Source organism: Mucilaginibacter sp., assembly GCF_025359345.1.
Taxonomy (GTDB): Bacteria; Bacteroidota; Bacteroidia; order Sphingobacteriales; family Sphingobacteriaceae; genus Mucilaginibacter.
The window spans coordinates 115,344-346,029 of record NZ_JANYGQ010000038.1; the positions used below are offsets into that span (position 1 = coordinate 115,344).

The window sequence follows — 230,686 nt, forward strand, 5'->3', positions numbered from 1 at the left end:
CAAATCAATTCCCAGGCCATTATCGGTGAATTTAAGCGTTACACGGCCATCAGTGACAGCCGAGGTGATATTAATTTCGGGTGCAACATCGGTCTTGCTGTATTTTAACGAGTTGCTCATCATGTTATAAAATATGCTCTCGAGATACATTTTTGGGAACTTCATCACCGGCACGCTGAAATCCGTATTTATTACAGCGTGTTTTGAAGCGATTTGCCCCGCCAGCATTTTTTTTACATTGCCGGTCAGTTCATCAAGGTTACAGTCGTCGTATGGCAGGTTTTGATTGTTCCGTACCTCCAGTACTTTCATCAGGTCATTAAGTGTATTAATGAGCGTGGTGCTTGATTGTTTTAGCATCTTTAGGTAATCGGCCTTTTCATCTTCCGATTCCGAATCGCCGATCATATCCAGTATCATATCAATGCTACCCGCAGGGCCGCGCAGGTTATGTGCCACTATGCGGTTAAAGTCTTCAAATTGGCTTACCCGGTTTTCAAGGTCCAGCGCGCGTTTGTATTCGTCAATGTCGGTGCAGGAGCCAAACCATTTGATAACTTTGCCCCGGTCATCTTTCATGGGCAATGCGCGACATAGATGCCACTTATAAATTCCGTCGGTTGCCCTTTTAAATTGTATTTCGACCTGGTAGGGATTGCCGGTGCGAAGCGATTCGTTCCAGGCCTTTATATGCTTTTTGAAGCCTTCAGGATGAAGAACGGGTTCCCAACCTTTTTTAATGGTATCGTCTAAAGTTAAGCCTGTAAAATCAAACCAATGCTTGTTATAGTAATCAAACATGCCATCAGTATTGGCCGTCCATATCATTTGAGGGATAGAATCGGCAAGGAATTTAAACTCCTGTATTTTTTCAATCGTTTTATCCTGCTGTTCAATCAGTTCAATGTGCTCAAACATTATATCGTTCAGCTTCTCCTGCGTTTCGAGCGATTGTTTCAAGGCTAGTTCGCTCAATTTATAGGCGTTTATATCCTGGAAAGTGCCATAAAGCCTTTTGCATACACCATTCTCAAACTCGGCATTGCCAATTGAACGTACCCAAATCTTTTCGCCATGGGCAGTGGTCATTTGTCGTTCCTCGTTCCAGGGGGTGCCTGTCGAAATAGCGAGGTTAAAAACATTGTGAATCCTGTGACGGGTTTCGTCATCGGTATAGAAATTAATTCCTGAGTCTACGCTCGGCTCGTAATCTTTATCGAGGCCATGAATTTCCTTTGTAACATTCGACCAATATAATTTTTTCTTCGCCACGTCATATTCCCATCCGCCTACGCGGGCAACCTGGTTGGTTTGTTCCAGCATTTGGGTGGTGCGCTTAAGGTCCTTCTCTAAATTATATCTTTTGGTGATGTCCATCCCGTTAACAATAACGTAAGGTTCCCCATCCGAACTATTTTCAAGAAAGTTGTTGTATATCCAAATGTGCACCGAGCCGTCTTTATGGCGGGTTGAAGTTTGCCCTTGCGAAGATCCCTCTGCCCTGATTTTAAAAAGGTATTCATCCACTGCAGTATGAAATTCAGGAAGGCTTACATTGTAGAGGGTCATTTGCATCAATTCCTCCCTGGTATAACCTAAAACTGCGGCGCCCGCATTGTTTATCGAAAGAAATTTGCCCTTTAAATCGTGCGTAAACATCAAGCCAAGGGAGTTTTGGAAAAATATCCTTAGTTTTTCCTCGCTGGTGGCAAGTTGTTTTTCCTTCAAAATTAAGTCAGACACATCGCGCCCTATACCGAATATATGGCCACTGGCAGTTTCGGGTGTCGATGTCCATTCGATGGTCTTGTACTCGTCGGTGCTGGTTTTAAAGCGCTGTAAAAAGTTAATGGTACTGCGGCCATCTGCTAATCTTTGCAGCTCCTTTGCAGTACTTTCAATATCGTCCGGATGGTAAAACTCAAAACTCGAAGTATTTAATATATGTTCTTCACTCCAGCCAAATAATTTTGTGAATGCGGGGTTTATCTTTTTGAAAAACCCATCGATGCCCCCAACAAAAACCAAATCATTTGATAGCGTAAAAAGTTTTTCAAAGTTCCGCAATTCTTCTTTTTGCCTCCGTTCAACTATAAGCGAAATAGCTTCCGCAGCCAACAATTCGAGCGCCTTTTTCTGTTTCGCTGTTAAAGTTTTAGGCTTTTGGTCAATTACGCATAACGAACCCAGGGCATGACCCTGCGGGTCGACCAAAGGGTAGCCGGCATAAAAACGGATTGCGGGCTCATTAACAACAAATTCATTTTCTTTAAAACGATCATCCTTTGTGGCATCTTCAACCTCTAAAATTTCAGTATCCATTATGGTATACCTGCAAAATGCTACATCCCTGGGCGTTTCCGTTCCTGCAATGCCCTTAGCCGATTTAAACCACTGGCGATTTTCGTCGATAAGCGTTATCAGCGAAATGGGCACATCGCATATAATCGATGCTAATTCGGTAATCCGGTCAAACTCAGCTTCGCTTAATGTATCTAAAATTGCATAGTTGCGAAGCGCTCTTAAGCGCGACTTTTCATTTGGTGGTATCGGCTGTTTACGCATAATTTTGTATTGAGGCCGGCTCCGGCAAACTATTATTGTCTACCGTTTGGAGTTTCAGTTTTTCATGGTCCAATAAAATTAAACATTTTATTGGACACAAGGTTTGCCGTTTTTCGGCGCCTATACAAAAAACTGTAAAACTGTGCTAATTGTTGTGAAAGCGGCTAACTTTACCGCCGTTAGTAAAATCAACGACAGAAGCTGTTATTTTATATTTTCAAACCGCATTAGTTAAGCATGGCATACGAATATTATATTTTAGAAGATGGAGAGCGACAAGGCCCGTACACGTTTAATGAATTAACAGTCATGAACCTGGATATCCATACAAGGATTTTATCGCCCCTGGCCGATACCTGGCAGGATGCCTGTGATCTGCCCGAGTTTTATCCTTATTTCGAATCACAGGGGATATACCTGCCCACCGGCGATAACATTGCCTCGTTTGGCTGGCGGTTTTTAGCATGGATTATTGATTATTTTTTACTAATTTTTTTGGCAAGCTTTATAGTTAACGCTTTGGTATTAAAAGGTATCATACCCGCAATACCACTGCCCGCAGATGCGCTAAAGGCCTCGCCAAGAGTATTGTTTATTATACAACTGGCGTTTATCATCCCTCTTATTATTTATAATACAGTATGCGAAGTATCACCTATGAAAGGCAGTATTGGAAAAAAAATTTGCAGGCTGGTTGTTGTTGATATTGATGGTATGGGCCTAACTTTTGCTAATGCGTTGCTACGCAGCTTTGGCAAAGCGATTTCGGTTTTCTTGCTTTATACTGGCTTCTTAACTATATTTTTTACTGAACACAAACAGGCCCTACATGACCAGCTTGCCCGCACGTATGTAGTTAAACTGTAGTTTACCGAAGAGGAGTTACGCGTATTGTACTTATGTGGCCGGAAGAAGTTCATAGTTCATAGCCGAAATAAATTTGATTTCCACCAATGGCTATTAACAACAAATTATAAACGTCAAACGACTTTCTGGAGCTGCCATGAACTATGAACCATCAACCATGAACTACATTAAACCAACCTATCCTTCATCACCAGCGTACCGGCAATCATATCGTGAAGTGCTTGCTGCTGTTTGGTAAAAAAGCTTATCACGTAACCTACAAAGAACGTTGCCACCGAAAAAATTCTCGCCAGGTTGCGGCCTACCGCCATGCCTGCGCTGATGCGCTCGCCCTGCATATCGCACACTTTAATTTTTAAGATTTGTTTGCCGAAAGTGGCCTGTTTTGCCGAGCACTCCATAACAATGTGGTAAATTATGCTAACCACAGGCGCTAAAACAAGTGTACTTAGGGCTATTACTGATCGGGTGGCAGCATTATTAACAAATAACACCAATATAAAGGCGATAATAATACAGGCACCCCAAACAAAAAACCAATCAATTGCCACAGCCATCAGGCGCTGGTCGAAACTGCCGAAGTATTGGGGGATAACGGACTGCTTTCTAAAACCAAGCAATTCGCGCAATTCCGCAATTTCATGGGCCTCTTTGTAGTCGTCCATAGCGGCGGTTTTTAGAAAATCGCCAGGCCGTATCTTGTGTTCCTTTAACTGCGCAACACTAAACGGCCCCTGGGGTTTGCCATTGATAACGAGGAAGTAGGCATTGCCGTTGGAAGGTTGTAATGTTGTAACGTTGGAAGGTTCCATAACTCAAAATTAAACTAAAACCGGTACAAAAGCCGAAAGGTTGTAACGTTTCAGCAACATTACAACCTTTCAGCGTTAAAACCTTTCTACAAATATTAATACCTGCTCACATTAAAGCCTGATAAGCCGCCATTAATGTGTATATACAATTTGTTTTTAGCTGCTGCGAAATTGGCAGTTTCGTAAAAATTGTCGTGTGTTTTGGTGAAGCCTTCAAAATCATTGCCTGATAAACCTGAGTTCGACTCGATGCTGCAAGCCGCATTTTCAGGGATTTTGATATCAACTGCTGATACGCCGGTATTTACTTCCACATTTGTAGTAGTTAATGGTTGGCCCAGTTTAATATCAAAAGCTGCAGCTCCACCACGCACATCAAGCGATTTTATTTTGAATTTTGAGAAATCAAAATCAACTTTTGCTGCGCCGGCATCAATGTTTACCATCCATACCGGGTTAGGGTTCAGGGCCATGTTTACCCTGTTGTCATCGTCCGAGTTAAAATTAAAGCCGTTATGGTTTTTCATTTTAAAATCAACTACTGTAACCGAATCACTTACGCTGCTCGAGAAAATGTACTTGTCCCTGTTGTCGTTGGTATTTGCGGTAAACAACTGGTTGGTAGTGTCAGAAAGGTAATAGCTTGTTGCACCGCCATTTATATTTAACCTGGCAACCCTTACGTTATTTGCAAATGGCTGGCTAAATAAATTTTTGCCCGGGGTACGGTCACCATCATTGTCGTTATCATCATTGTTATTATCGTTGTCGTTGTTATCGTTGTTGTTGTCATTCCGGTGCCATGAATGCCAATTGTGGCGCGACCAAAAACCATAATTATCGCCGGTATTACCAAAAAACAAAAACCCAATACCTATTACTATTACGGCAATTTTTAATGCGCCGGCCCATACGGTTTTATTATTGGCAAGTACCAGGTTTACACCCGCAATAACCAAAAATATTGGCCACAGGCGAAAAATGTTGTACCAATAGAAGTGCAGGTACCCAAAATTGGCAAGCAGTATAGCTGCTCCAATTGCAACCAGGATTATACCCGGGATTATTTTATCGTTTCTCATTTTAATTCTATTTTAGTTGGTCCGGTTAATACCGGCCGTTAGGTTTAAACTGTTGGGTCGTTATCTGTTGGTATTGATGGCTCTTCGGTTGCAGGCGCTGCTTTCTCAGCCTCGCTCCAGTCCTTTTTGTGCCACATTTCGGTTTTTTGGCCTGATATGATAAGTCCGCCGCCTATTATAACCAATATTACCGGCCAGTAGGTTTCAAAGTCAATATCAGGGAACAGATCGTAGTTGTCAACCAATATTGCTGCACCAATTATTATCAGCACTGCACCTATGATAATGCCCGCATGCGATTTTTGCTTGGGTGGCACAACGCTTGTTGGGTTGCCGCCAAACGGGTTGTCGTTCCATGGGTTACCGCCAAATGGATTGCCGCCCGGCGCACTGCCTGCAAACGGGTTACCGCCGTAAGGAGGGGTGGGCGGCGGGGTATTAAAATCGCCGGCGTGTTGTTGTGGGGGCACCCGGTAATCAACCACGGGGTTGTTAACGTTATTATAAGTAAATCCTTTGCGGGGAAGCACTATCCACAAAATAATATAAGTACCGAGGCCAACGCCCAGTATAAAAAATGTAAAGGCAAACAGCAGGCGCACAATGGTAACATCCATTTCAAAATATTCTGCCAGGCCTGAACAAACACCACCTAACACTCGTTGGTATTCGTTTCGATATAGTTTTTTGTTCATTGTATATTGTTTTTAGAGTTGATTTTTATATTTGACCGTAAGCCGGTTTTATTATTATTTCGTCCACATTTGCGCCTGCGCTCATGTTGTAAATATTTACAATTGCCAATGCCACATCTTCGGGCAGCACCATTTTATCTTTGTCAACCTCCATGCCTTTCCACGAGTCGGTTAAAGTTGAGCCTGGTATTATGGCGGTTACTTTTACCCCGTATTGCTGCATTTCGGTGCGCATTATTTTGTTAAGACCTAACAGCGCATATTTTGTTACACTATAGGTACCAGCCTCAGCAATAGGGTTTAACGATGCTACCGAGCAGATAGTAAATATGTGCCCTTCTTTTGCCGCCATCATTTTCTTTCCAAAATAGCGGTATAGCTCATAAGCAGGAGCCAGGTTTGTATCAATATGTTTTTGCAGCGTACCGTCGGCATCATCCAATATGCTTGAATGCTCGTACATGCCTGCGTTATTAACCAGTATGCTGATAGAGCCAAGTTCTTTTTCGGCGGCGGCAGCAAAATCAAGCAGTTGTTGTTTAATACTAACATCAACAACCGCGGTGAATATTTTAATGGCTGGGTTTATAACTGCTAATTCATCTTTAAAAGCATCGAGGTCGGCACTTGTGCGTGCGCAAATGGCAAGGCTGATGCCCTGTTTTGCAAAAGCTATTGCTGTAGCTCGGCCCATTCCCTTTGTTGATGCTGTGATGAGTGCGTTTTTCATGATTTTTTGTTTCTGTTTGAAGATGGTTAATACTATCAAACAATAATATCTAAAAATCTTAATGTTTTAATTGATACCTCAAATGTAAAATATACAGCACGCAGCCGCTTACAGCATTTGGTAAACAATGACAGATTTTCGGTAAAACGCGGAAAAAAGGCGGTGAAAAAATCAGTGGTAAACCTGGAAGTGCATTTAATGTTTTATGGCGATGTAAATTCCATACACCCAATGGTGGCGTAATGAGGGTAAATCATAATGTAATCGGATTAAAAAGCTTTATCTTTTTGCTCAATCAATTTTAGCGTAAACGATAACTGGGGATCGGTACTATTAATTAAATCATTTACCGAAGTTTCTACGGTATACTCAGGGATAACGCCGCGCCCCTTTTTATATTTTACAGCCAATTGTAACCTGATTAATGGTATCTCGACCCTGATTTTAGAATTAGGGAGGACTAAAATTGGAATGTTAAGAGAGGTTGGGCCCTCCATGGCGCCGCCTGTTTCTTCACCTATAAAAATTCCACGCCTGCTATTCCTGGTAATGGCTGACAATATAGCGGCGGCCGAACCTGTTGCCCCGCTGGTTAATACATAAAGATTTCCCTTAAAATTATTGGATTTTGGATTTATGTTGGTATACCCTGCTATTGTTGATTCATATTGAGGCTTCAAACGATATTTGCCTGAAGCCGTTCGATATAAAAGCGAGTCGATAAAAAAGGCGTTTTCTGTATTTTCAAAATACCTTGCCGTTATGGGTAGCCCGTGGTAGGCTACCTCGACGTAATCAAATACACGGAAAGGTTTGTTCATTAAATAGGATAGTAGCAATAAATAGGAATTATCCCCGCCCTCGCAACGGCGTAAATCAAGTACCAAATTCTGGGTTTTGCTGCTATCAAGCCGGTTGAAAATTTTCTCGAACAATTTGTCAAAATCCTGTTTAAACGATTCGCGGTACTCAGCATGAAAAGAACTTATATTTAGATAGGCGATGTCTTTGTTTAAAAATTTGAACGTTAACGGTTGTTCATGCGTGTTTCTTTTCCAATAAAATTCAGAGTACTCTTTATAATTCAAAGATCTGCTTATTGACTTAATAATACTTCCATCGGGTTTCCTGATTTTAAAAGTGATTTTTTGCTTTAAATCGTAAAAAAACGAATAGTCCAGGTCGAAAAGATTTTCATTTTGAGTGGGCGAATAATCTTCCAGGTGCCGGTATAAAAATGTAGAAATGTAGCCATCGCGATGTATATACCCGATAAGTTTTTGGATTATATTTTGTGTTTTGATTCCGTCGATTGTGATTATCTCATCCCCGGCTTTCAACACAGCAACGGCGCTTTTCAAAACGTACATCCTACGATTAATCAACTTACAACTAAAAGGTAAAAACCGGGTGTTTTTTTTATATACTTCGTTATAATAAGTAACAGAAGGGGTAGGGATAATATGCTCGTCCTTCATTTTTGCAGCAGTAAAAGCGACAATAGGATAAAATTGCCTTTCTGTCATCGGGGACTGTAATTTTTTTCGGCTGGCCGCGAAAAATTTATCCAGTTCGGCTTTGGTATTATAACGGTGGGTGCTGGGGTAGGCTTCACGCAACGTATTTACCAAAATACCGTAGTCTTCCTGCAGTTGCCTGGCGGTAAATAAACTACCGTTTTTTGGGCGACTCAATTTTTGCGCGTCTGCACCGCAAACAAAAAACAACGAAAAAAGCGACCAGCCAATAAAAAGAAATTGCTTCATACCCACAGATAATTACCCGGCCAACGTCAGCCAGCAGGAGTATTTACTAACGAAGACGAAAAATAATAAAAAAAGGTTGCATTGATAACGCGCTTAACTGTTCTCAAAATGTTCACTAAACTTGTATTCAACAGGAAATTTTGGACAAAGGAAAACTATGCTTTTTCCTTTGTCTTAAAAAAGAAATACGTCTGGCTGCTGTAGCTGAATATAATAACCAACAAGGTGGCCAAGATCTTCGATGGGGTAGGGTACCAGCCAAAATACCCGACAAAAAGCTTTAATAGCAAGTAGTTAAAAAGAATACAGAAAAAAACGACGATAAGATACCGGGTTAATTGCTCTCGTTTTTTAAGTCCGGAATCCTGGAATACTACATAGCGGTTTAAATAAAAGCCCGTTGGCTGGCTAAAGCAGAAAGCAAATATAAGCGAGGCAATATATGGGGTTAGGGTAAAGTGGCCGAAATGAAAATTTTCTTTTTTGAAGATCAAGTTGTAGCCCAGCGAAAACATAACGATATCAAAAACGGTATTGGCCCCACCAGCAGCAGCATACCTGAAAGTTTGTAAGGGGAGAATTTTTTTAAACGGCTTGTAAAAAAAATCAATTATCGATAGTATTAAATGCCTTAGGGTGTTGTGGATTCGCTTCATCTAAAAATAATTCCGCGCAAATATACGAATACTAAAAACGGCATTTGTAAAATTTTAGTTCGGATATGCGGAGGATGCCAAATTCTATAAACCTGATTTAAATTAATGGTTTACCTACAGGGGCCGGGGCAAACTCTTCAAAGTCATATCCGTCGCGAAACGATACGCATCGGCGCACAAATTAGCCCGGTAGCAAAGACGGTCTTTCACATTATTTTAATTACTTAATATAGTCTAAAACAATCCGTATCAAAATTGCATTTATCAATCTGAAACAACAGATTTATCACAGCAGGCACATAATATTATTTAGGGTTTAATGTTTAATACATTTTACAGCTTAAAAACGTATTTTTAGCCGGATTTTTAATTATTAAATGTTTACCAGCTTAGGACGATATATACTTTTACTACAGTTAAGTTTCCGCAAACCCGAAAAATTTAAAGTTTATTGGGCCGAAGTGATGCGCGAAATGGTTTCAGTCGGCATTGGGTCGCTGGGTATAATCAGCATTATATCATTGTTTATTGGTGCCGCTACCACTATCCAGGTAGCTTTTCAGTTATCAAGCCCTTTAGTGCCGCGCAGTATTGCCGGCAGTATTGCCCGCGACTCAACCATTCTTGAATTTAGCCCAACTATCTCATCATTGGTATTGGCGGGCCGCGTAGGGTCAAGCATTGCATCGCAAATTGGCACCATGCGTGTTACCGAACAAATTGATGCGCTTGAAATTATGGGTGTTAACGCCCCCGGTTACCTCATTGCCCCCAAAATTATTGCCGGGATAACCATGGTGCCGCTGTTAGTTATTGCATCTATAACTTTGGGTATTACTGGCGGTTGGCTTGCATGTGTATTATCGGGCGATGTTAGCCCATCAGATTATATTGCTGGTGTACAGGGCGATTTTAATGGTCTTACTGTTAGGGTGGCACTGGTTAAAGCAGCGGTTTTTGGTTTTATCATAGCGTCTATCTGTGCTTACCAGGGGTTTTATACATCGGGCGGAGCGCTGGAAGTGGGCCAATCTGCTACAAAGGGCGTAGTATACAGCTGTGTAATGATTTTATTTGCCGACCTGGTTATAACACGTTTAATGCTATGATCGAGGTAAAGGATATTCATAAAACTTTCGGCGATAATGAAGTATTAAAAGGCATAAGCGCTAAATTTTTGCCTGGTAAAAATAATCTCATTATTGGCGGCTCGGGTTCGGGTAAAACCACGTTGCTGAAATGTATTGTAGGCCTGCACGCCCCAACCAAAGGCGATGTTTTTTTTGACGATCAGAATTTTACCGAGATGGATTTTACGCAACGTGTGCCTATTCGTACAGAAATAGGGATGCTTTTCCAAAATTCGGCGCTGTTTGACAGCATGACGGTTGAAGAAAACATCATGTTCCCGCTCAATCTATTCACGCAGCAGTCCCAGGCTGAAAAGCTTGACCGTGCCAATTTTTGCCTGCAAAGGGTAAATCTCGAAGGGAAAAATAAATTATATCCATCTGAACTATCTGGTGGCATGAAAAAGCGGGTGGGAATAGCCCGTGCTATCTCCATGCAGCCTAAATATCTATTTGTTGATGAACCCAACTCCGGCCTCGACCCTAAAACTTCCATCCTGATTGATGAACTGATAAATGAGCTCACCGAGGAGTATAAAATAACTACCGTTATCGTTACCCACGATATGAACTCGGTAATGGGCATTGGCGATCATGTTGTGTTCCTGCATAATGGTCAGAAATGGTGGGAAGGCACTAACCACGAAATTGCCAAAACCGACAATAAAGAACTGAACGAATTTGTTTTCGCCAGCAAGTTTATGCAGGCGGCGAAGGATAAGCTTTGATACGTCAAAAGTCCGGAGTCGTTAGTCCAAAGTCAAAATCTTAAGATATAGTTTATATTTGCATCCGTTTTAATGCAAATACACGACTTTTGACTTAAGACTTCGGACTCAAGACTAAATAAATGATACAGCTACTCACCCCAACCCACTGGAAAGATTACGAACTGATAGACTGCGGTGATTTTGAAAAGCTGGAGCGTTTTGGCAATGTAATATTGATCAGACCTGAGCCGCAGGCAGTTTGGAGCAAGGTTTTAAGCAATGCCGAATGGCAGCGCCTGCACCATATTAAATTTAAAGGGCGTTCGGCAACATCTGGTGAATGGGTAAAGAAGAACCCCGCCACACCCGACCGCTGGCACGTTGAATATAAAAACCCCGAAGCCGCCATCAAATTCAGGCTGGCATTAACTTCGTTTAAACACCTGGGTATCTTCCCTGAACAAGCCGTTAACTGGGACTACATCACCCAAAACATAAAAAAATTTAAAACACCGGAACCCAAAGTTCTTAACCTGTTTGCCTATACTGGCGGCGCATCACTTATTGCCCAGGCTGCGGGCGCAGACACAACACACGTCGACTCCATAAAACAGGTGGTGACCTGGGCCAACGAAAACCAGGAGCTATCGGGGTTAACCAATATTCGTTGGGTAGTTGAAGACGCTTTAAAGTTTGTAAAACGTGAACTAAAACGGGGCAAAAAATACAACGGCATCATCCTCGATCCGCCCGCCTACGGCCACGGCCCGAATGGTGAAAAATGGAAGCTGGAAGATAACATCAATGAAATGATGGCCGATGTAATCCAACTGCTTGATCCCGAAGAACATTTCCTGATATTGAATACTTATTCGCTTGGTTTTTCATCGGTAATTATCGAAAACCTGGTAAAAGGCGCTTATCCGCAGGTGCAAAACCTTGAAACCGGTGAGCTTTATTTGCAAGCAACCTCGGGAGTAAAGTTGCCGCTTGGCGTGTTTGGTAAATTTTTTAAGGCGAAATAGTGAATGGTGATTAGAGAATGGTGAGCAGTTCGCAGCATCGCTATTGTGGGCTCATAGCTATTCACAACTCACTACTCTCCATTCACTTTCACCGTTAATATGTTAATAAAAATAACCATATTCGCAGCAAAAAAGGTGTTACTTTGCAGCCCCCCTGCTACAATCAAAAAAATTTGTTAAAATGAAGTTGAAGAATGTTATTCTGTCTGTTGGATTTGTGCTGTTTTCGTCAATGTTGCTTACCAACTGCAACCAGCCGGCCGGTAAAGATAAGCCCGCCGCTAAGGACACTACCAAAAAAACTGCCGCTGCTGTTGCAAAGGAAGACACAGTTGCCGCCCCGGTAGTTTATCCCCCGATAGACAAAAAACTTTACGACTCATTGATGAAAAAACTGGCTAACGGCGATACTACAGGGAAATGGCCGGTAAAAAATGCGCCTTACCCTTTGCCTGGTGCTATTTTACCCTTTAAGCGCGTTATAGCCTATTATGGTAACCTGTCCGCCAAAAAAATGGGTATCCTGGGTGAACTGCCGCCAGACGAAATGCTGGCCAAACTGCATGGAGAAGTAAAGCATTGGGAAAAAGCCGATCCGCAAACACCTGTGCAACCAGCGCTGCATTACATAGCTGTGGTGGCCGCCGGTTTTCCCGGTAAGGACAACATGTATATCAACCGAATGCCTGAAAAGAAAATAGATAGTGCAGTGCGACTGGCTAAAAGAGCCCATGCCATACTTTTCCTGGATATACAGGTAGCGTTGAGCAAGATCCAAGCGGAACTGCCCAAGTTGGAAAAATACTGGCGAATGCCTAACGTACATTGCGGTATCGACCCCGAATTTTCCATGCATGATGGCATCCATCCCGGCAAAAAAATAGGCTCTTACGATGCAGCCGATGTCAACTATGTTTCGGGTTACTTAGCCAACGAGGTAAAAAAATATAACCTGCCACCCAAAATTTTTATTGTGCACCGTTTTACCCGTAAAATGCTGACCAATTATCAAAATATAAAGCTTCACCCCGAAATTCAGTTCGTTATGGATATGGACGGTTTCGGCCCGCCCGATTTAAAGACAGGCACTTACCGCGATTATATTTATCATGACCCGGTACAGTTTACAGGCTTCAAATTGTTTTATAAAAACGACTCGTGGCAGCCGCCCCATCACATGCTAACGCCAGAGGAGATATTAAAGATTTACAAGCCGCACCCGGTTTATATACAATATCAATAGTTAGTCGATAGTCCTGAGTCGGTAGTCTAAAGTCACTTACGGCTCGAGACTACCGACTTAAGACTCCATACTAATATGATAAAATGGGGCATCATAGGTTGCGGACGTATAGCACACCGCTTTGTACAGGGGCTTAAGGCATTGCCTGGTGCCGAATTGGTGTCATTATGGTCGCGTCGGTCAGAATCTATTAACGAGTTTGTAAATCTGTACGGCGGCTATCCCTGCCAAACGGTTGAAGAATTGCTTGCCAGCGATATTGATGCGGTTTATATAGCCACCCTGCCTGATAGCCACGAACATTACAGTATATTGGCCTTTAACGCCGGTAAAGCCGTGCTTTGCGAAAAGCCTGCTGCTGTTAACCTGCAATCGTTGGACAGGATTTTAGCTGCTGCCAAATTAACCGGGATGTTATTTATGGAGGGTATGAAGCCACCCTTCTTTCCTTTGTACCGGCACTTAAAAGAGTACCTTATTACTGACCCGATAGGTCCGGTTGGCTACGTGCGTGCGGGTTCTGCAGTTGCCGACTGCCCGCCCGATCATCCAAACTACCGTCATGACCTTGTTGGCGGTGCTATTATGGGTATAGGCCCTTATGAAGCTTTTTTAGCGGTCGACTTTCTTGGCAATACGCAGGAAGTGCAAACCATGGGGCGTTTTGGTTCGACTGGGATTGATATGTTTACCATGTTTCAAACCAGGCACGAAAACGGCTATGCGCAATTATATACCGGCTTCGATCTTCATGGCAAAGGTGATGCCCTGATCTGCGGAACCATCGGCCATGTTACCATCCACAAAAACTGGTGGAATCCGTCCCGGGCCACTATCAGTTATCTTGATGGCCGGACAGTTGAACTTGATGAACCTTTTACCGCCGGAGGCCTTAATTACGAGATTGAACACTTTTGTGAATTGATGAGGCAGGGTAAAACTGAAAGTGATATTATCACCCATGAAATGTCGCGACAGATGATTGGTATGCTGGATATTGCAAGAGAGCAGATTGGGTTGAAGTTTGAGGGGGAATAAATCTCTCCGCTATCGTCATTGCGAGGAACGAAGCAACCTCTACGTAGGACATTCATGAAACTAACGTTTGCGGAAACCTTTCAGCCGGCTCATTGGTCACCACGTACTTACAGGTCCATGATTTGCACAGTTCAGACGTTGCTTCGTTCCTCGCAATGACGCGTGGTGATAAATGTGAACTAACAAATCACTCGCTTTTCAAACTTTTTACAGGATTAACCAAAGCTGCCTTTAACGATTGAAAGCTAATAGTAAGCAAAGCAATCACCAATGCTGCCGCCCCTGCTGCAACAAACACCCACCAGGATATTTGTATGCGGTAGGCAAAATCCTGCAGCCAGGTGTGCATGGCCCAGTAGGCCAGGGGAGAAGCAATTACGATGGCAATAACCACCAATCGCACAAAATCTTTCGACAGCAACGCGGTAATACTAAGGGCCGACGCACCGAGCACCTTCCGGATGCCGATTTCCTTTTTTCGCTGCGCGGTACTAAAAGCGGAAAGCCCCAATAAACCAAGGCATGATATTAATATCGCCAAAGCCGAAAAACAAACAAACAGGTTGCCGAATCGCTGTTGGGCAATATATTGCTTGTTGTAGGCCTCATCCTGGAAAAAATAAATCAAAGGGAGGCCCGGCGCCAGTTGCTTCCATTGCTTTTCAATCTGGGCTATTGTTTGCTGCATATTGGCCGAAGTAATGTCGAGCGTGAGGGAGGTGAAAAACCCGTCAGCGGGGCGGATAGCCAAAGGCGGCACCAACTCCTGCGATGAATGGAAATGAAAATCTTTTACCACCCCTACAATGGTGCCGGTTGCGTCGAACTGCTTGAACGGTTTCCCAATGGCTTCCTCCGGAGTTTTATAGCCCATCTTTTTAACCATGGTTTCGTTTATCAGCATTGCTTTTTCATCCAGCGCAATTTGCCGGTTAAATCCTCGGCCGGCAATCACATCTATACCGTACTGCTTTAAAAAGTCGCCGTCGAAATTGTATACATCACTCAAAAATTCCTGGTACGAACCACCGGCATCCATAATTGACGTCTGAAATTTGTTGTTGGGCGTACCCGGCACCCCCGAAGAGTACGATACACTTTTAACGCCGGGCACAGCTCCCATCAACTGCTTTACCAGGTCGGGGTGCTCATTTATTTGGTGATTAAACTGGTAGTCGATCACCAGCTTGTGGCCTTTATTAAACCCTAATTGCTGGTTTTGCATAAAGTCCAGCTGGTTGTAAACTATTATGGTAGATATGATGAGTACAATAGAGATGGTAAACTGAGCAATAACCAGCGTTTTGCGCAGCATCAGTCCGCCATTGCCCGATGCAAGTTGTCCTTTTAAACTGTTGATAGGTTTAAAACCCGATAAAAATAAGGCCGGGTAAATCCCTGAAAACAACCCAACCAAAACGGCAATAAGCAATAAGCCGCTAAGGTAATACAGGTTTTCAAATATGCCTGTCGCTATAACGGTGCCTGTTAGTTGGTTAAACAATGGCAGCAGCAAAGCGGCCAACCCCAACGCTAATACAAATGCAATGAGGCAGAGTAAAACTGCATCCATAAAAAATTGCACCATCAACTGTTTTTTTGATGCGCCCAGCACTTTGCGCACACCAATTTCGCGGGCGCGTTTTAGTGAAAAGGCGGTTGTAAGGTTGATGAAATTAAAACAGGCTATAAACAGCACAAACAAAGCTATTATGGAGAAGATATAAATATTGCTGATGCTGCCGCTTTCAGAACTTCCGGTGCGGTGCCCGCGTGGCTTTCCATAAAGGTAGACCTTCTTTAACGGCTCTATTGCCAGGCTATATTTCGATTGGCTTTGGTCGATATTAGCCTTAACAAAGGCAGGGAACTTCTCCTGCAGTTTTGCCGCATCAGTACCCGGTTTTAACAACAGGTAAGTGTAAAAGCCAAAGCGTTTCCAGTTGGTATTCCAGCAGCAGGGACCAATAAGGGTGCTCATGGAAAACAACATGTTCACCCGCAGATGCGAATTATAAGGCATATCCTTCATTATCCCGGTTACTGCCGCCCTGGTTTGGCCGTTAATCAGCATGGTTTTACCAATAGGATCAGCGTTGCCGAAGTAATGTTTGGCGGCAGTTTCAGTAAGTACCACATTGCAAGGGGCATCAAACAAATGTTTGGCATCGCCGCGCAGTAACGTCCAACTAAAAACTTTGAAAACGGAATCATCTACATAAGCAACCTCTTCCTTAGCGGCGTTGTTGGGGTTGCTCTGCAGTATCATATCGTCCATAAAAATACGTGTAGCAATTTTTACCTCGGGGAAGGTAGCCTGCACTGCTGCGGCCATAGGGCCCGGTGTACTTTCGTAATTGATACCTACGGGTGTTTTTACATCGGTAACCAGTCGGTAAATGTTATCGGCTTTTGTATTATAAGTATCCCGGCTTAACTCAAACTGCACATAAAGCAAGGCAAAAAAACAAACGCAAATGCCGGTGCTGAGGCCAATGATATTAATAGCAGAAAATGCTTTATGGCTGATAAAATACCTGAACGAGGTTTTGATGTGGTTTTTTAGCATATCGATGTGATGAGGGGGTAAGATAGGAAAAAATGAGAAAATGTAAGTTCGTCACGCTGTCACACTGTTTTTGACGTGATGGATGTGATAGGTGTGACAAACGGACTTTTAATCACTATGTCATTTCGACGAGGAACGAGGAGAAAACTTGTACACGCGCTAAGCACCCGAAAAGACAAAGCGTACAAGTTTTCTCACTGCGTTTCGAAATGACATAGTTTTTTGCTTGTCACGCCTGTCACAGCGTTATGGGTTGTGATAGTGTGACAGCTGTTGCGCGTGTGTTTTTCTCAATAGCTTTAAAGCAGATAAATATTGCTTTAATCTTTAATAGTAAATTATTAAATATATAATTATATAATATATATTATTGATATATTTAAAAAGCAATTGATAAATTGGCCTTGTCACGCTGTCACACTGTTTTTGACGTGATAGATGTGACAGGTGTGACAACACCAACAACGGCGGTGTCAAGTTAATCTTCAAATCCTATAAACAGCGAAGCTTTCTTGAACCCTTAAAAAAAGAATACCTGTGAAAAATCATGGTTCAGACAAATGAAGCTCTGTCACACCTGTCACAGTGTTATGGGTTGTGATAGTGTGACAGACTGGACAATTTTAATTAACAGTTTACTATTTTAATAAAAGCTGCCGACCATACCGCGGTACGGCATCTGATAACGGAGGCGGAGAGCTTATCAGGTTTTGTGAAGGGTAGCACAAAAAAATAAAAATATTATCACCAGGTGCACCCCCGAAAAAAATATCAGTGTTAATCCAGGACCCAAACTTGCTCCTCCCTCACCCAAGTACTTAATTATATACCACCAACCTACTGTGTTGTAGACAACTACCAAGAGTAAATTTACCCGGTAAAATCCTTTTAACCTTTTTCCTTGAAAGAAGAAAATTTGGGTTATTAAATTTATAAGTACTATCAAACATATTAGATAAATAAAAATCATTGTACTTATAAGTAAAATGTCAAACCGCAGAGCCTGTGTTTTACACGCTTTTTCTGCTATGAACTATGAACCATCAACTATGAACTCTTACGTCAAATACTTCCCAACTATCGGCATCCTTCTGCCCATGCCAAATGCTTTAGGCGATACCCTTAAAATCGGTGGTGTTTGATAGCGCTTATGCTCGGCAAGGTTAACCAGCCTTATTACCCGGCGAACGGTGTGTTCGTCATAGCCCATCGTGATGATTTCGGCCGATGAACGCCTGTCCTCTACATAAACCTGTAGTATTTTATCCAGTATATCGTATTCAGGCAGCGAATCGGTATCCTTTTGATCGGGCCGTAATTCAGCTGATGGTGGCTTGATTATAGAATTTATAGGGATAATTTCCTTGTCTTTATTGATATGCCTTGCAAGCTCAAAAACCTGCGTTTTGTATACATCGCCAATTACCGAAATACCGCCACACATATCGCCATATAAAGTCCCGTAGCCAACGGCTGCCTCGCTTTTATTTGATGTATTAAGCAGGATATAGCCAAACTTATTACACATAGCCATCAACAGTACCGCACGGCTGCGCGACTGGATATTTTCCTCGGCAATGTTAAACGGCAAGCCCTTAAACTGTGGACTTAGCGCCGCTTCAAAAGCATCAGTTACATTTTTTATAGCAATAGTTTCGCTCAGGCAGCCGAGGTTGTTTACCAAATCTTCGGCATCCTTAATAGAGTGGTCGCTCGAGAAATGGGAGGGGAGCAACACCGCCATTACATTCTTAGGCCCTAGTGCTTCAGCAGCCAATGAGCAAACCACGGCAGAGTCAATTCCACCTGATAAACCTAAAATGGCCTGTTTAAATCCCGACTTATAAAAGTAATCGCGGATGCCCAAAATCAGGCCCCGGTGTATCTGCTCAATGTCGCTTTCGCGTTCAGCTTTCCGCGTGGTTGGGTGGTCGTAAGTTAAGGCGCCATTGTCGCCCAGCGTGTAATAGGCAAGGGTTTCTTCAAAATAGGGCAGCTCATCAATTAATTTGCCGGTATTATCAAATACTAACGACCCACCGTCGAAAATTAATTCTGTTTGGGCGCCAACATGGTTTACGTATAATAGAGGGAGTTTGTAGCGCTCGGCATTATCGGTCAAAATTGCAATCCGCTCTTCATCGTGGTTATAAGCGAATGGAGAGGCGGCAATATTTATCATCACATCCGGGTTTTGCTGCATCAGAATATCCATCGGCCGCGTAACATATAGCGGATTTTCAATGGTGTTCCACAAATCCTCGCAAATGGTTAAAGCTATACGATGGCCTTTAAAGTCGATGCAGCTAAATTCGGTAGCCGGTTCAAAATAGCGGTATTCGTCAAAAATATCATAGTTAGGCAATAGCGCCTTGTTAGCAATGGCCTTTACTTTGCCTTCCTCAATAAAATAGGCCGAGTTATTTAAATCTTTGCCTTCAGTGCGGTGATTAGGAGTAGGCAAGCCAATAATACAGGCAATGCCATGGCACTCTTTAGCAATTTCCTGTGCCGATGTTTCGCAAAGGCCGATAAACTCATCAAACTCCAAAAAATCGCGCGAAGGGTAGCCGCATACGCATAGCTCTGCGAATACTACCAGGTCGGCCCCGTTGTTGCGGGCCTTTTTAATATGTTCAATTATTTTGGCCGTGTTCGATTCAAAGTTCCCTACGTGGTAATTAAGCTGAGCTAAAGCGATCTTCATTATAAATTATTCTTGGTTAGATAGGTAACAAACGCTTTAATTCGGCCGTTTGCATATTTAAATGCAAATAAAAATTATTTTTGCTCAAAGCCCAAACAATGATTGTTTTAAACCTCAAAAAGCCTATTTATTTAGCGTTTTTACTTATCGCTGTTATTAGCGGATGTAAAAGCAACAAAAAAGTTGATGTAAGCAATATACAACTCGATGTTAAAATTGAGCGCTTCGACCAGGAATTTGACGCCATGCGTACAAAACCGATGGGGGCCCAGGCAGCCTACCTGCAACGCAAATACGGCGTGTTTTACCACGATTTTATTTGCCTGATACTACAGGAACCACGGCTAAATACGCGGGATACCGCCTATTTTGAACTGCTGCGCCAAGTATTTGCCAACCAGGCTTACAATGATTTAAAGCATGATATTGACTCCGTATTTAAAGGCGGGCTTGATAAACAGGACGAGGAGCTGACCGATGCGTTCAGGCGTATAATATATTACTTCCCTAAAAAACATCTGCCCAAAGTCTATTCCTACTATTCGGGTTTTGAAGCGCAGGTTGTTATCGGCAATAACTACTTTGGTATTGGACTCGATTTGTTCCTGGGCGGTAACTCGCGTTTTTACCCTTCGCTCACCAATGCCTACCCGCACTACCTTTCACAGTTTTTTAATAAGGAAAATATTGTGCCGCGTGTGGTTGAAAGCATAGCCCGCGAAGATATGTTCCCCGAAAGCGACAGCAGCAAAACGCTGTTATCGAAAATGATTTATAACGGAAAGATCATGTACTTTATGGACCAGGTGCTGCCCGATGCGGGCGACAGCACCAAAATTGGCTATACCACCGCGCAAATAAAATGGTGCGAACAGTTTAAGGATAAAATATGGGCCTACATTCTTGATGAAAATTTGTTGTATGAAGCCGATTATCCTAAAATTCAGAAATACTTAACCCAGGCGCCTTTTACCCCCGGCCTGGGCGAGAAAAACGAATCGGCGCCAAAGCTCGGTATCTGGACTGGCTGGCAAATTGTACGGCAATACATGGAGAAACATCCCGAGGTGACATTAGCCGCATTAATGGCGAATAATGATGCACAGATGATTTTGAATGAATCGAAATATAAAGGGAAGTAGGGGGGAGGCAGTTTTGAGTTGGCAGTGGGCAGTTAAGGCGATGTTTACCAGCGTCATTGCGAGGAACGAAGCAACCTCTACTTAGGATATTCAACGTCCATCATGTTTGTGAGGACCTAAATGCGGCCGATAGGTCACCACAAAATTTTCGGTCCGTTGATTAGCTTGTGTAGTCCGCCAGCTGGCGGATCGTTCCTCGCAATGACGTGACCTACAGGATATTGTAACTTATTTCAATATCGCAAATACCGATCTCAGTGCAATTAGCACACCGATAATCAGGATGATATTTGCAACGATATTAACATAATGAAAATCAGCAAAACGCAGGAAAACCCCTGTTAAACCTATCACTATTGCCAGTACCATTAATTTATAGTGACCTTCTGCGTTGGCGTTTTCTATTGAACTCATTTTGTGTTGTATTTAATTTGGCGCAAATATAATTGCTTTGGTGAAAAAGTTAACCTGATTTTGCAATTTAATTTAATACTGCTCTTACTTCACCCTTTTATACCTGTATTTGCCCTTTATCCGGTAATTTAAAAACGTGCCCTTTGAATCGGCTTCTTTCATTTCTTCAAATACCTCGGGTGGCACATTCTTATAATCATACACTTTGCCCGATACATAGGTAATCCGCAACGTTGATACCGGCTCGTTATACTCCATTGCTGCAACTACGGATGATGGCATGATTTGTTTTTTAACTACTCTCCACTCACACCTTCACCTCAAACGCTCCCTGCGCTTTTTTGATCACCTTCTCCAAATCAATTCCTTTACCCAGTACGCCTTTAAACAAGTCCCCGGTTTCTTTCAACCTGTCGATGGAGTTAAAAATGGTGAAATCCTTCATGGTTAGGCCGGGTTTTACTTCGTCCCAGGCCAGTGGCATGGATACCGTTGCACCTGGTTTTGGTCGTAGCGAGTATGGGCCGGCAATGGTGGCGCCCGGGCGGTTCTGTAAAAAGTCGAGGTACATTTTGCCTTTACGGTTGGCTACCATCCGTTCAAGGCTGGTGTAGTCAGGAATTTGCCTGTGTACAATATCTACAATGATGCGGGCAAACAGTTGCGACTGGTCGTAATCATATTTTGCGCCCAGCGGTATATATATATGCATACCCGTTGAACCGGATGTTTTACAGAATGAGGGGACGTCTATGGCATCCAGAACCTTCTTCACTTCCAGTGCCGCTTCTATCACCTGGTCGAAGGTGTTTTTATCAGGGTCGAGGTCTATCACGCAATAGTCCGGGTTATCCGGCGACTTTACGCGACTGAACCATGGGTTCATTTCAATGCAACCTAAACTGGCCATCCACAATAAAACAGCTTCATCACTACCTACCAGGTATTCCTTATGCTCGCCCTCGCCATTGGTATAAGGGAATGTTTTAGTTATCCAGTCGGGAGCTTTGCCTTTTACATCCTTTTGGTAAAAGCTTGGCCCGTGTATCCCGTCCGGGAAACGATTGAGCGACATCGGCCTGTCTTTTAAATAAGGCAATATGAATTCCGCAACCTGGTAATAGTAGTTAAACATGTCGCGCTTGGTCACGTTATCTTCGGGCCAGTAAACCTTGCTTAAATGGGTAAACTTTATATCGTGTCCGCAAATTTTACGCGCCTGCGTTTCATCTGTCGGGTTCAACAGGGTTTTGCGCCCTTTTTCTTTTGGCGGTTCAATAGCCTCGCTATGGCCGCGGGTATCTTTGTTGTCCACTTCGTCTACTGTTTCGGTTGTATGTTTCGGCGTTTCCAAAATTACGTCTTTGGCTTTCTTATCGGTGCGCATTCCTTTAAACGATGCCTGGCGGAAAACGCCATCGCTGGTTACTTCAGCAAATGCAACTTCACCAACCAGTTCAGGCTTCAGCCAGGTAGGCCTGGCGCCTAAACGCTGCGGCCTGAAGCGCGATGGCTTATCAACGTCAGGTTCCACGTCAAACGGGCTTTTATCGGTTATTAGCGGCTTAAACTGCGCCATCATTTCCTTTTGCATTTTATCGTTAAACCCGGTGCCAACTTTGCCTACGTAACGTAGTGTGCCATTATCATAAACACCAAGCGCCAGCGCGCTAAACGGTTTGCTGGTGCCCTGGTTTTTGGTAAAACCGGCAATCACCACTTCCTGCCGCCGGTGCACCTTTATCTTTAACCACTCCGGCGACCGCAAATCAGAAGTATAAACGCTGCTTGCTTTTTTGGCGATGATACCTTCTAATCCAATCCGCTCTGCGGCATTAAAAAACTCAACACCATTTGCCTCAAAAACTTTGCTTTGGCGGATGCTGTCGTTATCGGTCGGTAAAATATCTTTTAAAATTGCAAGGCGGTCGCGCAGGGGCAGGCCCATCAGGTTTTTGCCTTCGTACCAAAGTATATCGAACACATAATAAACGAGCTGCCCGTCGGCCTCGCTGCGCCAGTTTTGCAGGGCGCCAAAGTTTGAGATGCCTTTATCATTCAGCACCAGCACCTCGCCGTCAATCACGGCGTTTATCTTCCACTTTTTTAAAGCCGCAACAATAGGATAAAATTTGTCGAAAGGCAGGTTGTTGCGCGATACAAGCTGTACGTCGCCCTTATTTATAATGGCTACTGCCCGGTAGCCATCCCATTTCACTTCGTAAAGCCAGTCGGGGTCGTCAAAAGGTTCATCCACCAGGGTAGCCTTCATCGGCTTCACATTTTTAGGGATGGCCGCTTTTGGCGCCGATTTTACAAGCGGCGCAACATCGGTCCCAGCCGTATCAACCACCGGAACATCGGCGTTGTCACCCACCACTTCCTCAGCTGGTTTCGGCGGTCTTTTTTTTTTACTTTTTGATTTTTCTTTCTCTACATTCTCTTCGTGCCCGTGTTGCCAAACCTTTTCGCTGGTTTTCTCAACCTGGGCAATAGTTTTGCCGGATAAAACAGATTCATCCAATTTGGTAATGTCTTTTTTCGAGGCATAGTCGTCGTTATGCTTTATCAGCAGCCAGCCGTTTTCGCCCATACCATGGGTTTTCACCAGCGCGTATTCGCCACGCAGCTTGGTGCCGTGCAGCTTTATTTTTAGGGAGCCGGCTTTTAGGTCCTTTAGCAACTCTTTCTCCTGTGCTTTTTTACCTTTTATTTCTTCGATGGGCTCATAGGTACCCTCGTCCCATACGATTACAGTCCCGCCGCCATATTGGCCCTCGGGGATGATGCCTTCAAACTGGCGGTAATCATAAGGGTGATCCTCCACCATCATGGCCAGTCGCTTGGTTTTCGGATCGGTTGAGGGGCCTTTAGGTACCGCCCAGCTTTTCAGTACGCCATCCATCTCCAGTCTGAAATCATAATGCAGGCGCGAGGCATCGTGCTTTTGAATTACAAAGGTCAGCGCATCCTTCGCCTGGCTTTTACCTGCCTTGGGCTCGGCCGTTTTTGTGAAGTCGCGCTTCTCAACATATTTTTCCAGGCTCATAACGATATATTATTAATACCACTATTTAACAATGCCGGATGGGGTTGGTTTTTAAAAATGTTAGATGACAAAAATAATATCTGCAGAAGCTGAAAACTTCCCACATGCAATACCACGAGTAACACTGCGTAAAACTCGCGGCAGCATCCTATAATCCTATCAATCCAAAAAATCTTAGTTTAGTTTACTGCGCAGGTACTTGCTTATAGCACCAACAGACGAACCAACTGCCCTTACTGCCGATTTTAATTTTTCAGGCGTAATGCCGAATTTTTTTGCCCAGAATTGAAGCTCATCATCTTCACTCACATTTATCATGTGGTTAAGGCCAGCGGGGGTTATAGCTTTGGGTTGCATGTTACGGAATTTGGGTTTAGCAAATAGATAACAACGTGCTTTGTGAATGGTTTTTGGGAAAGTGAAAATATTTTAAAAAAATTAGGGCTGATTTACAGACTCTGTTACTCTGTGCCTTCTTTGCGACCTCTGTGGTTATTTTTTACCACGGAGATACGGAGAAGACACAGAGAGCACAAAGCGAATTTTTTTAAGACAAACTTAATTTGGCGTTAGCTTTTAATTACCACAATCGGCCTTTTGTTACGGTAGTGCCTTATTATCATCCACACCACTATGCCTGCTATAACAAATACCCAAAGGTTAGCCAATCCCAGCACCACATTTTCAAAAATAGACCAGCCATTTTCAATACTGCCGCCCAGCCTTTTAAAAAATGGCAGGTTATAGTCCGAGGGATCGTCATTGGCTATGGTCTCTTTATAGATTGTGTTACTTTGGTAAAAACTCAGGCTAACAATGCTATTTTTTACCTCGTCGTCGATTTGCTTGTTGCCAATTTGCTGGTCAACCATATCGTCCTTTAAAGCCAATACATTGGCGGGGTTCTTTATAACCACCTTGCCGGCCTTCTGCTGACTGATTAAATCGTTGCGGTTTTTAAGTTTCAGCCTTGCCGCCATATACTCCAATGATTTATCCGAGATATCCATCTTGCGTACATTTAATAATACGCCCATGTGTGCAACCTCGTTCATAAATTCCTCCAGAGTTTCGGATGGTATTTTTACGGTGATATCGGCTGTAGTGCTAAATGAGGTTACCCGGATAATAGAATCCTCGCTTTTTTTGATGTCTACGCTGCGCATACCTGACGATTCGACCTGATGGTGCATTACCATGCCTTTATAACCTGTGGTAAGTGCGGTAATCTTTTCGCTGGTTTGCTGCACATCTTTTACTTTAAAGCGCATGTCGGCGGTTTTTACCAGTTTGGTTTCAAGTCTGGCGGTATCGAAGGCCCGACTTGTCGAAACGGTGGTATCTGCACTGCTTGCAAACTCTTCCGAACCGCGTTTGCCTTTACAAGCTGCCAGCAATACGATAACTGCCAGCAGGGGAATTAATACTTTTGATTTCATAACTCGGTATTAGTTTTAAGGTTAATGATTGCTTTCTTTTTATTTATTCGTTTAACCAGAACCCAGGTTATCAGTCCGAGCGGTACCAGTACCCATGCTTTAATCAATAAGGCAATAAAGTCTACAAATACATCCCAGCCTTCTTTTATTGATGTGCCGATGCGCTTTGTAGCCGGCTCATTGTATGAAGATGGATTATTGCTTGCAAGGATTTCGCGGCTAACCACATCATTCTCATAAAAGCTGAGCGCAATAACGCCTGTTTTGGCCGAGTCGGCAATGCGGCGGTTATCTATCTGGTGATCAACCATCCTGTTTTTTAGCTCCAGGATGTCGCGCGGACTTTTAGCTGCCGCCGGCTTTTGTTCTTCGGTTGATGTTAATTCAGCTTCGTTCTTTAATTTAAGTTGGGTTGAAAGATAATCGAGGGTTTTATCGTTCACGTTCATGTGGCTGCTGTCGATATGGATACCCAGCCGGGCCACCTGCAACAGGAAAACTTCCAGGTAAGCAGGCGGAATTTTTACCGTCATTTCGGCAGTAGGCCTGGTAACTGTAACCCGCATAATGGAATCGTCGCTGCGTTTAAAATCCTGCTGGCTTTGGGGCGTTGAATTGATGGTTTGATGAACAATGGTGCCCTTTAAATCGGCCGTAAGTGAGGCCACCTGTTCGGTGGTTTGCTGTACGCTTTTAACCTTAAAGTGGATGTCGGCTTTTTGTACCAGCCGGCGGACTGGTTGCGCTGTATCAGTTTTGTGCGATTTGTGTACCGGTACTTTTTTGATTACAGCACTGTCGGGTGTAGGGGATTTGTGTAGGACTACTTTTTCATCTGTGACGCTGTCATCGGCAGCAGATTTTTGAACAACTACATTGGCGCTTGTAGCGCTGTCTGCAGCATTACTTTTCGAGTCCATTTTGCCCTTGCAGGCACAAAAAAGCCCCAGCCCCGCAAGTAGCGGGATTACATGTTTTGTTTTCATAATAAAAAATTAATTTGTTTGTTTTTTGGTACTTATTGATACCCGTAAGTGCCAAAAGGTGACCCTTGGGGGAGTCATTAGTCACTGGCTATTAATAGGATGACGGTAGTGATGGCAGATGATGCTTTGATTAGCAAGCGTTCAAAGTTGTCTGACCGGGGATTTTGCTTAAGCAGGGTGCATCCTTCAATCCTTCCTGTCGAAAGTTGTTAAAGCTGCAGGCATTCCGAAATCTTCAAATGTGTTTAGAGCTCCATGTTCCGATATCAAAAGCTTCGGTCATCTCCTGCCACGCGCTACACCATCTAAACCGCGGTACAAGAATTTATAAATATGGCTAAAACAAATATTTAATACCAAAATCCATGGTTTGTGTATTGAGCGTTATGGGATTCAACTCCTGTACTGTTGAGTCGAAAGAGACGTTTGGTGCGGCGGTGAAAGCAAAGTGGATCTCAACGCGGTCGCTCAATCTTGCACCGGCCTGTAAAAGAAAGCCCGTTGAAAAACCGCTTGGTTTGTAAGGATCGGCTTTTGAGTAAGTAATCACTGTATTATAAATACTCGTATTTACTGTGTGTAACAATTGGTTGGAATAGAATGAAACGTTGAACAAAACACCTGCATCAAGGTATAACTTAACCTTGCTGGTATTGTAGATGTTAAAAATAGCCTGCGGCGACAAGGAAACGATGCTTTGGTTGAATTTATAGTCGACAACAGTTGTTGAAGGTATCCCAAAACCCGGATCGGCCGAATAGTGGTAGTTTGGTTTGGTATAAGCGTAGGATAACTCGGTCCTGAAAATGAATTTCTGGACTACCGAATTTCCTAAAATATCAAGACCTATATTGATCTTCGGTGTTATGCCGGTGTACGACTGCTGGCTATTGATTTTACCAACATTGTTTACCGTTGTCTTGATGCTGTTGGCGGCCAGCCCGACAAAGGGCCTTAAAACAGACTTGGTCCTTGCCGCTATAGCTTCGCCATTTACTTTATTGATCAGCGGCTCAAGGTCGCGGAATTCATAGTTCGCCTCGTTGATTTGTTTGCTTAAGTTATCAGTCACCGGCATAAATTTACCGATGCGTAACTGTAGCTGGCCTTTGTAAATATCGACATTTACCACATTGTTATAGTCGCTAAAATAGCGGTAGTACCTCAGTTCGATAGGGGCCGTGTTCGGCTCGGCTATCAGGAACCAGGTCTTTAATTCGTCTTTATACGAGTAAAGAGTTAGGTGCTTACCCGTTACAGCCACTTTTAAATACACCAGTACATTTTTTTTTGCGGTGTCGATATGGTCGCGAAGGTCCTGGAGGTTAGTGGCGCCGATGCTTAGCGGGCCTGCATAAGTAATGTAAGTTTCGAGTCCGTTTACATGCACTTCTTTCGAAGTTTGCGGCGTAAATTCAGTCGCTTGTTTATCAGATGTGAGGTTTTTATATTCGATCGATTTGGGACACAGGTCCCATTCCCTGTAGTTTATGTAGCCCTTCAATGTATCGCCATTGCTTTGTATTACATAGCCGGGGCGGTAATTGGATTGTGCGAAAATTGAAACTGGTAACAGGAGAATTAAAAGAGCGTAAAGAAATCTCATTGGAATTGTGAAAGGTTAAGTTTGCAGTAGTTAATTACTGCTAATGTAAGTAAATTTAGCGATTGTGGTAAAAATGCTACCTCTAAAACCATTATATTGTAAGTTTTAGCGGCTTGCGTTATTTAAGATGAGCAACTGTCCTAAATTGCCCGTCTGGATAATAGAAGGATTGAAAACTAGGATAAACTTTTGACAGATAAGTTATTAAGGCTTATCGTAAAATGGACACTATAATTAGGCATTTTAACCGGTTTTAAGCGCAATAAAAACTTATTTAGAATTATTATAAATTAGATATTGGTGTCATTTATTTGTCACTGATACTGTAATAAATTTTACTTTTGTGCTTGAAAATTTCGGGTTATACATACATTTCTCTGTGAATATCAATCATTAACAAAAAAATTATTTAGTATAAATACGCTTTATGAGGAGTTTCTCATTGATTTTTAAACAATTCTCACGGTCGGTTTTACTGATTGCCTGTTTTGCTTTTGTGGGCACGTATGCCTATGCACAGGGGGATGCCGTAAAGGGCGAGGCCCTGTTTAAGGCCAAATGTACCGCCTGCCACAAACTTGACCAGCAAGTTGTAGGTCCGGCTTTAGGTAAACTGATTACCGACGAAACCGACGACAAATTCCTGACTAAATGGATCCAGAACAACCAGGCATTAATTGCGGCTAAAAACCCGAAGGCGGTTACTGTTTTCAACCAGTTCAACCAGGCAAACATGACTGTGTTTGCCGATTTAACCGACGGGGATGTAGCCAATATTTTAACTTACGTTCGTACTGAATGGAAAAAAATGTCTGCTACACCTGCTCCGGGAACAGGTCCCGCCGTTGTTGTAGATAAAGGCCCAAGCAAAATAATTATCCTTTCACTGTTAGGTGTTATTGTTTTAGCTTTTATAGTAATACTGGTTTTAAACCGTGTTATTACAACATTAGAGCGCTTGCTGGCAAAAAATAATGTTACTATACTTGAGGAAGAAGCAGTTGCCGGCGAATCGGTTGACCGTTTAGCTTTCTTAAAGAAACTTGCGAAAAATAAGAAGTTCGTCTTCTTCGTACTGCTTTGCGGTACTATATTTTTAGGCGTTTACACATTTATCGGCCTATGGACTACCAACCTTCACCAGGGTTACCAGCCGGTTCAGCCTATTAAATTCCCGCACGATTTGCACGCCGGCGCAATGAAAATTGATTGCCAGTACTGCCACTCAGGGGCTTACAAATCAAAAAATGCAACTATCCCGTCGTTAAACGTATGTATGAACTGCCACAAGGTAATATCTTCGGCTTTCGGCTCAAAGACAGCATCTGTTGAAATACATAAGATATATGACGCCCTGGGATTTGACCCTGCGACACAGAAGTATGATACTACAAAAGCGCATCCGGTTCAATGGATACGCATACACAACCTGCCCGACCTGGCCTACTTTAACCACTCGCAGCACGTAAAGGTTGGCAAAATTAAATGCCAAACCTGCCATGGCCCGGTACAGGAAATGAAAGAAGTTTACCAGTACTCACCACTTACCATGAAATGGTGTATACAGTGCCACAAACGTACCAACGTTGACTTTAAAGACAACGCTTACTACGCAAATTTACAGCAGGTACACGATTTACTGAAGGACGGAAAACAAGTTACTGCGTCACTAATGGGCGGTATCGAGTGCGGCAAATGCCATTATTAATATTATTAAAACGCATTACAGTTTATATAGCTTAAATGGATAGCAATAAAAAATACTGGAAAGGTTTAGAAGAGCTGAACAAAACCCCGGAATTTGTTGAATTAAACAAAAACGAATTTGCGGAGCCTATTCCTATTGAAGATATTTTAACCGGTGGCGGTTTAACAGGCCGTACCCCACGCCGCGATTTTTTAAAGGCGCTTGGTTTTGGCGTTGGTGCTGTAACATTGGCTGCCTGCCAGCCGGTTCCTGTACACAAATCACTGCCATACTTAATTAAGCCGGAAGAGGTTACCCCGGGTATACCTAACTATTATGTTTCGACCTACGACGGACAAGCCATTTTGGTTAAGACCCGCGAAGGCCGCCCTATTAAAATTGAAGGTCACCCGAATGATATTTTAGCTAAAGGTGGCGCAAGTGCGCAGGCACAGGCATCTGTATTAGACTTGTATGACGTAAACCGTTTGCAAGGACCGTTGAAAGATGGCAGCCAAACAGGCTGGGCGCAGGTGGATGATTTTGTGGTGAGGGAATTATTGGCGATTCAAGCCAGCGGTAAAAAAATCGCGATTGTATCTTCAACCGTAACAAGCCCTTCAACACTGGGTGTTATTGCTGATTTTGTTAAGCAGTTTCCTGCTGCAAAACATATTAATTATGATGCCGTATCTTACACAGGTATCATACAGGCAAATCAAAACAGTTTTGGTAAAGCAGTATTGCCGCACTACAACTTTGATAAAGCCGACATCATTGTAAGCTTTGCTGCCGACTTCCTGGGCACCTGGATATCTCCTGAAGAGTTTACTCGTCAGTATGTTTCAAACCGGAACAACAAATCGCTGGAAAGCAAAAAAATGTCGCGCCATATCCAGTTTGAAACTGGTATGAGCCTTACCGGTTCAAACGCCGACGTAAGGATCCCAATCAAACCATCGGAAGAAGGCGCTGCACTGATAGCTTTATACAATGCCATCTCGGGCTCAAGCCTTGCAGGCAAAGCGTTAAGCAACAAAGTTGCTCAAAACGCTGTTACCATCGCTGCAAAAGAACTGCTTGCAGCTAAAGGCAAAGCACTGGTTGTTGCCGGTTCGAACGATGTGGCTACACAAATATTGGTTAACGCTATCAACTCGTTATTAGGCAGCTACGGCACTACTATCGATTTGGATAACCCGTCGTTACAATATGCAGGTAACGATGCCGAGTTTGTTGAGTTTGTAAATGAAATGAAAAGCGGCGCGGTTGGTGCAGTATTCTTTTTGAATGCCAACCCTGCTTATGACTATTATAACAGCAAAGATATTGCCGACGGACTGAAGAAAGTACGTCTAAAAGTGTCTTTCGCTACCAGTACCGACGAAACTTCGTCGCTTTGTAACGTAGTTGCTCCAAACCATCACTATTTGGAATCATGGGGCGATGACAATGCAATCAGCGGTTATTACACCGTGATGCAGCCAACCATCAACCCCGTTTATGATACCCGCCAGGCTGAACAAAGCCTGATGAAATGGAGCGACAACCCTGCAAAAGAATACTACCGTTACGTACGCGACAACTGGGATAAAAACCTGCTTGCTAAAGGCGGCTTATCAGGTCAGAGCGGCTGGGAAACTTTACTGCAAACAGGTTTTGTAAAAGAAACTCCGAAAGCAGGCGGTTCGTACGCATTTAACATGAGCTTAAGCGCTGTTGCGCAAACTATATCAGACCACAGCACTGAACTTACTGCTGCCGATGGCAAAACCGAAATGTCGCTTTACCAAAGCCCTGCAATAAGGGATGGTAAACGTGCAAACAACCCATGGTTGCAGGAATTGCCTGACCCGGTTTCGAAAGTAACCTGGGACAACTTTGCTGCCATGGCCCCTGCGGACATGAAAGCAAAAGGCTTACAGGATGGTGATGCGGTTAAAATTGTTGCAAACGGTTATACCATATCATTACCTGTATTATCACAACCCGGCCAGGCACGCGGTACTATATCAGTAGCTGTTGGTTACGGCCGTACAGTTGTTGGCCCGGTTGGTATCAACGTTGGTAAAAACGCATTCCCTTTTTACAGCCTGCGTAACAAAACATTTCAAACCAGTGCCGTTGCAACCCTAACTTCGGTTGGCGAAAACTGGCCACTGGCACAAACACAAACACACCACTCTATCGAGGGCCGTAATAGTATTATTAAGGAAGCATCATTTACGCAATACCTTAAAAATCCTGCCAGCGGCACAGGTAAAGAAGAAGGACATAAAGAATACAAACCAGATTTGTTCTGGCAAAAACACGATAACCCTACTTACGACTGGGTTATGGCGATTGACCTTAACGCCTGTACAGGTTGCGGCGCATGCGTAGTTGCATGTAGTGCCGAAAATAACGTACCGGTTGTTGGTAAAGACGAAGTTGGCCGCCGCCGCGAAATGCACTGGATACGTATCGATCGCTATTACAGCTTTGACGATAACGGAACAGAAGGCGGTGTTACCAGGGAGCACGCAATTGCCGACCTTAATGTTGATCAGCTTGACCATGTAAAAGTGGTTTACCAGCCAATGCTTTGCCAGCACTGCGAGCATGCACCTTGCGAAACTGTTTGCCCGGTATTGGCAACCGTTCACTCGAGCGAAGGCTTAAACCACATGGCTTACAACCGTTGCGTTGGTACACGTTACTGCGCTAACAACTGCCCTTACAAAGTGCGCCGCTTTAACTGGTTTAACTACTGGAACGATTCGCGTTTTGATAACTACCTGAATAACGAGCATACACAATTAGTACTTAACCCTGATGTGGTAACACGGTTCCGCGGGGTTATGGAAAAATGCTCGATGTGTATCCAGCGTATACAGGCCGGTAAACTGAAAGCTAAAATAGAAAAACGCCCGCTTAAAGACGGAGAAGTAAAAATGGCCTGCCAGCAAACATGTTCGGCAAATGCTATTGTGTTTGGTAATGCAAACGACCCTGAATCAGAAGTTTCAAAGGCTTTAGCCAGCGAAAGGACTTACTACGTGTTAGAAGAGCTAAACGTAAAACCAGGTGTTGGTTATCAAACAAAAATTAGGAATATATCTGAAACTGAGGCTTAAATTATACAAGAGAGAGAAAATAGAATATGGCATCTCATAGTGAATCGATAATCAGGGAACCGTTAATTACGGGCGAGAACATTACCTACGCCCAAATAACGAATGATGTACTTCGCCCTGTAGAAAATATGCCCGGTAAAGCGTGGTGGATAGGTTTTACTGTAGCATCATTAGGCGCATGCCTTTGGGTGTTTGCAATAAGCTACACGTTCTGGAACGGGTTAGGCGCCTGGGGTTTAAATAAAACAGTAGGCTGGGCCTGGGACATCACCGGTTTCGTGTGGTGGGTAGGTATTGGTCACGCCGGAACGCTTATTTCGGCAATCCTGTTGCTGTTCCGTCAAAACTGGCGTAACTCCATTAACCGCTCGGCCGAAGCGATGACAATCTTTGCGGTAATTTGCGCGGCCACTTACATTTTGGCTCACATGGGCCGCCCATGGATGGCTTTGTTCTCGTTACCAATCCCTAACCAGTACGGTTCGTTATGGGTTAACTTTAACTCACCGCTTATCTGGGACGTGTTCGCGATATCAACTTACTTCTCGGTATCATTGGTATTCTGGTACACAGGTTTATTGCCAGATTTGGCAACAATCCGTGACCGTGCTACAGGTATCCGCCAAAAAATATATTCGGTATTGTCATTCGGCTGGACAGGCTCAGTTAAGACCTGGCAGCGTTTTGAAACCGTTTGTTTGATTTTGGCCGGTATATCAACGCCGCTGGTACTGTCAGTACACACCATTGTATCCATGGACTTTGCCACATCCCTTGAACCGGGATGGCATACTACCATATTCCCGCCATATTTCGTTGCGGGTGCTATCTTCTCGGGTTTCGCCATGGTGCAAACACTTTTGCTGGTTACCCGTAAAGTATTGGGCTTAGAAAACTACATCACTATGTTCCACATAGAAGCGATGAACAAAATCATCCTTTTAACAGGTTCGATAGTAGGTGTGGCTTATTTAACAGAGTTCTTCATCGCCTACTACTCAGCCGGCGAATATGAGCAATATACATTCCTTAACAGGTTTATAGGGCCATACTGGTGGGCTGGTTGTATGATGTACGGCTGTAACGTATTGATGACCCAGTTAATGTGGTTCAAAAAGATACGTACAAATATCCCAATTTCATGGGTACTGTCTATCGTGGTAAACATCGGTATGTGGTTTGAGCGATTTGTAATTATCGTTGTTTCCCTGCACCGCGACTTTGTACCATCGAGCTGGGCAATGTTTTATCCAACCTGGGTTGACGTGAGTGTGTTTATTGGTTCGATAGGTTTATTCTTTACCATGTTCCTGTTATTCATTCGCGTATTGCCTTCAATAGCAATGGCCGAAGTGAAGCTGATATTAAAGAGCAGCAGCGAGCAAGCCAAGAAGAAGCTGATTGCACATGGCGGTTTGGATAGCGAGCAGGTTGAGTTTTACAAAGAATCATTAACATCGTTTGACAGTGTTAATATTAAAGATTACAAAAAAGCATAAAAATGAGCACCACAAAATATATTTTAGGCCTTTTTGCAGATCCTGATGAGCTGATGCACGGGATTGATACGCTACAGAAAAACAGCGTGCCTATTTACGATGTTTACACCCCTATGCCTATACACGGCATTGAAAAGAAGCTTGGCATTAAGGATTCGCGTTTAGGTTATGCAGCATTTATGTTCGGCTGCCTTGGTGGTACAACCATTTTCAGCATGGCTTATTTCATGCTGGTGCAGGATTGGCCAATGAACATTGGTGGTAAACCCGCGTTTGCCGTTCCGGATTTTGTTCCGATTACATTTGAGTGGACCGTGTTATTTACCGCATTTGGTATGGTGCTTACATTTTTTTACGCAACACACCTTTTCCCGGGCCGTACCCCACGTGTTATGGAACTTAGGGCAACCGACGACAGGTTTGTTATTGCCATTGATGCTAAAGGCAACATCCCGCACGAGGATATCACGAATTTATTAAAAGAATCAGGAGCAGTAGAAGTTAAGCATAACGACAGAAAATATGTTAGCTATGAATAAAAGTAAAATATTGGGCATAACGGTTATTGCTATTGTTGCAACGGTAATTATATCATCGTGCAAGGATAAGAGGAGTACCGGATGGGAATACGCTCCCAATATGTATGAGCACATTGCATACGACCCCGACCAGAAGAACGACAATTTTAAGGATGGTAAAACCGCCCAACTTCCGCCTGCAGGTACAACCCCGCTTGGCTTTGTAAGGTTTGATTATCCGAATACAAAAGATGGCTACGAAAAAGCCGGCCTTGAGGTAAAAACTACATTACCGCAAACCCAGGCTAACTATGCCGATGGCAAGCTATTATTCGAGCACTTTTGCTCACCATGCCATGGTGTAACCGGTCAGGGTGATGGTTTGGTGGTAGCGCACGGTTACCCGCCGCCGCCATCATATTCAAAAGGCAATTCGTCGCGCGGGGGCGCCATGAAGGACCTTACTGACGGTAAAATTTATCATACTATTACTTACGGTTTAAACGCTATGGGTTCATACGCATCACAGCTGGAGCCGAAAGAGCGCTGGAAAGTAATTATGTATGTTCACCATTTACAAACTTTATAAGCTGAATTATTAATGAATACTTCTCATAGTTTCGACGGGCAATTTGAATTTAAAGGCAGGGCCAAAACCTGGAGCCTGATCATGATCCTTGTAGGCGTGGTTGGATTACTTGCCGGCTTCCTGACAGGGAATGGAGAACGCACTTTTGCTGACTTACTATTAAACGGCTATTACATAAGCTGTGTATGCATTTGCGGTATTTTCTTTTGCGCGGTGCAATATGTGGCACAGGCCGGATGGTCGACTGCTGTTTTACGCGTTCCGCAGGCATTTGCAAAGGTTTTACCTTACGCAGGTTTAATTTTACTTGCAATTATAGTTGCCGGCTTATTTTTAACTCACCAGGGTCCTAACGAGGAAGGTAAAATAACTGAACTACCTTATCTGTATAAGTTATGGGCACTTAAAGGTGTAACCCTTAAGGGAAATGAAAATTACGACGCTATTATTACTGCAAAATCTGGATACTTAAATAAGACATTCTTTTTAACCCGCCTTGTGATTTACCTTGGCAGTTATGCACTTATTGGCCGTATGCTGGTAAAATACTCGCAAAATGAAGATGATCTGGGTGGTATGTTTAACTACAACAAAAGCTTCAAAATGTCGGTATTGTTCCTGTTAATATTTGGCTTTACTGTTCCTTTGTTTGCTTTTGATACCATTATGTCGTTAGAGGCGCACTGGTTTTCAACTATGTTTGGCTGGTATAACTTTGCTGCCCTTTGGGTTAGCGGTTTGTCGGTTATTACGCTATCGCTAATACTTTTACGCAAGGCGGGTTATATGCAATGGGTTACAGATGATCACTTGCACAACCTTGGCCAGCTAATGTTCGGTTTCTCGGTGTTCTGGACTTACCTGTGGTTTGCACAATTCCTGCTTACCTGGTATGCTAACATTCCTGAAGAGTCTGCTTATTTCTACCGCAGGTGGGAGCCGCAATTTAAACCATGGTTTTGGTTAAACATTGTGATCAACTTCCTTGCTCCTTTGTTAACTTTAATGTCACGCGACTCGAAACGTAAGGTAGCAGTGTTGCAGGTGGCATGCGTTATATTAATATGTGGTCATTGGCTTGATTACTGGCAGATGATTATGCCCGGAACGATAGGTGTTAGTGGTGGAACAGAATGGTACAATATATTGAGCCCTATAGATATAGCAGTGTTTGTTGGCTTTGCAGGGTTATTTGTACTGATGTTTGGTACTGCGTTAAGCAAATTTAAATCGCTGATACCTAAAAAACATCCGTTGCTGGAGGAGAGTCTTCATCATCACATATAATAATTGTTATTTTTGCACTTTAATAAAAAAGAATACCAAACAACCATTAAAATGGGATTCAAACATCTAATAAATTCTAAAAAAACACTATCGCTTTTTGCAGCGTTCGTGCTGTTTGGCACCAACCTGATGGCGCAAACTCCAGCACAGGGCGATGCCGCCACGGTTGATAAAGGTGCCATGTGGACGGGGATTGCTTATTATGTACTACTGTTTTTAGTGGCATCAGTTTGTGTTGCTATAGTGGGTAAAATATTGAGGGTTTATGACCTTACCCAAAAAATGCAGGGTAAAAAAGGGATAAACTGGAATGGTGTTATGGGCATTTGCTGCGCCATATTTATAGTGGCAGGTATGTATGGCTCTTATTGGTCATTAACAGTGCAGGGAGCTATGAAGTTACCTGAGCCGGCATCGGCGCACGGTGGTTCAATTGACGATATGTTTACCACAACCACTATCTTAACGCTGATAGTATTTGTTATTACACAAATTTGCCTGTTTGGGTTTGCATTTGTTTACAGGGGCTCTGATAAGCGCAAAGCTCATTTCCTTCCGCACAATAATACTATAGAAAAGGTATGGACAATTATCCCTGCCATAGTTTTAACCATATTGGTTGTATTCGGATTTTTTACCTGGCAAAGGGTAATGACCAGCACCGAAGTTAAAGGTGATATCAATATTGATGTAACCGGCCACCAGTTTGCATGGGAGATACGTTACCCCGGGACTGATGGTAAACTTGGTTCGACCAACTTCAGGTTATACACAGCCGCAAATAAGTTAGGCGTCGATTTTAAGGACCGTAACAGCTTTGATGATTTATCTGCTGATACTTTGGTTTTACCCGTTAATAAATCAATAAGGATAAATATTCACGCTCAGGATGTAATACATAGTGTGTATATGCCACATTTCCGTGTCCAGTTAAATGCGGTGCCGGGATTACCTACTTTCTTCAAATTTGTGCCGACAATCACAACTGCGAAAATGAAGATGATAACCGGGAATGCTAATTTTGAATATTTGCTTTATTGCAACAAAATATGCGGATCGGGACACTGGAATATGCAGAAAGTAGTGCGTGTTGTTTCGCAAGCTGAATACCAGGATTGGATAGCAAAACAAAAACCATACTTAAGCGACCAGTTAAGAAAAGAGTTGCACTTTGCTGATAGTAAGCCTGCAAACCAGGTGTCGGCGTCAAACAGGTTAGCGGTAAACAATTAATATAAGAGTAACGATTATGTCAACATTAGCAGTTCACGATCACGGAGTAGTACACCACGAAGACGGTCACGAACACCACCATAAAGCAACTTTTCTTAATACATACGTATTTAGCCAGGATCATAAATACATTGCCAAGCAATTCCTTGTTACAGGGATTATCATGGCCTTCATCGCCATGTCGCTGTCGATATTATTCAGGATTCAGCTGGCTTACCCGGAAAAATCATTTCCGTTTCTGACAACTTTGCTAGGTCATTTTGCGCCTAACGGCCGTATCAGTGCCGATTTTTATATGTCGCTGGTAACCATACACGGTACCATCATGGTATTCTTTGTGTTAACTGCCGGCTTGAGCGGTACATTTGCGAACTTGTTGATCCCGCTTCAGATTGGTGCACGTGATATGGCATCGCCGTTCGTTAATATGCTTTCTTACTGGTTCTTTTTGATGGCCAGTATCGTAATGCTATCGTCTTTCTTTGTGCAAAGCGGCCCTGCAAGCGGTGGCTGGACAATTTATCCGCCATTGTCAGCACTGCCAAAATCTATGCCTGGTTCGGGGATGGGGATGACGCTGTGGCTGGTAAGTATGGTGATGTTTATCGCATCGCAGTTAATGGGTGGTATCAACTATATTAGTACGGTATTAAACATGCGTACTAAAGGTATGGACCTTTGGAAAATGCCGTTAACAGTTTGGGCTTTGTTCCTTACTGCTGTATTGGGTGTATTGTCATTCCCGGTATTAGTTGCAGGTGTTGTGTTGCTTATTTTTGACCGCAGCGCCGGTACCAGCTTTTACTTGTCCGACATCGTTCTTAACGGTTCAGTTCAGCCTTACGAAGGCGGCAGCCCGATATTGTTCCAGCACTTATTCTGGTTCCTGGGTCACCCCGAGGTGTATATCGTAATTATGCCGGCGATGGGTCTCTCGTCTGAAGTACTGTCGGTAAACTCACGCAAGCCAATATTTGGTTACCATGCAATGGTTTACTCATTAATTGGTATTTCGGTATTATCATTTATCGTATGGGGACACCACATGTTTGTAACGGGTATGAATCCGTTCCTGGGCGGTGTGTTTATGATAACGACGCTGATTATCGCGGTGCCGTCGGCGGTAAAAACATTCAACTGGCTGGCCACATTATGGCGCGGTAATATCCGCTTTACGCCGGCTATGCTTTTTGCAATCGGCATGGTATCGTTCTTTATCTCTGGTGGTTTAACAGGTATCTTTCTGGGTAACGCTGCTTTGGATATCAATCTGCACGATACTTACTTTGTTGTTGCCCACTTCCACCTTGTAATGGGATCGGCGGCTATATTTGGTATGCTTGCGGGTGTTTATCATTGGTTCCCTAAAATGTTCCGCCGTATGATGGATGAGCGTTTGGGTTACCTGCACTTTTGGTTAACATTTATCGGCGCCTACCTGGTATTCTTCCCGATGCACTTTATGGGTCTTGAAGGTGTACCACGCCGTTACTATGCCTTTACCGAGTTTGAATCGATGAAGCACTGGTTAACTGTTAACGTATTTATTACGTGGTCGGCTATTATGGCGGGTATTGCACAGCTTGCTTTCGCATACAACTTTATTCATTCTATTTTCTGGGGTAAGAAAACCGTTCAAAACCCATGGAATTCAAATACACTTGAGTGGACTGCGCCAATTGAACATCACCATGGCAACTGGATAGGAGAGATACCTACCGTTTACCGCTGGCCATATGATTACAGCAAGCCGGGACATGATGAAGATTTTATACCGCAGCACATACCGTTTTCACAAACCATGAGCTCAAACCTTCCTCATGACTTTGAGGATAATCCTGGCGGTTTGGCAGAGCACACCAAATGGACTGATGCGCAAAAAGCTAACGAAGCGGTAAAATAAGTCCTGAGTCTTTAGTCCTGAGTCGTAAGTATTAAGTTTAATAAAGCTTTGCTTATGCCTTGGGACTAATTATTTGGATACTTTGATGAAATATATTGTTTTTGAGCCTTTGCCCCATGCCACTATGGCCTGGGACTTAAGACTTAGGACTTAAGACTTAACATGAGGACATCCACGTCGAAAATCCGGTTCCAGAAAATTAACCTCGCTACAATAATCCTGCTGTTTATATTGATACTTGCCGGTGGAGTTGTACGCAGCACGGGTTCGGGAATGGGATGTCCTGACTGGCCAAAATGTTTCGGGAGGTATGTACCGCCGACGAATGTAAACGAACTACCTAAAGATTATAAGCAAAAATACGTTGCCGGCCGGCTGGCTAAAAATCAACGTTTTGCAAAAACATTAGATGTGTTTGGTTACAGTGATTTAGCTAAACGGATTCGTGAAGACCGTTCAATATTGGTACCTGAAGATTTTAACGCTGCTAAAACCTGGACAGAATACATAAACAGGCTTATAGGTGCGTTATCGGGTTTGTTTTTAATCGCAACGGCCATTTATGCATTTGCTTATCGCGCCGATACTAAATGGATACCTTTTTTAAGTATACTGAACGTTATCCTGGTAGGTTTCCAGGGTTGGCTGGGCTCTATAGTAGTTTCGACAAACCTGCTGGCGTGGATAGTTACCGTACACATGCTGCTTGCACTGGCGATACTGGCGCTTGCTATTGCTACTTACCACCTGGCTCGTGTTGACGGCAGGCCGGGATTAACAGTTAATCCGCTGGTACATGTTGTAACGTTACTTGCTTTAATAGTAAGCATAGTACAAATTGCATTCGGCAGTGAAGTGCGCGAAAAAATTGATGCTGTTGCCGGCCACCTGCAAGGCGGTTACCGCGACGACTGGATAAGCAATGCAGGCACCATTTTTACCCAGCACAGAGATGTAGCTATTATTGTTTTTATAGCCAATATAGTATTGTATGCTTTGGTTAGGAAAACATTTAGTCGCCACTCTATACAGCAACAAATAATGAGCTTTGCGTTTTTAATGATAATGCTGCAAATAGTTACCGGTATCGTATTGTCGTACTGGGCGTTGCCGCCGGTTGCACAGGCTGCACACGTACTGCTGGCAACGGTGGTATTTGGAGCGCAGTTTTATTTGATGTTGAATTTGTACCGGTCGGTAAAAGGGGGGATGCACGCATGATTTGGAGCGATTTTTCAAAGCTGATAAAATTAAGGCTCACCTTTTTGGTGGTGTTTTCGGCGTCCATATCATTTTTAATTGGCAGTAAGGTTAACGGTCATATCGACTGGATGAACTGGCTGAAGCTGATAGGCGGCGGGTTTTTAGTAACCGCAGCGGCCAATTGCTTTAACGAAATTATAGAGAAGGACCTTGATAAGCTGATGAAGCGAACCATGGACAGGCCAATGCCATCAGGCAGGATGACCAACGGGCAAGGCCTTGTTATAGGCTTGTTTATGGGCATAGCCGGTACTATTTTATTAGGCGGGCTTAACTTAACAGCAGGGTATTTATCTGTATTTTCGGTTTTACTATATGCCTTTGCTTACACACCATTAAAGCGGAAATCGCCGATAGCAGTTTTTGTGGGGGCGATTCCCGGTGCGTTGCCACCGCTTATTGGGTACGTGGCAGCGCATCCGCAGATTGATAATATTGCGTTAATATTGTTTGGGATACAATTTGTATGGCAGTTTCCACATTTTTGGGCCATTGCCTGGGTGCTTGATGATGATTATAAGCTGGCCGGCTTCAGGTTGCTACCGTCGGGAAAAAGAAATTTAACAAGTGCAATATTTACCTTTGCATCTACTATAATATTGTTACCGGTGAGTTTACTGCCAACCTATTATGGCTATGGCGGTTACTACGTTGGCGCAATATCGTTAATATGCAGCTTAGTGTTTTTATACCTGGCATTTAAGCTGTTAAAAGATTTGGAAATTCCATCAGCAAAAAAACTGATGTACGGTTCCTTTTTTTACCTGCCGATAGTGCAGTTAATGTTTTTATTTGATTTTATAGGAAAAGTGAAATGATGGCTCAAATACAACAGGAAGATAAACAAAACCTCGGTGCTAAAAAGTTCAACATGTGGATATTCATATTCACATCGTTCCTGCTTTTTATGGGGTTTATGAGCGGTTTTATAGTATACGTTGGCGGCCGGGGGCATGCCTTGCAGGTATTGTTACCTAACGCATTTATATACAGCACGATTGTTTTAACGCTTAGCAGCCTAACCTTAATAATGGCAAAAAAAGCCGCGAAAGGTTTGCAGTTAGCTCAACAACGTTTATACTTATGGCTTACGCTTTTTTTAGGGATTGCATTTTTAGCCCTGCAAATTAATGCATGGCTGGTTTTAATAAAAATGCAGGTATTTTTTTCAAACCCTAATGCCGCACGCTCATTTATTTACGTGTTTAGCGGCATACATTTTTTGCACGTTATCGCAGGCTTACTGGTACTATTAAATACAGTATTAGCCACTTACAGGAACATACCGCAGGTTAAGAATATATTTAAGATCGAAATGGCATCTATTTTTTGGCATTTTCTCGATATTATGTGGATTTGTCTGTATGTTTTTTTACTTTTGAACCAAAATTAAATAATTATCCAAGTACAAATGAGTACAGTAGTAACACAACAAGTTGATGAGGTAAAATCAACACCATGGTCGGGGGGCAGGTCGCCTTTCAATGTTGAGTATGGTAAAATGATGATGTGGTTTTTCCTCCTTTCGGATGCTTTTACATTTTCATCATTACTAATTTCATACGGCGCTTTACGTTTTAGTGCACCAGTTTGGCCAACGCCATCTTTGGTATTCCAATCGGTACCGGGAACTTCGATCGAATCAGGCGCCCCATTGGTTTTCGTGGGTTTAATGACTTTAATTCTGATATTGAGTTCGGTTACCATGGTACTGGCTGTTGAAGCCGGTCACCGTAACGCAAAAAAAGAAGTTATTTGGTGGATGGTAGGCACCATTATTGGAGGTGTAATGTTCTTAAGCTGCCAGGCATTAGAGTGGAACCATTTATTCCATGAGGGCTTTTGGTGGTCAAGAATACCGGATGCAAAAACGCTGCAGGAGTTTTTTAAAGAAGGAGTTCCACTGTCGCAACAACAGATGTCGAGTCAGCAGTTTGCAAACTTGTTCTTTACCATAACAGGTTTCCACGGTTTCCACGTATTTTCGGGTGTTATAATTAATATCATCATCACCGTTAACGTTTTAATAGGCACATACGCAAAACGAGGCAGTTACCTTATGATTGAAAAAGTTGGCCTTTACTGGCACTTTGTAGATTTGGTGTGGGTGTTTGTATTTACTTTCTTCTATTTAGTTTGATAATTTAAAAAGATATTATATGTCATCAGAAACTGCAACTATTCATCATGACGATGCCGCACATGGCGAACATGAGGGAATGACTAAAAAAAGAATACTGAATGTTTTTTATATCCTGTTAGGTATAACCGCTGTTGAGTTTTTTGTAGCACTTGTTATAGCTCCTAAGCATCCGGGCGCGTTGTGGATAAACCCGATATACATTGTATTAACGCTGGTTAAAGCATTCTACATTATAGCTTATTTCATGCACTTGAAATTTGAAAAGATGGGGCTGATTATGGCCATTGTGCTCCCCGTGCTTTTCATCATCGGCTTAATATTGGTACTTACAAATGAAAGCCATTATTGGATTGAACTAAGGCGTGCCCTGAGCAGCCTGTTATAATGAAGGCAGGCATTTCAAAAAAAATCATGATCCTAGTACTTGTTTTAGTAGTACCGGGATTTTTATATTATTTACTCGACGCTCACGGTAAAAACAGGTACCAGCAGTTAAATATATTCGGCGACAAAACTGTTGCAAAAACCACCCACAAGGTAAAAGGCAAGGCCATCCCGGATACAATATACCACACACTGGCCGATTTTAAGTTAACCGACCAAAACGGCAAACAGGTATCGTTAAGAACTTTTAAGGATAAGATATTTGTCGTAAACTTTTTTTATACAGGTTGCCCGTCGGTGTGTAAACTGATGAACGAGAATGCAAACGTTCTCGACTCATTGTACAAAAAAAACAAGATGGTTTATTTTGTATCGATTACGGTTAACCCAAAACAAGATGACGTTTCGACTTTAAAGAAATATGCTGATGGTTTTAAAGGACTAACGCCAAAACGTATGTTTTTAACAGGCGACACCTCTTCCATATACAACCTGGCCCGGACCGGCTTTTTAGTAAACGCCCTGCAAACCGGCCCCAATGATTTTGTATACAGTGATAAGCTGATATTGATTGACGCCCAAAAACGAATCAGGGGGTATTATACCGGGGCATCGTCAAAGGATGTTGACAAGCTGAATGATGAAATTAAGGTTTTGTATTTGGAGGAAGTGAGAAATGGAGAACCGGCCGTATATTAAATCAGCAGGTAGTAGGCAAGCATTATGTTGATAAAGTAAGATTTGATTTTGTTACTAGAAAGATGACCGATAAATTTATATTCCGATTTGTAGCAGCCGTTTCCGTATTTGTGTTTGCGGTAGTGTTAATTCTTAACAGAAAGATATTGCCGGTGCCCGAGGTTACCCCGGCGTTCACCATTTACCTGCCGAAGCTTAATGCTATATTAAATGGTTCGTGCAGCGTACTGCTGCTTGTATCACTTTACTTTATCAGGCATGGTAATATAACAATGCATAAGCGGGTTAATATACTGGCGTTTTGCCTGTCATCACTTTTCCTGGTATCATACATTACGTTTCATTACCTGATGAAAAAGGAAACGGTTTTTGGCGACCTTGACGGCGATGGTATACTATCTGACGCGGAACGTGGTGCGGTTGGCAGCGTACGTACAATATATCTCACCATATTAATTTCTCACATTATATTAGCCGCGGGCGTTTTGCCGCTAATTCTGCTAAGCTTTTACCGTGGCCTGCAAATGCAAGTGCAAAAACACAAAAAACTGGTTCGGTGGACATTCCCAATCTGGTTGTATGTAACCATCACCGGCGTTATTGTGTATATAATGGTGTCTCCTTATTATCATTTTTAAGACAGATAGCATTACTTCTTCCGCAATTCTTCTAATTTTCGCCGGGTATCCACTGTTTCCTGCAGGCTTAGCGATTTAATGTAAGCCTCAATTGCTTTTTGCTTTTCCCCGGTTCCTGCATAAAAATCGCCAACGCTGTCAAAAGCGTTGCCACTTTGCGGATGGTTATCAATATTCCTTTTAAAAAGAGAAAAAGCTTCCTTTGATTTGTTGGTACCCCAACAATAATAGGCGAGGCTGTTTACTAATGATTCGGGCGGCACAACGGTATATCGAAGACGCTCAGACAGCATTTTGAAATGAGCCGCAAGAACAGCATCCACATTTAGCTCCGGGTGGCCGTCAAACTGGCTCGTTAAAAATGCATAGTAATTAAACAAGTACCGTAGTGCATCGTATTCCGCATTTAGCTCGATAGTGCCATGTCGTTCGTTGGGATAAAATTTATAACTCCAGTTAAGCGCTTTGGGTTTCGTCTCTTTCAAAGCCTTAATAAAGGGTAATACAGATCGTGTTACGTTCGTACGGGGGTTAAGCGTATCCTGCATTACGGTAATGGTATCAACCCCCGGCGACATATTATTAGCAAAGGCCACAAATAATGATTTTTTTGCGAGATTAAGGGTTGACAATTGTTGCTGTATCTGCTTCAACAGTTTTTTGTTATCCCACCACAAACTTGGATCGATAACGATGTAGGCGTTAAATAACGCGGTGTGGTTAACGAGTGCATTTACGACGGTTAAACCGCCCAGCGAGTGGCCACTGAAAACGCGATAGGGTGCGGTCGGGTAATGACTGTCGACATAAGGGAAAAGCTCATCGTTAATAAACTTCATGAAATTTTCGCCGCCGCCTGATACATCGTCCTGACCCTTCCGTGCGGTAACATGGGTAGGTGTAAGGTCTCTTTCCCGTACGGTATTGGTAATGCCAACAATTACCATATCAGGTATCACCCCCGCCATCTGTTGCACAATACCTACTGCTGAATTGAAATGGTCTTCGCCGTCCAAAATATACAACACAGGGTAGCGCTCGTCCTTACCACCATTTGGCACATGTATCAACAGTGCCCGCTTCTCATTCAGAACTTTCGAGAAAATAGTATCAACCGCGCCAATCACAATCCGGTTATCAGGCTTTTGTGCTATTGCCGAAATGCAGATGGTGCAAAATAGTAACGTTGTAAATATTCTCATAATTCATTTTCTAGATTCACTAATTCACCAAATAACTAATTGACCACTCACCACCTCACCACTTCGTTATTTTCTTACCATCAACTGTCACCGGCTTGTATGGATGGTCGAGAAACTCTGCTATCAGCACATCGCCTTCCCGGGTATTGAGCGCAGGCCCATGAGTTTTATCAGTAAACAGCACCCGCTGGCTGTTCGGCATATAATGGTGAATTACATCGTTGTAAAATGCCGGGCAATATGGGTCGGTATCCCCGGTCGACAGCATGGCCGGCACATTTGAATATACCGGGGTTTTTGCGACCGGACTAACCGCCTTTACGTTCCAGCAATTACATAGTGGGTGGTTTACATTATTAAACCTATACCCTACAAGATATGGAAATATGTCATTTTGTTTATCTATAAGCCGTTGGTCGGCGTACTGTATTTGCTCCGAACAATACATCGAATAACGCATGCCCAGCGTATTGCTTTTGCCTGCGTTAAAAATATCATCAAAATACCGTTTCATATATACCTGCTGCTTACCGGCGATAACCTGGGTAATTAAATACGGAACATTTTTAAGCTGACCATTATCCTGAAGGTTGTTCATCAAAAAATCAATCAGCTCGCTGCGGTGGTATTTGATAATTATACTATCGGTGCTGCCTTTCTCTAAATATTTTATACTGAATTCCGTGTTAGCAATTGAGTTGAAATATTGCTGAAACCGCTGCTGTAAGTTGGCATACAATGGGTTATTTGTCGAGTCCCGCACGCAATTACCAAACACTTTATTAAATGAAGCATTGATGCTGAACATAGCATCTTCTTCGTAATTAATAAATCCCGGTAGTGCCGAATCAAGAATTACCGACCGTATATGCTGGGGGTAGTTCCTTAAAACAGTAAGCATCAGTCCACCGCTGTACGAAATGCCCATCAAATTCAATGAATCGATATTGAGCGCGCGGCGTAAATCTTCAATATCGGCAGCGTTCTCAATGGTGTTATAGGCTGATAGATCGTTACCGTCGCTAATTAGTTTTTTGCGGCATCTGGCAGCTTCTTTTGTAAGCGCGCTGTCTAGGGGCAGGTCTTTGCGATAGGCGTCCCTGATGGCCTCGCTAATGCCATCGCACGACAGGCATGGCTGGGCATAGGTAGTCCCCCGTTGCTCAAAGGCGATATAGTCCCGGTTTTTGCTAAACCGGCGGTAGTTAATAAAGCGCACGCCCCTCAAAGAACTTGCCCCCGGCCCGCCCGAAGTATAAAGCACCGGGTCCTTTTGTTTGTTGGGATTATTACTTTCAACAACAATAAATGGTAGTTTGATGGTTTTGCCAGTTGGTTTGTTCCTGTTTTCGGGCACTATTAAATAAGCGCAGCGGGTTTTCATGCTATCGTTTTTAAAGAGACAATCGCAAGCCTCAATTTTTGGCGTGTAAGTTTTGTGCTGCGCAGATGATATTCCGAAGCTTAAAATTACAAAGCCTGTGAACAGAAAAATATGCTTAGTCATTGATGCTTAATTTATTTCATCAAAGTACGGGCATTAAAAGGCGGTTTTTTAGTAAAAAACGGACAATATTAAAAATTCGCTGCGAGCTTCTGCCCGGTAAACTTCACTACGTCTTTGTAAAAATGGCTCATATCGTAATATCCAAAATCGTACGGGTTAAATACGCCTTTTTGGTTTACATAGGCAGTTAATGCTACGCGGGTACGCATAATGGAGAAATAGTTTTTTGGCGATGTGCCAACTACTTTATTAAAATACCGGTTGATGGTTTTCGAGGTAACAAACATTTTTTCGGCCATTTGCGACGTGTTTATTTGCATGCCGGCCGCATCATAGTTTTCAATGCAGTCAGTTACAAATTGAACGTAATGGTCGTTATGGGAGCCTTTGTAGCATCTTAGCAGGAAGCTTTGCATCAACGCCAACCTTTCGTCAAAGCACAAGGGCAGTTTGATTTTTTTAAGGAGTGCCTGTGGCAATATCGTGTTTAAATTTATCACCTGCCCCATCAGCGTTGCCTGGTTGATGCCCAGCACAGCCTCGAGCCCACCGGGAAGAAATTTGACGGTAAAAATATGGTCGGTAGGCTGTTTGAACTTTTCAACGCTGGAATCGCGCAAAACCAAAATATCGTCACCGGCTTTAATTAAATGCGTTTTGTCGGCTACCGATAAGTAGTACGGTGTGCCCAGGTTTATCCAAAACGTAGGCGTATAGCTGGGAAACATTTTTACGCTTTTGAACCCAGGTGCCAGATTGTTTCTCAATAGACTTTCAACAGGTGGCATCGATTCCGAAAAAAACTCAATGTGTGCAGCCAGTTCATCGCAGGGAGCAGCGAATTGATGTACTTTGCGTATGTCATTAAAAATCTCAACCATTTAAAAATAAGACGAAGGAAAATTAGAATAGTTACAATAAACGGTAATAGCTCTGATTTTAAAACAGGCAATAGATAAATAGTTTTTTCGCAAAGCGAATTAAACAATTTTTATCAAAAAACCTTTTAGCTTTGGCCTTTCAGCTTTCACCCTTATGAACAAGATACTCTGCTTCGGCGAAATACTTTGGGACACTTTTGGCGACGAAAAAGTTGCCGGCGGCGCGCCTATGAATGTTGCACGCCACCTGGTGCAGCAACACATGGATGTTTTATTTGCCAGCAGGGTTGGTAACGACGAATCCGGCAATGGCCTGGTAGAGTTTTTAAAAGGAAATGGCCTGTACAGCGAACTGATACAGGTTGATGAAAAGCTGCCTTCCTGCGAAGTAACGGTGCAACTGGACAGCCAGGGCGTAGCCACCTATATTATCCCAGAGCCGGTATCGTGGGATAATATCCAAACTGAATCGGCCCTTACAAAAGCAGCTGCCCAGGCATCGGCAATTGTGTACGGTAGTTTGGCCTGCCGCGAGGGTATCACACGGGACACGCTGTTAAACCTGCTGCAGGAAACCACGGCACTAAAAATATTCGACGTAAACCTGCGCGCGCCGCATTTTACCATGTCGACGATTGAAACGCTGGTTGCCGGCGCCGATGTAATAAAAATGAACGAAGACGAAGCGGCCCTGCTGATCGGCAGCAATACCAGCGATCTGAAAGAAAATATCATCGAATTCCAGAAAAAATATCACCCCAAAACCATTTGCGTTACCCGCGGTGAACACGGCGCTATGGCCTGGCACGACTACGAGTTTTACGAACACCCTGGCTGCCCGGTAAACGTTGTTGACACGGTAGGCGCCGGCGATGCTTTCCTGGCCGCCTTTGTATCGGGACTGTTAAAAAATGAGCCCATGCAAGGGGTGATTGAGAAAGCATGTTTGGTAGGCTCGTATGTTGCAGGTAAACGCGGTGCGAACCCTATCTACGATGAGAGTCTTTTAGCAAAGTTTTAAATCAATATCCAAATCCAATCCTGCTAATCGAAAATTCCATCATCAGGGGGCTAGGGGGCTTTTGTCATATTCACATAACAATTCCATCTAAAACCTTTTTTCCAAAACTTTTACAAATAATATTCCGTTATTTTATATCAGAAAGGGCATTGTATGCGTGGATTCGAATTTTCGAAATTTAAACCCAGCCAGATTCAAAAAGGCGGGTTTGAAGAATTACTGAAATTATTCCTGGAGTTGCTTAACTATACCGCCGGCGATGCTGGCGAAGCTTTGGCCTGGATGAATGAGCTTGACAAGCAATATAACCTTACCAACGACGAGTATGGTATGGGCGATTTTATTGACGAGTTAAAGCAAAAAGGGTATCTGAGCGAAGAAGAGCAAAACGGCGGCTTCAGCATTACAGCTAAAACCGAGCAGAGCATTCGTCAATCGGCATTGGAGGAAATATTTGGCAAACTGAAGAAATCAGGCAAGGGTAACCACCGGTCGCCGCAATCGGGTCAGGGTGACGAGAAAAACGCCGAACGCCGCGAGTTTGAGTTCGGCGACAGTCTCGACCAGATCAACATGACACAGTCCATCCATAACGCACAGGTTAACCACGGCATCGGGGATTTTATGATGACCGAACGTGACCTCGAAGTTGAAGAAATGGATTACAAAACCCTTACTTCTACAGTGCTGATGATCGATATCTCGCACTCCATGATATTATATGGCGAGGACAGGATCACCCCTGCAAAAAAGGTAGCCATGGCGCTGGCTGAACTTATCCGCACCAAATACCCTAAGGATACCTTGGATATTGTGGTGTTTGGTAACGATGCCTGGCCGATAACTTTAAAGGATTTGCCATATCTGCAGGTTGGCCCTTACCATACAAACACTTATGCCGGTCTCGAGCTGGCTAACGATTTGTTGCGTCGCCGTAAAACCCACAACAAGCAAATTTTTATGATTACTGATGGTAAGCCCACCTGTTTAAAAGAGGGTACCAAATATTATAAAAACAGCATAGGGCTCGACAGGAAAGTGGTTAACAAAACCCTTAACATAGCCGCCCAATGCAAACGGTTAAAAATACCTATTACCACATTTATGATAGCCAAGGATCCTTACCTGCAGCAATTTGTTCGTAAATTTACCGAGACAAACGGCGGTAAAGCTTTTTACAGCTCGCTGAATGGCCTGGGCGAATATATATTTGAAGATTACATCCGTAACAGGCGAAAAACGGTACGTTAATTTGACAATTTGAAGATTTTACTTATTCTTCATTTTCAAATTTTCAAATCACCAAATTTTCAAATCGGATAATCATCAAATTGACAGCATATGAAAGTTGAGCAGATAAATCACCTTGTATTAACGGTGAAAGACATTGACGAAACCTGCAATTTTTACAGGGATGTTTTGGGTATGGAGGTTGAAGAATTTACAGCGCGAAAAAAAGCGCTAAAGTTTGGCAATCAGGGCCTTAGCCTGCGCCAAAAGGGCAGAAGCTTTGATTTGGAAGCCGATAAGCCTACGCCGGGATCGCTGGATATTGGTTTTACAGTGGCAGAATCGATAGAGCAAATAAAAGCCGAACTTGAGAGTAGAAACATTGCGATAGAGGGCTTGGTTGAACGCCGAAACGCGGCAGGCAAAACTACCTCCATTTATTTTCGCGACCCCGATAGAAATTTAATCGAGGTAAGCAATCACATAGCACATTAGCATTAGATGAATAAAAAAGATATAACCACCCTCGGGCAGTTAAAAAAAACAGATTACAAAAGCCGGTCGGTGAAGGATGAATTGCGCGAGAACCTGATTAAGCAATTGCAAAAGGGCGAAGGCGGTTTTGAAGGCATAGTAGGTTTTGAAGACACGGTAATACCCGATTTGCAAACAGCCATACTATCACGCCATAATATTTTATTGCTTGGCTTACGTGGCCAGGCCAAAACACGTATTGCGCGCTTGCTGGTTAATTTACTGGATGAGTGGATGCCATACATTGAAGGTTCTGAACTATACGACGACCCGCTGGCGCCGATATCGTGGTTTGGGCATCATGAAGTATTAGCCAAAGGTGATGAGACGCCGATAGGCTGGGTGCACCGCTCCGAGCGTTATACCGAAAAGCTGGCTACTCCCGACGTTACCGTTGCCGATTTAATTGGCGACGTGGACCCCATAAAGGCGGCCACCATGAAGCTTAACTATTCCGATGAGCGTGTTATCCACTTCGGGTTAATTCCACGCGCACATAGGGGTATATTCGTAATAAATGAGTTGCCAGATTTGCAGGCGCGTATACAGGTATCACTGTTTAATATTTTGCAGGAGCGGGATATTCAAATCCGCGGCTTCAAGCTGCGCTTACCGTTGGATATACAGTTTGTGTTTACCGCCAACCCAGAAGATTATACCAACCGTGGTTCGATAGTTACGCCGTTGAAAGACCGTATTGAAAGCCAGATATTAACCCACTATCCGCGCTCGGTTGAAATTTCGCGCAAAATAACTCAGCAGGAGGCATCCCTTTCTGCCGATCAAAGGGCGACCGTTGAAGCTGATGGCCTGGTGAAGGATTTGGTAGAACAAATTGCTTTTGAAGCGCGTAATTCAGAATACATCGATAAAAAATCGGGGGTATCGGCCAGATTAACGATATCAGCTTATGAAAATTTAATCAGCAACGCAGAAAGGCGCATGTTGATTAATAAAGAAAAAACTACTGCCGTACGCATATCCGACTTTTTGGGTGTGATCCCGGCTATCACAGGTAAAATTGAGCTGGTGTATGAAGGCGAGCTGGAAGGTCCCGGCAAAGTGGCTAATATCCTTATCGGTAAAGCCATAAAAACGCTGATGGTGCAATTTTTCCCTGATCCGGAAAAAGCTAAGAAGGCCAAAGCGCCGAATCCGTATGCCGAAATTATCAATTGGTTTGGCGACGGGAACAACCTTTCGCTGGTTGATGAGCTGCCTTTGCAGGAATATAAAAAAGCGCTTAATTCGGTTCCCGGTTTAAAGGCCCTGGTTAAGAAGTTTCACCCGCGCTTAACCGAAAGCCAGGATTTACTGCTGATGGAGTTTGTGCTGCATGGACTGTCGGAGTTTTCACAACTAAGCAAAGGCTTTTTGGATAATGGCTTTGCATTCTCGGATATGTTCAACAGTTTGTTTAATTTGCAGCCTGACGATGACGACCTTGACATAGATGATGACCGTTATTAATAGTAAATTTTCCCGCTGCTAATGAACGGATTACACTTGCAGGTATTTTTGCTTGTTGCCGCGCTTTTATTGATCGACTTGTATGTTTTAAGCGGTTTAAAAGGCGCGTCAAAAAAATGGAAATTCCTTCGGAAAAAGCGCTTTCCGCTGTATTATTGGATGTTTTCTATCTTCCTGATTGCCGACCTGTTTTTCGTGGTTTACGTAAAAATGGGCGTTATGGGCAGGGTGGGACTCATTACATTTTTTTTCCTGGTGTTCCTTTTCAAAATATCGTTTGTCCCATTTATTGCAATAGATGATTTGCGGCGGTTATTTATATCCATAAAAAAACGAATTGCAATGCGTAAGGGGGTATTGCATACGCCTTCAGAAACTACGTCCCTGCAAACGGCCCCGCCGAAAAATATTCCAGACATCCCACGGTCAGAGTTTTTAATGAAGGCAGGATTGCTGGCAGGCCTGGTACCATTAGCCGCATTAAAGCTTAACATGAAAAGCGGGTTGTATGATTATCACATCAAACGACAAAAACTATACCTTCCAAACCTGCCGAAAGTATTTGACGGCATAAGGTTAGGGCAGATTTCTGATATACATTCCGGTAGTTTTTTTAATAAAACTGCGGTGCTTGGCGGAGTGGAGATGCTGATGCGGGAAAAGACCGATCTTATATTTTTCACCGGCGACCTTGTAAACTCAATGAGTAACGAGGTTAAAGATTACATAGAGATTTTTAACAAGGTAAAAGCGCCATTGGGCGTTTATTCATGCCTTGGCAACCACGACTATGGCGACTACGCTTGGTGGCCCAACGCCGCGGCCAAACAAAAAAACCTGGAAGAAATTATCGGCGCACACAAAACACTGGGCTGGGATTTGCTGATGAACGAGAACCGCCGCTTAAAAGTCGATGGGGAAGAGATCGGGATACTCGGCATTGAAAACTGGGGCGAGCTGAGCCGTTTTCCAAAATACGGCCGTATGGATCTCGCGGTTAAAAACACCGATGATTTGCCCGTAAAATTACTGCTATCACATGATCCATCGCATTGGCGGGCACAGGTGCTGCCGCAATATTCTCAAATCGATGCCATGTTTTCGGGCCACACGCATGGCATGCAAATGGGCGTACGGACAGAGCATTTTCAATGGAGCCCAATACAATATATTTATAACGAATGGGCCGGGCACTATCAACAGGACCGGCAGCAATTATATGTTAACGTTGGCTATGGCTTTTTAAACTTTGCCGGAAGAATTGGAATATTGCCGGAGATTACGATATTTGAACTAAAAGCCGGGAATGCACCTGTGGGAAAACACTCCTAAGTCTGTAGTCTTAAGTCCTAAGTTGAATTATGGTTTTCTGACTTAAGACTAACGACTCAAGACTACGGACTTAAAAAAACTACCATCTATCGAAAATGAAAAAAACATTTTATTCTGTTTTTGATTTTCTGCTGTTTAGTAATATTTTCATGTCACTTTGTGCCGTTGCGCAGGGTCTGCTTACATTTTATCTGATAGGGGCTAAGCCGGTGTTACCTGTTCTGGGCCTTTTATTTACTTCAACATTAGGTATTTATAACTTCAGTATCCTGGCCACCAAAACCGGCGACCCACTTAAATCACCGTATTTACGGATAAGGTGGTTTTTTGGACACTACCGGTTAATGGTGACATTCACCATCGTATCATTGCTTTCGTTAATTCCGTTGTTTGTTTTACTTTCGATGGAATCAAGGATACTGCTGATATTTCTGGGCATCATATCCTTTTTCTACAGCATCCCGCTATTTACCATTGGCGATCAAAAATTCGGGCTGCGGCATATACCCTGGTTAAAACAGTTTATGATAGCCCTGGTGTGGACGATGAGCATTGTTTTACTGCCGGTACTGGAGGCCCAGCATTTTCATTTAACAACCATCAGTTTGCGTGATATTACCATACTCATAGCCAAACGCTTCCTGTTTATCGCAGCCTTAACCATCCCCTTTGATATCCGCGATTTATTTGATGACCGCAAATCGGGTTTAAAAACAGTGCCCACCGTTTTAGGCGAAAAAAATGCCTACCTGTTTTGCCAGATATTACTTGGCGGGTATATTATCCTGCTGCTACTCTTTAAAAACCATACTATTGGACACGATTTTTGGGCTTTGGCGCTTTCAGTCATTTTGACCGGCTGGCTCATCTTCAAATCAAAATGGGAAAAGAACGAATACTATTATTTTTTTTATATGGACGGCGTACTGATACTGCAATATCTATTGGTACTGTTGTTTAATTGGATTTTGGGATATTTTTGACTCGCCTAATCTCCAAATTAACTATTCCGCCACCGGCAATTCAATACTACTTGCAAATTGTGCCGAATGATATACCTTTTGCGTGGCCGGTTGATAATCACTTTCTTTTGCCTCAAAAATATTGGGCACGTACTTCTGCGGGTTGCGGTCGATTATCGGGAACCAGGTGCTTTGTACCTGCACCATTATTTTATGGCCTTTTTTGAACACGTGGTCGGCGGCGTGTAAATCAATAGTGTATACCTCAACTTTATTCGGCGTGATTGCTTCCGGGGTACTAAAACTCTTTCTAAACCGCCCCCTGAAAACGTCATCAGCAATCATTAGCTGGTAGCCTGACATTTTGGGTTCTTTCTTATAATTCTCCGGGTACACATCTATCAGTTTTACGACCCAATCGGCATCGCTGCCGGTTGTGGCCGCATATAATTTGGCAATCACGTCACCGGTTATCGTTACATCCTGCGTTAGCGTATCGGTTTTCCACGTCAGTACATCGGGGCGGCTGTCAACAAAACGCTGATCGTCGGTAAGCCAGGTGTACCAGCGTGAGCCGGGGCCGTATGTTTCCTCAATTGGCCTTGCGCGGTAGGGAACTGGTTTTGCCGGATCGGATACATAACTGTCAAATGGCTTTGCCTCTTTTGCTGATGGCTTGTCGAAAGATAGTTTACCGTTGCTGTGAAAATAAATATTTTTGGTGGCAACATCTTTTGGCGGCCAGGCGGAGTAGTTCTTCCATTTGTTTGAACCGGTTTGAAAAGATATTACTTCGGCAAATTTCCCGTCGCCTTTATCTTTCAAATACCAGGCGAACCATTTGGCCTGGATCTCTTTCCTGAAATAAGTTGCTGTAGGCTCTTCAAACTTTATGTTGCCCAGGCTTCGGCCATCGCCGCCTGCCCAGCCGCCATGGCGCCATGGGCCAAGCACAATGAAATTTTGATTTTTTGTATCCTTTTTTTCTAAAGCTTTATAGGCATCTTGCGGGCCAACCATATCTTCCTGGTCCCACCAGCCGCTAACATGCTGTATGGCAAGCCTGGGGTAATCCAATCGTGATTTCAGCGCCTGTTTTTTCCAGTACGCATCGTAGTTTGGGTGGATAGTAAAGTCGTTCCAACTGGGCAGCTTCCCATGGATGTATTTTTTGTTCATGTTTGATAATGGCCCCAGCTTCAAATACCAATCGTAGGTATCATAGTTGCCAAACTGGTAAAGCGAATCTGTTTTTGATATTTCTTCCATAAAAGCATATTCAAAAGCATAGCTTAAACGGAATGCCCCATTATGATGCAAATCATCGTTCATAAACATGTCCGATGGAGTTGCCTGTTCTGAAACGGCCTTTAATGCCGGGTGCGGGTCGAGCGCAGCTATGATGGTTGTCCAGCCGTCGTATGATATACCGTACATGCCTGCCCTGCCATTGTTATCCGGGATGTTTTTTAACAGCCAATCTATCGTGTCATAAGTATCGCTGGCTTCGTCAATCGCTTTGGCATTACTTTTATCCCTGCTAAAGCGCATCATCGCATATTTGCCTTCCGACAGGTACCTGCCCCTTATATCCTGGAAAACAAAAATATAGCCGTCGTCAGCCATATCCTTAACATAGCCCTGTTTTTCGGGGCTGGGATATTCGTTAACACCGTAGGGTGTGCGCAATATTAGAAAAGGTAACTTTTCAGTTTGTCCTTTTGGAGAAAATATAACAGTGTGCAGTTTAATGCCGTCGCGCATGGTTATCATTTCTTCCCGGCGGTTGTATTTATCATCAGGCTTTACCTGTTGGGCCTTTAAACTAAAACCGTTGAACAGTAAAATGCCAAAAAGGCTGACTCTTATAAATAATAGTTTCATCTTTGCTGAGTTAAGGTTATTAAAGATAGGTAAATGGTTGATTAAGTGAGTGGTTGATTAGGTTAAAATAATTTTGAACTGAAAAGTGGCATCCAACTATAATAATTCGGCGTGGTTTTATGATGGGCTTTCGCGGCTGGTTTACGGGCGGGCTTTGATTAATGCACAGGTTTATTTACTGCAATTCGTGCCTGCCAATAGTTCCGTTTTGATAGTTGGCGGCGGCACTGGTTGGATACTGGAAGAATTAACCAAAATACATCCATCAGGCCTCAGCCTAACTTATGTGGAGATTGCTGCGGACATGATGGCCCGCTCCATGCGACGAAATACCGGGCTAAACAGCGTTGCTTTTATTAATAACGCCATTGAAAATGTAGCTATTAATGAGGAATTTGATGTAGTGATAACGCCTTTTTTGTTTGATAATTTTACAGAAGCAACTGCGCAAAAAGTGTTCAACTATATCCATCAGTTGCTTAAGCCTGGAGCGATTTGGCTAAATGCCGATTTTCAACTTACCGGCAAATGGTGGCAAAGTGTTTTATTAAAATCGATGTTTTTATTTTTCAGGATGCTTTGCAAAATCGAAGCATCGCAATTGCCGGATGTGGAACGGCTTTTTATTTTGGGTGGCTTTAAGGTGCTTGAGGGAAACTGTTTTTATGGAGATTTTGTGGTGGCGCGTGTGTATGAAATTGAATTATAAAGTCGTGTCATTGCGAGCGAGGAACGAGCGCGGCAACCGCGAACTTTACAGGGCGGATTTGCATAGTTCGCGGTTGCTCGTTCCTCGCAATGACAAAAAAGGGGTTACCCGTTATAAACAAACTTATACCCGATACCCCTAACCGTTTGCAAATACTGAGGCGAATCAGGATTTGACTCAATTTTTTTACGGAGTCGCACTATGTGCATATCAAGGGTGCGGGTGTTTACGTCGGCATTGTAGCCCCAAACCTCCATCATTAATTCTTCGCGGTTAATTACCTTGTTCTTGTTTTTCAGGAAGTACAGTAGTATGCGGTTTTCCAGTATGGTCAGCTCAATTTTGCGCCCCTCTTTAACAAGCAGGTGTGTATTGGGCAAATGCTCCATATTCGCAAATTTGTAAGACTCGGTTTTCTCACTGTTTAACGAGAATTTTATCTTGTTGTCAATCATGGCCACCAACACATCCATATTAAATGGTTTGATGATATAATCGCTTACACCAAAATTATAGGCTTCAATTTTGTCTACATCCTGTCCTTTGGCGGTCATCATGATAACAAGATTGTCGAAACCCATCTGGCGTATATTGGTACAAACTTCCGAACCTTGTTTGCCTGGCAGCATCCAGTCGAGTAGAACAATTTCCGGCAATTCGCTCAAAATTATTTTCTCGGCATCGTCGCCATTGGCGGCTTCCAATACTTTGTAACCTTCGCTTTGCAAGCGCTCTGATACCAGGAAACGCAGGTTTTCGTCATCTTCAACCAGCGCAATTTTTATTTCTTTATTCATATCTCAATTTTCGTAAGGTAAGGTAACTATAAACTCCGAACCTTCATTTACTTTACTGTTAACAATTATCTCTCCGCCCATAAAATTAACCAGTTCTTTACAAAAAGCCAAGCCCAGTCCCACGCTCCCGTTTTGATTATACTGATTTTCTATCCTGTAAAACTTTTTAAATACGTTTGTCAGTTCATCTTTTTGTATTCCTATGCCCCGGTCTCTAAACGAAAAAACTATGTTCCGCTTGTTGCTGCTTACGTGTATGGCAAGCTCTTTTTTATGCGGATGCGAGTATTTGTACGCGTTCTCTATCAGGTTCTGAAAAACGCTGCCCAACAGCACCGGGTCGGTATAAAACGGATCCACCTTTCCAAATGTGAAGGTTATTTTAAAATCCGGGTATTTTACCCGGAAAGTTTCAATGTAGCTTTTTACAAAATGCTCAACATCAATTTGTTCCCTTTTTATATTTATCGATTTATTTTCGAGCTGCGTAAATGAAAGCAGTTTATTCATTAACTCGTTCAGTTTATCGGCCTCCTCGTTTAAAATCCTGCCATATTGTTTTCGCTGGCGCTCCGTTAGCTCGCTGTCGCCGCTCAGGTTTGAGCCTGCTATTTTTATAACGCTAACCGGCGTTTTAAACTCATGGGTAAAGTTGTTAATAAAATCATACTGCAATTTAAACAGCTTAACGTTAACTCTGAGATTACGGTAAATAAGCCACCCTATTAGCACCAGGAAGCAATAAATTAACAATACTAAGGCGCCAATAGGCATAAACCTGCGATTAATTTCGGCAGTAAGGTATCCTGGTGCCGACCGGAAGTAAAGCTTGTAATCAGAAAATGCATAAGGCAGCGTCAATTCCGTAACCATTGTGCCGGTGGGGTTGTCCGGTGGGTCGTATACTATGGGCTGCAACGTTACCTCCTGGTACAATTCTTTGTGGGTGTTTTTTATTTTAAGCAGGTATGGGTCTAAAAAAAACGTCATCATATTTTGTTTTGAATATGATGTGGAGTTAGGGTGCCGTTGCAGTTCCCTTAATATTTTTACGTCCTCGCGGCGTAATATATTCGAGTAGCTTATTTTATCGTGTTTTATGTCATAAAACGTCCGGAATATTTCATCCGCAGTCGATCCGCGTAGAGTATCCGTTTGGGCAATATAATTGCCGAGTTTGGTGGCCATTAATTCAAAGTCGGGCTCATTGGTGGTATTCCAAATTCTTATCCCCTGGACCTTTCCATTTTTTCGCCAGTATTGGTACATGGCTTTTATTGATATTCCCAGGTTGTTTTTTATAATAACGCCGTTTTTTTGGTTGCCAATTTGCACATCATAAAAAACGATCCGCTTAACAAACTCATAATTGCGGAATATGGAATCGGCATAACGGGCAGCTGCGGTTGAGTCCATAAAGCCCTGGTAAGATGTGATTTGGGGTATAGTGTTACTAAAAAAATTACCATACGGCTTAATAGTTTGTTCCTGTACTTCAATTTTTTTAGAGGCAAATTCATTTTCAACATACTTAGCATTAAGGTAGTAGGATACAATAAGGGCAATTATAAAAGTCACCGATATAAGTACCAGGAAAATGATGATTAATGAAAAGTTTTTCCGGTACGTGGTGGCCTGCTTTGTCATAAAAAACAGGGTTATTGTTTTACCCGCATATTCTCGTCCAGGAACTTCTCAATCTCGGTATACATCTCGGTACGGTTCGCCTGGTTGCGGAACGTGGTACGTTCCATTGGTTTTAAAAAATATTTAACCTTATCGCTCCCGTTTTGTTTTCGCAGTTCGCGAACAAACTGGTTTAACTCGCTAATGTTTGCCCGGTCGTCCCTCGCCCCCTGGAAAATAAGCAGTGGCGCGCGTATTTTATCGGTATTAAATACCGGCGATATAGCCCTGAGTTGACTGGCATCAGTCTCGGGGTTGCCAACCCGTTCGTATGTCATCTGCACCATCGGCTTAAAAAATGGCGGCGCATCCTTTATATAGGTGAAAAAGTTAATCAGCCCATGCTGAACAATTGCACAGTTGTACAACTTAGGGTGAAATGATACCCCGTACAGTGCCGAAAATCCGCCAAATCCACCGCCGAAAATGGCAATCTTATTAGGGTCGGCAGTTTTATTCGCAATAAGCCAGTTTACCCCGTCGGTAATATCCTGTTGTATTTTGCCGCCAACCTCTTTAAAACCAGCACTATGGAATGCCTTGCCAAAACCGGTTGATCCGCGGTAGTTTACCTGGAAAACAGCATAACCCCGGTTAGCTAAAAATTGCACTTCGGGATTGTAGCCCCAGCCAGTATGGAGAAATGGACCGTCATGCGGCATAACTACCACGGGCAGGTTGGTGGTTTTTGCACCGAGCGGCAGTGTAAGGTACCCGTTTATCACCAAGCCGTCACTGGCTTTATAGCTAATGGGTTGCATCGTGCACAGTTCTTCTTGCTTAAGATCCGGGTTTATATCCCCCAGTTTGCTAAGTTTTCCGGTACTGCGCTCAAACAGGTAATACGAACCCGGGTTACGGTCGGTGTAGGTAAATACAATAAATTTATTTTCGGCACTATCCCTGTCGGCTATGTCCACCTCGTTGCCCTTCAACTCGGCATTTAATTTATCATAAATGCTTTTTATATCCGGGTCCAGGTAATGGGTTTGAGGTTTTGCTGCATCCCATGATACTAACTCAATTTTATGCGTGTTTTTTGAATAATCCCAGCTTTGGATGTCTGCATTGTCGTTAGCAAAAATTACTTTACGCTCCTTGCCGTCCTCGGCATTGATCTCAACCAGGGCCGATTTGTCACGATTGACGTTTGACAATGCATAGAAGTAGTTTTTCTCCCCTGTAAAGGCTATAGGCCTTACTGAAGTTTTGAAATTATTAGCTATAATACGTTTAAACGGGGTATCATCATTAGGGCGATAGAGTATGCTTTCATCAACACCGTCCGATACCCTAACCAGTCGTATTTTACCATTGGCGTCGGGATACCATTGAGTTATATTGCCAGGGTTTATCAGGTAGGGTTTCAGCTCGCCCGTTTTGATATTTAACCTGTAAATATCAAAATTGGCCGGATCGCGCTGGTTCATCCTTACAGTTATAATATCAGGTTCGTGCCTGTCGCGCCCTAAAATAGCAATTCGTACCTTTTTTTGCGAAATAATGAGTGTGGTTTTTAAGGTGGAAATATCCAGCGCAAACATTTTTATTTCGTCGGATGCGATATTATCTTGTAAAAAAACGATACCGTTATTGTATGTCCAATAATAATCGCCCCTAACCGAATAGTCGGTAAAAGACGTTGCCATCTGCACTTTACCATCAGCCAGCGACTGGATAAATATGTTTTGCTTATCCTTAAAAGGCTTGAGGTACGAAAGATATTTACCATCGGGCGATATGCGATAAGCAACTTTTTCGGGTGTTTTAAAAAAATCAATTATAGCTATTTGGCGTGCATGTTGCTTGCAGGCACCAAGTGCGGCCATTAAAACAAATAAAAATATTCTCAGATGCTTCAACATCAGTATATACTTCAGGGGTTTATTAATCAGGTTAAATTATACAATAAACTCTATCAATTCAAACTGTCACTACAATTTTACCGCGCGTAATTTTAAGATTTGAGCAGTTGAAAATGTATTAATTTGATAATTTGAAAATGAAAAATGCGTTTGTTGGTATAATAACAAAGAAATCGGCGTTCACCCTCAAATTGCAAATCATCAAAATACCCTGTCAGTAAATCAATAAAAATCTTCAAATAAAAAACATATTTTTGAAAAGATGAAGAAAGTGCTCTTATGTATTTTATTTCTGTTCGCAGCCGCTCCCCAGCTGTTTGCCCAGGATAATGACCTGTTGCTGGCTAAGCAGTACGCCGCTAATGGCGACCCACAAAAGGCATTCGACATATACCAAAAACTGTATAAGCAAAATAACGAAGAGTATTTTACTGTTTACATGAGCAGTCTGCTTGAACTTAAAAAGTTTGACGAAGCCGTTACAACCGCAAAGAAAATGGTGCGCAAGCACCCTGAAGAAAAGCAATACAACATCACGCTTGCCAATGCCTATACGCAGCAAGGCCAGGTTGAGAAAGCAAACGCCATATATGATGACCTCATCAAAAACCTGCCGCCCGACCAGGGCCAGATAAGTATGCTGGCCTCGTTATTTTACCAGAATGCAAATGTTGATTATGCTATAAAAATATTTTTACAGGGTCGGAAGCTGCTACAAAACGAGCAGGTTTTTTCGTACGAACTGATAAATCTTTACCGCTATAAAAGGGACAAGCCTGCACTGGTTGAAGAGTACATGAACTTTTTGCCGACAAACCCACCTTTTATAAACCAGGCAGAAAATACAATGTCAAATTTATTTGAGGGGGCGGCTGATTATGACATATTAAAAGCAGCATTATTGAAACGGATTCAAAAAGATCCGCAGCAAACCATATATCCCGAACTGCTCACCTGGCAATTTTTACAACAAAGGCAGTTTGACATGGCGCTGAACCAGGCGCTGGCCCTAAGCAGGCGGCAAAACGATGACGGTGCCAATATTTTTGAACTCTGCCGCACGCTGGTTAGCAACGAGGCTTATGATGCTGCGATCCGCGGATATGAGTACTTGGTAAGTAAGGGGAAAGACAATTCGTTGTATATACCCTCGAAAATTGAGTTGATAAACACCAAAAATTTGAGGGTAACATCAGGGAAATACGTTAAGGAAGATTTGATCAGTCTTGAAAAGGATTATATCGATTTACTAACCGAGTTCGGCAAAAACGCCAATACTGTTTTTGCTATGCAGAAGCTGGCCAACCTGCAGGCTTTTAAGCTGCATAAAATAACTGATGCAAAGGCGCTGCTTGAAGAGGCTGTAAAAATACCGGGCGTTAGGCCTGTGCTGCTGGCCAGTTGCAAGCTCGACCTTGGCGATGTTTCGCTATTGGACAATAAGCCCTGGGATGCCACTTTACTATATAGCCAGGTTGAAATAGATTTTAAAAACACTGCAGTTGGCCAGGATGCCAAGTACCGGAATGCCAAGCTCGCCTATTATACCGGCGATTTTACCTGGGCTAAAGGGCAGCTTGATGTGCTGAAAGCGGCTACGTCGCAGTTAATCGCCAACGATGCGTTGAATTTATCGCTGCTAATATCAGACAGTATTACGGCGGATACCAGCGGAGCAGCCCTGAAAATTTATGCGCGCGCCGACCTGGCCCTTTTCGCCGAGCAACCCGAGAAGGCGTTGATTACCCTGGATAGCATAGATGTAAAATATCCCGGTAACTCACTTACTGATGATATATTGATGGCGAAAGCCCGGCTGTTTATCCAGCAGAAGAATTATGCTGATGCCGTGCCACTGTTAAAGAAAATTGCCGAAGAACACAGTTTTGATCTTTGGGCCGACGACGCTGTTTTTATGCTGGGCGACATTTATGAAAATCAGCTAAACGATAAAGAAAAAGCTAAAATCTACTATCAAAAAATTATTACGGACTATGCCGGAAGCCTTTACATCAATGAGGCACGCAAGCGTTTCAGGGTGCTTAGAGGGGATAAGAACGAAGCAGCGTCGTAAGTGGAATAGTTGATTAAGTTAAGATAGCCGCTTTTTTGTCTTTCGGACTTTACTGACTTTTCCGACTTTCGGACTAAATTTCAACCCAAAACACTACCTTTGTATTAATGATTATATTTAATGATACCGTAATAGTGGATGAATCTATCCACGAAAAATGGCTGAACTGGATGCAGGAAGTGTATATACCTGCTGTAATGGAAACCGGGCATTTTAAATCGTACCAGGTGCTTACCGTTATCGATTCGCCGAACGAGGGTGTTACCTATTGTGTACAGTATCATGCGGCAACAATCGAGGACTTTAATCAATTTTATTCCAGGCATTTACACCGTTTGCAGGATATTCACAACCAGGAATTTGAAAACCAATTTGTGATATTTAATACCCTGATGAAAACCGTCGACTAAAAATGAAAATAACAAAAACCGATATAGAAGGGCTGTTGATAATTGAGCCCCAAATCTTTAATGATGACCGTGGCTATTTTTACGAAAGCTACAACAAGGCCAAATTCACTGATGCAGGGATAGCTGTTGAATTTGTGCAGGATAACCAGTCATTTTCGCGCAAAGGCGCTGTTAGGGCACTGCACGGTCAGGCTAACCCTTACGCACAAGGCAAACTGGTGCGGGTGATAAATGGCAGGGTATTAGACGTTGCTGTTGACATACGGAAAACGTCACCAACTTACGGGCAGCATTTCTCTATCGAGCTAAGCGGCGAAAACAAAAAAATGTTTTGGATACCTGCAGGCTTTCTGCATGGTTTCTCGGTACTCGAAGACAATACCATCTTCAACTACAAAGTAAATAACTACTACGATAAAAATTCTGAAATTGGCGTTATATGGAATGATCCTACTTTGAATGTAGATTGGCGCCTGGCTCCAGGTGAAGCACTTCTATCGCCTAAAGACGAGCTTTTATCATCTTTTAAAGATTTAAAAAGTCCCTTCTGACCAGAACCGGGATTAACGGATTTTAACGATTTGCCGGATTGTGGAAATAGATGCTTGATAAGTGTAAATAAACGATAAAGGCCGGTATTTGAACCAGCCTTTATCCAGTAAAATCCTTAAAATTCGTTAATCTAGGTTACTGTTTTATCAAATTATATAACTCATCCAGCTTAGGGCTCAATATAATTTCAATCCGCCTGTTTTTTGAAAGTGCATCTGCCGTGGTGCCAGGATCAATTGGCTGGTACTGGCTTTTGCCCGTTGCAGTAAGCCTGTGCGGGTCAATCTTTTCAACTTCGGTAAGATAACGGCAAACCGACGTAGAACGCAGCACACTTAGATCCCAGTTATCCTTTATCTGCCCGAGATTAATTACTTTTTTATCATCGGTATGGCCTTCAACAGCAATGTTGATATCAGCTTCTTTATTAAGCACTGCCGCCAATTGTGCCAGTGCCTGCTTGCCGCGCGCATCAATTACAATACTGCCCGAAGGGAACAATAATTTATCAGTTAGTGACACGTAAACTTTGCCATTGCGGATATCAACTGAAAGGCCATTTGCCTGGAAACCAAGCAAAGCTTTTTGCAGTTTGTCCCTTAAAGCATTGGTGGCCTCATCGCGTTTCTTTAAAGCATCTTCCACTTCTTTTAGCCGGGCCTCACGTTTTTTTAGATCTGACGATAGCGCGGTAACTTTTGATGAACTGGCATTATAATTATTATTCAGAGAATTGTATTTGTCGTTAAGCGCATTATAGGTGCCTTTGAGCGACTCATTAGCACCTTGTGCTTCACGTATTTCGCGGTGCAGTCGCATAGTATCAGCGCGCAGCATGGCAACCGTATCAAATAAGGCGTTTGAACGCATTGATAGCGAATCGCGTTCGGCAACCAAGGCCTTATATTTTTTTGGCGACATTACCACGCAGGAGTGGAGTGTCAAAAGTAAAGCGGCTGAAAATAAAATATTACTGGTTTTCATATTAGGGCTATTAAATGTTTTAGGTGATGGCGTTATTTAAAAATACATTCAGTGGATAAATTTTGCTGCATATTGTGGCTACAGTTTCAGGCGCAGTCTTTTTCATCAGGTCCTCATCATTAAACTGGTGGAAGGCTACAAAACTTTTAAGTTTCAGCAAGTCAATATTCTCGTTGTCTGCGCTGTATTCGCGCGGCACAGTTTTAAGCGCATCCTGTTTTCTGAATTCGCCGAACAGCTTTTTAAACGCAGCATCGTCAACTATATTTTTAAGCTCGTGTGCATTATAGTCAATCTCCTGGCGTATCGCTTTTAAATGTGCAGCCTCGGGCATCCAATATCCTCCTGCAATAAATGAGTTTCCTGGTGCAATTTGCAGGTAGTATTCTGCTCCCCCTAGCCTTAAACCTTTGGCAGGTATACTAACGCCAAAGTTGTTTTTATAGGGTGTTTTGTCTTTCCTGAAACGTATGTCGCGGTAAATACGCATTACGCATTTTTTGGGATCGAGCGCGGCGTCAATTCCTGGGTCGACTTTGTGCATTAGTTTTAACAGTTCCGCGGTAAAATCTATCACATTTGTGCGGGCGGCCTCATAGCGTTCCTTATTTACCTGGAACCATTCCCGGTTATTATTTTCAACCAGGTCTTTTAAAAAATCAAAGGTATGGCGTTGAATCATCAATATCTAAATGCGGCTGGTAATTTATCTTGGGTGACATCAAATATAAAAGCAAAACGCGGGAGTACCTGAAATTTATCGGCGACAGCACAAATAACCCGCCTATAATGGTGCCGGTGTAAAGCCACGGTGAACTGGCATTATGGGTAAGCAGGTAGGTAAGTGCAACAATACCAAATCCTTCAAATACATTCAGCGCATAGCTTATATACATGGCTGCATAAAAATAACCCGGTTCAATTTCAAAGTGTAAATTACAATGTGGGCAAACTTCATGAATTTTGTTGGAGCCGAAGTTGTACATCCCCCCGCTAAACATAGCGCCCCGCCTGCAGCGAGGGCATCTGGTATGCAGCATTGCCCATGATTTTGGTGTTTCGGCCATTTAGTAGTTCATGGTTGATGGTTCATAGTAAAATAGCATAGCTGGCAACGTGCGGCTCATAAAATGACAGGCAGCTGCCATGAACGATGAACTAATTAAGATTCAACTTTTCGTCGCGCACGTCAAGGGTAACATTTTTGCGGCGATAATTTTTATACCAGATATATCCTCCCACGGCAACTACCAGGTAGGGGGCGCCCAGCAAAAATAAAATGCCTTTGTTTAGTCCCCTGGCAGCGTTGCCACCATTTTTGGTATTGGTTTCAACCGTGGCGGCGCATTGGGCGCACTGGGCCTTAACCGGTTTGGCGCTAATTATCGCCAGGAAAAACATAGTGGAAAATATCAATGTTTTTACGCTTGCTTTCATGGTGGCAAATTTACGGTATTATTTGTTGGTAAGCAATTTGAAATGTATCTGCCAGGTTAGTGCTGCGGTAGTTGAAAAAAATGCTTAATACGGCCTCCCTGCTGCTAATTCTTTATTTGCCCATTTTACTGCCAATTTCTCACGGTATTGGGCATAATTAGCTTTAAAGGCCATCTTCAATACACTGTCGAGCCCGCCTTTCACAGCCAGGTTGTAAATGCTGGCTGCTTTACGGCTTATAGATGCATCCCATGCGCGCAGGCTGAGCGAATAACCGCCTTCAACGTATTTCATCCAGTGCCAATAGCCGGTCGGCATAAACAACGTATCGCCATGCTCTAAAAACACTTCTATGCCTTCAACACCTTCGAGGGCAGGGAATTTTTTGGTGTCCGGGTTTAGTACATCATAGTCTTCCAATGCATAGGTAGCATTTGGTATGCAGTACAAACGACGTTTCCATTTATTTTCAAACAATATCACATGCTTTTTACCACCGAAATGGGTATGGAAAATATGCGGCAAATCGATATCATAATGCAAAAAAGTAACCGAGTTTGAGCCACCGAAAAACATAGAGGGCATGCTCTCTAAAAAGCCACCCATCAGTTCTTTTGGAAAAGCAATATCGTCCAGCAGTTGCGGGGCGTGCTTGAAAATATTAAAGAAGAATATCCGCAGTTCAGTAGGTTCCGACATTATCAGGTCGATATACTTATCAAACGGCATTTCTGCAGCCGACGAATTTATAGGTTTTGACGGGTCGGCTTTTGAATTATCGTACAGTGGCACTACTTTGCTGCCAACAACGCTTTTTAAATATTCAGGGGTCCATTTTTCGCGGGCGGCCCAATTATTGGTTAAGCCTTTAATAACCAGTGGACGGCGCGGCTTTAAATAGTTTGCTGTAAAATCGGCAGGGGTAATTGTTTCTACAGTATCAATAGGGCGAAGAATAAAACTCATATCTTATGTTGATTTCCTATTAATACAAGTTTAAATAAAAACTTATCCATCGGAAAGCTAACAAAATAACGAAATAATCCCGCCGGTTGTATTAATAAATTGTTAAAAATTATTTTAGCTAAAAGTCTGGCAACAACAAAACAGGCCATCTCAATTTGAAATGACCTGCTTCTATTATTGGTAAGTTAATGCCAATTGTAAAACGGCAACAACCCGCTTTTAGTTAGGCATAAGTACAGTATTCACTACATGTATAACGCCGTTGCTTTGAAACACATCAGCAATGGTTATCCACGATTTGCCGCCTTTTTCATCAACCAGGTATAGTTTTTTACCTTCAGCCATCACTGTTAAAGTACCACCCTGAACGGTTTTTAATTCGGCTTTTCCTTTGCCGGCTTTTACCTGCATCCACAAGTCTTTGGCACTTAAACGGCCAGCAACTACGTGGTAAGTTAAAATTTTGGTTAAAGTAGCTTTGTTTTCAGGTTTCATCAGGTTGTCCACTGTTCCTGCTGGCAGCTTGCCAAATGCCTCATCAGTTGGTGCAAATACGGTGAAAGGGCCGGTGCCTTCAAGTGTTTCAACCAGGCCGGCTGCTTTAACCGCAGCAACCAACGTTTTGTGGTCGTTTGAGTTCACTGCGTTTTCAATAATGTTTTTGGTAGGGTACATTGCTGCGCCGCCAACCATTTTGGTTTGTGCATTTGCTTTGGGCGCAATTGCAATAGCTGCTAAAGCAAAGGCCGCGATTATTAATTTTTTCATGTGATTATAATGTTGTTTTGGGGAAGATACGCGCTGGGTTTTAGCGCGGTTTTTATTCACCACATAATTCGCATAGCCGGAGGTTTTAAGGAGTTTTAAACCAAAAAGCGACTAATTACGTAGGTAACGCCCACGTGTGAAACAAGATATTTTGTAGTTAAATACAATATTTATGCCGTCTGACTTATCTTAAAAAAACAATCCCCCGGCAATGTTATCGGCATACAGTTTTCCTGATGGTGTCAGGTAAATTACATCTTCTTTTTGCTCAATCCACCCGTTCTCAAAATAGCGTTGGGCGGCTTTGATTAGATCGCTTTCGGCCCCGGGGGCAATAGCGTTCAGCTTTTTTAGGTCTAATCCCCACATAGTGCGGAGGGAGGTCATGATGTATTCGTTCAGGCGGTCGGTTTCTGTTAGCAGTTCAGTTTCTGCGGAGATTTTACCTATTTCGAGCGATTGCATATATTTTGCATTATTGGGCACGTTCCACTGCCGGGTTTCGCCATTGTAGGAGTGTGCCGATGGGCCTATGCCCAAGTATTTTACACCTTTCCAATAATTGGAGTTGTGCCGGGAATAGTGTCCCGGTTTGCAAAAGTTTGATATTTCGTAATGCTCGAACCCGTGGCTTTGCATAGCATCCATCAGCAATATAAACTGCTCAGCACTCTGCTGCTCATCCATGGCTGGTTGTTTTTTCTTTTTGATGAAGGATGCCAGCGCGGTCTGCGGCTCAACCGTCATGGAGTAAGATGACACATGAAGGATATCAAGCTCGAAAACTTTATCCAGGTTGTATTTCCATTTGGCATCGCTCAACAGCGGATAACCATAAATCAGGTCGACTGTAATATTTTCAAAACCAATATCCTGCGCTCTTTTAACAGATGCTTCAGCCTCAGCGGCGCGATGTACCCGGTTCATCCATGTCAAATCATCATCAAAAAAAGATTGAATGCCTATGCTAAACCTGTTAATATTAGTTTGACGCAATGCCTGCAATTTTGCTTTGTCCAGGTCATCAGGATTAGCTTCGATGGTTATTTCGGCGTTGGAGGCTACGGTATGCAGCGAAGTGATGGTACCGATAAGCATATTTAGCTCATCTGCGCTCAATATAGATGGCGTACCGCCGCCGAAGTAAATGGTCTCAACCGTCTCGTTATCGAGGTAGCTTTTTTGAAGCGTTATTTCCTTAATTAAAGCCTGCAACAATTCGTCTTTGTATTTTAAAGACGTGCTGAAATGGAAATCGCAGTAATGACATGCCTGTTTACAAAAGGGAATGTGGATATAGATGCCGGCCATGAGGCAAAGATAAGCGCAACTATCAGTTTCTTGTGATTTATATTGTTAAGGACTATGCTGATTCTGGAACCCGGATCACCACCAATTGTTTAAAACATAACGTGCAGCTATTAAAGCGCGGTTTACTTAAGTTGATTAGTGAACTCTAAAATTCCACTTCGAATTATCGCTTTTCATATCAAACTTCGCGAGTGTTGGTGTGCTGTCTCCGGAAGACACTAAAGCCAGTTGCTCGTTCGAGTTCGGAACCACCTTTGGCATAATCCTGTAAGTTCCATCCGTCAACTGATCGATCCGCCATAATTGTTCCTGCGCACCAGTAAACATTGGTACTGTTATAAGTTCAGCATCGGCAGTTGCCGCTAATGGACGGTCTGTTCCGGCAATTACTATTTTATAATATGGTCCGCCCAAGTATCCTCCTGCACCGGGTACTGGTGAAATTGTCCATTTCTGGTGAGGTCGAAACATGTAATCACTCAAGTTAACGGCAATGTTTCCGGTAGGCCAGGTTTTAAGTACATCTGCTAATTCCTGTGAGGGTACAGGTTTTACCGGTTCGTCGTTATTCCGATTAAATCGCATTCCACCCGGCATTCTTGTAAAATCTACGGCCAGTTCAAGGGCGTATCCTCTCCGCTCAGACTCAATCTCATAAGTTCCGTCTTTGAAGATATCACCCCCAACAGGCCAGCCGTTTTTCCAAAGCAATGGGCGGATACCCAACACGCTACGGCCACTTTGATCCAAATCTGCTTCATAATGGCACGACATTTTTTCAACGCCATCGCTAACGACTATACGTCCAAAATGGCCGGGGCCAATCAGCCTGTCGCCGGCTGCAACTACCATTTTGCCACCGCCCTTCAACATTTCTCTTCCTATGTTATCAAGGTAAGGGCCGGTTACCTTTTTAGAACGGCCAACAACGATATTATAGGTCGAGTTTGGGCCATCGCAGCATGTTCCGTGTGTTCCAAGCAGATAGTACCATCCATCGCGGTATATCAAATCAGTGGCTTCACAATCGATGGCTATATTTAATGCTTTGTTACCTTCTACACGTTTACCTGTTTTTGGGTCCAGTTCAACAAGACGTATATAGCCCCAATAGGTGCCGTAGGACAACCATAACCTTCCGTCGGTTGGGTCAAGAAGAAGTCCCGGATCTATCGAATCATTATCCTCTATACCATCGGATGAGGCAACTACAATAGCTTCAGAATACTTGAAATCAGGGGACTTTGGATCCAGAGCTTTATTCCACATGGTCAATATCTTTCCATTATGTCCGCCCGCCAAACCGCCGCCGGTTGCTCCATAAACAATAAGGTAGCGATCGCCAATTTTTAATACATCAGGGGCTGCCCCTCCGCCTGGTCTTACTGCGCCTCCACTCCATGCCCAGCCATCTTCGGATATTAACCCGCCTCCGCCTGTTCCGAATGTGTAATACTTACCGTCGCTCTCTGCAATGGTTGACGGATCATGTATAAAAGGCTTGCCGACTTGTGCTATCGCTTTTCCTGTTGACAGTAGTGAAAATAGGGATATAATGCTTATTACCTTAACTATTAATTTCATAATAACTCAGTTGCTATATAAATTCGACGTGAATGGGATGATGAACTAATTTATTTGAGACTGATGGTGAGATCTTTTATCGGCTCTCCTTTTTCATCCAGCAGCCGAACGCAAAAATCACTAAGTCCGGGGCCATTGATTAATGCTCCCCTGATTATATTTTTCCCTTTGCTAAGTGTCAATCGGGTCGAGACACAATCGTCCATTACCATACGTCTGTCTCCGTCAAGTACCACAGCTTCCTGTCCATTTAGCCACCACGTTGATCCTCCGTTTGAGCCTACCGCCAATCTTACATTTTTTACTTCCCGCGGACTGTTTACTACAGTTACCGCCCAAAATAATACGGCATAGGTGTGTTTCTTTAGCCCGTAGGCAAGGCGAAATAATTTGACGTTGAAAGTCGGACTTTCCAGCGCATGCCACGTCAATTCCTGCTCTCCAACTTTTACCTGGTCCCGATCTTTAGGGATAACAGTAAACTGATTTGGAAAATATGCAGTGTCAAATTGTGCTTTTAGGTAACTATTGGTAAAGACAAGATTACTCCGTATCGACTTGTTTATAGGCTCTAAAAGTAACCAACGCTGAATAAACCCTTCGAAATCCGGGGTCTTTTTTGATGTAGTTGCCGGAGTAAAGAATGGTGCGATAGTTCGCACCGAATCGTTATCCGTTATTTTATCAACCCTGCCTCCTGAAATGGCAGACTGTGCTTGTGACTTCAATGCTGCCAAAATTACGAAGCCGACTGCCAGCAATGATGCATTGCGTTTAATATTCATAGTAGCTGCTTTAATTTAAATCAATTTTTGGTATATTATAATCGTTATATAATAAGATGACAAGTGTACCTCCATTCGAAAAAAAATCATCGCTTCAATTAATAAATATATACAACGTTCGTTCAGAAGTTCATACTTCACGATTGGGTTTAGGTGCCCGGAAGCATTAAGACCTTAACAAATGCCTGGCGATGTTCAAATAGCCGATTTAAACATTTATTGGCTATTTATAGTAAAAAATGGCATCGTTTAATAAAACGTAAATAGAATTTAGGACAAAGTTTTTCCATGGATTATAACACCTGTCAATTAAATTTTCGACTAACCCATTTGCAGTTATTTGTCGTATTTAAAAAGACTTACGATCAAAAAATGCGTCTCTTCCAGAAACTTAAATTATGAAGAAAATGAACTTAAAATGTTTAACCATTGTATTAGCGTCCGCCTTGGCCAGTAGCCTTTGCATGGCTCAAACAAATTCCGCAGAGATAAAGGAAGATTTTCAAGCGTCAAGCCTTAACCAGCCAGGTCAGGATTATCCCCAGGTAAATTCACAAGGCTACGTACGTTTTCACGTAAAAGCGCCTAAAGCCGACAGCGTACGGGTTACTTTGGGCCTGGGCGGAAGAGGCGGTACTAAACTTACTAAAGGTGCCGACGGATATTTTACCGGCACAACAGAAGGGCCAATGGACGAAGGTTTCCACTATTATCATCTAATAGTAGATGGGGGCGTATTTAACGACCCTGGAACATTGAACTATTATGGTTCAACCCGTTGGGAAAGCGGTATTGAAATTCCGGCCCATGACCAGGATTTTTATGCACTAAAGGATATTCCCCATGGAAATGTTCAGCAAATACTTTTTCCCTCAAAGAGCACAAATACCCAGCGAAGAGCATTTGTTTACACCCCTCCGGGTTACGAAAAAGATAGATCTAAAAAGTATCCTGTGCTGTATTTGCAACACGGCTGGGGCGAAGATGAAACCGCGTGGAGCAACCAGGGGCATGCCAATTTAATAATGGACAACCTGATTGCAGAAAGCAAGATAAAACCGTTCATCATCGTGATGACCTATGGCATGACCAACGACGTAAAACCAGGCGGTATAAGGAATTTTAAGATAGATGCTTTTGAAACCGTATTGACTGATGAGTTGGTGCCTTATGTTGACGTCAACTTTCGCACTGTTGCCGATAGGGAACACCGCGCAATGGCAGGCCTCTCCATGGGCGGTATGGAAACGCACTTGATAACGCTTGCCAAGCCCGACGAATTTGCCTACTATGGTTTGCTAAGCGGGGGCACCTACACACCTGCCGAATTACAAGATAAACCTAGAGCTAAACTTATATTTATAAGCTGCGGCAGTAAGGAAAACCCCACCGGCGTAAATAAGGCTACTGCTGCATTAAAAGATGCAGGTTACAATGCTGTATCCTTTATTTCCAATAATACGGCCCACGAATTTCTGACCTGGCGCCGGAGCCTGAAAGAGCTTGCACCATTATTGTTTAATAACTAAAAGCCGTGCCGCCAATATTTCATTGTCGCCAATTACGGTGTCTAAAAACCTAATTACAAATGCTAAAATCATCAATAAATTGCGCCTATGTTTTAATATGTGTTATGCTTTTCGGAAGCCAGGCTTTGGCGCAGCAGTCCACAAGGTTAACGATCCGCTTGGATCAACCCGGGCATGTCTCCAGTCCGATGTTGTATGGGTTAATGACCGAAGAAATCAATTACTCCTATGATGGCGGAATTTATGCCGAGCTGATTAGGAACCGTAGTTTTAAAGATAACAATAAGAATCCTGACCATTGGAGTTTAATAAAAGGTGCCGGCGATTCATCTGCTATTATATTGGATAATAAGCACCCGGTAAATCAGGCTTTAACCGAGTGTATAAGGTTTAATCTGGCAACAGATGGCAAAAATACAGGGTTGGCAAATGATGGCTTTTGGGGAATACCTGTTTATCCTTCCACTACCTATCAAGGGAGCTTATATGCCATGGCAGATGGCAATAACGCGGGGCCAATTACGGTAAGCATAGAATCGACGGACGGCAAAAGCACGTTTGCTACAGCAAATATCGCAGGGGCTAGCGGGCTTTGGAAAAAGTTCACGTTTAATCTTAATACAACCGCCACTGTAACGCCAACTGCCGATACCCGCTTCGTTATCCGGCCTTCAAGCAAAGGCTCCTATTGGTTTACACTCGTATCTTTATTCCCGCCCACCTATCAAAATACAGCTAATGGCAACAGGCGCGATATCATGCAGCTTCTCGCTTCCATGACCCCTAAGTTTTTGCGGCTGCCTGGCGGCAATTATTTGGAAGACAACATGTTTTCGACCAGGTATAACTGGAAAAAAACATTAGGGCCAATTGATGAAAGGCCGGGTCATCAGGGTACCTGGGGGTACCGATCGTCTGACGGAATGGGCTTACTGGAATATTTGGAATGGTGCGAAGATTTAAAGATGGAGCCATTGCTGGCCGTTTTTGCCGGCTACACCTTAAATCGCGATTATGTGGAAGCAGGGCCATTCCTGAAGCCTTATGTTGACGAAGCCCTGGAGGAGATAGAATACGTTACCGGCGATACTACTACCAAATACGGAAAAGAACGCGCCCGCGATGGACATACCCAAAAATGACCAGATTTTTAAACAGATTAATTTGGGGGATGGCCTTTGTATTGTTTTCCAAACCCGGCGTACATGCACAAATAGCTCATAATCCAATTATTTATGCAGATGTGCCGGATATGTCAATAATCAGGGTAGGCGATAGTTACTATATGAGCAGCACAACCATGCACATGAGCCCTGGTGTGCCAATAATGAAATCGAAGGATTTGGTTAATTGGAAAATTGTGAGCTACGCTTATGATATTTTAGACGATACAGATGACCTGAACTTAAATAATGATAAAAATAGCTACGGGAAAGGTTCGTGGGCCAGCAGCCTTCGTTATCAAAATGGTATTTACTATGTATCAACCTTTGCCGGTAATACGGGCAAAACTTATATTTACAGCACGCGTGACATTGAAAAAGGCCCGTGGAAGGCTTTATCCTTTAAACCAAGCCTGCATGATCATTCCTTGTTTTTTGACGACGATGGGAAGGTTTATATGGTTTATGGCAGCGGGAGGATAATGTTAGCGCAATTGAAAGATGACCTCTCCGGAATTAGACCAGATATAAAGCCACAAGTATTGATTGAGAATGCCAGCCTGGTAGGGGGGGCCAATGTTGGTTTGCCGGCTGAGGGTTCGCAGTTATTCAAAATAAAAGGGAAGTATTACCTTTTCAATATCTGCTGGCCTCGCGGAGGGATGCGAACTGTACTGATTCATCGGGCTGATCATATCACCGGCCCTTACGAAGGCAGGTTGGCCCTGCAGGATAAAGGCGTAGCCCAGGGCGGCTTGGTGGACGCACCCGATGGCCGATGGTTTGCCTATCTTTTCCGCGATTTTGGTGCCGTGGGACGCGTACCCTACCTGGTTCCGGTACAATGGGATAATGGTTGGCCCATATTGGGAATAAATCACCAAGCGCCCGATACAATACCATTACCAGGAAACAAACCGATGATGCCGGGAATTATTTCATCAGATGATTTTGACCGTAAGCCAGGTGAGCCCGATTTGCCGCTGGTTTGGCAATGGAACCATAACCCGCTAAATAAATTGTGGTCGGTAAAACAACGGAAGGGATACCTTAGGCTTACCACAGGAAGGGTTGACACCACTATACTGACGGCAAGGAATACACTTACTCAACGCACTTTCGGGCCCGAATGTTCGGCTGTAACGGCTATTGACGTTTCCGGGCTTAAAGATGGCGACCGGGCCGGACTTGCGCTGCTACAAAAAAAATTCGGCTGGGTGGGTGTGAAGGCTGAGGGCGGGAAAAAGTTTATGGTTATGGTAAATGCACAAGGTGATTCTTCTATCGAGTCCCCTGGTATTCCCTTAACGCAAAGCCGGGCATATTTAAAAGCCTCATGTGATTTTAAGGACCGGACAGATAAAGCCTACTTTTATTATAGCCTCGATGGGCGTAATTGGTTACCAATCGGTTCTGTGCTCCAAATGGTTTATACCCTGCCTCACTTTATGGGTTATCGGTTTGGTTTTTTTAATTATGCCACAAAAACTATAGGCGGCTATGCTGACTTCGATTTTTTTCGGATAAGCAATAACATATCATCCCGGAATTAACTGTGTTATATTCTCTAATTATAGACACAAGTGTTGCATTTGTATTGATCAGTGTTATTGTAAAATTCGCAATCATTTTACCTTGCAGGGCTATTGTTGCAAGCCGTTGCCAACAGTTTAACATACAATTCAATGAAAAACTTAATATCGCTTTTGTACTTTTTGTGTTTTTTTGGCTTCGAAGCCAAATCGCAAAACAACAAAACCAATCCTGATACTTCAGGGAGTGTGCCGGCTGTTACCAATGTAAGAGGGGCAAAATACCCGCTTATATTGTCTAATCATCGAGTTATGTTCCGGATTAAGGCGCCTGAGGCTCAAAAGGTACAAATAGACTTTGGAAAAAAATATGACTTAATAAAGGACAATGACAGTTTTTGGAGTATCACTACAGACTCGATAGGGGAGGGCTTTCATTATTATTCGCTTTTAATAGACGGTATAGCAACTGCCGACCCTGCAAGTGAAAGTTTTTATGGCATGGGCAGGATGGCCAGTGGCATTGAAATACCATTTGCGGGCGGAGAATACTATGCGGAAAAAGATGTACCGCATGGCGATATCCGGATAAAGAAATATTATTCAACGGTTACCAAATCCTGGCGGCAGTTATTTATCTATACACCTCCCGGGTATGACGCAAATATCAACGAAAAATATCCTGTGTTATACATTTTGCATGGCGGGGGCGAAGACGAACGCGGCTGGGCTACCCAGGGAAAAACAGACCTGATTATGGACAACCTGATTGCCGAAAAAAAAGCTAAGCCTATGCTGGTTGTAATGCCCGATGCCAATTTGGGAGCCGGGGCATTTGGTGAAGATGGCTTAAAGGCTTTTGAGGCAGAAATGAAGCAATGCATAATCCCGTTCATTGAAAATAACTGCAGGGTAAAAAACACAAGTGCCAATCGCGCGTTGGCTGGTTTATCAATGGGCGGCATTAATACACTATACACCGGTGTTTATAACACCAATTACTTTTCATACCTGGGGGTATTCAGTTCCGGGTGGATTGTACCTATGCAAAACAGCATAGCCGATGCCCAATATGATTATATGAAGCAAAACAGCTCAAAGATCAATGGCGATTTAAAATTGTTTTGGTTAGCAGAAGGTGGAAAAGAGGATATTGCCTATAAAAACGGCCAGATTATGCTGGCCAAGTTTAACGAATTGGGCATACGTCATGCTTATTACGAATACCCGGGCGGACATACCTGGCCCGTTTGGAGAAACAATCTATACCATTTTGCGCCGCTATTGTTTAAATAAAACAAAAAACACTAACCAATGAAATATTTCAGTAGATGCCTGACATTAACAGGCTTAATATTTTCCGTAAATTATTTGATGGCACAAAACCCATTGATAAGGGATCAATTTACTGCCGACCCATCGGCGCGAGTTTTCAATGGCAAGGTATATCTCTATCCGTCCCATGACATTTTAGCTACGCCCGGGCATGGCAAAGCCGGTTGGTTTTGTATGCAGGACTATCACGTGTTTTCATCAACAAACCTTACCGATTGGACCGATCATGGTGTAATCGTAAGCCAAAATAAAGTGCCCTGGGCCGATTCGGCCGCTTACAGCATGTGGGCTCCCGACTGCATTGAGCACGCCGGAAAATACTATTTCTATTTCCCTGCTCCTGCAAAGCCCGGCGGTGCACGTGGGTTTTCGGTAGGTGTTGCAGTAGCCAACGATCCTTCGGGTCCGTTTGTTTCCCAACCATCGCCCATTGCCGGCATTCACGGTATTGACCCTAATGTGCAAATTGATAAAGATGGGCAGGCATACATTTATTGGGCGCAGGGAAACCTGTACGGAGCAAAACTTAAAGCAAATATGCTCGAGCTTGCCTCCGAACCGGTAAAGCTTGAGGGCTTCCCTGATAAAGGTTTAAAAGAAGGCCCGTATTTGTTTGAACGCAAGGGTATTTATTATATGACCTACCCGCATGTGGCCGATAAAATAGAGCGGCTTGAATACGCCATGTCAAACAATCCATTGGGCCCGTTCAAGTATGCCGGTGTGCTTATGGACGAATCGGCCTCAGGATGCTGGACGAATCACCAATCGGTCATCGAATTCAAAAACCAATGGTATTTGTTTTATCATAATAATGACTTATCGCCAAACTTTGATAAAAACCGGTCGGTAAGAGTCGACAGTTTATTTTTTAATGAAGATGGATCTATCCGAAAATTTACCCCGACTTTACGGGGCGTTGGTGTCTCGAACGCAACAAAGAAAATTGAAATGGACAGGTTTAGTGCCAAAAGCCCGAGTGGTGTCGAAATTGCATTTCTGGACACCCTGAACAAATTCAAGGGCTGGAAAACAATATTTGAGAAACCGGGTTCGTGGATAAAATACAAGAGTGTATCATTCGATCCTCCCAAATTAAAGTACCTCAATATAAACGCCCGTTCAGCAACAGGCGGAACCTTATTAATAAGTATCGAGGGTGCGCCAAACAAGATCATGGCAAAAATGAATATTCCAAAAGGAGATAGCTGGAGCGTGTCAAAATACAAAATATTATCGACGACCTCGGGTGTCAAAAATCTTATTTTACAATTGCAAAGTAGTGGCAATTTGGAAGTTGATTGGATAAGTTTTGAGTAGATCGGATAGTCCCAAATTAGCTGTTCAAATTAAGTATCATAAATGGTGGTATTTACAAGCAGCTATTTACCTTGAATTTTGGCTGTAACAGTCTTCATCGATAAATTTCCCCTGCCGGCACCAGGTCAACAAAAAGTGTTACAGCTTTATGCCAGTACTCTCTTCTTTTCAATTTTTCTGTATTCGGTTGGCAGCATGTTAAATTTATCTTTAAACGAGCGGGAAAAGTAATGCGGGGTAGCGAAACCAGCCTCATAAGCTATCTGTGAAATTGTAAGATCACTTTTCAGCAGCAATACCGCAGCCCTGTCGAGTTTATACGATCTGATAAATTCAACGGGAGGGAGGCCGGTAAGCTCGAATATCTTTGTGTAAAGAGCTCCCCGGCTCATCGACAAATGCTGGCTCAAATCCACGACAGAAAATTTAGGATTGTTTAAATTGTTGTCGATATAATTTATCACTTTGGTTAAGAACTTCTCTTTGGTCGACTCGACTTCCATGCCCGTATGGACAACTTTTAATTGCCTTGTGTAGGTGTTCTTAAGAGAAGTGTTAAGTTGAAGAAGGTTTTTGATTTTTACATTTAATATTTCGAAGTTAAAAGGTTTTGTCAGATAATCGTTCGCGCCCGATTCAAGCCCCCTCAACTGCTCATCCTCGCCTGTGCGGGCTGTAAGCATTATAAATGGAATGTGGTTTGTACGTTTGTCGGCTTTGATTTTTCTACTTAGTGCTATGCCATTCATGTATGGCATGGTTATATCGCTTATGATCAAATCGGGATGGCATGAAAGCGCCCTATCCCAACCCTCTTCACCGTTTGATGCCTCAACAATTTTATATTGTTTTTTTAAATTGTCCTTAATATAATAGCGGAATTCATCGTTATCCTCCACGATAAGTATTACCGGAATATCTCCGACAGGCAGGTCGTTATCTGGTTTTGAAAGCGCAGTTTGTTTATCATCAGTTGGATTGGCTGGAAGCCAAATATTTTCAGCACTATCGGCAAAAATCTCGAGAGGGAGTAATACGCTGAAAACCGAACCTTTACCTGGTTCACTTTCAACAGATATACTGCCGTCATGCATTTCAACAAACTCTTTTGTGATTGAAAGGCCGATTCCGCTTCCCGGGTTTGCATTGCTTATATTGGTATCGCTTACCTGGTAAAACCGCTTAAAAATCAACTGTTTTGTTTCCGCATCTATACCGATGCCGTTATCACTTATTTTGAATTCAAGCACGGTTTTATCGGCCTGTGATGTCGGATGCTGAACTACATCGACGGAAACAATTCCTCCGGGCAATGTAAATTTAAAGGCGTTTGAAAGAAGGTTAAATAGGATGCGCTCCACCTTATCGTGATCAAACCGTACGAATAGTTTTTCATGTGTGGCATTAAATTCAAGCGCTATGCACCGCGATTCAGATAAATCATGAAACGAATCCACAACACCGCTAATGAACGAAATTATTTCGCCTTCGCCCAGGCTAAGTTTCAATTCTTGTTCTTCTAATTTCCGGAAATCTAAAAGTTGATTTACCAAATTCAATAGCCGTCTGGCGTTTCTCAGTATCACCGACAACTGGCCGGTTGTTTGATCATCTTTATGCTCCGCCAATAATTTATTTGCGGGAGCCATTATAAGCGAAATTGGGGTGCGGAATTCATGACTCAGGTTGGTGAGAAATTTTATTTTCAACTGGTCCAGTTCATGAACCCGCTCCGCTTCTCTTCTTTCTTGTTCAAGAGCAAGTTTAGCTTTCAATTTGTTAATACCTCTATGGCGGATAAGCAATAACCCGCCCGCTGCCGCCAGTGCATATAGCAGGTATGCGTACCACGTCATCCATATAGGCGGATGAATTACGATTCGGATTTGTGCCCCGGCGCTGTTCCATATACCATCATTGTTGCAGGCCCGCACTTCAAAAAGATATTCACCAGGGTCTAAGTTGGTATAATACGCTGTTGTAGCAGAACCTACATAATTCCAGGTTTTATTGAACGATTTCAATATGTAGGCGTACCGATTTTGCTGGGGCAATGTAAAATTGATTGCAGAATAACTAATAGAAAAGTTTTGCTTATAATCTAAGTCGATTTGTTTTGCTACCGAAATGTCCTGCTTAAGAGGTGAATGATCGCCAGGCGATATAACGGTATTGTTTACCTTCAAGGCCGTAAAAAAAACCGGAGGAACGTTGCTGTTACGATTTACTTCTTGTGTGGGGTCGATATAATTAAAGCCTTCTGCCCCGCCAAAGAAAAGCAGTCCCTTACTTGTCCGAAGCCCTGATCCGTCAATAAATGCGTCATTTTGCAGGCCATTGTAAGCTGAGTAATGCGTAAACTTTTTTAATGCAATATTAAATTTACATATTCCCTTTCCTGTGGTTAACCAAATGTTACCGCTTTGGTCTTCCAGCAGTTTGTGTACTACTCCATCTGGCAGTTTTTCTGGCGCAAGGTAACTTGCTAATTTTTTACTGCTGGAGTTGAAACAAAATAAACCATCGCCTGCAGTGCCTATCCACATATTACGGTCGTGATCTTCCATGAGTGAAAATGCGCGGTCAACTGCCATCCCGGTGTTCTTATTGCTGTATACTTGAAATTTTTGGCTTTTTGGGTTTAAGACCGCTATTCCACTACCGTATGTACCGATCCAGATATTTCCCTCATGATCTTCTTCAATAGCCCTGACGAAACCATTTACAGGTAACTGTCTTTCATCGGCAGAAACAGGATTTGATACGTATTTCAGGAAAGTCCTGGTGCTGGGATCAAATACGTTTACACCGCCACCATTGGTTCCGATCCAAATCTTCCCCTTGCTGTCTTCCTTAAAACAAAAAATTTCGTCATTATTTATATGCGTAATATCTTTTCCGGCAGTTAACTGTTGATACTGGCCGGTTTTGGTGTTATAAATAAATACACCGTCCTGGAAAGTGCCGATCCAGAGTTGTTGATTTCGGTCAAGAATCATACTCAGGATTGGAAGCCCGGCCGAATTATTCTTTTCCTTTGCCTTAAGAGTAATATGGCTGAACAGGCCACTCTTTAAATGAAAAAGGTTCAACCCCCCGCCATCTGTGCCAACAAATATATCCCCATCTTTATTTTCTGCGAATGAGGAAACAAATGGAGCATTGAGGCCTGCCGGGTCGTAGGCGTTATTTTGCTTTGAATTAAACAGGGTGAGATTTTTGTCGTACTTATCCACACCTCCCTGGTAGGTACCGATCCAATAAATGCCACTGGGGTCATTATAAATGCAACGGATTGACTTGCTGCTGACACTAAATTTATCCCGGTCGTCATGATTGTAACGCTTTATTTTCCCCGACAACGTATTTACGATATTCAGTCCACCCTCGGCGCCTACCCAAATGTCGTTACCGCTTGGCGCTATACTATAAATAAGATTGCCGCTCAGGGTGCTGTTATCTTCGGCGTTATACTTGAAATTCCGGAACGTTTTTAAGTCGGGCGACAGGCAGCTAAGTCCGTCATTTGTGCCTATCCATAGCCTGTGCTGGCATTCGGCTATCGCGTTAACCCCATCATTTGGGATGCTTGCGGGGTTGTTATTGTCGTGCCTGAAGGAAATAAAATTGTTTTTTGCTTCATTATAAAGATATAGGCCTTTCTCTGTACCAATCCACATTCGCTGTTGACTATCCCTGAAGATAGATAATATGATGCCCGGCCGAAGCTGCCCGGGTTTACGTTCGTCGGGTTTAAAAAATATTCCTTTTGCGGTTTTAGGGTCAAATATGCACAAGCCCCCCAGCGTGCCAATCCACAGCCGGCCATTATTATCGCTGTAAATTGCCTTAATGTAGCTGTCTGTGACTTCTTTGTATTTGGAGCGTATTTCGAAAGGTTGAAACTGATCGTGGGAACGGTCGAAAAAATACAATCCGCCGCCCATAGTACCAACCCAAAGCTGCCCGCCACCATCTTCATACATACATGCCACTTCCTTTGAGCGGTAGCCCGATTTATCGGAAGGATCAAAACGGTAGGCCTTGTGTTCCATGCCGTCGAATCTGTCAAGGCCGTCCGCTGTTGCAAACCATAAATATCCGTAATGGTCTTTTATAATAGCGTTAACTGTGTTCGAAAGCAATCCATCGTGAGATGTTAATACTGTGAACCGTATAGTCTGACCGCAGCATTGAAAGGTAATGCCCAATGCCATTAATGCTATAAAAAACATCCTTTTGCCTATAATACGCTTAATTTGTAATGCAAAATTTAACATGGAAAATGCTATTACTTTTTAAATTGTACAGTAGCTTCTCATAAAAAGGAAGATACTAAGTATCCTGATCATTTAATTTCCCGAAACAGGAGGTTTATAAAGGTTCCACTTCCGCCTAAAGGATTGGCAGAAATTGCACAAGGGTAAATTTAAACTTAAAATTCAATTATGCAATCGATTGCATAAAAAAAATATTGCTGCCCCGATCCTAACGTTTTGCTGTATGTTGGCAGGATTTAAAGCGTAGCATTTCTTAAAACCACTTCCACATTTAATAGTGACACCCGAATGAAATGGGCATATTTCAACCAAAGTGTTGATTTATTCAACATTTGTGGCATGTCAAGTTCTATTAAGGGAATAATTTTGACGAAAATTAATCGAATAGTTGTTGGCTGACGATTTGTTATGTCGTTAACCAACAATTAGCCTGTCGAATAAAATCACCAATTGTTACAAGCAATATAAACCGGGGAGAAATTTGCCTGCTCGTGTGCTACAGCAGTTGTAAGAGTTACGAAGGTTTTTATTGCGAACAGGATAAAGATTTTAAAGCAGGCGAATGGGGCTAGCCCGCGTTATTAAGAGAAAAAATTATATCACAATCCCTATTTAATAAAATATGAATATTAAAAAATTAGTGCTTTTGTATTTAATGGCCACAGCGCTACCCGTTTTTGCAAATTGTCAAAGCCACAAGGCTTCAAAAAAAATGCCGGGTAGGGGCGCGGTTGCTTCCGGCGCCTATCCTAATCTTTTCAATGAAGCGGGTTATAGCAAGGCCGACATAGACAGCAAGGTGGCAAAGGCTTATTACGATGTGTTTGAAGGCCCAAATAAGGTATACTTCGAGGTGGGCGATACAATGGCATATGTATCTGATGTAAAAAACCACGATGCCAGGACAGAAGGCCTTTCGTATGGCATGATGATAGCCGTGCAGCTTAACAAAAAAGATGTTTTTGATCGGATATGGCGATGGTCGAAAAAATACCTCCAGCACCAGGACGGGCCGCGGGAAGGATATTTTGCCTGGAGCATTAATCCTGCAACAATGAAACGTAACTCGGAGGGGTCTGCGTCCGACGGTGAATTATATTTTGTTACCGATTTGCTCTTTGCCTCAAACAGGTGGGGGAATAATACCTGCATTAACTACTATGGCGAGGCCAGGCGGATACTGGATGCCATGTGGAAGAAAGACGGTAAAGGGAATATTCATCCTTTAATAAACATGGCGGCAAAGCAAATTTCATTTGTGCCCGAAGGCAAAGGGTATGAATGGACCGATCCTTCCTATCATTTGCCTGCATTTTACGAGGTATGGGCGCTTTATGCCAAAGATGGCCACGAACAATTTTATCGGGATTGTGCCGACACAGCGAGAGTGTTTTTGCACAGGGCTTGTGACACAATAACAGGCCTTAACCCGGATAATACCTATTTCAACGGCAAGCCATTTGCGTGGGGAAGGATGCAACCGGCCTTTCGTTTTGATTCCTGGCGGGTTCCGATGAATATAGCGATGGATTATGTTTGGTTCGGAAAGGATAAAAAGTGGCAGCAGGAGTATGCAAAACGCTTCCAAAAATTTTTACGCTCAAAAGGGATAGACGATTTCGATGATCAGTTTAACACCGACGGTACCACACCCGCATTTATCCTTCCGGCAGGAGGAGTTACAAAATTACGGCATTCGCTGGGCTTGGTAGCTACGTCTGCTGCCGCCTCGCTCATGGTCATCGACAAAACTAAATTTGACTTTGTGCGTCCGCTTTGGAACGCGAAGCTGGAACCTTATGCCGATAATTATTTTGACCCATATTACGATGGTTTATTATACATATTCAGCCTGATGCATCTGAGCGGCAAATACCAACTTATACAACCACAAATCAATTAAAATTTCATCAATCTATATAACTACACAATGAACATGTCCTTAAAAACCAAGCAATTGCTTTTTGCACTATTAACCTTTACCTTTTGTAGCATAACAGCTAATGCGCAAAGCATCGTTACCCAGGCACGCGCAGGTTTTGATGAGTACCGTGCGGATATCCCTCACGGTAAAATTGATACCATCACTTATGATTCAAAGACGGTGGGCAACGCACGCCGCGCGCTTATTTATACGCCTCCGGGATATTCCAAGAGTAAAAAATACCCGGTGCTGTATCTTTTGCATGGTATTGGTGGCGATGAAAAAGAATGGTACAACGGTGGCAGCCCCCAGGTGATATTGGATAACCTGTATGCACAAAATAAAATTGTGCCCATGATAGTAGTTTTGCCAAACGGCAGGGCATTAAAAGACGACCGGGCAATTGGAAATGCGATGGCCCCCGAAAAGGTACAGGGGTTTGCCAATTTTGAAAAGGATTTATTAAGCGACCTGATCCCATTTATTGATAGCAAATACCATATTTATACCGATAAAGATCACAGAGCTGTAGCAGGCCTTTCAATGGGGGGCGGGCAATCATTAAATTTCGGTTTGGGAAACCTCGACGTGTTTTCGTGGGTAGGCGCTTTTTCTGCAGCACCCAATACCAAAAAACCGGAGGATTTGATTCCTAATACCGATGCGGTAAAAAATAAGCTGAAATTGCTATGGATATCATGCGGCTCGAGCGATGGATTACTATCATTCAGCAAACGTACCCACGACTACCTTGTAGAAAAAAATGTGCCTCATATATACTACATCGAGCCGGGCGTTCATAACTTTAAGGTTTGGAAGAATGGCTTGTATATGTTTTCGCAATTGATTTTTAAACCGGTAGATGCATCAACTTTTCCCCAATATGCTTATAACGAAGTGGGTGTGCCTGCGCCTACGAATATTCCGGGCGTAAAATATCCCGGGATATACCCCGATAATACAGTCTTTTTTCGTGTAAAAGCGCCAGATGCAAAGACTGTTCAAATCGACCTGTTAAAAAAATATACAATGAATAAAGATACAGGGGGTTATTGGACGGTAACTACCGACCCGGTGGCACTGGGGTTTCATTACTATTCGTTGATAATTGACGGCGTTGCTGTTGTTGACCCGGCTACCCAAACTTTTTACGGTATGGGGAGAATGGCAAGCGGAATTGACATTCCCGATCCGGACGGCGATTATTATACGGTAAAAGACGTGCCACACGGCGAAGTGCGTTCAATAAACTATTACTCCAATATAACCAAGGCCTGGAGGCGGGCGAACGTGTACACGCCACCCGGTTATGATGCACAAACCGACAAACGATACCCTGTACTTTACCTGCAGCATGGTTCGGGCGAAGACGAAACCGGCTGGCCTGCACAAGGTAAAATGAATTTTATATTGGATAACCTGATAGCCGCTAAACAGGCAACCCCTATGATAGTTGTAATGGACAGAGGGTACGCCACAGACCCAACGCAACCGCCAACTACCAACACACGTGGACCAAGCATGGCTGGTAACGTTTTTCCGGATGTGCTGGTGAAAGAAATTGTTCCAATGATTGATGCCAAATTCAGGACGCTGACCGACCGCGATCACCGTGCCATGGCAGGGCTATCCATGGGAGGGTTTCAAACTTTTCAAACCACAATGACCAATCTCGACAAATTTGCTTACGTAGGCGGTTTCAGCGGCGCCGGTTTTATGCAGCCTGGTACTGATATAACCAAAATGTACAATGGCGTGTTTGCCGATGCAAACGCCTTTAACCAAAAAGTTAAAGTACTTTATTTAAGTGTTGGCACTACCGAGCCGGAAAGAATGCAAACCATGGTAAAAGGATTTCATGAGGCGCTTGAAAAGGCGGGCATTAAACAGGTGTTTTACGAATCGCCAGGTACGGCCCACGAATGGCAGTCGTGGAGGCGATCTCTAAACCAGTTTGCAAGCCTGATATTCAAGAATTAGGCCCCCCTGCAAAATGAAACTTAAAATCATAGCTGCGGCTTGCCTTATTTTGTTGGCCTTGAGCGGCTTTTCGCAGGATAAGAAGTTTTATATATTTATTTGCTTCGGGTAATCGAACATGGAGGGCAACGCAAGGATACAGGCACAGGACTCGATTGGTATTGACAGCAGGTTCCAGGTACTGCAAGCTGTTGACTGCGGCGACAAAGGCAGGCTTAAAGACAATTGGTACACAGCTATACCACCATTGGCACGTTGTACCACCGGCCTGACACCTGCCGACTATTTTGGACGGACGCTGGTAGCCAACCTGCCGGAAAAAATACGGATTGGCATCATTAACGTTTCCGTAGCCGGGGCTAAAATCGAGATTTTTGAAAAGGATAGCTATCAATCGTACCTTGCAACCGCTCCCGGATGGATGAAGAACATAGTTGCCGAATATGGAGGTAATCCTTACGACAGATTGGTAACCCTTGCCAAATTAGCACAAAAGTCGGGCGTGATTAAGGGGATATTGTTACACCAGGGTGAATCCAACACGAACGATACGCTATGGACAAAAAAAGTTAAAGGCGTTTACGATAATTTGATAAAGGATTTAAAGCTAAAGCCCCGAAAGGTGCCGTTACTTGCGGGTGAAGTGGTGAATGCCGACCAAAGCGGAATTTGCGCAAGCATGAACAAAATTATAGCCACACTGCCTCAGGTTGTTTCAAACTCGTATGTTATTTCTTCGGCAGGCTGTACCTGCTCCCGCGATCACCTGCATTTTACAGCGGAGGGATGCCGGTTGTTGGGAACGCGATATGGCGAGACGATGCTTTCGTTATTAGGTTATAAGGTTAAAGAAAATTAATAAGCAAATAAACCATTAACAAAATATGGCATTTTCAACTACTGCGAAAAAAGCAAGTCGGGGCATGTTGCTCCCCGTAATCGCGATTTCGGTTTTATCCTTTGTTCAGTGCGCTTCCAAACATTCGGTAACAACATCTGCTACAGCCAGCAATCCCGATAAAGGTTTAAAAGATTACTATAAAGATTATTTTCCTGTTGGGGTCGCTGTAAGCATGGCGTCCTTGCATGGTCCCGATTCGGCATTAATTGTAAAAGAGTTTAACAGCGTAACCCCGGAGAATGATATGAAGATGGGGCCGATACACCCATCTGAAAACGTTTATAATTGGAAAAATGCCGATGCTATTGTTGATTTTGCTGTGAGCCATCATATCAAAATACGTGGGCACAATTTATGCTGGCATAACCAGGAAGCCGCATGGATGTTTAAGGGGTCGAATGGTGAGCCGGTAACTAAAGAGTTACTTTTACAACGCCTAAAAGATCATATTTTTGCCGTAGCAGGAAGATATAAAGGCAAAATTTACGCCTGGGATGTGGTGAATGAGGCGGTTGATGATAGCGACGATACTACGCAGGTATATCGCAAAAGCAACTGGTACAAAATATGCAATGGCCCCGATTTTATAGACTCGGCCTTTAAATATGCGCACGAAGCCGACCCAAATGCGAAGTTATACTACAATGATTATAACAGCGAACATCCGGTAAAAAGAGAGAAAATATATAAATTGTTGAAGAAATTGATTGAAGACCACGCACCCATTGATGGCGTTGGCATGCAGGCCCATTGGAAATTGAACGACCCATCGCCCGATGAATTGCGTAAAGCCCTTGACGAGGTAACCTCCCTGGGCTTAAAGGTACAGTTTACCGAAATGGATATTACTATACGCTTGCCAAAACCAAACCCGGCCCCCGGCACAACGCCTGCAGTTGCAGGAGCAACTCCAACGCCCGACCAAGGTTACACCCCCGAAGTGGAAGTCAAACAAGTTGCGCAATACAAAATGGCCTTTGATATTATCAGGCAGTATAAAAAATTTATAACAAACGTTACATTTTGGAATGTATCTGACAGAGCAAGCTGGCTTGACGGGCGAGGCGGAGGGATTATGGGAGGGGCTGCTGCCGGCGTAAATACGCCCCGTGTAGTTATAAAAGCCTACCCTTTATTGTTCGACGAAAACAGGCAGCGCAAAAAAGCCTACATTGCCGTTGTGAATTTTTAGGCGTACCAAACCGACATTTATGAGAGGATCGTTTTATAAAAAATTGAACATTTTTGCCGCAGTTTTATTGATATGTTCATCGATGCAGGCGCAACCAAAACATGCACGGAAAAGACTAACTATAACCAATCGGGGGCGCTATAAACTGTGGTATAATAAACCGGCAAAAAATTGGAACGAGGCTTTGCCAATTGGAAATGGCTTTATAGGCGGTATGGTATTTGGCGATGTACAAAACGAACACATTCAACTCAATGAATCGACCATATGGGGAGGCGGGCCGAATAATACCATCGATTCGGGCTCGAGACCATACATCGATAAGGTTAGGGCTTTGCTTGCTGAAAAGAAATATGCTGAAGCGCAAGAATTGGCCAACAGCAAACTTGGACCAAAAGGCAATAGCGGCATGCCATACCAACTTGCGGGGAATTTGTATATCAAGTTTACCGGGGCAGATAGTGTTACTAATTATTATCGTGATTTGGATATTGCAAATGCTACGGCTGTTGTAAAATACAATTTAAAGGGTGTTAACTACAAACGGGAATATTTTACAGCTTTCGGCAACAATATGTTAATGGCCAGGCTAACGGCCGATAAGCCAGGCATGATTAGTTGCAAGGTAAAACTTCAAAGTCCACTAAAATCTTCGGTTAGTGTAAATAGAATGGAAACGCTGGTTTTATCCGGCCAGGGCAGCGACCACGAGGGTCAAAAAGGGCAGATCAAATATACGGTTCTCACCAGGGTTAAAACCACGCGGGGAACATGTATTGCAGATACTTCGGGTATAAGTATTGTAAATGCAGATACGGCCGTAATATATCTTTCGATGGCTACCAACTTTGTAAACTATCATGATGTTTCGGCAAATTCAATGAACCGGGCCGAAGATATTCTGCATAGGGCATACCAACATAACTTTAGCGAACTGTTAAATAAACACATCAGGTTTTACCGCTCTTATTTCGATAGGGTTAAACTCAATCTCGGCATCAATAGCGCAGCAAACAAACCTACAGATGTCCGCATCGAAAATTTCTCAAATGATAATGATGCACAGCTGGCCGAATTATATTTCCAATACGGGCGTTACCTGTTGATTTGTTCTTCTCAACCGGGGTCGCAACCGGCCAATTTGCAGGGTATTTGGAATGGTGAGGTTAAAGGCCCCTGGGACAGCAAGTATACCATTAACATAAACACCGAAATGAATTATTGGCCAAGCGAGGTAACGCAATTACCGGAACTGAGTAAGCCACTTTTTCACATGATAAAAGATTTGTCTGTCACTGGTACTCCAACTGCAAAAATAATGTACGGAACACGCGGATGGATGCTGCACCACAACACCGATATCTGGCGGATAACCGGGATTGTAGATGGCGTTTTTTGGGGATTGTGGCCAACATCAAACGCATGGCTAAGCCAGCATCTTTGGGAGCATTATTTGTATTCGGGCGATAAGACATTCCTGAAGGAATATTATCCGGTTATGAAGGGCGCAGCAGAATATTATATTGATGCCCTGCAAAAAGAGCCCGGTCATGGCTGGCTGGTGGTTTCGCCATCGATATCGCCTGAACACGAATATATCGAGGGCAAAAACCAGGTATCGGTAACTGCAGGAGCTACCATGGATAACCAATTGGTTTTTGGCTTGTTTACAGACGTGATAAGGGCTGCCGCGGAACTTAATGTAGATAAGGTTTTTGCTGATAGCTTGACCAACCTCCGCAGCCAACTGCCTCCTATGCAAATTGGCAAACATGGCCAGTTACAGGAGTGGCTGGAAGATTTTGACCGTACCGACGATCACCATCGGCATGTTTCTCATTTGTATGGTTTGTTTCCGGGTAATCAAATATCACCTTTCACGCAGCCACAACTATTTGCGGCCGTGAAAAACTCGCTTGTCTACCGTGGTGATGTATCAACAGGATGGTCGATGGCATGGAAGATCAATTTATGGGCGCGTTTATTGGATGGCAATCACGCGTATAAACTTATTAAGGATCAAATAAAACCGGTAGGTGGGGGTTCTGGCGGCACTTATCCAAATTTATTTGATGCCCATCCGCCTTTCCAAATTGATGGTAATTTTGGCTGCACCTCGGGGATTGCAGAAATGCTTTTGCAAAGCCACGACGGCGCAATTTACCTGTTGCCGGCCTTGCCCGATGATTGGAAGGATGGCAGCGTCTCAGGACTAGTGGCCCGGGGAGGCTTTAAAGTTGATGTGACCTGGGCCGACCACAAAATTGTAAAACTGGTTATACATTCTTCACTCGGCGGAAACTGCCGGCTGCGTTTTAATCAACCGGTAAAAAGCGTATTGCTAACAACAGCAAATGGCGTTAACAAAAACCGTTTTTACCAGGTAATGGATTTAAAAATACCAATTGTAAAAACAAGCATGGAAAGCGTTACCCCAAACCTTGCTAAAACATGGATTTACGATATGCCAACCGCGCCCGGTAAAACTTATGTTATAGAATAGTCCGAAAGTCAGTAAAGTCCGAAAGAAGCTACAATTTACGTTCGAAAAAGGAGCTTAAGTTCTATCGAAGCGGACAACTAAATAGCTAAAGAGCTATCCCCCTAGTTTATAGGAAATTTTAACGTGCAGCAGCCTGGATTTTTAAGTGGCTGCTACACGTTTGTTTTTAACCTTATTATTTGTCTGAACTTGTATATGTATTGATCATTTCTATCTTACCATTATCCAGGTGATGTAATTCGGTAACCTTAACATTCCTGAGATGTGTTTTGCCCGAAAGCTCGGTGTCGTGGTAAAAAATATACCATTTATTATTAAACTTAATAATAGAGTGATGCGTTGTCCATCCCTGCACGGGTTGCATAAAATGGCCGGCGTAAACAAAAGGCCCCATAGGACTCGAGCCGACCGCATAAGCAAGAAAATGCGTGTCGCCGGTAGAGTAGGTTAAATAATACTTCCCCTTATATTTATGCATCCATGAGCCTTCAAAAAAACGACGGTCGTGGTCGCCACCTAATAACTCGTGCCCGGCGCTGTCAACTATAAGGGCATTGTGTACTTTTCCGTCAATTTCCATCATACTCTTATCCAATTTGGCTACCCTGCAACTAATTGCCGGTGCCTTATCATTGTGAAGATCAGTTTTTGAACCGTTGGCCTCATATTTTCCTGTCTGCCAACGTTGAAGCTGACCACCCCAAATACCTCCAAAATACATATATGCGCTTCCGTCATCATCGACAAACACAGCAGGATCGATGCTGTAGCTTCCGGCAATGGGATGTGGATTGGCTTTAAACGGCCCTGCGGGCTTATCGGATGTTGCGCATCCTATTTGAAAAACGCCCTCTTTATTTTTTGCGGGGAAATACAAGAAGTATTTGCCATTTTTAAACGCGGCGTCAGGTGCCCACAACTGTTTGCCAGCCCATGGAATGTTGTTAATGTCGAGCGCGACGCCGTTGTCGGTAACTTTTCCGCCGATATGATCAAGCGATAATATATGATAATCGCGCATTGCAAAGTGATCGCCATTATCGTTTTCGGGTACACCTGCGTCAATATCATGAGAAGGATAAATGTAAATTTTTCCATTGAACACGTGGGCGGATGGATCGGCTGTGTAAATGGTTTTAATTAGGGGCCGATTGAGGAATTTAATCTTGCCGGTGTTTTTCTGTGCACTCAACGAATTGAACACGAGTGTCGACGCGACGGTCAAAATCGTCATCTTAGAAATAATCTTCTTCATTATTTTAGTTGATTTAGAATTGATTTATATGTTTCGGGCTTTGAGCTTTGCCTGCAGGCGAAGATAAGCCGGATCGATAAGCTGCCTGCGCACGTTTGTGTACATATATAACTCATATGTTCAGTTGCTTTATTCAGACGTTATATTAATATAGACAAATGTTGTGTTTTAGTATTCGGTCCGCATTTAACTTTACACAGTTAAGCATCCGTTTCCAATTTTACACCTTTATCATGTTATTAAGATATAGAATATTTAACATATTTTTTGTCACAAGTATTTGCGGTTTGATAATCTCATGCAAACCTAATTCCCCGGCCAATATGGCTGACCTGTTGCAGCAGCTTAAAAAAAGAAATTATAGCCCGAAAAATGTATTTAGTTCAGACGCCAGCCTGGCCGCCAGCGATTCGGTGTTAAAAGCAGATTCGCCAAACTACGACGTTCAATTGCTGGCAAAAAAAGCATTGTTTGAATTGCAGGAAGGCCATGAACAACGGGCTGTTGATATCTATAATAAAATTTCAAAGCTGCCACGGTACATGAACCCGGTAAATATGTTGCCCGACCAGGCTGTAGCTTATATGCGCTTAGGAGAGCGTGCTAATTGCATGCTTAACCATAACGGTTCATCGTGCATATTCCCTATTTCGGGGGCAGGCGTGCATCAAATTCAAACAGGGTCACAACGGGCAATAGAAACACTGGAAAAGAATTTGAGGGCAGACTCGCAGGATGCCCAGTCGCGATGGCTGTTAAACATAGCTTATATGACGCTGGGCGGCTATCCGGCGCAAGTTCCTTCCCAATACCTCATACCAAATTTAGATGCCGACGATGGGCCGCACAAAGTAAAGCCGTTTGCTGATGTGGCTGCAAACGTAGGTATAAATCTGAATAGCAGGGCTGGCGGCTCCATAGTGGATGATTTCGACGGCGACGGATACCTGGACATTATCACATCGGGAATGGACTTACAGGACCACATGCACTATTTTCATAATAATAGAGACGGTACTTTTAGTGATCGCACTGCTCAAAGCGGTTTACAAAATGAGGTTGGCGGCCTGAATATTCAACAAACCGATTATAACAACGATGGCCGTCCGGACATCTTTATAATGCGTGGAGGCTGGCTTCGGGACGGGTTCGGTAATCAACCCTGCTCTTTACTCAAAAACAATGGTAACGGAACATTTACCGACGTGACCTTTGCAGCCGGTTTAAAATTCATGGACCCGACACAAACAGCCGTGTGGGCCGATTTTAATAACGATGGCTGGCTTGATGTTTTTATAGGCAAGGAAAGCCATGGTGGAACTGACCCTAAAAGCAATCATCCATCGGCGTTTTATCTGAATAACCACGACGGTACTTTTACCGAAATGGCACAAAAAGCGCATTGTAAAATTAACGATTTTGTGAAAGGCGTAACGGCAGCCGATTATAACAATGACGGTTGGCCTGACATTTTCATTTCGACCATGAGCGGAAGGAAGTATTTGCTAAAAAACAAATGCAAAAGCGGGAAAGATGTGGGTTTTGAAGATGTTACAGATAAGGCGGGTATCAACATAAAGCAAAACACGTTTACCACCTGGTTTTTTGACTATGATAATGATGGATGGCCCGACATTTTGATGGGCAGTTATAATTTTAGTACTACCCTGGGTTATTACGCAGCATTAGAAGCATTGAATACGCCTGTACCCGATAACGGTAATATTTTCCTTTTTAAAAATAACCACGATGGTACATTTACAAATCTAACGCACAGCACAGGGCTGGATAAGGTTGTTTTCAGCATGGGGGGCAATTTTGGTGATATTGACAATGATGGCTATCCGGATATGTATTTTGGTACCGGCAACCCTGATTTTGGGTCGCTCATACCAAATAAATTGTTCAGAAATATAAGCGGTAAGCAATTTGTCGATGTAACCCGTTCGTCTCGTACTGGCAATTTGCAGAAAGGCCATGGTGTTTCATTTGCCGATTTCAGAAACAATGGCCTGCAGGATATTTTCATCGAAATGGGCGGGGCGTACATAGGTGATGCTTACCCAAGTTCATTATATCTTAATCCGGGCCAAAACAACAATAATTGGATAGGTTTGAAGCTGGTGGGCACAAAGTCGAATAAGTCCGCAATCGGCTCACGGATCAAGGTTACCTTTACAGACAATGGCTTACAACGCACTGTGTTTAAAGATGTAAATTCCGGCGGGAGTTTCGGTTCGTCGCCCCTTAGGCAAGAGATAGGGATAGGGCAGGCCACTACGATCGATGATATCGAGATCCGGTGGGCAGGTAGCGGCACTGTGCAGCATCTTCATAAAATTAAGCCTTGCCAGTTTTTAGAAATAATAGAAAATGGGGCAATAACCCCACTTAATTTAAAGGCACTAAGATTTAAAACCAATACGCAGCCGATGCCAATGCCAATGGCTGGCATGACCCTAAAAAGTAAAGGGATATAGAAGTAAGCTAAAACTTAACCACCCTCGTTTTTCCTGAACTATCTTTTATTGATACCTGCGCTATCTTATCATTTACCAGGATAAACCTTGACGATTGGGAAAGAAACGAACTTCCGTAGTAAAATTCCTGTTTGGTACTACTGCCATCTTTATAAGTGATGATTGCGCTTTGTTCTGTATCGCTTATTTTTAAGATTGAAGCTTTGGCATTTAATTGAAAAACCCGGAGAGGCCCCGCGTGTTCGCTTGCTGCCAGCAGATAGTTGTTAGCTGCTCCTTTCAACTTTACCAGTGCCTTTCCATTCCCGGGTAAATATATCCCGCTACCTGCAATTGATAACGGAGTAAAACCACCCTTGCCGTTACCTTTTAGCAACAAGCCATTTAAGGCATCATATCTTCCAAGTGTAACATCGGTACCAAAATCATTGCCATTGATCAACAGATCGAGATTGCCGTCTCCATCAAAATCGTCGGCCACCATCCCATTTAATACTGAAACCTGCGCCTCGACAGGCAAGGGTACTATCGTGAATTTACCCTCGCCATCGTTCCTGAAATAGCACGACCTTAATTCGGTGGCTTTAAGCCGCAGCGCACTTTTCATTTGTTCCGCACTGAGTAAATCCTGCATAGTGGCCTCCGCATACGAATGATAGTTAGTGAATTTTACACGCAAACTTATCATTTGCTTAAAAGCGTCTTCTCTTACATTTGCAGGATATTCCCGCTTTATGCCGTCTTTTCCCGGAAGAAACAACGATGGAAATGCGTCGAACCTGTTTCTTTTGTCGAAATCACTTGCTGTGATATACACCGGAAATTCGTCACTGGCCTGGTACAGGGAATTTAAGCCTGCATTTCCAACTATATAATCCGTTCTGCCTGTATGCCTGAAATCACCCGCAACTATTGAGTTCCACCATCCGGTTTTATTGCTTGCGCCGCTTTTTGCTGTAACGTTTACAAACCTCCCGCCTGTATTTTTTAAAAAGGTTACGGGCATCCATTCTCCCGCTAATATCAAATCTGTTTTACCATCATTGTCGAAATCACTGAAAATGGCATCACATACCAATCCAATCTTTTTCAGGTCGGGAGCAACTTCATTGGTTACATCTGTGAATTTTATCTTCCCGTCTTTTGTGTCATTTCTTAAAATATAGCTATTTACCGGTTCCGGATATCGCCATGGCTCAACCCGCCCCGAGATAAAAAGATCTAATTTGCCGTCATTATTATAATCAAATGCCCTTACACATAGTTTACTTTTAAAACATTCCGGCAACGCATCCTTTGCTAGCGTGAAATGGCCGTTACCATCATTAATATACAACCGGTCCTGGTATGACGGGTCATTTGCCCGAGATTTATACCCACCGCTGGTAATCAATACATCGGGAAATTTATCGCCGTTCGAATCGAAAATTAGAATCCCCTCATCAAGATATGGGGGATCATATTTCTTTTCTTCTAAAAGATTTCTTTGCATAAATGTGCCGTCTTTTCGTTGGAAAAAAACTTGTGCCGGTTCAGTTAAATTTCCGCCTATAACTATGTCATCTAATCCATCGCCGTTAATATCGCCAACAGATAGTGCAGGATTATATTCTGAAAGTTTATGTGGCAAAAGTTTTTGAATATTAAAGTCTTGATAATCAGTGTCGCGATGGATGTATTTAATCGCACTTTTCCCTGTGACATTTGTAAATAAAGGCGTTTTTATTGACGCCGGATTTGACCAGGTATAGGTTTGATGAGCATCGTTGATATTTGCTGACAAAGTTTGATCTGCCTTTACATTTAAAAACGTTTGCTTGTACTTGTTCGGCCATCTGACAACCACCGAGTCAATAGTTTTGCATTTACCCAACCCGAAATGTGCCGTAGGCTGAATACTGGAGAGATACCCCCGGAAAGGATTATTTTCATATACCTGGTGTAAACCGTGCTGGTAATATATATCGACGAAAGTTCCTATCCCCTCCCGGTTTTGATTGGACCCCTTAAACACTACATTGAGATAATGCAGTACACTTTCTTTATCGCCGGCAGCGGTATTTTTGTAAATCAGTGCTTCATCATTGATGTTATTAATTACAAGGTCCATCGCCCCATCATTGTTTAAGTCGGCGTACACCGCGCCGTTAGAAAAAGAGGGTATGCCCAGTCCCCAATCTAAACTTACATCATTAAATTGTACGCCGTTCTGGTTATGAAAAGCGTAGTTATGAATTTTGACTGAAGGTATCTGGTTTAGAATTTCCTTTTTTGGCGTTATCAAAAATGCATTGGATCTGTACGTAATAAAATCATGATCTGTAACGTCGCGGGGATAGCCGTTCGTAACTATAATATCGCGGTAACCATCATTGTCAAAATCGGTTACCATTGGGGTCCAGCTCCAGTCTGTTTGGGCCACACCGCTTAAAAAGCCAATTTCGCTAAATACAGGTTCACCGATCTTGTTGTTTTCTCCAATAGAAGGCCCCTGGTTTAGTTGAAGTGTATTGCGTACATATTGATATTGGTAACCGTAATGGTCAAAGTTCTGGAAAGTGTTATAACTACTTGGCCCCGACATCATTTTTTTTCGGAAATTATCCGGGGGACTCATATCGAGTTCAAATATATCGGCCAGGCCGTCGTTATTTATGTCCTCGATATCCTGACCCATAGCATTGAACGATGTATGTTTGAAATACTCTTTCGACTTGTCGGTAAAAGTTCCGTCGTGATTATTGATATACAAAATATTATTCGACAGAAAGTCGTTGGTAACATAAATATCCTTCCATCCATCCAAATTAATATCGGCTATTGTTGCGGCGTGTCCATATCCTTCTATCTTGATCCCGGAAGCTAACGACACATCTTTAAACACGGGATGCTTGAGTTTCCCGTCCCAGTCGTTCCGGTACAATCGCCCCATACTTCTGGCGTTACCGGTAACATTAATGGGGCGGAATTGGTTCGGGTATTCAGCTGGGTTTGGCTCATTTACCGTCAAATACATATCAAGGTCGCCATCGTTATCATAATCAAAAAAGCTCGCCATTGTGGAGAATAGTTGAATATCAAGCCCATATTCCTTCGCTTCTTCTCTAAATACGGGGACACCGGCTTTATTAGCTCCCTGGTTTATATACAATAAGTTTTGCCGTTTTTTGGGATCGTTTGCAAACGAATTGCAAACGTATATATCAGGCAAGCCATCATTATTAATGTCGATAACAGAAACACCTTTTCCCCAACGTCCTTTGCCATCTACACCTGCCTCGAGAGTAACATCCTCGAATTTAAAGTTACCTCGGTTGATATATAATTTATTCGCTACCATGTTGCCGGTAAAATAAACATCCGGCAAGCCATCGTTATTAAAGTCTCCTATACCAACACCCCCGCCGTTATATACAGTCGCATTATCGATCGGGTTGATGGAATCGTTTTCTGTAATTTGGTTGTTAAACGTAATACCGGAAGCAGAGGAAGATATTTGCTCAAACAGTGTGCGCTTTTTGCAGGAAATGAGCAATATAGTTACAGCAATAACAAGGGTGAGCTTATTCATAAATAGCTTAAATATATGAAAAAACAGGCGGCTGATTCAGCCGCCTGTTTTTAAAAGAGTGTTTTAAATTAATTATATTATTAATAGCCTGGATTTTGATGCCCGGCAACGAGCGGATTATTGTCAAGTTCAGACTGTGGTATAGGCAGTAGCTCATCTCTGCCAGGGTGGAATTTAGCAATTGGCTCAGTAGAGAAATATCCCTTTTTACGCCATCTTAAAATGTCAATATTACGCACCTGTTCATCGCCTAATTCAACCATTTTTTCGTGCATTATGGCTTTAACTACATCCTCTTTTGTAACAACAGGAAATTGTGCCGTCGGATATGGCGGCATAGCAACATCGGGTCTTGCGCGTACCATGTTCAGATAAGCTACAGCTCCGGAAATGTCGCCCAGCTCATTGGCACATTCGGCAAGGTTAATTAAAACCTCCGAATAGCGTATAATTCGCTGGTTGTTACCGCCAGGGTGGAACCCGGCAGTGCCTGCACTTTCCTGGTAAATAAGCATAAATTTACGCCAGCTTATTTTTTTAGTAACGCCGTTAAGAATAGAAGAATTTCCATTTTGATCCGCATCGGTCAAAGTACTTAGCCCGTTATTATATTTATCTCCGGTTTGGTAAACGCTATATGAAAAGCGCGGGTCTGTTTTCACTGCGCCTGTAGCTGTACTTTCAAATTCATTTAAGTATTTGTCCGAAGGAATAAGGTTCCTCCAGGCAACCGGGCAATATTCCTGGTTTCTCACCGTACTCTGAGATTCAGTCGCGCTTTCGCCGCCCCAGTTGTAACTATTGTCGCCTTTGTCCACAAATACAACTTCAAAAATTGATTCCGGGTTAAATTCTGTTGCTAACTCAAAATTATCCAAATAGCGATTTGTTAAAGCGTATCCATCAGGCCCTGTAGTAGGTATTTTTAAAAAGGCTGCTTTAGCACCTGCATAATCGCCTTTTTGCATTAACACCCGGCCTAACATAGCATTGGCGGCGGCGGCGGTGGCCCTTCCTTTGTCAGTCGCTGATTTCGCGGGTAGTGCTGCTGCGGCATCTGTCAGATCCTGAATAATTTGCGCATAAACTGCGTCAACAGATGCCCGCGGTTGAAATGCGGCGGGACTTTTTGGTACCGTTGTTAACAAAGGCACACCACCCCACATGCTAACCAGGTCAAAATAAGCCCAGCCTCGTAAAAATTTTGCTTCTCCAACTGTTTCATTTTTGTCTGCCACATTGTCTGTAACGTTTGGCGCATTGTCGGTTACCACGTTGGCGCGGAATATTACCGTGTACCAGCCGTTCCATACCGAGTTCATAACCGAATTTGTAGGGTCGTCGGTGTTTTCATACAACTGCCTGCGCGGAACTTCCAATTGTCCGCCGCCAGGGGTAACCTCATCGCTGCGGGTGTCATGTAAGTAATACCACTCACGAGACACCAAGTTGTTTTGGTGCATAGCTGCGTAGGCGGCGTTAACTGCCGATTTTAACTGTACCGCCGTTTTGTAATAGTTTCCGGTAGTCAGGTTGTTGGGATCAGATGTATCCAACGCTGCTTTTTTACAGGAGAATACGATCACCGTTATCATTAGCAGGATAGCGGCTGCTGAAAAATAAATTTTTCCATGTTTCATAATATACAATTGTTTTGATTATTAAAATGTTGCTTGTAAACCTACCAGCAGCGTCCTTGGCTGAGGGTATTGCCCATAGTCTATACCATTTGTAAGCGTTCCATTTTTAGAGCCGACCTCGGGATCCAGCCCGGTATATTTGGTAACAGTGAATATGTTTGCACCCGACAGGTAGATCCTAACTTTGCTTACGTTATTATCGGTAGCATTCTTAAGCCAGCCCGTTGGTAAGCTGTATCCTATCTGCAGGTTTTTTAAACGGAGATATGAACCGCTTTCAACCCATCGTGACGAAACCCTTAAATTACTGTTGGGGTCGCCAGAGATTGCCCTCGGAATATTAGTATTAGTATTTGACGGAGTCCAGGCATTTAAAACATGAACATCTGAATTAAACAACCTGGCCATCCCTTCAAGGATCACTTTTTCGGCGTTAAATATTTTATTGCCATACACTCCCTGGAAAAACGCAGTCATGTCGAAATTTTTGTAACTGGCAGAATAATTTAACGAATATGAAAATTTGGGAAGATAACTGCCCAGGTTAACCCTGTCCCTTGCATCAATAACGCCATCTTGGTTTACATCTTTAAATTTGATGTCGCCCGGCGCTGCATTAGTTTGCGTAGCGTGGCCGCTCACATCAGATGCACTTTGAAATATACCTTCTACCACATAGCCATAAAAATACTGGATGGATTGGCCGGGTACCGTATTAGTAATCACGCCGTTACCAAAGTCAGCATCCTGGCCAGCCGATATAGAACCATTCGCACTTCCGGTTAATGAGGTAACTTTATTCCGGTCTAAACTAAACACGCCGGTTATATCATATTTAAAGTCGCCGGCTGTTTTATGATACCCTGCAGTAAGTTCAATACCCTTATTATCCATTGAACCAACATTTGCTAAGGGCCCGCCAACACCATAGCTCGGTGGGACTGGCACACCTAAGATAAGGTTATCGGTTTTTCTGTCATAAACCTCGGCCGATAAAGTAAACGCGTTTTGAAATAAGCCAAGGTCAACACCAATGTTTGTTGAGTTGGTTATTTCCCAATGGAGCTGAGGGTTACTTAGTCCGCCGTAATAGGATCCGTTACCCTGGTTAGCACCCGTTGCCAGGTTATTAAACGGATAGGTTGTGCCGCCCGCTGAAACGTTCGATACATATGGATAATTACCCAATACAGTTCCGTTTATACCAGTGCGGCCATAACCGGCACGCAGCTTCAATTCGCTGATCGACGTAATACCCTTCATGAAATCTTCCTGGTCAACCTTCCAGCCCACTGAAGCTGCAGGGAACCATTCATATTTGTGCCCCGGGGCCCAAACCGACAAACCATCCTGGCGTACTGAACCTGAAAGTAAATATTTCCCCGCATAATCATAACTCACACGCCCAACATATGATGTCAATACATTTGTGCCATAAGTGTAATTAGTAGTTATGTTCGTGGCGTTCTGCAGGGTTTTTATCGTGTTATTGTTTTGGTTACCGAAAGAGTTGTGGCTATCGCCCCGGTTTGTTTGAGCTTCGTAAACTGCCACAGCCGAAACGTGGTGTTTTTTGGCGAATGTTCTGTCGAAGGTCAATTGTTCGGTATATAGCGTAGTTGTACCGCTGCCAACATTTTCAGTTATTGAAGCAAGCGGGCTGCTTGACGTACCGCCGTCATTGTATATAGGCGTATACTGTTCCTGCCTGTTTGTTCCATAATCGATGCCATAAGTAGAATTAAACTTAAGCCATGGAGTAAACTTTACTGTTAAAAACAGGTTACCATGTATTCCGAAGCCGTAATTACGGTTGTCGTTAATCAAGGCCTGTTCAACAGGGTTAACCGGGTCGGCACCATCGAAACTGTTTTGAGGACCGAAATAGCCACCCGGATTATTTGGATTGTAAACAGGTATATATGGTTGCATCCTTATCACATTGGTAAGAGGCGTCCTGTTGCCCGGCGGAATACCAAAGCGCTGGCGGGTAGAAGAAACATTAAAAGTTTCGCCGATGGTAACAAACTTGTTCACATTGTGATCGGAATTCATACGGAAGTTTTTCCGGGTATAAAACGTTCCAACTGTGATACCGTCCTGGTCAAAATAACCGCCAGATGTAAAGAAACGGGAAACATCATTTCCGCCACTTATTGTGACATCATGCTGCTGGATAGCCCCTTTTTGAAAATATGCACTCTGCCAGTCGGTATTAGTTTGTGCAAAAGTTTGCGTGGAGCCGGCGTAGATAGGCAGGTTAAAATTCGCCGATTGTAAACGTGGAGGCAGTCCAATTCCTGCGGCTCCGTCTAATGCCCGCTCATACTGAAGATACTGATTGGTATTAAGGAGATCATACCTTTTGGTGACTTGCTGAAAACCTCCGTAAGAACTGATGCTTACCTGGGCCTTATTATTTCTTGATCCCTTTTTGGTGGTAATCAGGATAACGCCGTTGGTTCCCCGGGAGCCATAGATCGCTGCCGAGCTTGCATCTTTAAGTACATCAACGGATTGTATGTCCTGTGCATCCAAGCCGCCGATAGATCCAGCGACACCATCAATAATGTACAGCGGATCACCCCCATAACCTATCGAACTTACGCCGCGGACTTGAACTACAGGCGCGGTACCGGGAGAGCCATTGTTGGTAACAGTTAAACCAGCTACCCTGCCTTGTAATGCCTGATCGACACCGGAGACGGGCAGTTCTGTTAACGTTTTGCCGCTTACTGAGGAAACGGCGCCGGTTACGTTGGCACGCTTTTGTGTTCCGTAACCTACAACAACTACCTCATTTAATGATTTAGAATCACTCTTTAATGCTACGTTAATTACTGATTTACCCGACACAGCTTCATCCTTTGAAGCATATCCCACAAAGCTAAAAACAAGCACTGCCTGTTCGTTAGGTACCTCAATTCTAAACGCGCCGGAAACGTCGGTTCCGACCGCAGTAGATGTGCCTTTTATTCTAACAGTTACACCGGGGAGCGGCAAACCATCCTCGTCGGTTACCTTGCCCGTTATAACCTTGCTTAAGTCTGATTTTGCTGCATCAGGATTTAAATGCCGCAAATGAGCCGGGTCATTAGCCGCGAACGTGTAGTTTATACTATTAATACATATAATTACTAGTATAGCCGTCATTCTAATGAAAGTGCTTAGTAAATATTTTTTTTTCATATTCTGGTTTGTTGATTGAAAAATTGGTAAAAGTTAAATTGGCTGTTGCACCGGCGGTATTTCATCAGGCGTCAATTCTATTAGTTATTGCAACGCCTTAGTAGTACGCATCGATGTAGTTAATACGGGCCACAAACTGTGGCCGGCAAAACAAAAATTTTTTATTTATTCTCTCATAAATATGTGTTTAAAAGGTATGCAATCGATTGCAGAACTGAACCGGACTATGCTTTCCTGTATACAACTAAACATTGTGTGCAGGTCGATCAAGGTTTAACTTAAATCGAAGTTTTAAAGGATCTGGCCGGTCGGCTCTACTGGTTTATAATAATAGTAACTTACAGTTAACGAATTGTAACTGTTATACAGGAGTAAAATTAGGCTTGAAGGAAAGTAGAGTAACACATTTTTTGCCATAAAAAAACAACATTTGTCAATTTATCGCATAATCATTCAAACAAATATTGTTGCCGAAGCAATTAGTACGCGGTATATCATGTAAATAGCTGTTTGGAATTATTACCTGGAAAAGTATTCAGTAAAAGGCATCCTTGACATTTCTTTCCATGTGTTTTAAGTGCTTTGGCTCATATGCCTGACCGCTTCACCAGGGCAGCAAGGTTCGGTACCTGTTAAAATAATTTCTGATGAAAGGTGGTAAAATGATATTTATCATGGGTGGCAAACCGAATAAGGCATGGGGCACCAGGGTTCCGCCTCCGTCAGCCCAATAAAATAGATAGTCTTATTTATTAAATATGAATATGATGTATATTGGCTACTTATAAACCAACCAGGAATCGGGGAAAGTAAAATCATAATCTTAAAGGAATTCTTTTAATGAGAAGACTCATTTTAATATTGCTATGTGCCGGCTTGGCAGTAGTGGTTTTTATTTATTTTCATTCACCATCTGTTGACCTGCCACCCGATGTAAAACAGGCATATGATGCCCTGCCCGGATCATTGGATTATAATACGGATGTTAAGCCAATACTTTCCGACAAATGTTTTGCATGCCATGGCCCTGATAAAGCAAAACAAAAAGCCGGTTTACGGCTGGATATTGCAAAGTTTGCTTATGCGGAACTACCGGAAGATAAAGGAAAGGTAGCCATTAACCCCGGAGATTTGGCGGGGAGCGAATTGTCTCACCGTATTCTTTCTGACGACCCTAAGTACAGGATGCCTTCCCCTGAATCGCACCATACGTTAACGGCCACTGAAAAAGCAATTTTGATAAAATGGATAAAGGATGGCGCTGTTTATAAGCCGCACTGGGCCTTTGTAAAACCGGTAAAACCTAATGTTCCTGACATTGATGAAAAAGGCTGGACAATTAATAACCCGATAGATAATTTTGTTTTGGCTAAGCTTCAGCAAAAAAACCTTCATCCTTCGGGGCAGGCAAATAAGGAATTGCTGTTGAGGAGGCTTTCGCTGGATCTGACCGGTCTTCCGCCTACGCTGAGTGAAATAGATGGTTTCTTAAACGACAAATCAGCAAATGCCTATGAAAAGCAGGTTGACCGTTTGTTGAATTCCCCGTACTATGGCGAAAGAATGGCTGTAGATTGGCTGGATGTTGCGCGTTATGCTGATTCGCACGGTTACACCGTTGACAGGCTAAGGGATATGTCACCCTATCGCGATTGGGTAATAAAAGCTTTTAACAGCAATTTTCCTTATGATAAATTCCTGCAGTGGCAACTCGCCGGCGACCTGATGCCCCACCCGACCCGCGATATGATTATTGCTACTGCCTTTAACCGTAATCACCCGCAAAATATGGAGGGCGGTATTGTTGAAGAGGAATTTCAGACGGAATATGTAATGGACCGCACTAATACCTTTGGTAATGCAGTGCTGGGCTTGTCTGTAGGTTGTGCCAAATGCCATGATCATAAATTCGACCCGATTACTCAAAAAAATTATTACCAGTTATTCAGCTTTTTTAATAATGTAAAAGAGGCCGGGCAAATTTCGTTTGACGATGCACTACCCACACCTACTTTGATGCTGCCAACCAAAGAGAAGGAGAAGATATTGCAGTTCATAAATCACAATATTTCGAATGAGCAGAAAGCTATAGTTGAAACAGGATATAAAGTAGGCGCCACTTTTGAAAAATGGCTAAATAGCGGGAGCTACAAAAAACTTACTACAGGCGAAATACCTGGCGATTGCTTACAGGCATATTATACTTTTAATAATAATTTAGTTAACACAACCAATAACAAGAATGTTGGTGTTATGAAGCGCGAAGGCGGTCAGGCGGGCGAGGCGCCATCGTTTGTAAATAGGGGTGATGGCAAAGCGTTGCTTTTGAGCGGCGATTCGTGGCTTGACTTAAAGCCAGTGGGTGTTTTCAGGAAGTCGGAACCATTTAGCATCGGCATTTGGGTGAATATCCCCAAACAGCTTACTGAGGGGATTATCCTTCATAAAGGCACCGCCGAGCGCCTGTACAATTTCAAGGGATACCATTTGTATTTGAAAAATAATAAGCTTGAATTGAATATGGCCCACACGGGCCCGTCAAATGCTATTACAAAAGTGAGCGTTGATGATGTTCCGCGTGAGAAATGGATACAGCTCACCATAACTTACGATGGCTCATCGAAAGCTGCCGGATTTAAATTATATGAGGATGGTGCCGAGATGAAAATGGAGACCACCATGGATCAGTTGACTAAAGATATCCTGTTTACTGGCGGAACACAACCTGGGTTGCAAATTGGCGCCTGGGAGCGGGGGCGTGGTTTTAAGGACGGAAAAGTTGACGATATTACTGTTTACAACAGAACATTAACGCCGTTTGAAGCCAAAATTCTGGCACAAAAAGCAAGTTGGAGCCAAATTGCGGCTAAAGAAAGGTCTGCGCTGTCAGCTGCTGAAGTAGATGTGTTAAAAAGCTATTATTTAACAGCCGTCGATCCTGATTTAAAAGCAGAGGCAGAGAAATTAAAAACATTGCGAACCACTTTGTCAGATTCAACAGAGAATATCGAGGAGTTAATGGTAATGCAGGAAATGCCAAAACCCAAGAAATCGTTCCTGCTTAAAAGGGGTAATTATGACATGCGTGGCGAACAAGTTTTCCCCAATACCCCTGAGGCTATATTACCGTATCCATCAAATTTGCCTAAAAACAGGTATGGACTGGCGCAATGGGTAACCAACCCTGATAATCCTTTGGCTGCGAGGGTAGCTGTAAATCGTTTTTGGCAAAACTTTTTTGGTATTGGCATAGTAAAAACTGCCGAAGATTTTGGTAACCAGGGCGAAATGCCATCGCATCCGGAGCTGCTGGATTGGTTGGCTGTAACTTTTATGGAGTCGGGCTGGAATGTTAAGGCGCTAAACAAAATGATCGTTATGTCTGCTACTTACAGGCAGGACTCACGCGCGTCAGAAGTAATAGAAAAAGACCCGGAGAATCGTTTCCTGTCCCACGGACCAGCTTACCGGATGACGGCGGAAATGATACGGGACAATGCTTTGTTTGCAAGTGGACTATTAAATACCCGGATCGGAGGTAAAAGCGTAAAACCCTATCAACCGGATGGTATGTGGGAAATAAACAACACCCATTACATTCCTGATACCGGCCAGGCTGTTTACAGGCGCAGTTTATATGTTGTTTTAAAAAGATCGGTACCCAATCCAACCCTTTCAACCTTTGATGCACCATCCCGCAGCTATTGTATCATGCGCCGGCAAAAAACCAATACCCCGCTACAGGCCCTGGTTACGCTTAATGATCCAACTTTTATTGAAGCCGCCAGGGTGCTGGGTGAGCAAATGACCAGGATAAACGATAAACGAAAGGCCATAACGGATACGTATAGAAAACTTGCAGGAAAAAGGCCTTTACCAAAAGAAGTAGATCTGCTGCTAATGCTTCAGCAGGTTGAGGCCGATAAATTTAAAAAGTATCCTGAAAAGGAGAAGGGCTGGCTAAATACCGGCCAATATAAAATTGATAAAAAATTGGATGCAGCTTTAGTGACCGCCAACACGGTTGTTGCCAGTACCATATTAAATTCTGATGCATCCCTTACAAAAAGATAAACACTATGTCAAATCACCATCACGATGAAGAGTTTAGGCTCAATACTCCTGAATTTGAGCAGCTAAATAAGAAGCTTGAACGGCGCGAGTTTTTAACCAAAACTGCGATGGGCTTGGGGGCAATAGCTGTAGGGTCGTTATTTGGTAAAAGTCTTTTTGGCAAATCCGGTACAGCAATGGCCGGTAGTGCCGGTGATACCGAGCAGGATATTTTAAGGGCAATCCCTCATTTTGCCCCGAAGGCAAAAAGAGTAGTGTATTTATTTATGAGCGGCGGGCCATCTCAGTTTGAATTGTTTGATTACAAACCTAAGCTGGCAACCATGGCCGGGCAAAACCTGCCCGATTCGGTTCGAAAAGGACAGCGGCTTACCGGGATGAGCGCTAATCAAAGTTCGCTGCCGGTAGTGCCATCGTTTTTTAAGTTTAACCAGCATGGGCAAAGCCAAACATGGATGAGTGAGCTGATGCCGCATACAGCACAGGTGGTTGATGATCTGTGTATTGTAAAGTCAGTTTTTTCAGAACAGATCAACCACGATCCGGCAATTACGTTTTTTCAAACAGGTAACCAGCTTCCCGGCCGGCCATCTATAGGTTCGTGGTTAAGCTACGGCTTAGGTTCGGATAATAATAATTTGCCAACCTTTATAGTATTAGTTTCTAAAAACGGGCAAAAAGATCAGCCATTGTATTCGAGATTGTGGGGTAATGGATTTCTTCCGTCTAAATTCCAGGGGGTGCAGTTTGGTTCGGGAAAAGACCCGGTGTTGTTTTTAAATAATCCTGAAGGTTACGATGGGAACGACCGGAAGGAAATGCTGGATTACCTCTCAAAACTTAATAAATTACAAAATGGGGCCTACGGCGATCCTGAGGTTGATGCAAGAATAGCACAATACGAAATGGCTTACCGGATGCAAACATCAGTGCCCGAAGTAATGAGTACGGCTAGTGAACCAGATGAAATTTTTGAGATGTATGGCCCTGATAGCCGTGATCCGGGAACTTATGCTGCCAATTGTTTGCTGGCACGCAAGCTGCTTGAAAAAGATGTAAAGTTTGTTCAACTGTACCACCAGGGGTGGGATCAGCACAGCAGCTTACCCAAAGGCATTGCTCAGCAGTGTAAAGCTACCGACCAGGCGACTGCCGCCCTGATCAAAGACTTAAAACAACGTGGACTGCTGGAGGACACCCTGGTAATTTGGGGGGGCGAATTTGGCCGTACCGTATACTCCCAGGGCAAATTGACAGCCAATGATTACGGACGCGACCACCATCCGCGTTGTTTTACAATGTGGATGGCAGGAGCAGGTGTTAAACCCGGTATAACCTATGGCGAAACCGACGATTTTAGCTATAATATTGTAAAAGATCCGGTGCATGTTCATGATTTTCAGGCTACGCTGTTGCACCTGATGGGTATTGATCATGAACGGCTCACGTATAAATTCCAGGGCAGGCGTTTCCGCCTTACCGATGTGGAAGGGAAAGTTGTTAAAAATATATTAACCTGATAATTTAAAAACCATGGATAACTCGAGAAGAAACTTTATTCGCAATTCTGCTATCGCATCTGTAGCAGTAGCATCTACCCCTGCGCGAAGCTTTGCTATTTTACATAAAGACAAACAGCCGGACGAGCAAATTATAGGGCAAGGCGGCTTTACTTACAAGGCTGATAAGAACTGGGCAAAAATCAGCGTAAATAATACGCCGCTGGCCAACTGCCACGAAATGGTGCAGGACAGCAAAGGCCGCCTTATTATGCTTGGCGACCACATACACAATAACGTCCTGATCTTTGATAAATCAGGAAAGTTAATAGATTACTGGGGAACAGCTTTACCGGGTGGCCACGGGTTAAGCATCAGCAAAGAAGGGGGCGAAGATTTTCTACTGCTTACTGACTGCGGCTGGGCTGTAGACAAAACAGGTAATGGGTACGGACAGTCGGGCCAGGTATTAAAAACCACCCTTGATGGTAAGCTGATATTTGCTATTGGCCACCCCCGTACCATTGGTATCTATAAAGATGATGAACCATTTAAGCCAACCGAAACTGCTGTAGCACCTAATGGGGATATTTATGTAGCTGATGGATACGGCTCAGATTATATCATCCATTACAACAGTAAAGGGCAATATATTCGTCATTTTGGCGGGCACCACAATGCTAATACAGACCATAATTTGATTAATGCACATGGCGTAACCGTTGATACCCGCGACGTAAATAACCCAACGCTGATCTGCACTTCGCGCGAGGAAAATTGTTTCAAGGTATTTACGCTTGATGGCAAATTTATTAAACGTATTGATATGCCTGGTATGTACGTTTGCCGTGCAGTTATCAATGGACCAAATGTTTATGCTGGTGTATGCTGGTCGAAGGATGCAGCCGGAAAACGTTTTGACTATTCGGGTTTTGTAACAATTTTGGATGCGGATAACAAAGTGATATCAAATCCGGGAGGTGCTACGCCGGTTTATAAAAATGGCGTTTTACAGCAAACATTACAAGCTGTAAACCCGGTTTTTTATCATGGTCATGATGTTTGCGTTGATGAAGACAAAAATATGTATGTATGCCAGTGGAATGCCTATCATACAGCCCCGGTAAAATTAACGCGTATATGATTTTTTTGAATATCAGCACGTTTTCGGGCCATTTGCATCCGCTTATTGTGCACTTGCCAATAGGCTTTATATTATTGGCCGCAGTTTTTAATATTTTATCGTACTCAAAAAAGCATGAAAATTTAAAATCTGCTGTGCCTGTAGCCTTGCTAATGGGTTTTATATCGGCTGTTTTGGCCTGTGTTTTTGGATATATTCTCTCCACATCAGGCGATTACGATCAAAATGTATTAAGGCATCATGAGTTTTCAGGTATCACCCTTGCCATTATTTCGGGGATATTATATTTTATGGCAACTGATCATTCGGGGAAAATGGCGTTCATCCCGGGTAAATTATTTTCTATTATTCTGGTAGGCCTCGTTGCGCTCATGAGCTATAGTGGGCACCAGGGCGCAAGCCTTACTCATGGCAACGATTATCTGACTATGCAAACCTTAACAAGGACGGTACGTGACAAGCCAACCAGCGTCGATAGCGCCATAATATTTGAAGACGTTGTGCAGCCCATTCTGCAAAATAAATGCTCGCAATGCCACCGCGACGGAAAGTTAAAAGGGAATTTATCTGTTGAATCGCTGCAAACTCTTCGTAAAGGAGGTAAAAGCGGACCTGCAGTAGCGCCGGGAAAACTAAATGAAAGTGAATTGTATAAACGGATAACCCTTGACCCTGATAACAAGGATTTTATGCCTAAAGATGGTAAAATGCCGCTTACTAAATCCGAGGTGAAAATTATAAAATGGTGGATAGAAAATGGCAATGCTATTGGCGGCAAAAGAATTGCAGAGCTCAAAAATATAAACATAATAATACCGGAACTGGCAACCTACCTGGGAATTGGTGGAGTTGTTTTACCGGCTGCAGATGAACGTGTATCTGCACAAGTCACTAATCCGGATATCCCCATGGTTACTGATACATCGCTTATCGGTCAGTTAAGAAAAAAAGGGTTGATGGTAAGGGTGATGCTGAGAAAACCGCTGATGCTTGATATAACACTCCCGGTCGGTTCAGTAATAAAAGCTGCGGATTTTAAGAACGATGTTATGCCACTGTCCAAAAATATTATCTGGCTCAATATATCTGGCAATAACTTTACTGACGGTGACCTTTCGTTTCTAAAACTGTTTACAAATGTTGAAAAATTGCGACTCGAAAAAAACCCATTAACTGACCAGGTAAGTAATAACCTCATAGCATTAAAACACCTGGAGGCCGTTAATTTAAATGAAACAAAAATAACGGATGCTGCTGTTATTAATTTGAAAAAGAACCCGGCTATTAAAAGAATTTATACCTGGGGTACAGGTGTTAGGAAAGTGAATTGATTTTTTGATACATGAAAAATTTGTATTCGATGACGCTAAAAAACAAATCATCGGATTGTTTTTGCACCTCTTAAAATATCAATAAATAACATGTTTATACCTGGCCCTAATTCAGGAAATCCCCAACCGTAGCGTTACACGGAACGGTTCTTAAAGGGTAATCAGACTACTGATTATCTATATGGTATTTATTTACAAGGTTAAGTAATACGCCGTTGGTCCATCCGAAGCCATCCTGTAACGGGTATTCGCCGCCGCCGGCTTTTATGTCGGTGTCGATGACGTTATATTTTTCCATCAGCTTGCCCGTGCTTTCAAACACCCGCATATTCGTGCCTATCCAGCTTTGAGCTATTGACTGGGCAAGGCCGGTTTGGTTATATTTATTTAAGCCATCAATTGCCATATATTGTAAAGGCGCCCAGGCATTTGGGCTATCCCATTGCTGACCCGAACGGTTGCCTGTGGTAACCAGGCCCCCCGGTTTGAAAAAATCTGCCTTTAATCCGGCGGCTACTTTTATCGCTTGTTTGGCATCGGCAAGGTTAAACTCAAGAGGATAAACGCCGGCCAGCGTGCGGAAAGCGGTGGTGTGCTTTAGTTTAAAATTGTAATCCATAAACCAGCTTTCTTTCTCACTCCAGCAATATTTTTGAATCGCTTTTTTGCGCGACTCTGCTTTTGCAAGATAAACCTGTTGTTTGCCAACGTTGCCTTGTAATAGGTATGACTGTGCTATAGTAGTTTCTAAATGATATAATAAGCAGTTAAGGTCGACGGGGATTATCTCCGTAGTTTTTATGGTGCTTAATTTACCGGTAGTATCCATCCAGCGGGTGCTGAAGTCCCAGCCCGACTCCGCCGCGGCCCGGATGTTGCGGAAAAAATCGCCAGGTTTTTGCGTGGTTTCTTTAGCCGCGTCAATATCCTTTTTGTATGATTCTTCGCGGGGCTTGTCCGACTCGTCCCAATAGCGATTTAAAATTGCGCCTTCATCCATTCTTACGCTGTTGCGGTACGCCTGCCCGGGCTTAAGGGTTTCGGCGCCTTTCATCCAGAACTCATATTCTTTTAATAATTCGGGCTGATAGGTAACGAGCGTTTTTTCGCCCTCATCTTTCGCCAGCAAATCCAGCATCATCGAAAAAAATGGTGGCTGCGAACGTGTAAGGTAATAAGTGCGGTTTCCGTTTGGTATAAAGCCAAACTTATCAATCATGTAAGCGAAATTGTTAATGATGTTTTTTACGATAACGGTTTTGTGGCTTTCCTGCAGGCCAAGCATGGTAAAGTACGAGTCCCAGTAATATGTTTCCCTGAAACGGCCGCCGGGTACTATAAAATCGTTTGGAAGCGGGATTAATGACGAGTATTTTGATACGGTATCGTGTTTGCGATAAAGCACCTGCCACAGCGTATCAATGTGCTTGCGTATGCCGGCAGATACGTCGCTTTTAAAAACATCGCCGTTGGCCAGGGGAACATTGAAATTTGCCAGGATAAATTTTTTAAGGTCGAACCCGGGCTTGTCTTTTTGGCTGTTATAGTACTTAATTATTAGCGAAGGCTCAATAAGTGGGTTGGCATCAACAAAAGTTTTATTGTCGGGAAATATATCAGAAAGCTGAACTGCTTCAAACAGGCCCGGGAACAGTTGCCGTGGAGTTTGGATTTGCGAAAACGCTGCAACTGAAGAAAACGCAAATAAAAAAGCTAATAATGTTTTTTTTAACGATACCATGGTATTTAAGAGGTTGAATAGATTGGATTAATGCAGGCAACAAGGAATAGCCTGGTAACAAAGTGGTAAGTTAAAAAATATTTTAATATCATTGGGCTTAAATTCAAATGGTTAGTAGTGAAATTTCAAGTATACAGCAATCTGCATTGTATAAGATTTTTCGCCACGTTCAAGAGGTGGTTTTTCATTGCGTTCACGATCACATATTGGCTTTTTCAATCTTCCGCACACTTATTATCATAAGGACAATAAGGTATTAACGGTGTTAACACAATTTTGAATTTTATTTTCATAAATATTTACAAATCAAATAGTTGTAAAAGCAAGGTATTAACACTTTTGGACAGAATAGCGAAGAGGGTACATGGAGGCAAAGCGTTCCACTTTTACATTTGGAACACCCGGAACGCTGTTAAACATTCTGATTATCAATCGTTTAATATTTTAAACAAATTGACTTTTTTTAATCCGGGTGTCTATTAAAATAGGAAGGATAGCCGAATATAAATGTTAAATCTTTCATTGAATAATCGCAGATATTTAATATGTTGCAATTAATCCCAATTGTTTTTTATGAGAGCCTTTTTATTGCTTATACTTTTTATCCCGGTAAGCTGTTTTGCCAATAGTTCTGATAAAACAGATAGTCTTTTAAAAGTTTTGAAAACCGAGCTCGGTAAATCAGATGAATACCTGTCAAAGAAGGAATTACACATTAAGAAGCTAAAAGAAAGTGAAAGTAAAATAAATAAAGATGATTACCAGGCCCAGTTTACTTTGGCTAACTGGCTGTATGATGAATATAAATCATACCAGTTTGATTCTGCTTATGTATATGTTAACAAAATGATTAACATTAGTAAGCGCATAAACTACAAACCTAAAGAGTATTATAGTGAAGTTAAATTAAGTTTTATTTTACTTTCCTCCGGATTGTTTAACGAAACATTTAGGGTGCTTGGCAAGGTTGATTTTAATAAACTGGAAGATTCTGTAAAATCAGAGTATTATTTTTTAATGGGGCGGAGCTACTACGACCTGGCTTATTATAACCATGATAAATATTTTACCCCTTCATACATTAAAACGGGAAACAGGTATCTCGATTCCGCAATTTATTTTAGCGTGGATAATGCTACAGCTAAGACCTATTACATAGGTCTGCAAAAGTTGCAGGAAGGGGAGTTTGAGCAGGGCGCCTATGCCTTTCAAAAACTTTTAAGACAAGGTTCACTGATTTCCATGCACCTTCGGGCAATGGTAGCCTGTTCACTGGGAGAAATTTACATTAAAAGCGACCAGCAACAGGATGGGTTGAATATGACCATTGAATCAGCAATTGCTGATGTACGATCATCAACCCGCGAAACAGTGGCCCTTTACACGCTGGCGGGGCTTTTATACAAGCAGGGGAGCATTGAAGATGCCTACCAGTTCATAAAACTGGCAAAAGCAGATGCGGATTTCTATGGTGCGCGGCAGCGAAAAATACAGATAGGATCGATACTGCCGTTGATTGCGGCTGAAGAGATAAACAACTCAGAACATCAGAAAAATAAGATACTTATTTACCTGTTAATCATTACTTCCTTAGCAATCCTGGTAGTTATTTTCCTTGTATTGATGTTTAACCAGCTTAATAAGGTAAAAACGAAAGAGAAGATTATCGAGGATAAAAATGTTCAGTTGGAATATATCAACGACAAGCTGTTGGAAGATACTAATATTAAGGAAGAGTATATTGGGCAGTTTTTTAAAGAGATATCAGGCTACATCTTGAAGCTCGAGAAACTAAAAATGACGGTAGGCACAAAACTATCTATGAAGAAGTATGAAGATATAAATGAACTCATCAATAAAATAGATATAAAAAACGAACGGGCTTCCCTGTATTACAGTTTCGACCATATTTTCATCAAAATATTTCCCAATTTTATCTTCGCCTTTAATTCGCTTTTTGAAAAAAAGGATCAATCCTGGCCGCACGAAAACGAGTTATTGAATACTGACCTTAGAATTTACGCCCTTATCCGTATTGGGATTAACGACGACGATACTATCGCCAAAATACTGGAATATTCTGTAAATACTATTTACGTTTACAAAATGAGGATAAAAGCAAGGGCAATAGACCACGAAAATTTTGATAAACAAATTATGGCTATTAAGGCGTTTGATTTTGACAAACAAACCTAAAAGTGGTAAAAAAGTATTCCCTTTTGCTAATAATTCATGCTTTAACGGCAATAAAAGGGTAAAAAATGATTATATTTTTTGATCTATATTAAACATTAATCAATTGATTATCAATTAATTAATGTTTAAATTTTTTATATAAAATTATAAAATCGTTAAAATCCTCCCTCTTGACGCGCTGCAACGGCGATTGCTCTATTTTTACCAATCCACAATCGCTAATATTGTAATACGAAAGTTACAGCTTTTGTGAAGACCAATTTAACCAAGCTTACCGAATTTTTTCGAGGATTGTCATTTTAGGCTAATTGTTTTTTGTTTAGATAAAATATTCTGAATTTAATTAACCTGTGCGAAATTTCAGGCAGTGGATGCATCTTTAATAGAACCTTAAAAACCAATGAATATAAAACCAATTTCAAACAATTTAAACAACTTAAACTATGCAATTTAAACGTTTACTCAGTTTAAGCTTCTTTGCAGTTTTTTGCTTTTTTACTCAGTCATTATTGGCTCAGAACAAAGTAATTACAGGTAAAGTAACTGACAGCAAAGATGGCACCACACTAATTGGCGTTGCCGTAAAAGTAGGACCAACCGGCGGAGGCCTGACCGACACCAACGGCGATTATTCTGTTTCTGTACCGGCCGGCGTAACTTCCCTGGTATTTAGCTACACAGGTTATTCTCCACAAACCGTTGCAATTAATGGCAGATCTGTAATCAATGTAAAATTAAGTGCCGACACCAGGACATTAAACGAAGTGGTAGTGGTAGGTTACGGTACCCAAAGAGTTAAGGATGCGACAGGCTCTGTTGCCTCGTTGGGCTCAAGAGACTTTAACAAGGGGCTGATAGCTACGCCAGACCAGTTACTGGCAGGCCGTATAGCAGGTGTTACAGTAACGCCTTCGAGCGGCGAACCAGGTAGCGGTGCGTCAATAAATATACGGGGAACCGGCTCAATCAGGGCTGGTAACGATCCGCTGTATGTAATTGACGGTGTTCCGATTTCAAACGACTCTTATTCAGGTTCCAGCCCTACAATGGTTGCCGGGTCATCTTCGCCAAGGAATCCATTGGAGTTTATAAACCCTGCAGATATTGAGAACATCTCCATATTAAAAGATGCATCTGCTTCGGCAATATATGGTTCACGTGGCGCCAACGGTGTAGTTTTGATAACTACGCGCAAAGGAAGAAAAGGCCAGGGAATTCAATTCTCTGAAAATACCACTTTTGCTTCAACAGCAAGCCGCTATAAACTGTTGGACGGCCCTACCTTTTTAAAAGCAGTTGCCGCTACGGGCGCCAATGCTGATGCGATAAACAAGGGCGCTAACGTAAACTACCAGGACCAGATATTCCGCAGTTCGGTTTCACAAAACGCGACTTTAGGATTTGGCGGAGCCAAGGATAAATTTACCTATCGCGCCTCTTTTAGTTATGATGACCAGCAGGGTGTAGTTAAAACTTCGGGATTAAAACGTTTAACAGGCCGCATCAATGCATCGCAATATTTGTTTAAAGATGTTGTAAAACTCGACTTGAATTATTTGCAGTCGAATGTTAAAGACCAGTTTGCGCCTATTACCAATAATGCGGGTTTTACCGGAAGTTTAATTGGTGCAACCCTTGGCTTAAACCCAACTTACCCGATTAAAAATGCCGATGGTACTTATTTTTTCGATGGAACCGCTCTCAACCCCGTTGCGATGCTTAACCTGACAGACGACCGCGACAATGTTAACCGGAGCCTGGCGAATATAGCTGCAACGATAAAGATAACTAAAGATTTGAGTTACCGTGGTACTTTTGGTAATGATTATGCTTTATCAAAAAGGACTACCTTTTACGACCCGCTTATCCCTGGTTACACCAGCGGTGGTAACATAAGAGGCCAAAGCACGCCATCTATTTCGGGTATCGGGCAAGCTTCTTTACAGCAGGTTAAACTTACAAACCAAATTGTCGAACATACGCTAACCTATGATAAAAAATGGTCCGACAATAGTCAATTAACCGTTTTGGGTGGGTACTCGTACCAGGTATTTAAGAATTTTGGTTTTAATGACGTAAGGTTTCAGACTTCAACACCTAATGTGCTTGTAAAAAACCTTAACGATTTTAAAACCCGCTTCCCTATTTTTGGCGACTCCACAAAATCTGAGTTGCAATCATACTATGGCAGGATATTTTATTCATACAAAGACAAATATTTGGTTACAGCAACAGTACGTACAGACGGTTCATCCAAGTTTGGTGTAAATCATAAATACGCAACCTTCCCGGCATTAGCTGTTAAATGGAAGATAATGAATGAAGACTTTGCGCCAAAAGGAATATTTGATGATTTAGGCTTACGGTTAAACTATGGTAAAACCGGTAACCAGGAGTTCCCGGCATACCAGTCGCTTTCCGTATTCCAGTCTCAACTTGGAGGTGGTAGCAACCAACTTTATGCTCCCAACCCCGATTTGAAATGGGAAACTACCACCCAATACGGAGCTGGTATTGATTTCGCGATTTTAAAGGGAAGAGTGACAGGAACGGTTGACTATTTTAATAAGAGCACGAAAGACCTGTTGTTCCTGAACGTATTTGCCCAACCGGCACCGGCACCAAGCCAATGGATTAACTTACCGGGAAATGTTATTAATAAAGGTTTAGAGTTCGGTTTAAATATATCGGCTGTGCAAGGCCCCAAATTTAACTGGGACATTAATTATAATATGACCTTTCTTAAAAATACCGTAGAGAATTTTGCCAGTCGTGTTGTAATTACCGGTGCAATAAGCGGCCAGGGTTTATCGGGCGCATATTCACAGGTAATACAAAACGGTTATCCGCTGTTTACCTTTAAGGTATCGCAATATGATGGCCTCGACGAGCAAGGTTTTGCAAAATATCCAAATGGTATTGATGGCCAGACTTTACAAGGCAGTGCGCTACCTAAATTTACGGCTAGCTTAACAAATAATTTCAGCTACGGGCCATGGAGCTTAAGCGTGTTTGTAAATGCTGTAACAGGCTTTTATGTATACGACAATACTGCTAATGCATATTTCTACAGGGGCAGTTTGCTTACAGGCCACAACGTGACTTCTGATGTTGCCTTTACTAACGAAAACGTACTTAACTCCGGACAGGTTTCGACCCGCTGGCTTGAAAAAGGCGATTTCGTACGTATTTCAAACGCAACGCTTGGTTATACAGTGGCTTTGAAAAATGGTAAAGCAATCAAATCGCTGCGATTTGTGTTAAGTGGTCAGAATTTGGCCCTCTTTACAGCGTATAAAGGACTTGACCCGGAAATTAACGTTAACAAAGATATAAACAGTGTTCCATCGAGAGGGATAGATTACACAGGCTATCCGAAAGCAAGGACAATTACATTTGGGATAAACGCTGGATTTTAAAAATATAGATATGAAAAAATTAACAGTAAAAATTGGAACGACATGCATGGCTGTGCTTTTAATTACATCCATGAGTTGCACAAAGCTGAACGAAACGGTTTACGGATCGAAAACCGTAAGGACAGGGAATGGTTCTGTATCTGATCTTGCCGGGGTTTACAACCAGCTGAACGGACAGACAAACCAGGCAAATACGTATGCCTTACAGGAGCATCCAACAGATGAAATGATGGGCCCCACCCGCGGGACAGACTGGGGAGATTTTGGAACGTGGCGTAAATTGCACACCCACTCGTGGGACCAGTTTCACCAGCAGATCAGCGATACGTGGGACGAATTAAACACAGGTGTTTTTCGCGCCACACAGGTTATTACAGCTTCAGGGGTATCTACCCAGGTGAAAGCCGAAGCCAGCTTTTTAAGGGCATATTTTATGTTCCAGGTAGTCGATCTTTTTGGCCAGGCGCCATTCAGAGATCCAGCTGGAGCATCGGATGCTAACCCTTCAGTTTTTACCCGCAGCGCGGCTACCGATTTTATTATTAAGGACCTTGAGTTTGCAGAAGCCAATCTTACCACACCAGCTGACATTGGCCATGCCGGCAAAGCTGCTGCCGATGCGCTTTTAGCTAAGGTTTACCTGAACAAAGCAGTTTACACAGCATCAGCGGTTGGCGGGCCATTTACATTTACGCCTGCCGATATGAGCAAAGTAATTGAATATTCAAATAAAGTTATCAGCAGCGGCGACTATCAGCTAACCGCACCCGGTAAATATTTCACAAATTTTTCGTGGGATAACACAACTTTGAGTCATGAAATAATATTTGGCCGCGTTAATACAGCAACAAACGCGCCTGCTAATGCTCACAACAGGTGGAGAATGACAATGCACTATAACCAAAGCCCAAGTAGTTGGAACGGGTTTACAACGCTGTCGGATTTTTATGGCAGTTTTGAACCAACTGATGAACGCCTTGGTGGAAATTATCCGGGTATGACTGATTTGAACGGATTGAAAACAGGATTTCTTATAGGCCAGCAATATGGACCTGGAAATGTAGCGCTTAAACAGCGGGGTGGGCAGCCACTGATTTTTACTCCTAAAGTTGATTTGAACTATTCAACTGAAGCACAGGGTATCAGGGTTATTAAATACCTACCGCACCCTGCCGCTGATGGATCAGTAAACGATGATAATGCTACAAATGCCTATGTGTTGCTTCGCTACAGCGATGTGTTGTTAATGAAAGCAGAAGCTATTATGAGAGGTGGCACCGATCCATTGGGTAAAACACCATTAGCAATTGTAAACGATTTAAGGACAGACCGTGGAGCTTCAGCTTTAACCGCTGTTGACGCCACAGCCATGCTTGCCGAAAGAGGCCGGGAGCTTTATTGGGAAGGCTGGAGAAGAAATGACCAAATCAGGTTTGGTAAATTCAATGATCCTGTTGACCAGCGGCCTACAAAAAGCGCTGCGTTCAGGACGGTTTACCCTATCCCGCAACGCGCTGTGGATTCAAACCCTAACCTGAAGCAAAATACTGGTTATTAATATATTGAGAAAAGTTGATTGAAGAGAGCGTAGCGAAATTTATTTCGCTACGTTTGTTTTTTCCCCCCGGTTATGCCAAATAAAAATTTGCCGTTTTTTATTATTCTTTTTGCTGCCTTACTTTCATGCCATACTAATAAAAAGCCAACCTTATTCACTTTGCAAAACAATGCTGATATTGGCATAAACTTTATCAATGAGCTTAACGACCAGGGGCGTACGAACGTTTTTGTATTTAGAAACTACTATAACGGCGGCGGCGTTGCTATTGGCGATTTAAATAACGATGGGTTGAACGATGTGTTTATGACATCGAACCTGGGCAGTAACAAACTTTATATCAACAAAGGCAACTGGAAGTTTGATGACGTTACCGAAAAGGCTGGTGTAAAAGGCACAAAATACTGGAGTACAGGCGCAACCATGGTTGATATAAATGGCGACGGCTGGCTCGATATTTACGTTTGCCACAGCGGCAACGGTCCCGACAAATCGCGCGGTAACGAATTGTTTATCAACCAGCACGATGGCACGTTTAAAGAAGAAGCTGAAAAATATGGCCTGGCCGACTATGGACTATCGACCCAGGCCATATTTTTTGACTATGACAACGACGGCGACCTGGATTGTTTTGTACTCAACAATTCATTCAGGCCTATTGCTACGTTTGATTTTACAAAAAACCTGAGAACGGTAATTGACAAATTAGGAGGCGCACGCCTTTACCGGAATGACAATGGCCATTTTACAAATGTTACTAAAGAAGCAGGCATATACTCAAGCGATATAGGTTTTGGCCTTGGTGTGTCGGTGGTTGATATTAACCAGGATGGCTACCCGGATATTTATGTTTCGAACGATTTCTTTGAACGTGATTACTTATATATCAACCAAAAGAACGGGACATTTAAGGAAGAGATACAGGACGAAGCAGGGCACCTTAGCCTGGCCTCGATGGGGTCGGACATAGCCGATATCAACAACGATGGCCAGTATGACATCTTCACAACCGAAATGCTGCCCGAAGGCGATAAACGGCTTAAAAAGATGACGGCCTTCGAATCGTACGACGAACAAAAATTGAAACAGCGCGACGGCTACTTTAACCAGTACACCCAGAATTGCCTGCAGCTTAATAATGGGGACAACACTTTTTCGGAAATTGCCTTTCACAGTGGCATAGCAGCTACCGACTGGAGCTGGGGCGCATTGATGTTTGATATGAATAATGATGGATGGAAAGATATTTTTGTATGCAACGGCATTTACAAGGACCTAACTGACCAGGATTATATCGAGTTCCTGTCGAACAAAGACAATATGAATAAGGTTAGGGATAAAAAGAAGTTTGACTTTGCGGATTTTACCAAAAGGATGACATCGACGCCCTTGTCAAACTATGCGTTTTTAAATAACCAGGACCTCACATTTTCAAACAAAGCTGAGGATTTTGGCCTGGCCACGCCATCGTTCAGTAATGGAGCGGCGTACGCAGATTTGGACAATGACGGCGACAATGACCTCGTGATTAATAACGTAAATATACCGTCGTTTATCTACAAAAACAATTCAAATGCGACATTGCATCACTTTATTCAAATAAAACTACAGGGCGAAGGCTTAAACCGGTTTGGAATTGGCAGCACCATTAAAGTATTTAATAAAAACACCTCACAAATATATTATAACCAGCCAACGCGGGGTTTCCAAAGTTGCACATCGCCGAATTTAATTACAATTGGTTTGGGCAATAACACAACGGTCGATTCGGTGCAGGTGATTTGGCCCGGTGGCAAATATGAGGTGGTAAAAGGCCTTAAAGTAAACAAAGCCTACACGTTTAAAATCGCAAGCGCTTTATTGAAGTACAACTTTGAGAAAAAGCCCGTAAAGTCTATTTTCAAAGAAACTGCAAAAAGCCTGTTCGACAGCATACCGCGGCACGTTGAAGATGACTTTGTTGATTTTGACAACGAAAAACTGATGCTTCAAAAGCTGTCTGTCGAGAACCCTTATATGGCATCGGGCGATATAAACAACGACGGTTTAAAAGACTTCTATTTTGGCGGCTCAAAAGGAAATCATGCCTCAATTTACATCCAGCAAAAAAACGGGCACTTTAAGCAATATGTGCCTGAAGATTTTGAAAAGGCAAATTACCTTGAAAATGCAGGCGCCGTATTTGGCGACTTTGATAACGACGGCGATGAGGATTTAATTGTTGCTGTTGGTGGTAATGCCGACGAAGCGGGCACGCCTATTTACTTCCCGAGGTTTTATGAAAACGACGGCAAGGGTCATTTAAAATGGGACCAGTCCAGAACTATCCATGCTGCGGTGAATGCATCAGTAATTGCTGCTTGTGATTATGATAAAGATGGCAGCCTGGATCTGTTCATTGGTGGTCGGAGCGTGCCTGGATTGTATGGATCGTTTCCCAAATCGTATGTGTTTCACAATGATGGGAAAGGACATTTTACCGATGTATCCACAAAGGTATTCGGAAATGATACCAGGCTGGGAATGGTGACAGCTGCCAAATGGATTGATTTGAACAATGATGGCTTTGCCGATTTGGTAGTTACTGGTAATTGGATGGGTATAAAAATATTCATGAATAACAACGGTAAGTTTACGGAAGACAAACAATTAGACAATTACAAAGGCTGGTGGAGCAGCCTGGAAGTAGCGGATGTTGACGGTGACGGAAAACCTGATATTATTGCAGGCAACTTAGGGACAAACAGTAAATTCAGGGCCTCGTTTACCGAACCGATGAAAATTTATATAAAAGATTTTGATAATAACGGCACTAAGGAATGTGTTACATCGATGTATAAGTCGGACCACGTGGAGTACACGTTTAACATGAAACAGGATTTGGTTGGGCAAATGCCCCTGTTTAAAAAACGCTTCCTTAACTACATTGATTATGCGGGCAAACCCTTTACGGAAGTGTTTACACCTGATATGCTCGACAGTTGTGAAGTGCATCAAATGACATACCTTCAATCGGCAGTTTTTTTTAATAACGGAAAAGGTAAATTTGTATGTAAGCCGTTACCGGCGAGGGCCCAGTTGGCGCCGATAAACACCATCCAGGCAGATGACATTGACCACACGGGCAAAAATACTTTGCTAATGGCAGGTAACTTTTTCGATTTTAAACCCGAGATTGGAAGGCTTGATGCAGGGTATGGGTTAATGTATAAATATGTCAACAATCAATTTGTGTATGCCGACCCATTGCAAAGCGGGATCATGATAAAAGGGCAGGTTAGGTCGTCGTTAGTTATAAAAAATAGCGCAGGCGCCAAAACGTATCTTTTTGGGTTAAACGATGATAAGCTTAAGGCTTTTCAGCTTAACAAATAGCCTGTAACAATAGTAAAATGAAACCAGTTGCACTAATTATAGGTTTAGGTATTGCCTGTGTGTTATCAGCATGCAGCCATAAAAAACCCGTTGAAAGCATATTTAAGCTACTGCCGGCAAGCGAAACCCATATCGACTTCGCAAATAAAAATACCCCTACTGATTCAGTTAATATTCTTGATTATTTATACTTCTACAACGGCGCCGGTGTAGCATCCGCCGATTTTAACAACGATGGTTTGCCGGACCTGTATTTTGTATCAAACCAGGGCCCAAACAAACTATATCTGAATAAAGGTAAACTTCAGTTTGAAGACATTACCGCAAAAGCCGGAGTGGCCGGCACCGGCGATTGGAAAACCGGCGTTACCGTAGTGGACATAAATGGCGACGGACTGAAAGATATTTACGTAACCGTAGTTTCGGGTTATAACGGCTTTAAAGGCAAAAACCAGTTGTATATTAATAACGGCGATTTAACCTTTACGGAGAGTGCGGCTAAATATGGGCTAGATTTTGAAGGGTTTTCAACCCAGGCTTCATTTACCGATTATGACAAGGATGGTGATTTGGATATGTTTTTGCTCACATCGTCGGTTCATAGCAATGACACCTACGGCGATTCTTCGCAACGCTTCAAATACAGCCACAATGCAGGCGACCACCTGTTTAGAAACGATGGCGGCCATTTTACCGATGTCACTGCGGGTTCGGGAATTTATGCCGCGCCGATAGGTTATGGGCTTGGTGTTAGCGTTGGTGACTTAAACAATGACGGTTGGGACGATATTTATGTAAGCAATGATTTTTTTGAGCAGGATTACTACTACATCAACCAACACAATGGGACTTTTAAAGAACAATTAAAAAGCGCCTTTGGCCATACCAGCCTTTTCTCAATGGGTAATACCATGAGTGATATCAATAAAGACGGGCAGCTGGATGTGCTGTCGACTGATATGCTGCCCGAAGATATGAAGGCGCTGAAATCAACCATAAATGATGAGCCTTTGGATATTTATAACCAGGAGGTAAATGCCGGGTTTTATTACCAATATTCAAAAAACTGTTTGCAGCTAAATGTTGCCAACGGAAAGAAATTTGTCGATATAGCCCTGTATTCGGGCGTTTCGGCTACCGATTGGACATGGTCGCCATTGGCGCAGGATTTTGATATGGACGGACGCAAGGACCTGTTTTTTTCGAACGGGATAAAAAAGCGACTGAACGACATGGACTACCTGAAATATCTTGGCGACCCAAATACCATCAGGCAATATAAGTCGGAGAGAAAATTTGACCGCCAGAAAATCGACATGATGCCGGATGGCGCCGTGCACAACTTTTTATACAAGGGCAGCGATAGCTTGAAGTTTACTGACGTTTCAGTTACTAACGATATGCAAAAGCCATCTATTTCATCAGGCTCGATTGCGGTTGACCTTGATAATGATGGCGACCTTGAAATTGTGACCAATAACATGGATGAGCCTGCGTCGGTATACCAAAACCTTTCCATCGAAAATCATGGTACCGACAAACCTGCTTACCTGAAATTCGTCGTAAAGTATAAAGCAGGCAACATTGACGGCGTCGGAACGAAGTTTTTCATGAAATCAACCTCCCAGGTTGACCACCAGGAAATTCAAACCAGCAATGCCTACGAAAGCGGGCAAAGTGCAGAGCTCACTTTTACATTTTTACCCAACGACAAACCCAGCGAACTGATGGTTGTTTGGCCCGATAACTCGTACCAGGTAATTAGTAACTTCACATTAAGTAAGAAAATTGTTTTAACATACAACGCGGCAAACACTAAAACAACTGAAAACACTGCGGATTTAATAGCGGGTTTTTTAAACGATAAAAAATTATTTGACTATACGATGCCGGCGGTTAAAACCCTGGCGGCCATTAAAACCTTTGAAACCCCCGATTTTAATTACAATTACCTGTTGCCGCATTGTTATTTGCCGCATACCCCGGCTGTTGCAGTGGCTGACGAAAATGGTGATGGCTACGACGATATTTATGTGGGAGGCGTACCTGGCGAAGAAAAATACCTGCTTTTAGGCAATAAAGACGGGAGCTTTACCAAAGTACCGGTTGCGGCTTTTAACAGGGGTGATGGCGATGCTGAGGCAAAGTGGGTAGATGTAAACGCGGATGGAAAGCCCGATTTGCTGGTGCTGAGCTCAAATCATCCGTTTGCCGATGCGGGTAACTTACTACCGCCGCGATTGTATATTAACAAGGGCAATAATCAATTTGAAAACAGGCCGTTGCCAAAGCTGGCCGGCCGGTACGCAAAACTATTTTTGTATGATTTTAACGGCGACGGATTGCCTGATGTGTTTTTGTCGGGCGCGATATCGTTTAGAAATTATACCGCGCCGTCAACATCTGTTATTTTGGTAAATAAGGGCAACGGAAATTTTGAAGCAACAACTGACGGTAAATTTGATCAGTTCACCAAAATCAAATATTTAACAAGTATTACTTCAGTAGATATTGACCACAATGGCGAGAATGATATTGTAGTTACAGCCGAGTGGCAGCCTGTGAGTATTTTCCTGAGTAAAAATCACCAATTAACCAAGTTTTCATCGACACTATTGGACGGGATGACAGGCTGGTGGCAATCGGCATTAATTACTGATTTGGATAACGACGGGAAACCTGATTTGATTGCGGGCAATTGGGGGTTAAATAATAAATTCAACGTTTCAGAATCAACGCCTTTATTTGCCTACAACAACGATGTGGACAACGATGGCAGGAATGACCTGTTGCTATCCTATAGTTATAAAGGAAACTACTACCCCTTCAGGCCCAAAAACGACCTGGAACAGGAGTTGCCGTACCTGAAAAAAGAATGGCTGAGCTATCAAAAAATGGCGGATAAAACAACCGGCGAAATATTTAAAGATAAGCTCGACGAAGGAAAAAAGCTAACCGCTAATACTTTTGAGAGTGTATTTATAAGCGATATATTACATGCAAAAACTGTTAAGGCATTACCATTTGCCTACCAGCAGGCGCCCATAAAATCAGTTATAGCCTCTGGGAAAAATGATGTTATTATCAACGGTAATTTTTGGGGCGTGGTGCCATACGAAGGCAAATATGACGCACTTGGATTAACCGATTTAAGTTTCGATAATAAAAAGGATGATTTTAAAACACCCCGTTATTGGGTTAACCCTGCTTTTAATTTCCAGGAAATTACTTACCTGCAACCCATTAAAACGGCCGGTAAAACCGAATACTTGGTGCTTACTTATGACGGCAGGCTGCTTTTAGTTAATCAATAATAGCCGCGCCTTTAAAAAATCGGGCAGTAAATTTTTGTGATCCATTTGGAGGTATCCTGCTCGGTCATGCGGTTTGTTATCAACGATTGGTAGGGCATCGCCGGCGATACCAGGCTGTGGTCCTTCCGGTAAGTATCGAGCGAATTGATAGCGGATTGCACGGTATTTGGTCCGCCTTTTACTTCCGCTACAAGTATGTTCCCTAAAACCATTTTGTTTATTGATGTTTTCCCGCTTGTGTTAATTACCTTGTCGATGGGGATACCAACCATTACCCCGAATTCGTTTGCACCGGATTGATGTACATTTAGCATGGGTGGACCCATTTCAAGCCTTTTTTGTTGCACAACTTGTTGTTTAAGTACGGCAATCATTTTGTATACCTGCTGCATATCCGGCGCGTGATTTAAAATAGTGTTGGTGGTAAGTATCACTGAATCTTTTACTTTCTGCACGCTTACATCAATTTGATAAACTTTTTTGTCGTCATCCAAAAATTGCTTAAGGCGCTGCAAAACTTCGTCCAAATTTTTCGTTAGGTCGACTATAGCCTCGTATTGTTCTATCCTTTTAAATGGATTCAGGCTGCTCTTTAGGGTAGCTGCCCAGATAACCGTGGTGCTTTCCTTGTCTGCGGCAATAAAGGTAATGTTGGCGTTAATCGGGTGCTGGTCATCAACTGTAACGAACGAAGGCCCGCTATTGCTTAGTTTAACAAGCAGGTAGCTTTTGTCGTGGTATTTGTAGGTTTTACCGTCTGTTAATTGTTGGCCGGGCCACCAGGTTTTCCAACCTGTATTCGAAGTTAAGAAATCAGCGGCATGGTGTTCGGCAGTTTTAACTACTACAGAGCCACTCGCCAAAATAGTTGATGGAATATAAATATAAATGCCGGCGAAAAAAACTACTACAAGGACTAATAGTACCCAGAAAAAACGTTTGATCATTACAAAACAGGAGAATAAGTATGAACAAAAATAACCATATCGAAGCGAAAAGTCGGCATCAAAACTACATTTCGCATAAATAAAAGCGAATGTTTAAAGTTGGGAAAAACTCATTTACCGGTATTTTGCAATTTGCCAAAATCAAACGTTTGCGCATAGCTTTATGATGGTAAAGAACATCGAAATCATTTTCGTAATAGCGACTTAAACATATATATTAGTGGTGCTAATTAAACCACTTTAAACCAGTATACGCGACAATTATTTTAGCAGATTTTTAGCAGATTTTGCGGCAACATACGGTTAATTTAAACTACTTATAAATGAAATATTATGTGTTAGGCGTTGTAGTGTTTTTAACATTTCTTGCGTCTTGTAAAAAGCCCGACTATGAAAAAATTATACATAACCCTGTGCTGTTTAGCCAGGCCGTGCACGAACTGAACAGCGTGGTAATGGGCAACAATTTTTCGCCGGTTGTGGCTTCGCGCAATTATGCCTACGCAAACGTTGCTGCCTATGAGGTGATTGCTGCCGGCTATCCGAACCAGTACCGCAGCTTATGCGGCCAGCTAAACGGATTTCAATCCGTAGCGAAACCGCAGCCAAACGAAAAAATAGACTTTGAATACGCTGCCTTGCTGGCATTTTGCAGGGTTGGTGAGGCTGTAACTTTCCCGGAGGGGAGTATGAAATATTATATTGACAGCCTGCACAAGCTGGCAGCAGACCATGGTATGCCAGGCGATATGATAACCGGCTCCGAAGATTACGCAAAAAGGGTTGGGCTGTCTATAATGAAGTGGAGCAAAGGCGATAATTATTTAAAAACCCGCAGTGCCTCTAAATATTCGGTAAAAAATATTCCTGGCAGATGGGTGCCGACTCCGCCGTCGTATGCTGCAGCTGTTGAGCCGCACTGGAGCGAGATCAGAACCATGGCAATGCGTGATGCCAACCAGTTTGATGTGGCGCCGCCGCCTGCATTTAACGTAACCGATAAGCAAAGCAAATATTACCAGGAGGTTGCGAGCATGATTGATGTATCAGGCAAATTAACACCCGAACAAATTCATATTGCTGATTTTTGGGACGATAATCCCGGAAAATTAAATGTGATGGGCCACGTAATGTTTATTACCAAGAAGTTTTCGCCACCGGGCCATTGGATGAGCGTTACAGGCATTGCAGCTGAGCAAGCTAAAGCTGATTTTCCGGGTACGGTTTATGCCTATGCAAAAACTTCAATTGCTTTATTTGACGCTTTTATTGAATGCTGGGCGGCAAAGTTTAAATATGCAACGGTAAGGCCCGAGACGGTTATCGACAAATATTTTAACCAGGATTGGCGGCCCCACCTTCAAACGCCGCCATTCCCGGAGTATACCTGCGGGCATTGTACAATATCTGCCGCAGCTGCTGAAGTTTTAACGGATGTATTTGGCGACAACCTGGCTTACAAAGATACTTCAGAACTTGAGTTTGGCATTAAAAGCCGCACATTTAAGTCCTTCCGCCAGGCAGCAGACGAAACCTCATGGTCCAGGTTTTATGGTGGGATACATTTTCGAAATTCAACAATAGTGTCTTCAGGTTATGGTAAAACACTTGGTGACAGTATTGTTCGCAAATTACATATGAGGAAAAAAGATTAGAGTTTCTATTAAATTAGAAAGGCCGGTTGGTTATGAAGCAAGGCCGGTGGTACCTGTTAACCGGCAGAGCCATTACTTTAAATATGCCTGGTATTTTTCCCTAAAGTCGCGATATATTTTTTCGAGGGCCTCCCAATTTTTATTTTTTATAATGTCAGCCGGGAAAAGATGGCTGCCGATGCCAACACCTTTCGCTCCGGCGGCTAAATAGCCGGTAAAATTTTCGAAATTGATGCCACCGGTGGGTATCAATTTAATATGGTTTAACGGCGCCAATACTTCTTTGATGTATCTTGTGCCTAAGTCCGTTGCCGGGAAAACCTTAACCAGGCTTGCTCCCAAGGTCCATGCCTTGTAGATTTCAGAAGGTGTATACGCCCCCGGGAATATTGGGATTTGTTCGTTTAGGCAGGCTTTTATAACTTCTTCATTAATAACCGGCGCTACTATAAATTGGGCATTTACTTTTAATGCTTTTTCGAGGTCGTGCATGCTGCAAACTGTGCCGGCGCCGATGTTGAGCCGGCCGCCATAAGTTTTAGCAAGTTCGTAGATGTTTTCTTCGGCTCCGGCCGAATTCATGGTAACCTCGAGGCAGGTAAAACCCGATTTATGGTAAGTTTGAGCAATGGCTTCAACCTGGTCTGCAGGTAAATTGCGCATGATGCCTACAACGGGCAACGCATCAAAAAGCTCCCATGAAAATTTCGCGTTCATATTACTTTTGTTTCTGGTGGTATATTTTAAAATGTGCCCTTGCAACAGCATCATCAACCCATTGGGCGGGGTAAGTTTTCAGCTGTTGTGATAGCCCTAAGCATTCAAATGCAGTGGGATAGTACTGTGCAAGTTTTGAGCCGCATAACAGGTGAATTTTTTTTGCGGTTCGTATTGCCGGATCTGTTAGTTCAGCGCCTATTAACAAGCCGCTCAGAAAGGTGAAATTTTCTGCCTTGCTGTACTTACTGAATAAATTGTTCGTACGTACTTTAAATGCGGCGGAAAGCAAACCGTTAGTCGCACCTTCTTCAACTCCAGCTTTAAAACTACTCAACTGGCCAGGGCTTTCCATTTCAGCTGTTTTTTCGACAGATGTGCTCAAAATGCTTTTTTGCGACAGGAGCTCAAAAAAATCACCGGTCATAAATGTTTTAAAGCCGGTAACCTTATTATTATTTATACGAATGTGCTTTGAATGTGTACCCGGAAAAATAAAAATTTCGTCATTTATAACGGTTTGCATCGGGTCGATACAGCCTATTAACTGTGTTTCTTCGCCCCGCATTACATCATCTGCGCTTTTTACTCCCGAGACTAAATTTTTTTTATGATTAAAACCTGCAGTTGCGGGCAGATGATGCATCGTAAGATTGCTGCCTGATAAATCAAATGGCAATTCGCTATACGGCAATTCCATAATCCCGATGGAGGAAGAGGCCATGCCCGAAGCAATTACCGGAACACCATCCAGGTTTAAATTAAGCTTTTTTTCGATAGCTATAATTTGCAGCCTGAGTACATCAAGATAAAAAGCCTCGCGGGGACTTTCGGTCGTCTTCCACTGCGCAAAAGTATCAGCAATACCTTGATCCGAACTTTCCCTGGCAATGATTTCTCCGCTAACCGCATCGACCAACATTAACCTGAGCGCGCTTGTACCCCAATCGCAGCTTAAAAAGTAGTTCATATTTTATGCCTGTGGTTTTTACTGTGTACCCGCCCTGTTAAATATATATCATGTTGCCTGCTCAATCAAAAGCCGCAATTTATCTACAAAAGTCTTTATTTCCTCTTCAGTGGTATTAAACGAAATCATTAACCTATACTCGTTTTTCTCTTCGTTCCATTCATAAAAGCTCGAAAATTCCTGCGTTTTATCGTAGACATTTGCCGGGAGTGTAACAAACACCGCATTGGTTTCCACCGGTTGCGTGAACGTTATCGCCGGGATGTTTGCAAGCGAATTTTTCAGCAGGATTGCAAGTTTATTACTATGTTCTGCAACTTCCTTCCATAAACCACCACGCAACAAAGTATCAAACTGCACAGCGATAAACCTGTTTTTTGATGCCAGCTGCATACTCCTTTTCAAATTGTATTTATGCGAGCCGGGCTTATCGGTATTAAAAAAGATAACAGCCTCGCCAAACATGAGCCCGCTTTTGGTGCCGCCAAGTGTCAGGATGTCGACTCCAGCGTCGGCGCTTATTTGTTTCAAAGTAGCATTTAAAAAAACAGCCGCATTGAAAAACCTGGCCCCATCAACATGCAGCAGCATGCCATTATCGGTGCATACCTGTTTAATTGCTTTCAGTTCATCTAAAGTATAAACAGTGCCGTATTCGGTAGGCTGAGTTAATGATATAACTTTGGGTTGCGGGTGGTGCACATCGCCAAAGCGCTTGATTTTGCTTTTTAGATCGGCCAGCACAATTTTGCCATCCACGTGGTCCACCGGGTACATTCTGCATCCTATAAAAGTTTCGGGTGCGGTTGATTCATCGACCAGCAAATGGGCTACTTCGGTACAAAATATCGAGCTGAATTTTTCTGTTACCGAACCTATGCCGAAGTTGTTAGCGCCGGTGCCGTTAAAGGCGAAATACACGTCTATATCTTCGCCAAAGTGCTGCTTGAAAAGTGCGACGGTTTCTTTGGTATAGGTGTCGTTTCCATAAGATGGTGCGCTGCCGAAGTTTGCCTTTGCCAATGCGTCCATAATTTGTTGATGGACACCCGCATAATTTTCGCTCGAGAAGTTTATTTTTCCGTGATAAGTCATATTCACTTATTTAGTTTTATTACTTAAAAATGCCAACGCCAGGTTCAAAATCACATCGCTGCCGGCGCCTGGTTTTTGTTTGGTTACATCAGCCACAATTGTTGGTTTATACAGTTCACGAGGTAAGCCGCTAACATGATAAAGCCTTTCAGTTGGTATATTAAACCCAATTTTCGTGTTCGGCATCCTGAAACTTTCAACCGAGCCGTTTAGCCTCGCCAGCGTGGTGCCAATAACAGTTGCCCTCTTCATTCCGTCGAAACCGATGGTTATGCCCTCGGCTATACTGCCTGTCCAATGATTGGCAAGTATAACCAAAGGTTTTGTATAAGTTATGCCTCGGGGCGATACAATTTCTACCCAGCTGCGTTTTATGCCGGTTTCTTTTTCCTCGGCGTAATACTCGTGCTTCTGGTAAAAATGTTCAGCAGTTATAAATCGCCCTAAAATAGCGCGTGCAACCGATGTGTTGCCACCGCTGGGTGTTTCGCGCATATCTATTATCAATGCTTTGGTAGGTAACAGCTTGTTTAGTACACTGTCAAATTTCGCGATTATGCTGTTATCAAATAAAAAATTGTTGACTTTTATATACCCCACATCCCCAATTATTTTCGACTCAACCATCTCCGGATATTTTACGTGCTCCAGCATCAGCCCATCCTTATCAGGGTAATATTCTTTAACACCGTCTTTGCTTTTTAGGGTGATAACCCGTTTGGTAATATGGTCGCCGGCCAATAGCAAACGCAGCGCGTAGTTTTTAGCCTCGATATCGGCAGTATGTGCTAAAAAAGGCAATAAAGCTTGGTTTACGGGTACATCATTTACAGCAACTACTTCCATTCCGGCGGTTATCCCAACTTTTTCGGCGCCGAAGGCTTTGCGTACTTCTGTTACTATGGCCCTGCCACTCTGAAATTCGGCCCAAATATCTGCGCCGGTGGGCACCAGGCGGCGTGATAAATCCGTATTTGTGCCAAGGGAGATGTGGTGGTCGTAAAGTTCGTTCAGTACGTGCTCAATTATTGTCACAAACGAGTCGCGGGTTGTCACCGTATCTATCTGTGGTGCATAAATGGCTTTTACTTTATTCCAGTCGATAGGCTTTTTATTGAAATAACAGTAGTTACTGTCAACGGTGTTCCATAAATAATCAAAATCCTTGCGATAGACGGATGGAGTGTTTGTTTGGGCAGATGCTGCTATAGTGCTAAACAGCAACGCGATTAATACTAACTTTTTCATGTACTTATAATTTGTACAACAAAAGTAGGGGGCAGCAAGCGCAGGCTATTGTATGATATTGCAACAGGTTCGAAATGCGACGTCTGGCGTTTTCGCGCAGGGCGGTGCCCTGCGCTGGCATATTGAACCCTTTCAGGGTTCGTAGAATTTCCCCGAAGGGGATAAATATGTTAGCGATGGGCACCGCCCATCGGGGGATTGATGTTTTAAACCGACGATTGGTAAGCAATAGGCGAGGTACCGGTAAATTTTTTAAAATGCTTGCAAAAATGGGCGGTATCGTAAAAGCCAAGGTCGATGGCTACGCCGAGCAGGTGTGCGCCATCGGCCAGCATTATCTTGCTTTTCTCAATCTTTTTTAAAATCAGGTAATTGTTGGGGGTTAATCCGGTTTGAAATTTGAACAGCCTGAGGAACTTAAATTTGTCTAAACCAAGCTGGTTGGCGGCATCTTGCAATGAAAATTTTTCGAAATGGGTCTCATCCAGGTAATTGTCAAACATTGCCGTGATTTTCTCATGCCCGTGCTCATCAGCAATAGTACCATGTGTTAAGACCATCATTTTCAGCACATCGGTGAGTTGCTTTTCATAACTATTTCCGACATGGCCTGATTTAATTTTAAGCGATACCTGGTGAAGTTCGGCAAAAATCAGGTCGTCGTGAATTACCTTTTCTTTAAACTGCAGGTTTTTTAGGCCGTTCGCATATTCAAAAAAATCGGCGGTGAGGTAAAATGTAAAAAAACTCCGTGCATCGGCCTTTACGCAAGGGTTGGCGTGTATTTCGTGCGGATTGGTAACCAGTATCGTTCCCTTTAGGGCACTTACGCTTTTATCGCTCAGCTTTGTTTCAAATACGCCCTCGTATACCAGCGAAATATTGTAGGTCGGATGAAAATGGAACGGGAACGGCGTATTGTAATTTACAGCATCCAGCGCTTCAAGCCCATCTATTAAAGGTAACTTATAATAATTTGATGACGACATACTTGGCTGAGTAACCGTGTGCTGTAATTTCAAAAGTACAAATAATTGAGCATCCGTGAGACATCGGAAGGACAAAGTTAGTCGGATAAAAAAAAATGTCATTTCGAACGATAGTGAGAAACCTTTTACGCCTTACATTTTCGCGTGCTTAGCCAGCGGACAAGTTTTCTCGTCGTACCTCGAAATGACATATTTGTTATATCAAATAATTGCCGTTTTGAAAACATCACCCTTCCGAAATGAAACGCTATTCATTTTTACGCAAAGCCGCGTCAATTCATAAAAACCATGTTTACAAGGTTTAAAGTAATATTTACTTATGCGGGCTTAAATATGGCATACATTTAGCACACTCCCCGCGTGCCAGGTTTCACAACCCGGCCATATTTATAAATATCGAAGAAAATGACAGCATTTTATATCGTGCTTAAAGTAAGCGCATTGTTGGCAATAATTATACTCCCCTTATTCGGCCCTAAAAAGAAGAAAACACCATCGCCGCAAGGCCTGAGCGATTTATCTGTAAATGAAAACGGTTTGCTGGAGGTTTACACGGTTGATAATATCGAACATCACCCCGTTCAAAAACATCATTAATAGCATAGGTAAGCCATAACGCATGTTTGTTTAAATAATCCCCGTTAAATTCAATAGTTTTGGATGCAATATCACCTTCTAAAAATCAGCAATGCAAAAAAGCGTATTAATTATCGACGATGAAGCAAAATTACGGGGGTTGCTTAGCCGTATCATCGAGATGGAGGGTTACAGGGTGCTGCAGGCTGGTACTGCCCGCGAAGGACTAAAACTACTGGATGCGGAAATTATCCATGTGGTATTGAGCGATGTAAAATTGCCCGATATTAACGGCGTCGAACTGGTAAAACATGTAAAAGAAAAAAGCCCTTATGCTGAGGTAATATGCCTTACTGCCTATGGTACGATACAAGATGGCGTAACCGCCATAAAAAACGGCGCTTTCGATTACATCATTAAAGGCGACGATAACGAAAAGATTTTACCCCTGGTTTCAAAGGCCTTCGAGAAAGCAAGCCTGCAGTATAAACTTTACGAGCTTGAAAATAAGATCATCAATCAACACAGCTTTGATGGCATTTTAGGAAGTTCCGCTCAAATAAAAGATGCCATTAACCTCGCACGCAAAGTATCAGCAACCGATACCACTGTGTTATTATTAGGCGAAACGGGCACCGGCAAGGAAGTTTTTGCCCAATGTATTCACTACAACAGCAACCGCAAGAGCAAAAGTTTTGTAGCGGTAAATTGCAGCGCGTTCTCGTCCGAATTGCTGGAAAGCGAATTATTCGGTTACCGCGCCGGGGCGTTTACGGGAGCACAAAAAGACAAAAAAGGCCTGGTTGAAGAAGCCGATGGCGGTACCCTGTTTCTGGATGAAATAGGGGAGATGAGTATAGATCTGCAGGCTAAACTGCTGCGTGTCCTTGAATCGGGCGAGTTTATTAAAATAGGGGATACCAAAACCCAAAAGATTAATGCCCGCATACTTGCCGCCACCAATCGCAATTTGCAGGATGAAATAGAAAAAGGCCGTTTCAGGCAGGATTTGTTTTACCGGCTGTCGGTTTTCACTATTTACCTGCCCTCGCTTAACGAACGCACCGGAGATATAAAACCGCTGGCCGAACATTACCTTAAAATATACGCCGCCAAAACAAACCCCAAAATTAAAAGCATAGACGGCGGTTTGCTGAAAAAGCTAGAAAGCTATCACTGGAAAGGCAATGTACGGGAACTGAAAAATCTAATCGAACGTGCGGTTATATTATGCGATGGCGATACTTTAACAGCTAACCTGTTGCCTTCGGGTTACGACGCCCAACCTGAATCTGCCGGGATGGTTTTCGAGCTGTCAATGGTCGAGAAAAACCATATCCGCAAAATATTGCAATACACCAAAGGCAATAAAACAGAAGCCGCCCGGCTGATGAACATTGGGTTGACCACCCTTTACAGGAAGATTGAGGAATACCAGATATAATCTCATATTTATTGGCGCTTTCCGGTAAACTAAGCTATTGAAATTTTTCAAAGTCACAACCCGCTTTCTTTTGGAAAGGGGGGGTGACAGGGTTGACACTTGTTGGCCTAAAAATCAATTTAACTTATTATTAATCAATGGGTTAGATATTTTTTCATTAAAAATTGTGTAAATACCCCTTTTTGATAAATAAACCCTTCCAAAATGGAAGGGTTTATTTGTTTACACCCTGGCAGGAATGATGGTTTTTATTTATAAATAATTAACAATCAATTGTTTATAAATAAAAATACAAATACTGGTACTCCCTTTGCCAATGTGGTGTAAATAAAAGAATCACCATGCATATCGCAACTCTTTTCCAGATCATCAAATTTTTAAAACCCAGGTTTTGCATTTATCAGCAGATAATATCGGCACCTCATAACAGTAGTTTTAAATGATGCTTGTCATTTTTAAGAGCCTGTAATACAGGTAGATTTAATCACGAACGTTGCAACTTAACATTAATATATATAATCATGCTTACAATCATTCTTTTCCTGGCCCTGCTTGTTGGCTGTTGGCTCGTCTTTAAATCAATTGATTACTTCGAAAAAATCTAAAAATTATGTTAGCCCTATTTATCGTAGCAATTGCAGTATTCATATACATGGTATATGTACTGCTGAAACCCGAAAAATTTTAATTGTAAAACCCGATGAACACTGAACTACTTGGAATTATTGCCTCGTTTGCCATCACCATGCTGATAGCAATACCCCTGGGCAAGTACCTGGCAAAAATGTATGCCGGGGAAAAAATTTGGACCGACTTTTTAAAGCCGCTTGAAAGAGGCATTTATAAGCTGTCGGGAATTAACCCTAATGAGCCGATGAACTGGAAGCAGTTTTTAAAGGCAATGATGACCATTAACATCCTTTGGCTGGTGTATGGTTTTTTTGTGCTGATGCACCAGGATAAGCTGCTGCTAAACCCGGATGGCAACGCCGGACAATCTGCCGACCTTGCATTCAATACGATCATCAGTTTCGTGGTTAATTGCAACCTTCAGCATTACTCTGGCGAAAGCGGTGCCACTTACCTGACGCAGCACTTTATTTTTATGTTCCTGCACTTTGTAAGTGCCGCTACAGGGATGGCCTGCGCGGTGGCTATATTTAAAGCTTTCAGGGATAAAACCACTACTGACTTAGGTAACTTCTGGAATTTCTTTGTAAAGTCCATTACCCGCATATTATTGCCTTTGTCAATTGTTATAGCACTAATACTAACCTTTAACGGTACACCAAGCAGTTATGCTGGTAAAGACAAATTTATATCGTTACAAGGCGATACGGTAAACGTTTCGCGCGGCCCTGCTGCACAGATGATTGCTATTAAACACCTGGGCACAAATGGTGGGGGCTGGTTCGGCGCCAACTCGACCCATCCGCTGGAAAATCCGAACTATTTAACAAACATGACCGAAATTATAGCACAGTTTATTATCCCTGTTGCTATGATATTGGCCTTCGGTTATTTTATCGGCCGCAAAAAATTAGGCTGGATAATTTTCACTGTGATGATGGTGGGGGTATTTATGCTGATGATACCGAGTATAAGCAGCGAATTGGGCGGTAACCCCTTAATAGCCAAAATGGGCATAAGCCAGGCTACCGGCGCCATGGAGGGCAAAGAGGTACGCTTCGGGCCAACAGCTACCGCATATTGGAGCACGCTGACAACGGTTACGTCAACCGGTTCGGTTAATGGTATGCATGACAGCACTATGGCACTCACAGGTTTGTGGGAACTTTTGGCTATGATGATTAACGCCTTCTTCGGCGGTTGCGGTGTAGGTATCATGAACTATTTCATCTACCTTATTATCGCTGTATTCATATCAGGTTTGATGGTTGGGCGAACACCGGAGTTTTTGGGCCATAAACTGGAAGCCAGGGAGGTGAAGATTGCTGCGCTGATTACATTGTTGAGCCCTTTCCTCATCATGTCGTTTACGGCGCTGTCGAGCTATGTATTTGTGGCGCACCCCAATATCGATTGGGCTGTTAAGCCTTCAACCTGGCTTAACAATCCCGGTTATCACGGCTTTTCCGAAATGTTGTATGAATACACTTCAGCAAACGCAAACAACGGTTCAGGATTTGAAGGCTTGGGCGATGGTAACATTTTCTGGAACGTAACTACCGGTATTGTACTGCTGTTGGGCCGCTTTTTGCCAATAATAGGACCAGTTGCTATTGCAGGTTTATTGGCCCAAAAGAAATTCATTCCAGAGTCTACCGGTACTTTAAAAACCGATACCCTCACATTTGGATTGATGACTTTCGCGGTAATCCTCGTATTAAACGCCCTTTCGTACTTCCCGGCGCTGGCTCTTGGTCCGCTGGCCGAACATTTCTCCATGCTTAAGTAAAAGAAAATGAAAACTCAAAATAACAAATTATTTGAATCCGCCCAGGTGCAAACCGCGCTGAAGGAATCATTCATAAAACTCGATCCCAGGGTAATGGTGCGCAACCCGGTAATGTTTACCGTGGAGATAGGCACACTGGTGATGCTGTTTGTAAGCATTTACAGCTTCTCGCACCGCGACCAGGGTTCGTTCGGCTATAACGTAGCCATATTTATCATACTATTGTTAACCGTGCTGTTTGCCAACTTTGCCGAAGCCATTGCCGAAGCACGCGGCAAAGCACAGGCCGACAGTCTGCGTAAAACCCGCCAGGAAACACCTGCAAAGGTTATAATGGCCGATGGCAGCATCGTTACCAAATCATCAAGCGAGCTGCGTAAAGGCGATGTGTTTTTCTGCGAAACCGGCGACACCATCCCAACCGATGGCGAGATCATCGAAGGTATCGCAACAATAGATGAATCGGCAATAACCGGCGAATCAGCCCCTGTTATTCGAGAATCGGGTGGTGATAAATCGTCCGTAACCGGTGGTACAAAAGTACTATCGGACGAAATTAAAGTAATGGTATCCACCCAGCCCGGTGAAAGCTTTCTGGATAAGATGATTGCTTTGGTTGAAGGTGCATCGCGCCAAAAAACACCGAACGAAATTGCGTTGACCATTTTGCTGGCCAGCTTTACGCTGATATTCGTTATCGTATGCGTTACGCTGCAGCCATTTGCAAATTATGCCAATACGCCAATCACCATAGCAGCTTTAATATCGCTGTTTGTATGTTTAATACCAACCACTATCGGCGGTCTTTTATCAGCCATTGGTATTGCTGGGATGGACAGGGCATTGCGTGCGAACGTGATCACCAAATCGGGCAAGGCGGTAGAAACAGCCGGCGACATTGACGTACTTTTGCTGGATAAAACAGGTACCATCACCATCGGTAACCGTAAAGCAACCCATTTTTGGCCAGCATTAGGGGTGTTACCTGATGATTTTATGACCGCCTGCGTACTTTCATCGCTTGCTGATGAAACCCCCGAAGGTAAGTCGATTGTTGAATTGGCTGCCACTCATTTTAAATTACCAGTTACCCCCGAAGGCTCGGAGTTTGTAAAATTTACGGCGGAAACACGCTCCAGCGGTATTAACACACCAGGTGGCCTGCGTATTCGCAAGGGGGCATCCGATTCAATAAAAAACATCGCGGTAAAGGCTGGTAATCCTTATCCCGATGAAATTGATGAAAGGGTAAAAATCATCGCTTCAAACGGTGGTACGCCGCTGGTAGTTGCCCAAAACGAAAAAATTCTGGGTGTAATTGAGCTGCAGGATATCATCAAAACCGGTATTTCGGAACGCTTTGAACGCCTGCGCAAAATGGGTGTTAAAACGGTGATGGTTACCGGCGATAACCCCTTAACTGCCAAATTTATTGCCGAAAAGGCCGGTGTTGACGATTACATTGCCGAAGCCAAGCCCGAAGATAAAATGAACTACATTAAGCTGGAGCAAAACAGCGGCAAGCTGGTTGCCATGATGGGCGATGGTACAAACGATGCCCCCGCCCTGGCCCAGGCCGATGTTGGCGTTGCCATGAACAGCGGAACCCAGGCAGCTAAAGAAGCCGGCAACATGGTCGACCTGGATAATGACCCTACCAAGCTGATTGAGATTGTTGAAATAGGCAAGCAGCTGTTAATTACAAGGGGGACGCTTACTACCTTCTCTATAGCCAACGACGTGGCCAAGTATTTCGCCATTGTACCTGCCTTATTTATGGCATCGATACCTGCTTTGCAAAGCATTAACATCATGAAACTGCACAGCCCGGAATCGGCCATTTTATCAGCTGTAATATTTAACGCCATCATCATCCCGATGCTGATACCGCTTGCACTGAGAGGTGTTGAATATAAACCCATCGGCGCCAGTGCGCTGTTGCGTCGCAACCTGCTTATTTATGGCGTGGGCGGTGTAATTGCACCATTTATAGGTATCAAATTAATTGATATGGTTACTTCATTAATGCTTTAATAATTAAGAAAATGAAAAAATATATTGTTCCATCAATAAGGATCACCGTTGTACTCACCATTTTATTATGTGTGATATACCCGCTGTTCATTACACTCGCCGGTAAATTGTCAAAAGGCCACGGTGATGGCGAGCAAATTATAGTAAACGGCAAAGTGGTGGGCTATGCAGCCATTGGGCAGAGCTTTACCAAACCACAATACTTTTGGGGAAGGCCTTCAGCTGCAAGCTATAACGCAGCCGGTTCGTCGGGTTCCAACAAAGGTCCAAGCAACCCCGATTATTTAAAGGATGTTAAAAATCGCATCGACACTTTGTTGAAATATCACCCTTATTTAAAAAAGAGCGATATCCCTGCTGATATGGTTACTGCATCAGGCAGTGGCCTCGACCCTGATATTTCTGCCGATGCAGCTAAAATGCAGGTAAAACGGGTTGCCCAATACCGCAAGCTTGACGAGCAGAAAGTAGCAGCCCTGGTAAACAGCCATATCGAGCAGCCGCTTTTGGGCTTGTTTGGCCCGGGCAAGGTTAATGTGCTAAAATTAAATGTAGCACTTGACGAATTGAAATAGAACATATATACCGCCGGGACACAGAGAATGGACAGGGGGCACGGAGCGTAATTGAGTAAAAAATCTTCGTGCTCCTCTGTTCATATTCACTAGCCCCATAGGCGTAAAACATCAACCTTAACAACGGCAAATTTTATAAACTAACATGAACAAAAAATTAATAATTGTATCGCTTTTTACTTTTGCGGCAATAACTGTAAAAGCGGCTATAATGCCGGTTGATACCGGTAAGACCGCTGCCCCTGCAGCCGACCCGCCACTTGTGTTTTCAGGATCGGTAGATACTTATTATAAGGCCGATTTTTCGGGCCATTCAAATATCCCTACCAGCTTCGCAAACGAGAATAACTCGATATCGATAGGTATGATTGACCTTGCCCTGAAAAAAAAGGTAGGTAAAGCAGCATTTGTTGGTGAGCTTTCATTCGGCCCACGCAGCGATCAAAGTATCCCAACTTCGGGCTACCATATTCAAAATTTGTATGTATCGTATGATGTAACTGATAAATTTAACCTTACTGCGGGTTATATGGCAACATTCGTCGGTTACGAGGTGATATCACCCGTGGGCAATTTTAACTATTCAACCTCATACCTGTTTACCAACGGCCCATTCCAGAATGCTGGTTTCAAAGCCACTTACGCTTTTAGTGATAAAGTGAGCCTGATGGCAGGTATATTTAACAACAAATGGAACTATTATTCATCGTTAAATTCGGGGAATACAGCCAATGGCGATGTATCAACCTTTGGCGCGCAGCTAACGGTAACACCAGTTAAAGGCTGGACTGCTTATGTGAACCTGGTAACAGGCTCATATTCAGGTACTGAGTTCGATCTTACAACTGCCTATCAAATCACCAATGCATTTAAACTGGGCTTAAACGCTGCAACTTTTTCGGCACCTAATAATGGTGGTGGTTTCGAAGGTGTAGCTTTGTATCCGCAAATTGCGGTATCGCCTATAGTAACCTTTGGCTTACGCGGCGAATATTTTAAAGTAAAAGACAACGGCGGCAATGTAAAAGCCATCACGGTCACATCAAATATAAAAGCCGGGCCGCTAACCATCATTCCTGAAGTAAGGTTTGATACAAAAAGCAGTGATTTCGGCGCATCATTTACCGATAGCAATGGCATGGCAGCCACCCACGCATCACAATTTGTATTGGCAGCGGTTTATGGGTTTTAGTGTATAGATTACAGAGATGCGATGTATCGCGTCTCCAGCAAATAGGTATTCAATATATAGAAAAAACACAAGCAGTTTTATCGTAAATTTAGTTTGATTGAAGCTTGTGCAAAAAAGGGGGTGCTTGCATCCCCTTTAATAGGTTAATAATAACGCGTATAAAAACCAATTATGAGCGAAGAAAATAAAGAACCATCTGCCGAGCATTTTTTTGAACTGGTAAAGCGTTCGAGGCGCGGCAAGTTTAAGATATATATCGGCATGAGCGCCGGCGTTGGTAAAACCTACCGGATGCTGCAGGAAGCGCATGCGCTTTTGCGAAACGGCATCGATATTCAAATTGGCTATATAGAAACCCATAACCGGGCCGAAACCCAGGCGCTGATTGATGGCCTGCCATTAATACCCCGCCGAAAGATTTTTTACAAAGGCAAAGAACTTGAAGAGATGGACTTGCCTGCCATTTTAAACCGCCATCCTGAGGTAGTTATTGTTGATGAACTTGCGCACACCAATGTTGAGGGTAGTAAAAATAGTAAACGCTGGCAGGACGTAGTAGATATTTTGGATGCCGGGATAAGTGTTATTTCTGCCGTAAATATTCAGCACCTTGAAAGTATGAACCAGGAGATTGAATCCATCACCGGCATACCTATTACAGAACGCATACCCGATAAGGTGCTTGAGTTAACGGACGAGATTGTAAATATCGACCTTACCGCCGATGAACTAATTGACAGGCTGAAGGAGGGGAAGATTTACGACAAAAGTAAGATAAACATAGCCCTGCAAAATTTTTTCCAGGCTGATAAGATTTTGCAGTTGAGGGAGCTGGCGCTGAAGGAAGTTGCCCATCATGTAGAACGGAAAATCAATATTGAGATACCCAAGCAAATTAAGCTGCGGCCCGAAAAGTTTTTGGCCTGCATATCATCAAATGCTGATACCGCTAGGGCGGTGATACGAAAAACTGCCCGGCTTGCTTCGTACTACCGCTCAAGTTGGATAGTTTTGTATGTGCAAAGCAGCAGCGAAAGCGGTAATCGCATAAAGCTGGATAAGCAGCGCCACCTGATAAACAACTTTAAGTTGGCGACCGAACTGGGCGGCGAAGTTTTAAAAATAAAAAGCGACCAGGTTACCCAAACAATTATGCAGATTGCTGACGAAAGGGAAATTACCACTATTTGCATTGGCAAGCCGCATTTAAGTTTATTCCAGGTTATTTTGCGAACAGCAGTTTTTAACCAACTGCTAAAGCACATAGCCTCAACCGATACTGATTTAGTTATTTTATCATAAAAACATTTTAATACGTAAAATCATGAAAATTAAAAATAAACTTCGCCTCGGGTTTGGCTTTCTGTTTGTAGTCGTCCTTTTTTTTGGCGTGGTGTCTATATTTTATATCCACGATATATCCGACAATGCGAAAGTGATCCTCAAAAACAATTACGAATCGCTGAGCTTTGCCCGCGAAATGCAGACCATACTGGATGTTGATAAACTCCCCTTGAGCGAGAGCGCAAAAGCGGACTTTAATAAACAGTTGGTTTTGCAGGAGCATAATATAACCGAAACCGGCGAAGCTGCAATTACCAGCGAGCTAAGAAAAGCCTTCGGCACGCTCGAATCTTCCTCCAATAATTTAACTGCACAGGAGCAGGCCGAATACGATGCACGTGCCCAACTAAGGCAGATTGAAAAATTGAACATGCAGGCCATTGTGCGTAAATACGACCGCGCACAAGCATCGGTAAATAATGCTACCTTGTTGCTTGGTTTGGCAGGCGGTTTTACCTTTCTTATCCTTTTTAGCTTTAGCGTTAACTTTCCGGGGTTTATTGCTAATCCGCTAAGGGCTTTAATAGATGGCATCCGCGAGATTAGCCGGAAAAACTACAATCAGCGCCTTAATTTTGATAAAAACGATGAATTTGGCGAAGTAGCAATGGCTTTTAACGATATGGCCGCGCGGCTTAATGAATGGGAAAACAGCAACTTGGCGACTGTATTGTCTGAGAAACAACGCATCGAGGCCATCATTGAACAGATGCAGGATGCAATCATCGGCTTAAATGAAAAGCAGGAGATATTGTTTATTAATACGGTCGCCGAAAATATACTGAACCTTAAAGAGCAAAAAATAATAGGCCAGCGTGCCGATAAATTTACTGCAACTAATGATTTGTTTAAATCGATAATTGAAAACAACACTTTAAAATCAATTAAAATCGCCCTTGATGGTAAGGAGCTTTATTACCAGCTGGAAAGCCGGGAAATAATTATCCCTAACCTAAACTCACGCGCAAGTGATGTACTTGATATCGGCAGCAAATCGGTGGGTAAAGTTTACCTGCTGAAAAACATTACAGAGTTTAAAGAAAAGGATGAAGCAAAAACCAATTTTATAGCCACCATTTCGCATGAATTAAAAACACCTATATCGTCAATAAAAATGTGTTTAAAATTGCTTGCAGACGAACGCATTGGCCACGTTAATGCCCAGCAAATGGAACTGGTTGATCATATAAGGGATGATAGCGACAGATTGCTGAAAATCACCAGCGAATTGCTTGACTTGTCGCAGGTTGAGACCGGGAACATTCAGCTAAACTTTGTACCATCAGACCCTTCGGTGATAGTTGATTATGCGCTCGATTCTGTAAAATTCCCTGCCGGGCAAAAGGGGATAATACTTGACGTTGTAAAGCAACCCAACCTTTCAAAAGTGCAGGTCGACGTGGAAAAGACTGCCTGGGTATTGGTGAATTTCCTGTCGAATGCGCTGCGTTACAGCCCAGAGAAATCAAAAGTCACCATTAAGATTTCCGAAAAGAACGGATCAGTTATTTTTTCGGTGAAGGACTTGGGCAAAGGGATTGATGAACAATACCAGAAACGTTTATTTGACCGCTATTTCCAGGTACCTACCGACGGGCAAAATAAATCCGGATCTGGCCTTGGTCTGGCTATATCAAAAGATTTTATCGAGGCGCAGCACGGCACCATTTGGCTGGAAAGCGCGATAGGTGAGGGGAGCACTTTTTCGTTTGCACTCCCTGCATATCCCGATAAAAAAAGTTGAGACGGGTATAAAATTATCAATTAAACCTTTACGATGTTCGCCTGCCGTTTCGACGGCAGGCGTTCCCACCTTATAATATTGTAAAACACGGATTGATGCCTGTTTCTTAGGAGCTCATATCGTATCGTCGCCATAGCCGGTACAACGCTATAGGGTTACCAATAGTTGGCTCGTGAGCTACATCTAATGAGCGGGTGCTCTCTATGAGTTTGTTTTAAACCCGTTATATGGCTTGTTCTGCAGCATTGCCCACGTGCGGTCGTACGATACTATGTAATGGAGTTTCAATGTTATGCCCATTATCAGGCTTAATGCAAAATAACCCATAGTAAATAAAGCGAGCACAGCTGCGCCAAATAATAGCCACTCCAGCAATAACCTTACTATTCCGGGTACGGCCACAGGGGCGGGCTTGGGGTCGTTTGGTATGCGGAAAACGCCCCAAAGTGTTGCGGCAATAATAGGCAAACCTGCGGCAGCGGCGTATTGGAGCCAACCAGTGTTAACGTGCCAGCCCCAGAAGCCCAGCGTTATCAACATCGCTATTTCCAGTAAAAATCGTACGGCGAGGTTTATGAGGTTGGTGTTCATAAATCGTTTAAAAACAAAAGCTATTGGTTAATTTAACGCAAAATTAATTATCGAACTACAAAACAACCAATTATTAAGGTAATTTTGCGGCATTATTGCGGGTGTATATAATGCGTTTAACTATTTGCTGTTTTCTTATTACCTGTTGTTTGTGTTTTGCAGCATATGCGCAACCGGACTCTGCGGCAAAGCGCGATACAACGGGCTCTTTTGCCCGCAGGCAACAAGCGCATGTTAATGCTGATTCTGTTGCTGCTGTCGTTGCCAAACAAAATCGCGACCAAATCACCGCCGACTCGTTGGGAATGGTTTTATTTAAACCCGATTCGTTGCGGGAAAATAAGTTTATAACGATCCTTCATACCAACCCGTTTGCGAATGTTAATTCTTTTTCGAATATCCCTGCGCAATCAGCGAAAACGCTAATCACGGGCAACGTTCGCCATTATCGCAATCCCTGGCTCATTGTCACTGTAATTGGTTTGCTTATTTACACGGCATTTTTAAACTTGCTGTTGGGTAAAGATGTTAACCTGGTTTTCCGATCATTTTACAATAAACATGTGGCCTCGCAAATGGACAAAGAAGGCGGCGTAATAAATGCGCGGGCCTTTATTGGATTGTTCGTGCTGTTCAGCTTTACTTTTGGCCTTTTTTTATACCAATTAACAGTTTTTTACGGTGTAAGCTATAGTCTTGAGGGCTTCAGGTTGTTCATTTTTTTATCTGTGCTAACGGCACTGTTGTTTGCGCTCAAGTTTTTAGTGTTAAAATTTATAGGTTTTGTTTTTGATGTAAGTAAAGTGGTTAGCGAATATATCGCCATTTTAAACCTTACTTATTTTAATATTGCATTTGTTTTATTGGCTGTAGGCGTGTGCTTTAGCTTAATTTCAAACATTTATATACAGGGCCTGTTGTTTTTTACAGAGGGGGTAATAGTTATAATATTTGCATGGCAGTATTTGCGAAATAGTGTAAATATCATTTCTAACATTCGATTTCATAAATTTTATTTATTTATCTATCTTTGTGCCCTCGAAATTTGCCCAATTTTAATTTTAATTAAGGCACTTAATACATAGTTTTTGGCAGTTATACATTGAATTTGGAAGAGAGAAAGAAAAAGGTAAAAAGCATTTTAGTTACTTTGCCCAAGCCTGAAAATGATAAAAATCCATACGCGGAGCTTGCTAAAAAGCTTAATTTGAAAATTGATTTCAGATCATTTATTCACGTTGAGGGCGTGCCGGCGAAAGATTTCCGCAAGGAGAAGATTAACCTGGCTGATTTTAGCGCGGTGATTTTCACAAGCCGTAACTCGGCAGATCATTTTTTCAGGATTTGCGAAGAAATGCGCTTCGAAGTTCCGGTTGAAATGAAATATTTCTGCTTGTCTGAAACTATTGCTTTGTACCTTCAAAAGTACATTCAATACCGTAAGCGTAAGATATTTTTCGGTAAGCAAACCGCTTCAGACCTGGCGGAAGTATTGAAAAAGCATTCAGGCGAGAAATTTCTGTATCCATGCTCAGACGTGGCTGCGGAAGAAACTCAGAAGTTTTTGCTGGAGAACGGTTACAACTTTACACCGGCTGTACTTTTTCGCACCGTATGCAGTGACCTTTCAGACCTTGCCGAGGTGTTTTATGATATAATCGCGTTCTTCAGTCCGTCAAGCATTCAGTCGCTGTACAAAAACTTTCCCGATTTTAAACAAAACAATACACGTATAGCTGCTTTTGGCGCAACAACGCATAAAGCTGTTTTAGAGGCCGGACTTATAATGGATATCCCGGCGCCAACCCCAGCTGCACCATCAATGACGATGGCGATTGAACAATACGTAAAACAGGTTAATAAATAAAATCATACTAACAAATAATATACATGCGCCCCGGTTTACCGGGGCGTTTTGCGTTTGGGAGCATATTGCGCGCAATAATTTTAGCATCAGGCAGTTAGTAGTTAAATTGTACGAGCGATTTACGTTCTGGTTAACATAATTTTTAACTAAACGGACACCTTTATCATAGTGCACACTTAATCAATTACTTAGCCTATTTATTAAAATAATTAGTTAACTTAGTGGAATTTATTTAACCTTGCTGCAACCATTTGCTTGTAAATTTCGTAAAAGTGGGTAAGTAATGGCATAATTGTAAATACTTGATTAATTAGAATTGTGCATTTATTAGCTATAGGTTTATGATGTTTCAACTATAAATGGGGTAGATTTGACTGATAAAAAATGTTTTTTGCATTTTAATCCGTCAAAATTAATATATTCGGGGGTCACTTTGTGTTATATTTATATAGCTAAACATTGATTTTAAAATGAAACAACTATACTTTTTACTTGCCGTTATGGCGGTTGGAATTTTAAGCGGGTGCGGTAAAGGCGGTGATAGGGGCGAGCTGACGGGAGTTCCGCAGCGTTCATTCAGAGCTGAAGTACCGTACGGAATGGTTTATATTCCGGGTGGTTCTTTCCTTATGGGGCAAACAGACCAGGATATAACCTTTGGTCAAATTGAGCAAACTAAACAGGTTACCCAACCTCCTTTTTTTATGGACCAAACCGAAATTTCAAACAGCCAATACAGGCAATTTGTAAATTGGGTACGCGACTCCATAGCTATCACCAACTACCTGAACGACGATAAGTATTATCTTAAAGCAGGCAAAAACTCAACCCCAAACCCAAGCGGTAAAAAATACATTAACTGGGCCTACGTAAAAAAATACCCTGTATTAACCAATAAAAAAGGCGCCAAGGGCAGTGCGGGTAATGCTGCAAAATTGCAAGGTATGTATTACCAGGGCGATGACCGGATATTCGACCGCGACGAACTGGATGTACGTTTGTTAAAATATAACTATGCTTTGATGGATCTGCGAAGTGCTGCCGACTACAAAGACATCAAAACTAAAAAACGTTCGGATTTCATCATCCGCGATACTGTTCCGGTTTACCCGGATACCCTGGTTTGGTTGAGCGACTTCTCATACGCCGCCAACGAACCGATGACCGAAGCTTACTTTTCTCACCCTGCGTTCCGCAACTATCCTGTGGTAGGTGTTACCTGGCGCCAGGCCCGTGCATTTACTGTATGGCGCACACGCTACAACGAAGCGTATAAAGATTCAAGAAAATTAGCGCACCGCGCACCCTACAACTTACCAACCGAGGCTGAATTTGAATATGCAGCCCGGGGCGGTAGAATTGGTACCGATTATCCTTGGGGCGGTCCTTATGCAAAAAATGCTAAAGGCTGCTTACTGGCAAACTTTAAACCCGGCCGCGGTAATTATACCGACGACGGCGGGGCTTATACGGTAGCAGTGAAGTCGTACTTCCCTAATGATTACGGCTTATATAATATGGCGGGCAATGTTGCCGAATGGACCCTATCAGCATTTGATGAATCCGCCTCGACTTTTGTGCATGACCTTGCACCTACGTTTAACTACGAAGCCAAAGCCAGCGATGCCCCGGTACTGAAGCGTAAAGTTGTACGCGGCGGTTCATGGAAAGATATCGGCTTTTTCCTTCAAAACTCAAAACGTACCTATGAGTACCAGGACACCGCAAAATCATACATCGGTTTCCGTTGTGTTACTAAATACCTTGGTCGCGACATAAGGGATAAACGATAAACTTAACGAACCAACAAAAAATAACATTTAATCTTTTTCAAATTACTATGGCTGGGAAGAAACAACCTTACGGAATTAATAATATCGTATCATGGGGCGCAACAGTGGTTATTGTTGGTCTGATGTTTAAAATATTGCACTGGCCGGGCGCTACCTGGTTTATTGCAGGGGGGCTATCGGCAGAAGCTATTTTGTTTTTCCTTTTAGGTTTCCAACGCGAGGAGAAAGAGCTTGACTGGCGCCGCGCTTATCCTGAACTGGATGAAGACTATGATGGAGAATTGCCAAAAGCAGTTGCCCGCAAAGCAGTTCCACAGGGCGACAGTTTCTCGAATACCGCAGCTTTGGACGCCATGCTTAGCGAAGCAAAAATTGGCCCTGAATTGATTAACAGCCTGGCAAATGGCTTACGTACATTTGGCGATAAGGTAAATTCAATATCACGCGTTACCGATGCCGGTGATGCAACCATTGCCTTTACAAATAAAGTTAAGCAAGCATCGGCAAGTTATGACAGTTTAAATTTAGCGGTTGAAAAAGCATCAGCAAACATGTCGGAACTGGCAGGTGCAGGTGTTGATTCAAAATCGTATCATGAGCAGGTAAACAAAATGGCGAAAAATTTAACTTCGTTAAATGCTGTTTATGAGTTGGAGTTGCAGGACTCGAGTAATCACCTTAAATCAATGAACAAATTTTATTCGGATATGGCGGTAACGCTGGGCAACTTTAACGATTCTGCTGCTGATTCAAAACAGTTTAAAGACGAAGTTAACCGTTTAGCGAAAAACCTGGCGACATTAAATTCAATATACGGCAATATGCTTTCAGCAATGAATCAGCCACGTGTTAGTTAATGATAAATTATTTATTTAATTAAAAATATAACATTTAGGACAAATGGCTGGAGGTAAACAAACCCCAAGACAACGAATGATGGGTATCCTTTACCTGGTGCTTTTAGGCCTTGTGGCCCTAAGCGTGCCGGATAACTTGCTCGATGCATTTAAAAATATAAAGAACAGTTTGGACACCTCTACCGACAACGTAAAGAAGGGTCTCAATTCAACCTATTCATCTTTTGAGAATGGTAAACTGAAAGAACAGCATGACCGCGCATTGAAATATTATAACGATGCTAAAAAAGCAACGGCGATATCGAATGACTTGTATAATTACGTACAGTCGCTACGTGACGAGTTGACCGCTAAAGGCGGCGGTATTAATCCCACTACCAACGATGTGGATTCAAGGGAAAACCTTGACATATCACCAAACGTGATGATAGCCGGTAAAAAAGGAGAAGAACTTCGTCAAAAAATACAGGATACACATGATAAGTTAGTGGCACTGTTAGATGCCAAAGACCGTGGGGGCGTTAATTTCTCATTAAATGCTGATGCACCGCCGCCTAGCGCCGGTATCCAAAAATCATGGGAAGAGGCTTATTTTGGTGATGGTATCCCGTTGGGTGCAACATTAACAACCCTTGCCAAAATCCAAACAGATACTAAAAATGCTGAAAACGAAGTTGTTAAGAAGTTGCTTAGCAAAGTTGATCAGGCCCAGGTAAACCTTGACCAGTTTAATGCCGTGGCAGTAGCGCCAACAAGCTACGTGTTACTTGGACAACCATATACTGCTGAAGTTTTTCTTACCGCATATGATTCAAAACTAACACCAAATATTACTGTTGGCGGTTCAGCATTGCCTGTTGAATCCGGCAAAGGTAAATACAGCGGCAGCACGAGTAGTGAAGGTTTGCACACATGGTCGGCTCATATAAATGTAAAACAAACAGACGGCACCTTCAAAGGTTATGATACTCCCCCGCAGACTTACATGGTAGCAAGGCCATCAGCAGTAGTATCGCCTGATAAAATGAACGTATTGTATATAGGTTTGCCTAACCCGGTTTCGGTATCAGCTCCGGGTATAGCAAAAGAAAACCTGCGGGTTAGTATGAGCGGTGGCAGTATCTCGGGTTCAAATGGTCATTACACGGCTACTGTTAGTAGTATCGGCGAAGCGACTATTACCGTATCGGGCGAACTTACCAAAGGAAAAGTATCAGTATTAGGAAGTAGCGTATTCCGCGTAAAGCGCATCCCACCCCCAAAGGCAGCATTTGCCGGTAGAAGCGGAGGTGTAACCAGTGCAGCTAATATCAGGGCACAGGATAGGATATTTGCAAAACTGGAAAACTTCGAATTCGATGCTAAGTTTAACGTGACACGGTTTACTTTGCAGATCGCCAAGCCCCGCCAGGACGTAGTTACGCTGAATGGTACAGGCGGTGAGTTATCATCTGCTATGCGACAATTAATGAACAGCGTTACACCGGGAACAACTGTGGTTTTTAAAGATATTATTGCCGTTGGTCCCGATGGTATACCGCAAGGACTTGACCCGATAGTTTTTAGTGCTAATTAGAAGAAAGATTATGAAAACACGGATTTTAGTAGTTGTGCTTTGCTTAGCCTGCATATCAACTTATGCACAAAGAAAGAAAAAGCCAAAAAATACAAAACCTGCTGCGACCCAGCAGCAGCAACAACCGCAACAACCTGCCGGAGGTATAAATCCCAATAGTACTACAAGTGCCAAACCAAGCGGTACCGATACCACCAAAAAGGGCCCGGCGAAAGCTTTTGAGCACCCGTTGGACGGCTATTTTAAAAAGAACAATATCTTAAGCGCTAAAGTAACCCCATACCCTAACTTAAGAGAATCGGACGCTGCTTTTGTGAAACGTGTTTGGCGTGAAATTGACGTACGCGAAAAAATGAATCAGTACCTCGCTTCGCCGAAACAGCGTTTAATTGATGTTTTGTTAACGGCTATTGATGCAGGTGAAATGACAGCATACGATCCAACCCCGTCAAACGAAGACCCGGGAGGCGATAAATTTTTGGTGCCTTTGGCTCAGGGAAAAGCAAGAAGCCGTATGGCGGATAGTGCAACGGTTGACAAATTTGATGCTAATGGTAATAAAATCGGCTCGAAAATGCAGGCCGGCGAGTTTAATGCCGATAGTGTGGTTAAGTTCCGTGTAAAAGAAGATTGGATTTTTGACAGACAACGCTCGATATTCGAACCGCGAATTATTGGGATTGCACCACTTGTAAAGGTAAAAGTTGGTACAACTGAAGATTATCAGCCTGCTTTTTGGGTGTATTTTTCAGAGGCAAGGCATGTATTAGCTACTAAAGAAGTGGTTAGCCGCAACAGTGATGCTACAGGCTTGAGTTTTGACGATGCCTTTGTAAAAAGGATATTTACGAGTTATATTGTTAAGCAATCGAACGACAAAGACGAACGTATAAAAGATTACATGAACGGTATCGACCGCTTATACGAAGCCGACAGGATGAAGAAAACCCTTATGGATTGGGAGCTTAACTTGTGGCAGTATTAATGAAGTCAGTAAAGTCCGAAAGTCAGTAAAGTCCAGAAGACAGAAAGATATATAGAGCCTTTGCATTTTGCAGGGGCTTTTTTTGTTGTTTAAGCCACATCGTCAATTGCGAGTGACGATCCGCCAGCTGGCGGACTGCACACGCTAATCATGAAACAAAAAAGTGTGGTAACCTATCAGCCGTATTTAGGTCGCTATGGGAATTTCGGTTCATGAATGTCCTAAGTAGAGGTTGCTTCGTTCCTCGCAATGACGTCTTATATGTTTACTTTTTCCGAACCAAAATAAGATACAATCGCTTTTGCCTGCTTTAAATTAACCACTTCCTGCAATTCCACTTCGGTGGCAGCGCGTACCTTCTTTACCGATTTGAAATATTTAAGCAGCTTTTCGGCGCTGGTTTTGCCAATGCCTTCTATCAGTTCCAGTTCGGTCACAAGGGTGCCCTTATCCCTTTTTTTGCGGTGGAAGGTGATGCCGAAACGGTGGGCCTCGTCGCGCAATTGCTGGATAACTTTTAGGGTTTCCGATTTTTTGTCGAGATACAGCGGGTATTGATCGCCCGGGTAGTAAAGCTCTTCCAGGCGTTTGGCAATGCCGATAACGGTAACCTGTTTGTCAATACCTAATAATTTTAAGCTTTTTAATGCTGATGAAAGCTGGCCCTTGCCGCCGTCAATCACAATCAGTTGTGGCAGTTCTGTTCCTTCGTCAAGCATGCGGCGGTAGCGGCGGTGCACGGCTTCTTCCATGGTGGCAAAGTCGTCAGGGCCTTCAACGGTTTTAACATTAAAGTGTCGGTAGTCTTTTTTGGATGGCTTTGCATCTTTAAAAACCACGATGGCCGAAACCGGGTATTTGCCCTGGAAATTGGAGTTATCAAAACACTCTATGTGCCGGGGCAGCTGGTTCATCCGCAAATCCTTCATCATTTGAGTAAGCAGCCTTTCGGTACGTATCTCGGGGTTCAGCTTTTCGTACTGATCCAGCTTATCCCGTTTAAAGAAATGCACATTCTTTTGCGAAAGATCGAGCAACTTGCGTTTTTCGCCAAGCTTTGGTACAGTGAATTTAATCTTTGGATCATCCAGATCAATGTCGAACGGTACTATAATTTCTTTTGAGTGGCTGTCGTACCTGCTCCGGAACTCTGATATGGCCAGGGTTAACAGTTCCTCGTCGCTTTCATCCAGACGTTTTTTTAGCTCGATGGTTTGCGTTTGGATAATGGTGCCATTCATCACCTTTAAATAATTTACAAAGGCATATTTCTCCTCGGATGCAATACTAAAGACATCTACATCCGTAATAGATGAATTTACAACGGTTGATTTGCTCTGGTAGTTCTCCAATAGCTCGAATTTCCTTTTCAGCCGGTGGGCAGCTTCATAGTTCATTTCGGCTACGGCCTTTTCCATATCGGCTTTAAGATTGCGCAATACAGCACCAATTTTGCCGTTTAATATATCGGTTATTTCCTCAATGCTGTGATCGTAATCGTTCTCGGTTTGGTAGTTTTGACAGGGGCCTTTGCAATTGCCTATTTGGTACTCCAGGCAAACTTTAAACTTGCCTTTGTCTATATTCTCTCTGGTTAGCGCCAAATTACAGGTACGCAACGGGAAGGTTTCCTTTATCAGCCCTAAAATATTATGCATCATGCTTACCGACGCGTAGGGCCCAAGATATTTCGACCCGTCGCGTACGATACGCCGCGTCCAGAAAATGCGGGGGAAATTTTCATTTTTTATGATGATCCACGGATAGGTTTTATCATCCTTCAGCATTACGTTGTAGCGGGGCTGATGCTTTTTAATCAGGCTGTTTTCCAGCAGCCATGCATCCACCTCGGTATCAACAATAGTAAAAGTTATGTTGCGAATTTTTGACACCAAAACCTTGGTTTTGGCATTTATATGGTTGTCCTTATTAAAATAGCTGCTAACCCGGTTGCGCAAATCTTTGGCCTTACCGATGTATATCAGTTCCTTCTCCTCGTCCCAGTATTGGTAAATGCCGGGGCGATGGGGGATGTTTTTTAATATAGACTTATAATCGAACACTGTAGTCATAGGGTCATTACTGACGAATTAATACTATTGAAGCGTCATTGCGAGGAACGAAGCAACCTCTGCACATGCAAATCAACAAACAAAATGTTCATGGGGAGCATGCAGCCGGCTTACAGGTTTACAAAACCATCAAGGTTCACGAATGTCCTTAGTAGAGGTTGCTTCGTTCCTCGCAATGACGAGCGGGTAATTTAGAACCCTAATTTTTTATCCACTTCCCCGGTCCCCTGCTGTTGCTGTTTATACTGGTTACAATCCATCACAATGCTCACCCCGTTTTTCGGCGCATCGAAATCAACATTTCGTTTAATGCCAAGTGCCGGATTATCGTAAACGCGTTTCATAAATCCTGCAAATATCGGCAGGGCCGAGTTTGCGCCTTCGCCAAGCCTGGTTGAGCGGAAATGTATATCGCGGTCTTCGCAACCTGTCCATACGCCGGTAACCAGCTGGGGGGTAACGCCCATGAACCAGCCATCGGAGTTTTCCTGGGTAGTGCCGGTTTTGCCGCCGATTGGGTTGGTAAGCCCGTACCTGCCACGCAGTCTTGAACCTGTCCCATCTTCAATCACGCCTTTCAACATATAAGTCATTACGTATGCTGTTTGTGCATCCATAGCCTGTACCACCTTTGGTGTATGCGTATATATAACGTTGCCGTTTTTATCTTCTATGCGTAATATGTAAGTAGGTTCAGTCCAGGTGCCATGGTTGGCAAATACCGAATACGCTCCCGTCATATCAAACACCGAGGCGTTAAACGTACCCAGGCAGATGGAAGGATATGGCGGAACCGTGCTAGTAATTCCCATTTTTTTAATTAACTCCATCACGGGTATAGGTTTAACCTCGTTCATTACATAAGCTGCAACATAGTTTTGCGAGTAACCCAACGCTTTGCGAAGGGTGATGGCTCCTTGCAAATAATCGGAAGACGATTGTTTTGGTGTCCATGGGTCGCCATAGCCGGTTATGGTTACGGGCACATTGTCTACTTCCTGGCAAGGCGAAAAACCGTTTTCAATGGCCACCGAGTAGGTGAACGGCTTGGCGGTTGAACCAACCTGCCTGGTGCCCAGTTTCACCTGGTCGTACTTAAAATGTTCAAAATTGGTGCCGCCTACCCATGCTTTTACATAGCCGGTGGTGGGGTCCATACTCATCAGCGAGTTGCGCAACATCATTTTACTGAACACCATCGAGTCGATGGGCTTCATCAGGGTGTCTACAGTGCCGTGCCAGGTAAACAACTCAAGGCTATCGGGCGTATCAAAATTCTGCCTTATTTCATCTTCCGATTTTCCTTCTATCTGCAATTGCTTGTACCTGTCGGACCGGAACATGCCCTGGTCTAAAATTAGCTTATAGTTTTTGATGCTTTTTGCGCGGTTCACGCCTTTCCATTGATCGTCAAACTGTGCCTGCAGTTTGCCCATATATTCCTGTTGGGCCTGCTCGGCATATTGCTGCATGGTAGCATCAATGGTGGTGTATATTTTTAACCCGTCGCGGTCGAGGTCATATTGAGAACCATCGGATTGGACGATGTTCTGATCCTTAAATATCTTTTGGATCTCCTGTTTCAGTACCGCCCTGAAATAAGGGGCCGGGCCGTCATTATGCGTAATTGGACTAAAGTTTAAGCCGATTGGCTTTGCTTTCAGCTCGGCTAATTGCCCATCGCTTAAAAATCCCTGCTTCTGCATTAGCGCCAGTATGGTGTTGCGACGGGCCAACGCGCGGTCGGGGTGTCGGATGGGAGAATAAACGCCGGTACCTTTAAGCATACCTACCAACAGGGCGGCCTGGTCGGGCGTAAGTTTATCGGGAGTAACGCCAAAGTATGTACGTGCTGCCGATTTGATGCCGAAAGTATTGTAGGCACCAAAATCAACCGTATTTAAATACATCGTAATTATTTCCTGCTTGGTATAACGTCTTTCGAGCCTGATAGCGGTTATCCATTCTTTTAGTTTTTGCGTTACCCTCACAAATGGGTTATGTGCAATCGGGCCCGAAAATAAGTTTTTGGCCAATTGCTGCGTTATGGTGCTTGCGCCTTGTTTTTTGCCGATCAGTGTAAAAAGAACGATGCCCGGCAAACGCTGAAAGTCAATACCGGAATGGTCATAAAAACGGGTGTCTTCGGTTGCTATGAGTGCATTCACAACGTTTGGAGAAAGCTGACCGTACGTAATGCTTGACCTGTTTTGAACATAATAAGTACCCAACACCGTTTTATCAGCTGATAAAACTTCTGACGCCTGGAAACTTTTGGGGTTTTCAATAGCCTTAAACGTAGGCAGCGGGCCGAATAATCCCAAGTCGGTTACCACCAGCATCAGTACAAAAAGTACCAGGAAGGCTATAACAGTTTTCCATATATACCAATTGTAACGTCGTATATCCTCAGGTTTGAGCTTAATAATCATGGTAGTTAAAAGTTTCGTTGGTAATAGTCGATGTAACTATTGATCAATTTTGCGTCGGCTAATTTATTCAGATTTTGCTGCGTAATAATAAAAAAGGTGTATTTATCCTTCGGCACCTTCATAATATCAGGCAGCAAAGGTACAACCTCGCGGCCGTACTTTTTGGCATCGGCAAGTGATGCAAACCGGCCCACATATATTACCTGGTTATCCTGGCCAACCGGCAACAGTTGGTGCTTAAGACCTTTACCTGCATAGTTAGCCCTTATAAATTGCCCAAAACCAAAACGCGAAGAGGCCAAATTAGTTGTACCGCTGTTTACATTTACAGCAACGTAATAATTAGTGCTGTCATTTTCATTAAATATAGAAGGCACCAGGTCAACCTTTTTTAACTCTGATGGGGCTTCGGTTGTAATGACAGCATTTTGCTGAACTGAATTTGCGATGGTATCAACTTGTTTCGTTGGTGGCACTACGGGTGGTATCACCTGCGGTTGCTTTGCTATAACTGTATCAGCTTTTTTAAACGGTGGCGTAACCACAGGCTGTTTTGCAACGGTGTCCGTTTTTTTAACCACTGGCATAGCCACCGCTTGTTTCGCTACAGTGTCTGTTTTCTTAACTACCGGTGGCGTTACCTTAACCTGTTGTTTGGCTACAGTATCTGGTTTTTTAACCGGTGGAGCAACAGGAGGAACTACCTTTGGCGCTTCCCTGGGTTTCTCTGCCTCTTTTGGTTTTGGCTTTTCTATCCGTACCTGTTGTTGCTGATTATAAAGTGCACGGGGATCCACAGCGGGCCGGTAAGCGGTTTCTTTTTTATAAGCAGGGTCAATAGTAAATGGTATGTCCTCCGGGTTATCGCCGACAAGCGCTACAGGCCTCGCCTGCATTTCGGCAAGGTTTGAATTAATATAAGCCAATTGCTGTGTTATAAGCGGGGTAACCAGTTTGTCATCCGGGTACTTTGCGGCCACCTGTTTTAAGCTGTCGGCAAATGGGCCAATTTTTTCATTGTGCCCTTCCGCAATTGTTTTTAAGTAATATAACTGCGGTGCCAGTTTGTTGCCCGGGTATTGTTTAAGCATTTGCGGTACGCCGGTAATAACATCATTGTATTTCCTGTTTGCATACAAATCAAACACCTTATTATAAGCCTGTGTAAATTCGGCGTTCTCGTCCTCCAGTTTTTTGGCATAGTCTGGATCGGCAATAATTTTGGCGAAAGGTGTATCGGCATATTGCTTTAGCAGGATGTCTTTATACTTATCAGCCTTTGCTTTGTCAATATCACTGTAAAGCCTGTACAGATTATAATATATAGCCGCCTTATTTGGGTCATTAGGGAAACGACTCAGTATTTTTTCGTAGGATGCAATGGCTTCCTGTTTATCGCCCAAAATATCGCGGTAAAAGTTAGCTATATCCACGTAAGCGTGGTAAACCTTAAGGTTTGATTGTGCCAGTAGTTCCGGTGTTAATGGCAGCCCTTTTGTTAATTCAGTTCGGTACCCCCCTGCGGTGACATTTTTTGGACGGGTACCCGCTTGTGTGCCCGCCGGTGCATCAGGGTCGCCTGCGGTGGTGGTCGCTGTATTGGCTGTTATGTCGCTGTTTGCGCGGCTTGCACGCCGCCAGTTGTCTTCCAATTTACGGTCGCCCCATTTGCGTTTAAAATCACCATAGCCCTGAGTAACTGCGCTACTATTATAAAAATAAAAGGTAGCACCTGAGTTTTGCTGGGAGCCTAATTGCCCCCGCCCACGGGGGCCGTTAGTCCCCGAGCCGTTGTTGGCATCCGTACCAAACGAACCCGTGTTCGCCGATGCCGCTGCGGCCTGGTCGGCCTGTTGCTGTTGCGCCAGGGTTTTATCACTAACCATTTTATCAATTATCGAATCGCGCTTTTTGGGATCCATTTTTGCCAGCGCCTGCAGGGTATCCTCGCGGGTTATGGTTTGATAGGCATCGGTAAGTATTTGCAGGTTGGCGTTCGTTTTTTTAATGATAGCATAACCCGGGTAGTTAACCGGCAGTGCGGTGAGGGTGCTGTCGTAATATTTTTTGGAGGTAATGTAGTCGGCCTTATTTTTAAAATAGATGGTAGCCAGCCGCAGGTAGGAAAGACCCTTCTGGCTTTGATTTTTTACACTGTTCCTAACAGATAGCTTATAGTTTTTTATAGCACCGTCAATATTTTTATCAACCATTTGCATTTCGGCTACCTGGTAATATATTTGGTCTTTAAACTCTTTGTTATTAGGTTCCTTTAAAAGGGCAAGCAGGCGGTCGGTGCGGCTGGTTTTTACGCCATTACGGGCATCATCAATACGAATCCGGTTCAGACTGGCGTTAAAGGCCATTTCAAAAGACACATTGCTGCTGGCAATCTTGTTGTAGTTTGCTATCGCTTCGCCCGGTTTTTGGTTAAGCTCCTGCAACTGGGCTAAAATAAACGTAAGGCGCAAGCGCTGTTCCCGGTTATGGCAATGCTCAATGGCCTGTTTAGCCATTGTCTCGCCATCGGCATATTCCTGCGCATTAATATCATACTGTAGCTTGGTAGCGTATATATCGCAAATAAGGCCTTTGTTTTTTTTAGGGTCGATGTTTTGTATGGCCGAGTCGATAGTAAGTTTTGCCTGTGGCAATTCATTTAAATACATATACGCGCGGGCCTTCCAGGTAAGCGCATCCTGCACCAAATCCAACCTGGTGGGGAACGAGCGGGTCACATAACTGAAAAACTCGTTCGCGTTAAAATAGTTACCCTCTAAATAATTGGCCTTACCCAACACAAGGTACGCATCGCCTAAATAATGGCTTTGCTCTTTTATATTGATGATCTTGTTTCCTTTAAGTATAGCTTCTTCTAAATCCTTATCAGGGGTTTGTGTTTGGGTAACGCTATCGGGGTACACGCTTAACAGCTCGTTATAATTATCTACAAACACCGAAGCATAGCTTACCTGTTTTAATCGCAGTATCTCTTTTGCGTTAAATAATATGTTGTAGTGTGCGGTAAGGTTTTGCATGTTACGGTTAAAGCCGCTCTTTTTTTCAAGAGAGCACCCCGCTATAACAAATACCAATGCAAAAAGCAGCGATTTATATGGTTTAACTGTCTGAATTTTAGAAAGTATATTCAATTTATAAGGTGGTTATAAAAGCCTTGCTAATTTACTAAAATAACCCAAAGGGATTAATAAATTTGCATATGCTCAAAGATGAACAAAAAGACAATAACAGCAACAAAAACTCCGGAAATAACTACCTGAAATTTACAGGTATGGGTTTCCAGATGATAGGAATAATAGGGCTGTTTGCGTATGGTGGCTATAAAATTGACGAAGCAGCAAACCACCATACAAAATGGGTAACGGCAGCACTGGCACTTACCGGGGTTTTTATATCTTTGTACCTTGTTATAAAATCGATAAAAGATTGAACAACCAGTCCGCATGAAAATTTACTACGCAATATTTTTTTTCTTATGGTTTGCATTTATTATAGCCGTACCGCCATATTATCTGCAACATTACGGGGACGCCGATATGATAACCCCGCAGTTTTGGCTCATCTTCTTTTTTTTGGCGGGATTGACACTTATAGTGGTTACCGGGATATTGATTGTGCGCCAAATGTTCCCAAATATGTTCTCTGAGGCGTTTATGGGGGCTACCGTGTTAAAGATACTGGCTAGCCTTATTTTTGTATTGGTTTTTCTGGCAAAAAACAAGGTAAACAAGTATGTTTTTGTGGGAGATTTTTTTTACATATATTTCTTAAATACAGCCTTTGAAGTTTATATTTTGTTGCGTACCTTGCGGCACAAAATTTTAAGGTAGAAAACTTCATTTAGATGATAAACGGCTCGATTTTGAAAACAAAAATTTTTAACATAACGTTAATTTGTGCGTTTTTTTTAGCGTTAGGGGCATTTCCAACCAAAGCGTTATCCCAGGAAAACAAGCCAGAGGGCGGTGAAAAGAAGTTTAATCCGCAGGAAATTATAATGGAGCATATTGCCGACAAACACGAGTGGCATATGTACGGAAAATCATATCTTCCTCTGCCAATAATACTTTACACCGACAAAGGGCTCGAAACATTCTCGTCGGCACACCTGCAGCCTCAGGGAACTGTTTACGCTGGCAAATATTACAGCTATATGCTGGTAAATAATAAAATAAAGGTTGCTGACACAAATGGTAAGATTGATGAGGTAAATAATAAAAAGGTTTTAGACTTTTCAATCACCCAAAACGTTGCCAGCATGTGGATGACTGGTATTATACTTATCCTTGTGTTCTTCAGCATGTCATCGGCCTATAGAAAGCGCCCGGGTAAAGGTCCGAAGGGCATCCAATCATGGATGGAGCCGTTGGTGTTGTTTATAAGGGACGATGTGGCTTTGCCAAACATAGGTGTTAAGTATAAGGCATATATGCCGTTATTGCTTACAATTTTCTTTTTCATATTGATCAATAATATATTTGGTATGATCCCTGTATTTCCGGGAGCCTTCAATCTTACGGGAAACATAGCAGTTACATTGGTGCTGTCGGTTATTGTATTATTGGTGGTAAATCTTAAAGCAAATAAATATTATTGGAAACATATTTTCGTGCCTAACCCATGGTGGTTATTTCCGATCATGATCCCGGTGGAAATTGTTTCGATATTTTCAAAGCCAATTGCGTTAATGATCCGTTTGTTTGCTAATATAACAGCCGGTCACATTATTGTACTTAGTCTTATTTCGTTGATATATATATTCGGTACTCAATGGGCTGCAGTCGTGTCGGTGCCATTTACCGTATTCATTGACTGTATAGAGGTGCTGGTTGCATTTCTGCAGGCTTATATATTCACGATGCTAACATCCCTGTTTATCGGGATGGCAATACAGGAGCATCACGATCATGAAGTGATTTAAAATTAATTATCTATATATACTTTAAATTAATAAACAATGACAACTTACGGTCCTATCGGTGCAGGTTTAGCTGCTATTGGTGCTGGTGTCGGCATCGGACAGATTGGTGGAAAGGCTGTTGAAGCAATTGCTCGTCAACCTGAAGCTATCTCTAAAATTCAAACTAACATGATCATCGCTGCGGCCCTTGTAGAAGGTGTTGCATTGTTTGCCGTGGTAGTGGCTTTGCTCTAATTATTATTAGGCAACAAGAGAAAAAAAACATCCCGGAACGGTTGGTTCCGGGCATGTTTTTAAAATTCAATTAAAAGTTGATTTGTAAAAAAAAGTAATAAATATAATATAATGGAATTAGTTACACCTGAGGTAGGTTTAGTTTTCTGGACACTGATATCATTCCTGATCCTGTTGTTCTTATTAGGTAAATTTGCCTGGAAACCAATTTTAGCTGCTATTAATGAACGCGAGCAGTCAATTGAAACCGCACTGTCACGTGCTGAAGCGGTTAAAGAAGAAATGGCCCGCTTAACCGGCGAAAACGAAGCTTTGTTAAAAAGCGCGCGCGCTGAGCGTGATGCTATTTTATCTGAAGCAACCAAGGTGAAAAACCAAATCATCAGCGATGCCAAAGATGCAGCTCAAAAAGAAGGTTCGCGCCAGATTGAGCTTGCCCGCATTGAGATAAACAACCGGAAAGCTATTGCTATGGCTGACGTTAAAAACCAGGTAGCATCCCTTTCGCTTGAAATTGCTGAGAAAGTATTGCGCAAGCAATTTGAAGATCAGAAGAAACAAGACGAACTGGTTAAGGATTTATTAAGAGACGTTAAGCTTAGCTAGTGATTTCGGATTTCGGAATTTCGATTTCGGAATTTTGAATATCTGCAACAGTAACAATTAATCCGAATCGGACATTTCAAATTTCGAATTTTATAAATCCGAAATAGAACATCCGATATCCGAAATAAAAAAACAATGTCAGAATTAACAGTAGCAGCCAGGTACGCCAAATCCATCATCGACTTAGCACAGGAGCAAAACCTTGTTGAGCCGGTAAAAACCGATATGGAGCTTTTCCTGCACACTTTAAAAGCTAACCCTGAACTAAAAGCGGTTTTAGCCAACCCGATAGTATCTCACTCAAAAAAAGTGAAGATAATTGAAGAGGTTTTTGGCAAAAAGATCAATAAAGTGAGCCTTGCTTTTTTTACGCTGATGGTTAACAAAAGCCGCGGCGAGGTTTTATACGCTACCGCCGGCGAGTATGTGAATATGTACGATATCAAAAATAATATCGTACACGCTTCGGTTGTATCGGCCACAGCACTGTCAGACGCTAACCAGAAAAAGATGATTGCCGATATAATGGCAGCCACAGGTGGTACAGTTAAGCTTGAAACAAAGGTTGACCCAGCGCTGATTGGTGGTTTTGTGTTAACCGTTGGCGACAGGCAGGTAGATACCAGCATCTCGAGCGATTTGCATAAATTAAAGAAAGAATTTGCCAAAAGGGCAGCTAGTAATTAAAAACTAAAACTCTAAATAAAGTTAAAAAATGGTAGAGGTAAGACCAGACGAAGTATCAGCAATTTTGCGTCAGCAGTTGGCAGGCTTCAAGTCAGAATCTGAATTAGAAGAAGTGGGTACTGTACTCCAGGTGGGTGACGGTATTGCACGCGTTTATGGATTAACAAAAGTACAATCGGGCGAGCTGGTTGAGTTTGGTACCGGCTTACAGGGTATCGTACTTAACCTTGAAGAAGATAACGTGGGTGTGGTATTGCTTGGCAAATCCGATGATATTAAAGAAGGTGATACCGTTAAACGTACCAACAGGATTGCTTCAATTAACGTAGGCGAAGGCATGCTTGGCCGTGTTGTTGATACCCTAGGTACCCCAATTGATGGTAAAGGCCCTATTGCCGGGCAGGTTTATGAAATGCCTTTGGAGCGTAAAGCGCCAGGTGTTATCTATCGCCAACCGGTAACCGAGCCTTTGCAAACTGGTATCAAAGCTATCGACGCGATGATCCCTATCGGCCGTGGCCAGCGTGAGTTGGTTATTGGCGACCGTCAGACAGGTAAAACTGCGGTTTGTATCGATACTATCATCAACCAAAAAGAATTTTATGATGCTGGCAAACCGGTTATCTGTATATATGTAGCTTGCGGCCAGAAGGCTTCTACCGTAGCTAACATCGTACGCACACTGGAAGAAAAAGGCGCTATGCCTTACTCTATCATTGTTGCAGCAAACGCTTCTGACTCTGCTACCATGCAGTTCTTCGCGCCGTTTGCAGGTGCCGCAATTGGTGAGTACTTCCGCGATACAGGCCGTCCGGCTTTGATTATCTATGATGATTTGTCAAAACAGGCAGTTGCTTACCGCGAAGTGTCGTTATTATTACGTCGCCCACCGGGCCGCGAGGCTTATCCTGGTGACGTGTTTTACCTGCACAGCCGTTTATTAGAGCGTGCCGCTAAAATCAACCAGAATGATTCAATTGCCCAGGCAATGAATGATTTACCTGAGTCGATCCGTGGTATTGTTAAAGGTGGTGGTTCATTAACCGCATTGCCTATCATCGAAACACAGGCAGGTGACGTATCGGCATATATCCCAACCAACGTAATTTCGATTACTGACGGCCAGATATTCCTTGAGTCGAACTTATTTAACGCAGGTGTTCGTCCGGCCATCAACGTAGGTATTTCGGTATCACGTGTGGGTGGTAACGCGCAAATCAAATCGATGAAGAAAGTTGCAGGTACCCTGAAACTTGACCAGGCGCAATACCGTGAGCTTGAGGCCTTCTCGAAATTCGGTTCAGACCTTGATGCATCAACAAAAACAGTGCTTGATAAAGGTGCCCGTAACGTTGAGATTTTGAAGCAAGGTCAGTACTCACCTGTAACAGTTGAAAAACAAGTTGCTGTTATTTACTTAGGTACTAAAAACCTGATGCGTAACGTACCTGTAAATAAAATCAGGGAGTTTGAAAGCGAATTTACAAGCCAGCTTGAAGTTCGTCACCCTGAAGTCTTAGCTGCGCTTAAAGCAGGTAAGTTTGACGACAGCATCACCGGCGTACTGGAAACAGTTGCTAAAGAGCTGAGCGGGAAATATTAATTAGTTCAAAGTCTAAAGTCTTTAGTCCTGAGTCGATAGACTTTAGACTAAAGACTCGAGACTAAAGACTCAACAAAGAATGGCTAATTTAAAAGAAGTAAGAAACAGGATTAAGTCTGTAAGTTCGACACAGCAGATAACCAAAGCCATGAAAATGGTTTCGGCAGCTAAGTTGAAACGGGCTACCAACGCAATTGTACAGCTGCGCCCTTATGCAAACAAGCTGAAGGAGTTGCTCGCAAACTTGTCTGCAAGTTTAGAGGATGGCTCATCGCCATTTTTAGCGCAGCGCGAGCCGAACAAGGTGCTGATAGTTGTGGTATCGTCAAACCGTGGCCTGGCCGGTGCTTTTAACGCTAACGTTATAAAAGCCGCCAATAACCTGATTGCTGAAAAATACAGCGAGCAGCTTAGGGCCGGCAATGTATCGATAGTTAGTATCGGTAAAAAAAGCCAGGAGTTTTATCAGCGCCGCAAGTACAATGTTATTGGTAACAATAATGATTTGTACCTCGATCTTAACTTTATAAACACATCCGTAATTACCGAAAGTATTATGGAAGGATTTTTAAAAGGCGATTATGACCGCGTTGAACTGGTGTACAACCAGTTTAAAAACGCTGCTATGCAGATACTAACTGTTGAGCAGCTGTTACCGGTTCCAAAACCCGAAGTTAAGAAAGAAGAAGGCAAAAAGGACCTTAATAAAGTACAGGTTGATTACATATTGGAGCCTTCGCAGGAAGCTATAGTAGAGCAGCTTATCCCTAAAAATATTAAGATACAGGTTTACAAAGCAGTGCTTGATTCAAATGCATCAGAGCACGGCGCACGTATGACCGCGATGGATAAAGCAACAGATAACGCCGGTGAATTATTGAAAGCGTTAAAGCTATCGTACAACCAGGCACGCCAGGCAGCCATCACCACCGAATTGACGGAGATTGTGAGCGGCGCCGCAGCATTATCTGCACAGTAAGTATATCAAGTGATTTTTTTAATAATAGAAGGCTTTCCGCAAGGAGGGCCTTTCTTTTTGAACCATGATTTGAGGGGTTCGCTGATTTCGCTTTATAAATCCTTGAATCCCAAAATCAAGCAAATCGAAGTTCAGACAAAATAAACAAATTATACTCCTGCTTTGTTATCCCCTCATGACAAAGCCAGCAAACTCAACAGACAAACCATCACCTGCAGATACACCTACCCACAGGCCACACGATAACGGCCACAAAAGTGTGGTGCGTAACGAGGATAAAGAATATAAAGCAGATAAACCCCACGGCGGTGAAATAGCTAAAAAGCACGAAAAGGAAGAGCAGCCTGTGCATCCTGGGGACAAACGCAAAACTTAGCTGCATTTTTTTCGGCTATGAACTATCCCGCACATACGGGATCAACTATGAACTACTTTACAATTCCTGCCGAGTTAAACTGCAAATCGTACAGTTTGCGGTAGTAACCGTCTTCAATACGTAACAGTTCCTGGTGGGTACCCATTTCTTTTATCTCGCCATGGTCGAGGACGATGATTTTATCGGCATTTTGTATGGTGGATAGGCGGTGGGCAATTACAATGGCTGTGCGGCCCTGCATGAGTTTGCCTATGGCATTTTGTATCAAAATCTCCGTCTCTGTATCAACGGATGATGTGGCCTCGTCCAGCACGAGGATGGTGGGGTTGTAAACCAAAGCCCTGATAAACGAAATTAATTGGGATTGACCGGCGGAAAGTGTAGAGCCCCGTTCCATCACATTATAATCATATCCGCCGGGCAACCGCTCTATAAATTCATGTGCACCAACGTCTTTTGCAGCCGCGATGATTTGCTCACGGGTAATTTCGGTATTGTTAAGACTGATGTTGTTGGCAATGGTATCGGTAAACAAAAATACATCCTGTATAACAGTCGCAATGTGCGAGCGCAGGTAATCAACATCATACTCCCGTATATCGTGCCCGTCAATAGTAACGGTGCCTTTGCCAATTTCATAAAAACGGTTCAGGATATTTATTGTTGATGACTTACCCGCACCGGTAGCGCCTACCAGCGCCAGCGTTTTACCGGGCTGCAGGTGAAAGTTGATATCCTTTAAAACCCAGTTTTCTTCGTTATAGGCAAACCAAACGTCCTTAAATTCTATGTCGCCCTTAAGGGTCTCAGGCACCAGTTTACCGGTATTAACGGCCACCTCATCGGTATCCAATACTTTAAATATCCTGTCGGCACCTACCATGCCCATTTGCAGGGTGTTAAATTTATCGGCCAGTTGACGTATGGGCCTGAAAAGCATATTCAACAACACAATAAAACCGGTTATTACACCCGGCGTAATGCCGTGCTGGTTGGCAGAAATACTCAATAACGCTTTGTCCGACAGGATGCGCTTGCAACCATACCATACCAGCAGGCCAATACAAACGGCAAACAAAATTTCGACTACGGGAAAGAAGATAGAATAATACCAGTTTGAGCGAATGTTGGCATCGCGGTATTTAGTATTTACGGCTTTGAACTTCCGCATTTCCTGGTCCTCGCGGGCAAAAAGTTGGATAACGCTCATCCCGGAAATATGCTCAGCCAAAAAAGTATTCAAATGCGCCACCTGCGTACGCACCTCCTGGAAAGATGACTTAATGGCTTCCTTAAAAACATAAGTCGACAACAGCAGGAACGGCATCGGTATCATTGTTATCAGCGCCAGTTTCCAGTCCTGGTAAAGCATAACACCAATAACTGCCACAACTAGCAGTAGATCGCCCATAATAGATATCAATCCTTCTGAGAATATATCGGCAATTGTTTCCAAATCAGAAACAGTTCGCGTTATTAACATACCGATTGGTGTACGGTCGAAATATTTCAAGCGTAGGCTGGTGATGTGATTAAATACGTCGATCCTCAAATCACGGATTACGGATTGCCCCAGCGAGTTGGTTAAGTATGTTTGATAATATTGAGCAACAGTTTGGATAACCAACTGCGCAATCATCAGCCCAATCATAAAAACCAGGCCGTTATAATCGTCGGTAAGAATATGGTTATCAAGCGTTTTTTGGATCAGGATAGGCTGTACCAAAGCATTAGCCGCTAAAAATATAGTAAGGGATGCAGCTATGATAAAAGTGGACCGGTAGGGCTTTACATAATGCATTACCCGCCCCAGCAGTTTCCAATCGAGTGCTTTACCGGTAACGCCCCCTCCGCCCCCTGAAGGGGGAACTTTTGAATTTGTATTTTTATTGTTGCTCACTTAAATTCAAAGTTATCGTATAATTTTAAAATTTTCCTTTTTTGTTCCCCCTTTAGGGGGGTAGGAGGCTAATATTGCACTCTGGTTAAGAATAGCCCGCATGCAGGTACGGACATGCCCGCGTTACTGCGGTTTTTGCTTTCGATGATGGTGCGAACGGCTTCCGGTTCAATCTCTTTGCGGCCCACCATAATCAATGTGCCTACTATCGCCCGTACCATGTTGCGTAAAAATCTGTCGGCTGATATTTGGAATACCATGCCGTCGCCCTCAATGATCCAACCGGTTTTTGATATTTTGCAATTGTTGGTTTTTACCTGGGTGTTTGATTTACTAAAGCAACTAAAATCGGTATACTCCATTATGATCACAGCGGCTTTATTCATCAGTTCCACATCCGGTCTATCGCGCAGTTCCCATGAGTAGCCCGTTTTAAAAGGGTCCTTGCTAAAATGGATATGGTATTCATAGCTGCGTAAAGTGGCATCGAACCGCGCATGTGCTTCGGCAGTAACCGCGAAGACATTCTTTATGGCGATATCTTTAGGCAGAATAGAATTTAAACTTCTCACAACAGTTGCAGTTTCATCTATGGTCCGTGGTCTATCGTCTATGGTCTGAATGTCGAAATGCGCAAAAAACTCTTTGGCATGTACGCCGGTATCCGTACGCCCGCAACCAACTGTTTCAACAGGCTGGCGCAAAACGGTGGAGAGTGCTTTATCCAATACTTCCTGAACAGCTACCGCATTTGGCTGCGTTTGCCAGCCGTGGTAATTGGTGCCATCGTAGGAGAGTTCAATAAAATAGCGTTGAGTGATCACGAGGGCAAAGGTAGTGAGGATGTTGTAATGTTGAAACGTTGGAAGGTTTTAAAGTTAAGAACACGAGTCGGACAACAAGGTCACAACCTTTCAACTTTCCAACCTTACAACAATTTACGAAATATACTCCTTATAAATCGACTCAAACAAAATCTTGTTCTCAACAGCAAGATCAAAAGGCTGGTCTAAAAAAGAGCTACTATAGCCTATAGCTTGGGCCAGGTTTTTTAATACTTTAAAATAGGTAATTTCAATGCCTTCTATCTGCTGTAAATAAAAAAGGATAAATACATCTTTTTCAAGCGGTGTTTTACCAGCTTTGATGGTTGAAATGTAAGCCTCCAGCGTCATTGCCTTTATACCCAGGGTGCTAGTTTGGGATGGTGTTTCGCCAATTGCCGTGTATATTTCATCCATTTGTTTAATCTGGCTTTCGGTATCGTCAATACCTTCCTGTATTGCGTGTTTCAAAACGTTTAATTTTGAAATACTTTTTACCTCGTTAAAGAAACTGATGAGGTGTTGTTTTCCAAAATAAATGTAATTCAAGTGCTCAAGAAAAGTTTTTTTCAGCAGCATATCATCAATCTGCACATCTTTAGGTTGCAAAGAGGGTGAAGGATCAGTCGGATCGGCCATGTCAATCAGGGGTTAAATCAGCAAATAAAAGTACGATATTTATTGAATACAACACACACAGCAAATAATTAGCAAAACAGCTTATCTTTGCCTTATAAACTAATACTATGTTACAACGAGTACAAAGCATTTACCTGTTATTAGCTTCATTAGCTATGTTTGCCCTGTTCCTTTTTCCACTGGTGCACAATGTTTATGTAGATGGCAAACCATTAACCATAATGGTAACCGGTGTTTTCCAGGATATAAACGGACAACACACCCATACCCAATTTTTTATGGGGATAACGATCGCCACAGCCATCATCGGATTGATACCACTGATCATCATTTTTTTATACAAAAATCGCAAGCAGCAAATAGCGCTTAGCTATAGCACATTGCTGGTGATAGTTGGTTATAGCTTCTGGCTGTCGCAGATGGCAAAAGGCGTTATGGGCAGCGTACAGATTGATACCCATAACTTCGGGATAGGCCTTTTCCTTTCCTCATTCAGCATGCTGCTTATATTGTTGGCTATCAGGGCTATAAAAGCCGATGAAAAGCTGGTGAAATCGGCAGATAGGTTGAGATAGGGGTGTTAGTTTATTGGGTTGATTAGGTTGGATTGAGTTGATTAAGTTGTCAGTGCCGCCGGCAATTATTTTAAGACTAAATCACTCCAAACTAATCAACCACTCACCTAATCAACTGCGGGAAAGACGCATCAGTTAAATCTTCCGTATTTCTCAATCTTTCTGTATGGCTTTGTGAAAAAGTCGCCGACCACCTGGTTAAACATGTCTTTATAAAAAATAGGCGTGGAGTGTCCCGAGTTTGGCAATATCCATAAATAAGAATTAGGGATAGTTTCCGCTATCAGCATAGTATGTTTGGTACGTATAACATCATGGTCGCCGCCGATGACAAGGGTAGGGCAGGCAATTTTCTTTAGATCCTCCAGTTTTATATGTGGCTCGTAGCTTAAAAGATGCAGCAGCTTAAGCTGGTCCTTCATTTCTGGTGTTACATTCTTTATTTTTTTGATTGTGTCCTGGCCCTTAAGGTTCATTTTTAGTGCGTAATCGTAAACAAAAGGGTCTACAGCACTGGTATCCGGCCAAAGGTTTGCGCCGGTTACTGCCAGCTTCTTCACTTTTTCAGGATGGCGCATGGCCAGCATCAGTCCCTCAATACCGCCATCACTCCAACCAATTACATTGCATTGTTTCAGGTTCAATTTATCCAGCAAGGCATTCAAATCGTCAGTCATCATCTCGTACGATAATGAATCAGTATGATCTATTGATTTCCCCTGTGAGCGGCTGTCCGCAATAATTACCTGGTAGTTTTTAGCGAAGTAGGGTATCTGGTATAAAAAATTATTGATAGAGCCGCCGTTGCCATGTATAATAAGCAGCGGTTCGCCTTTACCGTATGTTTCATAATACATTTTAAAGCCGCGGATATCGGCATATTTACCAACTGTTGCGTTTTTGCCATAGGTGGTAGTATCCATAGCCTTCTGGACATCCTCCTGCGCAAATGTAAATTTTGCGAACAGGATGAAAGATAAAAAAAGTAAGGTTTTTGATTTCATAAGGGAAAGATAACGATTTTATTTATGATAATTTATAGTAACTGAGCGGTAAAGGATTTTTCGAACCATTGCAGATTTAAACAAGAATAGGGGAAGGTCACAAACTAAATCTTGTAAACCGATCTATAACTTCAAGTAATTGCAAATCACTATTGGTGATGTATTGAAAGTTATAATTAAGCCGACCTTTAGCTATTATTTCATTCTAAATTCAGGCTTAGCCTGGTTAATTTTATCATGACTATAAATAATGCTTTAGAACTGCTTGAATCTTACAGCGGACCTTTTAAATTAACGCTGCATCCGGGAGCCAACGAAACGTTAATAAACAAAGTTGAGTGTACTTATGGCGTTACGCTGCCCGATGATTTTAAAACCCTATTTCGCTTTACCGATGGCTTTGAAATTGACGAAGACATTTTTAATATGATACCGCTTGGGGAAATGATAAGCAATAAAGAAGCTGATAAGCCAATATGGGTAGCGGAATACATGATCTATTCGGAAATGTGGGGGTTGGAAATAAATCCTGAAATTCCTAATCAGTATTCAATTTCCATAGCTGATTCGGATAGTGAAAAAATAACTTTAACCAATTCATTGGCAGAGTTTATCAGGCGGATTCTAAAGGGCGGGGTGTTTGAGAAGGGCGGATTGTACCATTGGAAAGATGAAATAAAAACAAGAACCCATGGACTCACTGATCCCAACGAGATGAAATTGCTTTTTAGAGTTTTTAGTGAATGCCTGGAACTCGATCTGATTTCGAAACAAGAAGTTATCGACCGTGCAGAGAGGATCATTTCGACCGAAGAGGGACCTGATCGTTTTTTTATCGATATATCTCTTAGCCGGGATTTGAATGAGTTACTTACCGTTTTAAATTCCATTAATTTAACAGCCGACATTTTACAGGTGCGTGTAATTTTTGGAGTAATACATTTTAAATTCCTTATTGATAAAATGACGGCTGATAAGGCGTTATCAATATTAAGTAAATTCGCTCATAGAGCAGAGTTAACGCCTTATGAGACAAATGAAATAAGCTATCTGATAGGGGAATGGAGACACCTGGACGGACGCTTTAATAATAAAAGGGCACAGAAAAAGTTCAACGAGCGTGTTAAAGTATTTTTCGATAATTATAGTGGACTCTACCTGTACGACTACAAAGATTGGAACGAAATAAATTCGAAAATAATTAAAGATTTTTTGTCAAAGAAGCAAATAAGATTCGGGGTTTTTGGCAAGATTTCAAAACGATTGCGAAAATTCCTCTAAAATGAATTCGAATGAAAAATTTCAAAGTGTCCAAAATCCGCCCTTTACCAAAAGCAAAGGAGCCCTTTTATATGGCCCCTTTGAAGAAATAGTGGTTAATTACTCAATATTTACGCCGGCACCGCAATAAGCGCAAACTTTTTAAGGTCGGCTCCGCTGCCGTTAAAAATATCAAGGTCGAGCCCACCATCGGTGCCGGGGATGGTTGCGTTATCACTATACTGCCAAATGGCATAGCTGGTCCAGCCTGCCGGCAAGCCCGGCTGTTGCTGTTGGTAAGCCGGTATCCAAAGCGGGTTATTGCTAAACTCGGTAACGCCGCTAAAATATTCATTCATAAAGCCTTTTGCTGTATAAATTACCGGGGTTCGCCCGGTTTGTGTCGCTACAATATCAAGCCAGTCGGCAATGATCTGTACACAGGCGTCTTTATTATCGGTAATAAATTGGTTAAGTTCGTTGGTTTCTGCATCATCGCTGCCTACCTGCCATTCCACATCCAGGGCCGGTGGCAACGAACCGGGCGCCGAAAAGTCAAAGCCGCCGGCCAAAAAGTTATTTGCCTGCACTTGTGCCGAATCAGCAAACGTAAGGAAATGGTAAGCGCCTACAATAAGCCCCTTGCCCTTAGCCGAATTAACGTTACTGGTAAACATCGGGTCTTTATAAGTGGCACCCTGGCTGCATTTGCAATAAACAAATTGTATGTGTGGCGAAAGGCTGCCCCAGGTTATACTGTCGCCGTGATAGATATCCATTCCCTGTGGCGCAAGATTATCCAAAGTGCCCCATGTGTCGGGTCCGGCTACGCCATCTGCGGTAAGGCCCTGCGCGGTTTGAAATTGCTCAACCGCAGCCTGAGTGCCCGGGCCGAAGTCGCCGTCTACTGTACAATTGTATCCTAACAGGGAAAGTGCGCGTTGCAGCATGGTTACCTCGCCGCCGGTTGATCCGTTTTTTAGTGTATTCATGATAAAGAGGTTTAAGTGTATTAAGGGTTTTAATTATATAAATGTAGAAAAAAATGAAATATTTCGCAGTATGCGCGGCAGAAAAATAACGCCCTATTAGCTGTAAATGTCAAACATCGATGGCTTTTATCTTACCGATAAATTAGCAATATCATAATTATTAAAATAGGTATTTGAATTGTAGAAAATAAAGCATACCTTTGCGCCCGATTTGACGATGTAGTTAAATCCGTTATTTAAATTCATGAACCCATTTATTAATCTGGGAATCCGTCATGATATTGTTAATGCCATCTCTGAGTTAGGGTTCGAAAACCCTACGCCAATCCAGGAACAGTCAATTCCGGTATTGTTAACAGGCAGCAACGATTTTGTCGGATTAGCCCAAACCGGCACTGGTAAAACTGCTGCCTTCGGACTACCGCTATTGGAACTGCTGGACTTCGAAGAAAATCATCCGCAAGCACTTATATTGTGCCCTACACGTGAACTTTGTTTACAAATCACGAATGACATAAAAAATTACTCCAAAAAAATGGGCAACGTTAATGTTGTTGCCGTTTATGGTGGAGCAAGTATTTCTGATCAACTACGCCAGATAAAACGCGGTGTGCAAATTGTTGTTGCCACACCTGGCCGTATGCTTGATATTATTAACCGTAAAGCTATCGATTTTAGCCAGGTTAAGTTTGTTGTATTGGACGAGGCTGATGAAATGTTGAACATGGGCTTCCAGGAAGACATTGACAGTATTTTATCCACTACTCCGGATACCAAAAAAACGTGGTTGTTTTCGGCCACAATGCCTACTGAAGTTCGCCGCATAGCGAAAAAGTACATGAACGAGCCTTTTGAGCTTACCATGGGCACAAAGAATACCGGTAATGCCAACATTGAGCATGAGTACTACATAGTGCGTGCCCGTGACAAGTATGCCGCATTTAAACGCATTGTTGATTTTAACCCTGATATTTTTGGTATCGTATTTTGCCGTACCAAAATTGAAACACAGGATATTGCAGAAGCTTTGTTGAAAGACGGTTACAATGCCGACTCGTTACACGGAGACCTTTCTCAACAACAACGCGACAAGGTGATGAAACGCTACCGCGACCGCAGCCTGCAGCTTTTAATAGCTACTGACGTTGCCGCCCGTGGTATCGACGTTAACGACGTTACACACGTTATTAACTACTCACTTCCTGATGAGGTTGAAAACTACACTCACCGCAGTGGCCGTACAGCCCGTGCCGGTAAAACAGGTGTATCTATCTCTATCATCAACGCAAAAGAATTGGGTAAAATTCGCCAGATTGAGCGTGGGTTAGGTAAGAAATTTGTTAAAGCTGAAATCCCAACAGGATTTGATGTTTGCGAAAAACAATTGTTCAGCATTGTACACAAAATACATGACGTGCAGGTTAACGAGCAGCAAATTGAGCAATACCTGCCGCGCATAATGGAAGAGTTTAAAGACTTAACCAAAGAGGATTTCATTAAACGCTTTGCGTCAATTGAATTCAACCGTTTCCTTGATTATTACAAAAATGCACCTGATCTTAATGCACCGCTTGAAGAAGGCCGTCGTTTTGAAAGGGACGGCGAACGCGCACCACGCGGCGAAGCCGGCAAATCAGAATATACACGTTTGTTTATCAACTTAGGTTCGGTTGACGAATTTAACCGCGGCGATTTGCTGGGTTACATCTGCAACCAAAGCAAAATAAGCGGACGTACTGTTGGCAAAATAGATGTTAAAGGTGTTTACTCGTTTTTTGAAGTACCGAATGCCGACGTTGAGAAGGTAACAGCGGGCTTTAACGGCGCCGAGTTTAAAGGCCGCCCTGTACGGATAGAAATATCCGGCGAAGGCAGCAGCGAACGTCGCGAAGGCGGCGGTGGCGGTTACCCGCGCCGTGAAGGCGGCTACAATCGCGAACGCAGCGGTGGTGGCGAACGCCGTGAAGGTGGCTACAAAGGCGGAGACAAAAATGGCTCGGCAGGTGGCGGCTTCCGTGACTTCTCAGGAAAACGCAAGGAAGACCGTCCTGAACGCCGCAGAAGATTTTAGTTTAGTTTTTCATAAGGTGCCTGGTGGTTCGGGCACTGGTTTAGTTTAGTTAGTTTGTTTGCAAACCCTCATCCGCAAGGCATGGGGGTTTCTTCATTTTGGGGGTTCACCATCGCGTCATTGCGAGGAACGAAGCAAACTCTACGCGCGTAAATCAAGGAGCAAAATGCTTGTGGTAACCTATCCGCCGCTTTAAGGTTCCTTTATACTGTAAGGTTCATGAATGTCCTATGTAGAGGTTGCTTCGTTCCTCGCAATGACGGCGTGGTTAGGTTGCTTCGTTCCGCAATGACGCGTGGAGAAGGCAATTTCGGCTATGAACTATGAACCATCAACTACGAACTAACGGCTATACTCCACCGCCACAGAGTCCGGGCCCATCAGCTTAAGGTTATGCTCGTCGAGTTTTTGAATTAAGAAAGCAGTGTAAGGCTTGTTGCCCTCAAACGAGGTAAAAATGGTATCACCTTTTACAAAATAGTCTTCTGCTATGGCTTCGCCATCATCCATTGTAAAACCTTTGTCGGTTATTTTAAGTTTGGTGGCGCCGTCTTTTGATTTCCAGCTGCCTTTGAGTTTGGCATTTGGTGTATTTGACGTACAGGCTACCCCAAATAACACTACGGCAAAAGCCAGGTGAATAAATATTAGCGCGAACTTTTTCATGGCAGTAAAGCAGCACCCCGTTTAAGGGATGCTGTTTAAATATACAAAATTAATCTTTTGGTTTATCCATCAATTGTGATTTTTTCAGATAAATCCTGTGTCCTTTTTTGCTGATGTAATAGTAATGCGAATGTTTATTGATGTAAACAGTTTGTCCGTTAGGGCCGCATTTACCTTCGTATTTTTTATCAACAATAGCTGCGGCGCCTGTCGCAGCTATTTGTGAAGTTTTATGGCCAACTTTTGTCGCTGTCTTGTCTATTTTTTGACCGACGGTCGAGTCCTCGTGAGTTTGCGCACTGGCGGCTCCAAACGAAAAAATTCCGGCAGCTACTAAAGCTACTTTAAATAAATGTTTCATGGTAGTATTTGAGTTAATTCAAATACCTAACTCAAATGTTCTGCCAAATGTTTCATTTCCAGCGCGGGCGGCCGTTTCTCGTATAAAATAGCATAAACTGCGTTACAAATGGGCATGCTCACTTTGTACTGTTTATTTACCTGGTGTAGGCAATTTACTGCATAATAGCCCTCGGCAATCATATTCATTTCCAGCTGTGCCGACTTTACTGTGTAGCCTTTGCCTATCATGTTGCCAAAGGTGCGGTTACGGCTGAATTGCGAGTATGCTGTAACTAACAAGTCACCAAGGTAGGCCGATTCCATTATGTCGCGGCTAATGGGGTGCACGGCATCAACAAAACGTTTCAGCTCGCGGATGGCATTTGCAATCAGAACTGCCTGGAAATTATCGCCATAACCAACTCCGTGACAAATGCCGCTGGCAATAGCGAATATGTTTTTTAACACGGCGCCATACTCGGTACCATAGATATCATCAGAAACAATTGTTTTAATATACCGGGTGCTGAACATGCCGGCGAACTCGGCAGCAAGCTCATTGTCGCGCGATGCTATTGTGAGGTACGATAGCTTCTCCAATGCAACTTCTTCGGCATGACATGGGCCGCTTATTACTATGAAGTGGCTGAATGGAATATCATAATGCTGGTTTAAAAATTCGCCTATAATCTGGTTTTCGTCGGGCACGATGCCTTTTATGGCCGATATTATTTTTTTTCCGGCGAGGTCGGCAGGGGTAATGCTTGCAAGCGCCTCTTTAAGGAAAGCAGCAGGCACGTTAAGCAAAACAAATTCGGCCTGGCTAATGGTGGCTTTTAAATCGGTTGAGATGTTTTGGGCAGGAACACTTATCTCGACGGAACTGATATAGTTGGGATTATGTTTAAACTTCTGGATATGCTCGACCGCATTCTCATTTCGCATCCACCAAAAAATCTCTTTTGGGGTATCGTTATCCGAAAGTATCTTAACGTTGGCTGTAGCCCAGCTGCCACCGCCTATAACCGCAATTTTTTTTGTTTTATCCATAGGTCTGTTTCCTGTTGGCAGTTTTCGATTTGCAGTTGGCAGTATGCAGTGGCCGACGACTTGCAGTATTTAACTGATCAGGGCCAACTGGAAACGGTCAACTAAAACGCCAGGTTTTATAGAAAGGAACAAAGCTATATAATAGTTTGGATTTTTTGCCTGGGATGAGGTAGTTTCGGGAAGTGTATTAATTGTGGCGTTGTTCGGAACGAGTATAATCGCACCAGGGAGAAAGCATTTTTTACGAAAAGTACTGACATCAATTTGTCAGTACTTTTTGCATTTTTTAGGTAGAAGATGAGTTGAAAAGTGCGTTATTGACGCAGAAACAAGCTTTTTCGCCCCAAGACATAACCTGTTCCTGTTCCTTGTGTTTCACTGTGAACAGGAACGCAAAACTATACTACAATGCTGGTATAGGTTTACTAATTTGACGTCGGTACAAACAACTTGCTCTTGTCAACCTTTTCAACGTCCATTTTGTCTTTCAAATCTTTTGATATGGTGGCAAATGGTGCGGATACCACCTCATCGCCGGCTTTTAAACCTGATAATATCTGGATATAAGTATCGTCCTGTATGCCGGTTGTTACCTGCACCTGTTTTACTTTTCCGGCACCGTAAACAAACACATACTCTTTTGCGGGCTCAACTATGGCTGGTTTTGATTTGTCTTCATCTTTTTTAACACCCGTGCTGTCTTTTTTAACCTGGCGTGTGGTTACCGACTGAATAGGCACCGATAACGCATAAGTATGATTGGTGTTGATATCAACAGTGGCGGTCAATCCCGGGCGAAAAGGGATTGGGTTAGCGGCAGTTTTTAGCAACAAGTCCTTAAACGACTCGGGGCTAATCCTAACTTTAACGGTAAAATTGGTAACCTGGTCGGCATTGGTACCTACCACGTTGGCTGCGCTTCCTATTTCAATTACTTTGCCGCCAAATGTTTTACCATAAAAGGCATCAACTTCAATTTTTGATGAATCACCAAGTTTGATGCGGTTGATGTCATTTTCGTTAACATCCACGTTTACGTCAAGCTGGCTAAGGTCTGATATGGTCATTATCTCGGTACCTGCAAATTGCTGAGTACCCAATACGCGCTCGCCCAGCTGGATGGATAGTTTTGATATCACACCGTCGACAGGTGCATAAATAGTTGTTTTAGCCAGGTTGTCCTGGGCCTCTTTCACCGAGGCTTGTGATTGCGCCAACCCATAGGTTGAGCCTATAACGTTTTCCCTGGCAGCTTCAAGACCGGCCTTTGCGCCTTCGTAGCTCGCTTTTGCTGCATCAAATTCAGCCGCAGTTAATACCTTATTATTATATAAAGCCTGGTCACGTTTATAAATTGCGGCCTGGTTCTGGAAGGTTGCCTCGGCTTGTTTAAGCATTTGGTTGGAGTTACCAACACTAGCCTTTTGTGTATTATACGCTGCAACGGTACGGTCATAGCCTGATTTCAAAATGTCAGGCCTGATTTTGCAAAGCAACTGGCCTTTTTTAACCACATCGCCTTCCTTTACCGGGAGTTCGACAACCTCACCCGAAACCTCCGGGCTGATCTTTACTTCAATATGCGGCTTAATTTTGCCGCTTGCCGATACCGATTCATTGATATTGCGGCTGGTAGCTTTTTCGGTAGCCACCTGCGTTTTTTTAGGCTTGCCGATAATACCGGTTGCGTTTAACACCACCAGCAGCACAATCACCGCGCCTAATGCTATCAGAATATATTTTGTAGTTTTTCCCATGATTCTCTTTTATTTCGGATGTCGGAATTTCGATTTCGGATTTATTTTAATTTTCTAATTTTCTAATATTTTATTTTTCGTCTTTCGGACTTCTATAACGTTATCGGGTTACCCAAATAATAATCGATTACTTTACTGCGGAAGATTACCTGGTATTGTGCAGCAATCATATCGTTTTGCGATTTGTTGAAGTTGGTAAGCGCCGTGTTATAGTCCAGTGTATTTACAAAGCCAGCGTCGTAACGTTGCTTGGTGACATTTAAAGCCTCTTTATTCGAATTGAATGTTTGCAACGCCGATTGATAGCTTTTTTCGGCGGCCGATAAATCCAGCGTGGCCTGTATAATGGTTTTGCTTAAATTATTTTTTGCGATCCGGGTATTTAAATCTGCATTCTGATAAGCCAGTTTAGCTTTCGTTACTGCTGTGCGTGTAGCAAAATGGTTGAAAATGGGTATCTGTAAACTTAACCCTATCGACTTGTTAAAGTTGTTGTTTAACTGGCTGCCGAAAGAAACCGGCGACACTGTGGATATTATATTAGGGGTAACAACATTTTGACCGGTGCCCTCAACCGTACCAATGGTGGTTGTGCCGCTTACAGTTTCGCCCGTAACAGTCCGCGCCTGGTTTGAGTAACTTGTGCCTAACCCGCCAAACATTACAAGGGTAGGATAGTATGCCCCCTGTGCTACTTTAATAGCCTGCGCATAAACCTGCTGCTGCAATTCGGCTAACTTAATATCCGGATTGGTAGTAAAAGCGGTTTTAATAACCTCGGTAGCATCGTAAACTGTTTTTACATCGGTTAGTTTGCTAATGTCGGGTTTCTCAACAGCTATGTTTGTTGCCGGGTCCATCTCCATATATTGCTTTAAAATCAATATAGCAAGGTCAACCTGGTTTTGTGCATTTGTAGAATTCAGTTCGGCGGTTGAAACCTGCGATTTTGCCTGGGCCAAATCCGCCAACGTGGCATTGCCCTGGTCGAAGTTCTTTTGTGCGCGGTCTAGAGTTATTTTCGCCAGGTCAATTTGCTGTTTTGCGGCAATAGCTAAATCCTGGTCAGTAAGTATTACCAGGTAGTCGGTAACCACATTTAGCAATAGGTCATTTTTGATTTTTGCGGTGCTGGTTTTATCGGCGTCAAGTGTCAGTTTGTTTTGCAAAATCTGGTTGCGTAACTGCCCGCCCTGGAAAAGGGTGAATTGCGCCTGTGCGTTGCCGTTAATGTTTAACGTTGATGATGCGTAAGCAAACGCCCCGAGCACCTGTGTTTTACCAAAATAATAACCTCCCTGGCCGTTTGCATTTAAGGTTGGCAACTGGTTGTATTTTGTTGCGTTATAATCCTCTGTACCCAGTTTTTCGGTTATCAGTGCTTGTTTAATAGTAAGATTATTGGCTAAGGTGCGGTTAACCGCCTCCTGGAGGCTTATCACCTCCTGGGCACTTGCTGTTAAGCTTGCCATGCCGAGGCATACAATACTTAGCACTGCCACCCTTTTTAATTTTAATATACTTTGAGTCATAAGGTTATCTTTGTTCATGGGTTATAGTTAATAGTTCATAGTAGCTACAACCACTACCTTTTAGTTAATAATTAATACATTTAGGCCTGTTTTGGACTTTGAAGCTAACCGTTGCTGATGTTACCATGAACAATGAACCAACAACCATTAACTATTTAAAATGTATCTTATAAAAACACCGTGGCTGCTTAAAAAGCTGTATCCCAATTTTGTATGGGATGGCCCGAATAACCCCCGGTGCATTTATTTGACTTTTGACGATGGCCCTATACCAATTGTTACACCGTTTGTTTTAAATATTTTAAAACGGTACAATGCCAAAGCTACTTTTTTTTGTATCGGCGATAATGTGCGCAAGCACCCCGACATATTTGAACAGGTAAAAAATGACGGGCACGCGATAGGAAACCACACATTTAACCATCTTAAAGGCTGGGATACAGACGATAAAGTTTATTTCGATAATTTTTTACAGGCCGATGAATTGCTTGATACAAAACTGTTTCGCCCCCCGTATGGCCGCATGAAAAAATCGCAATTAAAATTATTGCAGGAAGCAAAACCAGGTGTAAAGGCTATAATGTGGAACATACTGTCTGCCGATTTTGATGTGAACATAACGCCGGAAAAGTGTTTAAATAATATTCTGAAAAACACCAGGGGCGGAGATATCGTTTTGTTTCATGATAGTTTGAAAGCAAAGGAAAGGATGGAATATGCTTTGCCGAGGGCGATGGAGGTGTGGAGTAAGGAGGGGTACGAGTTTAAAAGTTTAGATTAATGGTGATGGCGCCTATTTTATCAGTATGTTTTTCTTAGTCACTGGAATAGCTTTGTCAGCAATAATGCTGTTCGTTATTTTTAAGCCTAAGAATAATGTTGACGGCGTTAGAGAAAGACTGTTAACAATTGAGGAAAATGTTGATGGAATCACAAATGTAGGGGAGATTCAACGCTCGGAACCAAATCGTCAACACCCATCGCAAACTATAAACGAACACATCATTTTAAAAGATTTAAGAAGAATATATCGTTATTTTGATGAAAATGAATATTGGATTGAATATTTTATAGAAAACCGAAGTCCGGAAGACATTACCTTTTGGTTTAAAGGTGCCTCAGTATCCATTAACGAGCATATTATCGATTGCAATGTAACTGTGTTATTCGAAAAAGTGCCTGAACATTATGCTCCGCCATATGGAAACAGATATTTTGATACTAAGGCTTATAATAACTTTACTTTGGGGCAAAACGCCCCTAAAACATTTATATTTCAAAGCAGGTTTAAGCCTATCGTAACAAATTTCAACGAAACAGATTCTATTTCAATAGAATTGCAACTATCCAGGCGCGATGGTAATATCAACAAATATGTCTCTTTTCAAAAGGTGCAGTTTATTGAATACTTCGGAAACTTAAGATTCGCAACAATACAATCAATAAACGAGGAGATTAATATAATAGGGGCAGACGCACCTTGATGTTATTTAATTAAAGTTAATCAAACGTAATCACCCCTTCACCATTCTCCAATCCCTATTTAGAACCTATCCAAATAACATTTGTACAATCCCCCGACTTCCTTTTAGCCCTATTTTTTGTAAATTCGCCGCATTGGCTGTTCATGCCAGTTTTTTCTTTTACTCACCTAAAAATCAAATACAAATGGCTTTTGATTTAGATATGATCAAAAAGGTTTATGACCGCTACAGCACCCGTGTTGCTGCCGCCCGTAAAGCTACAGGTAAACACCTTACTTTAACCGAAAAAATATTATACGCCCACCTGAGCGAAGGCGATGCCAAAACCGCTTTTGGCCGTGGCGTTGACTATGTGGATTTTGCACCCGATCGCGTTGCTATGCAGGACGCTACCGCGCAAATGGCTTTGCTGCAGTTTATGCAGGCAGGCCGTCCGCAGGTTGCTGTTCCTTCAACGGTACATTGCGACCACCTGATACAAGCTAAAGTCGGCGCTGATGCTGACTTGAGCACAGCCAAAGATGTTAACCGCGAAGTTTATGACTTTTTAGCCTCGGTATCTGATAAATACGGGCTAGGTTTCTGGAAACCGGGTGCCGGTATTATCCACCAGGTGGTTTTGGAGAACTATGCTTTCCCGGGCGGTATGATGATTGGTACCGATTCGCACACACCTAACGCAGGTGGTTTGGGTATGGTTGCCATTGGTGTTGGTGGTGCCGATGCATGCGATGTAATGGCCGGCCTTCCATGGGAGCTTAAATTCCCTAAACTGATTGGTGTTAAATTGACCGGTAAATTATCGGGCTGGACATCAGCAAAAGACGTTATCTTGAAAGTGGCAGGTATCCTTACGGTAAAGGGCGGTACCGGCGCTATAGTTGAATATTTTGGAGAAGGCGCAGAGTCGCTTTCGGCTACCGGTAAAGGCACCATCTGTAATATGGGTGCTGAGATTGGTGCAACCACTTCAATTTTTGGATACGACGAAAAAGCAGCAACTTACCTTAGCGGCACCAAACGTGCTGAAATTGCAGAACTTGCTAACGCGATAAAGGAACACTTAACCGGCGACCCTGAAGTTTATGCCAACCCAGCCGATTATTTCGACCAGGTGATTGAAATAAACCTTAACGAGCTGGAGCCCCATGTGAACGGTCCGTTTACACCTGATTTGGCCTGGCCGATATCGAAATTTGCAACGGCAGTTAAAGAAAACGGCTGGCCTGTAAAACTGGAAGTGGGCCTGATAGGGTCATGCACCAACTCATCGTACGAAGATATTACCCGTTCGGCATCTATTGCAAAACAGGCTATTGATAAACATTTAAAAACCAGGGCCGAATTTACCATTACCCCTGGTTCGGAACTGGTGCGTTATACTGTAGACCGTGATGGCTACCTTGACACGTTTGAGCAAATGGGCGGTGTGGTTTTGGCTAATGCCTGCGGCCCATGTATTGGCCAATGGGCACGTCATACCGACGACCCGACACGCAAAAACTCTATCATCACCTCGTTTAACCGCAACTTTGCGAAACGCCAGGATGGTAACCCTAACACCCACGCATTTGTGGCATCGCCCGAAATCGTGACGGCATTTGCAATTGCAGGTGATTTAACCTTTAACCCATTAACTGACACGCTTACCAACGAAAATGGCGAGCAAGTTAAGTTTGATGAACCAGTAGGTATTGAAATGCCAATAGCAGGTTATGCAGTTAAAGATGCAGGCTACCAAGCCCCGGCCGAAGATGGCACCCAGATTAATGTAATTGTAGATCCGAAATCATCGCGCCTGCAATTGCTTGATCCGTTTGCCGCATGGGAAGGCACTGATATTACCGGCTTAAAACTGCTGATCAAAGCAAAAGGCAAATGTACTACCGACCACATCTCTATGGCTGGTCCGTGGTTAAAGTTCCGCGGGCATTTGGATAACATATCTAACAATATGCTGATCGGAGCCATCAACTATTTCAACCTGACAGCCGACAGTGTTAAAAACGAACTGACCGGCGAATATGGTCCTGTACCTGCCACACAGCGCGACTATAAAGCACATGGCATCGGCTCGATAGTAGTTGGTGATGAAAACTATGGCGAGGGCTCATCGCGCGAGCACGCTGCCATGGAACCGCGCCACCTGGGCGTGCGTGCCATACTGGTGAAGTCATTTGCCCGTATACACGAAACCAATCTTAAAAAACAAGGCATGCTGGGCATCACTTTTGCCGACAGCAATGACTACGAAAAAATACAGGAAGACGACACCATTGACATCACCGGCTTAACAACCTTTGCCCCGGGCAAACAGTTAACCGTGGTGCTGCACCATAAAGATGGTACAACAGAATCGTTCGCAGTAAATCATACCTATAATGCACAGCAGATAGAGTGGTTTAAAGCCGGCGGCGCGCTGAATATCATCAGGAGGCAGATGGCGTCTTGAGGTAAAAGCTAAAAGGCGAAAGCTGAAAGGTTACTGCTTACAAGCCTTCTCATTTTTGGGAGGGCTTTTTTATTTTGCAGGGCAGTCCATTTTTGAAGTCTTCAAATCCGCTGCTGATTGCGGGATTTTGGACGATCCAATATGGTTAAGGTGCCTTCACCACCCTTTTCAGCGTCAGCAGATTTTGCCCGTTAACGCTGTACCCTGAAATATTATTCTGGTATAAATTTACCCGCTTATCGTAATACAGTACCACCACAGGTGATTGCGCCATTACCAGGTTATCCATTTCGCGATAAAGGGCATAGCGTTTTTCGTCATTTACTTCGTGGTAGGCCTGCTCAAAAAGTTTGTCGAATTGTTTGTTGTTGAAGCCGGTATAATTGGGGCCAAACGGAATTTTATTTTTCGAATAGAAAACCGACATGTAATTCTCGCCGTCGGGATAGTCGGCCAGCCACGAGCCATAAAAAAAGTTGACGCCGTTTTTTGATACCAGCTCGCGCAGGCTTGCTCCCTGGGTAATCTCTACACTGGTTTTAATGCCAACACGTTCTAACTGGCCCTGTACATACTCAATCAGTCCACGGTAGCCTACCGTAGTGTGCAGCACTATTTCAGGAAGTCCTTTGCAGTTGGGGTATCCTGCTTCTTTCAACAATTGGCGCGATTTTTCGGGATTGTAATCATAACCTTTAACCAGTTTATCATCGTAACCCGGCATCCCCACGGGTATAAATCCTGCTTTGCCGGCCGTACCCATGCTGTTGCGCAGGTATTTTATCATTTTTTGCTTGTCGATAGCATAATTGATGGCCTGCCTTATTTTTAACTTTTTTAACGGCGACGATTTCACAATCGCCAAACTGCTGTCGACCAGCATCCCAAGATAAATGGTATTGGTAAAAGGGCCGGTGCTAAGTGTGAATTTGCCTTTATATTTTGTGGTTATCTGCCCGGCTTTGGTTAAAATATCATCGCGGTAGCTGCCATCTATATCATTTAAAAAATCGAGCTTTTTGCTGATGAACTCCATAAAAGCGGTTTGCTTATCACCAATAAAAGTTGCCCGTATAGCATCCAGATGGGGCAGGGGAGAGCCGTCTTTATCCTTTTCCCAATAATTTTCGTTTTTCAACAACACCATTACTTCTCCCTCTTTCCAATATTTAAAGCGGAACGGGCCGGTGCCGACAGGGTGCTGGCGAAAATCCTTGCCGTAATGGTCCACCACCTCGTGCGGCACTACTGAGCAATATTGCGCTGTAAGCAGGCTTGGCAGGGGGGGGAAGGGCTGCCTGAGGCGTATCTGGAAGGTGCTGTCGTTTACCGCTTTAAACGGGTTATCACAAACTTTGTCACTGAATATCCATGAACCCGACGAAGCTACCTTTGGGTCGAGCAGCCTGTGAAAACTATACACAAAATCCGCAGCTGTAACTTTCCGGCCTTTTCCGTTTTTAAACTGCGGGTCGTCGTGAAAATACACGTCACTGCGTAAATGAAAGGTATATAGCAATTCATCCGGCGAAATCTCCCAGTTTTTGGCAATGCAAGGGCGGGTTTTAAGGCTGTCGTCAATCTGCACCAGGCCGTTATAAACCTGGTTTACCATCCATATGGTATTTTGGTTACGCGCAAACGCCGGATCAAATGAGCTTAGGCCCTCGTCAAGGTTAATGTTAAAAACTGTCTTTTTTGTGGCTGAAGGGTTGGGAGTGCAGGCAGCGAATAATGTACAAACCAGTAGTATTTTAAAGATGTGCTGATTTGAAAATTTGAAAATTAACTGCCTTGTCATTTATTATAAAGCTACCCATTTTCAAATCATCTGATTGTCAAATCGTCAAATTAAAAATCAGTTATAATTTGAAGATGTGCTGCCTGGCCATATGAATAAAGCTACTCATTTTCAAATCATCTCATTTTCAAATCGTCAAATTAAAAATCAGTTCTCGCGACTTAGAATAAACGCCAGCAAATCATGTATCGGTTGTTTAATTATTTTGCCGATGTGCACGCCGTTTTCCTTGCAAACCCGGGTAAGCTCATCGGTAAAAACATAAGCTATCGAGCCAACAAAGTGGCATTTGTAACGGTGGTATTGGGGATACGATTTTATGTTGGTATCAATAAATTCAAGCAGGCCTTTTTGTAGTAATTTCTGCGCGTAGTCGGTTTGTCGTACTTCGCTGATGAAGCGGGCAAAAGTCGCCAGATATGAGTTTGCATTGGGAGTTTGGTAAACGCGTTTGATTACTGTTTCCTTATCCAAATGATATTCGTTTTCAAATTTCAGGCTGATATCATGCGGCATGTTGCCATACAAGAAATCGGTTATCAAGGCTTTGCCAAACCAGGTGCCCGCGCCTTCATCGCCTAACACAAAACCCAGGCCATGCTTGCCTGCATGAATATCTTCGCCATCAAAAAACGAAATATTGGAGCCTGTGCCCAGCACGCAGCAAAGCCCTTTCTCGTGCCCACAGGTGGCATACGCGCAACCCAGCAAATCACTGTCGACACTTATGTACGATTTTGGAAAAAACTGGCTGATGGCGTTGCTGACGATCTCGTGCCTGTCGGGGCTTGAACAGCCTGCACCGAAGAAATATATTTCAGTAATATCAGCGGCATAAGCTATCATGTCCACAGCCTGCTCATGTATTATTTTGGCAATCTCTTTTTCTGTTAAAAAATATGGGTTAAGTCCGGCCGTTCTGAATTGTTTTACTTCACCATCGTTTAGCTGAAGCAACCAGTCGGTCTTGCTCGACCCGCTATCAGCCACCAAAATCATGGACAAAGTTCTTCGAGTGCTTTTTGGGTGAGTGGTTTATGAATAAACTGCGTGATGTATTTATTATCTGTCGATTTGCGCATATCCATCGGGTCTAACGACGATGACAACATAAATATTTTGATATTGCTTTTATCCATATTTATTTTGTCATACTCGTCCAAAAACTCAAAACCGCTCATTAACGGCATCCGCACATCTAAAAAAATAACATCAGGTTTAATGGTTCCCGCGCTTAGCGAAGCAATGGCTTCTGTAGCCGATCGCACCACAACAATAGATTCAGCAAAGTTGCTGCCTTCTAAAATTTTACGTGTGACAAAATTATCAATGTAATTGTCATCAATCAGCAAACAGGTTTTAAAGCAAATAGCCATTAACTTCAAAAATAGCTTTTTAAACCAATTTAAAAAATATTAGTTTTTTAAAAGTGATATTAAATTTTGATGAAGTTTTTTGTTGGTGTTTTTTTGAGGTCTTCGAAAAAAGAATCGAATAAGAAATTTTTTTTTATTGAGTTTGCAAGTATGGCCAATCGCGCCTACCGCTTTGTAGAAAAAATAAAATAGTGATTTTGCCTCGTATAGGCTACCCTTGGCCTGCGTCTACATGATGAAGGTGATGGCTATCTGTTAATAAGTACCCTATATATAATATTAGGGCGTTCCCGCTGATAGAAGCGGTCGTGCTATCCGCTCATACTGCACAGACCTTACACGAAGGCCTGTGTCCGCTTCTTTCACTAACGCTACGCTAAACCCCCAATACCTCACTTCGTCATTAGAAATTCAATATTCGGTGTTCGATATTCAGTTTTCTCTTACTCAATATTTATACTCCCCGTAATTTCCTTCAGCATAATCTCGGCGCTTTTTGATTGGTACTGCGCCGCAAAAAACTTCGATTGTGCATCCAGGTAATTCCTTTGTGCTTCGCGGATTTCCAGCGGGGTGATGTTACCTAACTTATATTTATCCAACGATATTTCCAGGTTGCGTTTGGCAACATCAACGTTTGATTGCCCCAGCTTCATTAAATCGAGTCCGGATAGGTAACTCACATATAAGTTACAAATCTCCGCCTGCACATTAAGCGTAATCTGCTTATAGTTAATATTAGCATTATCTATACCTATCCTTGCGTTACGTTCCAACCGGTTTTGGTTAAAGCCGTTGAAGATGTTGATAGAAGCGGTTAACCCGTAACTAAAGCCTTTGGTGTTTTGTGCCAGCGTAAAGCCCGCCGGCGTTTGGCTATTGCTTATGGCATAGCCGGAGTTTACCGATACCTGCGGATACCGCCCGGCCTGCACCTGCTTCAAATTGATTTCTGATATCCTTTTATTTATCTGCGCCGACAGGATTGCCGGGTTTTGATTTTCGGCTTTGGAAAGTACATCACCCAAAACAAGCTTATCATCAACTATAATGGTGTCGCCCACTGCAAAATTGGTTTGCAGGTTGCGCACCAGCAATTGGTTCATTTGTATTTTGGCCGCTTTAAATTGCTGCACCTGGTTAAGGTAATTGGCGGTATCGGTGTTATAGCTTACCTGCGCATTCAAAACTTCAAGCTTGGATGCCCGGCCCACCTGGAACTTATCATTGGCATACCGGAGTTGCGTACGCGATATAACTATAGCTCCCTGTAGTGCTTTTAACCCCTCATTTAAGTTAATCAGGTTATAATACGTTTCTATAACGCTGGCAACGGTACTCTGTATGGTGTCGCGGCTTTGCACCTGGCTTAGCTGGTTGTATTGCTTTAAAGCATCATAATTGGCAAACATGCCGAAGCCGTTAAATATAGTCCAGTTAAGGCTTGGGCCGTATGAGGTTGAGGCGTTATTAGCCCCGTGGATAACGTTTGTAGTACCGTCGCTACGGGTTTGCGTAGTGTTCTGTATGCTGTGCGTGGTAGTAAACGTTCCGTTCACCTGTGGTAAAAAGCCGGCGTTACCAAGCGTAACATTGTTTTGCGCAACGGTTGTATTGTTTTTCGACAGCTGTATATGATAGTTGTTTTTCAAAGCAATCCCAACTGCATCTTTCAAGCTAAGTACAGTATCGGTTTGGGCCTGTGCACAAGCCGTAAATGCTATTAAGCAAAAAACAAGGCAACCTAATTTCTTAATAATCATATCGCTTATACGTTTTCTATCAATTTTGGAGTTCTCGGCTTTCTTACTTTCTTAACTTCATCTTCGTCTTCAGCATCCGGGTCGTGGCGGGTTTTTGGGGCGAATATGAGGTACATCATTGGAATTATATAAAGCGTTAATACAAGCGAAAACAATACGCCCCCCATAATAACTATCCCCAGCGAAACACGGCTTTTAGCGCCCGCACCTAAGGCAAAAGCAATGGGCACCGAACCCAACACAACGGCTAAGCTGGTCATTAATATTGGCCGCAAACGCGATGTTGCCGCCTCGACAACTGCTTCGTACTTGGCAAGGCCATGCTCCATTTGCTGGTTGGCAAACTCCACAATCAAAATACCATTTTTGGTTACCAGCCCTACAAGTGTTATCATACCAATCTCGCTGAAAATATTCAGTGTTTGGTTAAACAGCCATAAGGAAAGGAAGGCGCCTGCAATAGCCAATGGCACAGTAAGCATCACTATAAAAGGGTCCATAAAGCTTTCAAACTGTGCCGCAAGTACCAGGTATATAAGCAGCATCGCAAATGCAAACGCAAAAATAAGGCTCGAGCCACTTTCGGCAGCATCTCGGGAAGTGCCGCTTAGTGTCGTGCTGAACGTGTCATCGAGCAAGCTTTTTGCAATCCGGTTCATTTCAACAATGCCGTCGCCAACGGTGCGGCCCGGCGCCAACCCGCACGATATCGTTGCCGATTTATACCTGTTAAAATGATAAATAGCGGGCGGTGTAGCGTCTTCGGTAACTTTTACAACGTTATCAAGCTGTATTAGCGTGCCTTTTGCATTGCGTACATACACCGATTTTAAATCGAGCGGCTGGTCGCGGTTGGCCCGGTTAACCTGGGCAATTACCTGGTATTGCTTACCGTTGATCAGAAAATAAGCCAAACGCCCGTTACTATAATAAAACTGCAACGCCGTCGCAATATCTGCCACGGATACCCCGAGGTCCTTAGCCCGGTCACGGTCGGTGGTAACTCGAAGTTCAGGTTTTGTAAATTTTAAGTCTACGTCTGTCCCCTGGAAAACAGGGCTTTTGGAAACTTCGGCAAAAAACTCCGGCAAAACCTTTCTTATTTTTTCAAAATCCTGGTTCTGGATAACAAACTGCACAGGCAATGAAGTTTTTGAACCACTACCGCCGCCGCTAATAGTTTGCTCCTGCACCACCAGCGCGCGCGCATCAGGAAAACGGCCTAGCTTTTTACTCAAATAATCGGCTAATTGCTGTTGAGTTCGCGTTCGTTTATCGGGTTCTACTAAGCCCACACGGCCAAATCCGCTGTTTGAGGACCCACCACCGCTTCCGGGTGAAATTACCTCGAGATTTACGTTTGCCTCGGGGATAGAATCAGCAACGAGGTCAGAAACCTTGTCCATGTATTTCGCCATAAACTCGTAGCTGGCGCCTTCGGAACCAGTCACCTGATACCGAAGCATACTGCGGTCATCCAATGGTGCAAGTTCATAGGGTGTGGCAAAATACAATACTCCTGTTATTACAAGCGAGATAGCCAGGATGATAAAAGACACCCATTTCACCTTCATAAACTTAACCAGGGTTTCCTTATAGGAATTGGTCATGTTCTCGAAGAACGGCTCTGTTTTTTCGTAGAATTTTGATTTTTTTGAATTTTTGCGGATCAGTTTAACATTAAGCATCGGGGTTAACGAAAGCGAAACGAAAGCCGATATCAATACAGAACCGGCAACTACTACCGCAAACTCACGGAATAGCCGCCCGGTAAATCCTTGCATAAATACGATAGGTAAAAATACTGCAGCTAAGGTTATCGAAGTAGAGACTACAGCGAATAATATTTCGGCGGAACCTGCAAATGCCGCCTTTCGTACCGGCATGCCGCCTTCAACTTTCTTATAGATGTTTTCCGTGACTACAATTCCGTCATCAACAACAAGGCCCGTTGCCAGTACAATGCCCAGCAGGGTTAATATGTTGATGGAAAATCCGAAAACGTACATTATGAAAAATGCACCGATCAATGATACCGGTATGTCAATCAAGGGGCGGAAAGCTATAAGCCAATCCCTAAAGAATAAATAGATAATAATAACCACCAATATAAACGATACCAGTAATGTTTCCTCAACTTCACTTATCGATTGCTTGATAAACTTGGTATTGTCCGTTATAACTTTTACTTGTATATCCGGCGGCAGGTCTTTCTTTATCTGTTCAAGGCGTTTATAAAAATCTTCTGCAATTTGCACATAGTTTGCACCCGGCTGGGGTATAATGGCCAAGCCTACCATCGGTATTCCCGACTCCTTTAAAGCGGTCTCCTCGTTTGCCGAACCTAATACAGCATAACCAACATCGCTTAAGTGGACAACCCGGTTGCTGTCGGCGCGTATAATCAAATCGTTAAACTCTTTTTCAGTCGACAGCTTGCCTATTGCCCGCACAACTACTTCGGTATTGTTACCTTCAATTTTTCCGGCAGGTAACTCAACATTTTCCGCATCAAGCGCACTCTTGATGTCGGTTGCGGTTAATCCTAATGCCGATAGCTTATTAGGATCAATCCATAAGCGCATAGCATACTGCCTTTGTCCAAAAATATTTATCTGGCTAACACCGGGAATGGTTTGCAACCCCTCCTGCAGCACGTTTTCGGCGTAATCGTCAACCTGGTTAATGTTACGGGTGTTGCTGCTACAGGTAACAGTAAGTATATTATCGGCGTTGGCGTCAGCTTTGGTTACCACCGGGGGAGCGTCAATATCCTGTGGTAATTGCCGCTGCGCCTGGCCAACTTTATCGCGGACGTCATTTGCAGCAGTTTCAAGATCAGCGTCAAGATTAAACTCAACAGTTATGCGGCTTGAACCTACTGAACTGGTTGATGATATATTGCGGATCCCGGGCACGCCGTTAATGCTCTTCTCAAGCGGCTCTGTTATCTGCGATTCAATTACTTCGGCATTAGCGCCTGAATAACTGGTGGAAACTGTAATAATAGGCGGATCGACTGACGGGAAATCCCGAATGCCGAGGAACTTATAGCCCATGATACCGAACACCACGATAACGATGGACATTACCGTTGCCAACACGGGCCTTTTTATACTTACCGACGCTAAACTCATAAATAGGTGTTACTTAATAACTTTTAAAACTTTTAAAGGAATCTTGTTACGTATTTGTATCAGACCAGAAACAACAAGGCTATCACCTGCTTTTAACCCACTTGTTATTTCAATCCGGGTGTCGGTGCGTAAATCGGTTTTTACAATCTTTGCTTCAGCAATGCCGTTATGATAAATAAATACTTTGTTATCCTTCAGGTCGGGGATAACGCACTGTGTAGGCACCATAATTGTTTTGGCTATCTGGTCAAGCTTTAAATTAATTTTGGCGAATGCACCGGCTTTTAATAAGTTTTCGGCGTTTGGCGCCTTTGCACGCACGGTTATGGTACGTGAGTTTAAATCAATTGCAGGTTCAATTGCATAAACGGTTGCCAAAAAATTATTTCGCGAGCTTTCAATGTTGAAGCTTATTTTTGTTCCGGTCTTAATCATCGCAAGGTAACGCTCCGGTACTGAGAAAGTAACCTTTGCCGGGTCGATATTAACCAATGATGCGATTGAGGTGGAAGGTGAAAGGTACCCGCCGGGGCTTATGTTTCGTAAACCAATAGTGCCGGAAAATGGAGCCCTTATTTCGGTTTTGGCTATCTGAGCCTTCAAAACGTCACTTTGTGCTTTTAATGTATTTAACGAGGTTAACGAAGTGTCGTATTCCTGCTGGCTGATTGCCTCTTTTTGCAGCAAAATACTGTTGCGGTACTCGTTTTGTTTGGCAAGGGCTACCTGGTAGTCGTTTTGTTTTAAAGCCGCTATCAAATCCTGGTTGTAAACCTTAACCAACAACTGGCCTTTTTTTACGTAGCTGCCTTCGCTAAAATATATCCCGGTTATGTTACCCGCAGTCTCGCTTACCAGGTTAACCTTTTCATTGGCGTCAATAGTCCCAGTAACGTCAATTGTATTATCAACCGCTGTGTCCTTTACAATCATTAGATTAACAGCAACAGGGCCATTTTTCCGTTTTGCCCCTTTGCTCGCGTTTTGGGCAATGGCTTCTTTGCCTTTCTCGCTAAAAAACTTATTGTAAATCAAAAAGCCTACAAGCAGTGCCAGGGCGATGTATATAATATACCTTGTTCTCATGTTATGGGGTACTGTTAAGGTTTTATTTTGTTATTAAATTCGGTTGATGGCTTTATGTTGTTTTCCATTTTTTTTAGCACGCTGTTAAATATTCTCAGTTCTTCATCGCTTATATCTTCGGTTATCTCTTTGTTAAGCGTTTCAAATGCTTCAACCAGTTTCGGCACGGTTTTTTTTCCTTTCGCGGTAACTTTTAACAAGTGTTCCCTGCGGTCGGCCGGGTTAACTTCGCGGTACACAAAACCCTGCTCGGTTAACGTGTCAATTACATTTACTATTAAACTTTTGTCCTTCCCTAACTCGCTAGCCAGCGCCTTTTGCGTTAAGCGCCCATCGTTGTAGCATATATAAGTTAATGCATAATAATACCTGCTAATACCCAATGGCTCAACTTGTTTGGCAAGCTGACTTAGGTATGCCCGCCCCAAATTGTTTAATTTGCGGGATATCGGTTCTATCAATTTCACATCCATAAATCGAACGCCAAAAGTATTGGTTAAAACACATAATAGTTGTATGTATCAACCATTTTACAACTGTATAAGCTATGCGTGCATTGAAAAAAATTATAACTTGCGCGCCAAATTAAAATTAGAAATTCCCCAATAAACCCCGAGCTGATAAATTATCGCTTGAAAAAATTTCCAGGTAATGAAAACTGTTAAGCTAACTGCCCTATTTTTTATATTATTGTTTTTTATGAATGCTACAATTACCCAGGCAGCAAGCGCCGTTAAAATAGCTTATACCGTAACTTTCCCCGAAGCCCAGGCGCATTATGCGGATGTGGAAATGAATATTTCAGGCATCGCTCAAAATACTTTAGATCTTAAAATGCCAGTATGGACACCCGGCTCGTACCTGGTGCGCGAGTTTGCAAAAAATGTGGAATCGTTTAGTGCATCGGCCAATGGCAAGGAAATTAAATCGCCCAAGATCAATAAAAACACCTGGCAGATCAATACAGCCGGTATATCGGCGGTGACTGTTAAATACCGCGTTTATTGCTTCGAAGTATCGGTTCGGACCAGCTTTGTTGATGCATCGCATGGCTTCTTATCAACCACGGGTATATTTATCTACCCTGATAAAATGCTGAATGCACCATCTACTATAAAAATTGTCCCTTATAAAGGATGGACAACCGTGTCAACCAGTTTGGATTCGGTTAATGGCGATACCTTCACCCGTTATTCACCCAATTTTGATATTTTGTTCGATTCGCCTATAGAAGTAGGTACCCAGGATGTATTTGGTTTTGACGTCTCCGGTGTTAAATATGAGGTGTGCATGGTGGGCGGCGGCAACTATGATAAAGAGATGCTTAAGATTGATATGGCCAAAATTGTGGTGCAGGAAACCAAAGTTTTTGGCGAAAACCCCAATAAGCGTTATGTATTTATAGTGCACAATTACCAGCGCGGTGGTGGCGGTCTGGAGCATTTGAGTTCAACCACGTTGGGCGCATCACGCGATAACTATACAAACCCCACCGGATATCGTAACTTTTTAGGCCTGGTAGCACATGAGCATTTTCACCTGTGGAACGTAAAACGCCTGCGCCCAATAGTTTTAGGCCCTTTTGATTACGATAACGAAAACTATACCACCGACCTTTGGATTGCTGAAGGCTTTACGGCGTATTATCAAAACCTTATTTTGCGCCACGCCCAAATTACCAACCCCGAAACCTATTTAAGCGCTATAACCGGGGAAATAAATACCATCGAAAATCAACCCGGTGCTAAAGTGCAGCCTTTGGCCGAGGCCAGCTTCGATGCCTGGATAAAATCGTACCGGCCAAACGAGAATTCGGCAAATACCGGTATATCCTATTATGATAAGGGCGCTATGGTGGGTATGTTACTCGACCTGGAGATCATTAATGACAGCAAGGGCAAATATGCGCTTGATGACGTGATGAAGTACATGTACGATACTTATTACAAGCAAAAAAAACGTGGCTACACTGATGAGGAATTTAAACAGGCTTTCGAAAAATTTGCCGGGAAAAACCTGGATGAATTCTACAAAAACTATGTTTATGGCTTAACGCAGCTTGACTATAACAAATATCTTGCATACGCGGGTTACAAGGCTACAGACGAAGCTGCAGGCACAAACGACCCCAGCCTGGGTATAATGACCGTCGAAAATAACGGCAAAAAATATGTCATCGGTGTACAACGTGGTGGTGCCGGCTGGGTTGACGGGATAAATGTAAATGACGAACTTACTGCAATTGACGGAACCCCGATAACCGATATGGCCAGTATATTAATCGGTAAAAAAGTAGGAGATAAGGTATCGATAACTGTTATCCGCGATGGCCTCCCGCTAACCCTGCCGGTTACATTGTTGAGGAACAACCGCTTGAAATACAGAATTGATTCGCTGCCTGAAGTTACCCCGCTCCAAATGGTGGTTAGGAAAAAGTGGATGGGTTTGGTTGACTGAGGGTAGAGGTCGAGTAAGTTAGATAAAGTTGATTCGCTTGCTTAAGCTGTCAACTTAGTTTTTCGTCTTCCGGAGTTTACTGACATCGGTCTTTCCCGGCTAAAAATTTTAATTTTTCCAAAACATTTCATGCGTTTCTGCATTTTATAATTGTTCACCAATTAAATTATAAATTAAAGCAGAACAACCATGAATTCATTACTATACATTATCGCAGTCATATTGATAATAGGCTGGGCAATAGGTTTCTTTTTTACCGCGATAGGCAGCCTGATACACATATTATTGGTAATAGCAATTATTGCCTTCCTATTGGGGCTAATCCGCAGGCCGACGGCAGTTTAAAATATTAATTGAAATACAAAGGTTAAATAAGGCTTGGTGGTGTACCGGGCATTTGCTGTTACCCCCGCCCCCCCCCTTCGTCATTGCGAGGAACGAAGCAATCTCTACGCTTGCTAATCAAGAAGTAAAAATCTTGTGGTGACCTATCAGCCGCATTTTGGTCAATACAAACATTTCGGTTCATGAATATCCTTCGTAGAGGTTGCTTCGTTCCTCGCAATGACGAGACGGTGATTGTGGTTGTTTTACGCCCCCTTTTTACTGCTCAAACTCTGCATCAATTGGTCGTACAGGTCATCGCCGGTTGTCTTTTTAGGCGTAAGCTTTTTAACGGTGGCGCGTTTGCCTTTTGCCTTAGCGTGGATGATTTTTAAAAGCTCATCGGTATACTCATCCTTAAATTTCGATACATCAAATTTTTCAGCATACTGGTTAATAAGGGCCAAGCCCATATCCAGTTCCTTTTTGCTTACGGTAACATCATCAGCAACTTTCAAATCTTCAGTGCTGCGTATTTGCTGGCCGAAACGGATGCGGGTCACCACCAGTACATTATCAACCGGATGCACTATACAAAGCGACTCAGTACTGCGCAAAACAAACCGCGCCAGCCCGGCTTTCTTTGATTTTTTTAAAGCCTGAATTAAAAGCGCATAAGCCTTATTGTTTTTTGTTTCCGGTTCGGCATAGTACGATGTCTCGTAAAACATAGGAGTTACGTCGTCGATATCAACAAAGCTTTCAATTTCAATAACCTTGCTTTTTTCGGGAGCAGCATCTTCAAAATCCTGGTCTTCAACTATGACATAGTCGTCGTTAATTTTGTAGCCTTTTACAATTTTGTCATAGGGGACTTCTTTATGTGTATGCTCATTTACCCGCTGGTAGCGTATGCGCGAATGGTCGCGGCTGTCCAGCATATCCAAGTCCAGCGAGCTGGTTTGCACAGCCGAATATAACTTAACAGGGATGCTTACTAGCCCAAAACCAAGCGAGCCTTTCCAGATTGACCTCATAACCAATTGATTTATTGAATAAGTATAACTGTAAAAGGCAGTAAAGGGTTTTAGATAAATGAGTAGTTTTATTGATAAAGTCGGCCCCCTACAATTCCACTACCGTAACTATAACCTTCAGCTTTTTGCTAAATAGCCCTTATCTTTCCTGATAAATTCATAAATCAATGAAACTTCCCGTACTGTTTTTATTTGCTGCTCTTTCAACTTTATGGTTAACCGCCACTGCCCAGTCAACAATCTACGCCAACCAAATTGGTTTTGATAGCAATGGCCCCAAAATAGCCGTGATTAGTACTGACAAACCGCTCGCGCGCAAGACCATTTTCAACTTGATAAACACAACTACCGGCAAAGCAGAGTTTACCGGCGTGCTTAGTGGCCCTGCAAGTATTGACGAATGGACACCAGGAAAAAGCTATTACCAGGCAGATTTTTCAGCTTTTCGAAAAAACGGCAGGTACAGTATAACAGCAACTGTCGATGGGAAAACCTCCACTTCTTTCCCTTTTACAATTGAAGAGAACGCTTTGGCCCATCTAACCATCTCCTCTATCATCCACTATTACAATAAGCAGCGTGCCAATACCCCACAAGAACTGGAAGCCGACAGCCATATGAAACTACAAGGCGGTGGCGACAAAACTGTTGACATGCACGGCGGCTGGTGCGATGCCTCGGGCGATGTAAGCAAGTATTTTTCGCACCTGGCTTATGCAAACTTTATGTCGCCGCAACAAACGCCGCTGGTGGTGTGGTCGATGGAAAGTGCTTCGGAGGCGATACCCGGTTTGCTGAAAAAATGGAACATTAAAGATTCATTGGATAACGAAGCTTTGTACGGCGCGGATTATATGATGCGGGCTCTGTCAAAAGACGATTATTTTTATATGATCATCTTCAGTTATTTTAACAAGGATCCTAATGCGCGCCGTATTGTGGGCCTGCGGGCAAACAGCGTAACAACCGACGAATACCAGGCGGCATTTCGCGAGGGTGGGGGTATGGCGATTGCGGCGCTGGCGCGTATATCGCAATGGAAAAAACATGGTTTATACACCTCGCAGCAATATCTTGATGCCGCCAAACGCGCCTTTGCACATTTGCTTGTTAACAATATTAAATATGATGACGATGGTAAAGAAAATATCATTGACGACTACAGCGCCCTAATGGCTGCAACCGAACTGTGGATTGCAACAAATGACAATCTATATCGCGACGAGGCTCGCAAACGCGCACAGAACCTCAGCAAACGCATGAGCCCGGACGGATATTTTATAGCGAATGACGCTAATCGCCCTTACTGGCATGCAAGTGATGCCGGTTTGCCGGTGGTTGCCTTATCGCGCTATCTAACTAAAGAAAAAGACGAGGCAATGCGCACCGTCGCTTTAGGCACTATCAAAAAAGCGCTTGATTATAACCTGGCTGTAACCAATAAAGTAAGCAACCCATTTGGCTATGCCCGGCAGTCGTTTTTATTTAAAGGTGAGGTTAAAGCTGGCTTCTTTATTCCACATGATAACGAAACCGGTTGGTGGTGGCAAGGCGAGAATGCGCGTTTAGGTTCGCTGGCTACTGCAGCGTTGGTTGGCGGTAAATTAGTTTATAATGATAACAAAGCAGTGAAAGATTCACTGGCGGTTTTCGCCTCACAGCAAGTATCATGGATATTGGGTTGCAACCCCTATGCTATGTGTTTTATGTACGGCTTTGGGAAAAACAATGTTCCTTATATGCATTCCAATTTTGGCCATGGCTCCGAACGGGGCGGTATTTCAAACGGCATAACCGGCAAAAAGGAAAATGGCGACGGTAGCGGCATCGACTACAAAACTGAAGACAATGGCAACGAATGGCGCTGGACTGAACAATGGATACCACACGCCGCCTGGCTTTTGCAGGCGATAGCCGCTATGGCGAATGAGAAATAATGTGCGGATTTTGAATGCGCGGGTGTGCGAATTTAAAAAAATCAAAAAGGTACGTCATGCTGAACTTGTTTCAGCACCCACTGGACAGGTAGTCCGCCAGTGCTTTGTAACTCGCAAAACGCAGACTTAGCAAATGAGGTGCCGAAACAAGTTCGGCATGACGATAAGTATAAATCCGAAATAGTATATCCGAATTCAGAAATTCAAATTAAACTTTTGGCAACTTATACCCGTTATGATATTCCTTCATCAAATATTCTTTATTGATGGCTTTGTCTGTAAACTCATGGGTATCATTGTTCCACTCCAGTTTTTTGCCGCTGCGATAGGCTATATTACCCATTTGGGCTACCGTGGCCACATGCGCGCCGGCCTGTATAGGGCAATGCAAGTCATCCAGTTTGCGCGATTTTACCACGCTCACAAAGTTTTCCCAGTGCTTGTCCAGTCCATCGTCAGATTTTTCGACAAGTGGCTTGCTCACTTTGTTCCCGCTCTGGCGCTCTTCAATTACTTCCCAGCCGTTGCGGTTTAAAATAAGCGTACCGTTATTACCAATATAAGCGATACCATGGTCGCGGTTGTACGAACCATTATCAATCCCCATTGCCGAATCCCACACCATGTTAAAGCCGTCGAACTCGTAAAGTGTCGTCAGCGTATCTGGCGTTTCTTCTGAGAGTTCAGGATAAGCAAACCTGCCACCTAATGCCGAAACTGATTTTGGTATGGGCGATTTCATCCCCAGCAAACCATAATCAAGCAAGTGCACGCCCCAGTCGGTCATTAAACCGCCGGCGTAATCCCAAAACCAGCGGAAGTTAAAGTGAAAACGACTGGCGTTAAACGGCACCGTTTTAGCAGGACCGAGCCAGCCGGCATAATTAACACCTGCGGGTGGCGCGCTATCCGGAACTATTGCACCGGGTCTCATCCAGCCCTGGTAGCACCAAACTTTTACGGTTCGTATATTACCGAGTTGCCCTCCCTGCACAAAATCAACCGCATCCTTAAAATGCTGCTGACTGCGTTGCCATTGTCCGCCTTGTACCACTTTGTTATATCGTTGCTGTGCAGCTACCATTGCCCTACACTCGCCTATTGAATTACCAACCGGCTTTTCTACATAAACATCTTTGCCCGCCTCAACTGCATGCATCATAATCAGTGCGTGCCAATGGTCGGGGGTGCCTATAACAACGGCGTCAATATCTTTTTGGTCGAGCAGTTGCCTGTAATCATCAAACTTCCTTATTTTCGAAATGTCGCGCCCTGTTTTTGCCAAATCAGCCAGGCGTTTATCCATTACGCTTTTATCCACATCACAAACGGCAACGAGGTTTACGCCGGGGATTTTCAAGGCGGCAGTAACGTCGGCCCAGCCCATGCCATTAATGCCAATAGCACCGATATTCAGCTGGTCGCTTGGGGCAAGCCCGGGTTTAAAAATGGCAAAGGCCTGGTTGTTTAAGGCGGATGCTAACAGGCTGCCACCGGCTACGATGGCAGATTTTTGTAGAAAATCTCTGCGGGAAGTCATAAGTTTATCAATTGGTGTATAAATTTAGCGTTATTTAAAGATATACAAGTGTATAATTAACAATTAATGATAATTATACATTCTATACTCAAAACACGATTGAAAGATGCAATGGATTTACAGGATTCTTAAAATCCATCCATTAAATTTCCAGTAACTTCAATCCTGCAAATCGTGCTAAATCCCTAAATCGTGTTTAGATCGTGTCTAAGGAAATCCCCGTCAACAATTAATAATTTCACTCCGTTTTCCGTTACAGAACGGTGCGAGCTTAAATTGTCGGAAACAATATAGCTCATACCTGCGCTAAGTTTAAAAGTTTCGCCGGTTTCAAGTTCAACAGTGGAATCGCCTTCAAGGCAGTATACTATATGTCCTTTTTGGCACCAGTGGTCGGCCAGGTAGCCCGGGCTATATTCAACCACGCGAACCCGTAAACCATCAAACTGCAGCGTTTGCCACCATGCAGTGCCGATGGTGCCGGGATGGATTGTCTTTTCGATTTCGTCCCATTTTACGGTTTGGAAAAGGATATTTGACTGTTGCATAAATATCAGTGTGTTTTATTTCTCAGCTATTTTCACATTCCGCAATCGGCAATCCGAATTCCGCATTCAGAAAATCCGAAACGGCTTTAGCCCTCTTGAGCACCGCTAAAAACAAAACAAAAAGCGAAAAATCGAACATCCGACATCCGAAATTCCTCACCCAGCTTTTTCCAGGTAAACAATAAATTCCGACCCTTCGCCCGGCTGGCTTTTTACCTCTATCCGTCCATTATTGGCATCAACAAATTGCTTTATCAGCCCAAGGCCTATTCCGGCACCCGCTTCATTGTTGGTACCGTAGCCTGATATGTCTTTACCAGTAACTTTAAAAAGTTTCTCCATTTTTTGAGGCAAAATACCGATGCCATTATCTTTTACGTGAATGGCCTGGTAGTCGGCGTCATCGGTATACGATATCTCAATAGTGCCACCGTGAGGTGTGAATTTTATGGCGTTACCGATGAGGTTATTGAAGATGATTTTTAAATGATTAGAATCGGCTAACACCGGTTTTTTCGTACTATGGTTATGGTTGAGGCTGATGCGTTTATTTTTGGCTAAAAAGTTTGAGATGGAAATTATTTCATCAATAATATCGGCGGCATCGATGGTTGCAAGCTGGGTTTTATTGCCCGTTTGCTGGCTGCCTGCCCACACCAAAAGATTGTTCACCATCATGGTTACCAGGCTTAATTGCTGGTAAAATGCGTTCATTACTTCTTTTTGCTCTTCGGCGGATAAGGTGCCGGTTTTCATATCATCCATTGCCTGTAAAATGGCGGCAAAAGGGCTGCGCAGGTCGTGGCTAATGATCGAAAAAAGCTGGTCTTTTGTATGGTTTAACTGGTGCAGCGTTTCTTTTTGTTTGGTTATTTCAGCTTTTTGCGCTGCAATGTCGGCATTTTGTTTTTGCAGCACTTTGTTTAACGCGGTTTTTTGCCGGTTGCTGCGGATGATTACCACAACAAAAATTACGACAATAGTTGCCAGTACATTCCTAATCCAAAACAGTTTTTTACTAAACGAGATTGACTGCTCCTTGATTTTTATTTCATTTACCAGCCGTGCATTATCTTCCTGCTGCTGTTTTAAACGAAGACTGTTTACCTCGTTGTTTTTAGCATTATTAAAAACGCTGTCGCTGGCGTTTTTAAACTGTACCTGGTAGTAATAAGCTTGCTTAAAATCATTTTTGGCAGCATAGCTTTTTGCAAGAATCTCCAGGGCCTGTATTTTATCGCGCTGTGAGTTGTTTTTCTGCGCCTGGATTAAGCTTTTTGGGGCATCAATTATTACTTTGTCGTAAGGAGAAGGCTGATCGGCTGGTTTTTCAATGGCTGCATTTAAACTATAGTTCTTAATGAAGCTTTTTTCAACAGGCCTGGTAAACCCGGCAAAACATAATAAGTTTAGCAACAGGATGCAAATGCTCCGGGTTAAAAGCTTGTTAAATAGCATATCAAACTATTGGATTAGGCAATGTTTAAATCAGGGGTGAAATTAGGCATTTATAGGTGAATATGCCAACACATCACCTAATTTGTTACCGATAATAAACGTTTTGGAATTTATTTTAATAATATCCTCTACGTACCTGCCGTATTAACTGGCGGTGACGCTTATCATCATAATATTTACTGGTAACCAGTACGGCGTGTATTATCCCGGGCACCCAAAAAAATAGGGTGAGGAAGATATTTAATATGAAAGCGCCTATTTTACCTGTAGTCAGAATAGCTAACGGCGGGCATAAAAAACATAAAAAGTAACGCATAATCATAAGCTAAAAGGTGAATGCAAAAAGCCAAAGGCTAATATACCAATCGCTTTTATTATTTGACGTGCGTAATCGAATTTTGTTACAGGTTATAGCACGGGTACTTCTATCAAAACGGTTGTTCCGGTCCCCGGTTCGGATACGTACTTAATAGTGCCCTTCAGGTACTCAATCCGGGTTGCAATGTTTTTTAGCCCAATACCATCGAAGTTTTCCCTTTCATTAACATTAAATCCGACGCCGTTATCGGCAATTTTTGCTGAAATACCCCTTACATCCCTGGTTAGTAAAAGGTCGAGCCGGGTTGCCTTGGCATGCTTAATTACATTGTTAATGCTTTCCTGTATAATGCGATAAAGCATCGTCTCCACATTGCTTTCCAGTTTGTTTTTAAACCCTGTTGCCTCAAGGGTTACCTTTAAGGTGTCGGAGTCAATTTTTTCGATAAAGCTTTTTAAATCGGATGCAATGCCCGACCGCAACAGCATGTTGGGCATCATCTGGTGCGATATGGTGCGCACTTCTTTACAGCTTTCATCAACCAGTGCAAGCGTGTTTTCTGCCAAAAACCTGTCTTCTTCCCGTGCTATGGTGATCCTGTCGAATAAACCGCTCAGGTTCATTTTAACTGCCGAAAATAATTGCCCAACGCCATCGTGCAAATCGCTCGCGATGCGTTTACGTTCGTTTTCTTCAGCGTCAACAATGGCTTTGGTTAACATATCCTGTTGTTTCAGCATCATGGCTTGTTGCTCGGCTTTTTGTTTTAGTTTATGACGGTTGAAAAACAACGCAGTAACAATTCCCGATAGCAGGAACAGACCTGCTATTATGCCAATAGTTTTATTCCGGCTGCCAATGGACAACTTCTGGATAGTATTTTCCTTATTAAGTATGTTTATCTTCTGTTCTTTTTTTACGGTTTCGTAACGGGTTTGCATTTGGGCAATCTGCTTATCATTACCCTCGTTTATTAATTGCTGTGTTAGCAACAGATACTTTTTATCGGCTGCCAAAGCTTCTTTGTAATTGCCATTTTTTTCGTACACCTGGCTTAACAGCATCCATGCATTTTTCTCACCCTGTTTATATTTTGTCTCAACAGTAAGCGGAAGCGACTTTTTTAACCAGCTTATGGCTTGGGCATAGTCGCCCTTATCTTTATATAGCTCGCCCAGGTTTGCGTAAGTGTCGCTCACCTGCTTTTTATCACCAAAAAAACTATCAAGCGTTAATACGTCATATTGATATTTTAGCGCCTTATCATATTGTTGCAAGGCCTCGTAACAATGTGCCATGCTTGAATATATTTGCGATAGCCCCCTTTTATTATCCTCCTTTAAACAAACGGGCAGTGCTTCCTCATCATACTTCAACGCCTTTTCATATTCCTTTTTGCCGCTGAATAAATTGGCAAGGTTATGCAAGCAGTTAATTACAACCGTAGTATTGTTTAATTTTTTGCCAAGCGCAAGCGCGCGCAACGAATAGCTTTCGGCTTCCTTTAACTTTTCGTTATCTAAATAAACCAATCCCAAATTTCCCAGCGATTTGGCAATCCCTTCTTCATCCTTCAGTTTTTCGCGTATTTCAAGGGCTGCTAAATGGTTTTTTATAGCTTCGGCATAATTGCCGGTTTGCCAATAATAAATGCCAAGGCCATTGTAGGCTGATGCAAGGTTTACCGGGAAGTTGTATTTTTTCGATATGGCGAGGCATTTTTCGGCATTATCTTTCATGGCGTCAAAATCGCCGATATACGAGCTTTGTGCCACTTTAAAATAATAGATATCTGCAAGGCCTTTGTAGTAGTTCGCTTTTTGCGATATGGCAAGCGCCTGGTCAATCATTTTTTGCGATGCCGCAGGGTCCATGCTTTGCAGCTCCATTGCCAGCTGGTAACATATTATCGCTTTTGAAGTATCTGCTTTTGCAACTGTTAATGCTTTTTTAAGGCTGTCGGCTGTGTGGTTTTGACCAAAAGTTAGAAATGGAGTAAAAAATAGAATAAGTAAATATTTCTTCATTTATTAATCGATATAGTATTAAACAATTAGCGGGATAATACAATAGCGGGGTTACTACTGTTTATAATAGGTTATAATTAACATGATAAGTATACTAAAAAAATCATCACGACTAACAAATATTTTCCCGGGATTAATAATTGTTTAAAGTTTACTTATGATACAGGTACTTCAATTATAACTACAGTTCCTTCGCCGGGTGCGGTAATGTACCTTATTGTGCCTTTTAAATACTCAACACGTGTGGCAATGTTCTTAAGGCCGATTCCCGTAGAACTTCCCGCTTCGCCGGTATCGAACCCTATCCCATTATCGGTAATTTTTGTTGTAATACCTTTGCTGCCCCTGTTTAATACAAGGTCGAGGCGGGTTGCTTTTGCGTGTTTAATTACGTTGTTAATGCTTTCCTGTATAATACGGTACAACATGGTCTCCACATTGCTTTCCAGTTTGTTTTTAAAGCCGGTTGCCTCCAGCGTTACTTTCAGGCTATCCGAATCAATTTTCTCAATAAAGCTTTTCAAATCAGATGCTATGCCCGAGCGCAACAGCATGTTGGGCATCATCTGGTGCGATATAGTACGCACTTCTTTGCAGCTTTCGTCAACCAATGCAAGGGTGTTTTCTGCTAAAAACCGGTCTTCTTCTCGTGCTAAGGTAATTCGCTCAAATAAACCACTCAGGTTCATCTTAACAGCGGAAAATAGCTGCCCAACACCATCGTGTAAATCACTTGCTATGCGTTTGCGCTCGTTTTCTTCAGCATCAACTATCGCTTTTGTAAGTATGTCCTGCTGCTTTAGCATTAGGGCCTGCTGGTTGGCCCGTTGCTTAAGTTTTTGACGATTATAAAACAAGGCCGCCACGATACCCGAAAGCAGGAAAAGACCTGCTATGATGCCAATTGTTTTATTACGGCTGGTGATAGACAGCTTTTGAATTGTGTTTTCTTTATTTAGCAGTTTTATTTGCTGCTCCTTTTTTTCGGTTTCGTATTTTGCGGTTACCTCCGTTATTTTTTCAAAATTGGCTTTTTGGGTTAAAGTATCTTTTGCATCCATCCACTTTTCGTGGTATTTCAAACTTGCCTTATCGTCGCCAGTTTGCTTGTAATAGTTGTACAAACCTTCGTACGATTCCATGATATGCTGCTGGTATTTCTCGGCCAGCGCGGCATCCAAACCTTTTTCAAGGTATATTTTAGCCTGCCGATATTGTTTTAGCTTCAAGTATGCGTTGCCGATACCTTTGTACAGTGAACCCATTTCGCGCTTTGTATCCAGTTTCTTAAACCAATCTTCGGCCTCTAAAAAATAAACCAGGGCTTGTTTGCTCTCATTTTGCTGTAGGTACGTTATTCCAATCTCTTTATCGATAAAGGCGATATACAGTTTATGGTCGGCTTTGATAAAGGCGGTGCGGGCTTTAAGCATGTATTGAACAGCCTGTTCAAAGTTTTTAGTCCCTGGCTCATAAATTTGTTTGTTACGGTAAGTTAGCCCTATGCCGGCTAATGATTGTGCTGCCGCAAGCTTATCGTTTATTTTGAGCCTGAGCTCGTATGTTTTTTGATACATTGCCAGTGCCTTATTAAACAAATGCAACTGGTTATAATTGTTTGCCAGCAAAACCAGTGTTTCAGCACTTCCGCCAAGATTATCTACTTTTTCATATAAATCGGCCGATTGTTGAAAATAAACTATTGCATCGCTTCCCCTGCCTTGCACGCGTAGCAATATGCCATAATCAGAGTAAATTTCTGCGAGGCCCTCGCGGTCGTTAATCTTTTTATAGATAGCTATAGCTTTTTCATAGTCAACCTTAGCCGAATCGGACTTTAATATGTTTACCAGTATTTGGCCGCGGTTATAGTAGGCATCAGCCTCGCCTCTTAAATATTTTACTTTTTGGCTCAGGTTAAGCGCCTGGTTGGCATAAGTAAGCCCCCTATCCGTATGGCTATTCATAAACCGCTCCGATAGCTTGTTATAAATCTTAACCCGTTGGGTATCTGTTTTGGCAGCAGGGAGTAGTTTTAAAAGGCTGTCGGTAATTTTGTTTTGTGCCGGCGCAATTGATGGCAATAGCCATAGCAGCATGATAAGCTTTTTCATCAGTTAATAGTTTAAACCGGGATTCTGAAACAGTACGGCACACCGAGGGGGGAATAGCGCGATAAAACAAAGTATTAATTTGGTTTGAACTCAATTAATACTACTCCACTGCGCTAACAATGCACCCATAATTTATTACTAAAGATATACAAAAGATATTTAAAATGATACGTGCTGCACGGTATTTTAAAATACGTAATAACCACATATTTAGCTATAATACAGTAAGTTATGCTGTGTTTTTTTTGACATGATCCCCAATATACTACATGTGTATTATTGATAACCTTTGCTATTAGTTGTTGCTTAGCACTATCAAATAATAACAAATAATAACAATCATTAACAAATCACAAAAACAAAAAAAATGAAAAAAGTATTTACATTGGTTATCGTAATGCTGGTGGCATTAACCTCCTCAAAAGTTTTCGCTCAATCAAGCGACTACAAAAAATTCAGCTTAGGTATCGGCCTTGAAGGTGCATTGCCTGTTAGCGGTTTCAGCAGTGTTTATTCGGTAGGTGGTGGCGCAACCTTGCGTGCAGCTATCGGCCTTGATAAATCAAGCGCGGTAACTTTAACTTCGGGCGTTATTGTATTTGCGCCAAAAAGTGGCGTTGGCGCCGGTTTAAAGGCCCAAGTTAACATCCCGGTTAAAGCAGGTTACCGTTATATGTTCAGCGACAATTTCTACGGTATAGGTGAGGCCGGTATCACTTTTGCGAAAATCTACGCGTCAAACGGACAGGGTGGTTCAATTTCGGCAACCGGCTCCGAATTTACCTATGCTCCGGGTGTTGGTTTATTGCTGGGTGGCTTCGACGTAAGCTTACGGTACGAAGGTTACAGCAGCTCGGGCTTTTTAGGAGCACGTGTAGGTTTCAACTTTTAATCAATCAGGCGGAATAGAAACGCAAAATATTGCAGCTCTGCATTTAAAGCCCGCCAAAAAGAGCTTATTGCGATGAATACCATTGTTTTATTAATAATAACATTTTTCGTGATGGGCCTAGGGTCTTTCAAAAAAGATCCGGGCCGTTAAAAGTTCAAATAGTAAATAAGCTGCTTCGTAATTACGGGGCGGCTTATTTATACTATTAAATAAGTAAGTTTATATCATTAATGCCGTCAGGCCATTAAAACAACCTGGTTATGAGCGTAAGAATAGCCCTTGTAGATGATAAGCGTATAATTCGGAACACGTTAGCCGAACAGATCAGCTATTATAAAGAAATTACTATTGTCTTCCAGGCGAACGATGGCAGCGAATTTTTAGAAAACATGAAGGCACTTGCTGCGGATATGCGCCCGCAGGTAGTTTTAATGGATATTGAAATGCCGGTAATGGATGGCATTGAAGCGGTAACAATAGCTAAGGAAGTTTACCCCGATACCCATTTTTTGATGCTTACTGTTTTTGATGACGACGAGAAGCTATTCGAAGCCATTAAGGCCGGGGCCACAGGTTATTTATTGAAGGACGAAAAGGTATCGAGCATAGTGAAAGCGATTACCGAAATAGTTTTTGAAGGGGGAGTACCCATGTCGCCGCGTATTGCACGTAAAGTGCTTGGATTACTGCGTAATTCGCCCGATGATGCTGCCCCCGCAGCTGAAAATGAAGAAGAAGCCCATACACTATCCACCCGCGAACTTGAAATATTGAACCGTATAGTCGATGGGCTAAACTACCAGCAAATTGGCGAACGCCTGTTTATAAGCCCCCATACCGTGCGCAAGCATATTGCCAATATTTACGAAAAGCTTCACGTGTCAAACAAAGCTTCTGCTATTAAGATTGCGATAAGAAAGAAATGGTTTAGTTAGAGGTTGTAAAAGTTGTAGTGGTTGTATAGGTCGAAGAAGTGTAACTATTTTAACATCAGGCTATTTTTTAACATTTACAACACTTACAACCTTTACAACTATATTTACCTATCATGATTATCGTTATTCAATGTACCGACCGCGCCGGGCTGGTGGCATCCGTATCGGCTATTTTGGCCAAAAACCTTTTTAACATCGTTTCGCTGCGCGAGTATGTGGACCAGGCCGAAAATCTGTTTTTTATGCGGCTTGAAGTTTCTGTCGGTGGCGATGAATCAACGCTGGAAAAGCAGTTGCGGAAGGTATTGCCCGATGACGCCACTATTTTGATTAACCCGCTGCCCGAGAAAAAAGTAGTGGTAATGGTAACCAAAGAATACCATTGCCTGGCAGATATTTTGATCCGGAATTATTTTGGGACGCTCGGTGCTACCGTACAGTGCGTTATCGGCAACCACAATGTGCTGCAGGACATTTGCAGGCGCTTTGATATGCCTTTTTACTTTATATCGCACGAACAGGTGAGTAAGGATGAGTTTGAAGGAAAAATAGCTGACACAGTAGAAAAATATAACCCTGATTATATTGTACTTGCCAAGTTCATGCGCATACTGTCGCCAAAATTGGTAGCTAAGTTCCCTATGCGGATTATTAATATCCACCATTCGTTTTTACCTGCATTTATCGGCGCCAGCCCATACCGGCAGGCGTTTGAACGTGGTGTGAAGCTAATAGGGGCAACCGCACATTTTGTATCAAATGAACTGGACGAAGGACCAATTATCGCGCAGCAAACAATCCCCGTAAACCACTCGTTTACCGCTGCCGACATGGTAAAGGCCGGTAAAGAAATTGAAACATCGGTACTGGCCCGGGCGCTAAAGCTGGTGTTTGAGGATAGGGTGTTTGTTTATAAAAATAAAACGGTGGTGTTTGAATAATCTTAGCCCAACGCTTTTACCTGTTATATAATGCGGTCGGCAAGCCATCGAGGCTTAGCATATTTTTTTCTTTTTTGTAAGCATCCAAACCTTCCTCACCTTTATTTAGTGCCCATTTCTGCATTTGGTCGCGCTCGCCTTCATAGTTGTAAAACGGAACGCCAAAACCACATGATGTTTGCACCTTATCAATATCGGCTACTATAATTTGCCTTGTGCCCAATACTAGTTTAAAATGGGCCGTTAACAATTCCCATTCTGCATCGCCCGGCAATACAGTATAGCCTTTTCCATATAGGCGTAAAATGTTAGGTGGTCCGTCAAAAGCACAAAACATAAAAGTAATGCGGCCATTCTCCAACAAGTGCGCCGATGTTTCGTTCCCGCTGCCTATCACATCCATATAGGCGACCCTGTTGGGCGAGAAAACATGAAAGCTATCCATTCCCTTTGGCGACAAGTTAACATGTCCATCAGAATCGAGCGGTGCTGTGGCCACGAAAAACATCTTTTGGTTCTCAATAAAAACCTTATGCTGGTTTAAAATATCATCAAAAAACTTGCCCATAAAATAATCTGAATCGGTAAATAATAAATAAAGTTAAGCCATTTATGGGTGTGATGTTGTGTTCTGCAAGTGATTTTACAAATATTATACAATGATTAAATTTAAGTTTTGCGTTTCAGAATTTTATATTTGAGAAAGCTCGCACTATGGATCAATCGCCCAACTCCCGTCGCCAATTTGTAAAAAACACCGCCGCCGGTTTAGGACTGCTTACATTACCCTCGTTGTTAAACGCTCAGGGGAATATCGGGGCAGCAAAAAAGAAGATTGTTTGTGTTGGCGGCCATCCCGACGATCCTGAAAGCGGCTGTGGCGGCACATTGGCCAGGTTGGCTGCACAAGGGCATGATGTTACTATAATTTATTTGACTACAGGCGAGGCTGGTATCCCCGGCACCGCGAACGATGAGGCTGCCAGGATACGCAAACAGGAAGCTATCAATGCCTGCAAAATTTTGAATACCAAACCCATTTTTGCCGGGCAGATTGATGGTGCAACCATTGCCGATAACGCTGCTTTAAAACACTTGCATACATTAATAGCCGATGAAAAACCCGATGTGGTATTTACCCACTGGCCAGTCGACAGCCACAAAGACCACCAGGTTGCCAGCCTGCTGACCATGCAAACGTGGGTGCGCTCGTCCAATAAATTTACGCTCTATTTTTTCGAGGTATGCACCGGTGAGCAAACTATGATTTTTATGCCTACCGACTATGTTGATATAAGCGATACCCAGGAACAGAAAAAGAAAGCCGTGTACTGCCACACCAGCCAGGACCCTCCGGGGATATATGCCTGCGGCCATGCTTCGATGGAGGATTTTCGCGGTCGCGAAGCGGGAGTTCGGGCAGCTGAAGGCTTTGTGCGGATGACCGGCAAGGGGATGGGAATGATAGCCCTTTAGAGGAAGTCGAAAGTCTTGAGTCAAAAGTCTTGAATCGAATGCCCGTTTTTTATATTGGATTTTAGGCACCGACATAGTTCCCTAATTTCTACATTCGATATAAGCCATCATACCCCCGCAGGATTCGGCAACAACTACAATAATCCCAGTAATGAGTACTATGTAACTTTTTTATTGCAATAACTAAAAAAATAGTTATAACTAGAAATATAGTTATATTAGCGTTCGAAATAATTAACTATTTATTGTTTTACGGACGTAACCTTGCCTGCCTAAATGCGAAAATTATCTTTACTGCTCCTGCTTGCTATCATTACTATTGCCGCTAAGGCGCAAAACCACGGTGTTGTAAAAGCCATTATTCTTGATTCAGTAACACACGAACCGGTTCAACTTGCCACTGTGTCGATCCTGAAACTACAAGACACCTCGCTTATTTCATACACAGTCACTGATAAAAACGGTGTTTTCGCATTACATAACCTGCGCCAGCAAACGTCGCGGCTGCTGATATCGCATGTGGGATACAATGGGCTTCGCATTAACGTTGATTTTAGCAAAGGCGAAACCGTTGATCTTGGCAAACTGTACCTTTCGGCTAAAATGCTGCAGGAAGTAGTGGTGAAAGGCGAACGTATACCCGTTATCATGAAAAAGGACACGATTGAGTTTGATGCCGAAGCGTTTAAAACCCGGCCCAATGCCCTGGTAGAAGACCTGTTGAAAAAACTACCCGGTATGCAGGTGAGCGTCGACGGGCATGTAACCGTTAACGGTAAAGATGTATCAAAAATAAAGGTTAACGGTAAGGACTTTTTTATAAACGACCCAACTATTGCTACCCGTAACCTGGAGGCCGAAATGATATCGAAAGTGCAGGTTTATGATGACCGCGAAAATGACCCCGACCATTTGCAGCCCGACTACCAGGTTAAAAAAATTATCAACCTTAAATTTAAAAAGGAATTTTTAAAGGCTTTTCTTAGTAATATGGGTGTTGGTGCAGGCACACAGGATAGGTATACGGCATCTGGCTTTTTCGCCAAATATAAAGATGACCTGCAAATTGGCGGCAGCGTTTACAGCAACAACCTTAGCGGAACCGACTTTTCGGGCCTGACTATCCGGATGCCGGGTCTAAGCGGGTTTAACGGTCAGGGCGGCGTTTCAAAAATTACAGTGGGTTCGGTAAGTATTAACAAAAACCTAAGCAAAAAGGTCACCCTGAACATAAACTACGAGTTTAACAACCACATTATTGATAATATTTCAGCCTCGAAGCAGCAGCAGTTTATTGGCGACACTACTTTTTTAACCTTTTCGAATAGTAAAAAGCACGATCATAATAACGATCAGCACATGCATACCCAACTTGAATGGAAGCCGGATTCGGTAACGTCGTTAAAGTTTGAGCCCGATTTGACATATGGCTATAACAGTAATAACAACCTCAGCAACTATTCAAATTCAAACACTTTTATACCTTTAATTACCACAAATACAACCGATGCGCATGGCACAAGCAACTCATTTCAATACCAGCATAACATAAACTACTATCACCGGCTCAATAAAAATGGAGCATCGTTAACCTTTAGCAACGCCATAAGTATCCACCCCGAAAATAGCCGTGATTTTAATGTCAATAATTTGATATCGTACGTGGCGGCTTTACAATCAGATACTACCGACCGGTTTACCAAAAATACCAATCGGGCAATAAGCGAGAACGTTAGCGCCGTATACCATTATCCGATGAGCAAAAAGCTTAGCGCCGATTTTATATTTGCAGGAAACCATAACCGTAACGCCGGCGACCTGTTTACTTACGACGAAGACTTAAATACAGGCTTGTACACCATATTCCTGCAGAACCAAAGCAGCAACCTAATACGCAATCAATGGCAGCAAACCTTTTTGCCGCAACTGACCTATAATTTTACCGATGATGTGTCGCTTAAGCTGGGTTTGGGTTCGCAGTTAAACCAAATCAGCAATCAATTTAATACTTACACGGCGACAACACTGAATCAAAACTATTTTTACTTGCTGCCGGTTGTCGAGTTGCGCTTACGCAAATTCAATATAAGCTATAGTGATGATATAAGGCAGCCGTCGATAAGTGATATGCAGCCTGTAACCATTGTTTACAGCCCTATTTATAGTTTTATTGGCAACCCAAATCTTAAGCCTTCGCGCTCGCACAACTTGGGTTTTAACTACAATAATTATGGCCGGGAAAGCCAGGTTTCAATGGGTATAAGCTCTCGTTTTACTGTTGAAACCAACAGTATTATCAGGGAGAACTTTATAACTGCCGATGGTGCTAAAACAGTCCGCCCCGTAAACCTGAATGGCAGCTTTAATACTTATTTAAGCGGTTATATCAGCAAACGATTTAAAAAACAGGGCAACTGGCAGCTAGGGACGAGCACAAATGTATTCGGTGCCGCTGGCCATTATTTTTTCCAGGTGAACCAGCAAAACGGTTATCAGAATACCAGAACAGTTACCCTAAGCCAGGATTTTGAAGCCACCTACGGCGACATTTTTGAAATACGACCGCAATACAGTATTAATCCTGCCGTTACCACCTATCAAAATGTTGATTATAAAAGCACATCGTATACCGTGCAACATGCAGGACTTAACTTTAGCCTGTTTGTGCCGCAAAAATATACCTGGCTTATCGACTACACCTATAGCTATAATCCTTTGGTGGCCCCTGGTTTCAGGCGCAATTCAAACCTGTTGAGCCTTGCCTTAACCCGCCGGATCCAGAAAAAAGACCGTGGCGAGCTAAAACTAACCTGCTACGACCTTTTAAATCAAAGTGTAAACTCTATTCATTTCGCATCCGGGAACACGATAAATGATACACAGAGCTTACTGCTGAGGCGATATTTTATGTTTAGCTATACTTATCATTTTAAAGATTTTAGGTAAACGGTATTTGTAATCACCGACGTAAAAAATCAGCTACACTTTCATCAACCCAAATAAGAAATTGTCAGGACAGCATTTTATACTCTATATTTAACAAACCGAGTACTACTATGTTAAAGAATACCCAAACGAAGCTTTTTTTACTTAAAAGCACGTTACTTGTGGCGTTATCGCTGATGTTGATTGCAAATATAACAATAGCTCAAAACCGGAAGTTTAAACCAAAACCTCCGGGCGTTCCGTCCGAAATACAGGTGACACCTTACAAAACCACCATGATTGCCGATGGAAAGGACGAAACTATCATCACCATAAAAATTATAGACAGTAAAGGCGATGTGATTAAGGATGTGGCGCTACCGGGAACATTTAAAGTAATTGGCGATGCGAAAATTGTACACATAAGCGATGGTACAATACCAAACAGTTTCACCGGCCTTGATAAAACCAACGATACCACCTGGAAATCTACCCTAAAAAGCGGCACCGAGGTAAGATTACGCACAGGCCGTACCCGTGGACGTGTAAAATTTGTGGCCCAGGCCGACAGCCTTTTCCCGGGCTCGACCGAAATACATACCGTGCAACCAGGAACCCCGCATTTGGTCACTACAGATAAATACCAACCCAAAACAATAAATGACAAAATTATAGGCGCCGATATTTCCTTTTTGCCGGAACTGGAAAGCCGGGGAATGAAATTTAGTGAAAATGGAAAACCCGGCGATGCTATCGAAATTATGAAGCAGCATGGGTTTAACTATATCCGCCTGCGCATATTTAACCAACCGGCAAACCCGAAAGGATACTCGCCCAAAAAAGGTTTCTGCGATTTGGAACACACCAAAGCTATGGCCAAACGGATAAAAGCTGCGGGTATGAAATTTCTGCTCGATTTTCATTACAGCGATTATTGGGCCGATCCGCAGCAGCAAAACAAACCTGCGGCATGGGCTGGCCAGGATTTCGAAACGCTTAAAAAATCGTTGTATGATTACACCGCCCGCGTGATGCAACAACTAAAAGACCAAGGCACCGCGCCCGATATGGTCCAGGTTGGTAACGAAATTAACCATGGTATTGTATGGCCGGAAGGTGCAATTAATAACCTCGACAGCCTTTCGCAATTGTTATATCAGGGGGTTAAGGCGGTAAAGACTGTTAATCCATCAACTATTATTATGCTGCATATTGCTTTAGGCGGGCAAAGCGCCGAGTCGCAGTTCTTTTTAGATAATATGGCCAAACGCAATGTGCCGTTTGATGTTATTGGCCTGTCATATTACCCAAAATGGCATGGTACGCTGGAAGATCTGCAGAAAAACATGGCCGACCTTGCCAAACGGTATAACAAACAGGTAATGGTTGCCGAATACTCGCAGCTAAAGGAACAGGTTAATGATATAGCATTTACCGCGCCGGGCAGCAAAGCAGTGGGCAGCTTTATATGGGAGCCGTTAAGTACGTGGGAAGGTATCTTCGACCGCGATGGCAAAGCAAACGTGTATATGAACGTATACCCGGGGATTGCTAAGAAATACGTTAAGTGAGGTGAAACGTAAAAGGCGAAAGGCATAAAGCTGCAATTCAAAACCTTTCGCCCTTAACCTTTCAGCTTTCGCCTCTCCTCAAAAGCCTTTCGCCTTTAATATCTCTTCAAACAAATCTGTATTGCAAAACAGCCGTAACGTAGGGCGTTACCAGCTTAATATCGTGTTTAACATTTAACGGAATTTCTAGAAAATCGCCGGCACCGAGGGCGAAAAGCTCATCGCCAACCATGCACTCGCACCGACCTTTTAAAATAAACAGGCTTTCGTAAAATTCGCCGTGTTCTTCTTCGGGCACGTCGGTATTGCCGGTCATCAGCATTTGTTGCACAATGGCATCATGGCGGATAACGTTAACGGTAAGGTCTTCAGTAGGCTCAATAGGTATTAAATGTGCAAACGCAGCTAACCAGGGCTCCGGGTCAGTCGCGTGCCTTAAAACAGGCAAATCATTTACATTTAATGTCGCATTTTCTTTGTTAAAGCCAATTGCAGCAAGTATATCTTGTTTCAAATTTCGCGCTGGCTTAATAGCTGCCAAAGCAGAAATATCTTCAAAAGCAAGCTCAACGGCAGTTAATTCAGCCTTAACTTCCGGATAAAGCATAGTCATTTGGATTAAATATGCCTGTTCGGCCTCATCAAGGTGGCCCAGGCAGTATTGTTCCAGCACACCGCTTTCTATATACTTTTGTACGTCCATTAATTAACGCTCCTCTTCTGTTTCATCGCATTCCGAATACTTGTTTTCACTTCGTCGACAGGCATATTCAACATTTCGGCTACTTCATAAACTTTGTAACCCTGGTGAATCATATTTAAAACAGTAATATCATCTATAGCTGTTTCACTTTCTGTTGCAGTATGATACGAGTTATTTACCTGTGCGGTTTTCGGTTTGATAATATAAAGGTAATCAATACTTTCTGCCCGGGCAAGTTGTAGCGACCACGACAAAAATGTCAGGTTGCTTTGTTTATATTCGTGTATGTTTTTACAAATTCTTTTAAAAGTCATATCCAGCAACTGTTCCGCTGCTTCGGCGTCGTTTACTATCTTTATTATATAACCATATAATTTTGACGAGTAACTCTCGCATAAATGCTGACAGCCTTTCGGGTCGCGTCGCAAAAGCAATTCAACTAAAACGGGCTGTGTACTGTAATTATTATCCAAAATTTGGTATACTGTAAATATCTGACCTACTATGCAGGCATTGAAAATAATACTGCGATGAAGATATGAAAACTAACGGCATTTTTTAAACCTTAACGTTTTTAAAGCATTCCACCAGGGAATAGAGTGGTGAAAAATCGAGAGCCAGGAGCCAAGAGATAAAAAATAGCAGGACGTGAATAGCCTATCAATATTTTAGCCTTCAATTAGACGTTATTATAAAGATATGTTTAGTTTTGATAATTGAGCAATGAAACCTGGGTTATAGTAGCTTTTTTAAACTCTTGGTTCTTGACTCTTGACTCTTTTACCTATGAAGTTCAGAACTGCCAGGCATACTAAAGACTTGAACCGTATTATCGATTTTTACGGCCGGGTTTTGGGCTTAAAAGTTTTAGGTGAGTTCAAAAACCACGAAAATTATGACGGGGTATTTTTGGGCCCGGAAAGAGCCGACTGGCACCTGGAGTTCACCACCTCCAACGTTGCGCCGGCGCACTACCCGGATAACGACGACCTGCTTGTTTTTTATGCTGAATCGGTTGAGGAATTTTACCGGATAAAGGAGCGGTTCATTGCAAACCGTGTACACACGGTTACGCCTAAAAATCCATATTGGAAAAATAACGGTATCACCTTTGTCGATCCCGATGGCTTCCGGATCGTGATTTCGGTATTGCGGATAGTTCCAAAAAATCAGTTAAATAAAAAGTCCTAAGTCAAGAGTCTTTAGTCAAAAGTTTGAGGGCTAAAAACAATTCTGCCAAATTCCTATTGTGCTATTAAACACACCTCACCATGAACAGGACTATCGGAATTGTATTAATTATTATCGGCGCCGCTATGCTGATATGGACGGGCTTTAGCTATACCAAAAAAGAAAAGGTTGTTGACGCCGGCCCGCTGCAAATATCTGTTAATAAACAAAAAACCGTTAACTGGCCGCCATATTTGGGCGGCATATTGTTAATTGGGGGGATTGTGGTTGTGGCAACGGCGAAGAAAACGTAAGAAGAGGAAAGCTTAAAGTCCAAAGCAGAAAGCAATAAAGAAGAAAAGCTTTTTGCTTTAGTCTTTTTGCTTTCAGCTACTTTACTCCTACATTCGTACCCATGGCATTTGATTTCCGCCTAAAGGTATTTTACACTGTTGCAACCAGGCTAAGCTTTACCAAAGCTGCGGCCGAATTGTTTATTACCCAGCCCGCTGTTACCAAACATATTAAGGAGCTTGAACAGCAATTGAACGTACAACTTTTTCTGCGCAATGGCAGTAGCATAGTATTAACAACGGCCGGTAAAATACTGCTGCAGTATGCCGAAAAAATATTTCAAACCTACACCGAGCTGGAAACGGAGCTGGCCCAGCTAAATAAAATGGAAGCCGGTACGCTGCATATTGGCGCTAGCACCACCGTTGCACAAACCATATTGCCCAAAATACTGGCATTGTTTAAAAAGACTTACCCGGAGGTAAATTTCACCTTTATACAGGGCAATACCGATGTAATAACCCAGCTGGTTTTAGCTGAAAAGATTGATATTGCCATAGTAGAAGGCGCGGCCCATTATCCGCAAATTGCCTATGCCCCATTTGCCAAAGACGAGATTGTATTGGTGACACGCGCCAACAACCAGTTATCAAAAAAAGCCGAAATAAGTCCCAAACAATTATTAAACATTCCATTGATACTTCGCGAGGCTGGCTCAGGTACGTTGGATATTATCTTCAATGCCTTAAACGATGCTGGTATCAACCCAAAAGACTTACAGGTTGAGATACGGCTGGAGAGCAGCATCGCCATAAAACAGTACCTGCTGTATTCTGAAACGGCTACGTTTTTGTCGATACAATCTGTTATCAGTGAATTAAAATATAACGAATTGAGCATTATTGAGATCAAGGGACTCGAGATTTTCCGCACGTTCCAGTTTATACAACTGCATGGTAAAAATTCAAAGCTGATTGATTTATTTAAGCGGTTTTGTTTAACGACGTATAATTTGAAGGCATAGCCTTTGTCATTCTTCGCTCTCGCTCGGAATGACAAAAACGGATACCGGGCCACATAACTTAAAGTAATCGCTAATTACTATTAATCATTAGTCTACGGTTATAATAACAGCGACCTTTAGCCATTATTTCAATGGTACTTTTATGGAACTTATAACTACTGATATTTGCATTATAGGCGCGGGCCCGGTTGGTTTATTCGCTGTTTTTGAAACCGGTTTATTAAAAATGCGTTGCCATTTAATTGATGTGCTGCCACAAGTGGGTGGCCAGCTTTCTGAAATATATCCGCAAAAACCTATTTACGATATACCCGGCTTCCCAACCATTAACGCCCAGCAACTGGTTGATGGCCTGATGGAACAAATTGAACCGTTTAAACCCACCTTCTCATTAGGCGAACGCGTTAACGAATTACAACAACTGGAAGACGGCACTTTCGTAACCACCACCAGCGACGGTACTATAGTTTACAGCAAAGTAGTGGTAATTGCCGGCGGCCTTGGCTGTTTTGAGCCCCGCAAACCCGCTATCGACCATTTGGAGGAGTTTGAAGGTAAGGGTGTTGCGTATATGGTGAAAAATCCCGAAGCCTACCGTGGCCGCAAAGTAGTACTGGCAGGTGGTGGCGACTCTGCTTTAGACTGGACTATCTTTTTGGCTGATATTGCCGAAGAAATTACCCTCATTCACCGCGGTGATACTTTCCGTGGGGCTCCGGACAGTGCCGAAAAGGTATTTGAATTAGCCAAACAAGGTCGCATTAACTTGGTATTGCAAGCCCACATAAAAGCTATTAACGGCAACGGGCATTTGCAGGAGGTGGAGATAGTCGATCGTGAAAATCAAATATCGACCATAGCCGCCGACCATTTGATACCGCTATTTGGCCTTACACCAAAACTTGGCCCAATTGCCGAATGGGGGCTGAATGTAGACAAATCGGCCATAATGGTTGATACGCTGGATTACAGCACTAATGTAAAAGGCGTTTATGCTATTGGCGATATTAATATTTATCCCGGTAAATTAAAGCTGATTCTATGTGGTTTCCATGAAGCCGCACTGATGGCCCAAAGCGCCTTCAAACAGGTTTATCCCGACCAGAAACTGAGTTTTAAATATACCACCGTGTATGGGGTGACTGCGTTTTAAGATCGTAGAGACGCAATATTTTGCGTCTCCCGTAGGACAGGCTGATGGTACTGCCTGCCCGCGGAAAATTGTACACCCGGATCATTTAAGACGCAGAGCGTTGCGTCTCTACAAAGTAAGAACATGATTAATTTAACAATTGAAGACAGGGACGGCACCCGCCGCCCGGTTGAAATACCCGAAGACATAAGCCTGAGCCTGATGGAGGTGCTAAAAGCAACCGACCACCACATTTTGGCTACCTGCGGCGGTATGGCCCTTTGCGCCACCTGCCACGTGCAGGTTGTGGAAGGTCCGGAAAAATATTTTCATCCATCCGACCAGGAACTTGATCTGCTGGATACACTACCCGATGCATCATTTGACAGCCGCCTGGCCTGCCAGTTGCGCATTAATGAAGATATGGATGGGATGGTATTCAGGATTAGGGGGGAGGAATAAGCCCTGGCGGTGTATTATCTTATATGGGTAATAATATCCTGCAGTCCTTCCGGGTTATTTTTATTTACTTCTATACGCCCCAGCCTTCCATAAACAAACGATTTAAAGAGGTCGTTTGCTTCCGGTAAATCGTTTTGGGCTTTTTGCCTGGCATTAAACATTAAAGCCGCCGGAGTGCGGATCAATCCGAAAGGTATACCCCACCATCCTAATAAGGCTGTTTTTACCATCGCATTATTATTCTGCTTGTTAAGGCAACGCGGGCAGGCAATTTTTACTTCCTTGCTTTGATGAGTGAAAACGATAAAGCTCATCACGTTCGAAACAATGGTGGCATTCAGCTTTTCCCCGGTACTCCCGCAAATCGGGCAAGGCAGGTTGCGCAAAGTTTCTACATGGCCCGCAAGCTCTTCCGCATTTACTTCTTTAGTTAGTATATCGGCTTTTGCGGCATCAGTTGTGAGGCCGCGCCGGGCTATTTCCTGTTTCAGTAATTCTAAAGCGTCCGGCCTTAACCTTGCGGCTTCTTCGCTGGCTATTCGCAATAATTTTTTATCATCGAACTGCTCGTAGTTTTTGCGTAGTTGCTCAAGATTGGGTATCATTTGGCTGTATATATAGATTTGCTTTCGGGACCAAAAGTAGATAAATACTTATAAACTAAAGGGTGTCAAAAACTTAACCGCCAAAATAATTTGCAATCCCGATAAATTGATATACTTTTAATATCAATCAAACAACGTATATTATTATGGCTAAGGAAGTAAGCAAAATTGCCGACAAAATAAGCCAGGTGCAAACCACGCTTGCCGTAATCAACGGCAAATGGAAGCTGCCTATTTTATTGTCGATGTATTCCGGCGTATCCCGCTTCCGGGATTTGCAGCGTAATATTCCCAATATTACCACCCGCGTACTTTCAAAAGAGCTAAAAGATTTAGAGGCAAGTAAGCTTGTCCTTCGTATTGTACATGATACCCATCCCGTATCTATCGAATATAAACTCACCACCTATAGTTTTACCCTTACCCCCGTAGTCGACGAAATGATAAAATGGGGCAAACAGCATAGTAAAGGAAATTTGTAATTTTGGTTTACATTTTTCTATTCTGATTATGTTTCAAAAATTACGCACGATACCGAAGCCGCTGGAGGGTGAATTTCCGCCGTACGCCATAATGTATATGAAGTTAATCCCGGATGACGGGCTGGTTTTACAACATTTATGGGATAATTTCGTCGCGGCAAAAGAATTAATATACAGCTTGCCGGAGAAAATGCTTTACCATCGTTATGCCGAAGATAAATGGAGCATTAAGGAAACGCTTGTACATATTGTCGACGATGAGCGCATATTTGCTTACCGCGCCCTGCGCTTTGCCCGTAACGAGCAAAATAACCTTATCGGTTTCGATCAGGATAGCTACGCCATTTACTCCCAGGCCAATGAGCGCGATCTGGATGATATTTTTGAAGAATATGAATTGGTGCGCAAATCAACCATCGCACTTTTCAACGGCCTGCCCGAAGATTCGTTTATGCGGATTGGAAAAGGTACAGGCACCGCCAATAATGCCAGCGTACGCGCCCTGGCGTACCATATAGCCGGGCATGAGCAGCACCATATTAATTTAATAAAGGACAAGTACATACCCTCGTTTGAACCGGGATTACAGGATTAGAAGTATGGAGGTTGGATTGAGCCTTTAACTTGGTTTTTTGAACTACACCTAATACTGGCAAAGTATTAAATTAACAAAATGTTCATGCAATTTTAAAGTGTTTTTGTTGTTCTAAAAATGTATTATCTTCATTTTTAGAAACGATTTATGTCGCAACAACTCATGAAAAAAGTATACCTGCTGATTTTTACAGCCCTTATTACCATTGCCACCGTACAGGCTCAAACTGGTTGGGTTAATTACAAATTCGATAATAAACTGTCTGTTAAACTTCCTGTACAGCCGCAAAAATATGGTCAAAATAGTCAAAAGGCTTCAACCAAAGACAGTACGGTCTGCATTGTTTCGCTGGTAGATTTAAAAGCGACAATGCAAATGGACTCGGCTGCTGTTGCTGCGTTATTACCCACTGCCGATTTTGCAGCCGGGATAAAAGCCAGCATGTTTGGCCAAATGCCAGGCTATGTTATGGGCGAAGTTAAGGTGGACAAATGGAATGGCAACTACAGCTATACTATTGAAGGCGGCAATGCTTCAAAAAAATTAAAGACCTACACCTTTATGGTCGTCATCGGCACTAACCTATATGCCTTGAATTGCCTGGTGCCCGAAGGCAACACGACGAAAGACAAAGACAATTTCTTTACATCATTGAAACTTAATTAGCGTGTAGCGAATTAAAATCCGTTGTTACAATATGGGTCGAGTCGATACTAAATTTCCACGGTGCAAAAAATCTTAGAATCTAGCCAATCCAAAAAATCTTAGTTAAATCTTCGTTTTTATTTGCATTTATATAAGCACTTATATAAATTGCGCCATGAATTTATATCAAAGTCTCGGTTACCTGGTTTTGGGCAGCAGGTTACGCCGCTTAAGCGAGGGTTTCCTGGCCGAAATCAACCGGGCTTACAAAAATGAGGGGATTGATTTTGATGCCAGTTGGTTCCCGGTTTTTTATTTATTGTCGAAGAACGAATCGCTTTCGATAAAGGAATTAAGCGAACAAACTGAAGTATCGCACCCGGCAGCCAGCCAGCTAATAACCAATTTAAAAAACCGGAAACTGGTTACCAGCGTCACCAGTGCCGACGACGGCAGGCGGCAAATGGTGCAGCTAACCGATAGTGGCCGAACTCTACTTGCGCAGATACTGCCAGTTTGGGATGCCATACTATTAACTATGGAAGATGTGATTAACAACGACCCTGCGTGTATGCATTTATTACCAAGCATCGGCGCGCTGGAAAACGCTTTTAAAAACGTAAACCTGGCCGACAGGATAAGCGATAAACTGAATATTAATGCCGGAGCCAATGAATGAAATATTTAACTATGGCAGCAGCCATTTAACCATAGGCACTTGCCTTGATATTGCAGCCGGAAAAGTGAAAGGCGTAATTGACAGCGATGCAGCTGCAAAAATACAGGCATCATGGCGCGAGGTTGAAAAGATAGTGCATGCGCAGCTCCCGGTTTATGGCATCAATACCGGCTTCGGCCCGCTATGTGACACCCGCATTTCGGAAGCGGACACCTCATTATTGCAAAGCAATTTGTTAAAAAGCCATAGTGTGGGGGTTGGTAATCCTATCCCGCAGGAAATTGCAAAACTGATGCTGATTACCAAAGTTCAGGCATTAGCGCAGGGATTCTCTGGCATCGCGTTGGCAACGCTGGAACGCATTATATGGCATATCGACAATGATATTATCCCGGTAGTGCCTGAGAAAGGTTCGGTTGGCGCTTCGGGTGATTTAGCCCCGCTTGCCCACTTGTTTTTACCATTGCTTGGTTTCGGCGAGGTTTATGAAAACGGTGAACGCTTGCCAGCCGCGAAAGTACTGGCAAAGCATGATTTACAACCTTTGGCTTTAGGCCCAAAAGAAGGACTGGCATTAATAAACGGCACACAATTTATCCTGGCATTTGCTATAAAGGCCGTACAGCGATTGGACGATGCTTTAAACCGTGCAGATGTGATAGGCGCCATGTCGCTTGAAGGGATGATGGGCTCTGCAAGGCCATTTGACGAGCGGCTGCACCAGCTTCGGCCTTATAAAGGCACAAAACTGGTTGCCAAACGGCTGGAGACTTTGTTAAAAGATTCCGAGATCTGTAACTCCCATGCAAACTGTGATCGTGTGCAGGATCCTTACTCATTACGTTGCATGCCGCAGGTTCATGGCGCATCGCGCAATGCCTGGCTGCATTTAAAGGAACTGACCGAAATTGAATTAAACTCTGTAACTGATAATCCCATAGTTTTTAATGCCGATGATACCATTAGCGGGGGCAACTTTCACGGGCAGCCTTTAGCCATGGTGCTTGATTATGCAACCGTTGCAGCCGCAGAATTAGGCAACATAGCCGACCGCCGCTGTTATTTAATGAGCGAGGGCCGGTATGGCTTGCCAAAATTATTAACCAATAATGCCGGCTTAAACTCTGGCCTGATGATACCGCAGTACACCACAGCGGCATTGGTTACCGAAAATAAAACCCTTTGTTTCCCGGCCAGTGCGGATAGCGTGCCGACCTCACTTGGGCAGGAGGACCATGTTTCCATGGGCTCTATCAGCAGCCGGAAACTGCACCAGGTGATAGATAACCTGGAATACATACAGGCCATCGAGTTGCTGTATGCTGCACAGGCTATGGATTTCAGGCGGCCACTAAAATCAACACCGGTTGTGGAAGCGTGCCACGCGCTTGTGCGCGAAAATGTGCCGCATATTGGCGATGACCGTATTTTTGCCGACGATATAAATGCTTTGCACCAACTGGTTACCAACGGAGCATTCCTAACCACAATTAACAATACAGCTACAGCTCACAATATAAACTGGAACGATGACGAATTCAGAATTTATTAAAACCTACGCCAGTCACCCGGTGTACAAAGCACCGCGCGGCATGCAGTTGCATGCTAAAAGCTGGCAAACCGAGGCACCCTTGCGCATGTTGCTCAACAACCTCGACGGGCAGGTTGCCGAAAACCCCGACGAACTGGTGGTTTACGGTGGCATAGGCCAGGCAGCCCGTAACCCGGAAGCATTGCGTAAAATTATTGAGTTGTTGCTTGAACTGGACGAGCACCATTCGTTACTGGTACAATCGGGCAAGCCGGTGGGGATCATCCGCAGTCACCCCGAAGCACCGCGTGTGCTGATTGCCAATAGCAATTTGGTGCCGGCCTGGGCAAATTGGGAGCATTTTAACGAATTACGCGCTAAAGGTTTGATGATGTACGGGCAAATGACGGCCGGTAGTTGGATTTATATTGGCACACAAGGCATTTTGCAGGGTACTTACGAAACATTTGTTGAAGCAGGTCGCCAGCATTTTAATAATGATTTAACCGGCAAGCTGATAGTTAGCGCTGGCCTTGGCGGGATGGGTGGCGCTCAGCCATTGGCGGCAACCATGGCAGGTGCTGTATTTTTAGGTGCTGATGTAGACGAAACCCGCATACAAAAACGCCTTGATAGTCAGTACATCGATAAGATGACGCATAGCTACGAGGAAGCCATCAAGTGGGTAAAGGATGCTATGGCGAAAGGCGAAACGTTATCGGTTGGCCTGGTTAGCGATGCCGGCGATATGCTGGAACATTTGCTGAAGGATAATTTTATCCCCGATATGCTCACCGACCAAACATCGGCACACGACCCATTGAATGGCTATATCCCCAATGGGCTTTCGCTAACACTGGCTTCAGTTTTACGCAAAACAGACCCGGTGGAATATAAACGACTATCGTTAGCCAGCATGGCACGCCATGTTGGTCTGATGTTGCAGTTGCAAAAACGCGGGGCCATTACTTTTGATTACGGCAACAACCTGCGCGAGTTTGCACGACAGGGCGGTGAAGGCGATGCCTTTAACTTCCCCGGTTTTACACCGGCTTATATTCGTCCGCTTTTTTGTGAAGGCAAAGGGCCGTTCAGGTGGGTGGCCCTTTCCGGCGATCTGGAAGATATTTTTACTACCGATCGTGCACTGATGGAGCTTTTCCCGGATGATAAACCGTTGGCCAAATGGCTCACCAATGCAAAAGAAAAAATATCGTTCCAGGGCTTGCCCGCACGTATTTGCTGGCTGGGCATGGGCGACAGGGAAAAAGCAGGGCTTTTGTTTAACAAACTGGTAAAAACGGGCAAAGTAAAAGGCCCGATAGTAATTGGCCGCGACCATTTGGACTGCGGCTCGGTGGCATCGCCAAACCGTGAAACAGAATCGATGAAAGATGGCTCAGATGCTGTGTCGGACTGGCCTTTGTTAAACCTGATGGCCAACACTGCCGGTGGCGCGACCTGGGTATCATTCCATCATGGTGGCGGCGTAGGCATGGGTTATTCGCAGCACGCAGGTATGGTTGTTTTAGCCGATGGAACAGACAGGGCCGCAACGTGCTTGAGCAGGGTATTGTATAACGACCCTGCTATGGGTATTTTCCGTCATGCCGATGCGGGATATGATAAAGCGAAGGAATGGGCGGAAAGGTTTGATTTGAAGGTGTGGTAGGGAGGAAGTTCGAAAGATGCTTCACCACGCGTCATTGCGAGGAACGAAGCAACCTCTACGCAGGACATTCACGGAACCTGAATATTATAGTGACCTTGAAGCCGCTTTTTGGTCACCACAAAGTTTTTTGTACTTTGATTAGCATGTGCAGAGGTTGCTTCGTTCCTCGCAATGACGATATGTAGAAATTTAGTATAAAACAAATGAAAACACTCCACGGTCCATTCACCCAAATACTGCCCTTAACGGGCATGCCCTTAAAAGGCACGCTAACGGATGACCAACTGCAGGTAATAACCAGCGGCGGGATAGTGGTTGAAGATGAATTGATATTGTCCGTTGGGA

The 230,686-nt window shown here is 43.0% G+C and carries 180 protein-coding genes and 1 pseudogene (2 of these 181 only partly in view); 104 read left to right on the top strand and 77 right to left on the bottom strand.

Annotated features, from left to right (window positions below; translation table 11 throughout):
• Window positions 1-2,565, bottom strand: partial view of a PAS domain S-box protein gene (locus Q0R52_RS28310; protein WP_295801766.1) — the 5' portion only. The gene continues 168 nt to the left of window position 1, outside the view; 2,565 of the gene's 2,733 nt are visible here — the first part of the coding sequence; it begins with the start codon at window positions 2,563-2,565; its stop codon lies beyond the left edge, outside the window.
• 237 nt (window positions 2,566-2,802) lie between these two features.
• Here Q0R52_RS28310 and Q0R52_RS28315 point away from each other — a divergent pair, with 237 nt between their 5' ends.
• Window positions 2,803-3,432: an RDD family protein gene (locus tag Q0R52_RS28315; protein ID WP_295801768.1), complete on the top strand. Its 630-nt coding sequence runs from the start codon at window positions 2,803-2,805 to the stop codon at window positions 3,430-3,432.
• Window positions 3,433-3,599: 167 nt separating this feature from the next.
• Here Q0R52_RS28315 and Q0R52_RS28320 read toward each other — a convergent pair whose 3' ends face one another.
• From Q0R52_RS28320 to Q0R52_RS28345, 6 genes are all read right to left on the bottom strand, one after another.
• Window positions 3,600-4,244 (bottom strand): RDD family protein, encoded by a 645-nt coding sequence (locus Q0R52_RS28320; protein WP_295801770.1) that lies wholly within the window; start codon window positions 4,242-4,244, stop codon window positions 3,600-3,602.
• A 95-nt stretch (window positions 4,245-4,339) separates the two neighbouring features.
• Window positions 4,340-5,326 carry a DUF5668 domain-containing protein gene (locus Q0R52_RS28325; protein WP_295801772.1) on the bottom strand — a complete coding sequence of 329 codons (987 nt, stop codon included), beginning with the start codon at window positions 5,324-5,326 and terminating at the stop codon, window positions 4,340-4,342.
• Window positions 5,327-5,370: 44 nt separating this feature from the next.
• Entirely contained in the window at window positions 5,371-6,021 is a 651-nt protein-coding gene (locus Q0R52_RS28330) for a PspC domain-containing protein (protein ID WP_295801774.1), read from the bottom strand.
• A 25-nt stretch (window positions 6,022-6,046) separates the two neighbouring features.
• Entirely contained in the window at window positions 6,047-6,751 is a 705-nt protein-coding gene (locus Q0R52_RS28335) for an SDR family oxidoreductase (RefSeq protein WP_295801777.1), read from the bottom strand.
• Between the two features lie 269 nt (window positions 6,752-7,020).
• Complete coding sequence (locus Q0R52_RS28340; RefSeq protein WP_295801779.1) at window positions 7,021-8,517, bottom strand: S41 family peptidase; 1,497 nt, start codon at window positions 8,515-8,517, stop codon at window positions 7,021-7,023.
• Window positions 8,518-8,672: 155 nt separating this feature from the next.
• Window positions 8,673-9,173 (bottom strand): GtrA family protein, encoded by a 501-nt coding sequence (locus tag Q0R52_RS28345; RefSeq protein ID WP_295801780.1) that lies wholly within the window; start codon window positions 9,171-9,173, stop codon window positions 8,673-8,675.
• 377 nt (window positions 9,174-9,550) lie between these two features.
• Here Q0R52_RS28345 and Q0R52_RS28350 point away from each other — a divergent pair, with 377 nt between their 5' ends.
• The 5 genes from Q0R52_RS28350 (at window position 9,551) to Q0R52_RS28370 (ending at window position 14,319) form a co-directional block, all read left to right on the top strand.
• The gene (locus Q0R52_RS28350) at window positions 9,551-10,282 is read left to right on the top strand and encodes an ABC transporter permease (RefSeq protein ID WP_252788976.1); all 732 of its coding nucleotides are present in this window, start codon (window positions 9,551-9,553) and stop codon (window positions 10,280-10,282) included.
• The gene (locus tag Q0R52_RS28355) at window positions 10,279-11,031 is read left to right on the top strand and encodes an ATP-binding cassette domain-containing protein (protein ID WP_295801783.1); all 753 of its coding nucleotides are present in this window, start codon (window positions 10,279-10,281) and stop codon (window positions 11,029-11,031) included. The genes Q0R52_RS28350 and Q0R52_RS28355 overlap by 4 nt, the downstream gene beginning before the upstream one ends.
• A gap of 122 nt (window positions 11,032-11,153) precedes the next feature.
• Complete coding sequence (locus Q0R52_RS28360) at window positions 11,154-12,038, top strand: class I SAM-dependent methyltransferase (protein WP_295801785.1); 885 nt, start codon at window positions 11,154-11,156, stop codon at window positions 12,036-12,038.
• A 181-nt stretch (window positions 12,039-12,219) separates the two neighbouring features.
• The gene (locus Q0R52_RS28365) at window positions 12,220-13,281 is read left to right on the top strand and encodes a hypothetical protein (protein WP_295801788.1); all 1,062 of its coding nucleotides are present in this window, start codon (window positions 12,220-12,222) and stop codon (window positions 13,279-13,281) included.
• A gap of 75 nt (window positions 13,282-13,356) precedes the next feature.
• Window positions 13,357-14,319 (top strand): Gfo/Idh/MocA family oxidoreductase, encoded by a 963-nt coding sequence (locus Q0R52_RS28370; RefSeq protein WP_295801790.1) that lies wholly within the window; start codon window positions 13,357-13,359, stop codon window positions 14,317-14,319.
• 187 nt (window positions 14,320-14,506) lie between these two features.
• Here the strand turns inward: Q0R52_RS28370 and Q0R52_RS28375 are convergent, their stop codons facing one another.
• Entirely contained in the window at window positions 14,507-16,888 is a 2,382-nt protein-coding gene (locus Q0R52_RS28375) for an ABC transporter permease (protein ID WP_295801792.1), read from the bottom strand.
• A 1,057-nt stretch (window positions 16,889-17,945) separates the two neighbouring features.
• Entirely contained in the window at window positions 17,946-19,595 is a 1,650-nt protein-coding gene (locus Q0R52_RS28380; RefSeq protein ID WP_295801793.1) for an NAD+ synthase, read from the bottom strand.
• A gap of 98 nt (window positions 19,596-19,693) precedes the next feature.
• On the opposite strand from Q0R52_RS28380, the gene gldB reads away from it, so the two are divergent.
• Window positions 19,694-20,737, top strand: coding sequence for a gliding motility lipoprotein GldB (gene gldB, locus Q0R52_RS28385; protein ID WP_295801795.1), 1,044 nt, complete (start codon window positions 19,694-19,696; stop codon window positions 20,735-20,737).
• 228 nt (window positions 20,738-20,965) lie between these two features.
• Here gldB and Q0R52_RS28390 read toward each other — a convergent pair whose 3' ends face one another.
• The 7 genes from Q0R52_RS28390 to Q0R52_RS28420 all read right to left on the bottom strand — a co-directional run bounded on the left by Q0R52_RS28390 (window position 20,966) and on the right by Q0R52_RS28420 (window position 28,231).
• Window positions 20,966-21,151, bottom strand: coding sequence for a hypothetical protein (locus Q0R52_RS28390; RefSeq protein ID WP_252788967.1), 186 nt, complete (start codon window positions 21,149-21,151; stop codon window positions 20,966-20,968).
• An 84-nt stretch (window positions 21,152-21,235) separates the two neighbouring features.
• Complete coding sequence (locus Q0R52_RS28395; protein ID WP_295801798.1) at window positions 21,236-21,433, bottom strand: KTSC domain-containing protein; 198 nt, start codon at window positions 21,431-21,433, stop codon at window positions 21,236-21,238.
• Window positions 21,434-21,458: 25 nt separating this feature from the next.
• Window positions 21,459-24,200 (bottom strand): DNA ligase D, encoded by a 2,742-nt coding sequence (gene ligD / locus Q0R52_RS28400; RefSeq protein ID WP_295801800.1) that lies wholly within the window; start codon window positions 24,198-24,200, stop codon window positions 21,459-21,461.
• Between the two features lie 174 nt (window positions 24,201-24,374).
• Entirely contained in the window at window positions 24,375-24,557 is a 183-nt protein-coding gene (locus Q0R52_RS28405) for a DUF3606 domain-containing protein (RefSeq protein WP_295801802.1), read from the bottom strand.
• Window positions 24,558-24,769: 212 nt separating this feature from the next.
• Window positions 24,770-25,639, bottom strand: coding sequence for a DUF4349 domain-containing protein (locus tag Q0R52_RS28410; protein ID WP_295801804.1), 870 nt, complete (start codon window positions 25,637-25,639; stop codon window positions 24,770-24,772).
• Window positions 25,636-26,625, bottom strand: coding sequence for a DUF4349 domain-containing protein (locus tag Q0R52_RS28415; RefSeq protein ID WP_295801805.1), 990 nt, complete (start codon window positions 26,623-26,625; stop codon window positions 25,636-25,638). Before Q0R52_RS28415 ends, Q0R52_RS28410 begins: the two co-directional genes overlap by 4 nt.
• A 337-nt stretch (window positions 26,626-26,962) precedes the next feature.
• Window positions 26,963-28,231, bottom strand: a complete 1,269-nt coding sequence (locus Q0R52_RS28420; protein WP_295801807.1) for a hypothetical protein — start codon at window positions 28,229-28,231, stop codon at window positions 26,963-26,965.
• A 427-nt stretch (window positions 28,232-28,658) separates the two neighbouring features.
• Here Q0R52_RS28420 and Q0R52_RS28425 point away from each other — a divergent pair, with 427 nt between their 5' ends.
• The 15 genes from Q0R52_RS28425 to Q0R52_RS28495 all read left to right on the top strand — a co-directional run bounded on the left by Q0R52_RS28425 (window position 28,659) and on the right by Q0R52_RS28495 (window position 45,190).
• Complete coding sequence (locus Q0R52_RS28425; RefSeq protein WP_295801810.1) at window positions 28,659-29,939, top strand: cytochrome c3 family protein; 1,281 nt, start codon at window positions 28,659-28,661, stop codon at window positions 29,937-29,939.
• Between the two features lie 35 nt (window positions 29,940-29,974).
• Window positions 29,975-33,034, top strand: a complete 3,060-nt coding sequence (locus Q0R52_RS28430; RefSeq protein ID WP_295801812.1) for a TAT-variant-translocated molybdopterin oxidoreductase — start codon at window positions 29,975-29,977, stop codon at window positions 33,032-33,034.
• A 26-nt stretch (window positions 33,035-33,060) separates the two neighbouring features.
• Window positions 33,061-34,533 (top strand): NrfD/PsrC family molybdoenzyme membrane anchor subunit, encoded by a 1,473-nt coding sequence (nrfD, locus tag Q0R52_RS28435; protein ID WP_295801813.1) that lies wholly within the window; start codon window positions 33,061-33,063, stop codon window positions 34,531-34,533.
• 2 nt (window positions 34,534-34,535) lie between these two features.
• Window positions 34,536-35,072, top strand: a complete 537-nt coding sequence (locus Q0R52_RS28440) for a DUF3341 domain-containing protein (protein WP_295801815.1) — start codon at window positions 34,536-34,538, stop codon at window positions 35,070-35,072.
• On the top strand, window positions 35,056-35,640 hold the full coding sequence (locus tag Q0R52_RS28445; RefSeq protein WP_295801819.1) for a cytochrome c: 585 nt from the start codon (window positions 35,056-35,058) through the stop codon (window positions 35,638-35,640). The genes Q0R52_RS28440 and Q0R52_RS28445 overlap by 17 nt, the downstream gene beginning before the upstream one ends.
• 12 nt (window positions 35,641-35,652) lie before the next feature.
• Window positions 35,653-36,927, top strand: coding sequence for a quinol:cytochrome C oxidoreductase (locus Q0R52_RS28450; RefSeq protein ID WP_295801820.1), 1,275 nt, complete (start codon window positions 35,653-35,655; stop codon window positions 36,925-36,927).
• Between the two features lie 51 nt (window positions 36,928-36,978).
• A complete protein-coding gene (locus Q0R52_RS28455; protein WP_295801821.1) occupies window positions 36,979-38,160 on the top strand; it encodes a cytochrome c oxidase subunit II in 1,182 nt (393 codons plus the stop codon).
• Between the two features lie 16 nt (window positions 38,161-38,176).
• Entirely contained in the window at window positions 38,177-40,063 is a 1,887-nt protein-coding gene (locus tag Q0R52_RS28460) for a cbb3-type cytochrome c oxidase subunit I (protein WP_295801823.1), read from the top strand.
• 162 nt (window positions 40,064-40,225) lie between these two features.
• Window positions 40,226-41,284 (top strand): COX15/CtaA family protein, encoded by a 1,059-nt coding sequence (locus Q0R52_RS28465; RefSeq protein ID WP_295801825.1) that lies wholly within the window; start codon window positions 40,226-40,228, stop codon window positions 41,282-41,284.
• The gene (gene cyoE, locus Q0R52_RS28470; RefSeq protein WP_295801828.1) at window positions 41,281-42,144 is read left to right on the top strand and encodes a heme o synthase; all 864 of its coding nucleotides are present in this window, start codon (window positions 41,281-41,283) and stop codon (window positions 42,142-42,144) included. The genes Q0R52_RS28465 and cyoE overlap by 4 nt, the downstream gene beginning before the upstream one ends.
• On the top strand, window positions 42,141-42,719 hold the full coding sequence (locus Q0R52_RS28475) for a cytochrome c oxidase subunit 3 (protein WP_295801830.1): 579 nt from the start codon (window positions 42,141-42,143) through the stop codon (window positions 42,717-42,719). The genes cyoE and Q0R52_RS28475 overlap by 4 nt, the downstream gene beginning before the upstream one ends.
• An 18-nt stretch (window positions 42,720-42,737) precedes the next feature.
• The gene (locus Q0R52_RS28480; RefSeq protein WP_295801832.1) at window positions 42,738-43,466 is read left to right on the top strand and encodes a cytochrome c oxidase subunit 3; all 729 of its coding nucleotides are present in this window, start codon (window positions 42,738-42,740) and stop codon (window positions 43,464-43,466) included.
• Window positions 43,467-43,485: 19 nt separating this feature from the next.
• Entirely contained in the window at window positions 43,486-43,854 is a 369-nt protein-coding gene (locus Q0R52_RS28485; protein WP_252788948.1) for a cytochrome C oxidase subunit IV family protein, read from the top strand.
• A gap of 26 nt (window positions 43,855-43,880) precedes the next feature.
• A complete protein-coding gene (locus tag Q0R52_RS28490) occupies window positions 43,881-44,552 on the top strand; it encodes an SCO family protein (protein ID WP_295801835.1) in 672 nt (223 codons plus the stop codon).
• 62 nt (window positions 44,553-44,614) lie between these two features.
• Window positions 44,615-45,190 carry a DUF420 domain-containing protein gene (locus tag Q0R52_RS28495; protein ID WP_295801837.1) on the top strand — a complete coding sequence of 192 codons (576 nt, stop codon included), beginning with the start codon at window positions 44,615-44,617 and terminating at the stop codon, window positions 45,188-45,190.
• An 11-nt stretch (window positions 45,191-45,201) separates the two neighbouring features.
• On the opposite strand, the gene Q0R52_RS28500 is transcribed toward Q0R52_RS28495, so the two are convergent.
• The 3 genes from Q0R52_RS28500 to Q0R52_RS28510 form a co-directional block, all read right to left on the bottom strand.
• Window positions 45,202-46,392, bottom strand: a complete 1,191-nt coding sequence (locus tag Q0R52_RS28500; protein ID WP_295801839.1) for an alpha/beta hydrolase-fold protein — start codon at window positions 46,390-46,392, stop codon at window positions 45,202-45,204.
• A gap of 55 nt (window positions 46,393-46,447) precedes the next feature.
• A complete protein-coding gene (locus tag Q0R52_RS28505) occupies window positions 46,448-47,776 on the bottom strand; it encodes an alpha/beta hydrolase (protein ID WP_295801841.1) in 1,329 nt (442 codons plus the stop codon).
• A gap of 191 nt (window positions 47,777-47,967) precedes the next feature.
• Window positions 47,968-48,780 carry a helix-turn-helix domain-containing protein gene (locus Q0R52_RS28510; RefSeq protein ID WP_295801842.1) on the bottom strand — a complete coding sequence of 271 codons (813 nt, stop codon included), beginning with the start codon at window positions 48,778-48,780 and terminating at the stop codon, window positions 47,968-47,970.
• A 154-nt stretch (window positions 48,781-48,934) separates the two neighbouring features.
• Here Q0R52_RS28510 and Q0R52_RS28515 point away from each other — a divergent pair, with 154 nt between their 5' ends.
• The 6 genes from Q0R52_RS28515 to Q0R52_RS28540 all read left to right on the top strand — a co-directional run bounded on the left by Q0R52_RS28515 (window position 48,935) and on the right by Q0R52_RS28540 (window position 55,350).
• Window positions 48,935-49,801, top strand: a complete 867-nt coding sequence (locus tag Q0R52_RS28515; protein ID WP_295801844.1) for a carbohydrate kinase — start codon at window positions 48,935-48,937, stop codon at window positions 49,799-49,801.
• Window positions 49,802-49,954: 153 nt separating this feature from the next.
• Window positions 49,955-51,052: a VWA domain-containing protein gene (locus tag Q0R52_RS28520; RefSeq protein ID WP_295801846.1), complete on the top strand. Its 1,098-nt coding sequence runs from the start codon at window positions 49,955-49,957 to the stop codon at window positions 51,050-51,052.
• Window positions 51,053-51,142: 90 nt separating this feature from the next.
• Window positions 51,143-51,526: a VOC family protein gene (locus Q0R52_RS28525; protein ID WP_252788940.1), complete on the top strand. Its 384-nt coding sequence runs from the start codon at window positions 51,143-51,145 to the stop codon at window positions 51,524-51,526.
• A 6-nt stretch (window positions 51,527-51,532) separates the two neighbouring features.
• The gene (locus tag Q0R52_RS28530; RefSeq protein ID WP_295801849.1) at window positions 51,533-53,035 is read left to right on the top strand and encodes a sigma 54-interacting transcriptional regulator; all 1,503 of its coding nucleotides are present in this window, start codon (window positions 51,533-51,535) and stop codon (window positions 53,033-53,035) included.
• 21 nt (window positions 53,036-53,056) lie between these two features.
• Window positions 53,057-54,367, top strand: coding sequence for a metallophosphoesterase (locus tag Q0R52_RS28535; RefSeq protein WP_295801853.1), 1,311 nt, complete (start codon window positions 53,057-53,059; stop codon window positions 54,365-54,367).
• Window positions 54,368-54,462: 95 nt separating this feature from the next.
• Window positions 54,463-55,350: a UbiA family prenyltransferase gene (locus Q0R52_RS28540; RefSeq protein WP_295801855.1), complete on the top strand. Its 888-nt coding sequence runs from the start codon at window positions 54,463-54,465 to the stop codon at window positions 55,348-55,350.
• A gap of 21 nt (window positions 55,351-55,371) precedes the next feature.
• Here the strand turns inward: Q0R52_RS28540 and Q0R52_RS28545 are convergent, their stop codons facing one another.
• Window positions 55,372-57,213, bottom strand: a complete 1,842-nt coding sequence (locus Q0R52_RS28545) for a CocE/NonD family hydrolase (RefSeq protein WP_295801857.1) — start codon at window positions 57,211-57,213, stop codon at window positions 55,372-55,374.
• Window positions 57,214-57,298: 85 nt separating this feature from the next.
• Between Q0R52_RS28545 and Q0R52_RS28550 the strand changes: the two genes are divergently transcribed.
• On the top strand, window positions 57,299-57,922 hold the full coding sequence (locus Q0R52_RS28550) for a class I SAM-dependent methyltransferase (protein WP_295801858.1): 624 nt from the start codon (window positions 57,299-57,301) through the stop codon (window positions 57,920-57,922).
• A gap of 104 nt (window positions 57,923-58,026) precedes the next feature.
• On the opposite strand, the gene Q0R52_RS28555 is transcribed toward Q0R52_RS28550, so the two are convergent.
• Genes Q0R52_RS28555 through Q0R52_RS28565 form a run of 3 tightly spaced genes read right to left on the bottom strand, consistent with a single transcriptional unit; the run spans window position 58,027 to window position 62,234 of the window.
• Window positions 58,027-58,719, bottom strand: a complete 693-nt coding sequence (locus Q0R52_RS28555) for a response regulator transcription factor (RefSeq protein ID WP_295801859.1) — start codon at window positions 58,717-58,719, stop codon at window positions 58,027-58,029.
• Between the two features lie 3 nt (window positions 58,720-58,722).
• Window positions 58,723-60,366: a HAMP domain-containing sensor histidine kinase gene (locus Q0R52_RS28560; protein ID WP_295801861.1), complete on the bottom strand. Its 1,644-nt coding sequence runs from the start codon at window positions 60,364-60,366 to the stop codon at window positions 58,723-58,725.
• A gap of 11 nt (window positions 60,367-60,377) precedes the next feature.
• Complete coding sequence (locus tag Q0R52_RS28565; RefSeq protein ID WP_295801863.1) at window positions 60,378-62,234, bottom strand: prolyl oligopeptidase family serine peptidase; 1,857 nt, start codon at window positions 62,232-62,234, stop codon at window positions 60,378-60,380.
• Between the two features lie 298 nt (window positions 62,235-62,532).
• Between Q0R52_RS28565 and Q0R52_RS28570 the strand changes: the two genes are divergently transcribed.
• The 3 genes from Q0R52_RS28570 to rfbC all read left to right on the top strand — a co-directional run bounded on the left by Q0R52_RS28570 (window position 62,533) and on the right by rfbC (window position 65,305).
• Window positions 62,533-64,344 (top strand): tetratricopeptide repeat protein, encoded by a 1,812-nt coding sequence (locus Q0R52_RS28570; protein ID WP_295801865.1) that lies wholly within the window; start codon window positions 62,533-62,535, stop codon window positions 64,342-64,344.
• Between the two features lie 107 nt (window positions 64,345-64,451).
• Window positions 64,452-64,754 carry a DUF4286 family protein gene (locus Q0R52_RS28575; protein ID WP_295801866.1) on the top strand — a complete coding sequence of 101 codons (303 nt, stop codon included), beginning with the start codon at window positions 64,452-64,454 and terminating at the stop codon, window positions 64,752-64,754.
• Window positions 64,755-64,756: 2 nt separating this feature from the next.
• Window positions 64,757-65,305, top strand: a complete 549-nt coding sequence (rfbC, locus tag Q0R52_RS28580; protein ID WP_295801869.1) for a dTDP-4-dehydrorhamnose 3,5-epimerase — start codon at window positions 64,757-64,759, stop codon at window positions 65,303-65,305.
• Window positions 65,306-65,441: 136 nt separating this feature from the next.
• Here the strand turns inward: rfbC and Q0R52_RS28585 are convergent, their stop codons facing one another.
• The 9 genes from Q0R52_RS28585 to Q0R52_RS28625 form a co-directional block, all read right to left on the bottom strand.
• Window positions 65,442-66,290, bottom strand: a complete 849-nt coding sequence (locus Q0R52_RS28585) for an OmpA family protein (protein ID WP_295801870.1) — start codon at window positions 66,288-66,290, stop codon at window positions 65,442-65,444.
• A gap of 19 nt (window positions 66,291-66,309) precedes the next feature.
• Entirely contained in the window at window positions 66,310-66,972 is a 663-nt protein-coding gene (locus Q0R52_RS28590; protein WP_295801872.1) for a DUF2461 domain-containing protein, read from the bottom strand.
• Window positions 66,950-67,357: a DUF983 domain-containing protein gene (locus tag Q0R52_RS28595; protein ID WP_295801874.1), complete on the bottom strand. Its 408-nt coding sequence runs from the start codon at window positions 67,355-67,357 to the stop codon at window positions 66,950-66,952. Before Q0R52_RS28595 ends, Q0R52_RS28590 begins: the two co-directional genes overlap by 23 nt.
• 91 nt (window positions 67,358-67,448) lie before the next feature.
• Window positions 67,449-67,727 carry a hypothetical protein gene (locus Q0R52_RS28600; RefSeq protein WP_295801876.1) on the bottom strand — a complete coding sequence of 93 codons (279 nt, stop codon included), beginning with the start codon at window positions 67,725-67,727 and terminating at the stop codon, window positions 67,449-67,451.
• Between the two features lie 84 nt (window positions 67,728-67,811).
• Window positions 67,812-68,693, bottom strand: coding sequence for a cupin-like domain-containing protein (locus Q0R52_RS28605; RefSeq protein WP_295801878.1), 882 nt, complete (start codon window positions 68,691-68,693; stop codon window positions 67,812-67,814).
• A 219-nt stretch (window positions 68,694-68,912) separates the two neighbouring features.
• Complete coding sequence (locus tag Q0R52_RS28610) at window positions 68,913-69,461, bottom strand: fasciclin domain-containing protein (protein ID WP_295801880.1); 549 nt, start codon at window positions 69,459-69,461, stop codon at window positions 68,913-68,915.
• Between the two features lie 189 nt (window positions 69,462-69,650).
• Window positions 69,651-70,772, bottom strand: a complete 1,122-nt coding sequence (hemW, locus tag Q0R52_RS28615; RefSeq protein ID WP_295801882.1) for a radical SAM family heme chaperone HemW — start codon at window positions 70,770-70,772, stop codon at window positions 69,651-69,653.
• A 135-nt stretch (window positions 70,773-70,907) separates the two neighbouring features.
• Window positions 70,908-72,356, bottom strand: a complete 1,449-nt coding sequence (locus Q0R52_RS28620) for a family 43 glycosylhydrolase (protein WP_295801884.1) — start codon at window positions 72,354-72,356, stop codon at window positions 70,908-70,910.
• A 50-nt stretch (window positions 72,357-72,406) separates the two neighbouring features.
• Entirely contained in the window at window positions 72,407-73,141 is a 735-nt protein-coding gene (locus tag Q0R52_RS28625; protein ID WP_295801886.1) for a hypothetical protein, read from the bottom strand.
• Between the two features lie 398 nt (window positions 73,142-73,539).
• On the opposite strand from Q0R52_RS28625, the gene Q0R52_RS28630 reads away from it, so the two are divergent.
• The 5 genes from Q0R52_RS28630 to Q0R52_RS28650 all read left to right on the top strand — a co-directional run bounded on the left by Q0R52_RS28630 (window position 73,540) and on the right by Q0R52_RS28650 (window position 80,020).
• Complete coding sequence (locus Q0R52_RS28630; RefSeq protein WP_295801889.1) at window positions 73,540-74,670, top strand: alpha/beta hydrolase-fold protein; 1,131 nt, start codon at window positions 73,540-73,542, stop codon at window positions 74,668-74,670.
• Between the two features lie 104 nt (window positions 74,671-74,774).
• Window positions 74,775-75,812, top strand: coding sequence for a carbohydrate binding domain-containing protein (locus Q0R52_RS28635; protein ID WP_295801891.1), 1,038 nt, complete (start codon window positions 74,775-74,777; stop codon window positions 75,810-75,812).
• Window positions 75,809-77,386, top strand: coding sequence for a glycoside hydrolase 43 family protein (locus tag Q0R52_RS28640; protein ID WP_295801893.1), 1,578 nt, complete (start codon window positions 75,809-75,811; stop codon window positions 77,384-77,386). The genes Q0R52_RS28635 and Q0R52_RS28640 overlap by 4 nt, the downstream gene beginning before the upstream one ends.
• Before the next feature lie 132 nt (window positions 77,387-77,518).
• A complete protein-coding gene (locus Q0R52_RS28645; protein ID WP_295801895.1) occupies window positions 77,519-78,661 on the top strand; it encodes an alpha/beta hydrolase-fold protein in 1,143 nt (380 codons plus the stop codon).
• Between the two features lie 18 nt (window positions 78,662-78,679).
• Complete coding sequence (locus Q0R52_RS28650) at window positions 78,680-80,020, top strand: family 43 glycosylhydrolase (protein WP_295801897.1); 1,341 nt, start codon at window positions 78,680-78,682, stop codon at window positions 80,018-80,020.
• A 146-nt stretch (window positions 80,021-80,166) separates the two neighbouring features.
• Here Q0R52_RS28650 and Q0R52_RS28655 read toward each other — a convergent pair whose 3' ends face one another.
• Window positions 80,167-84,300, bottom strand: a complete 4,134-nt coding sequence (locus tag Q0R52_RS28655; protein ID WP_295801899.1) for a two-component regulator propeller domain-containing protein — start codon at window positions 84,298-84,300, stop codon at window positions 80,167-80,169.
• Window positions 84,301-84,922: 622 nt separating this feature from the next.
• On the opposite strand from Q0R52_RS28655, the gene Q0R52_RS28660 reads away from it, so the two are divergent.
• The 5 genes from Q0R52_RS28660 (at window position 84,923) to Q0R52_RS28680 (ending at window position 92,800) form a co-directional block, all read left to right on the top strand.
• A complete protein-coding gene (locus tag Q0R52_RS28660; RefSeq protein WP_295801900.1) occupies window positions 84,923-86,203 on the top strand; it encodes a glycosyl hydrolase family 8 in 1,281 nt (426 codons plus the stop codon).
• Window positions 86,204-86,230: 27 nt separating this feature from the next.
• Complete coding sequence (locus Q0R52_RS28665; protein WP_295801902.1) at window positions 86,231-88,204, top strand: alpha/beta hydrolase-fold protein; 1,974 nt, start codon at window positions 86,231-86,233, stop codon at window positions 88,202-88,204.
• 118 nt (window positions 88,205-88,322) lie between these two features.
• Window positions 88,323-89,063 (top strand): sialate O-acetylesterase, encoded by a 741-nt coding sequence (locus tag Q0R52_RS28670; protein WP_295801905.1) that lies wholly within the window; start codon window positions 88,323-88,325, stop codon window positions 89,061-89,063.
• Between the two features lie 25 nt (window positions 89,064-89,088).
• A complete protein-coding gene (locus Q0R52_RS28675) occupies window positions 89,089-90,297 on the top strand; it encodes an endo-1,4-beta-xylanase (RefSeq protein WP_295801907.1) in 1,209 nt (402 codons plus the stop codon).
• Window positions 90,298-90,316: 19 nt separating this feature from the next.
• Window positions 90,317-92,800, top strand: a complete 2,484-nt coding sequence (locus tag Q0R52_RS28680) for a glycoside hydrolase N-terminal domain-containing protein (protein WP_295801908.1) — start codon at window positions 90,317-90,319, stop codon at window positions 92,798-92,800.
• A 175-nt stretch (window positions 92,801-92,975) separates the two neighbouring features.
• On the opposite strand, the gene Q0R52_RS28685 is transcribed toward Q0R52_RS28680, so the two are convergent.
• Window positions 92,976-94,055: a glycoside hydrolase family 43 protein gene (locus Q0R52_RS28685; RefSeq protein ID WP_295801910.1), complete on the bottom strand. Its 1,080-nt coding sequence runs from the start codon at window positions 94,053-94,055 to the stop codon at window positions 92,976-92,978.
• A 323-nt stretch (window positions 94,056-94,378) separates the two neighbouring features.
• Between Q0R52_RS28685 and Q0R52_RS28690 the strand changes: the two genes are divergently transcribed.
• On the top strand, window positions 94,379-96,535 hold the full coding sequence (locus tag Q0R52_RS28690) for a CRTAC1 family protein (RefSeq protein WP_295801913.1): 2,157 nt from the start codon (window positions 94,379-94,381) through the stop codon (window positions 96,533-96,535).
• 7 nt (window positions 96,536-96,542) lie between these two features.
• Here Q0R52_RS28690 and Q0R52_RS28695 read toward each other — a convergent pair whose 3' ends face one another.
• From Q0R52_RS28695 to Q0R52_RS28705, 3 genes are all read right to left on the bottom strand, one after another.
• Window positions 96,543-100,106 (bottom strand): VCBS repeat-containing protein, encoded by a 3,564-nt coding sequence (locus Q0R52_RS28695; RefSeq protein ID WP_295801916.1) that lies wholly within the window; start codon window positions 100,104-100,106, stop codon window positions 96,543-96,545.
• Between the two features lie 80 nt (window positions 100,107-100,186).
• Window positions 100,187-101,746: a RagB/SusD family nutrient uptake outer membrane protein gene (locus tag Q0R52_RS28700; protein WP_295801918.1), complete on the bottom strand. Its 1,560-nt coding sequence runs from the start codon at window positions 101,744-101,746 to the stop codon at window positions 100,187-100,189.
• 21 nt (window positions 101,747-101,767) lie between these two features.
• Window positions 101,768-104,935, bottom strand: a complete 3,168-nt coding sequence (locus Q0R52_RS28705; RefSeq protein WP_295801920.1) for a TonB-dependent receptor — start codon at window positions 104,933-104,935, stop codon at window positions 101,768-101,770.
• Between the two features lie 840 nt (window positions 104,936-105,775).
• On the opposite strand from Q0R52_RS28705, the gene Q0R52_RS28710 reads away from it, so the two are divergent.
• From Q0R52_RS28710 to Q0R52_RS28725, 4 genes are read left to right on the top strand one after another with little or no spacing between them, the layout of a single operon-like run.
• Window positions 105,776-109,009: a DUF1553 domain-containing protein gene (locus Q0R52_RS28710; RefSeq protein WP_295801922.1), complete on the top strand. Its 3,234-nt coding sequence runs from the start codon at window positions 105,776-105,778 to the stop codon at window positions 109,007-109,009.
• 5 nt (window positions 109,010-109,014) lie between these two features.
• Window positions 109,015-110,529, top strand: a complete 1,515-nt coding sequence (locus Q0R52_RS28715; RefSeq protein WP_295801924.1) for a DUF1501 domain-containing protein — start codon at window positions 109,015-109,017, stop codon at window positions 110,527-110,529.
• A gap of 13 nt (window positions 110,530-110,542) precedes the next feature.
• Window positions 110,543-111,652 carry a hypothetical protein gene (locus Q0R52_RS28720; protein WP_295801926.1) on the top strand — a complete coding sequence of 370 codons (1,110 nt, stop codon included), beginning with the start codon at window positions 110,543-110,545 and terminating at the stop codon, window positions 111,650-111,652.
• Window positions 111,649-112,983 carry a c-type cytochrome domain-containing protein gene (locus Q0R52_RS28725; RefSeq protein ID WP_295801929.1) on the top strand — a complete coding sequence of 445 codons (1,335 nt, stop codon included), beginning with the start codon at window positions 111,649-111,651 and terminating at the stop codon, window positions 112,981-112,983. The genes Q0R52_RS28720 and Q0R52_RS28725 overlap by 4 nt, the downstream gene beginning before the upstream one ends.
• A 166-nt stretch (window positions 112,984-113,149) precedes the next feature.
• On the opposite strand, the gene treA is transcribed toward Q0R52_RS28725, so the two are convergent.
• A complete protein-coding gene (treA, locus tag Q0R52_RS28730; protein WP_295801931.1) occupies window positions 113,150-114,724 on the bottom strand; it encodes an alpha,alpha-trehalase TreA in 1,575 nt (524 codons plus the stop codon).
• A gap of 573 nt (window positions 114,725-115,297) precedes the next feature.
• On the opposite strand from treA, the gene Q0R52_RS28735 reads away from it, so the two are divergent.
• From Q0R52_RS28735 to Q0R52_RS28755, 5 genes are all read left to right on the top strand, one after another.
• Window positions 115,298-116,920 (top strand): DUF6377 domain-containing protein, encoded by a 1,623-nt coding sequence (locus Q0R52_RS28735; protein WP_295801933.1) that lies wholly within the window; start codon window positions 115,298-115,300, stop codon window positions 116,918-116,920.
• 509 nt (window positions 116,921-117,429) lie between these two features.
• Window positions 117,430-120,339, top strand: a complete 2,910-nt coding sequence (locus Q0R52_RS28740; protein ID WP_295801935.1) for a SusC/RagA family TonB-linked outer membrane protein — start codon at window positions 117,430-117,432, stop codon at window positions 120,337-120,339.
• Between the two features lie 10 nt (window positions 120,340-120,349).
• Window positions 120,350-121,897, top strand: a complete 1,548-nt coding sequence (locus tag Q0R52_RS28745; RefSeq protein WP_252788887.1) for a RagB/SusD family nutrient uptake outer membrane protein — start codon at window positions 120,350-120,352, stop codon at window positions 121,895-121,897.
• A gap of 72 nt (window positions 121,898-121,969) precedes the next feature.
• A complete protein-coding gene (locus Q0R52_RS28750) occupies window positions 121,970-125,272 on the top strand; it encodes a VCBS repeat-containing protein (RefSeq protein ID WP_295801939.1) in 3,303 nt (1,100 codons plus the stop codon).
• Between the two features lie 17 nt (window positions 125,273-125,289).
• Complete coding sequence (locus Q0R52_RS28755; RefSeq protein WP_295801942.1) at window positions 125,290-128,586, top strand: VCBS repeat-containing protein; 3,297 nt, start codon at window positions 125,290-125,292, stop codon at window positions 128,584-128,586.
• Window positions 128,587-128,597: 11 nt separating this feature from the next.
• On the opposite strand, the gene Q0R52_RS28760 is transcribed toward Q0R52_RS28755, so the two are convergent.
• Window positions 128,598-129,533 carry a hypothetical protein gene (locus tag Q0R52_RS28760; RefSeq protein WP_295801943.1) on the bottom strand — a complete coding sequence of 312 codons (936 nt, stop codon included), beginning with the start codon at window positions 129,531-129,533 and terminating at the stop codon, window positions 128,598-128,600.
• Window positions 129,534-129,856: 323 nt separating this feature from the next.
• Here Q0R52_RS28760 and Q0R52_RS28765 point away from each other — a divergent pair, with 323 nt between their 5' ends.
• Window positions 129,857-131,188, top strand: a complete 1,332-nt coding sequence (locus Q0R52_RS28765) for a vanadium-dependent haloperoxidase (RefSeq protein ID WP_295801945.1) — start codon at window positions 129,857-129,859, stop codon at window positions 131,186-131,188.
• Window positions 131,189-131,260: 72 nt separating this feature from the next.
• Here the strand turns inward: Q0R52_RS28765 and Q0R52_RS28770 are convergent, their stop codons facing one another.
• The 5 genes from Q0R52_RS28770 to Q0R52_RS28790 all read right to left on the bottom strand — a co-directional run bounded on the left by Q0R52_RS28770 (window position 131,261) and on the right by Q0R52_RS28790 (window position 136,240).
• Window positions 131,261-131,905 (bottom strand): bifunctional 4-hydroxy-2-oxoglutarate aldolase/2-dehydro-3-deoxy-phosphogluconate aldolase, encoded by a 645-nt coding sequence (locus tag Q0R52_RS28770; protein WP_295801947.1) that lies wholly within the window; start codon window positions 131,903-131,905, stop codon window positions 131,261-131,263.
• 1 nt (window position 131,906) lies between these two features.
• Window positions 131,907-132,875, bottom strand: coding sequence for a 2-dehydro-3-deoxygalactonokinase (locus Q0R52_RS28775; protein ID WP_295801949.1), 969 nt, complete (start codon window positions 132,873-132,875; stop codon window positions 131,907-131,909).
• 48 nt (window positions 132,876-132,923) lie between these two features.
• A complete protein-coding gene (locus Q0R52_RS28780) occupies window positions 132,924-133,970 on the bottom strand; it encodes a beta-eliminating lyase-related protein (RefSeq protein ID WP_295801951.1) in 1,047 nt (348 codons plus the stop codon).
• 6 nt (window positions 133,971-133,976) lie between these two features.
• On the bottom strand, window positions 133,977-135,218 hold the full coding sequence (locus tag Q0R52_RS28785; protein WP_295801953.1) for a S41 family peptidase: 1,242 nt from the start codon (window positions 135,216-135,218) through the stop codon (window positions 133,977-133,979).
• Window positions 135,219-135,424: 206 nt separating this feature from the next.
• Window positions 135,425-136,240: an AraC family transcriptional regulator gene (locus tag Q0R52_RS28790; RefSeq protein ID WP_295801955.1), complete on the bottom strand. Its 816-nt coding sequence runs from the start codon at window positions 136,238-136,240 to the stop codon at window positions 135,425-135,427.
• 372 nt (window positions 136,241-136,612) lie between these two features.
• Between Q0R52_RS28790 and Q0R52_RS28795 the strand changes: the two genes are divergently transcribed.
• From Q0R52_RS28795 to Q0R52_RS28830, 9 genes are all read left to right on the top strand, one after another.
• Window positions 136,613-136,804: a hypothetical protein gene (locus Q0R52_RS28795; RefSeq protein WP_295801956.1), complete on the top strand. Its 192-nt coding sequence runs from the start codon at window positions 136,613-136,615 to the stop codon at window positions 136,802-136,804.
• Window positions 136,805-136,895: 91 nt separating this feature from the next.
• Window positions 136,896-138,227 (top strand): sigma-54 dependent transcriptional regulator, encoded by a 1,332-nt coding sequence (locus tag Q0R52_RS28800; RefSeq protein ID WP_295801958.1) that lies wholly within the window; start codon window positions 136,896-136,898, stop codon window positions 138,225-138,227.
• Window positions 138,228-138,837: 610 nt separating this feature from the next.
• Window positions 138,838-138,915: a K(+)-transporting ATPase subunit F gene (kdpF, locus tag Q0R52_RS29425; RefSeq protein WP_094573040.1), complete on the top strand. Its 78-nt coding sequence runs from the start codon at window positions 138,838-138,840 to the stop codon at window positions 138,913-138,915.
• Window positions 138,916-138,927: 12 nt separating this feature from the next.
• Window positions 138,928-140,646, top strand: coding sequence for a potassium-transporting ATPase subunit KdpA (gene kdpA / locus Q0R52_RS28805; protein WP_295801960.1), 1,719 nt, complete (start codon window positions 138,928-138,930; stop codon window positions 140,644-140,646).
• A 6-nt stretch (window positions 140,647-140,652) separates the two neighbouring features.
• Window positions 140,653-142,680 (top strand): potassium-transporting ATPase subunit KdpB, encoded by a 2,028-nt coding sequence (gene kdpB, locus Q0R52_RS28810; RefSeq protein ID WP_295801962.1) that lies wholly within the window; start codon window positions 140,653-140,655, stop codon window positions 142,678-142,680.
• 11 nt (window positions 142,681-142,691) lie between these two features.
• Entirely contained in the window at window positions 142,692-143,255 is a 564-nt protein-coding gene (locus tag Q0R52_RS28815) for a K(+)-transporting ATPase subunit C (protein ID WP_295801964.1), read from the top strand.
• Window positions 143,256-143,400: 145 nt separating this feature from the next.
• The gene (locus Q0R52_RS28820) at window positions 143,401-144,447 is read left to right on the top strand and encodes a porin (RefSeq protein WP_366520958.1); all 1,047 of its coding nucleotides are present in this window, start codon (window positions 143,401-143,403) and stop codon (window positions 144,445-144,447) included.
• 171 nt (window positions 144,448-144,618) lie between these two features.
• On the top strand, window positions 144,619-145,749 hold the full coding sequence (locus tag Q0R52_RS28825; protein ID WP_295801967.1) for a sensor protein KdpD: 1,131 nt from the start codon (window positions 144,619-144,621) through the stop codon (window positions 145,747-145,749).
• Between the two features lie 22 nt (window positions 145,750-145,771).
• A complete protein-coding gene (locus Q0R52_RS28830; protein WP_295801969.1) occupies window positions 145,772-147,535 on the top strand; it encodes an ATP-binding protein in 1,764 nt (587 codons plus the stop codon).
• A gap of 201 nt (window positions 147,536-147,736) precedes the next feature.
• On the opposite strand, the gene Q0R52_RS28835 is transcribed toward Q0R52_RS28830, so the two are convergent.
• Window positions 147,737-148,126, bottom strand: a complete 390-nt coding sequence (locus tag Q0R52_RS28835) for a YrdB family protein (RefSeq protein WP_295801970.1) — start codon at window positions 148,124-148,126, stop codon at window positions 147,737-147,739.
• A 138-nt stretch (window positions 148,127-148,264) separates the two neighbouring features.
• Window positions 148,265-148,342: pseudogene (locus Q0R52_RS29430) on the bottom strand (hypothetical protein); the annotation flags it as partial.
• A gap of 89 nt (window positions 148,343-148,431) precedes the next feature.
• Between Q0R52_RS29430 and Q0R52_RS28840 the strand changes: the two are divergent.
• The 6 genes from Q0R52_RS28840 to gldN all read left to right on the top strand — a co-directional run bounded on the left by Q0R52_RS28840 (window position 148,432) and on the right by gldN (window position 155,204).
• Complete coding sequence (locus Q0R52_RS28840) at window positions 148,432-149,211, top strand: DUF4271 domain-containing protein (protein WP_366520960.1); 780 nt, start codon at window positions 148,432-148,434, stop codon at window positions 149,209-149,211.
• 17 nt (window positions 149,212-149,228) lie between these two features.
• Complete coding sequence (locus Q0R52_RS28845; RefSeq protein WP_252788877.1) at window positions 149,229-149,993, top strand: uroporphyrinogen-III synthase; 765 nt, start codon at window positions 149,229-149,231, stop codon at window positions 149,991-149,993.
• 470 nt (window positions 149,994-150,463) lie between these two features.
• Entirely contained in the window at window positions 150,464-151,786 is a 1,323-nt protein-coding gene (locus Q0R52_RS28850; protein WP_252788876.1) for an SUMF1/EgtB/PvdO family nonheme iron enzyme, read from the top strand.
• A 47-nt stretch (window positions 151,787-151,833) separates the two neighbouring features.
• On the top strand, window positions 151,834-152,643 hold the full coding sequence (gene gldL / locus Q0R52_RS28855; RefSeq protein ID WP_295801976.1) for a gliding motility protein GldL: 810 nt from the start codon (window positions 151,834-151,836) through the stop codon (window positions 152,641-152,643).
• 43 nt (window positions 152,644-152,686) lie between these two features.
• Window positions 152,687-154,219, top strand: a complete 1,533-nt coding sequence (gldM, locus tag Q0R52_RS28860) for a gliding motility protein GldM (RefSeq protein ID WP_295801978.1) — start codon at window positions 152,687-152,689, stop codon at window positions 154,217-154,219.
• A 10-nt stretch (window positions 154,220-154,229) separates the two neighbouring features.
• Entirely contained in the window at window positions 154,230-155,204 is a 975-nt protein-coding gene (gene gldN / locus Q0R52_RS28865) for a gliding motility protein GldN (RefSeq protein ID WP_295801980.1), read from the top strand.
• Between the two features lie 257 nt (window positions 155,205-155,461).
• On the opposite strand, the gene uvrC is transcribed toward gldN, so the two are convergent.
• The 3 genes from uvrC to Q0R52_RS28880 form a co-directional block, all read right to left on the bottom strand.
• Window positions 155,462-157,276, bottom strand: coding sequence for an excinuclease ABC subunit UvrC (uvrC, locus tag Q0R52_RS28870; RefSeq protein ID WP_295801982.1), 1,815 nt, complete (start codon window positions 157,274-157,276; stop codon window positions 155,462-155,464).
• 191 nt (window positions 157,277-157,467) lie between these two features.
• Window positions 157,468-159,708: a transglycosylase domain-containing protein gene (locus Q0R52_RS28875; RefSeq protein WP_295801984.1), complete on the bottom strand. Its 2,241-nt coding sequence runs from the start codon at window positions 159,706-159,708 to the stop codon at window positions 157,468-157,470.
• Between the two features lie 5 nt (window positions 159,709-159,713).
• Complete coding sequence (locus Q0R52_RS28880; protein WP_295801986.1) at window positions 159,714-162,746, bottom strand: hypothetical protein; 3,033 nt, start codon at window positions 162,744-162,746, stop codon at window positions 159,714-159,716.
• Between the two features lie 182 nt (window positions 162,747-162,928).
• Between Q0R52_RS28880 and Q0R52_RS28885 the strand changes: the two genes are divergently transcribed.
• From Q0R52_RS28885 to Q0R52_RS28925, 9 genes are all read left to right on the top strand, one after another.
• Window positions 162,929-163,159 carry an AtpZ/AtpI family protein gene (locus Q0R52_RS28885; protein ID WP_252788869.1) on the top strand — a complete coding sequence of 77 codons (231 nt, stop codon included), beginning with the start codon at window positions 162,929-162,931 and terminating at the stop codon, window positions 163,157-163,159.
• A 13-nt stretch (window positions 163,160-163,172) separates the two neighbouring features.
• Window positions 163,173-163,559: a hypothetical protein gene (locus tag Q0R52_RS28890; protein WP_295801989.1), complete on the top strand. Its 387-nt coding sequence runs from the start codon at window positions 163,173-163,175 to the stop codon at window positions 163,557-163,559.
• A gap of 32 nt (window positions 163,560-163,591) precedes the next feature.
• Window positions 163,592-164,650, top strand: coding sequence for a F0F1 ATP synthase subunit A (atpB, locus tag Q0R52_RS28895; protein ID WP_295801991.1), 1,059 nt, complete (start codon window positions 163,592-163,594; stop codon window positions 164,648-164,650).
• Window positions 164,651-164,686: 36 nt separating this feature from the next.
• A complete protein-coding gene (gene atpE / locus Q0R52_RS28900) occupies window positions 164,687-164,884 on the top strand; it encodes an ATP synthase F0 subunit C (protein ID WP_252788866.1) in 198 nt (65 codons plus the stop codon).
• 111 nt (window positions 164,885-164,995) lie between these two features.
• Window positions 164,996-165,490, top strand: coding sequence for a F0F1 ATP synthase subunit B (atpF, locus tag Q0R52_RS28905; protein ID WP_295801993.1), 495 nt, complete (start codon window positions 164,996-164,998; stop codon window positions 165,488-165,490).
• Between the two features lie 135 nt (window positions 165,491-165,625).
• Window positions 165,626-166,177 carry an ATP synthase F1 subunit delta gene (atpH, locus tag Q0R52_RS28910; RefSeq protein WP_295801996.1) on the top strand — a complete coding sequence of 184 codons (552 nt, stop codon included), beginning with the start codon at window positions 165,626-165,628 and terminating at the stop codon, window positions 166,175-166,177.
• 28 nt (window positions 166,178-166,205) lie between these two features.
• Complete coding sequence (atpA, locus tag Q0R52_RS28915; RefSeq protein WP_295801998.1) at window positions 166,206-167,780, top strand: F0F1 ATP synthase subunit alpha; 1,575 nt, start codon at window positions 166,206-166,208, stop codon at window positions 167,778-167,780.
• 79 nt (window positions 167,781-167,859) lie between these two features.
• A complete protein-coding gene (gene atpG, locus Q0R52_RS28920; RefSeq protein ID WP_252788862.1) occupies window positions 167,860-168,759 on the top strand; it encodes an ATP synthase F1 subunit gamma in 900 nt (299 codons plus the stop codon).
• A 175-nt stretch (window positions 168,760-168,934) separates the two neighbouring features.
• A complete protein-coding gene (locus tag Q0R52_RS28925) occupies window positions 168,935-169,135 on the top strand; it encodes a hypothetical protein (protein ID WP_295802001.1) in 201 nt (66 codons plus the stop codon).
• A gap of 52 nt (window positions 169,136-169,187) precedes the next feature.
• On the opposite strand, the gene Q0R52_RS28930 is transcribed toward Q0R52_RS28925, so the two are convergent.
• The 3 genes from Q0R52_RS28930 to Q0R52_RS28940 all read right to left on the bottom strand — a co-directional run bounded on the left by Q0R52_RS28930 (window position 169,188) and on the right by Q0R52_RS28940 (window position 172,498).
• Complete coding sequence (locus Q0R52_RS28930; protein ID WP_295802136.1) at window positions 169,188-170,936, bottom strand: ABC transporter ATP-binding protein; 1,749 nt, start codon at window positions 170,934-170,936, stop codon at window positions 169,188-169,190.
• 167 nt (window positions 170,937-171,103) lie between these two features.
• The gene (gene truA / locus Q0R52_RS28935) at window positions 171,104-171,859 is read right to left on the bottom strand and encodes a tRNA pseudouridine(38-40) synthase TruA (RefSeq protein ID WP_295802003.1); all 756 of its coding nucleotides are present in this window, start codon (window positions 171,857-171,859) and stop codon (window positions 171,104-171,106) included.
• A 114-nt stretch (window positions 171,860-171,973) separates the two neighbouring features.
• Entirely contained in the window at window positions 171,974-172,498 is a 525-nt protein-coding gene (locus tag Q0R52_RS28940; protein WP_295802004.1) for a DUF892 family protein, read from the bottom strand.
• A gap of 107 nt (window positions 172,499-172,605) precedes the next feature.
• On the opposite strand from Q0R52_RS28940, the gene Q0R52_RS28945 reads away from it, so the two are divergent.
• The gene (locus tag Q0R52_RS28945) at window positions 172,606-173,073 is read left to right on the top strand and encodes a DUF4293 domain-containing protein (RefSeq protein ID WP_252788858.1); all 468 of its coding nucleotides are present in this window, start codon (window positions 172,606-172,608) and stop codon (window positions 173,071-173,073) included.
• Window positions 173,074-173,204: 131 nt separating this feature from the next.
• Here Q0R52_RS28945 and Q0R52_RS28950 read toward each other — a convergent pair whose 3' ends face one another.
• Window positions 173,205-174,077: an alpha/beta hydrolase gene (locus tag Q0R52_RS28950; protein ID WP_295802006.1), complete on the bottom strand. Its 873-nt coding sequence runs from the start codon at window positions 174,075-174,077 to the stop codon at window positions 173,205-173,207.
• A 237-nt stretch (window positions 174,078-174,314) separates the two neighbouring features.
• On the opposite strand from Q0R52_RS28950, the gene Q0R52_RS28955 reads away from it, so the two are divergent.
• Entirely contained in the window at window positions 174,315-175,358 is a 1,044-nt protein-coding gene (locus Q0R52_RS28955) for an SMI1/KNR4 family protein (protein ID WP_295802008.1), read from the top strand.
• A 110-nt stretch (window positions 175,359-175,468) separates the two neighbouring features.
• On the opposite strand, the gene Q0R52_RS28960 is transcribed toward Q0R52_RS28955, so the two are convergent.
• Window positions 175,469-176,329 (bottom strand): GH25 family lysozyme, encoded by an 861-nt coding sequence (locus Q0R52_RS28960; RefSeq protein ID WP_295802010.1) that lies wholly within the window; start codon window positions 176,327-176,329, stop codon window positions 175,469-175,471.
• 244 nt (window positions 176,330-176,573) lie between these two features.
• Here Q0R52_RS28960 and Q0R52_RS28965 point away from each other — a divergent pair, with 244 nt between their 5' ends.
• The gene (locus Q0R52_RS28965; protein WP_295802011.1) at window positions 176,574-178,400 is read left to right on the top strand and encodes a DEAD/DEAH box helicase; all 1,827 of its coding nucleotides are present in this window, start codon (window positions 176,574-176,576) and stop codon (window positions 178,398-178,400) included.
• Window positions 178,401-178,742: 342 nt separating this feature from the next.
• Here Q0R52_RS28965 and Q0R52_RS28970 read toward each other — a convergent pair whose 3' ends face one another.
• From Q0R52_RS28970 to Q0R52_RS28990, 5 genes are all read right to left on the bottom strand, one after another.
• The gene (locus tag Q0R52_RS28970; protein ID WP_295802013.1) at window positions 178,743-179,066 is read right to left on the bottom strand and encodes a hypothetical protein; all 324 of its coding nucleotides are present in this window, start codon (window positions 179,064-179,066) and stop codon (window positions 178,743-178,745) included.
• A gap of 49 nt (window positions 179,067-179,115) precedes the next feature.
• Window positions 179,116-179,427 carry a hypothetical protein gene (locus Q0R52_RS28975; protein ID WP_295802014.1) on the bottom strand — a complete coding sequence of 104 codons (312 nt, stop codon included), beginning with the start codon at window positions 179,425-179,427 and terminating at the stop codon, window positions 179,116-179,118.
• A 26-nt stretch (window positions 179,428-179,453) separates the two neighbouring features.
• Window positions 179,454-180,458 carry an NAD(P)H-dependent glycerol-3-phosphate dehydrogenase gene (locus tag Q0R52_RS28980; protein ID WP_295802016.1) on the bottom strand — a complete coding sequence of 335 codons (1,005 nt, stop codon included), beginning with the start codon at window positions 180,456-180,458 and terminating at the stop codon, window positions 179,454-179,456.
• A 425-nt stretch (window positions 180,459-180,883) separates the two neighbouring features.
• The gene (locus Q0R52_RS28985) at window positions 180,884-182,215 is read right to left on the bottom strand and encodes an efflux RND transporter periplasmic adaptor subunit (RefSeq protein ID WP_252788847.1); all 1,332 of its coding nucleotides are present in this window, start codon (window positions 182,213-182,215) and stop codon (window positions 180,884-180,886) included.
• 92 nt (window positions 182,216-182,307) lie between these two features.
• Window positions 182,308-183,765 (bottom strand): TolC family protein, encoded by a 1,458-nt coding sequence (locus Q0R52_RS28990; RefSeq protein ID WP_295802018.1) that lies wholly within the window; start codon window positions 183,763-183,765, stop codon window positions 182,308-182,310.
• A gap of 142 nt (window positions 183,766-183,907) precedes the next feature.
• Here Q0R52_RS28990 and Q0R52_RS28995 point away from each other — a divergent pair, with 142 nt between their 5' ends.
• The 3 genes from Q0R52_RS28995 to Q0R52_RS29005 all read left to right on the top strand — a co-directional run bounded on the left by Q0R52_RS28995 (window position 183,908) and on the right by Q0R52_RS29005 (window position 187,683).
• Window positions 183,908-184,528, top strand: coding sequence for a polysaccharide deacetylase family protein (locus Q0R52_RS28995; protein ID WP_295802020.1), 621 nt, complete (start codon window positions 183,908-183,910; stop codon window positions 184,526-184,528).
• A gap of 25 nt (window positions 184,529-184,553) precedes the next feature.
• The gene (locus Q0R52_RS29000) at window positions 184,554-185,231 is read left to right on the top strand and encodes a hypothetical protein (RefSeq protein WP_295802022.1); all 678 of its coding nucleotides are present in this window, start codon (window positions 184,554-184,556) and stop codon (window positions 185,229-185,231) included.
• A 184-nt stretch (window positions 185,232-185,415) separates the two neighbouring features.
• Window positions 185,416-187,683 carry an aconitate hydratase gene (locus Q0R52_RS29005; protein ID WP_295802024.1) on the top strand — a complete coding sequence of 756 codons (2,268 nt, stop codon included), beginning with the start codon at window positions 185,416-185,418 and terminating at the stop codon, window positions 187,681-187,683.
• 145 nt (window positions 187,684-187,828) lie between these two features.
• Here Q0R52_RS29005 and Q0R52_RS29010 read toward each other — a convergent pair whose 3' ends face one another.
• The 7 genes from Q0R52_RS29010 to Q0R52_RS29040 all read right to left on the bottom strand — a co-directional run bounded on the left by Q0R52_RS29010 (window position 187,829) and on the right by Q0R52_RS29040 (window position 197,313).
• Window positions 187,829-189,484: an ABC transporter substrate-binding protein gene (locus Q0R52_RS29010; RefSeq protein ID WP_295802025.1), complete on the bottom strand. Its 1,656-nt coding sequence runs from the start codon at window positions 189,482-189,484 to the stop codon at window positions 187,829-187,831.
• 147 nt (window positions 189,485-189,631) lie between these two features.
• Window positions 189,632-190,483 carry an N-acetylglucosamine kinase gene (locus Q0R52_RS29015; RefSeq protein ID WP_295802138.1) on the bottom strand — a complete coding sequence of 284 codons (852 nt, stop codon included), beginning with the start codon at window positions 190,481-190,483 and terminating at the stop codon, window positions 189,632-189,634.
• Window positions 190,480-190,860, bottom strand: coding sequence for a response regulator (locus Q0R52_RS29020; protein ID WP_252788839.1), 381 nt, complete (start codon window positions 190,858-190,860; stop codon window positions 190,480-190,482). The genes Q0R52_RS29015 and Q0R52_RS29020 overlap by 4 nt, the downstream gene beginning before the upstream one ends.
• A 443-nt stretch (window positions 190,861-191,303) precedes the next feature.
• Window positions 191,304-192,623 carry a TolC family protein gene (locus tag Q0R52_RS29025; protein ID WP_295802029.1) on the bottom strand — a complete coding sequence of 440 codons (1,320 nt, stop codon included), beginning with the start codon at window positions 192,621-192,623 and terminating at the stop codon, window positions 191,304-191,306.
• A gap of 5 nt (window positions 192,624-192,628) precedes the next feature.
• Window positions 192,629-195,760: an efflux RND transporter permease subunit gene (locus Q0R52_RS29030; protein WP_295802031.1), complete on the bottom strand. Its 3,132-nt coding sequence runs from the start codon at window positions 195,758-195,760 to the stop codon at window positions 192,629-192,631.
• Between the two features lie 9 nt (window positions 195,761-195,769).
• Window positions 195,770-196,846: an efflux RND transporter periplasmic adaptor subunit gene (locus tag Q0R52_RS29035; RefSeq protein WP_295802033.1), complete on the bottom strand. Its 1,077-nt coding sequence runs from the start codon at window positions 196,844-196,846 to the stop codon at window positions 195,770-195,772.
• Between the two features lie 14 nt (window positions 196,847-196,860).
• Window positions 196,861-197,313: a MarR family transcriptional regulator gene (locus tag Q0R52_RS29040; RefSeq protein WP_295802035.1), complete on the bottom strand. Its 453-nt coding sequence runs from the start codon at window positions 197,311-197,313 to the stop codon at window positions 196,861-196,863.
• A gap of 184 nt (window positions 197,314-197,497) precedes the next feature.
• Here Q0R52_RS29040 and Q0R52_RS29045 point away from each other — a divergent pair, with 184 nt between their 5' ends.
• Entirely contained in the window at window positions 197,498-199,303 is a 1,806-nt protein-coding gene (locus Q0R52_RS29045; RefSeq protein WP_295802037.1) for a PDZ domain-containing protein, read from the top strand.
• 189 nt (window positions 199,304-199,492) lie between these two features.
• The gene (locus tag Q0R52_RS29050; protein ID WP_252788833.1) at window positions 199,493-199,648 is read left to right on the top strand and encodes a lmo0937 family membrane protein; all 156 of its coding nucleotides are present in this window, start codon (window positions 199,493-199,495) and stop codon (window positions 199,646-199,648) included.
• Window positions 199,649-199,893: 245 nt separating this feature from the next.
• Here the strand turns inward: Q0R52_RS29050 and Q0R52_RS29055 are convergent, their stop codons facing one another.
• A complete protein-coding gene (locus tag Q0R52_RS29055) occupies window positions 199,894-200,664 on the bottom strand; it encodes a Ku protein (protein WP_295802041.1) in 771 nt (256 codons plus the stop codon).
• Between the two features lie 167 nt (window positions 200,665-200,831).
• Between Q0R52_RS29055 and Q0R52_RS29060 the strand changes: the two genes are divergently transcribed.
• Window positions 200,832-202,601 carry a glycoside hydrolase family 9 protein gene (locus Q0R52_RS29060; protein WP_295802044.1) on the top strand — a complete coding sequence of 590 codons (1,770 nt, stop codon included), beginning with the start codon at window positions 200,832-200,834 and terminating at the stop codon, window positions 202,599-202,601.
• A gap of 208 nt (window positions 202,602-202,809) precedes the next feature.
• Here Q0R52_RS29060 and Q0R52_RS29065 read toward each other — a convergent pair whose 3' ends face one another.
• From Q0R52_RS29065 to Q0R52_RS29090, 6 genes are all read right to left on the bottom strand, one after another.
• Window positions 202,810-204,141: a Gfo/Idh/MocA family oxidoreductase gene (locus tag Q0R52_RS29065; RefSeq protein WP_295802046.1), complete on the bottom strand. Its 1,332-nt coding sequence runs from the start codon at window positions 204,139-204,141 to the stop codon at window positions 202,810-202,812.
• A gap of 185 nt (window positions 204,142-204,326) precedes the next feature.
• A complete protein-coding gene (locus Q0R52_RS29070) occupies window positions 204,327-204,689 on the bottom strand; it encodes a DHCW motif cupin fold protein (RefSeq protein ID WP_295802047.1) in 363 nt (120 codons plus the stop codon).
• Window positions 204,690-204,845: 156 nt separating this feature from the next.
• The gene (locus Q0R52_RS29075; RefSeq protein WP_295802049.1) at window positions 204,846-206,147 is read right to left on the bottom strand and encodes a HAMP domain-containing sensor histidine kinase; all 1,302 of its coding nucleotides are present in this window, start codon (window positions 206,145-206,147) and stop codon (window positions 204,846-204,848) included.
• A gap of 115 nt (window positions 206,148-206,262) precedes the next feature.
• Window positions 206,263-206,469: a YqaE/Pmp3 family membrane protein gene (locus Q0R52_RS29080; protein ID WP_366520959.1), complete on the bottom strand. Its 207-nt coding sequence runs from the start codon at window positions 206,467-206,469 to the stop codon at window positions 206,263-206,265.
• Between the two features lie 86 nt (window positions 206,470-206,555).
• Complete coding sequence (locus tag Q0R52_RS29085) at window positions 206,556-208,493, bottom strand: sensor histidine kinase (protein ID WP_295802053.1); 1,938 nt, start codon at window positions 208,491-208,493, stop codon at window positions 206,556-206,558.
• Window positions 208,494-208,648: 155 nt separating this feature from the next.
• Window positions 208,649-210,607 (bottom strand): sensor histidine kinase, encoded by a 1,959-nt coding sequence (locus Q0R52_RS29090; RefSeq protein WP_295802056.1) that lies wholly within the window; start codon window positions 210,605-210,607, stop codon window positions 208,649-208,651.
• 367 nt (window positions 210,608-210,974) lie between these two features.
• Between Q0R52_RS29090 and Q0R52_RS29095 the strand changes: the two genes are divergently transcribed.
• The 3 genes from Q0R52_RS29095 to purU all read left to right on the top strand — a co-directional run bounded on the left by Q0R52_RS29095 (window position 210,975) and on the right by purU (window position 213,375).
• The gene (locus Q0R52_RS29095; RefSeq protein WP_295802058.1) at window positions 210,975-211,499 is read left to right on the top strand and encodes a hypothetical protein; all 525 of its coding nucleotides are present in this window, start codon (window positions 210,975-210,977) and stop codon (window positions 211,497-211,499) included.
• Window positions 211,500-211,759: 260 nt separating this feature from the next.
• On the top strand, window positions 211,760-212,434 hold the full coding sequence (locus Q0R52_RS29100) for a response regulator transcription factor (RefSeq protein WP_295802059.1): 675 nt from the start codon (window positions 211,760-211,762) through the stop codon (window positions 212,432-212,434).
• Window positions 212,435-212,547: 113 nt separating this feature from the next.
• Complete coding sequence (gene purU / locus Q0R52_RS29105; RefSeq protein ID WP_295802061.1) at window positions 212,548-213,375, top strand: formyltetrahydrofolate deformylase; 828 nt, start codon at window positions 212,548-212,550, stop codon at window positions 213,373-213,375.
• A 16-nt stretch (window positions 213,376-213,391) separates the two neighbouring features.
• Here the strand turns inward: purU and Q0R52_RS29110 are convergent, their stop codons facing one another.
• Window positions 213,392-213,943, bottom strand: a complete 552-nt coding sequence (locus tag Q0R52_RS29110) for a pyridoxamine 5'-phosphate oxidase family protein (RefSeq protein ID WP_295802063.1) — start codon at window positions 213,941-213,943, stop codon at window positions 213,392-213,394.
• A gap of 146 nt (window positions 213,944-214,089) precedes the next feature.
• Between Q0R52_RS29110 and Q0R52_RS29115 the strand changes: the two genes are divergently transcribed.
• The 3 genes from Q0R52_RS29115 (at window position 214,090) to Q0R52_RS29125 (ending at window position 219,347) form a co-directional block, all read left to right on the top strand.
• On the top strand, window positions 214,090-214,851 hold the full coding sequence (locus tag Q0R52_RS29115) for a PIG-L deacetylase family protein (protein ID WP_295802065.1): 762 nt from the start codon (window positions 214,090-214,092) through the stop codon (window positions 214,849-214,851).
• Window positions 214,852-215,127: 276 nt separating this feature from the next.
• A complete protein-coding gene (locus Q0R52_RS29120) occupies window positions 215,128-217,797 on the top strand; it encodes an outer membrane beta-barrel protein (protein ID WP_295802067.1) in 2,670 nt (889 codons plus the stop codon).
• A gap of 110 nt (window positions 217,798-217,907) precedes the next feature.
• Window positions 217,908-219,347 carry a glycosyl hydrolase 53 family protein gene (locus tag Q0R52_RS29125; protein ID WP_295802069.1) on the top strand — a complete coding sequence of 480 codons (1,440 nt, stop codon included), beginning with the start codon at window positions 217,908-217,910 and terminating at the stop codon, window positions 219,345-219,347.
• Between the two features lie 106 nt (window positions 219,348-219,453).
• Here the strand turns inward: Q0R52_RS29125 and Q0R52_RS29130 are convergent, their stop codons facing one another.
• Both Q0R52_RS29130 and Q0R52_RS29135 read right to left on the bottom strand, forming a co-directional pair.
• A complete protein-coding gene (locus Q0R52_RS29130; RefSeq protein WP_295802071.1) occupies window positions 219,454-220,050 on the bottom strand; it encodes a cupin domain-containing protein in 597 nt (198 codons plus the stop codon).
• Window positions 220,050-220,523, bottom strand: coding sequence for a sigma factor (locus tag Q0R52_RS29135; RefSeq protein ID WP_295802072.1), 474 nt, complete (start codon window positions 220,521-220,523; stop codon window positions 220,050-220,052). Before Q0R52_RS29135 ends, Q0R52_RS29130 begins: the two co-directional genes overlap by 1 nt.
• A 313-nt stretch (window positions 220,524-220,836) precedes the next feature.
• Here Q0R52_RS29135 and Q0R52_RS29140 point away from each other — a divergent pair, with 313 nt between their 5' ends.
• From Q0R52_RS29140 to Q0R52_RS29160, 5 genes are all read left to right on the top strand, one after another.
• Complete coding sequence (locus tag Q0R52_RS29140; protein WP_295802073.1) at window positions 220,837-221,241, top strand: VOC family protein; 405 nt, start codon at window positions 220,837-220,839, stop codon at window positions 221,239-221,241.
• An 80-nt stretch (window positions 221,242-221,321) separates the two neighbouring features.
• Entirely contained in the window at window positions 221,322-221,534 is a 213-nt protein-coding gene (locus Q0R52_RS29145; protein WP_295802074.1) for a hypothetical protein, read from the top strand.
• Window positions 221,535-221,635: 101 nt separating this feature from the next.
• Entirely contained in the window at window positions 221,636-222,538 is a 903-nt protein-coding gene (locus tag Q0R52_RS29150) for a LysR substrate-binding domain-containing protein (protein WP_295802075.1), read from the top strand.
• 142 nt (window positions 222,539-222,680) lie between these two features.
• Complete coding sequence (locus tag Q0R52_RS29155) at window positions 222,681-223,691, top strand: NAD(P)/FAD-dependent oxidoreductase (RefSeq protein ID WP_295802077.1); 1,011 nt, start codon at window positions 222,681-222,683, stop codon at window positions 223,689-223,691.
• A 123-nt stretch (window positions 223,692-223,814) separates the two neighbouring features.
• Window positions 223,815-224,132 (top strand): 2Fe-2S iron-sulfur cluster-binding protein, encoded by a 318-nt coding sequence (locus tag Q0R52_RS29160; RefSeq protein WP_295802079.1) that lies wholly within the window; start codon window positions 223,815-223,817, stop codon window positions 224,130-224,132.
• A gap of 14 nt (window positions 224,133-224,146) precedes the next feature.
• Here the strand turns inward: Q0R52_RS29160 and Q0R52_RS29165 are convergent, their stop codons facing one another.
• Window positions 224,147-224,737, bottom strand: coding sequence for a hypothetical protein (locus Q0R52_RS29165; protein ID WP_295802081.1), 591 nt, complete (start codon window positions 224,735-224,737; stop codon window positions 224,147-224,149).
• A 146-nt stretch (window positions 224,738-224,883) separates the two neighbouring features.
• Between Q0R52_RS29165 and Q0R52_RS29170 the strand changes: the two genes are divergently transcribed.
• From Q0R52_RS29170 to hutI, 7 genes are all read left to right on the top strand, one after another.
• The gene (locus Q0R52_RS29170; protein ID WP_295802083.1) at window positions 224,884-225,219 is read left to right on the top strand and encodes a helix-turn-helix domain-containing protein; all 336 of its coding nucleotides are present in this window, start codon (window positions 224,884-224,886) and stop codon (window positions 225,217-225,219) included.
• A gap of 28 nt (window positions 225,220-225,247) precedes the next feature.
• Window positions 225,248-225,814, top strand: coding sequence for a DinB family protein (locus Q0R52_RS29175; RefSeq protein ID WP_295802085.1), 567 nt, complete (start codon window positions 225,248-225,250; stop codon window positions 225,812-225,814).
• Window positions 225,815-225,976: 162 nt separating this feature from the next.
• A complete protein-coding gene (locus Q0R52_RS29180; protein ID WP_295802087.1) occupies window positions 225,977-226,480 on the top strand; it encodes a hypothetical protein in 504 nt (167 codons plus the stop codon).
• Window positions 226,481-226,634: 154 nt separating this feature from the next.
• Complete coding sequence (locus Q0R52_RS29185) at window positions 226,635-227,138, top strand: helix-turn-helix domain-containing protein (protein ID WP_295802090.1); 504 nt, start codon at window positions 226,635-226,637, stop codon at window positions 227,136-227,138.
• On the top strand, window positions 227,131-228,690 hold the full coding sequence (hutH, locus tag Q0R52_RS29190; RefSeq protein ID WP_295802092.1) for a histidine ammonia-lyase: 1,560 nt from the start codon (window positions 227,131-227,133) through the stop codon (window positions 228,688-228,690). The genes Q0R52_RS29185 and hutH overlap by 8 nt, the downstream gene beginning before the upstream one ends.
• Window positions 228,668-230,341, top strand: a complete 1,674-nt coding sequence (gene hutU, locus Q0R52_RS29195; protein ID WP_295802094.1) for a urocanate hydratase — start codon at window positions 228,668-228,670, stop codon at window positions 230,339-230,341. Before hutH ends, hutU begins: the two co-directional genes overlap by 23 nt.
• Window positions 230,342-230,544: 203 nt before the next feature.
• Window positions 230,545-230,686 carry the 5' portion of an imidazolonepropionase gene (hutI, locus tag Q0R52_RS29200; RefSeq protein ID WP_295802095.1) on the top strand. It continues 1,073 nt past the right edge of the window, so the window shows 142 of its 1,215 coding nt (coding positions 1-142); its start codon is at window positions 230,545-230,547; the stop codon falls past the right edge of the window.

Bases quoted from the DNA above. Each gene is read 5' to 3' on its own strand.
- Q0R52_RS28315 (WP_295801768.1), top strand. From the start codon at position 2,803: ATGGCATACGAATATTATATTTTAGAAGATGGAGAGCGACAAGGCCCG.
- Q0R52_RS28320 (WP_295801770.1), bottom strand. From the start codon at position 4,244: ATGGAACCTTCCAACGTTACAACATTACAACCTTCCAACGGCAATGCC.
- Q0R52_RS28325 (WP_295801772.1), bottom strand. From the start codon at position 5,326: ATGAGAAACGATAAAATAATCCCGGGTATAATCCTGGTTGCAATTGGA.
- Q0R52_RS28330 (WP_295801774.1), bottom strand. From the start codon at position 6,021: ATGAACAAAAAACTATATCGAAACGAATACCAACGAGTGTTAGGTGGT.
- Q0R52_RS28335 (WP_295801777.1), bottom strand. From the start codon at position 6,751: ATGAAAAACGCACTCATCACAGCATCAACAAAGGGAATGGGCCGAGCT.
- Q0R52_RS28340 (WP_295801779.1), bottom strand. From the start codon at position 8,517: ATGAAGCAATTTCTTTTTATTGGCTGGTCGCTTTTTTCGTTGTTTTTT.
- Q0R52_RS28345 (WP_295801780.1), bottom strand. From the start codon at position 9,173: ATGAAGCGAATCCACAACACCCTAAGGCATTTAATACTATCGATAATT.
- Q0R52_RS28350 (WP_252788976.1), top strand. From the start codon at position 9,551: ATGTTTACCAGCTTAGGACGATATATACTTTTACTACAGTTAAGTTTC.
- Q0R52_RS28355 (WP_295801783.1), top strand. From the start codon at position 10,279: ATGATCGAGGTAAAGGATATTCATAAAACTTTCGGCGATAATGAAGTA.
- Q0R52_RS28360 (WP_295801785.1), top strand. From the start codon at position 11,154: ATGATACAGCTACTCACCCCAACCCACTGGAAAGATTACGAACTGATA.
- Q0R52_RS28365 (WP_295801788.1), top strand. From the start codon at position 12,220: ATGAAGTTGAAGAATGTTATTCTGTCTGTTGGATTTGTGCTGTTTTCG.
- Q0R52_RS28370 (WP_295801790.1), top strand. From the start codon at position 13,357: ATGATAAAATGGGGCATCATAGGTTGCGGACGTATAGCACACCGCTTT.
- Q0R52_RS28375 (WP_295801792.1), bottom strand. From the start codon at position 16,888: ATGCTAAAAAACCACATCAAAACCTCGTTCAGGTATTTTATCAGCCAT.
- Q0R52_RS28380 (WP_295801793.1), bottom strand. From the start codon at position 19,595: ATGAAGATCGCTTTAGCTCAGCTTAATTACCACGTAGGGAACTTTGAA.
- gldB (WP_295801795.1), top strand. From the start codon at position 19,694: ATGATTGTTTTAAACCTCAAAAAGCCTATTTATTTAGCGTTTTTACTT.
- Q0R52_RS28390 (WP_252788967.1), bottom strand. From the start codon at position 21,151: ATGAGTTCAATAGAAAACGCCAACGCAGAAGGTCACTATAAATTAATG.
- Q0R52_RS28395 (WP_295801798.1), bottom strand. From the start codon at position 21,433: ATGCCATCATCCGTAGTTGCAGCAATGGAGTATAACGAGCCGGTATCA.
- ligD (WP_295801800.1), bottom strand. From the start codon at position 24,200: ATGAGCCTGGAAAAATATGTTGAGAAGCGCGACTTCACAAAAACGGCC.
- Q0R52_RS28405 (WP_295801802.1), bottom strand. From the start codon at position 24,557: ATGCAACCCAAAGCTATAACCCCCGCTGGCCTTAACCACATGATAAAT.
- Q0R52_RS28410 (WP_295801804.1), bottom strand. From the start codon at position 25,639: ATGAAATCAAAAGTATTAATTCCCCTGCTGGCAGTTATCGTATTGCTG.
- Q0R52_RS28415 (WP_295801805.1), bottom strand. From the start codon at position 26,625: ATGAAAACAAAACATGTAATCCCGCTACTTGCGGGGCTGGGGCTTTTT.
- Q0R52_RS28420 (WP_295801807.1), bottom strand. From the start codon at position 28,231: ATGAGATTTCTTTACGCTCTTTTAATTCTCCTGTTACCAGTTTCAATT.
- Q0R52_RS28425 (WP_295801810.1), top strand. From the start codon at position 28,659: ATGAGGAGTTTCTCATTGATTTTTAAACAATTCTCACGGTCGGTTTTA.
- Q0R52_RS28430 (WP_295801812.1), top strand. From the start codon at position 29,975: ATGGATAGCAATAAAAAATACTGGAAAGGTTTAGAAGAGCTGAACAAA.
- nrfD (WP_295801813.1), top strand. From the start codon at position 33,061: ATGGCATCTCATAGTGAATCGATAATCAGGGAACCGTTAATTACGGGC.
- Q0R52_RS28440 (WP_295801815.1), top strand. From the start codon at position 34,536: ATGAGCACCACAAAATATATTTTAGGCCTTTTTGCAGATCCTGATGAG.
- Q0R52_RS28445 (WP_295801819.1), top strand. From the start codon at position 35,056: ATGTTAGCTATGAATAAAAGTAAAATATTGGGCATAACGGTTATTGCT.
- Q0R52_RS28450 (WP_295801820.1), top strand. From the start codon at position 35,653: ATGAATACTTCTCATAGTTTCGACGGGCAATTTGAATTTAAAGGCAGG.
- Q0R52_RS28455 (WP_295801821.1), top strand. From the start codon at position 36,979: ATGGGATTCAAACATCTAATAAATTCTAAAAAAACACTATCGCTTTTT.
- Q0R52_RS28460 (WP_295801823.1), top strand. From the start codon at position 38,177: ATGTCAACATTAGCAGTTCACGATCACGGAGTAGTACACCACGAAGAC.
- Q0R52_RS28465 (WP_295801825.1), top strand. From the start codon at position 40,226: ATGAGGACATCCACGTCGAAAATCCGGTTCCAGAAAATTAACCTCGCT.
- cyoE (WP_295801828.1), top strand. From the start codon at position 41,281: ATGATTTGGAGCGATTTTTCAAAGCTGATAAAATTAAGGCTCACCTTT.
- Q0R52_RS28475 (WP_295801830.1), top strand. From the start codon at position 42,141: ATGATGGCTCAAATACAACAGGAAGATAAACAAAACCTCGGTGCTAAA.
- Q0R52_RS28480 (WP_295801832.1), top strand. From the start codon at position 42,738: ATGAGTACAGTAGTAACACAACAAGTTGATGAGGTAAAATCAACACCA.
- Q0R52_RS28485 (WP_252788948.1), top strand. From the start codon at position 43,486: ATGTCATCAGAAACTGCAACTATTCATCATGACGATGCCGCACATGGC.
- Q0R52_RS28490 (WP_295801835.1), top strand. From the start codon at position 43,881: ATGATCCTAGTACTTGTTTTAGTAGTACCGGGATTTTTATATTATTTA.
- Q0R52_RS28495 (WP_295801837.1), top strand. From the start codon at position 44,615: ATGACCGATAAATTTATATTCCGATTTGTAGCAGCCGTTTCCGTATTT.
- Q0R52_RS28500 (WP_295801839.1), bottom strand. From the start codon at position 46,392: ATGAGAATATTTACAACGTTACTATTTTGCACCATCTGCATTTCGGCA.
- Q0R52_RS28505 (WP_295801841.1), bottom strand. From the start codon at position 47,776: ATGAAAACCCGCTGCGCTTATTTAATAGTGCCCGAAAACAGGAACAAA.
- Q0R52_RS28510 (WP_295801842.1), bottom strand. From the start codon at position 48,780: ATGGTTGAGATTTTTAATGACATACGCAAAGTACATCAATTCGCTGCT.
- Q0R52_RS28515 (WP_295801844.1), top strand. From the start codon at position 48,935: ATGAACAAGATACTCTGCTTCGGCGAAATACTTTGGGACACTTTTGGC.
- Q0R52_RS28520 (WP_295801846.1), top strand. From the start codon at position 49,955: ATGCGTGGATTCGAATTTTCGAAATTTAAACCCAGCCAGATTCAAAAA.
- Q0R52_RS28525 (WP_252788940.1), top strand. From the start codon at position 51,143: ATGAAAGTTGAGCAGATAAATCACCTTGTATTAACGGTGAAAGACATT.
- Q0R52_RS28530 (WP_295801849.1), top strand. From the start codon at position 51,533: ATGAATAAAAAAGATATAACCACCCTCGGGCAGTTAAAAAAAACAGAT.
- Q0R52_RS28535 (WP_295801853.1), top strand. From the start codon at position 53,057: ATGAACGGATTACACTTGCAGGTATTTTTGCTTGTTGCCGCGCTTTTA.
- Q0R52_RS28540 (WP_295801855.1), top strand. From the start codon at position 54,463: ATGAAAAAAACATTTTATTCTGTTTTTGATTTTCTGCTGTTTAGTAAT.
- Q0R52_RS28545 (WP_295801857.1), bottom strand. From the start codon at position 57,213: ATGAAACTATTATTTATAAGAGTCAGCCTTTTTGGCATTTTACTGTTC.
- Q0R52_RS28555 (WP_295801859.1), bottom strand. From the start codon at position 58,719: ATGAATAAAGAAATAAAAATTGCGCTGGTTGAAGATGACGAAAACCTG.
- Q0R52_RS28560 (WP_295801861.1), bottom strand. From the start codon at position 60,366: ATGACAAAGCAGGCCACCACGTACCGGAAAAACTTTTCATTAATCATC.
- Q0R52_RS28565 (WP_295801863.1), bottom strand. From the start codon at position 62,234: ATGGCCGCACTTGGTGCCTGCAAGCAACATGCACGCCAAATAGCTATA.
- Q0R52_RS28570 (WP_295801865.1), top strand. From the start codon at position 62,533: ATGAAGAAAGTGCTCTTATGTATTTTATTTCTGTTCGCAGCCGCTCCC.
- Q0R52_RS28575 (WP_295801866.1), top strand. From the start codon at position 64,452: ATGATTATATTTAATGATACCGTAATAGTGGATGAATCTATCCACGAA.
- rfbC (WP_295801869.1), top strand. From the start codon at position 64,757: ATGAAAATAACAAAAACCGATATAGAAGGGCTGTTGATAATTGAGCCC.
- Q0R52_RS28585 (WP_295801870.1), bottom strand. From the start codon at position 66,290: ATGAAAACCAGTAATATTTTATTTTCAGCCGCTTTACTTTTGACACTC.
- Q0R52_RS28590 (WP_295801872.1), bottom strand. From the start codon at position 66,972: ATGATTCAACGCCATACCTTTGATTTTTTAAAAGACCTGGTTGAAAAT.
- Q0R52_RS28595 (WP_295801874.1), bottom strand. From the start codon at position 67,357: ATGGCCGAAACACCAAAATCATGGGCAATGCTGCATACCAGATGCCCT.
- Q0R52_RS28600 (WP_295801876.1), bottom strand. From the start codon at position 67,727: ATGAAAGCAAGCGTAAAAACATTGATATTTTCCACTATGTTTTTCCTG.
- Q0R52_RS28605 (WP_295801878.1), bottom strand. From the start codon at position 68,693: ATGAGTTTTATTCTTCGCCCTATTGATACTGTAGAAACAATTACCCCT.
- Q0R52_RS28610 (WP_295801880.1), bottom strand. From the start codon at position 69,461: ATGAAAAAATTAATAATCGCGGCCTTTGCTTTAGCAGCTATTGCAATT.
- hemW (WP_295801882.1), bottom strand. From the start codon at position 70,772: ATGGCCGGCATCTATATCCACATTCCCTTTTGTAAACAGGCATGTCAT.
- Q0R52_RS28620 (WP_295801884.1), bottom strand. From the start codon at position 72,356: ATGAAATTAATAGTTAAGGTAATAAGCATTATATCCCTATTTTCACTA.
- Q0R52_RS28625 (WP_295801886.1), bottom strand. From the start codon at position 73,141: ATGAATATTAAACGCAATGCATCATTGCTGGCAGTCGGCTTCGTAATT.
- Q0R52_RS28630 (WP_295801889.1), top strand. From the start codon at position 73,540: ATGAAGAAAATGAACTTAAAATGTTTAACCATTGTATTAGCGTCCGCC.
- Q0R52_RS28635 (WP_295801891.1), top strand. From the start codon at position 74,775: ATGCTTTTCGGAAGCCAGGCTTTGGCGCAGCAGTCCACAAGGTTAACG.
- Q0R52_RS28640 (WP_295801893.1), top strand. From the start codon at position 75,809: ATGACCAGATTTTTAAACAGATTAATTTGGGGGATGGCCTTTGTATTG.
- Q0R52_RS28645 (WP_295801895.1), top strand. From the start codon at position 77,519: ATGAAAAACTTAATATCGCTTTTGTACTTTTTGTGTTTTTTTGGCTTC.
- Q0R52_RS28650 (WP_295801897.1), top strand. From the start codon at position 78,680: ATGAAATATTTCAGTAGATGCCTGACATTAACAGGCTTAATATTTTCC.
- Q0R52_RS28655 (WP_295801899.1), bottom strand. From the start codon at position 84,300: ATGTTAAATTTTGCATTACAAATTAAGCGTATTATAGGCAAAAGGATG.
- Q0R52_RS28660 (WP_295801900.1), top strand. From the start codon at position 84,923: ATGAATATTAAAAAATTAGTGCTTTTGTATTTAATGGCCACAGCGCTA.
- Q0R52_RS28665 (WP_295801902.1), top strand. From the start codon at position 86,231: ATGAACATGTCCTTAAAAACCAAGCAATTGCTTTTTGCACTATTAACC.
- Q0R52_RS28670 (WP_295801905.1), top strand. From the start codon at position 88,323: ATGGAGGGCAACGCAAGGATACAGGCACAGGACTCGATTGGTATTGAC.
- Q0R52_RS28675 (WP_295801907.1), top strand. From the start codon at position 89,089: ATGGCATTTTCAACTACTGCGAAAAAAGCAAGTCGGGGCATGTTGCTC.
- Q0R52_RS28680 (WP_295801908.1), top strand. From the start codon at position 90,317: ATGAGAGGATCGTTTTATAAAAAATTGAACATTTTTGCCGCAGTTTTA.
- Q0R52_RS28685 (WP_295801910.1), bottom strand. From the start codon at position 94,055: ATGAAGAAGATTATTTCTAAGATGACGATTTTGACCGTCGCGTCGACA.
- Q0R52_RS28690 (WP_295801913.1), top strand. From the start codon at position 94,379: ATGGCTGACCTGTTGCAGCAGCTTAAAAAAAGAAATTATAGCCCGAAA.
- Q0R52_RS28695 (WP_295801916.1), bottom strand. From the start codon at position 100,106: ATGAATAAGCTCACCCTTGTTATTGCTGTAACTATATTGCTCATTTCC.
- Q0R52_RS28700 (WP_295801918.1), bottom strand. From the start codon at position 101,746: ATGAAACATGGAAAAATTTATTTTTCAGCAGCCGCTATCCTGCTAATG.
- Q0R52_RS28705 (WP_295801920.1), bottom strand. From the start codon at position 104,935: ATGAAAAAAAAATATTTACTAAGCACTTTCATTAGAATGACGGCTATA.
- Q0R52_RS28710 (WP_295801922.1), top strand. From the start codon at position 105,776: ATGAGAAGACTCATTTTAATATTGCTATGTGCCGGCTTGGCAGTAGTG.
- Q0R52_RS28715 (WP_295801924.1), top strand. From the start codon at position 109,015: ATGTCAAATCACCATCACGATGAAGAGTTTAGGCTCAATACTCCTGAA.
- Q0R52_RS28720 (WP_295801926.1), top strand. From the start codon at position 110,543: ATGGATAACTCGAGAAGAAACTTTATTCGCAATTCTGCTATCGCATCT.
- Q0R52_RS28725 (WP_295801929.1), top strand. From the start codon at position 111,649: ATGATTTTTTTGAATATCAGCACGTTTTCGGGCCATTTGCATCCGCTT.
- treA (WP_295801931.1), bottom strand. From the start codon at position 114,724: ATGGTATCGTTAAAAAAAACATTATTAGCTTTTTTATTTGCGTTTTCT.
- Q0R52_RS28735 (WP_295801933.1), top strand. From the start codon at position 115,298: ATGAGAGCCTTTTTATTGCTTATACTTTTTATCCCGGTAAGCTGTTTT.
- Q0R52_RS28745 (WP_252788887.1), top strand. From the start codon at position 120,350: ATGAAAAAATTAACAGTAAAAATTGGAACGACATGCATGGCTGTGCTT.
- Q0R52_RS28750 (WP_295801939.1), top strand. From the start codon at position 121,970: ATGCCAAATAAAAATTTGCCGTTTTTTATTATTCTTTTTGCTGCCTTA.
- Q0R52_RS28755 (WP_295801942.1), top strand. From the start codon at position 125,290: ATGAAACCAGTTGCACTAATTATAGGTTTAGGTATTGCCTGTGTGTTA.
- Q0R52_RS28760 (WP_295801943.1), bottom strand. From the start codon at position 129,533: ATGATCAAACGTTTTTTCTGGGTACTATTAGTCCTTGTAGTAGTTTTT.
- Q0R52_RS28765 (WP_295801945.1), top strand. From the start codon at position 129,857: ATGAAATATTATGTGTTAGGCGTTGTAGTGTTTTTAACATTTCTTGCG.
- Q0R52_RS28770 (WP_295801947.1), bottom strand. From the start codon at position 131,905: ATGAACGCGAAATTTTCATGGGAGCTTTTTGATGCGTTGCCCGTTGTA.
- Q0R52_RS28775 (WP_295801949.1), bottom strand. From the start codon at position 132,875: ATGAACTACTTTTTAAGCTGCGATTGGGGTACAAGCGCGCTCAGGTTA.
- Q0R52_RS28780 (WP_295801951.1), bottom strand. From the start codon at position 133,970: ATGACTTATCACGGAAAAATAAACTTCTCGAGCGAAAATTATGCGGGT.
- Q0R52_RS28785 (WP_295801953.1), bottom strand. From the start codon at position 135,218: ATGAAAAAGTTAGTATTAATCGCGTTGCTGTTTAGCACTATAGCAGCA.
- Q0R52_RS28795 (WP_295801956.1), top strand. From the start codon at position 136,613: ATGACAGCATTTTATATCGTGCTTAAAGTAAGCGCATTGTTGGCAATA.
- Q0R52_RS28800 (WP_295801958.1), top strand. From the start codon at position 136,896: ATGCAAAAAAGCGTATTAATTATCGACGATGAAGCAAAATTACGGGGG.
- kdpF (WP_094573040.1), top strand. From the start codon at position 138,838: ATGTTAGCCCTATTTATCGTAGCAATTGCAGTATTCATATACATGGTA.
- kdpA (WP_295801960.1), top strand. From the start codon at position 138,928: ATGAACACTGAACTACTTGGAATTATTGCCTCGTTTGCCATCACCATG.
- kdpB (WP_295801962.1), top strand. From the start codon at position 140,653: ATGAAAACTCAAAATAACAAATTATTTGAATCCGCCCAGGTGCAAACC.
- Q0R52_RS28815 (WP_295801964.1), top strand. From the start codon at position 142,692: ATGAAAAAATATATTGTTCCATCAATAAGGATCACCGTTGTACTCACC.
- Q0R52_RS28820 (WP_366520958.1), top strand. From the start codon at position 143,401: ATGAACAAAAAATTAATAATTGTATCGCTTTTTACTTTTGCGGCAATA.
- Q0R52_RS28825 (WP_295801967.1), top strand. From the start codon at position 144,619: ATGAGCGAAGAAAATAAAGAACCATCTGCCGAGCATTTTTTTGAACTG.
- Q0R52_RS28830 (WP_295801969.1), top strand. From the start codon at position 145,772: ATGAAAATTAAAAATAAACTTCGCCTCGGGTTTGGCTTTCTGTTTGTA.
- Q0R52_RS28835 (WP_295801970.1), bottom strand. From the start codon at position 148,126: ATGAACACCAACCTCATAAACCTCGCCGTACGATTTTTACTGGAAATA.
- Q0R52_RS28840 (WP_366520960.1), top strand. From the start codon at position 148,432: ATGGTTTTATTTAAACCCGATTCGTTGCGGGAAAATAAGTTTATAACG.
- Q0R52_RS28850 (WP_252788876.1), top strand. From the start codon at position 150,464: ATGAAACAACTATACTTTTTACTTGCCGTTATGGCGGTTGGAATTTTA.
- gldL (WP_295801976.1), top strand. From the start codon at position 151,834: ATGGCTGGGAAGAAACAACCTTACGGAATTAATAATATCGTATCATGG.
- gldM (WP_295801978.1), top strand. From the start codon at position 152,687: ATGGCTGGAGGTAAACAAACCCCAAGACAACGAATGATGGGTATCCTT.
- gldN (WP_295801980.1), top strand. From the start codon at position 154,230: ATGAAAACACGGATTTTAGTAGTTGTGCTTTGCTTAGCCTGCATATCA.
- uvrC (WP_295801982.1), bottom strand. From the start codon at position 157,276: ATGACTACAGTGTTCGATTATAAGTCTATATTAAAAAACATCCCCCAT.
- Q0R52_RS28875 (WP_295801984.1), bottom strand. From the start codon at position 159,708: ATGATTATTAAGCTCAAACCTGAGGATATACGACGTTACAATTGGTAT.
- Q0R52_RS28880 (WP_295801986.1), bottom strand. From the start codon at position 162,746: ATGCAAAACCTTACCGCACACTACAACATATTATTTAACGCAAAAGAG.
- Q0R52_RS28885 (WP_252788869.1), top strand. From the start codon at position 162,929: ATGCTCAAAGATGAACAAAAAGACAATAACAGCAACAAAAACTCCGGA.
- Q0R52_RS28890 (WP_295801989.1), top strand. From the start codon at position 163,173: ATGAAAATTTACTACGCAATATTTTTTTTCTTATGGTTTGCATTTATT.
- atpE (WP_252788866.1), top strand. From the start codon at position 164,687: ATGACAACTTACGGTCCTATCGGTGCAGGTTTAGCTGCTATTGGTGCT.
- atpF (WP_295801993.1), top strand. From the start codon at position 164,996: ATGGAATTAGTTACACCTGAGGTAGGTTTAGTTTTCTGGACACTGATA.
- atpH (WP_295801996.1), top strand. From the start codon at position 165,626: ATGTCAGAATTAACAGTAGCAGCCAGGTACGCCAAATCCATCATCGAC.
- atpA (WP_295801998.1), top strand. From the start codon at position 166,206: ATGGTAGAGGTAAGACCAGACGAAGTATCAGCAATTTTGCGTCAGCAG.
- atpG (WP_252788862.1), top strand. From the start codon at position 167,860: ATGGCTAATTTAAAAGAAGTAAGAAACAGGATTAAGTCTGTAAGTTCG.
- Q0R52_RS28925 (WP_295802001.1), top strand. From the start codon at position 168,935: ATGACAAAGCCAGCAAACTCAACAGACAAACCATCACCTGCAGATACA.
- Q0R52_RS28930 (WP_295802136.1), bottom strand. From the start codon at position 170,936: ATGCATTATGTAAAGCCCTACCGGTCCACTTTTATCATAGCTGCATCC.
- Q0R52_RS28940 (WP_295802004.1), bottom strand. From the start codon at position 172,498: ATGGCCGATCCGACTGATCCTTCACCCTCTTTGCAACCTAAAGATGTG.
- Q0R52_RS28945 (WP_252788858.1), top strand. From the start codon at position 172,606: ATGTTACAACGAGTACAAAGCATTTACCTGTTATTAGCTTCATTAGCT.
- Q0R52_RS28950 (WP_295802006.1), bottom strand. From the start codon at position 174,077: ATGAAATCAAAAACCTTACTTTTTTTATCTTTCATCCTGTTCGCAAAA.
- Q0R52_RS28955 (WP_295802008.1), top strand. From the start codon at position 174,315: ATGACTATAAATAATGCTTTAGAACTGCTTGAATCTTACAGCGGACCT.
- Q0R52_RS28960 (WP_295802010.1), bottom strand. From the start codon at position 176,329: ATGAATACACTAAAAAACGGATCAACCGGCGGCGAGGTAACCATGCTG.
- Q0R52_RS28965 (WP_295802011.1), top strand. From the start codon at position 176,574: ATGAACCCATTTATTAATCTGGGAATCCGTCATGATATTGTTAATGCC.
- Q0R52_RS28970 (WP_295802013.1), bottom strand. From the start codon at position 179,066: ATGAAAAAGTTCGCGCTAATATTTATTCACCTGGCTTTTGCCGTAGTG.
- Q0R52_RS28975 (WP_295802014.1), bottom strand. From the start codon at position 179,427: ATGAAACATTTATTTAAAGTAGCTTTAGTAGCTGCCGGAATTTTTTCG.
- Q0R52_RS28980 (WP_295802016.1), bottom strand. From the start codon at position 180,458: ATGGATAAAACAAAAAAAATTGCGGTTATAGGCGGTGGCAGCTGGGCT.
- Q0R52_RS28985 (WP_252788847.1), bottom strand. From the start codon at position 182,215: ATGGGAAAAACTACAAAATATATTCTGATAGCATTAGGCGCGGTGATT.
- Q0R52_RS28990 (WP_295802018.1), bottom strand. From the start codon at position 183,765: ATGAACAAAGATAACCTTATGACTCAAAGTATATTAAAATTAAAAAGG.
- Q0R52_RS28995 (WP_295802020.1), top strand. From the start codon at position 183,908: ATGTATCTTATAAAAACACCGTGGCTGCTTAAAAAGCTGTATCCCAAT.
- Q0R52_RS29000 (WP_295802022.1), top strand. From the start codon at position 184,554: ATGTTTTTCTTAGTCACTGGAATAGCTTTGTCAGCAATAATGCTGTTC.
- Q0R52_RS29005 (WP_295802024.1), top strand. From the start codon at position 185,416: ATGGCTTTTGATTTAGATATGATCAAAAAGGTTTATGACCGCTACAGC.
- Q0R52_RS29010 (WP_295802025.1), bottom strand. From the start codon at position 189,484: ATGACAAGGCAGTTAATTTTCAAATTTTCAAATCAGCACATCTTTAAA.
- Q0R52_RS29015 (WP_295802138.1), bottom strand. From the start codon at position 190,483: ATGATTTTGGTGGCTGATAGCGGGTCGAGCAAGACCGACTGGTTGCTT.
- Q0R52_RS29020 (WP_252788839.1), bottom strand. From the start codon at position 190,860: ATGGCTATTTGCTTTAAAACCTGTTTGCTGATTGATGACAATTACATT.
- Q0R52_RS29025 (WP_295802029.1), bottom strand. From the start codon at position 192,623: ATGATTATTAAGAAATTAGGTTGCCTTGTTTTTTGCTTAATAGCATTT.
- Q0R52_RS29030 (WP_295802031.1), bottom strand. From the start codon at position 195,760: ATGAGTTTAGCGTCGGTAAGTATAAAAAGGCCCGTGTTGGCAACGGTA.
- Q0R52_RS29035 (WP_295802033.1), bottom strand. From the start codon at position 196,846: ATGAGAACAAGGTATATTATATACATCGCCCTGGCACTGCTTGTAGGC.
- Q0R52_RS29045 (WP_295802037.1), top strand. From the start codon at position 197,498: ATGAAAACTGTTAAGCTAACTGCCCTATTTTTTATATTATTGTTTTTT.
- Q0R52_RS29050 (WP_252788833.1), top strand. From the start codon at position 199,493: ATGAATTCATTACTATACATTATCGCAGTCATATTGATAATAGGCTGG.
- Q0R52_RS29055 (WP_295802041.1), bottom strand. From the start codon at position 200,664: ATGAGGTCAATCTGGAAAGGCTCGCTTGGTTTTGGGCTAGTAAGCATC.
- Q0R52_RS29060 (WP_295802044.1), top strand. From the start codon at position 200,832: ATGAAACTTCCCGTACTGTTTTTATTTGCTGCTCTTTCAACTTTATGG.
- Q0R52_RS29065 (WP_295802046.1), bottom strand. From the start codon at position 204,141: ATGACTTCCCGCAGAGATTTTCTACAAAAATCTGCCATCGTAGCCGGT.
- Q0R52_RS29070 (WP_295802047.1), bottom strand. From the start codon at position 204,689: ATGCAACAGTCAAATATCCTTTTCCAAACCGTAAAATGGGACGAAATC.
- Q0R52_RS29075 (WP_295802049.1), bottom strand. From the start codon at position 206,147: ATGCTATTTAACAAGCTTTTAACCCGGAGCATTTGCATCCTGTTGCTA.
- Q0R52_RS29080 (WP_366520959.1), bottom strand. From the start codon at position 206,469: ATGATTATGCGTTACTTTTTATGTTTTTTATGCCCGCCGTTAGCTATT.
- Q0R52_RS29085 (WP_295802053.1), bottom strand. From the start codon at position 208,493: ATGAAGAAATATTTACTTATTCTATTTTTTACTCCATTTCTAACTTTT.
- Q0R52_RS29090 (WP_295802056.1), bottom strand. From the start codon at position 210,607: ATGAAAAAGCTTATCATGCTGCTATGGCTATTGCCATCAATTGCGCCG.
- Q0R52_RS29095 (WP_295802058.1), top strand. From the start codon at position 210,975: ATGAAAAAAGTATTTACATTGGTTATCGTAATGCTGGTGGCATTAACC.
- Q0R52_RS29100 (WP_295802059.1), top strand. From the start codon at position 211,760: ATGAGCGTAAGAATAGCCCTTGTAGATGATAAGCGTATAATTCGGAAC.
- purU (WP_295802061.1), top strand. From the start codon at position 212,548: ATGATTATCGTTATTCAATGTACCGACCGCGCCGGGCTGGTGGCATCC.
- Q0R52_RS29110 (WP_295802063.1), bottom strand. From the start codon at position 213,943: ATGGGCAAGTTTTTTGATGATATTTTAAACCAGCATAAGGTTTTTATT.
- Q0R52_RS29115 (WP_295802065.1), top strand. From the start codon at position 214,090: ATGGATCAATCGCCCAACTCCCGTCGCCAATTTGTAAAAAACACCGCC.
- Q0R52_RS29120 (WP_295802067.1), top strand. From the start codon at position 215,128: ATGCGAAAATTATCTTTACTGCTCCTGCTTGCTATCATTACTATTGCC.
- Q0R52_RS29125 (WP_295802069.1), top strand. From the start codon at position 217,908: ATGTTAAAGAATACCCAAACGAAGCTTTTTTTACTTAAAAGCACGTTA.
- Q0R52_RS29130 (WP_295802071.1), bottom strand. From the start codon at position 220,050: ATGGACGTACAAAAGTATATAGAAAGCGGTGTGCTGGAACAATACTGC.
- Q0R52_RS29140 (WP_295802073.1), top strand. From the start codon at position 220,837: ATGAAGTTCAGAACTGCCAGGCATACTAAAGACTTGAACCGTATTATC.
- Q0R52_RS29145 (WP_295802074.1), top strand. From the start codon at position 221,322: ATGAACAGGACTATCGGAATTGTATTAATTATTATCGGCGCCGCTATG.
- Q0R52_RS29150 (WP_295802075.1), top strand. From the start codon at position 221,636: ATGGCATTTGATTTCCGCCTAAAGGTATTTTACACTGTTGCAACCAGG.
- Q0R52_RS29155 (WP_295802077.1), top strand. From the start codon at position 222,681: ATGGAACTTATAACTACTGATATTTGCATTATAGGCGCGGGCCCGGTT.
- Q0R52_RS29160 (WP_295802079.1), top strand. From the start codon at position 223,815: ATGATTAATTTAACAATTGAAGACAGGGACGGCACCCGCCGCCCGGTT.
- Q0R52_RS29165 (WP_295802081.1), bottom strand. From the start codon at position 224,737: ATGATACCCAATCTTGAGCAACTACGCAAAAACTACGAGCAGTTCGAT.
- Q0R52_RS29170 (WP_295802083.1), top strand. From the start codon at position 224,884: ATGGCTAAGGAAGTAAGCAAAATTGCCGACAAAATAAGCCAGGTGCAA.
- Q0R52_RS29175 (WP_295802085.1), top strand. From the start codon at position 225,248: ATGTTTCAAAAATTACGCACGATACCGAAGCCGCTGGAGGGTGAATTT.
- Q0R52_RS29180 (WP_295802087.1), top strand. From the start codon at position 225,977: ATGAAAAAAGTATACCTGCTGATTTTTACAGCCCTTATTACCATTGCC.
- Q0R52_RS29185 (WP_295802090.1), top strand. From the start codon at position 226,635: ATGAATTTATATCAAAGTCTCGGTTACCTGGTTTTGGGCAGCAGGTTA.
- hutH (WP_295802092.1), top strand. From the start codon at position 227,131: ATGAATGAAATATTTAACTATGGCAGCAGCCATTTAACCATAGGCACT.
- hutU (WP_295802094.1), top strand. From the start codon at position 228,668: ATGACGAATTCAGAATTTATTAAAACCTACGCCAGTCACCCGGTGTAC.